This window comes from Roseovarius sp. CAU 1744 (assembly GCF_039839345.1).
Taxonomy (GTDB): domain Bacteria; phylum Pseudomonadota; class Alphaproteobacteria; order Rhodobacterales; family Rhodobacteraceae; genus Roseovarius.
In genome coordinates this window covers 110,733-321,112 of the sequence record NZ_JBDOQV010000007.1, presented here as the reverse complement: position 1 = coordinate 321,112, position 210,380 = coordinate 110,733, and the positions used below count along the sequence as shown (strand labels likewise).

The 210,380-nt window shown below is 56.3% G+C and carries 199 protein-coding genes, 8 pseudogenes and 1 CRISPR repeat array (1 of these 208 only partly in view); of the genes and pseudogenes, 90 read left to right on the top strand and 117 right to left on the bottom strand.

Features of this window, described 5'->3' with window-relative positions; genetic code table 11:
• On the top strand, positions 1 to 186 hold a 186-nt coding region (locus AAFO92_RS16280), incomplete at its 5' end, for a hypothetical protein (RefSeq protein ID WP_347536845.1).
• Between the two features lie 137 nt (positions 187 to 323).
• On the opposite strand, the gene AAFO92_RS16275 is transcribed toward AAFO92_RS16280, so the two are convergent.
• Together AAFO92_RS16275 and AAFO92_RS16270 are read right to left on the bottom strand one after the other, a co-directional pair.
• The gene (locus AAFO92_RS16275) at positions 324 to 860 is read right to left on the bottom strand and encodes a hypothetical protein (RefSeq protein ID WP_347536843.1); all 537 of its coding nucleotides are present in this window, start codon (positions 858 to 860) and stop codon (positions 324 to 326) included.
• A gap of 183 nt (positions 861 to 1,043) precedes the next feature.
• A complete protein-coding gene (locus AAFO92_RS16270) occupies positions 1,044 to 1,487 on the bottom strand; it encodes a hypothetical protein (protein WP_347536841.1) in 444 nt (147 codons plus the stop codon).
• Between the two features lie 184 nt (positions 1,488 to 1,671).
• Here AAFO92_RS16270 and AAFO92_RS16265 point away from each other — a divergent pair, with 184 nt between their 5' ends.
• Complete coding sequence (locus AAFO92_RS16265; protein WP_347536839.1) at positions 1,672 to 2,121, top strand: hypothetical protein; 450 nt, start codon at positions 1,672 to 1,674, stop codon at positions 2,119 to 2,121.
• A 647-nt stretch (positions 2,122 to 2,768) separates the two neighbouring features.
• Here AAFO92_RS16265 and AAFO92_RS16260 read toward each other — a convergent pair.
• The 3 genes from AAFO92_RS16260 to AAFO92_RS16250 are packed head-to-tail and all read right to left on the bottom strand — an operon-like array spanning position 2,769 to position 7,190.
• A complete protein-coding gene (locus AAFO92_RS16260) occupies positions 2,769 to 4,688 on the bottom strand; it encodes a type IV secretory system conjugative DNA transfer family protein (protein ID WP_347536837.1) in 1,920 nt (639 codons plus the stop codon).
• Entirely contained in the window at positions 4,688 to 6,598 is a 1,911-nt protein-coding gene (locus tag AAFO92_RS16255) for a relaxase/mobilization nuclease domain-containing protein (RefSeq protein ID WP_347536835.1), read from the bottom strand. Before AAFO92_RS16255 ends, AAFO92_RS16260 begins: the two co-directional genes overlap by 1 nt.
• Complete coding sequence (locus tag AAFO92_RS16250) at positions 6,591 to 7,190, bottom strand: helix-turn-helix domain-containing protein (protein ID WP_347536833.1); 600 nt, start codon at positions 7,188 to 7,190, stop codon at positions 6,591 to 6,593. The genes AAFO92_RS16255 and AAFO92_RS16250 overlap by 8 nt, the downstream gene beginning before the upstream one ends.
• A gap of 312 nt (positions 7,191 to 7,502) precedes the next feature.
• On the opposite strand from AAFO92_RS16250, the gene AAFO92_RS16245 reads away from it, so the two are divergent.
• Complete coding sequence (locus AAFO92_RS16245) at positions 7,503 to 7,757, top strand: type II toxin-antitoxin system ParD family antitoxin (RefSeq protein WP_347536831.1); 255 nt, start codon at positions 7,503 to 7,505, stop codon at positions 7,755 to 7,757.
• On the top strand, positions 7,757 to 8,047 hold the full coding sequence (locus AAFO92_RS16240; RefSeq protein WP_347536829.1) for a type II toxin-antitoxin system RelE/ParE family toxin: 291 nt from the start codon (positions 7,757 to 7,759) through the stop codon (positions 8,045 to 8,047). The genes AAFO92_RS16245 and AAFO92_RS16240 overlap by 1 nt, the downstream gene beginning before the upstream one ends.
• A gap of 45 nt (positions 8,048 to 8,092) precedes the next feature.
• Here the strand turns inward: AAFO92_RS16240 and AAFO92_RS16235 are convergent, their stop codons facing one another.
• From AAFO92_RS16235 to AAFO92_RS16225, 3 genes are all read right to left on the bottom strand, one after another.
• On the bottom strand, positions 8,093 to 8,608 hold the full coding sequence (locus AAFO92_RS16235; RefSeq protein ID WP_347536827.1) for a hypothetical protein: 516 nt from the start codon (positions 8,606 to 8,608) through the stop codon (positions 8,093 to 8,095).
• A 70-nt stretch (positions 8,609 to 8,678) separates the two neighbouring features.
• Complete coding sequence (locus tag AAFO92_RS16230; RefSeq protein WP_347536825.1) at positions 8,679 to 10,523, bottom strand: ParB/Srx family N-terminal domain-containing protein; 1,845 nt, start codon at positions 10,521 to 10,523, stop codon at positions 8,679 to 8,681.
• Between the two features lie 262 nt (positions 10,524 to 10,785).
• The gene (locus AAFO92_RS16225) at positions 10,786 to 11,172 is read right to left on the bottom strand and encodes a DUF3768 domain-containing protein (RefSeq protein ID WP_347536823.1); all 387 of its coding nucleotides are present in this window, start codon (positions 11,170 to 11,172) and stop codon (positions 10,786 to 10,788) included.
• Positions 11,173 to 11,691: 519 nt separating this feature from the next.
• Here AAFO92_RS16225 and AAFO92_RS16220 point away from each other — a divergent pair.
• Positions 11,692 to 12,189, top strand: a complete 498-nt coding sequence (locus AAFO92_RS16220; RefSeq protein ID WP_347536821.1) for a thermonuclease family protein — start codon at positions 11,692 to 11,694, stop codon at positions 12,187 to 12,189.
• Between the two features lie 298 nt (positions 12,190 to 12,487).
• Here AAFO92_RS16220 and AAFO92_RS16215 read toward each other — a convergent pair whose 3' ends face one another.
• Together AAFO92_RS16215 and AAFO92_RS16210 are read right to left on the bottom strand one after the other, a co-directional pair.
• Positions 12,488 to 12,865, bottom strand: a complete 378-nt coding sequence (locus AAFO92_RS16215) for a helix-turn-helix transcriptional regulator (protein ID WP_347536819.1) — start codon at positions 12,863 to 12,865, stop codon at positions 12,488 to 12,490.
• A 368-nt stretch (positions 12,866 to 13,233) separates the two neighbouring features.
• On the bottom strand, positions 13,234 to 13,968 hold the full coding sequence (locus AAFO92_RS16210; protein WP_347536817.1) for a gamma-glutamylcyclotransferase: 735 nt from the start codon (positions 13,966 to 13,968) through the stop codon (positions 13,234 to 13,236).
• 483 nt (positions 13,969 to 14,451) lie between these two features.
• Between AAFO92_RS16210 and AAFO92_RS16205 the strand changes: the two genes are divergently transcribed.
• Positions 14,452 to 14,745, top strand: a complete 294-nt coding sequence (locus tag AAFO92_RS16205; RefSeq protein WP_347536815.1) for a hypothetical protein — start codon at positions 14,452 to 14,454, stop codon at positions 14,743 to 14,745.
• Positions 14,746 to 15,341: 596 nt separating this feature from the next.
• Here AAFO92_RS16205 and AAFO92_RS16200 read toward each other — a convergent pair.
• The 4 genes and pseudogenes from AAFO92_RS16200 to AAFO92_RS16185 all read right to left on the bottom strand — a co-directional run bounded on the left by AAFO92_RS16200 (position 15,342) and on the right by AAFO92_RS16185 (position 18,318).
• A complete protein-coding gene (locus tag AAFO92_RS16200) occupies positions 15,342 to 15,749 on the bottom strand; it encodes a universal stress protein (RefSeq protein ID WP_347536814.1) in 408 nt (135 codons plus the stop codon).
• 15 nt (positions 15,750 to 15,764) lie between these two features.
• A pseudogene (locus AAFO92_RS16195) lies at positions 15,765 to 15,971 on the bottom strand (hypothetical protein); the annotation flags it as partial.
• A 602-nt stretch (positions 15,972 to 16,573) separates the two neighbouring features.
• On the bottom strand, positions 16,574 to 17,281 hold the full coding sequence (locus AAFO92_RS16190) for a 5-formyltetrahydrofolate cyclo-ligase (protein ID WP_347536812.1): 708 nt from the start codon (positions 17,279 to 17,281) through the stop codon (positions 16,574 to 16,576).
• Entirely contained in the window at positions 17,278 to 18,318 is a 1,041-nt protein-coding gene (locus AAFO92_RS16185) for a nitronate monooxygenase (RefSeq protein WP_347536810.1), read from the bottom strand. The genes AAFO92_RS16190 and AAFO92_RS16185 overlap by 4 nt, the downstream gene beginning before the upstream one ends.
• A gap of 392 nt (positions 18,319 to 18,710) precedes the next feature.
• Between AAFO92_RS16185 and AAFO92_RS16180 the strand changes: the two genes are divergently transcribed.
• Positions 18,711 to 19,748, top strand: a complete 1,038-nt coding sequence (locus AAFO92_RS16180) for an HPP family protein (protein ID WP_347536808.1) — start codon at positions 18,711 to 18,713, stop codon at positions 19,746 to 19,748.
• Between the two features lie 198 nt (positions 19,749 to 19,946).
• Here the strand turns inward: AAFO92_RS16180 and AAFO92_RS16175 are convergent, their stop codons facing one another.
• Together AAFO92_RS16175 and AAFO92_RS16170 are read right to left on the bottom strand one after the other, a co-directional pair.
• Positions 19,947 to 20,669 (bottom strand): hypothetical protein, encoded by a 723-nt coding sequence (locus tag AAFO92_RS16175; protein WP_347536806.1) that lies wholly within the window; start codon positions 20,667 to 20,669, stop codon positions 19,947 to 19,949.
• A 54-nt stretch (positions 20,670 to 20,723) separates the two neighbouring features.
• Positions 20,724 to 20,957 (bottom strand): DUF6429 family protein, encoded by a 234-nt coding sequence (locus tag AAFO92_RS16170; RefSeq protein WP_347536804.1) that lies wholly within the window; start codon positions 20,955 to 20,957, stop codon positions 20,724 to 20,726.
• A gap of 327 nt (positions 20,958 to 21,284) precedes the next feature.
• Between AAFO92_RS16170 and AAFO92_RS16165 the strand changes: the two genes are divergently transcribed.
• Positions 21,285 to 21,698 carry a RidA family protein gene (locus AAFO92_RS16165; protein WP_347536802.1) on the top strand — a complete coding sequence of 138 codons (414 nt, stop codon included), beginning with the start codon at positions 21,285 to 21,287 and terminating at the stop codon, positions 21,696 to 21,698.
• Positions 21,695 to 22,501 (top strand): class I SAM-dependent methyltransferase, encoded by an 807-nt coding sequence (locus tag AAFO92_RS16160; RefSeq protein ID WP_347536800.1) that lies wholly within the window; start codon positions 21,695 to 21,697, stop codon positions 22,499 to 22,501. Before AAFO92_RS16165 ends, AAFO92_RS16160 begins: the two co-directional genes overlap by 4 nt.
• Positions 22,502 to 22,639: 138 nt before the next feature.
• Here AAFO92_RS16160 and AAFO92_RS16155 read toward each other — a convergent pair whose 3' ends face one another.
• Positions 22,640 to 23,125, bottom strand: coding sequence for a RidA family protein (locus AAFO92_RS16155; RefSeq protein WP_347536798.1), 486 nt, complete (start codon positions 23,123 to 23,125; stop codon positions 22,640 to 22,642).
• A gap of 360 nt (positions 23,126 to 23,485) precedes the next feature.
• Here AAFO92_RS16155 and AAFO92_RS16150 point away from each other — a divergent pair, with 360 nt between their 5' ends.
• From AAFO92_RS16150 to AAFO92_RS16130, 5 genes are all read left to right on the top strand, one after another.
• The gene (locus AAFO92_RS16150) at positions 23,486 to 24,055 is read left to right on the top strand and encodes a hypothetical protein (RefSeq protein ID WP_347536796.1); all 570 of its coding nucleotides are present in this window, start codon (positions 23,486 to 23,488) and stop codon (positions 24,053 to 24,055) included.
• Between the two features lie 139 nt (positions 24,056 to 24,194).
• A complete protein-coding gene (locus tag AAFO92_RS16145; RefSeq protein WP_347536794.1) occupies positions 24,195 to 24,764 on the top strand; it encodes a hypothetical protein in 570 nt (189 codons plus the stop codon).
• 210 nt (positions 24,765 to 24,974) lie between these two features.
• A complete protein-coding gene (locus AAFO92_RS16140) occupies positions 24,975 to 25,304 on the top strand; it encodes a ParB N-terminal domain-containing protein (RefSeq protein ID WP_347536792.1) in 330 nt (109 codons plus the stop codon).
• A 274-nt stretch (positions 25,305 to 25,578) separates the two neighbouring features.
• Positions 25,579 to 25,785 carry a cold-shock protein gene (locus AAFO92_RS16135; protein WP_347536790.1) on the top strand — a complete coding sequence of 69 codons (207 nt, stop codon included), beginning with the start codon at positions 25,579 to 25,581 and terminating at the stop codon, positions 25,783 to 25,785.
• Positions 25,786 to 26,551: 766 nt separating this feature from the next.
• On the top strand, positions 26,552 to 27,184 hold the full coding sequence (locus tag AAFO92_RS16130) for a tyrosine-type recombinase/integrase (protein ID WP_347536788.1): 633 nt from the start codon (positions 26,552 to 26,554) through the stop codon (positions 27,182 to 27,184).
• A 155-nt stretch (positions 27,185 to 27,339) separates the two neighbouring features.
• Here AAFO92_RS16130 and AAFO92_RS16125 read toward each other — a convergent pair whose 3' ends face one another.
• Positions 27,340 to 28,098 (bottom strand): nuclear transport factor 2 family protein, encoded by a 759-nt coding sequence (locus tag AAFO92_RS16125; protein ID WP_347536787.1) that lies wholly within the window; start codon positions 28,096 to 28,098, stop codon positions 27,340 to 27,342.
• Positions 28,099 to 28,176: 78 nt separating this feature from the next.
• Positions 28,177 to 31,080, bottom strand: coding sequence for a Tn3 family transposase (locus AAFO92_RS16120; RefSeq protein ID WP_036562756.1), 2,904 nt, complete (start codon positions 31,078 to 31,080; stop codon positions 28,177 to 28,179).
• A gap of 94 nt (positions 31,081 to 31,174) precedes the next feature.
• Between AAFO92_RS16120 and AAFO92_RS16115 the strand changes: the two genes are divergently transcribed.
• Together AAFO92_RS16115 and AAFO92_RS16110 are read left to right on the top strand one after the other, a co-directional pair.
• The gene (locus tag AAFO92_RS16115; RefSeq protein ID WP_036562798.1) at positions 31,175 to 31,783 is read left to right on the top strand and encodes a recombinase family protein; all 609 of its coding nucleotides are present in this window, start codon (positions 31,175 to 31,177) and stop codon (positions 31,781 to 31,783) included.
• On the top strand, positions 31,780 to 32,289 hold the full coding sequence (locus AAFO92_RS16110) for a GNAT family N-acetyltransferase (protein ID WP_081894026.1): 510 nt from the start codon (positions 31,780 to 31,782) through the stop codon (positions 32,287 to 32,289). The genes AAFO92_RS16115 and AAFO92_RS16110 overlap by 4 nt, the downstream gene beginning before the upstream one ends.
• Positions 32,290 to 32,344: 55 nt before the next feature.
• Here the strand turns inward: AAFO92_RS16110 and AAFO92_RS16105 are convergent, their stop codons facing one another.
• From AAFO92_RS16105 to AAFO92_RS16080, 6 genes are all read right to left on the bottom strand, one after another.
• Positions 32,345 to 32,731, bottom strand: a complete 387-nt coding sequence (locus AAFO92_RS16105; RefSeq protein WP_347536784.1) for a ParA family protein — start codon at positions 32,729 to 32,731, stop codon at positions 32,345 to 32,347.
• 391 nt (positions 32,732 to 33,122) lie between these two features.
• Complete coding sequence (locus AAFO92_RS16100) at positions 33,123 to 33,497, bottom strand: type II toxin-antitoxin system RelE/ParE family toxin (protein WP_347536782.1); 375 nt, start codon at positions 33,495 to 33,497, stop codon at positions 33,123 to 33,125.
• On the bottom strand, positions 33,487 to 33,756 hold the full coding sequence (locus AAFO92_RS16095) for a type II toxin-antitoxin system ParD family antitoxin (protein ID WP_347536780.1): 270 nt from the start codon (positions 33,754 to 33,756) through the stop codon (positions 33,487 to 33,489). The genes AAFO92_RS16100 and AAFO92_RS16095 overlap by 11 nt, the downstream gene beginning before the upstream one ends.
• Positions 33,757 to 33,866: 110 nt before the next feature.
• Complete coding sequence (locus AAFO92_RS16090; protein WP_347536778.1) at positions 33,867 to 34,385, bottom strand: hypothetical protein; 519 nt, start codon at positions 34,383 to 34,385, stop codon at positions 33,867 to 33,869.
• A 126-nt stretch (positions 34,386 to 34,511) separates the two neighbouring features.
• Complete coding sequence (locus AAFO92_RS16085) at positions 34,512 to 36,392, bottom strand: ParB/RepB/Spo0J family partition protein (RefSeq protein ID WP_347536776.1); 1,881 nt, start codon at positions 36,390 to 36,392, stop codon at positions 34,512 to 34,514.
• Between the two features lie 220 nt (positions 36,393 to 36,612).
• Positions 36,613 to 37,017 carry a DUF3768 domain-containing protein gene (locus AAFO92_RS16080; protein ID WP_347536774.1) on the bottom strand — a complete coding sequence of 135 codons (405 nt, stop codon included), beginning with the start codon at positions 37,015 to 37,017 and terminating at the stop codon, positions 36,613 to 36,615.
• Between the two features lie 673 nt (positions 37,018 to 37,690).
• On the opposite strand from AAFO92_RS16080, the gene AAFO92_RS16075 reads away from it, so the two are divergent.
• Entirely contained in the window at positions 37,691 to 38,893 is a 1,203-nt protein-coding gene (locus tag AAFO92_RS16075) for a Fic family protein (protein ID WP_347536772.1), read from the top strand.
• Between the two features lie 45 nt (positions 38,894 to 38,938).
• Here the strand turns inward: AAFO92_RS16075 and AAFO92_RS16070 are convergent, their stop codons facing one another.
• Both AAFO92_RS16070 and AAFO92_RS16065 read right to left on the bottom strand, forming a co-directional pair.
• Positions 38,939 to 39,325 (bottom strand): hypothetical protein, encoded by a 387-nt coding sequence (locus tag AAFO92_RS16070; protein ID WP_347536770.1) that lies wholly within the window; start codon positions 39,323 to 39,325, stop codon positions 38,939 to 38,941.
• A gap of 108 nt (positions 39,326 to 39,433) precedes the next feature.
• Complete coding sequence (locus AAFO92_RS16065; RefSeq protein ID WP_347536768.1) at positions 39,434 to 39,709, bottom strand: WGR domain-containing protein; 276 nt, start codon at positions 39,707 to 39,709, stop codon at positions 39,434 to 39,436.
• A 479-nt stretch (positions 39,710 to 40,188) separates the two neighbouring features.
• On the opposite strand from AAFO92_RS16065, the gene AAFO92_RS16060 reads away from it, so the two are divergent.
• The 4 genes from AAFO92_RS16060 to nadC all read left to right on the top strand — a co-directional run bounded on the left by AAFO92_RS16060 (position 40,189) and on the right by nadC (position 44,458).
• Complete coding sequence (locus AAFO92_RS16060) at positions 40,189 to 41,019, top strand: hypothetical protein (protein WP_347536766.1); 831 nt, start codon at positions 40,189 to 40,191, stop codon at positions 41,017 to 41,019.
• Positions 41,020 to 41,083: 64 nt separating this feature from the next.
• Positions 41,084 to 42,055: a quinolinate synthase NadA gene (gene nadA / locus AAFO92_RS16055; RefSeq protein WP_347536764.1), complete on the top strand. Its 972-nt coding sequence runs from the start codon at positions 41,084 to 41,086 to the stop codon at positions 42,053 to 42,055.
• Complete coding sequence (locus tag AAFO92_RS16050; RefSeq protein WP_347536762.1) at positions 42,052 to 43,593, top strand: L-aspartate oxidase; 1,542 nt, start codon at positions 42,052 to 42,054, stop codon at positions 43,591 to 43,593. Before nadA ends, AAFO92_RS16050 begins: the two co-directional genes overlap by 4 nt.
• A 1-nt stretch (position 43,594) precedes the next feature.
• Positions 43,595 to 44,458, top strand: coding sequence for a carboxylating nicotinate-nucleotide diphosphorylase (gene nadC / locus AAFO92_RS16045; protein ID WP_347536761.1), 864 nt, complete (start codon positions 43,595 to 43,597; stop codon positions 44,456 to 44,458).
• A 206-nt stretch (positions 44,459 to 44,664) separates the two neighbouring features.
• Here nadC and AAFO92_RS16040 read toward each other — a convergent pair whose 3' ends face one another.
• Positions 44,665 to 45,297 (bottom strand): LysE family translocator, encoded by a 633-nt coding sequence (locus AAFO92_RS16040; RefSeq protein ID WP_347536759.1) that lies wholly within the window; start codon positions 45,295 to 45,297, stop codon positions 44,665 to 44,667.
• 399 nt (positions 45,298 to 45,696) lie between these two features.
• On the opposite strand from AAFO92_RS16040, the gene AAFO92_RS16035 reads away from it, so the two are divergent.
• The 3 genes from AAFO92_RS16035 (at position 45,697) to AAFO92_RS16025 (ending at position 49,243) form a co-directional block, all read left to right on the top strand.
• Positions 45,697 to 46,248, top strand: coding sequence for a GNAT family N-acetyltransferase (locus AAFO92_RS16035; RefSeq protein WP_347536757.1), 552 nt, complete (start codon positions 45,697 to 45,699; stop codon positions 46,246 to 46,248).
• 506 nt (positions 46,249 to 46,754) lie between these two features.
• Positions 46,755 to 47,291: an RNA polymerase sigma factor gene (locus AAFO92_RS16030; RefSeq protein WP_347536755.1), complete on the top strand. Its 537-nt coding sequence runs from the start codon at positions 46,755 to 46,757 to the stop codon at positions 47,289 to 47,291.
• Positions 47,288 to 49,243 (top strand): VWA domain-containing protein, encoded by a 1,956-nt coding sequence (locus AAFO92_RS16025; protein WP_347536753.1) that lies wholly within the window; start codon positions 47,288 to 47,290, stop codon positions 49,241 to 49,243. The genes AAFO92_RS16030 and AAFO92_RS16025 overlap by 4 nt, the downstream gene beginning before the upstream one ends.
• A 433-nt stretch (positions 49,244 to 49,676) precedes the next feature.
• Here the strand turns inward: AAFO92_RS16025 and AAFO92_RS16020 are convergent, their stop codons facing one another.
• The 3 genes from AAFO92_RS16020 to AAFO92_RS16010 are packed head-to-tail and all read right to left on the bottom strand — an operon-like array spanning position 49,677 to position 51,742.
• Entirely contained in the window at positions 49,677 to 50,303 is a 627-nt protein-coding gene (locus tag AAFO92_RS16020; protein ID WP_347536751.1) for a class I SAM-dependent methyltransferase, read from the bottom strand.
• Between the two features lie 16 nt (positions 50,304 to 50,319).
• Positions 50,320 to 51,063: a CDP-diacylglycerol--serine O-phosphatidyltransferase gene (gene pssA / locus AAFO92_RS16015; RefSeq protein ID WP_347536749.1), complete on the bottom strand. Its 744-nt coding sequence runs from the start codon at positions 51,061 to 51,063 to the stop codon at positions 50,320 to 50,322.
• Positions 51,050 to 51,742: a phosphatidylserine decarboxylase gene (locus tag AAFO92_RS16010; protein WP_347536747.1), complete on the bottom strand. Its 693-nt coding sequence runs from the start codon at positions 51,740 to 51,742 to the stop codon at positions 51,050 to 51,052. Before AAFO92_RS16010 ends, pssA begins: the two co-directional genes overlap by 14 nt.
• A 717-nt stretch (positions 51,743 to 52,459) precedes the next feature.
• Between AAFO92_RS16010 and AAFO92_RS16005 the strand changes: the two genes are divergently transcribed.
• Genes AAFO92_RS16005 through AAFO92_RS15995 form a run of 3 tightly spaced genes read left to right on the top strand, consistent with a single transcriptional unit; the run spans position 52,460 to position 53,661 of the window.
• Complete coding sequence (locus tag AAFO92_RS16005) at positions 52,460 to 52,816, top strand: hypothetical protein (protein WP_347536745.1); 357 nt, start codon at positions 52,460 to 52,462, stop codon at positions 52,814 to 52,816.
• Between the two features lies 1 nt (position 52,817).
• Positions 52,818 to 53,375, top strand: a complete 558-nt coding sequence (locus AAFO92_RS16000; RefSeq protein ID WP_347536743.1) for a helix-turn-helix transcriptional regulator — start codon at positions 52,818 to 52,820, stop codon at positions 53,373 to 53,375.
• A gap of 7 nt (positions 53,376 to 53,382) precedes the next feature.
• Positions 53,383 to 53,661 carry a hypothetical protein gene (locus AAFO92_RS15995; protein WP_347536741.1) on the top strand — a complete coding sequence of 93 codons (279 nt, stop codon included), beginning with the start codon at positions 53,383 to 53,385 and terminating at the stop codon, positions 53,659 to 53,661.
• A 20-nt stretch (positions 53,662 to 53,681) separates the two neighbouring features.
• Here AAFO92_RS15995 and AAFO92_RS15990 read toward each other — a convergent pair whose 3' ends face one another.
• Positions 53,682 to 53,999 carry a hypothetical protein gene (locus AAFO92_RS15990; RefSeq protein ID WP_347536739.1) on the bottom strand — a complete coding sequence of 106 codons (318 nt, stop codon included), beginning with the start codon at positions 53,997 to 53,999 and terminating at the stop codon, positions 53,682 to 53,684.
• A gap of 160 nt (positions 54,000 to 54,159) precedes the next feature.
• Here AAFO92_RS15990 and AAFO92_RS15985 point away from each other — a divergent pair, with 160 nt between their 5' ends.
• Positions 54,160 to 54,639 carry a hypothetical protein gene (locus tag AAFO92_RS15985; RefSeq protein ID WP_347536737.1) on the top strand — a complete coding sequence of 160 codons (480 nt, stop codon included), beginning with the start codon at positions 54,160 to 54,162 and terminating at the stop codon, positions 54,637 to 54,639.
• 8 nt (positions 54,640 to 54,647) lie between these two features.
• Here AAFO92_RS15985 and AAFO92_RS15980 read toward each other — a convergent pair whose 3' ends face one another.
• Positions 54,648 to 57,113, bottom strand: coding sequence for a hypothetical protein (locus tag AAFO92_RS15980; RefSeq protein WP_347536736.1), 2,466 nt, complete (start codon positions 57,111 to 57,113; stop codon positions 54,648 to 54,650).
• Positions 57,114 to 57,495: 382 nt separating this feature from the next.
• Between AAFO92_RS15980 and AAFO92_RS15975 the strand changes: the two genes are divergently transcribed.
• The 4 genes from AAFO92_RS15975 (at position 57,496) to AAFO92_RS15960 (ending at position 61,010) form a co-directional block, all read left to right on the top strand.
• The gene (locus AAFO92_RS15975; protein ID WP_347536734.1) at positions 57,496 to 58,335 is read left to right on the top strand and encodes a nucleotidyltransferase; all 840 of its coding nucleotides are present in this window, start codon (positions 57,496 to 57,498) and stop codon (positions 58,333 to 58,335) included.
• A 60-nt stretch (positions 58,336 to 58,395) separates the two neighbouring features.
• A protein-coding gene (locus AAFO92_RS15970; RefSeq protein ID WP_347536732.1) for an IS3 family transposase occupies positions 58,396 to 59,492 on the top strand; the annotation gives its coding sequence in 2 pieces (ribosomal slippage) (positions 58,396 to 58,645 and positions 58,645 to 59,492; 1,098 coding nt in all).
• Between the two features lie 34 nt (positions 59,493 to 59,526).
• Positions 59,527 to 59,958: a hypothetical protein gene (locus tag AAFO92_RS15965; protein ID WP_347536730.1), complete on the top strand. Its 432-nt coding sequence runs from the start codon at positions 59,527 to 59,529 to the stop codon at positions 59,956 to 59,958.
• A gap of 158 nt (positions 59,959 to 60,116) precedes the next feature.
• Entirely contained in the window at positions 60,117 to 61,010 is an 894-nt protein-coding gene (locus tag AAFO92_RS15960) for a hypothetical protein (RefSeq protein ID WP_347536728.1), read from the top strand.
• A 216-nt stretch (positions 61,011 to 61,226) separates the two neighbouring features.
• Here AAFO92_RS15960 and AAFO92_RS15955 read toward each other — a convergent pair whose 3' ends face one another.
• Positions 61,227 to 61,874 (bottom strand): sulfotransferase, encoded by a 648-nt coding sequence (locus AAFO92_RS15955; RefSeq protein WP_347536726.1) that lies wholly within the window; start codon positions 61,872 to 61,874, stop codon positions 61,227 to 61,229.
• A gap of 271 nt (positions 61,875 to 62,145) precedes the next feature.
• Entirely contained in the window at positions 62,146 to 64,371 is a 2,226-nt protein-coding gene (locus AAFO92_RS15950) for a hypothetical protein (RefSeq protein WP_347536724.1), read from the bottom strand.
• Positions 64,372 to 64,628: 257 nt separating this feature from the next.
• Between AAFO92_RS15950 and AAFO92_RS15945 the strand changes: the two genes are divergently transcribed.
• Together AAFO92_RS15945 and AAFO92_RS15940 are read left to right on the top strand one after the other, a co-directional pair.
• On the top strand, positions 64,629 to 65,678 hold the full coding sequence (locus tag AAFO92_RS15945; RefSeq protein WP_347536722.1) for a glycosyltransferase family 2 protein: 1,050 nt from the start codon (positions 64,629 to 64,631) through the stop codon (positions 65,676 to 65,678).
• Positions 65,675 to 67,924, top strand: coding sequence for a glycosyltransferase family 2 protein (locus tag AAFO92_RS15940; protein WP_347536720.1), 2,250 nt, complete (start codon positions 65,675 to 65,677; stop codon positions 67,922 to 67,924). The genes AAFO92_RS15945 and AAFO92_RS15940 overlap by 4 nt, the downstream gene beginning before the upstream one ends.
• 161 nt (positions 67,925 to 68,085) lie before the next feature.
• Here AAFO92_RS15940 and AAFO92_RS15935 read toward each other — a convergent pair whose 3' ends face one another.
• Both AAFO92_RS15935 and AAFO92_RS15930 read right to left on the bottom strand, forming a co-directional pair.
• Positions 68,086 to 68,700, bottom strand: coding sequence for a plasmid pRiA4b ORF-3 family protein (locus AAFO92_RS15935; protein WP_347536718.1), 615 nt, complete (start codon positions 68,698 to 68,700; stop codon positions 68,086 to 68,088).
• Between the two features lie 90 nt (positions 68,701 to 68,790).
• On the bottom strand, positions 68,791 to 69,549 hold the full coding sequence (locus tag AAFO92_RS15930) for a hypothetical protein (protein WP_347536716.1): 759 nt from the start codon (positions 69,547 to 69,549) through the stop codon (positions 68,791 to 68,793).
• Positions 69,550 to 70,245: 696 nt separating this feature from the next.
• Here AAFO92_RS15930 and AAFO92_RS15925 point away from each other — a divergent pair.
• The 6 genes from AAFO92_RS15925 to AAFO92_RS15900 all read left to right on the top strand — a co-directional run bounded on the left by AAFO92_RS15925 (position 70,246) and on the right by AAFO92_RS15900 (position 76,020).
• Positions 70,246 to 70,593 carry a helix-turn-helix transcriptional regulator gene (locus AAFO92_RS15925; RefSeq protein WP_347536714.1) on the top strand — a complete coding sequence of 116 codons (348 nt, stop codon included), beginning with the start codon at positions 70,246 to 70,248 and terminating at the stop codon, positions 70,591 to 70,593.
• Positions 70,580 to 71,053, top strand: coding sequence for a hypothetical protein (locus tag AAFO92_RS15920; RefSeq protein WP_347536712.1), 474 nt, complete (start codon positions 70,580 to 70,582; stop codon positions 71,051 to 71,053). The genes AAFO92_RS15925 and AAFO92_RS15920 overlap by 14 nt, the downstream gene beginning before the upstream one ends.
• A 421-nt stretch (positions 71,054 to 71,474) precedes the next feature.
• Entirely contained in the window at positions 71,475 to 71,915 is a 441-nt protein-coding gene (locus tag AAFO92_RS15915) for a hypothetical protein (RefSeq protein WP_347536710.1), read from the top strand.
• Between the two features lie 42 nt (positions 71,916 to 71,957).
• Positions 71,958 to 73,997 (top strand): calcium-binding protein, encoded by a 2,040-nt coding sequence (locus tag AAFO92_RS15910; RefSeq protein WP_347536708.1) that lies wholly within the window; start codon positions 71,958 to 71,960, stop codon positions 73,995 to 73,997.
• 51 nt (positions 73,998 to 74,048) lie between these two features.
• Positions 74,049 to 74,984, top strand: a complete 936-nt coding sequence (locus AAFO92_RS15905) for an IS1595 family transposase (protein WP_347536706.1) — start codon at positions 74,049 to 74,051, stop codon at positions 74,982 to 74,984.
• Complete coding sequence (locus AAFO92_RS15900; protein ID WP_347536705.1) at positions 74,977 to 76,020, top strand: hypothetical protein; 1,044 nt, start codon at positions 74,977 to 74,979, stop codon at positions 76,018 to 76,020. Before AAFO92_RS15905 ends, AAFO92_RS15900 begins: the two co-directional genes overlap by 8 nt.
• On the opposite strand, the gene AAFO92_RS15895 is transcribed toward AAFO92_RS15900, so the two are convergent.
• Entirely contained in the window at positions 76,017 to 76,505 is a 489-nt protein-coding gene (locus AAFO92_RS15895) for an ImmA/IrrE family metallo-endopeptidase (protein WP_347536703.1), read from the bottom strand. The two genes, AAFO92_RS15900 and AAFO92_RS15895, sit on opposite strands and share 4 nt — an antisense overlap.
• Positions 76,483 to 76,920 carry a hypothetical protein gene (locus AAFO92_RS15890; RefSeq protein WP_347536701.1) on the bottom strand — a complete coding sequence of 146 codons (438 nt, stop codon included), beginning with the start codon at positions 76,918 to 76,920 and terminating at the stop codon, positions 76,483 to 76,485. The genes AAFO92_RS15895 and AAFO92_RS15890 overlap by 23 nt, the downstream gene beginning before the upstream one ends.
• 55 nt (positions 76,921 to 76,975) lie before the next feature.
• Here AAFO92_RS15890 and AAFO92_RS15885 point away from each other — a divergent pair, with 55 nt between their 5' ends.
• Positions 76,976 to 80,575 carry a calcium-binding protein gene (locus AAFO92_RS15885; protein WP_347536699.1) on the top strand — a complete coding sequence of 1,200 codons (3,600 nt, stop codon included), beginning with the start codon at positions 76,976 to 76,978 and terminating at the stop codon, positions 80,573 to 80,575.
• A gap of 889 nt (positions 80,576 to 81,464) precedes the next feature.
• Here AAFO92_RS15885 and AAFO92_RS15880 read toward each other — a convergent pair.
• The 6 genes and pseudogenes from AAFO92_RS15880 to AAFO92_RS15855 form a co-directional block, all read right to left on the bottom strand.
• A complete protein-coding gene (locus tag AAFO92_RS15880) occupies positions 81,465 to 82,208 on the bottom strand; it encodes a proteasome-type protease (protein WP_347536697.1) in 744 nt (247 codons plus the stop codon).
• A 10-nt stretch (positions 82,209 to 82,218) separates the two neighbouring features.
• Complete coding sequence (locus AAFO92_RS15875) at positions 82,219 to 83,016, bottom strand: transglutaminase family protein (protein ID WP_347536695.1); 798 nt, start codon at positions 83,014 to 83,016, stop codon at positions 82,219 to 82,221.
• Between the two features lie 7 nt (positions 83,017 to 83,023).
• A complete protein-coding gene (locus tag AAFO92_RS15870) occupies positions 83,024 to 83,965 on the bottom strand; it encodes an alpha-E domain-containing protein (protein ID WP_347536693.1) in 942 nt (313 codons plus the stop codon).
• Positions 83,966 to 83,971: 6 nt separating this feature from the next.
• Complete coding sequence (locus AAFO92_RS15865) at positions 83,972 to 85,396, bottom strand: circularly permuted type 2 ATP-grasp protein (RefSeq protein WP_347536691.1); 1,425 nt, start codon at positions 85,394 to 85,396, stop codon at positions 83,972 to 83,974.
• Between the two features lie 350 nt (positions 85,397 to 85,746).
• Positions 85,747 to 85,983: pseudogene (locus AAFO92_RS15860) on the bottom strand (tyrosine-type recombinase/integrase); the annotation flags it as partial.
• Positions 85,984 to 86,304: 321 nt separating this feature from the next.
• A complete protein-coding gene (locus AAFO92_RS15855) occupies positions 86,305 to 87,972 on the bottom strand; it encodes a VPLPA-CTERM sorting domain-containing protein (RefSeq protein WP_347536689.1) in 1,668 nt (555 codons plus the stop codon).
• Between the two features lie 198 nt (positions 87,973 to 88,170).
• On the opposite strand from AAFO92_RS15855, the gene AAFO92_RS15850 reads away from it, so the two are divergent.
• Positions 88,171 to 89,184 carry an IS110 family transposase gene (locus AAFO92_RS15850; RefSeq protein ID WP_347536687.1) on the top strand — a complete coding sequence of 338 codons (1,014 nt, stop codon included), beginning with the start codon at positions 88,171 to 88,173 and terminating at the stop codon, positions 89,182 to 89,184.
• Between the two features lie 504 nt (positions 89,185 to 89,688).
• On the opposite strand, the gene AAFO92_RS15845 is transcribed toward AAFO92_RS15850, so the two are convergent.
• Entirely contained in the window at positions 89,689 to 90,687 is a 999-nt protein-coding gene (locus AAFO92_RS15845) for an IS110 family transposase (RefSeq protein ID WP_347536685.1), read from the bottom strand.
• A gap of 146 nt (positions 90,688 to 90,833) precedes the next feature.
• On the opposite strand from AAFO92_RS15845, the gene AAFO92_RS15840 reads away from it, so the two are divergent.
• Positions 90,834 to 91,613 carry a hypothetical protein gene (locus AAFO92_RS15840; protein ID WP_347536683.1) on the top strand — a complete coding sequence of 260 codons (780 nt, stop codon included), beginning with the start codon at positions 90,834 to 90,836 and terminating at the stop codon, positions 91,611 to 91,613.
• Positions 91,614 to 91,799: 186 nt separating this feature from the next.
• On the opposite strand, the gene AAFO92_RS15835 is transcribed toward AAFO92_RS15840, so the two are convergent.
• The 7 genes from AAFO92_RS15835 to AAFO92_RS15805 form a co-directional block, all read right to left on the bottom strand.
• Entirely contained in the window at positions 91,800 to 93,305 is a 1,506-nt protein-coding gene (locus AAFO92_RS15835) for an amidase (RefSeq protein ID WP_347536681.1), read from the bottom strand.
• 219 nt (positions 93,306 to 93,524) lie between these two features.
• Positions 93,525 to 95,048, bottom strand: coding sequence for an amidase (locus AAFO92_RS15830; RefSeq protein ID WP_347536679.1), 1,524 nt, complete (start codon positions 95,046 to 95,048; stop codon positions 93,525 to 93,527).
• 70 nt (positions 95,049 to 95,118) lie between these two features.
• Positions 95,119 to 95,826 (bottom strand): ABC transporter ATP-binding protein, encoded by a 708-nt coding sequence (locus AAFO92_RS15825; RefSeq protein WP_347536677.1) that lies wholly within the window; start codon positions 95,824 to 95,826, stop codon positions 95,119 to 95,121.
• Positions 95,823 to 96,548 (bottom strand): ATP-binding cassette domain-containing protein, encoded by a 726-nt coding sequence (locus tag AAFO92_RS15820; RefSeq protein WP_347536676.1) that lies wholly within the window; start codon positions 96,546 to 96,548, stop codon positions 95,823 to 95,825. Before AAFO92_RS15820 ends, AAFO92_RS15825 begins: the two co-directional genes overlap by 4 nt.
• A complete protein-coding gene (locus AAFO92_RS15815; RefSeq protein ID WP_347536674.1) occupies positions 96,545 to 97,570 on the bottom strand; it encodes a branched-chain amino acid ABC transporter permease in 1,026 nt (341 codons plus the stop codon). Before AAFO92_RS15815 ends, AAFO92_RS15820 begins: the two co-directional genes overlap by 4 nt.
• On the bottom strand, positions 97,570 to 98,436 hold the full coding sequence (locus tag AAFO92_RS15810; protein WP_347536672.1) for a branched-chain amino acid ABC transporter permease: 867 nt from the start codon (positions 98,434 to 98,436) through the stop codon (positions 97,570 to 97,572). Before AAFO92_RS15810 ends, AAFO92_RS15815 begins: the two co-directional genes overlap by 1 nt.
• A 10-nt stretch (positions 98,437 to 98,446) precedes the next feature.
• A complete protein-coding gene (locus tag AAFO92_RS15805) occupies positions 98,447 to 99,685 on the bottom strand; it encodes an ABC transporter substrate-binding protein (RefSeq protein WP_347536670.1) in 1,239 nt (412 codons plus the stop codon).
• 529 nt (positions 99,686 to 100,214) lie between these two features.
• On the opposite strand from AAFO92_RS15805, the gene AAFO92_RS15800 reads away from it, so the two are divergent.
• Both AAFO92_RS15800 and AAFO92_RS15795 read left to right on the top strand, forming a co-directional pair.
• Entirely contained in the window at positions 100,215 to 101,156 is a 942-nt protein-coding gene (locus AAFO92_RS15800) for a helix-turn-helix domain-containing protein (RefSeq protein WP_347536669.1), read from the top strand.
• Between the two features lie 20 nt (positions 101,157 to 101,176).
• A pseudogene (locus AAFO92_RS15795) lies at positions 101,177 to 101,419 on the top strand (IS110 family transposase); the annotation flags it as partial.
• A gap of 799 nt (positions 101,420 to 102,218) precedes the next feature.
• Here the strand turns inward: AAFO92_RS15795 and AAFO92_RS15790 are convergent.
• Positions 102,219 to 102,356, bottom strand: a complete 138-nt coding sequence (locus AAFO92_RS15790) for a DUF1127 domain-containing protein (RefSeq protein ID WP_347536862.1) — start codon at positions 102,354 to 102,356, stop codon at positions 102,219 to 102,221.
• 218 nt (positions 102,357 to 102,574) lie between these two features.
• On the opposite strand from AAFO92_RS15790, the gene AAFO92_RS15785 reads away from it, so the two are divergent.
• Complete coding sequence (locus AAFO92_RS15785) at positions 102,575 to 103,519, top strand: LysR family transcriptional regulator (protein WP_347536667.1); 945 nt, start codon at positions 102,575 to 102,577, stop codon at positions 103,517 to 103,519.
• Positions 103,520 to 103,639: 120 nt separating this feature from the next.
• Positions 103,640 to 104,397: pseudogene (locus tag AAFO92_RS15780) on the top strand (IS5 family transposase).
• 181 nt (positions 104,398 to 104,578) lie between these two features.
• Here AAFO92_RS15780 and AAFO92_RS15775 read toward each other — a convergent pair.
• Positions 104,579 to 105,469, bottom strand: coding sequence for a LysR family transcriptional regulator (locus AAFO92_RS15775; RefSeq protein WP_347536665.1), 891 nt, complete (start codon positions 105,467 to 105,469; stop codon positions 104,579 to 104,581).
• Between the two features lie 110 nt (positions 105,470 to 105,579).
• Here AAFO92_RS15775 and AAFO92_RS15770 point away from each other — a divergent pair, with 110 nt between their 5' ends.
• The 3 genes from AAFO92_RS15770 to AAFO92_RS15760 are packed head-to-tail and all read left to right on the top strand — an operon-like array spanning position 105,580 to position 108,354.
• Entirely contained in the window at positions 105,580 to 105,813 is a 234-nt protein-coding gene (locus AAFO92_RS15770) for a hypothetical protein (RefSeq protein WP_347536663.1), read from the top strand.
• 4 nt (positions 105,814 to 105,817) lie between these two features.
• Positions 105,818 to 107,347, top strand: a complete 1,530-nt coding sequence (locus AAFO92_RS15765; protein WP_347536661.1) for a sodium:solute symporter family protein — start codon at positions 105,818 to 105,820, stop codon at positions 107,345 to 107,347.
• Positions 107,347 to 108,354 carry a carbon-nitrogen hydrolase family protein gene (locus AAFO92_RS15760; protein ID WP_347536659.1) on the top strand — a complete coding sequence of 336 codons (1,008 nt, stop codon included), beginning with the start codon at positions 107,347 to 107,349 and terminating at the stop codon, positions 108,352 to 108,354. The genes AAFO92_RS15765 and AAFO92_RS15760 overlap by 1 nt, the downstream gene beginning before the upstream one ends.
• A 363-nt stretch (positions 108,355 to 108,717) precedes the next feature.
• On the opposite strand, the gene AAFO92_RS15755 is transcribed toward AAFO92_RS15760, so the two are convergent.
• Both AAFO92_RS15755 and AAFO92_RS15750 read right to left on the bottom strand, forming a co-directional pair.
• Entirely contained in the window at positions 108,718 to 108,930 is a 213-nt protein-coding gene (locus AAFO92_RS15755; protein WP_347536657.1) for a hypothetical protein, read from the bottom strand.
• A 61-nt stretch (positions 108,931 to 108,991) separates the two neighbouring features.
• Positions 108,992 to 109,465, bottom strand: coding sequence for an IS110 family transposase (locus tag AAFO92_RS15750; protein ID WP_347536655.1), 474 nt, complete (start codon positions 109,463 to 109,465; stop codon positions 108,992 to 108,994).
• 445 nt (positions 109,466 to 109,910) lie between these two features.
• On the opposite strand from AAFO92_RS15750, the gene AAFO92_RS15745 reads away from it, so the two are divergent.
• Entirely contained in the window at positions 109,911 to 110,792 is an 882-nt protein-coding gene (locus AAFO92_RS15745) for a hypothetical protein (protein ID WP_347536653.1), read from the top strand.
• Positions 110,793 to 111,011: 219 nt separating this feature from the next.
• A CRISPR array of direct repeats spans positions 111,012 to 114,011; the repeat unit is 36 nt; unit sequence GTTGCGGCTGGACCGCGAATTTTGAACAGCTACAAT.
• Between the two features lie 70 nt (positions 114,012 to 114,081).
• Here AAFO92_RS15745 and cas2 read toward each other — a convergent pair.
• The 6 genes from cas2 to AAFO92_RS15715 all read right to left on the bottom strand — a co-directional run bounded on the left by cas2 (position 114,082) and on the right by AAFO92_RS15715 (position 120,788).
• Complete coding sequence (cas2, locus tag AAFO92_RS15740; protein ID WP_347536651.1) at positions 114,082 to 114,426, bottom strand: CRISPR-associated endonuclease Cas2; 345 nt, start codon at positions 114,424 to 114,426, stop codon at positions 114,082 to 114,084.
• A complete protein-coding gene (gene cas1 / locus AAFO92_RS15735; RefSeq protein ID WP_347536649.1) occupies positions 114,423 to 115,334 on the bottom strand; it encodes a type II CRISPR-associated endonuclease Cas1 in 912 nt (303 codons plus the stop codon). Before cas1 ends, cas2 begins: the two co-directional genes overlap by 4 nt.
• Before the next feature lie 78 nt (positions 115,335 to 115,412).
• Positions 115,413 to 118,646, bottom strand: coding sequence for a type II CRISPR RNA-guided endonuclease Cas9 (gene cas9, locus AAFO92_RS15730; protein WP_347536648.1), 3,234 nt, complete (start codon positions 118,644 to 118,646; stop codon positions 115,413 to 115,415).
• A 379-nt stretch (positions 118,647 to 119,025) separates the two neighbouring features.
• On the bottom strand, positions 119,026 to 119,601 hold the full coding sequence (locus AAFO92_RS15725; RefSeq protein WP_347536646.1) for a PIN domain-containing protein: 576 nt from the start codon (positions 119,599 to 119,601) through the stop codon (positions 119,026 to 119,028).
• Positions 119,598 to 120,062, bottom strand: a complete 465-nt coding sequence (locus tag AAFO92_RS15720; RefSeq protein WP_347536644.1) for a helix-turn-helix domain-containing protein — start codon at positions 120,060 to 120,062, stop codon at positions 119,598 to 119,600. Before AAFO92_RS15720 ends, AAFO92_RS15725 begins: the two co-directional genes overlap by 4 nt.
• 132 nt (positions 120,063 to 120,194) lie before the next feature.
• Complete coding sequence (locus AAFO92_RS15715; protein WP_347536642.1) at positions 120,195 to 120,788, bottom strand: SMC-Scp complex subunit ScpB; 594 nt, start codon at positions 120,786 to 120,788, stop codon at positions 120,195 to 120,197.
• 36 nt (positions 120,789 to 120,824) lie between these two features.
• Between AAFO92_RS15715 and AAFO92_RS15710 the strand changes: the two are divergent.
• Positions 120,825 to 122,300, top strand: a pseudogene (locus AAFO92_RS15710) (Tn3 family transposase); the annotation flags it as partial.
• Positions 122,301 to 122,405: 105 nt separating this feature from the next.
• Here the strand turns inward: AAFO92_RS15710 and atzF are convergent.
• A complete protein-coding gene (gene atzF / locus AAFO92_RS15705; protein WP_347536640.1) occupies positions 122,406 to 124,214 on the bottom strand; it encodes an allophanate hydrolase in 1,809 nt (602 codons plus the stop codon).
• Positions 124,215 to 124,366: 152 nt separating this feature from the next.
• A complete protein-coding gene (locus AAFO92_RS15700; RefSeq protein WP_347536638.1) occupies positions 124,367 to 125,047 on the bottom strand; it encodes an isochorismatase family cysteine hydrolase in 681 nt (226 codons plus the stop codon).
• 282 nt (positions 125,048 to 125,329) lie between these two features.
• On the opposite strand from AAFO92_RS15700, the gene AAFO92_RS15695 reads away from it, so the two are divergent.
• The 7 genes from AAFO92_RS15695 (at position 125,330) to AAFO92_RS15665 (ending at position 130,502) form a co-directional block, all read left to right on the top strand.
• Positions 125,330 to 126,247 (top strand): LysR family transcriptional regulator, encoded by a 918-nt coding sequence (locus tag AAFO92_RS15695; protein ID WP_347536636.1) that lies wholly within the window; start codon positions 125,330 to 125,332, stop codon positions 126,245 to 126,247.
• A 304-nt stretch (positions 126,248 to 126,551) separates the two neighbouring features.
• The gene (locus AAFO92_RS15690; protein WP_347536634.1) at positions 126,552 to 127,286 is read left to right on the top strand and encodes an ABC transporter permease; all 735 of its coding nucleotides are present in this window, start codon (positions 126,552 to 126,554) and stop codon (positions 127,284 to 127,286) included.
• A gap of 37 nt (positions 127,287 to 127,323) precedes the next feature.
• A complete protein-coding gene (locus AAFO92_RS15685) occupies positions 127,324 to 128,313 on the top strand; it encodes an ABC transporter substrate-binding protein (RefSeq protein WP_347536632.1) in 990 nt (329 codons plus the stop codon).
• Between the two features lie 39 nt (positions 128,314 to 128,352).
• Positions 128,353 to 129,186, top strand: coding sequence for an ABC transporter ATP-binding protein (locus AAFO92_RS15680; RefSeq protein WP_347536630.1), 834 nt, complete (start codon positions 128,353 to 128,355; stop codon positions 129,184 to 129,186).
• A 26-nt stretch (positions 129,187 to 129,212) separates the two neighbouring features.
• Positions 129,213 to 129,572 (top strand): nitrile hydratase, encoded by a 360-nt coding sequence (locus AAFO92_RS15675; protein ID WP_347536628.1) that lies wholly within the window; start codon positions 129,213 to 129,215, stop codon positions 129,570 to 129,572.
• Positions 129,569 to 129,862 carry an SH3-like domain-containing protein gene (locus AAFO92_RS15670; protein ID WP_347536626.1) on the top strand — a complete coding sequence of 98 codons (294 nt, stop codon included), beginning with the start codon at positions 129,569 to 129,571 and terminating at the stop codon, positions 129,860 to 129,862. Before AAFO92_RS15675 ends, AAFO92_RS15670 begins: the two co-directional genes overlap by 4 nt.
• 28 nt (positions 129,863 to 129,890) lie before the next feature.
• Positions 129,891 to 130,502 carry a nitrile hydratase subunit alpha gene (locus AAFO92_RS15665; protein WP_347536624.1) on the top strand — a complete coding sequence of 204 codons (612 nt, stop codon included), beginning with the start codon at positions 129,891 to 129,893 and terminating at the stop codon, positions 130,500 to 130,502.
• Between the two features lie 23 nt (positions 130,503 to 130,525).
• Here AAFO92_RS15665 and AAFO92_RS15660 read toward each other — a convergent pair.
• From AAFO92_RS15660 to AAFO92_RS15630, 7 genes and pseudogenes are all read right to left on the bottom strand, one after another.
• A pseudogene (locus tag AAFO92_RS15660) lies at positions 130,526 to 131,886 on the bottom strand (ISKra4 family transposase).
• On the bottom strand, positions 131,886 to 132,302 hold the full coding sequence (locus AAFO92_RS15655; protein WP_347536622.1) for a hypothetical protein: 417 nt from the start codon (positions 132,300 to 132,302) through the stop codon (positions 131,886 to 131,888). Before AAFO92_RS15655 ends, AAFO92_RS15660 begins: the two are co-directional and overlap by 1 nt.
• On the bottom strand, positions 132,223 to 132,597 hold the full coding sequence (locus tag AAFO92_RS15650; protein WP_347536864.1) for a hypothetical protein: 375 nt from the start codon (positions 132,595 to 132,597) through the stop codon (positions 132,223 to 132,225). The genes AAFO92_RS15655 and AAFO92_RS15650 overlap by 80 nt, the downstream gene beginning before the upstream one ends.
• A 463-nt stretch (positions 132,598 to 133,060) precedes the next feature.
• Entirely contained in the window at positions 133,061 to 133,942 is an 882-nt protein-coding gene (locus tag AAFO92_RS15645) for a DMT family transporter (protein WP_347536620.1), read from the bottom strand.
• Positions 133,939 to 134,880 carry a 2-dehydropantoate 2-reductase gene (locus tag AAFO92_RS15640; protein WP_347536619.1) on the bottom strand — a complete coding sequence of 314 codons (942 nt, stop codon included), beginning with the start codon at positions 134,878 to 134,880 and terminating at the stop codon, positions 133,939 to 133,941. Before AAFO92_RS15640 ends, AAFO92_RS15645 begins: the two co-directional genes overlap by 4 nt.
• A gap of 59 nt (positions 134,881 to 134,939) precedes the next feature.
• Positions 134,940 to 135,512, bottom strand: a complete 573-nt coding sequence (locus AAFO92_RS15635; RefSeq protein ID WP_347536618.1) for an XRE family transcriptional regulator — start codon at positions 135,510 to 135,512, stop codon at positions 134,940 to 134,942.
• Positions 135,513 to 135,880: 368 nt separating this feature from the next.
• Positions 135,881 to 136,846, bottom strand: coding sequence for an MBL fold metallo-hydrolase (locus AAFO92_RS15630; RefSeq protein ID WP_347536616.1), 966 nt, complete (start codon positions 136,844 to 136,846; stop codon positions 135,881 to 135,883).
• Between the two features lie 388 nt (positions 136,847 to 137,234).
• On the opposite strand from AAFO92_RS15630, the pseudogene AAFO92_RS15625 reads away from it, so the two are divergent.
• Together AAFO92_RS15625 and AAFO92_RS15620 are read left to right on the top strand one after the other, a co-directional pair.
• Positions 137,235 to 137,378: pseudogene (locus AAFO92_RS15625) on the top strand (IS481 family transposase); the annotation flags it as partial.
• Between the two features lie 58 nt (positions 137,379 to 137,436).
• Positions 137,437 to 137,685: pseudogene (locus AAFO92_RS15620) on the top strand (transposase); the annotation flags it as partial.
• A gap of 82 nt (positions 137,686 to 137,767) precedes the next feature.
• Here AAFO92_RS15620 and AAFO92_RS15615 read toward each other — a convergent pair.
• From AAFO92_RS15615 to AAFO92_RS15590, 6 genes are all read right to left on the bottom strand, one after another.
• Positions 137,768 to 138,454, bottom strand: coding sequence for an IS6 family transposase (locus AAFO92_RS15615; protein ID WP_347536860.1), 687 nt, complete (start codon positions 138,452 to 138,454; stop codon positions 137,768 to 137,770).
• Positions 138,455 to 138,679: 225 nt separating this feature from the next.
• On the bottom strand, positions 138,680 to 139,312 hold the full coding sequence (locus AAFO92_RS15610) for an SMC-Scp complex subunit ScpB (protein ID WP_347536614.1): 633 nt from the start codon (positions 139,310 to 139,312) through the stop codon (positions 138,680 to 138,682).
• Positions 139,309 to 140,262, bottom strand: coding sequence for a DUF1403 family protein (locus tag AAFO92_RS15605; RefSeq protein WP_347536612.1), 954 nt, complete (start codon positions 140,260 to 140,262; stop codon positions 139,309 to 139,311). Before AAFO92_RS15605 ends, AAFO92_RS15610 begins: the two co-directional genes overlap by 4 nt.
• A 206-nt stretch (positions 140,263 to 140,468) precedes the next feature.
• On the bottom strand, positions 140,469 to 141,413 hold the full coding sequence (locus AAFO92_RS15600) for a hypothetical protein (protein WP_347536610.1): 945 nt from the start codon (positions 141,411 to 141,413) through the stop codon (positions 140,469 to 140,471).
• A 71-nt stretch (positions 141,414 to 141,484) separates the two neighbouring features.
• Positions 141,485 to 142,363: a TniB family NTP-binding protein gene (locus AAFO92_RS15595; RefSeq protein ID WP_347536608.1), complete on the bottom strand. Its 879-nt coding sequence runs from the start codon at positions 142,361 to 142,363 to the stop codon at positions 141,485 to 141,487.
• The gene (locus AAFO92_RS15590) at positions 142,356 to 143,897 is read right to left on the bottom strand and encodes a Mu transposase C-terminal domain-containing protein (protein WP_347536606.1); all 1,542 of its coding nucleotides are present in this window, start codon (positions 143,895 to 143,897) and stop codon (positions 142,356 to 142,358) included. The genes AAFO92_RS15595 and AAFO92_RS15590 overlap by 8 nt, the downstream gene beginning before the upstream one ends.
• A gap of 164 nt (positions 143,898 to 144,061) precedes the next feature.
• Here AAFO92_RS15590 and AAFO92_RS15585 point away from each other — a divergent pair, with 164 nt between their 5' ends.
• Positions 144,062 to 145,162: a tyrosine-type recombinase/integrase gene (locus AAFO92_RS15585; RefSeq protein WP_347536604.1), complete on the top strand. Its 1,101-nt coding sequence runs from the start codon at positions 144,062 to 144,064 to the stop codon at positions 145,160 to 145,162.
• A 6-nt stretch (positions 145,163 to 145,168) separates the two neighbouring features.
• Here the strand turns inward: AAFO92_RS15585 and AAFO92_RS15580 are convergent, their stop codons facing one another.
• From AAFO92_RS15580 to repA, 5 genes are all read right to left on the bottom strand, one after another.
• Positions 145,169 to 145,504 (bottom strand): type II toxin-antitoxin system RelE/ParE family toxin, encoded by a 336-nt coding sequence (locus AAFO92_RS15580; RefSeq protein WP_347536602.1) that lies wholly within the window; start codon positions 145,502 to 145,504, stop codon positions 145,169 to 145,171.
• A complete protein-coding gene (locus AAFO92_RS15575; protein WP_347536600.1) occupies positions 145,501 to 145,758 on the bottom strand; it encodes a type II toxin-antitoxin system ParD family antitoxin in 258 nt (85 codons plus the stop codon). The genes AAFO92_RS15580 and AAFO92_RS15575 overlap by 4 nt, the downstream gene beginning before the upstream one ends.
• Before the next feature lie 54 nt (positions 145,759 to 145,812).
• Positions 145,813 to 147,108: a plasmid replication protein RepC gene (gene repC / locus AAFO92_RS15570; protein WP_347536598.1), complete on the bottom strand. Its 1,296-nt coding sequence runs from the start codon at positions 147,106 to 147,108 to the stop codon at positions 145,813 to 145,815.
• Positions 147,109 to 147,348: 240 nt separating this feature from the next.
• Complete coding sequence (repB, locus tag AAFO92_RS15565; protein ID WP_347536596.1) at positions 147,349 to 148,317, bottom strand: plasmid partitioning protein RepB; 969 nt, start codon at positions 148,315 to 148,317, stop codon at positions 147,349 to 147,351.
• On the bottom strand, positions 148,317 to 149,501 hold the full coding sequence (gene repA, locus AAFO92_RS15560; protein WP_347536594.1) for a plasmid partitioning protein RepA: 1,185 nt from the start codon (positions 149,499 to 149,501) through the stop codon (positions 148,317 to 148,319). Before repA ends, repB begins: the two co-directional genes overlap by 1 nt.
• A 726-nt stretch (positions 149,502 to 150,227) precedes the next feature.
• Between repA and AAFO92_RS15555 the strand changes: the two genes are divergently transcribed.
• Together AAFO92_RS15555 and AAFO92_RS15550 are read left to right on the top strand one after the other, a co-directional pair.
• Entirely contained in the window at positions 150,228 to 150,443 is a 216-nt protein-coding gene (locus tag AAFO92_RS15555) for a DDE-type integrase/transposase/recombinase (RefSeq protein WP_347536592.1), read from the top strand.
• Positions 150,444 to 150,526: 83 nt separating this feature from the next.
• A complete protein-coding gene (locus tag AAFO92_RS15550; protein WP_347536590.1) occupies positions 150,527 to 150,733 on the top strand; it encodes an integrase core domain-containing protein in 207 nt (68 codons plus the stop codon).
• Positions 150,734 to 150,921: 188 nt separating this feature from the next.
• Here AAFO92_RS15550 and pgi read toward each other — a convergent pair whose 3' ends face one another.
• From pgi to gap, 5 genes are all read right to left on the bottom strand, one after another.
• A complete protein-coding gene (pgi, locus tag AAFO92_RS15545) occupies positions 150,922 to 152,547 on the bottom strand; it encodes a glucose-6-phosphate isomerase (protein WP_347536588.1) in 1,626 nt (541 codons plus the stop codon).
• Positions 152,544 to 153,197 (bottom strand): bifunctional 4-hydroxy-2-oxoglutarate aldolase/2-dehydro-3-deoxy-phosphogluconate aldolase, encoded by a 654-nt coding sequence (locus AAFO92_RS15540; RefSeq protein ID WP_347536586.1) that lies wholly within the window; start codon positions 153,195 to 153,197, stop codon positions 152,544 to 152,546. Before AAFO92_RS15540 ends, pgi begins: the two co-directional genes overlap by 4 nt.
• A gap of 3 nt (positions 153,198 to 153,200) precedes the next feature.
• The gene (gene edd, locus AAFO92_RS15535; protein WP_347536584.1) at positions 153,201 to 155,012 is read right to left on the bottom strand and encodes a phosphogluconate dehydratase; all 1,812 of its coding nucleotides are present in this window, start codon (positions 155,010 to 155,012) and stop codon (positions 153,201 to 153,203) included.
• An 82-nt stretch (positions 155,013 to 155,094) separates the two neighbouring features.
• On the bottom strand, positions 155,095 to 156,546 hold the full coding sequence (gene zwf, locus AAFO92_RS15530; RefSeq protein WP_347536582.1) for a glucose-6-phosphate dehydrogenase: 1,452 nt from the start codon (positions 156,544 to 156,546) through the stop codon (positions 155,095 to 155,097).
• A gap of 3 nt (positions 156,547 to 156,549) precedes the next feature.
• Entirely contained in the window at positions 156,550 to 157,581 is a 1,032-nt protein-coding gene (gene gap, locus AAFO92_RS15525) for a type I glyceraldehyde-3-phosphate dehydrogenase (RefSeq protein WP_347536580.1), read from the bottom strand.
• 171 nt (positions 157,582 to 157,752) lie between these two features.
• On the opposite strand from gap, the gene AAFO92_RS15520 reads away from it, so the two are divergent.
• Positions 157,753 to 158,769, top strand: coding sequence for a LacI family DNA-binding transcriptional regulator (locus AAFO92_RS15520; RefSeq protein WP_347536578.1), 1,017 nt, complete (start codon positions 157,753 to 157,755; stop codon positions 158,767 to 158,769).
• 13 nt (positions 158,770 to 158,782) lie between these two features.
• Here AAFO92_RS15520 and AAFO92_RS15515 read toward each other — a convergent pair whose 3' ends face one another.
• The 11 genes from AAFO92_RS15515 to glpD all read right to left on the bottom strand — a co-directional run bounded on the left by AAFO92_RS15515 (position 158,783) and on the right by glpD (position 171,294).
• Positions 158,783 to 159,928, bottom strand: coding sequence for an iron-containing alcohol dehydrogenase (locus AAFO92_RS15515; protein WP_347536576.1), 1,146 nt, complete (start codon positions 159,926 to 159,928; stop codon positions 158,783 to 158,785).
• A gap of 19 nt (positions 159,929 to 159,947) precedes the next feature.
• On the bottom strand, positions 159,948 to 160,994 hold the full coding sequence (gene fba / locus AAFO92_RS15510) for a class II fructose-bisphosphate aldolase (RefSeq protein ID WP_347536574.1): 1,047 nt from the start codon (positions 160,992 to 160,994) through the stop codon (positions 159,948 to 159,950).
• Between the two features lie 31 nt (positions 160,995 to 161,025).
• On the bottom strand, positions 161,026 to 162,030 hold the full coding sequence (locus tag AAFO92_RS15505; RefSeq protein WP_347536572.1) for a class 1 fructose-bisphosphatase: 1,005 nt from the start codon (positions 162,028 to 162,030) through the stop codon (positions 161,026 to 161,028).
• Positions 162,031 to 162,033: 3 nt separating this feature from the next.
• Complete coding sequence (gene glpK, locus AAFO92_RS15500; RefSeq protein ID WP_347536570.1) at positions 162,034 to 163,518, bottom strand: glycerol kinase GlpK; 1,485 nt, start codon at positions 163,516 to 163,518, stop codon at positions 162,034 to 162,036.
• Positions 163,519 to 163,628: 110 nt separating this feature from the next.
• Positions 163,629 to 165,350 carry an ABC transporter substrate-binding protein gene (locus AAFO92_RS15495; protein ID WP_347536568.1) on the bottom strand — a complete coding sequence of 574 codons (1,722 nt, stop codon included), beginning with the start codon at positions 165,348 to 165,350 and terminating at the stop codon, positions 163,629 to 163,631.
• Positions 165,351 to 165,435: 85 nt separating this feature from the next.
• The gene (locus tag AAFO92_RS15490) at positions 165,436 to 165,708 is read right to left on the bottom strand and encodes a DUF2160 domain-containing protein (RefSeq protein WP_347536567.1); all 273 of its coding nucleotides are present in this window, start codon (positions 165,706 to 165,708) and stop codon (positions 165,436 to 165,438) included.
• 24 nt (positions 165,709 to 165,732) lie between these two features.
• The gene (locus tag AAFO92_RS15485; protein ID WP_347536565.1) at positions 165,733 to 166,629 is read right to left on the bottom strand and encodes a carbohydrate ABC transporter permease; all 897 of its coding nucleotides are present in this window, start codon (positions 166,627 to 166,629) and stop codon (positions 165,733 to 165,735) included.
• 3 nt (positions 166,630 to 166,632) lie between these two features.
• Positions 166,633 to 167,502, bottom strand: a complete 870-nt coding sequence (locus AAFO92_RS15480) for a sugar ABC transporter permease (RefSeq protein WP_347536563.1) — start codon at positions 167,500 to 167,502, stop codon at positions 166,633 to 166,635.
• A complete protein-coding gene (locus AAFO92_RS15475) occupies positions 167,502 to 168,578 on the bottom strand; it encodes an ABC transporter ATP-binding protein (RefSeq protein ID WP_347536561.1) in 1,077 nt (358 codons plus the stop codon). Before AAFO92_RS15475 ends, AAFO92_RS15480 begins: the two co-directional genes overlap by 1 nt.
• A gap of 14 nt (positions 168,579 to 168,592) precedes the next feature.
• Positions 168,593 to 169,681 (bottom strand): ABC transporter ATP-binding protein, encoded by a 1,089-nt coding sequence (locus AAFO92_RS15470; protein ID WP_347536559.1) that lies wholly within the window; start codon positions 169,679 to 169,681, stop codon positions 168,593 to 168,595.
• Between the two features lie 14 nt (positions 169,682 to 169,695).
• On the bottom strand, positions 169,696 to 171,294 hold the full coding sequence (gene glpD, locus AAFO92_RS15465) for a glycerol-3-phosphate dehydrogenase (RefSeq protein ID WP_347536557.1): 1,599 nt from the start codon (positions 171,292 to 171,294) through the stop codon (positions 169,696 to 169,698).
• A gap of 251 nt (positions 171,295 to 171,545) precedes the next feature.
• On the opposite strand from glpD, the gene AAFO92_RS15460 reads away from it, so the two are divergent.
• From AAFO92_RS15460 to AAFO92_RS15450, 3 genes are all read left to right on the top strand, one after another.
• Complete coding sequence (locus AAFO92_RS15460) at positions 171,546 to 172,325, top strand: DeoR/GlpR family DNA-binding transcription regulator (protein WP_347536555.1); 780 nt, start codon at positions 171,546 to 171,548, stop codon at positions 172,323 to 172,325.
• A gap of 704 nt (positions 172,326 to 173,029) precedes the next feature.
• The gene (locus AAFO92_RS15455) at positions 173,030 to 173,209 is read left to right on the top strand and encodes a type II toxin-antitoxin system CcdA family antitoxin (RefSeq protein ID WP_347536553.1); all 180 of its coding nucleotides are present in this window, start codon (positions 173,030 to 173,032) and stop codon (positions 173,207 to 173,209) included.
• Positions 173,210 to 173,564: 355 nt separating this feature from the next.
• Positions 173,565 to 173,921 carry a hypothetical protein gene (locus AAFO92_RS15450; protein ID WP_347536551.1) on the top strand — a complete coding sequence of 119 codons (357 nt, stop codon included), beginning with the start codon at positions 173,565 to 173,567 and terminating at the stop codon, positions 173,919 to 173,921.
• A gap of 192 nt (positions 173,922 to 174,113) precedes the next feature.
• On the opposite strand, the gene AAFO92_RS15445 is transcribed toward AAFO92_RS15450, so the two are convergent.
• Together AAFO92_RS15445 and AAFO92_RS15440 are read right to left on the bottom strand one after the other, a co-directional pair.
• Entirely contained in the window at positions 174,114 to 174,491 is a 378-nt protein-coding gene (locus AAFO92_RS15445; RefSeq protein ID WP_347536549.1) for a helix-turn-helix domain-containing protein, read from the bottom strand.
• Positions 174,492 to 174,832: 341 nt separating this feature from the next.
• Positions 174,833 to 175,684, bottom strand: coding sequence for a cation diffusion facilitator family transporter (locus AAFO92_RS15440; RefSeq protein WP_007803328.1), 852 nt, complete (start codon positions 175,682 to 175,684; stop codon positions 174,833 to 174,835).
• A 63-nt stretch (positions 175,685 to 175,747) separates the two neighbouring features.
• Here AAFO92_RS15440 and AAFO92_RS15435 point away from each other — a divergent pair, with 63 nt between their 5' ends.
• The gene (locus AAFO92_RS15435) at positions 175,748 to 176,098 is read left to right on the top strand and encodes a metalloregulator ArsR/SmtB family transcription factor (protein ID WP_007803330.1); all 351 of its coding nucleotides are present in this window, start codon (positions 175,748 to 175,750) and stop codon (positions 176,096 to 176,098) included.
• 187 nt (positions 176,099 to 176,285) lie between these two features.
• Here the strand turns inward: AAFO92_RS15435 and AAFO92_RS15430 are convergent, their stop codons facing one another.
• The 7 genes from AAFO92_RS15430 to AAFO92_RS15400 form a co-directional block, all read right to left on the bottom strand.
• Positions 176,286 to 177,032, bottom strand: a complete 747-nt coding sequence (locus AAFO92_RS15430) for a hypothetical protein (protein WP_347536545.1) — start codon at positions 177,030 to 177,032, stop codon at positions 176,286 to 176,288.
• 301 nt (positions 177,033 to 177,333) lie between these two features.
• On the bottom strand, positions 177,334 to 177,696 hold the full coding sequence (locus AAFO92_RS15425; protein ID WP_037240108.1) for an STAS/SEC14 domain-containing protein: 363 nt from the start codon (positions 177,694 to 177,696) through the stop codon (positions 177,334 to 177,336).
• Positions 177,668 to 178,633, bottom strand: coding sequence for a cation diffusion facilitator family transporter (locus AAFO92_RS15420; RefSeq protein WP_037240111.1), 966 nt, complete (start codon positions 178,631 to 178,633; stop codon positions 177,668 to 177,670). The genes AAFO92_RS15425 and AAFO92_RS15420 overlap by 29 nt, the downstream gene beginning before the upstream one ends.
• The gene (locus AAFO92_RS15415) at positions 178,623 to 179,393 is read right to left on the bottom strand and encodes a transglutaminase family protein (protein ID WP_037240114.1); all 771 of its coding nucleotides are present in this window, start codon (positions 179,391 to 179,393) and stop codon (positions 178,623 to 178,625) included. The genes AAFO92_RS15420 and AAFO92_RS15415 overlap by 11 nt, the downstream gene beginning before the upstream one ends.
• A 69-nt stretch (positions 179,394 to 179,462) precedes the next feature.
• Positions 179,463 to 180,083, bottom strand: coding sequence for a cation transporter (locus tag AAFO92_RS15410; protein ID WP_037240117.1), 621 nt, complete (start codon positions 180,081 to 180,083; stop codon positions 179,463 to 179,465).
• A gap of 138 nt (positions 180,084 to 180,221) precedes the next feature.
• Positions 180,222 to 180,548: a YnfA family protein gene (locus AAFO92_RS15405; protein ID WP_037240119.1), complete on the bottom strand. Its 327-nt coding sequence runs from the start codon at positions 180,546 to 180,548 to the stop codon at positions 180,222 to 180,224.
• 1 nt (position 180,549) lies between these two features.
• The gene (locus AAFO92_RS15400) at positions 180,550 to 180,978 is read right to left on the bottom strand and encodes a helix-turn-helix domain-containing protein (protein ID WP_037240123.1); all 429 of its coding nucleotides are present in this window, start codon (positions 180,976 to 180,978) and stop codon (positions 180,550 to 180,552) included.
• Positions 180,979 to 181,551: 573 nt separating this feature from the next.
• Here AAFO92_RS15400 and AAFO92_RS15395 point away from each other — a divergent pair.
• Positions 181,552 to 183,654, top strand: a complete 2,103-nt coding sequence (locus AAFO92_RS15395) for a protein-disulfide reductase DsbD domain-containing protein (protein ID WP_037240126.1) — start codon at positions 181,552 to 181,554, stop codon at positions 183,652 to 183,654.
• Between the two features lie 99 nt (positions 183,655 to 183,753).
• Here AAFO92_RS15395 and ccmI read toward each other — a convergent pair whose 3' ends face one another.
• From ccmI to AAFO92_RS15375, 4 genes are read right to left on the bottom strand one after another with little or no spacing between them, the layout of a single operon-like run.
• Entirely contained in the window at positions 183,754 to 184,905 is a 1,152-nt protein-coding gene (gene ccmI, locus AAFO92_RS15390; protein ID WP_027263709.1) for a c-type cytochrome biogenesis protein CcmI, read from the bottom strand.
• The gene (locus AAFO92_RS15385; protein WP_037240132.1) at positions 184,902 to 185,387 is read right to left on the bottom strand and encodes a cytochrome c-type biogenesis protein; all 486 of its coding nucleotides are present in this window, start codon (positions 185,385 to 185,387) and stop codon (positions 184,902 to 184,904) included. Before AAFO92_RS15385 ends, ccmI begins: the two co-directional genes overlap by 4 nt.
• A complete protein-coding gene (locus tag AAFO92_RS15380) occupies positions 185,384 to 185,935 on the bottom strand; it encodes a DsbE family thiol:disulfide interchange protein (protein ID WP_027263707.1) in 552 nt (183 codons plus the stop codon). Before AAFO92_RS15380 ends, AAFO92_RS15385 begins: the two co-directional genes overlap by 4 nt.
• A 4-nt stretch (positions 185,936 to 185,939) precedes the next feature.
• A complete protein-coding gene (locus AAFO92_RS15375) occupies positions 185,940 to 187,931 on the bottom strand; it encodes a heme lyase CcmF/NrfE family subunit (RefSeq protein WP_008282980.1) in 1,992 nt (663 codons plus the stop codon).
• A gap of 582 nt (positions 187,932 to 188,513) precedes the next feature.
• Between AAFO92_RS15375 and AAFO92_RS15370 the strand changes: the two genes are divergently transcribed.
• The 13 genes from AAFO92_RS15370 to AAFO92_RS15310 are packed head-to-tail and all read left to right on the top strand — an operon-like array spanning position 188,514 to position 199,123.
• Positions 188,514 to 189,116, top strand: a complete 603-nt coding sequence (locus tag AAFO92_RS15370; RefSeq protein WP_245601481.1) for an SCO family protein — start codon at positions 188,514 to 188,516, stop codon at positions 189,114 to 189,116.
• 5 nt (positions 189,117 to 189,121) lie between these two features.
• A complete protein-coding gene (locus tag AAFO92_RS15365) occupies positions 189,122 to 189,544 on the top strand; it encodes a disulfide bond formation protein B (protein WP_037239850.1) in 423 nt (140 codons plus the stop codon).
• The gene (locus tag AAFO92_RS15360; protein WP_008282983.1) at positions 189,541 to 190,200 is read left to right on the top strand and encodes a thioredoxin domain-containing protein; all 660 of its coding nucleotides are present in this window, start codon (positions 189,541 to 189,543) and stop codon (positions 190,198 to 190,200) included. Before AAFO92_RS15365 ends, AAFO92_RS15360 begins: the two co-directional genes overlap by 4 nt.
• Before the next feature lie 28 nt (positions 190,201 to 190,228).
• Positions 190,229 to 190,696 (top strand): copper chaperone PCu(A)C, encoded by a 468-nt coding sequence (locus tag AAFO92_RS15355; protein WP_008282825.1) that lies wholly within the window; start codon positions 190,229 to 190,231, stop codon positions 190,694 to 190,696.
• Positions 190,696 to 191,322 carry an SCO family protein gene (locus AAFO92_RS15350; RefSeq protein ID WP_037275514.1) on the top strand — a complete coding sequence of 209 codons (627 nt, stop codon included), beginning with the start codon at positions 190,696 to 190,698 and terminating at the stop codon, positions 191,320 to 191,322. The genes AAFO92_RS15355 and AAFO92_RS15350 overlap by 1 nt, the downstream gene beginning before the upstream one ends.
• Positions 191,319 to 192,692 (top strand): M23 family metallopeptidase, encoded by a 1,374-nt coding sequence (locus AAFO92_RS15345; RefSeq protein WP_085818096.1) that lies wholly within the window; start codon positions 191,319 to 191,321, stop codon positions 192,690 to 192,692. The genes AAFO92_RS15350 and AAFO92_RS15345 overlap by 4 nt, the downstream gene beginning before the upstream one ends.
• Positions 192,693 to 192,695: 3 nt before the next feature.
• Positions 192,696 to 193,154, top strand: a complete 459-nt coding sequence (locus tag AAFO92_RS15340; RefSeq protein ID WP_008282828.1) for a DUF411 domain-containing protein — start codon at positions 192,696 to 192,698, stop codon at positions 193,152 to 193,154.
• A gap of 22 nt (positions 193,155 to 193,176) precedes the next feature.
• Complete coding sequence (locus AAFO92_RS15335; protein WP_008282829.1) at positions 193,177 to 193,962, top strand: ZIP family metal transporter; 786 nt, start codon at positions 193,177 to 193,179, stop codon at positions 193,960 to 193,962.
• A 1-nt stretch (position 193,963) separates the two neighbouring features.
• The gene (gene lspA / locus AAFO92_RS15330; RefSeq protein WP_037275626.1) at positions 193,964 to 194,437 is read left to right on the top strand and encodes a signal peptidase II; all 474 of its coding nucleotides are present in this window, start codon (positions 193,964 to 193,966) and stop codon (positions 194,435 to 194,437) included.
• Positions 194,434 to 196,005 (top strand): apolipoprotein N-acyltransferase, encoded by a 1,572-nt coding sequence (gene lnt, locus AAFO92_RS15325; protein ID WP_347536857.1) that lies wholly within the window; start codon positions 194,434 to 194,436, stop codon positions 196,003 to 196,005. Before lspA (AAFO92_RS15330) ends, lnt begins: the two co-directional genes overlap by 4 nt.
• Positions 196,005 to 196,172 (top strand): hypothetical protein, encoded by a 168-nt coding sequence (locus AAFO92_RS15320; protein ID WP_008282832.1) that lies wholly within the window; start codon positions 196,005 to 196,007, stop codon positions 196,170 to 196,172. The genes lnt and AAFO92_RS15320 overlap by 1 nt, the downstream gene beginning before the upstream one ends.
• Positions 196,173 to 196,196: 24 nt before the next feature.
• On the top strand, positions 196,197 to 198,134 hold the full coding sequence (locus AAFO92_RS15315; protein WP_085818095.1) for a penicillin acylase family protein: 1,938 nt from the start codon (positions 196,197 to 196,199) through the stop codon (positions 198,132 to 198,134).
• The gene (locus tag AAFO92_RS15310) at positions 198,131 to 199,123 is read left to right on the top strand and encodes a cytochrome c oxidase assembly protein (protein ID WP_347536535.1); all 993 of its coding nucleotides are present in this window, start codon (positions 198,131 to 198,133) and stop codon (positions 199,121 to 199,123) included. Before AAFO92_RS15315 ends, AAFO92_RS15310 begins: the two co-directional genes overlap by 4 nt.
• Positions 199,124 to 199,360: 237 nt before the next feature.
• On the opposite strand, the gene mntR is transcribed toward AAFO92_RS15310, so the two are convergent.
• Positions 199,361 to 199,831, bottom strand: coding sequence for a manganese-binding transcriptional regulator MntR (gene mntR, locus AAFO92_RS15305; RefSeq protein WP_005641374.1), 471 nt, complete (start codon positions 199,829 to 199,831; stop codon positions 199,361 to 199,363).
• A gap of 94 nt (positions 199,832 to 199,925) precedes the next feature.
• Between mntR and AAFO92_RS15300 the strand changes: the two genes are divergently transcribed.
• From AAFO92_RS15300 to phnE, 4 genes are read left to right on the top strand one after another with little or no spacing between them, the layout of a single operon-like run.
• Positions 199,926 to 201,806, top strand: a complete 1,881-nt coding sequence (locus AAFO92_RS15300; protein ID WP_085818094.1) for a cytochrome c peroxidase — start codon at positions 199,926 to 199,928, stop codon at positions 201,804 to 201,806.
• On the top strand, positions 201,806 to 202,681 hold the full coding sequence (locus AAFO92_RS15295; RefSeq protein WP_027263693.1) for a phosphate/phosphite/phosphonate ABC transporter substrate-binding protein: 876 nt from the start codon (positions 201,806 to 201,808) through the stop codon (positions 202,679 to 202,681). Before AAFO92_RS15300 ends, AAFO92_RS15295 begins: the two co-directional genes overlap by 1 nt.
• A complete protein-coding gene (locus AAFO92_RS15290; RefSeq protein ID WP_085818093.1) occupies positions 202,678 to 203,460 on the top strand; it encodes an ATP-binding cassette domain-containing protein in 783 nt (260 codons plus the stop codon). Before AAFO92_RS15295 ends, AAFO92_RS15290 begins: the two co-directional genes overlap by 4 nt.
• Positions 203,460 to 204,218 carry a phosphonate ABC transporter, permease protein PhnE gene (phnE, locus tag AAFO92_RS15285; protein WP_085818092.1) on the top strand — a complete coding sequence of 253 codons (759 nt, stop codon included), beginning with the start codon at positions 203,460 to 203,462 and terminating at the stop codon, positions 204,216 to 204,218. The genes AAFO92_RS15290 and phnE overlap by 1 nt, the downstream gene beginning before the upstream one ends.
• Before the next feature lie 3 nt (positions 204,219 to 204,221).
• Here phnE and AAFO92_RS15280 read toward each other — a convergent pair whose 3' ends face one another.
• Positions 204,222 to 204,734, bottom strand: a complete 513-nt coding sequence (locus AAFO92_RS15280; RefSeq protein ID WP_121143694.1) for a L,D-transpeptidase family protein — start codon at positions 204,732 to 204,734, stop codon at positions 204,222 to 204,224.
• Positions 204,735 to 204,797: 63 nt separating this feature from the next.
• Positions 204,798 to 206,984: a cation-translocating P-type ATPase gene (locus tag AAFO92_RS15275; protein WP_085818090.1), complete on the bottom strand. Its 2,187-nt coding sequence runs from the start codon at positions 206,982 to 206,984 to the stop codon at positions 204,798 to 204,800.
• Positions 206,985 to 207,363: 379 nt separating this feature from the next.
• Here AAFO92_RS15275 and AAFO92_RS15270 point away from each other — a divergent pair, with 379 nt between their 5' ends.
• Positions 207,364 to 207,633, top strand: a complete 270-nt coding sequence (locus AAFO92_RS15270; RefSeq protein WP_005613342.1) for a hypothetical protein — start codon at positions 207,364 to 207,366, stop codon at positions 207,631 to 207,633.
• Positions 207,634 to 207,672: 39 nt separating this feature from the next.
• Here AAFO92_RS15270 and AAFO92_RS15265 read toward each other — a convergent pair whose 3' ends face one another.
• Positions 207,673 to 208,338: a L,D-transpeptidase gene (locus AAFO92_RS15265; RefSeq protein WP_005613343.1), complete on the bottom strand. Its 666-nt coding sequence runs from the start codon at positions 208,336 to 208,338 to the stop codon at positions 207,673 to 207,675.
• A 435-nt stretch (positions 208,339 to 208,773) separates the two neighbouring features.
• A complete protein-coding gene (locus AAFO92_RS15260; protein ID WP_005613345.1) occupies positions 208,774 to 209,124 on the bottom strand; it encodes a metalloregulator ArsR/SmtB family transcription factor in 351 nt (116 codons plus the stop codon).
• Positions 209,125 to 209,180: 56 nt separating this feature from the next.
• Here AAFO92_RS15260 and AAFO92_RS15255 point away from each other — a divergent pair, with 56 nt between their 5' ends.
• Both AAFO92_RS15255 and lspA (AAFO92_RS15250) read left to right on the top strand, forming a co-directional pair.
• Entirely contained in the window at positions 209,181 to 210,035 is an 855-nt protein-coding gene (locus AAFO92_RS15255; protein ID WP_085818089.1) for a cation transporter, read from the top strand.
• A protein-coding gene (gene lspA / locus AAFO92_RS15250; RefSeq protein WP_036050142.1) for a signal peptidase II crosses the window boundary here: on the top strand, positions 210,032 to 210,380 show its 5' portion. The gene runs 161 nt beyond the window's last position; only the first 349 of its 510 coding nucleotides appear in the window; its start codon is at positions 210,032 to 210,034; its stop codon lies beyond the right edge, outside the window. Before AAFO92_RS15255 ends, lspA (AAFO92_RS15250) begins: the two co-directional genes overlap by 4 nt.

Sequence of the window (210,380 nt, the reverse complement as noted above, 5' to 3'; positions counted from 1 at the left end):
CAAAGCTCAAGCCACTGGTGCCCGTCGCCGGATAACCAGTCGGGCTGGCGGTGGATTGCCTCTTCAAATCAATTCGATAGCCAAAGCACGAGCGCCGTATACAACGAGTTTTTCAACGGAATCAGCTCAGAGCAGACGTCTGACGAGATTACTCAGGTGTACCAGCCAAGTCTATGCTGCGACTGACGGCTTTGAGGCCAAAGTGGATACTCAATCGATTGCTTGACGGTGAACGAAAACCGTTCACTTTGAAGTGTGCGAGGCGTCTCGCGACAATCTAGGCCCGCCGTAAAGTGGCGGGCCTGAACTTCACGTTCCTCAAACTAGAGAAGCGCTCTGAAACGTGGGTCGGTCACAATCTTGTTGATCGACGAAGCCAGCGCGCGATTGAATGCATCTGCCGTGTTGTTGCATGCGGCAGCCGCAGAAAAGCTTGTGCTGAACTTGTGCACAGTACGAACGTTGAAGCCCTGACCTTTGCTAGACGAAACGGTCATACCTATGGTCCAGTTTCCTGAGAAGGAATCCGGCTTCAATTCAGTAACCACGGCGTTAATTTGTGTGCCACGCGGGCTGAAAACGTTCCCTGCTAAGAACTCAGCCTGAAGGGCCTGTTTAATGGCCGCCGTGACGTCAATGCCGCCGCCTATGTCGATTGGGCCCGCCAGTCGGCACGTAGGTCGAGTTGCGACACCCTCAGCGGCTGTTACTGATCCAACAGACGCTCTCTTACCTGTTGCCGCTACAGCCTGCAAAGCGATGACATTGGACGGGCTGCTTTGATACTGTTGAGCGGTATAGGTGTCGCACCCTGCTAGAAGAATTCCAGCAGCGGCGAGTGACAAAATTTGAATTTTCATTGGAACTCCAAGTTAGCACATTTCCAGCTTCCATAGAGCGGGGCCAAAATGGATTTGCAACCCAATAACAAGAGGTTTGATAAGTTTAATCCCGTCAACGCTGTAAAACTCGATGATCGATACTTCGCAATTTAGTCAAGTTTCCATTATGACCGCTTTGAGCCCATTGCGGACGGCGAAAAGCTATTGCGATTTCAACTTGAAATCCAACTCAGGCCAATCATCACTTGATATCCAATCAAGTAAGCATTTCCGAAAGCCGTTCGTATCGACAGTGCTTCCAGTGCGCCACCACCAATATACGTCTGCAGTATTTTCACCAGCAATTGAGGGGTAAACGTACAAGCACCCGAGATATGACCCTTCCAGGTCTTCAATCACCCAAGCAAAACTTCGTTTCGATTGGAATTCCTTTTGGTGCCAAGCGAGGTCAACCAGATTCTTTTCTGGGGTCAGACCGTCTGGCCATGAGAACTTAGGGTTTGCTGCCTTCAATTCTGCAGCGCTTTCCATAATGGCCTTGAAATCTCGCTCGACGTCATCGATCGTCAATGCCTTCAACATGACGCTGCCTAGAGGAAATTCACGAGGGATTTCCCAGCAGCTGAATTTCGGGTGCGGCCTCATTTTGTCTCCTAGGCGCGATTTAGATCGCGTGAATGATTGCAGAGTAATACTGTATTGCCAATGTCCGCTTTGTCCGCATACCTGCCATAGTACTCAGGTTTGTCCGAGTGATCGCGTCTGATGACCGATTTCAGCCCTTATTTCAAATTTGCAGGTCGATAAAGGCCACGCTAAATAGGCGTCTATGTATTGGCCAACCCCTGGCATTAAGAAGCATCCTGAGAAACGCTGGAACCAGCCGGATCGCATCTTCTTCGGCTTCGGCGCATGCCATATTTTAGCTGGTGTATTTCTCGAAGACACATCGTTTGGAGGGTTTTACGGGGAATGGATTGTTCCGAATGACGGGCTCCACGGCAACCACATGTATGTCACCAATGGCCAAATAGCCTTCGACTTCCACGGTTATTCAGAACGTGAGAAATTGTTAGCGCACTATTGGAGAGGGCATCAATTTAAATTTCAAGGTTGGCAGGCGAAGGTAGTGAAAATCGACTTCCCTCTGCTTGATACGGCTGAATTGAATGCACGCAAGCACCTTGGGCCAAACCAGTATTTCGATGATCCCATACCAAGGGCGCGGCGTTTCATTGCTTCAAAAAATCCCCCGCCAGAGCTGCAACGAATAGAATGATCAATGACAACTTCGTCCGCTAAGTCATCTATATCCGCTCCGAGCCCTAATAATACCGCGAATGCGATCAAAGAACATCGAAGGTTGGAAGTTCAAAGAGCGTAATCTAAAGCCTTTCTGTCCATGCGTGCCTCTCGTATCATTGCTTTGTATTGAGGCCGAAACCCCAGCAACGATGGATCGAAATCTCTGATGGCTATCCCAAGAAAAGGAACTCGCAAGGTTACAGTTGGAGGCGAAGACTATCGCTGGTTAGTGAGGAGAAAGGCTACCTATTCCCAAACTGACTATGGGTCCGGCAAAATTAACGTTGCGATTGAACACGCTACGGAAAAAGGCGCCACCCTACATATCGAAACAGACCGTCAGCACCCTAAAGACTGGGGAACTATCGAGGTTGAGCCCGTTACTCCTGGCGATGTTTGCCGGTGGATTTCGACTGCAATCCAAGAGGGATGGAACCCAAAGGTTGCAGGACCAACGTATAGAATTAGCGAAGAATAATTCTGTTGGCACTCATGCGCAGGTTCGAACTACATTCACGACGGTCGTAACCACTCGGAACGAATAATCTAACCAAGTGCGAACGTCAGCTTTGTCCGCACATTAGACATTTGTATCTAATACGGTGAACGGGCGTTTCCAAGCTACTGGTCACCCAGCAACTCCTCTATGAAATCCCCCTGCTCGGTGAACACCTGCTCCCAGGCGTCAGGCACAGGGACATCGCGGTTCATCTCCTCCGGGTGCAAGGCGTCGGTATCGTCGTCGGCTGGACGCGCATACATGGATCTCGACTGTCGCCGGCTGACCCGGGCAGCACGCGACGCCTCTTCAGTCGCCTCACTCGAACCAGTCATAGCGTCCTCGGCAATCACGTCATTGTCTATCCATGGCCCGGTGCCCTCGACGCGCGGCGGGTAGGGGAAATCCCGTCCGGCCTGGCGTTCGACCATCTCCGTGAACAACGGATCTTCAAAATATTTGATCCGCTTTGCCCGGATCGGATGCTGCGGAGAGGCAAGGATGATGACCTCATCAGGATCCATGGTGCGGGCTTCGGTCTCAGATAAAAGCGGGCGTTCTTCGAGGCGGGAAGTCGTCGAAGTGGCCCCGAGAATGCCCTTGTTGCGACCGTACATGCGGGTGACGGCCTCGCGGGTGGTACTGCCGACCGCGGCCGAGACTTCACGGACCGTGCGCTGATCGCGCGGTGTGATGTAGAGTTTCAGGCCGGCGCCGTTCTCTAAGCTTTCGCGACCCTCGGGCCCGTAGATGCGATCGAGCGACGCCAGCGACTGCGCGATCATGGCCACCCGACCGCCATAGCTTGCCAGCGAATGAATGGCACGTTCGAGATAGGGCATTGCGCCCATCTGCTGAAACTCGTCGATCATCATCATGACCGGCCAGGGTTCATCGGGTCCGGGCTCTTTCAGACGCAGGCTGGCGATGAGATCGGCAAACATGAGCCGCAGGAGCGGCGCCAGCGTGGCGATGTGATCCTCGGAAACAACGATGTAAAGCGCATGCGGCTTTTTGCGAAACCCTGCGAACTCGAAATCGCTGGCATCGGTGGCGGACCGAACCGCCGGATTGTCCCACTGCTTCAACCCGGCCGTCATGAGCGCCTGGATGTTCGAGGTGAGAAGCCGCGACGACGCGCTGGCCGCGTTGATCCAGAGCTCCCGGACCGTCGTCTCTTGGGCTTCCTCGGCATAGGCGCTGTACTGGGCGTTCTTGTAGTCGCCCCCGGTCACGATCCGGTTGACCTCACCCAGCGTCGGTCGCCCCCGCTGGATCGCCAGCAGGCAGGCCGCCACGAAGATCGATTTGCCCGCCTCGGAAAACGTGTCGAGGGTCTTGTTGTCCTTATCGAGAAAGAGATCAGCCAGGATCGAGACCTCGGTGAATTGCTGCGCAAAGCTTGGTGCTGCGGCAATCCGGGCAAGCGGATTGTAGCGATGTGTGCTGTTGGCCCAATCAAACGGGCTGAAGCGGAACACCTCATCGCCCTTCAGCGCGCGCAACCGCGCGGTCTTCTGGAAATTCTCGCCCTTGACGTCGAGCACAACCACAGAACCGGCAAAGGACAGCAGGTTTGGAATGACAAACCCGACGCCCTTGCCGGCGCGCGTCGGGGCCACCATCATCACATGCGGAACATCACTTGCCGAGATGTAAGGCGTTTTCGAACGAGGTGCACCCAGCTTGCCGCAGACGAAACCGCGGCCGGGCGCCTCGAGCATGCCGTTTTGCTTCAGCTCCGCCTTGCTTTGCCAATGGGCCGAGCCATAATCGTCGCCCTGGCCCTGCCAGACCCAGGCAAAGGCCAGGGTGGCGAGCCCAAGCGAGCTGAGCCCCACGGCCCCGAAGGCGACCTGGAACGCTTCCGGATGCGCAGCGCGCACCGCCGCACTGGCTTTCCAGACCGTCAGCATGTCGAACTCCGACACGCCGGTCCGGAGGGCTAGTGCCAGATAGAAGCTGGCAACAATTGTGCCGATTGCCGCCCCGCAGAGGGTCCCAAAGGGCACCGCGGCCCAGAGAGGCAGACGCGTGCTCATCAGAGACCCGCCTCGTCATCAAGCTCCCCGGACAGCTCCCTGCCACGATGCAACTCGAGATGGGTGTCTTTCGCCAGCGCTTCGGATTTGTCCTGCTGCAGCGCCGACGCGCGATCTGTGAAGACCTGGTCGCCGGTGTCCTCAGAGGTCAGTTCCAGAAACTCCTGTGTGACGGTAATCTGATCGATGCGGTTGGGCAGCGCGCCCGCCAGCACCTCGTAATTCCCCCGCCTGAGCTCGGCCATTCCCGTCTCGCCCAATTCCCGGAAAAGCTCGGCCTTGAGGGTTCGTTCAACGGTTTCTTCCTGCGCCTCGGAGAGATCCCCATCGCGCAGCATGTCGGCAAGCTCCTGCAGGTAATAATTGGGTCCCCGATCTGTTTGATCGATGAAGGCCGTGTCTTCGTCCGAGGCACCGGACAGGCCAACCGCCGCACCCAGGTCACGCGCCCGGTCCAGAAGCCGGTCCATGAATGTATCGACCGTGTCGAGCGCCCTCGCCTGCTCCGTGTCGCTAGCGCGATTGAGATCAATGCCATCTTTCGCCAGCACCGCCGCCATGTCGCGCGCGACCCAATCCTGCGCCAGCCCGTAATTCGTGGTGCCGCCAGCCGCGATCCGCGCGACCATCTCATCGGCATCCAGCCCGGCCTCGGCCACATCGGATTTCAAGGCCTCGAGAACTTGATCCTGGCCTGACGACACGGCCTCGCCCAGCCTAGTGTCCCCTGCGCCCGGCGGATAGGGCTCCGTCAACTCCCGGCCGAAACGCGCGCGTAGATCAGGATCGGGCACCATTTGCGACAGATCACGAATAACAGGCGCGGCCTTCGCCTCGAAGGCGGGCCGCTCACCCGCCTCAAGCTCTTCCGCTTTCAGACGCAAAGCCTCAATTGTCTTCTCGGCATAGTCGATGGCATCCCCCACCGTCCGGATGGTTTCCATGTCAATCTCTCCTTCCTTGAGCTGGTAGGGCGTGCCCGTGCCAAGGGACGCCGCCATGCGGCGCAGGGTGTGGGCCAGGTGTTTCTGGTCCATGCAATCGAGCACATCGGCCAGGTCGCGATAATCCCTGGCGAAACCCACGACCTGCGCTTTGGCGACGTCGCGCTCCTCCGGGCTGAGCGCGATCTCACACGGCAGGCGCGCTTCTTCCTTGGCGCGATAGATTTCCTCGATCCCGGGCGCTTTCTCGAAGATGCCGCGCTCCAGCCGCGTCGTGGCGTCCAGCATTACGCCATAGCTTTCCGCAATTTCCGCCTGCTTTTCGCGCATGAGCTGGGGCGACATTACCCCCTCGGCCCAGCAGGAGAACCAGGTGCCGTTCATGAGACCACGATTGTTCAGGATGATATGGGCGTGTTTATGCGCCCGGTCGTCATGGACCGAGAGCACGTAATCCCATTGATCGCCATAATCACCGCTCTCGAAGAAATGTTCGGCCCATTCGAGCGTGATGTCTTTTACCTGGTCGACACTCACATTGGTCGGAAAGGACAGCAGCATGTGCGAGGTGAAGCCAAGCTTGGTCGTGCCGCGCCAGGTCTCTGACCAGGCCTCAATGATCTCTTCCTTCTGCTCTTCCGAGAGCACCGCACCATCGGTGAGCGGGTTGGTCATCGTCGAATAGGTATAGATGGCCTTGTCATTGACATAAGCCAGCTGGTTGCCGAGAGAGGCCTTGGTCTTGCACCCCCCTGCCCTGATCCGCTTGAAGACCGCTGCGCGGCTTTCCTGGGTTGCACTCTTGAGCAGGTTGCGGGCCGACAGGCGCCCGGTTCGCTGGTAGCTGCGTCCCTGTCGGCGCCCGGCCAGACGTGCCTCGATCCGGGCGTGCTGCTGACCCCGGATCCGCTCTTCCTCCCAGAGCTTGCCCATAACAGAGTGATAGAGCGCGAGCGGTTCAGACATGTCCCACCGCTACTTCCTTACCTAGGTCGGTACACTCGCCTACAGGCCCGATCTCCGGCACCTGCCATCCGTCCCCGCGGCGTGCCCGGGCGGCCGCATGAAGCGCGGCCATTTCCCGGCGGGTCTCCTGCGCAAGGTCGAGAAGCGACAACAGCGTTGCCCGGTCTTCCTCTTCCAGCGACAGTTTTCCGCGCTGCACGGCTTTGGCCAACACCCGCCCGGCCTGGGCCAAATCCTGCGCGCAAAGAAGCGCCTCCGCGAAGGTGTTCACATCTTTGCGCATCACGTCGAGCACCCCGCACCGCGCCCGGACAAGCGCCTGAAGCGCCTGGCTGCGATTGGCAAAGCCAAGCGTCTGCCACTCTTCATCAAAGGCCGAAAGTTCGGACTGCGCGGCGCGGAAACTCACACTCTCAGACGGATCTCGCACCGCCAGCCCATCGCCCTGCTCTTCTCTTGCCAGACGCGTCACATGGCGTCGCGACACGCCATAAGCTTCCGCCAACACCTTGGGCGTTTCCCCTGCGTGGTAACGCCGCGCCAGTTCGATCCTTTCCTCGAGTTTCAGGCGTTTTGGTCGGCCAGTTCGCACTTTTTAGACCCCTCGGACAAAAGTCGCAGACATTTGGCATATCCTGCCAGCGTCCATCTTTTCATCCTCAGGAATACATCAAATAAGCATTTTGCGCAATTTGTCTTTTTGCATACCACGTAATATTGCGAGATATTGCCGATAGATACTCCAACCCGGAATCACTCATTCTCGGAGTACTTTAACCGATCTCAGGCTGCTGCGCAGATGTGTTGAACCGGTACAAATGTCATATGCAATTGAACAGATGGGGTGTTGAGTTTGGCAAGTTTTGCCATATATTGTCATAATGCCAACCCAGAGGATTTGCCAATGGCCACCATGAATGTGTCCCTGCCCGACCAGATGAAGGACTGGGTCGAAGCCCAGACCCGCTCCGGCCAGTACAGCAATTCAAGCGACTATGTCCGCGACCTGATCCGGCGTGACCAGGAGCGCCGGGCCAAGATTGCACATATGCAGAAACTCGTCGATGAAGGTCTGGCCAGCGGCATCAGCACCAGGAGCAAGGATGAAATTTTTGCGGCGGCGCGCGCCCGCGCCGAGGCGGATCAGGCCGGAGGGTGATGGGATATCACCTGTCGCAAGAAGCCGAGGAAGATATCACATCCATCGCGGCCATCGGGATTGCCGAATTTGGCCTCGATCAGGCGCGCCGATATCACGACGGTTTGTTTGAGCTCTTCGGGCTTCTGGCCACCAATCCCGAAATGGCGCGCGAGCGAATGGAACTCCACCCTCCGGTGCGAATTCATCGGTACAGGTCCCACATGGTGATCTATCGGATCGACGGGCACGACATCACGATTATCCGCGTGCGCCACGGCCGCGAAGACTGGATGTCCGACCCCGCCTAGCGCTGGCCTCTTGCGACGCTCATCGTCTCCCATCCGGGCACAACACTAACGATCCTTCGACAGTACCCCACCCCGCGTGATCGCCGCGACATTGTCTGGCGTGCGGCGCTTCAACTCCGTCCCGTCACCCGACATCGCCGCCTCGACAAATTCGGTTTTTTTGAGAACGCTGCCGTCCGCCTCGACCCATGTGGTGCTGTCACCATCCTCGCGGGTGATCGATCCATCGTGATTGATGCGGATCGACAGATCACCGACTTTTACAGAGACGGTGGACCTGTCAATCTTCACCCCTTCCCAGGCCGTCCTGTCATCCCGTCGCAGCACGATCATGTCGGGGCGCAATTTGATCTGGATGTCCTGGTCGGTGTCACCCTCGGCACTTTTCACGACGACGAATGTCTCCTGTTCGCGCGCGTCCGGATGGATCGTGGCCTTGCCATTCCTCGGCGGCCAGACATGGGGCGCTTTCCGCATCTTGCCTTCCGGGTCGCGATAGAAGCCGATATAGAGCTGCGCCGATTTCCAGATGCGGCGGGCTGTCGATGCAATATCCGTCATGTCGACCTCATTGACTGAAATTCTGCAGATGAGAGTTTGGGGCGACCGTGGCCGCCCCAACGCTTGGCCCTTACACATAATGATCCGGCACCCAGTTCTCGAGGCGGGCGTCCTGCTCCGGTGTCAGCCCGAGCGCTTTCCGGCGTGCGGGATCAGAAAAGAGCGCCTCCATCACCTCCGCCTTCTCGCCCTTCTTGAGTTTGGCGAAGCGCCGTGCGCGGTCATCCGTGGATTGGACGTCCAGCAATTCGGCATAGATGTCCTCCAACATCGGGCCGGAAATCCGCTTGAAGAAATTCTCCGCCGTAGGCGTCCAGACCTGCCGGATGTGCGACGCGGATTTCTCCGCCAGAAGCTGGCTGAAGTCCTCACCCATACCGGTCAGCACGCGTGCAAGCTGCCGAGTGATCTCCGCATCCCGGAACTTCCGGCCCTTCTTCCTGAAGGCAGTGAAGGCTTTGGGCAGGTCAACATTCCACGCATCCTTCGGCGCATGTCGCGGCTTGCTGAGGCGCTTGTCTACAGCAAAGCCGGTCTCAGTAATCGGCGCGTTGGTCGGTTCTCCGAGGCTCACGTCAAAGACCTTCTCATATCCCGTCATGCCACAAAGCTGGAACCCCAACAGGTCGAGCAGCAACTCCGGTTGATCCAGCATCGCATTTTGCAGCGCCGCCAGTTTGATCGCGTCCAGATCATCTCGCAGTTTTTGCGAATAGGGGTTCTTTGGTGCGGCGGCGGCCGCATGGTTTGACTTGGCCAGAATACCGGCCTCGATCGCCGCCGTTTTGTCCTCGGGGCGGATCAGACCGGCGCAGAGGTCGATTGTGCCATCACTGCGCACATAGGCCACGCACCCGGCCACCTGCTTCTGGTCTGCCGTAAAGTCTCCGTCCAGAACCTTCTGCAGGGTCTCGAACTCTGCCTGCCCCGTGACGTCCAACACGTCTCCCTCGGCCAGCTCCGCTAACGCATCGTAGCGCTCGGACTGGTCGTCCGACAGCACTCCGGCGACGGGATAGACGCGTTCGAACTTGCGCTCCTCGAGAAAATGCCAGCCGAGATAGGACTCATCATGGGTCTCGACCCACGCCCAACCCTGCTCGGCCCGGATGACCTCGGCCTTCTCCGCCAATTGCGTCTCAAAGACCTCTCCAAGAATATCGCTGTCCTCGAAGAACACATCCTCCGAGAAGAGATCGCGGGTGATCTTGCCGCCCGCCGCCTCATAGACTTCCGCTCCGACAAAGACGGCACGGCGGTCGGTGCCTGTCGCCGCTTTCGGATGCAGGAAGTGATCCAGTTGCCGTGTCGTGTCGATATGCCCGTCCTCGATCAATTGCAGCGCTTTGAGGATGAGCGTCTCGTCATTGGTGGTCGTCATCTTCTTGGCCGAGGTCAGATTGATCTTTCGGGCTTTCAACGCGTGAAGCGCCGAATCGGGCAGGTTTGCCAGTTTCAGTCGGCCTTTGACATGGGCGACGGTCACCCCGAAGGCGCTGGCAATCGTCTCAGCACTCGCCTCTCCCTCGGCCATGCGTCCATAGGCGCGGATTTCATCGGCGGAATCGAGGTCGGCCCGCGCGGTGTTTTCCGCATTGGCCCACATCTCCGCCTGCCGGGCATCGCTGGCCAGCCGCACCGGGATTGCCGCAAGTGCAACGTGATCAGGGTCCGAGGTTGAGAGATGCATGAGCGCGCGCAGGCGTCGCCCGCCGGCCACGATGCCGATCTTGCCCTGATCGTCGCGCAAGCCGCTCAGGTTTTGCAGCAACCCGCATATTTTGATGCTCTGGGTCAGGGTTTCGATTTCCGCATCGGACACGTCCTGACGCGGGTTAAGATCGTGCAGGTAAAGCTGGTCCAGCGTGGCATGGATAATGGCTCCATCGGTCGTGATGTTGGTTTGCTTGGTCATGTGAATGATCCTTCGTCATTGATTGGTGTTTCCGTTGGCTTTAGGATCACCCCAGCCCGTGAGGGGGCTGAGGCGCTTGGGACTTACGTCCCGGCGTTGCTTTTCAAAAAGGCGAGGCCAATCTGGGCGGAGAGGCCTCCCCTTTCGATCAGTGCCACGGCTTCCTGCCGTAGCCGAAACAGTCTTTTCTTGGTCATGTGATCACCTCCTTTCCGGCGCGGGTCGCGCCTTTGGAGTCGCCCCGATTGAGGGCGGTCCAATGCTAGTATTCTGAGGCGTGCATGACGGTCAGGACGCGCCGCGTGACACTCACGTCAGCGGGGTTGTCGCTGCCCATGCAGTAGGCGGTGTCGTAGAGATCGATTTTCCAGAAAATCTTGTAGGCATTTCCCGCGATCTCGAAATCGAACGCGCCGAATGTGTGATCCCCCCAAGGATCATTGTCCTCGGTAAAGTCAGAGAATTGCTGAACGCGCTGCATGATGATCGCCTTCGCTGCTGGCGACATATCCGCTACGCCGCGCGTGAACACGATCTGTCCCGGCACGGAGAAGTCCGCGCCCCACGTCCTGCGAAACCGGTCATTCTGTTCCGCGATTATGGCGGCGGTTGCATCTCTTTCTTCTTGAGTTTGCTGTTCTTCTGTCATCCGACGTCTCCTTGCTCGTGGGGCTGATGGATGTGCCCCAATGGATGTCTGGTTTTGAGAAGAAGCCCCTCTGGGGCCTCGTCTCCAAAACCTGACCCGCTGGCGAAGCGTCGGGGGTAGCAACTGCAACAGAAATCGATGGGGCTGGTGCGGCCCGCAGGGCCAAAGGCCCGAGGACACGGGCCCTGTCTATTTCTGTTGCGGGCGCGTGGGGGCAAAGCCCCCTAGCATCTCCCTGTCCTGGTGTTCGGCTTGTCCGAATCCCAGGACGGGGAAACAAGGAATGTAAAAGGGCCTCTGATCCTGCACATGCTGCAAAGGAGGGTGCATCTGGGCACAGAAGAGCAAACAACTGGCCGGTCAGGTCTGGCGGCAGCAGCACCGGTATCTAGCGAACACCCGGTCAGAGGTGAAAGGCTAGAATTCGCCAAACCAGCAGTTTGAACAACTGGCTTCAAATGACATTGTCTGGAGCAGCGATTATCGTCCCCGAAGAAACATTACCCGAGGCTGCTCAAAATGAACCGACGAACCAGATTGGCTTTTCTACTCGGGGTCGGTCTCGTTCTTTGGGCGGTCGCGCAATCAGGGTTGGCTCCCGGAGTGCTCCCAAACACATCCACTTCCGAGGCGCGCCAAATATCTTCACATGCCAATCTCACACGTGTCATCGACGCAGATACAATTGTCGTCGGGTCGACCAAGGTCAGGCTGGATGGCATTGCCGCTCCGGAAATGGAGCATCGAACTTATAGTGACGGGCGGCAGTTCATGGTGGTGCTGCTCCGTGAAGCCACCCTGGTTGAGTGTGACCTGGAGGGGCGCATGTCCCACGACAGAGAAGTTGGCAGATGTTTCTTCGTGACGCAGGACGGCCAGCGCATCGATCCGCAGGCAGAAATTGTCAAAGCTGGACTGGCGCGTGATTGCCCACGTTATTCAGGCGGGAAATACAACCAGATGGAAACCACTGAGAGCAAGGCGTTGCCGTTGCCGACCTATTGCGAAGAAAGGTAAACAACGTCGGCGTAAATTCCCCGGTTCAGTGGTTACGCTGATGCAAAATCTGTATGCACAAGCACCTACTCAAAGGCGACATCACTCAAGAGGGACAACACTGGAATTCAGGAATGATTTAGAAAAACATGGTAAACGCTCGCATGCAGCAGCAAAGCGTGAGGACCACATTGCAACATACTTCAATGATTTGTGCCATGATGCTGTTTTTTTCAGCCAAGCTGCTTTTTCTGGTCGCAACAATCTTCTGAGGATTTAGACCGCGTCGTATCTGGGAGAACGAGCAAGAACCCGCGTCTTAATTCAGCTTATCCGGACCTGGCTTACCGAGCGCTACAACATGTTCGAAAACTTCCCCGCGTTCTTTTGGTGATAGCCCTTGATAGGCCGCAACCAAATCTGTTGCATCACTTTCGAATCTGTAGATTTCTTCCCCTGCATTCTGTTCTATCGGAACAGCTATCAGGCCCTCAAAAAAGTAAGTCACAGATACATCCAAAACGCCGGCTATTTTGAACAGTACAGAGGCCTCAATTCTATCCAGACCCAGTTCGTATCGCTTGATCTGTAAAACCGTACGGTCGAGGATCTGGCCCATGAATTTTTCAGAAATACCCAGCAGCAAACGACGCTGATGAATGCGGTTGCCTACATGTTCGTCGATGAATTGACCCATTCACACTCTCTAAGTCACTGGCTGCAGTGATTGTGCAAGATTGTGCTGCAAGTTGAAAGCTTCAATGCACTGCAACCCGGTTGGGCATGCGCATCAAATCTAATATGCATTCTGCGGTCAGCATCTCCTGCGAATTCCAATAATGAACTCTGGTTTGCCCTAGGATCGCCGTACGACTGCGGCACACTAAACCTTGGATGCAGTCGGTGTTAATGAGTGCCTGTCTTTGCGATTGTGGCTGCATCCACAGGGGTTGGAACACCGGCTTAACTTACCAGGATTTGTGCATCCAACTCGCTTCCACTGCCTTCCTCCAATTGCTGCAGTGAGACCTTCAGAACCGAACGGCAAAAACGTCATTTGCGCAATCAAGCAGCTTCGCTGGATCGGTTAAATGCCTCAACGTCACGAAGTAAAGTCACACAGGATTCGTCCAGAATACCGAGAGCCGTGAAGTGACTTACAATGTTTTCCAGATATTCTTTGCTGGTCCCAAGGAACCCTTTTCCTGTCGCCAGGAATTGAACCTGTTCGTCGTGGGTTAAATCTGGGTGCATTGAGCCCGCCTTATGGTCTGCGACAAATGTCAGCGCCTCGAAGTTCTCACCACCTGAGGTAACTGTCACAAAGGTTGGAATGTAACACGGGAAAGCCATTTCACGGCGCCACAAGATCTCTGTTTCGGTCTCTAATTTTTCGCGATCGATCTGAAAAATCAATCCGTGACAGCCCGGCCCGGTATCCAATGCGGCCATCGCACCGGGCTGATCAATTGTCCCCCGGGCACCGTAGATGTCTTTGAGAATAAACCTGCGCGAAAAGCCTTCAATCTTGCCGCGACGGACCTGTCTGAAGTCGAAGGCCGGATCCCACATGAGAGAGCCATAGGCAAAAACCCAAAGATGATCGTTTCTTTTCTCCGCAAGAGTAACCTTTCGGCACGCCTCCCGCTGGTCAAAGGTCCTGAGCATGTCGACGACCCAGCTCAGGCCAGGTTGCTGAGAGAAGGCATCGGCCGCGTTGAAATCACGAAAAAAGGATAGAGAGGGGTCGGTGATTTTGTCGCGCAATTCCGGGTGGTGGATAAATGGATCACTCATCATACTCTTTCAAAAATTCTGGTAACAATAGACTTAGGGTTTGAACCCCTGGCTGACGTTACTGGAACGAGTTTGTAGAATTGTTAACATTCTCACATGCTAAGCGTCTGTTTTTTTGCAATTTTACCTGATTTCCACGCTTTGCCTTGGTTGCGCTTTGCTCCGCTTACCACCACGTAGCGATAAGCGGGGCCATTAGGGTTAGTGCGGCATTTTAGGAACATGAATGACGGTAGCTCGGGCCAAACCGAACGAAAAACGTGCTGAATACCAGTTTTTGAGTCCCGATGCGGGCAAAAATCGTTTCACTACTGACAAACACATAGTCGCGGAATGTCCTTGCGTCCGCCGCAGTCCCGCCACAGCAATTGTTGTACATAACATGTATGAACCCACTGCATCGCCTTTATTTGCTATTACCATCGCATCCTGTCGTGTCATCCGCGATAGCTCCGATCGCGCGAAACTTTGGATAAGGAAAAGCCGATGTCCAGCATCACATGCAATTACCAACAGACTGTGAGTGTTGCAGAGCGTTTGAGTGCGCTGGCAGATGCGGCATGTCAACATTGCGGCATTTCATCCAAAGATCTCTTATCGCATAGCGAAGTTCTGGAGGTTTGCGCGGAAGAATTTTCATCTGACATTGCAAGCGGACAACGCGAGTTGATCCCGGTTGCGCTCTGCCCAAATTGCCACAAAAAACACCATCTCGACGCGCGCAATAACCACAACCCATGCCAGATCACAGCACGCGATAGCAGGGAGTGGCTAGACTGAACATCCGAGTGTGATGACCTCGCCAATTTTGCGCGAATAACAAACGCATCCATGAGGACATCACGGTCCATGTCGTAACCATACGCATTGATCACCCGACCATAGAAAGCTTCGTCTGCTCCGGCACTATCTGAGACGGTAGGCAATCACACGTATTTACTCCGGGGTGTTGTCGGACGAGGATGTAGAGGTGGGTAATGGTGTGATTTCGAACGTTATTCGATGTTCTGGGGGTAACAAGTTTTAAAATGCCTTGGTTTGTCTTTGTTGCTGTGTCCAGCGTCTTAAATCTGGCCATAGGCAAATCTAAACTCAGGCTGATAACGTACGGCTTTGCAACCTGCTCTCCACAGGCAAGTTGCAAAGCTTTTTAATTTCTAGCGCCCTCTTAGTCATCTCATAGTCATTATGTCACCATACGGCATATCGGTGCCGCAGCACCGAAAGGTGTGATAAGGACGGGCCATTACCATTACTAAAATTCTTTAGGAAAGTTCTGCCTCTAATTTCGGCACAACTTGAGGAGCGCAAGAGCATTTTGGCGAGAGGTTCTCCATGGAGCGCACAAATGTCAGGCTATTTTCCAGAATTTCACGTCAGCGTAACACATGAACCGCGCAGTGTGCATGCCGCACCACATGCGTCGCAGTGGACCCCAGAGTCTTATCCTGCATATCCGGCCGATGCCCTGCAATTACAATGCAATCTGGCTGATGTTTGTGGGCCCAATCCAAAACGGATTGTCCGGAATGGCCGTCAATTACAATGGTACTTATGTTGGGCATGCCAATTGCCAGTTCCTTCAATGCTTCCTCGGATGATTTGTGGTTGTCCGCCATTAACTCTTTGGGAATTCGCGCGGCAACGTAGGTCGGTATCTGTTCGAGCACATGCAACAACGTGATTGTAGCGTTGTCGTCACTCAATTTGCGGGCAGCCTCGATCGCCCCCGTCGTGTTGTGTTCTTTGTCAAGCGCCGTGGGGACAAGGATGTTTTTATACATGTCAGTCACCTCCATTCAGGTTGATGTCCCAATGATTGCAGATTTCTGCAACCAGCGCCACGGCGTATGCCAATTATAGATTGCAGCGATCTCAATCATAACCGGCTCAAATCTCTTGCACAGCTCCACGCCTGCGCGATCTCGGCGGCGCATCTCGTCACTACGCAACTTCGCCTGAAAATCCTCACGACGCTTCCACCGCGAATAATTGGCACTGCGGGTCAGCCAAACCTCCGTCACGGCAACATTTACTCATGTTGGGAAAGAGCAGGCGGACAGGTTTTGGAACGGAATTCGAAAACAGTGGGCTCCACTACAGACCCATGCAAATTAATGCGATCTACGTCGACGACGCTCCAGCAAAATGGTGCATTATCGTATGTGGATGCAACTAGACCCCGCCTTATTGCAATGGTTTTGGTTGGGCTGTTTCAGAATAATGATTGCTGACGCATACGCCTTACACCTCGAACACGTTATATGCCAAATCCATTCCGATCCTCACAATATCCATGATATTTCTCCATGCATTGCAAATGCTCAGTCGTGACCGCCCGATGGAGTCAGGGACCAATCCATAGACTCCGGCTTTGTTGCGGTTCGGCCCGCCATTGAGGCCGTCGCCGCACCCGCGAGATCAGGTTAGCTGCGATTTCACACAATGTGGGTTAAGCGGTTGTTTGTGACTCTCAACTAATTTGTGGCAGTTGCATTTGTTGCTGGCTCGCATACTTCAAAATATGTGTCAGCCTTTTTCTTCTTGGCCTAATAGCATGCTAATAAGCGCTGGCGCGTTAGGTGCGTGTCTGTTTTTGAGATCACCATCACGCGTTCATCTCTTCGAAGCGGCATCCGACTTCCGTCAGAACTATGTTGAGTGGGATATCGTGAGGCTGTGGATAGATTGTCTCGAGACGCGCGGCTTCAAATCCGATTCCGATTACAAACGGCCGGGGTTCGAGCGCTGCAAGCGTCCGGTCGAAATACCCACCGCCATAACCGAGCCGATAGTTGTCCGCAGTCCACCCGACCAGCGGCGCAAGTGCGATATCGGGCGTGACTTTAGGAGCGTCCTGTGGGGGCACGGGAATGTTCCAGTCGCCGCGCACCATACGCATCCCGGGTTTCCATCTGCGAAAGACAAGCGGCGCGGCCTTGATCTCGACCAGCGGCAAAGCGACCTTGACACCGGCTTCGTGTAATTCAGCCATGAGGGGACGCAAATCGGGTTCGCCCTTGATCGGCCAGTAGGCTGAGAATACCTTGCCGCGCGCACCGCCGAACTGGTCCCGCAGCAGCTGCCGCAGTCGGTTGCGAAGTTCCAATTCGATCCGCTTACGATCCGCCACCGACAGTTCCTGCCGCTCTGCGCGCAACCGGTTGCGCTCCGCATTGCGCCATCGCGCGACATCTCTGGCCTGATCGTCATCTACCGCCATAGGATCGAAATAGTCCGGTGCAATCTCCGACGCATAGCAAGGCGGAGACGAGAACCCGCTGCTGCGACCAGAACTGTCGTGTTCACCGCTCATATCGGCACGTCCTGATCCGTTAGGACCGGACCGCGCAGCAGGCGGTCTGCCTGCGCTGACATATCCGCAATCCGCCTCGCCGCCGGGACAATCTCGCTGATGTCTCCGACACCCTGGCCAGCAAAAAGCGCCATCGCCTCAAGATCGCCGGTTGTGGTTCTAAGGGGCGAATCCGTGCTGAACCGAAGGCGCGGCTGCCCTTCATCCCGGGCAATCGGTTCACGAGGGAGCGTGTCAGGGTCATGCCCCAGATAGCGTCCCCCAAGCGCACCGGTTTGACTGTTTGCGATCACCCGGACCGCGGCGCCTTTGTGCCAGTTCAGAACGTACACATCGGTCAGAACTGTGTCATCTCCATGCGCCGCACAAACGCGCTCTTTGTGATAGGGATGCGCATAGGACTCCTCGGTCGCCAAAAACGCTGTCCCGCATTGCACGCCACTGGCCCCCATGGCCAATGCCGCGGCAAGGCCTGTCCCATCCACGATGCCGCCCGAGGCAACGACGGGTAAACTGGTTTGCGAAAGAACCGCGTCAGTCAGTTCAAAGACCGGCGTTCGGCCATGAACATGGCCCCCTGCTTCGATCCCCTGTGCAATTATCACGTCCGCCCCCGCACGTTCAGCCTGCCGTGCGGCCTCAACCGTTCCGACCTGGTGCAGAACGGTACAGCCCGCGTCTTTCACCCGCGACACGATGTCGGGCATGACATCCCAGAAGAAGGTGAAAAACCGCACATCCAGTTCCAGACAGCAGGCGATCTGGGCCTCAAGCAAGGCGGGTTCCGTCGCCGCCGGGATCAGGTTGACGGCAAAGGACCTACCCGACACCGATCTGAGCGCGGTCACTTCCTGGATGATAAGTGCAGGATCTTCGCGCACCATGCCGAGCATTCCAAAACCGCCCGCATCCGCCACGGCTGCCGCCAGCTCCCAACGAGACACTCCGCCCATGCCCGCAAGCAACACCGGCAAATTACAACCGAGCAGATCGCATAGCGGTGTGTGCAACGATGCCGGATGGGGATCGTTTGTCATTGTAGGCCTCCGTTTTGTCCGCAGATTGCCACAGGTGTCCTTGGAGCATCAGCCCTAAACCTGACTGAAATTGCAAGAAAATCGTCAGGAGAGAAAAAAAGAACGACAGAACGCGACTTACTGAGCGGCTGAACACATGTTCCCGAGATTTGCGATACCGTGGACAATCTTTTGATCTATCACAGCTTCTGAGAATATTCAGCACGACAGACAATAAGGCCCGGCCACCTATTAAGGTTTTCAATTGCCGTACAATCGTGAAACAGGCTGGTCATTGAGAATCTGCTGGCTGACGCATATGCAAAACCTCGTGAAACATTTTAGCGCATTCGCACCGGCGCTTCCCGCTCCTTCATCAAAAGAAGTCTTCAGGGCTTCCACCGGTATCCTCATTGGAATCGGCCGGTATCCTCATTGGAATCGGGTTGTGTGCACTCCTTGCGCGAGCACTGCCCGGCACCTTTGGCATTCCGCTGATGTTGATTGCCCCAATTGGCGCATCCGCGGTGCTAATATTTGCGTTACCCAATTCCCCTCTGGCCCAGCCCTGGTCGGCAATAGTAGGGAATGTGGTATCGGCGGCCATAGCCATAGTTGTGTTGAAAACCGTACCGGCCACTGCCGCGCCCGCGATTGCGGTCGGTGGAGCCGCTCTGGCGATGTTTCTGACCCGATCGCTGCACCCTCCAGGGGGCGCAGTCGCCCTGCTCGCAACACTTGATCACAAGACCGTTCTGGAAGCCGGATATTGGTTTGCGCTGGTACCGGTCGGCCTTATGACGGTAACGCTGGTCATCAGTGGTATCTTGTACAATCAACTTACCGGACGACATTATCCTTTCAGGCAACAGGTAAGACGGGAAGAATCACAGGAGCCGCAATCAAGGTTGGGGCTGTCAAACGACGAGATTTCCGCCTTGTTGCAGCGCTTCAACCAGTCGCCCAATATTGGCGCGGCGGACCTTGGCCGCCTGCTTGCATCGGCGGAGCGCGAGGCCGCCGGGCATCGATTTGATGGGGTCACCTGCGCCGAAATTATGAGTGGCAATCTGATTTTCGCCAGCCCGGAAGACTCCATTACGAGCGTCGCGCGGAAATTTCGCAAGCATGCAATCAAAAGTCTCCCGGTTCTTGATGGTTCGGACAAGTTCCTCGGTGTGATCTTGCAAATTGACATCATCGACGGGCTGATGACATCTCGTTTTCCGTCCCGCCGCAAGCAGCATTCGCTTACGGCCTATGATGTTAGGCGCCCGCCGGGCAATGCGGTTGCACCGGAAACGCCGGTTGGTCACTTACTCAACAGATTAGCCGTACAGAGTGTCGAATTTGTTCCAGTTACTCGGGGTAAAACGCCGGTCGGTATCATTACAAGATCTGACATCGTGAACTTATTGCTTGCGGGCTCACTGCAACGCCAGGCTGCTTAGAGTTACAGATAGTCTGATCCGGACTGCACAGCAGAAGAGTTCAGACAATATTTGCGGCCGATTTCAACCATCACAGCAAAGCGAAATCACTAATCTGACCAAGCCTTGTGTTAAGGTAAGGAGGGGCCATTATCGTTACCACGTCGGCGGCTCGATACGTCAGGCTCAAACACAGCAGCACACCTTGGCAACGGCCCTTCAATGCCGCGTCGCAGCTACCAGAACCTCGTCCGTATCAAGTTTGAGCGCCGAACGCCAAAGAGGTGTTTTAAAATACAACTTGTCTGACTGACCTGCGACCCTGGCATCCCCAACGGCTATCAAACCCGACCATTCCAAGGGCGTCAGAACATAGTGGGAAAACGCCGCAATCTCCCGCCACCCGGCATCGTCGCCGTCACGGCCGTCTTCATAGAAGGTGTAATAAAGTTCGCGTTCACTAGCGCCGTTCTCTAATTCAACATTGGTTACATTCAGCCAGACATCCCATGTGCCGACAGGGGCCTGCTTGAGCCGCCCGTAACCTGCATGGTCAAGTCTCAAAATGTAAAACGGGACCAGTTCATGAAAGAGCTTGCCGGGGGATCGAGATAGTACCTCGCCTTTCCTGGTCGCACGGAATTCACCCTTGTAATGGCGCCCAAGATTGAGAGTGATCAACAGGAAGTGCAGCAATTCGAGCGGTGCGAAATCGTATTCGTTCAGGACCTTGTTATACCGAAACAGCTCTTCAGAACTGCTACCAGGCCAGTCGAAATGTTCTGCCGCCCAATTCACAAAGGACCGCTTGAACGCTTTGGTTTTGGTCAGCCCGATCGGGCCCTCTTCGACGGCATACCTTAAGGTGAGACGTGCCGCGCGCAGCAGCGGCGAGTAGCTCAGAACAGGATTATCATCTGAAAGGCGGCGGAATTCAAACATCGCTATATCTCGAGTGCTCTGGTCTTGAGGCGCCAGCTAGATGGCGGATGTGCATCACGCCTGATCTTTGCCGAACAATTCCAACAAGAGTTGCTCCGACTTTTGCAGACCCTCATCGGTAAAGACGATGGATCGCGCCTTTCCGACAGGATCAGAGATCCATCCCTTTTCATGCAAGCGTGCCAGAACATCCCAGTCAAAACCCTTCCAAACTCGCCGTTCATCATGAAGGGTCAAACGTAAAAGTGCCAACGCGGCATCATCAATCTTGTCATCATCAAGCTGCATGTCACTATGCGAAAACAACCGCACCAAAGTGTCAAGGACGGCGTCGAGTATCTACCGAGCCCGCTCATTGAGATGCCGATCCCACAGGACATTCGTCGGGCTGGATCACGCCGCGATGCAGCCTTTGAATTCCTGCCCTTCGTGCAGCGCGCAGCGTTTCAAGGATATAAATAACGGCTCAGCGGGACGAAGCAGTCTTTGGTGAAGTGGGTACAAACGGCCGCTTTGCGACAAAACACTGTTCATGCGACCTCGAAAAGTCGATTCTGAAACAGACGGGAGAGTGTAACCCATCACAGACTCTCTGTATCCTTGGGGGATGATGCCATGAATGACCGCCAACTTGTTTCCAATGGAAATCCTATGGAAGAAATTGTGGGCTTCAGCCGAGCTGTCCGGGTCGGCTCCTATATCGCGGTGGGCGGCACCGCACCCGTCGATGCGACTGGAAAGACTGTTGGCGTTGGTGATGTTTTTGCCCAAACGAAGCAGTGCTTTGAGATCATCAAGGCCGCATTGGAAGATGCCGGGTCGGGACTGCATGATATCGTCCGAACCCGAGTCATCCTGACTGATATCGACAACTGGAAGGAGGCAATCGAGGCTCGAAAACTCTACTGCAGGGACGCCCGACCCGTCGACACGATCATGGCGATCGACCGTTTCGTTAATCCAGAATGGCTGGTGGAAATCGAGGTGGATGCTGTGATCTCTGGCGACATAGAAGATGTTCGTCTGTGACCAACAAGTATGATCTAACTGCCGAGGCTGTTGTTGCTTATGAGGCGCAGAAGGTCGTTTCGATATTCAAGCCGTTGGCGGAAGCAACGATGGACAAGGTCAACGTAGATTCCGACGCGTCTGTCATCGACATTGCCTGTGGTACTGGGATCATCGGCCGCACAATACGGCATCGATATGGGCAAGGCCCGGCGCTAACTTGTGTCGATCTGAGTTCAGCAATGATCTCAACGGCAAAGAGTTTAAGTGAACCATTGGGTGGCAGGTTCTCTTGGATCGTCGGCGATGCAATGGAAATTCCTGTGGCTGATCGTGCCCATACAATGTGTTTCTGTCAGCAGGGCATCCAGTACATGCCCGATGACGCAGCTGCAATTGGTGAGATGGCTCGTGTATTGGCGGTAGGTGGTCAACTTGTAATCACGGTTTGGGCCCCTGCAAACGCGTACTTCCAAGCCCAGGCTGCTGCGATGGGACGGCATGTAGGGAAAGAATGGGCTGCGAAGGCAGTAGCGCCGTTTGCCTATCGTGGCGACGAACGACTGCCCCAATTGATGGCCAACTTTGGATTGGACAACATCTCAGTTGAGCAGATTTCAATCGACCGGATAATCCGGGATGCCGAAACTGGAGTTGCTGAAGACATCGAGGGCAGTCCCTTATTACCAGCATTTTGTGACGCGCCGCCAGAAACAAGAGCCGCGATCGTCGAGAATATTCTTTCCGATTGCGTCGAATTCAAGCAGGGGAACGATCTGATCATTCCACAGCATTGTCACTTGATCACTGGCAGACGAATGTGAACCGCATGCGGCCCAATCCAGACATTGAGCACCCCGTCTCGATGCTGCGGTCGCAGCCCGCATTCCGGTCATTCGCTGCGCTTGCAAAACCGAGGGGCTGTCGAACTTGCGCATCGCGGACGAAGCTGACCCTGGCAACTAGGTGGAGATCAATACTTCTCCCTCGATTTCCATTGCAAACCCAAGAGGCAGCCCGGACACACCAATCGCAGAGCGAGCATGACGGCCTATATCTTGACCGAAAATTTCGATCACAAGGTCGCTGAATCCATTGACTGCAACATGCTGCTCCGAATAGCCCGGTGCAGAAGTCACCATTCCGAAAACACGGACCCATCCTGCTATTCGTGACAACTCGCCGATTTCCGCCTTGATATTCGCGAACACAGTCAGCGCGACTTCGCGAGCTTCTGTATATGCCTGCTCTGTTGATATATCAGCCCCAACTGTTCCGAAGGGGCCGCTCAGACTGCCATCCAACGCGCTTTTCGGGTGCCCCGAAAAAAGGAGACGATTCCCTCTGACGTTCACGAAATCAAAGGGGAGAACCAAGCCCTCGGGCAGCTTGGTAGGTTGTGGCAGCTTTAAGCCCAGTTTTTCTAATCTATCCTCTGGTGTCGACATGCTTGGCCCTCAACTCTATGAGCTACTTAAGCTCTGTTCTATTTCAGAACCTACATCTTCTCTAACCTTAGCGCAGAACATTTTTGCTCGGCGATCGAACCAGCGTCCGCTGAGGGCTCAGAGCCGTCATCTGACACAAACCGTCGGGCAAATTGGGTCTGCAAAGCGGACTTTGCTGCCGTTTAGTTCCTTTAAGTGGATGGCCGCTACAACGCCTCAGTTCCGAGCCAAGATTTTCAGTTCTCTTTCGCTGCAATTCTGTCAAATCTGAATGGAATGTCTGGAAGTGCACGGACAAAAAAACTGTGCTACGTCGAATTTCGATTGGAACTAATACATACCTATTCGAAGGACGACGGTATGAAAGAACTAACTCCGCCGAAAGAAATCGCGACTTATAAAACCAGCGGCGGGCTTGAATTTTGGCTAGACTACACGCGGTCGAAGGAACCGTTTATTGCACCTACAATCCGCACCCGCGACCCCGAAATATGCATTATTTTTGTACCAAATTCTCCACATGCCGACGAAGCATATCTCATGCGGTACCACGGTAAATTGATAATTTTTTCTAGGCCTGACAATTCATCACGGCTTCACAACTCCAGATTCGATGACTTGGCTGAGCGCAATCCCGGTGTTGATTTTGTTATCAATTCAATTGGAAATCAAACTGTTTGGAGCGAGCGGCCTATCGGATCAAGTGACGTAAAACTGCATGAAATTTCGTCTGCAGAGAAGTTCGATAACGAACAGCAACAAAATCAAATGCTGCGATTGTTTAAAGAGCTGATGTCTTACAAAACTTACGGGGTATCTGCCATGCTAACTGGTACCCACGGGAAAAGCAAAGCGCCCTTAACAAAGAAAGTTGTCGATTTTGACCTGGAACTAAAATCGCGACTAAAAAGTGGGGTGTTTTTAAAATGATCAGCGGCATAGGCCACAATTTTGAAACCTTATTCGGCTGCCTGAGGCTTGCGGTGGATTTTTTTAGTGGGGGTGATGGGCGTAAATGATGAAATCCGAGGTAAGAATTGAGAAATAAAAAGTTGGAGCAGTGAAGGTAATGAACCAGCTTACTCCACCCGAAGGCGTGGCGACATACTTAACCAGCGGCGGGCTCGAATTTTGGATGGACTACGTGCAAAGTGGTGCCCCCTATTTCGCACCGACAATTCGTACATCTGACCCCAAGATTAGCATCGTATTTATCCCAGGAAATAGAGACACCGAAGAAGCGTATCTGATGCGCTATCAAGGAACGGACGTAACGTTTTCAAAGCCGTCAGCATCAATGCATTCACACAGCGACGAACTAGATCAGCTTCGCAACAGAAACCCTGGTTACGATTTTGTTTTAAGTTGGATCGGCCGCGAAGTGGATTGGGTTGAACTTATTGATGATGACAGTGGAAGTCGTATTCATAGGGTCCAATCGGCGCAAAAGTTCAAAAGCCTTGAAGAACAATACGCACTAATTGATACTTTCTGTGAACTGATGTCTTGGACAAAACATGGCGCAAAGTTAATGGCGCTAGGTGGATTTCCGGAAAACAAGTTTGAGTTCGAAAAGTGGGCTGTGGGGCTTGATGTTTTACTCAAACAGCGTCTGGCCAAAGGAGAGTTTTTGAATTGAGCAATATTGTTCAGTAGACCAAGCTAATGATTGCTCGCATTTCTGCCATTCGTCTGCGGTGCAGCATTGGACAATAAGGGCTCAGTGCGGGCCTCGAAGGCAGCGCAGAATCTGCTGTTTGCTTGGCTCCATCCTGCTCGAGCACGGCCCTAAGCAGACCTCCGGCTTCTAGTTGTGATGCTGCGGTAGCAGCCCGCATTCCGGACATTGATGTACGGCGCAGCATTTTGGGATTTTGAACGCTTGTTGAAAAAGCTGCGCCGCGATCGCAGGCCGTGCTATGACTTTGCCATGCTGCAAAAACGAACCTTTCGCATTGCCGAAATCTATGTGCCCGTGAAGCGCAAGAAAACCTTGGACCCGGCGAAAGTCGAGCAGATTGCGGAAAGTATTATCGAGGTCGGTCAGACAACGCCAATACGGCTCCGGGCAGACAAGGACAGGTTTGTATTGCTGGAAGGCTTGCACCGGTTGGAGGCGCTCAGAGCGCTTGGTGAAGACAATGTCGAGGGATATCTCGTTCAAGCGCGCATGCATTAGGCTAAAACTACTACACATACCCACTCGGTTTGGTTTGTTTTGAATGAAGACTCTAATGTCGGTAAAGCAAACTGAACCGCTTTTTCGAATTTGCGCCGCGTGAACTGACAGCCGGTACCTCCTTGCATTCAGTCCTGAACAAGCGCATGGAGCGTGAGTTATCGTTTTTCTTTCGAACCTCTGCTTTCGCTAATCCGTTTCAGTTGATCGATTAAGACCAACTTTGCCGGGCTGCCGCATTCCGCGGGCAGCACTAGAAAAGGAGATCACGGATATGGCCAATGGCACCGTGAAATGGTTCAACACTACAAAAGGCTTCGGCTTCATCGCTCCAGAGGATGGCGGTAAGGACGTATTCGTTCACATATCTGCTCTTGAGCGTTCCGGGCTGACCGGTCTGGCGGACGACCAAAAAGTGACCTTTGACGTGGAAGATGGCCGGGACGGCCGCACATCCGCGACCAATCTCGCTCTGGCCTGAGTACGAAGTGGAAGGGTGTTCGTTGGATCGCCCTTCCGACTTGAAATTGAAATTTGCCTGCGTCGAATATCAGGGTTTGGCAACTTTCAATTCATAGTGTTCACTCCAATGCCAGAAAGTTGACCTGTCCGATATGGCTGCCAAAAATACGCCCTTCCAACCGGCTACGTTGGAATCCAAAGCTGACAGAACAGATCGAGCAGCGCGCGAGATCATCCGCGATGACGAGGATGCTCGCCAGGCAAAGACCGAGCGACTAAGAGCCAAACGTCTCGAAAGGGATGCTGGTCAAAAGACTCACAAGAAGCCGACAGCAAGCTAAGCCTCGCAACCCCATCCGAAAATTCGGCTCAAGCTTCGACTAATTTGGTTTCTGGCTATGCGGATCGATTGCCAACACTCAAATTAGAAATGTGTTGTTAACCGTGATGTGGGAAAAGTGCGGATGCTACAGGTTTGGAAGATCGAAGTCCCCGCGAAAGCTACTAACGCCCCTTCTACTCATGGCTGGGCATTGGCGCACACTGCTGAAGAAGCTAAGGCGCTTTGTGGATTTGAGAGTGCGATCATACAAGAAAAGCCTGAGCATCTCTGGATCGCACGAGAGCGGGTCATCTGGGAAAGTCGGACTGCCCGATAACTGCGCTTCACGGTTTCCGGCTGAGACGAGGTGAGCTGTCGACGCTTCGATTGCGATTCATGATATTCTCTACCGTCAACGTCGGGTTGTCGTTGTGGGAGGGCGTGGCGGATCGGAGGATCAGTCATGGACATACCAAACTTACCTGCCATTCGCGCGCTCAGACCCGCCTGGAACAAGGGCCGTATCGTCGGGCAGAAGCGTCCACTCAAACCGAAACATGTTTGGGCAATCCGCGTTCGACTTGAATTGGCGGAAAACCACCGCGACCTCGCTCTGTTCAACATGGCCATCGACAGCAAGTTGCGAGGCTGCGACCTGGTCAAAATGAAGGTTGTGGACGTCATGGCCAACGGACAGATCAAAGAACGAGCTTCCGTCCTGCAGAGCAAAACCAATAAACCCGTTCGTTTCGAAATCATGGAAAGCACACGTAAGTCGCTCGAACGCTGGATGGAAGATCCCCTGATGGTCGGGTCTGAGTACCTCTGGCCGGGTCGGTTTCACGAGAGACTTCACATCTCGACGCGGCAATATGCACGGATTGTTAGGGACTGGGTGACATCCATTGGCCTCGAGGCGACTGCATATGGCACGCATTCGATGCGTCGGACGAAGGTGACACAGATTTACAAGAAGACCGGCAATCTGAGAGCGGTTCAGCTCTTACTTGGCCACACGAAGATGGACAGTACGGTCCAATATTTGGGCGTAGAATTGGAAGATGCGCTGGCTATCGCCGAAGCCATCGAAATCTAACGAGTTGGGCCGCTCGATGAGGGCGGCCCAATCCGGACGTTGGAGTTCAATCGAATACGGCCCCCAATGTTCCCCAAGGCGGAATTTCGTCAATTTTGTAGCTTGAGCTTTGATCGTAGGCGTGTGTTCAAAATTCGGTGAGCGCCATCTCACGCTTAGAACTTCCCGTTTTCGTTCTTCCATTCGCTGCGTGGCGCGATGGCTTCAATCGTATCCCAATGCTCAACAATCTTGTTATCGGCGACACGGAAGAGATCATAGAAACTGGAATGGATACTGCCCCTGTCTCCTTCACTCATACAAAGTACGAAATTACCCTCAGCCAGCACTCGGTGAAGCCTGTGGTATTGGATGCGAAGCGCGCCGTTTTTCGTGGCTTCGAGGTATAAGCGGTATGCGGCGACGCCGTCGGCAAAGTCAGGATTGTGCTGAACCAGCCCATCGTCAACATAGGTATTAAGAAGGCCGATTTGTCGTCCAACCAGAACCCGTTCCGCGAAGTTGCGCACCAAATCCCGATTGGCGGCGGTCTTATCCAGATCGGTGATCTCCGTCGCACCATCCAGCATGCCTCGACCTGAAGGGTTGGGGCCCATCATGGGCTGAATGTTGTCCCAATGCTCAACAGCTTTACCGTCTTCAAACCGGAAGACCTCGAACGCCACCCTCAGACTTGAGAAGTCATATTCGTTATGAGCAAAGGCGAAATCGCCATCCTCGAAGACTCTAACGAAAGTGACACGCGGGTTGGTCTTCGATAATCGGGCGAACAGCGTCGCGAGCCCCTCGCTACCTTCGTGAGTTTGGGGATTGTGTTGGACATATTTTGCCTCGTTAACGACATCTGCGGCGGCTGCATCCCCAGTTTCGATGCCTTTGAGGAGTTTCTGGATCAGGACCCTCTTTGACGCCACGAGATCTATCTCCAATTTGTGCAAACACATGCAAATTAGCTGAATATGGGGTAGATTCCGGTAGGGGGCAGGATCGTATCACAAGGCCCTCCGGGTTTGGTTTTTCCACCTGTACTCGCCCGTGAGCAGGATATGCGCCCATCCGAGGGGCGAGATATGCGCCAGAAGCTCGGGTGAACAATCCATTCTGTTCCGTTCTCGCTGAGCGACCGCCAACCCGAGGTGCTTCGTGTTCCAATAAATGATGATCGCTGCAAGGAGGTTGAGGCCTGCCATACGGTAATGTTGTCCTTCGGCGGTTCGGTCGCGGATTTCGCCCTGGCGGCCAATTCGAAGCGCGTTTTTCAACGCGTGATGTGCTTCGCCTTTGTTCAATCCGATCTGGGCCCGACGCTGCATGTCGGCATCGAGCAACCAGTCGATTATGAAGAGCGTACGTTCGATGCGGCCGATCTCGCGCAGAGCGAGCGCCAGCTCGTGCTGACGCGGATATGACGCGAACTTTTTCATGAGCTGACTGGGTGGCATGATGCCTGCCGTCATGGTGGCCACCGAACGCAGGACATCTGGCCAGTTCTGGACAATCAGGCCTTCCCTGATTTTGCTGCCTACCAAACCGCGCAGTTCATTCGGAGCGGCAGCCGGGTCGAAGAGATGGAGGCGTTTGGATGGCAAATCGCGGATACGCGGGATGAAGTGATAAGAGAGCAAAGATGTCACCGCAAACACGAGATCGGTGAAGCCGCCGGTGTCAGCATATTGTTCCTTGATTTTGCGACCGGTGTCATTCATCAGCAATCCGTCCAGGATATAGGGTGCCTCGTTCACCGTGGCTGGGATGTTTTGGGTCGCAAAGGGGCCGAACTGATCAGACACATGCGTGTAGGCCTTCAGCCCTGGTTCGGAACCGTATTTCGCGTTGATGAGGTTCATCGCCTCACCTTGCCGCGCCGCCGGGAAGAACTGGCCATCGCTTGAGGCCGTGACACCTCCGCCCCAGAAATTCGCCATCGGCAAGCCCGATTGCGCGGCGATCACCATGGCCAGAGCGCGGTTGATGGCGTTGCTTTCAATGTGCCAACTGGATAGGCGCGAGAGTTGGAAGAAGTTATGTGTGTTGGTTGCCTCAGCCATCTTGCTCAGGCCAAGATTCAACCCCTCGGCCAGCAAGACATTCAGTAAGCCCACTCGATCCTTGCAGGGCGATCCGGTGCGCAAATGTGTAAAGGCATCTGTGAAGCCGATGTCGTCATCAACTTCCAGCAGGAGGTCGGTAATGCGGACGGCGGGCAGACGATGATAGAGATCAAGCACCAATTCATCCGCTTCCTTTGGTACAGCGGAACTCAACCGATCAATCTTGAGCACACCATTTTCGATAGAGCCGCCCGGAATCGCGCCGCTTCTGGCGGCTTTGGCCAACCGCGCAAGCCCATCTGCGAGCCGAGCTTTACGATCTGCGATCCAGGCTTCTGGCTCGAATGGCACCGTTAATCTGGGTGTGGCCTTCGCCGCTTCGATTGGAACCAGAGCCCGCTTCAGATCGGCATAGCGCCGGGAATGAGTTAGCCAGATATCGCCTGATCGAAAGGCGTCACGCAGGTGGAACAGTACAGCCACCTCCCACAAGCGCCGCTTATCCTCGTCACAGGCGTTGAGATGACGATGCCATTTTGATCCGCGCCGCAAAAAACCGATGGGCTGAAGATCGCTCTTCTGATCATTCCCGATGATGGCGGCTGCCGCCGCCAACGGTTCGGCAACTGGGGCTGCGTGCAGCTCAAGCGTGCGCAGCATGCGTGGCGCATATCGTCGGAACCGATGAAAGCCCTGAATAACATGGGCCAAAGGGTCAGCGGCCATCGTGTCAGTAAGCTCGGCGGCTGTGGCTACAAGGCCTTCGAGACGCTGCCATCCACAGGCCGTTTCAGTAGCCGCATCAAGCGACGCCTCATCGCTCTTTGCTTCCAGCAGGGCCGCGCCAAGATTTTTGAAGGATTTCAGCGTGTCGTGAAGCGTCGACTTCGCGCCCGCGACCTGCACGTCACAGATTTTCTTTGCATCCCGCCAGGTTTTCCCAACAATCCGATCATGAGTTTCGACGACCGCATCGGCAATGGAAGCATGCCATTCCACAGCGCAGACCGCAAGAATAGCAAGCCGCCGGTCGCTGCTGATGTCTCGCAGACCATCAGCAAAATAGCGTTCCCCTTGATGGCGCAACCGAGTGACCCGATGTGGGGGGATGTCGCCCAGGATATCGGGTGACAATCCCAATGCCTGCAAGCATTCCAACCTGTCCAGAAGTCGGGATGCACCAGCCGAATTACTGCCCACCTCAAATTGCCGAAGCCAAACAAACCGGCTGACCGTGCCATCGACCATTTCTGTCAGAAGATTGTCCAGTTGACCTCGTTTCTCATAACTGAGCCGATCCGCAATCCGGCTTTCTATGCGGCGCTCTGCCGCGACAAGCGCATCAGCACAAAGTCGTTCGATGACAGATACGCCGGGCAGGATCGTTTGGGTGCGGCGACATTCCTCGACAAATCGCCCGGCCAAATTCTTGTTCGAACGGGTCGTCTCAGCCTCGCATTCCAACCAAGCCTTCAGATCGCGGGCACCACGACCAGAGAACATCTTGTACCCATAGATGTCGCGCAGATCGACAAGATGCCTGCGCCGGGTGGTATCTGTTTCAGCGTAGCAGGCCAGATCATCAGGGTTTTCGCCGAGCTGTGCCGCGATAAACCGACTGACCTCCAACGGAATGGTTTCGCCCGGATTGAGCAGCCGCCCGGGGTATCGAAAGGCACAAAGCTGAAGTGCAAAGCCCAGGCGATTGCGGGAATGTCGTCGGGTGCGGATATGTTCAATGTCATCATCTGCCAATGTATAGTGACGCAAGATCATGGTCTGGTCAGTGGGCAGGTCAAAAAGTGCCGAACGCTGGCGCTCAGTCAAAATAGATCGTCTTGGCATGTGGGATTGTCCTTGTTATTCAGTAGTCTGTTCGGGACAAAACCCGCACCAGCAAAATCAAAGACTTGCAAGGCAAAAATCCAAGGGGGTTCAACTGGGACAGCGCGCAGCCATCTACGCCAGGGTTTCGACCTCTGATCAGTCTTGCGAACGGCAAGTGACAGAACTGAGTGTATTTGCAGAGCGTGGTGGCTATGAGGTCGTTGAGGTGTTCAAGGAAACAGCCTCTGGCACCAAGGCGAACCGTGCTGAACGCGGCAAGATCATAGACCTGGCGCAGGCCCGCAAGATTGATGCAGTTCTCGTCTCCGAGCTCAGCCGATGGGGCCGCTCCACTCAAGACCTATTGGATACCCTAAATCAGCTGGCGGGTTGGAAAGTCTCGGTTGTGGCCATGAGCGGTATGACCTTCGAACTGGGCACACCGCACGGACGCATGATGGCGACCATGCTCGCAGGTATCGCCCAGTTTGAACGCGACCTGCTCAGCGAGCGGGTCAAATCTGGGCTTGCGGCAGCTCGTGCTCGCGGCAAGAAGCTGGGCCGCCAACCCGGGCAACGCCCAAAGTCAGACAAACTTGCCCCAAAGGTCATGGCCCATATTGCTGAAGGGCGCTCTTACCGCTGGATTGCCCGAGACCTCGGCATCTCCAAGAACACCGTAACTGACATCGTTAAACGTAAAAGGTCTGAACGCGCATGACATGTATGGAAGGCCAGAACGATATTTGTGCACGGCTCATGTGTGCTGCTGACGGCAGTGCTTTGGCGGAATTGCATCGCTCAGCCATCCTGAACACGAGTTCAAAATTTTATTCAGATAGCCAACGAAAAAGCTGGGCCACCGGGCTGACCACCAACGGGTATATGAAAGCCGTGCAAAATGGTGAAACAATCGAGGTCGCCGTTGCAACTGAAGATGTGCCAGTAGCATTTTGCGGTCGAAGAGAGTTTGGCATAACTGGTCTCTTCGTGCTTCCAGAATGGCAAGGGAACGGAATCGGTTCCTTTCTGCTGCAAAGAGCGGAAAAAGCCCTGCGCAAAAATGGGATGTCGTTGCTAAGAGTTGATGCGGTTCTGCCCGCTGTTAGTTTTTATGAACGACACCAATATAATCTTGAAGAAAAACGCGTACACAAAACGCGAGGGGGAGTAGAAATCCAAATTCTTCGAATGACAAAGAACATTCTCATCTTGAATCATACTTGAAAGATGAACGCGGCGCTTGGAAACAAACCTCAAGCTTGTGATACGATCCTGCCCCCTACCGGAATCTACCCCCATAAACCACTTCGGAGAAACTGGGCGGCGCGTCAATCACACAGAAATCGGCGCCACGACTATGCATCAGGCCGTCGCGCACATTGAGCAGAACGTCATCGCTATTCTGCGCCAGCAGGTCTTTGTGGCCGGAGAGAATACCGATCTCCCCGGCGCTCAGATCGGCCTCGATGGCAGTGCCATTGGTCACCAGATCAAGCGCGCTGCCAAGGTCCTTGCCGGCTTCAAACGATCCGGTGAAGTTCCGCTGGCTGTCGAGGTCGACGCCGATCACCGAATGACCCCTGTCCGCCAGCGCATAGACGATCTGGCTGGCAATCGTGGTCTTGCCGACCCCACCCTTGTTGTTGGCAATGGTGATTTTCTTCATTGCCCGCTTGTCCCGTCATGCGGGCACAATTCATACCTGTTCGACACTTGCTCGAATTCCCTGTCTGCCTGAATGATCACCCCTGAGGCGAAGGCTTCGCGTACCACGCTCTCAGGTTGTATTCTGAGTGCCGCATTCGCTAACACGCTGCAACGGGAAACTGCCTCGATTCAATACATTGACCGAAATTCGCCGAAGGGTGGGAGAGGATTGTCAGCAGACACTATCGGGCGTGGCGCGCGGCCAGGTCCTGGCCGCGCCAGCGGAGCGCAAGTCTCTGCGGGACGGGGCGCCGCCCCGGCCCGCAAGGACTCCATAGGCTGGCTTTGGCGCCAGACTGACAGCAGGAAGTAAGAGCGGCAGGTCTTCGCAGATTCCGGCAAAGGCTATTTCAAATGGTTTGCTGCCGGAGACGATCCGTTGACGACAAGAGGCGCAAGAGCATGCGCCTCTGGTGATCCTGCCCGCCAAAGAAGATGGCAAGGACACGGACAAGCTGCCGGGTGTCGTCTACGTCAAAATAGAAGATAGCGCGGCCCTTGGTGACACTACGCAACCCGTCGGAAAAATCCGGGTGAAGCGTGCCCTGATGCGGCACCTCTCCCAGAGCTTCCATCGCATCCTCGATCTCGAAAATGCGTTTCGAGGCGCGTTGATACGCAGTGGCCACGTCCTCGCCATAGCTCAGCGCGGCCTCAAAGAGAAAATCGAATATGATTTCCAGATCGCGATCCGAGGCCTCGGATCGCACGACGCTATAGGTCATGCTGGGCCTTTTTGCCCGCCAACATGGCACGCGTTCTTGCCCGGCTCTCGCTCATGTCAACAAACGGCCCGTCACGGCGCTCCATGATGAGCGCGCGCAGGGCCTCGGTTTCGAGGTCTTTTGCTTCGGTCTGTTCACGCAGCAACTCGAGCCCTTGCTGCAGCACCGCGCTCAGGCTGGGGTACCGGCCCTGCCCCACGAGTTCGCGGGCAAAGGCGTCCTGCGTTTCCGTCAGGGAAATGGATGCTTTGACACTCATGGCGGGCCTCCTGCTTCGAGCAAAATATATGCTACTCAGTAGCATTATGCAACCTGGTCGCCTGTTTCGGCAATAGTTCCGCAGTCAAATCACCTGCGGGATGCGAGGCACTAGCTCCGCGTTTTCGCCAGCACCCCATCCTCGCGGATCGCGGCGATGGTGGTGGGTGTTCGACGCGACAATTCGACCCCATCGCCGGACATCATCGCTTCGACGAATTCGGTTTTCTTCAGCACGGCCCCATCGGATTCAACGTAAGTCATGTCCCCGTCGCGCTCATGGGCAACGGAGCCATCGGATTTGATCCGCACCCAGGCACCACCCACTTGCACCGAAATGAGACCCTCCTCGACCACGATCCCTTCCCAGCTGATACCCGGATCGCGGCGCAGCACGATCTTGTCGGGCCGGAACTTGATCTGCACGTCACGCGGCTCGGTCTTGTCCGCCACCTTGACCACGAGAAACGCCTCCTGTTCGTCCGGGTTCGGATGAATGGAGGCGTTGCCGTTCATTGGCGGCCAGACCTTGGCCTCGGATCGCATGTTGCCCTGCCGGTCCCGGTGAAACCCGATATAAAGCTGCGCAGATTTCCAGACCCGCAAGGCTGTTCGTTTCACCTGATCCATCTTCTCACCTTTCACGCCAAAGTTGTTTCCGGAATACCGTCACCGCCAACAAGCAAGACCTGCGGCGATGCACAAGCGGGTTTCGTAACTGGGCGGCTCCCCGAAGGGAGCCGCGCTGTTTTTTGCTCAGAAACACTCGGGCACCCAAGCCTCGATCCGCGCCTTCTGCTCGGCGGTCACACCAAACGCCTTCTGCTGGTCCGGGTCATTGAAGAGCTTGTGCAGCGCCGCGTTCTTCTCGCCCTTCTTGGACTTGGCAAAAGCCTTGTAGGCGTCGCTCTCTGTTTCAAGGTCAAGCAGTGCCTGATAAAGCGCATCAAGCTGCGGGCCTTTCAGGCGCTTGAAACAGTTCTCCGCGGATGGCGTCCAGATCGCCCTTATATCCGCGCCGATCTCGGCCTCGATCTCCGCCATGAACTCCGGAGATTGCATCTTAAAGGCCCGCGCGAGGAACGCCGTGATTTCGCCGTTGCGCAGTTTCTTGCCCGCATCACGGAAAGCCGCAAGGGCCCCGACCTTGCCCTGCCCCGCCATGCACCGAAGCGCTTCAAACGCCGCCTCGGTTTCGTCGTCACGCTCTCCGCCAAGGCGCGGATCAAGCACAAACTGGTCGTCTATCTCGGGCGCATTACGTTCGGTGGCATTGTAACCGAACCCGAAGAGATCATTGCCATGACCCGATGCGGGTGAGACGGCAAAGGCAAAGAGGCTCAGAAGATAGTCGGGTTTCTCCAGAAGGGCTGTCTGCACCGCCGCCAGACGGATTGCGATCATGTCCTCGATGAATTTCTGCGAATAGGCGGGCTTTTCCTTTGGCGCTTTTCCCGCATCGCCATGCCTGTTGTCCTCGATGATGCCCTGTGCGATGGCCTCGGCCTGATCGTCCTGCCGGACCAGCCCGCGCATGATCTCGACCGATCCGTTATGCGAGACATGCACCAAGATACCCGATAGGGATTTTTGCGCATCGCTATACTCCCCCTCGATGATCTCCTGCAGCGCATCAAGCTCCTGCTGTCCGTCCTCGTCCAGCACATCGCCATTGGCAAGGTCGGCCAACTCGTCGTAGCGCTCGGTCTCATCTGCACTCAGAACGCCTTCGATCCTGTAGGTCCGCACAAAGCCGTGGTCGCGCTGCAATTCGTACCAGAATGGATTGCTATCCTCGGTGGTCATGACCCATGCCCAGCCCTCGGCCTCCTGCAGGCGGGTTGCTTCCTCTTCCAGCCTCTCGGCAAAGAGACGGTCCAGAATATCCGGGTTGTTGAACAGCACCTCATCCTCGAACAGGTCCTGCGTGATGCTGCCGCCTGCGGCCTCATAAGCCGCCTGCCCGACAAATCTGGCCTTTCGGTTGTCACCGTCCACCGCATCGGGTTTGAGCGCAGATTTGATCTGGTATTCGTTGAACCAGCCGCGCTTGGCCCGTTCCAGCACTTCGAGGATTTTCTTCTCATCCTCACTTACGGTCATGGCCTTGGCCTGACCCATGCTGATTTCACCGGCTTTCAGCGCACCCAGAACCGGGTCAGGCAGGCTCGCCAAGGCAAGGCGGCGGCGCACATGCGCTTCGGTCACACCAAACGCCTGGCTGATCTTGGCAATCGAAAGCGCTTTTTCCGCCATCCGGTGATAGGCGCGCACCTCGTCCACCGGATCGAGTTCCTCCCGCGCGGTGTTTTCCGCATTGGCCCATTCCTCCGCCACAAAGGCAGACGGTGCCATGCGCACCGGCACCTGCGCCAGATCGGGGCGCTCGGCCACGGCGATGTTGAGTGCGCGCAGGCGGCGGCCCCCGGCCACGACACCCACCTTGCCCACCTCATCGCGCAATCCGGCGAGGTTCTGGATCAGCCCGCAGGCGACAAGGCTGTCCGCCAGAAGGTCAATGCCTTCCCCGGCCACCTCCTGACGCGGGTTCAGATCGGAGAGATAGAGGTCGGTCAGAGGGATATATTCAATCACGTCGGTGGCGGCGGCGGTATCGATGTTCGCTTGGTTGGTCATAGGGTCATTCCTTGATTTTGTATGTTGGGTTTGGTTAGGGTTGCCCTACCCTCTTCCGGGTAGGGCGTGGGGGCTCAGGCCCCGGCGTGTGATTTCAGGAAGGCGTGGCCGATCTTGGCGGAGAGACCGCCCTTCCTGATTAACGCAGCCGCTTGCTGTCACGGGTCTTGCAGACGTTCCTTGCTCATGTTCTCACCCCCTTTCTGCTCTGCGATTGTGATCAGTATTCGCTGGGGCACATGATGGTCAGAACGCGCCGCGTGACCGTCGGGTCGAACGGGCGTTCGGACCCGTAGGTGAAATCCGCGTCGTAGAGGTCCACTTTCCAAAAGAGCTTCTGACCGCTGACCGTCACGGTCCCGAATGTGTGATCGCCGTAAGGATCATTGTCCTCGGTGAAGCGCGTATCGGTGGCCACAGCCGCCAACGCCGCCGCCTGAAACTCCGACCCCTCGCCCGACACGCCGGGGGTGACAAGCACCCGCCCCTGAATGCCTTTCGTCTGCATCTCGAATGCCGCGACCGGATCGATCAGCGCCTTCCGGAACAGGTCGTTCTGCGCAGCTATTACTGCCGCCTGCCGGGTGGTATCATTCTCGATGTCTCTTGTTGTTTCGATTTCCAAAACCGTCTCTCCTTTTCATGGTGTGACCTCCGGGGCTGTCCCCCAATCGGTGCTGGTTTTGAGCCGAGCCCTGAAAGGGCGTCGTCTCTAAAACCTGCCACGTGGCGAACGCGGTGAGGGGCGAGACAAGAGAAATCGACAAGAGTGGTGCGGCCCGCAGCGCGGCAGCGCGAGGACACGGTCTTGTCTATTTGTCTTGTCCGAGGGGGGAGGCCGCGCCTTCCCCCTGACGGGAAGGCGGCGTTTGGCTTGTCCAAATCCCGCCTGACCCACCAAGAAAGGACGAAGGATCTTCGATCCTGCGCGCAAAAGCGAGCGTACCCCGAAGGGCGGAAACAAGCAGGTCCAGGCGACCATGCGGCCGCGGCGGATACTGGCTCAGAGAGACAGGATCCGCCGCACCAGGTCCGCAGGGAGACAGGGCCGGATTGATTCCGGTCTGTCGGCGGCAAAGCCGGTGCCAGACGAGCACGCGGTCACGGGCCAAAGGCGCGTGATTTGCCAATAGGTTCTCCTGTCAGACGCGACCGGACAGACCCTAGACAGAGAGTCATACCCGGCTTTCAGGAGGTCGACACATAAGATCGGTATCCTATATCGGCAAAACCTTGCCTTATTCAGAACAAACATCTTATAAATACTTAATTTTCTGAGAAACAAAGATCGGCAAGAAATGCTCGAAACTCCCGGCAGAATAGAACCCTGTTTCTTCGAGGAACACATTCCGGCGGAACTGGCGGACCTGACGGTCGAGATCCAGCGTGAAGCCAGCGGTCTCGGAAAAGGCCTGCATCCGGACAGCGCTGCGGAACTGGCTGATCTCGTCCGCATGATGAACTGTTATTACTCCAACCTGATCGAAGGGCACAACACACGTCCCCGAGATATCGAAAAAGCGCTCGCCGGGGCGGAACTGGAAGAAGAAACACGACCCCTTGCACTGGAGGCACGCGCCCATGTCATCGTGCAACGCGAGATCGACGAAATGCACCGAGCGGGCACCCTGCCCCGTCCGACATCAGCCGAATTCCTGACCTGGGTCCATAAAACCTTCTACGACGAAATGCCGGAAGAGTTCCGCGCGATTGAACATCCTGACGGGTCAAAGGAACCAATCATTCCCGGCCGAATGCGTCAGGAGGGCGATGCTGAAGTTGCGGTTGGACGTCACCATCCGCCATCGTCCGGCCGGGTGGCCGCCTTCATGGAACACTTCGACAAGCGGTTCCAGATTGCCGCGCGCTCGGCAAGTGGACGCATCATTGCAATTGCCTCCGCCCATCACCGTCTGAACTACATACACCCGTTTCCCGATGGCAATGGTCGCGTTAGCCGCCTGATGTCCCATGCCATGGCCCTGGAAGCGGGCATTGGCGGTGAAGGTCTCTGGTCAATTTCCCGCGGACTTGCGCGAGGGCTGAAAGATCGTGGCGAGTACAAGCAGATGATGGACCACGCGGATAGCCTTCGCCGAGGCGACCGAGACGGCCGCGGCAATCTTTCCGAGGCCGCCCTGAAAACATATTGCGCTTGGTTTCTGAACGTGGCTCTGGATCAGATCACCTTTTCGGCAAAGCTGTTCGACCTCGGCGGATTGGACAAACGCTACCGGCGCCTGGTGGCCGACATGATCGACGACAAGCGCGCGCCGGACCTCGTCTCCGCCGTCCTGCGGCATGGCGCATTGGAACGCGGGGAAGCGCAGTTCGTGCTCAAGACCTCGGAGCGCACCGCCCGTAACACGCTCAAGCAACTCACCATGGCAGGTTTCCTGGCCTCCGCATCGCCCAAGACGCCCGTTCGCCTTGCGTTCCCATTGGACTACCGGGAGCGCCTGTTTCCAAATCTGTTTGCAGACGCCGATCTGCCGGAGTGAGGGGCGAGGCAGGTGAAAAGGGCGGCTTGCACCGCCCTTCCGGATTCAGCCCTCGCCGTCGGCATCGTCATTGCGTTTCGGGAAAGCAACCATGTCGACGCCAGGGAACATGTTGTGCTTGACATTGATCGACGTGATGTTGCCCTGGTCGTCGGTGTTGACGAAGAGAACCCCGCAGCGATCCCAGAAATTCTTGCCATCCTTTTCACCGGTTTTGACGTTCAGTTTCAGAGTTTGAGTAGCCATTGTTTGATCCTCGCTTATAAGTGTTTCGATGAACATGCGAAAAGCGGGCATCAAGGATCTGTCATCAGGAAAATTGGGCCGCGAGGAATGCGCGATCAGCGCAGGGGAATTTTCCTGTTGAAGCGCAGCGCCAGGTCCGGCTGCCCGCTTATGTTCATCTTGAAGAAACACGCGAGCGCGGATCATCACAGGCTACGAGCTGAAACCACGCCATGACCGAAAAGGTAGTCAGAAATTTGGCAGAGCTGCGCGGGACGATTTGGTCAGAACACGAATTGACCGTGCCGTCCGTGATTATTTTGTCACCGCAACATACCCACGGCGGCGTTTTTGCTTGTCCAACTTCAGGAGCGCCTCAGTCGCTTGGTCTGCATCCTCAAAGGTCACCATCATCGCCCGCCCTTTCGTACCGATGCGCCCCCAGCTGCGAAGCACTGACATTTCTCCGAAAAGCGTGGGCTGAATGTCGATCCTGTAAAACCGCGCCATGTTGCGCTCAGGGTTCACATGGATCAGGTGGACAGGTTTGGTCTCGGATAATTGCATGGCAGGATTATCGTCAGGTACCACTGACCTGTCCAATGACATTGCGAGATCCGGACGTGGTTAATGATTCATATCCGTGATGGAGGCCTGCGATGTTTTCAGGCCGAGGCGACGATAAGGCGTCCCATTATGATTACGACATTGCAACACATAAACCGAACTTCGAACGCAGCTTCCGAAGTAGCGGCGCGCCATCATTGTTGCCATTCGCTGCAACCGCTAGACTAGAAGTTTGGTGAATTCACACTGTGCCGACGAGACAGACAACGTAAACGAATGAACCACAGGGCCAGTTAGATCTCATTCACAGCTGCGGCAATGCCAATTCGAGTGTGGGAAATCAGGTCGGCACACGCTGCGTTAAGAACTCCAAGTGACTTGTGTCATGCGCCATACGTGCTATCCGAAGGTATGTCCAATATAGGTGTCCTTTGCCTTCCGGAATCGCACATGCAGAGCTGATCGCAGTCCTGGTTGCCGTGACCAGGAACGAACCGCGCGTGATGACGTTGCGTTCGGGTGCGGCATTACCATCGGGGCCGTTCGAGTCGCGCCACCGCAGCCTGCAAAGCGGATTGCGCGCCTGGATCGAACGCCAGACGGGGCACCCGGTCGGGTATCTCGAACAGCTTTACACATTCGCCGACCGCCATCGTGACCCCAGTCAACCGGATGCATCCCTCAGCGCGCGCAATATCTCGATTGGTTACTTGGGATTGTTGCGCGAGCAGGACGCGGCGGGTGACGGTCAGCCTGCCTGGCAAAGCTGGTACCGGTATTTCCCCTGGGAGGATCACCGCGACCGGCACCCCGACATTATTGAGCCCTTGGCCGAGCGGCTGGGGTCCTGGGCGAAGAGCGATACATTGCGCCGCGAGCAGGTCGATTTCCTGTTCGGGCTGAACGGTAAGCCCTGGAACGAGGATCACGCCCTGCAGCGCTATGAATTGATGTATGCGGCGGGCCTGGCGGATGGCGCTTTGACGAACGACGAAAGGGCCTTCGGACGCCCGATGACCGGCGATCATCGGCGCATTCTGGCAACCGGCATCACGCGGCTGCGCGCCAAGATCAAGTATCGCCCCGTCGTGTTCGAACTGATGCCCGACAATTTCACCCTGCTGGACTTGCAGCGCACGGTCGAAGCCCTGTCGGGCCTGCGCCTGCACAAGCCGAATTTCCGGCGGTTGATCGACCAGCAGGAGCTGGTCGAGGAAACCGGCGAAATGTCGAGCGGCACCAGTGGACGCCCGGCCAAGCTGTTCCGCTATCGGCCGGCAATCCTGGAAGCGCCGAACCTGTCGGGCCGGAGATTGCCTGTTTCGCGCCATTGACATAAACTCACATCGAGAATAAATGAATCCTCTTAATTCTCATTTCGAGAATAAGAGGAATCCAATGAACGACATTACGATGCCAACTCTCTATGACCGCGTGCGTCAGGTCATCCCGCCGCCCGACTGGATGCTGTTCGAGGAAGACATCGAAGCGATCCTTGCGCTCAAGCGCGAACAAAACGCGGTGATTCTGGCGCATAACTACCAAACTCCCGAGATATTTCATGGGGTTGCCGACATTACGGGCGACAGCCTTGCACTGGCGCGCGAGGCCGTCGAAGTTGATGCCGATGTCATCGTTCTGGCCGGTGTGCACTTCATGGCCGAGACGGCAAAATTGCTGAACCCGGATAAAACCGTTCTGATCCCCGACATGGGTGCGGGCTGTTCGCTGGCCGAATCGATCACGACCCAGGACATTGCCTTGCTGCGTGAGGCACATCCAGATGTGCCGGTGATCACCTATATGAACACCTCGGCCGCGGTCAAGGCGGCTTCTGATATCTGCTGTACCTCCGGCAATGCCGTGAAAGTGGTGGAATCACTCGGCGTGCCAAAGGTGCTGATGATCCCCGACGAGTTTCTGGCGCGGAACGTGGCCAAGGAAACCGACGTGGAAATCATCGCCTGGCATGGCCATTGCGAGGTGCACGAGCTGTTCACGCCTGAAGACGTGCGCGCCATGCGCGAAGCCTATCCGGGCGTCACCGTTCTGGCGCATCCCGAATGCCCGCCCGACGTGGTGGCCGAAGCCGATTTCTCGGGCTCGACCGCCGTGATGTCGAATTTCGTGGCACACAGGAAACCGGCCCGCGTCTGCCTGCTGACCGAATGTTCGATGAGCGACAATGTCGCGGTCCGGCATCCGGATGTGGATTTCGTGCGGCCCTGCAACCTGTGCCCTCATATGAAGAAAATCTGCCTGCGCAACATCCGTGACGCACTTGAGCACAACCGCCACGAAGTCACGGTAGACCCTGCCATTGCCCACGATGCGCGCCGCTCGGTGGAGCGTATGCTGGACATCAAATGACCGGATTGGAGGAGCTGAAGGGGCGCCGCGCGATCATCGGCAGCGGCATCGCCGGGCTGGTGACCGCGCTGGAACTTGCGCCGCATCCGGTGGCGATTATCACCTGTGCCGCGCCGGGGAAAGAAAGCTCCAGCATCTGGGCGCAGGGAGGGATTGCCGCCGCCCTTGGCCCCGACGACAGTGTCGATCTGCATCTGGCCGATACGTTGGCGGCGGGCGCAGGCCTGTGTGACGCGCCGGTCGCCAAGGAGCTGCTTGCCGAGGCCGAACAGACCATCGCGGCCCTTGAACGGTTCGGCGTTACTTTTGATCGGGATGCGGCAGGGCAGTATGTGTTCGGCCTCGAGGCCGCCCATGCCCGCCGGCGCATTTTGCATGCCGCCAAAGACGGAACCGGGGCCAAAATCATCCGGGCGCTGCTGAACGCGGCGCAAAACTGCTCCTCCATCGCATTTCTGACCGGCGTCGAGGCCCGGCGCCTCCGCGTCCGGAACGGCGCGGTGTCGGGCGTACTGCTGCAGCAGGGCTCGCGGTTCGAAACATTGCCAACGTCGCGCGTGGTCATGGCGACGGGCGGTCTTGGCAGTCTGTTCGATGCCACCACCAACCCGCCGGGCAATTTCGGTCAGGGCGTGATGATGGCCGCCCGGGCAGGCGCGGAATTGGCCGACATGGAATTCGTCCAGTTCCACCCAACCGCGCTTGATGCACCACGTACACCGCTGGGACTCATCAGCGAGGCGGTTCGCGGCGAGGGCGCCATCCTAGTCGATGAACAGGGGCGCCGCTTCATGGCAGACATCCCTAGGGCCGAGCTTGCGCCGCGCGACGTCGTGGCCCGGGCCATACATGCCGAACGCGCAGAAAACCGGCGGGTCTTCCTTGACGCGCGCCCCGCACTTGGTGATCGGTTTGCAGACCGTTTTCCTGAAATTGACAAATTGTGCCGCTCTGCCGGGATCGACCCGGCGCGCCAACCCATCCCGGTACGCCCGGCGGCGCATTACTACATGGGCGGAATCGCCACCGATAAAACGGGGCGCAGCAGCCTTGCAGGGCTTTGGGCCGTCGGCGAATGCGCCGCAACGGGCCTGCGCGGCGCCAACCGCCTGGCCAGCAACTCCCTGCTCGAGGCGACCGTCATGGCGCGGCGCGCGGCTCGGGATCTTGCAGAGCATCCCATTCCACCGCTCGCCGATCCGGCCGATAACCCGCGCCCGGTGGCATCTCCCGATCTGACCCGGGTCCGTCCCACCGTGTCAAATACACTTGGCGTGGTTCGCGACGGCGCCGGGTTGACGCAGGCCATCCAGAACCTGTTGCCCATCGCCGAAGGCGACGGACCCGGCGCGGACCCGGCAATCGTCGCACTATGCATCGCCGTCTTTGCCCACTTGCGGAAGGAAACGCGCGGTGGTCACATGCGCACCGATTATCCGGGCCTTTCGGCCGAACCCAGCTCGCGCCGGCTGTGCCTCGACGACGTTCTCAAACTTGCGCGCACGCACGACGTTCAACCCCTACTTCAAAGTGCCTGACATGACGCATTTCTCCCTGTCCCGCATCATCATCGAACCCGCAGTACGCCGCGCCCTGAAAGAGGACCTTGGCCCTGCCGGGGACATTACGTCGGCGGCCGTAATCCCGGCCGGGCACCGCTCTGTCGTCACCGCCATTGCCCGCCAACCGGGCGTGATCGCCGGACTGGACTGTGCCGAGCTGGCCTGCGAACTGGTCGATCCCACGATCGCCGTGACACGCCATATCGCCGACGGTGACCCGGTGAAACCGGGCAACCGCATCGTCACGTTCGAAGGCCCGTCGCGAAACCTGCTGACGGCTGAGCGCACGGCACTTAACTTCATGGGCCACCTGTCGGGCATCGCCACCGCCACCGCAAATCTGGTGCGCGCAGTCGCCGGCACCCAGGCCGATATCGTGTGCACCCGCAAGACCACGCCGGGCCTGCGCGCGCTGGAAAAATACGCGGTGCGGGCCGGGGGTGGGTCGAACCATCGCTTTTCGCTCGCCGACGCGCTGCTGATCAAAGACAATCACGTGGCTATGGCCGGCGGCATCACACCGGCCCTGAGCCGTGCGCGGGCTGCTGCCGGTCACATGGTCAAGATCGAGATCGAAGTCGACACGCTGGAGCAACTGGCCGAAGTGCTGGAGGTCGGTGCAGACGTGGTGCTGCTGGACAATATGGATGCCGCCACATTGCGCCGCGCCGTTGAAATGGTGGACGGTCGCCTGATCACCGAAGCCTCCGGCGGGATCACCCCCCACACCGCCGCATCCATCGCCGAGACCGGCGTTGACCTGATTTCGCTTGGTTGGATTACACACAGTTCCGGTTCTCTGGACATCGGACTAGACTTCATATCCGAAATGCAAATGTAAAAAGGTTCAACGCAGCTGGTCACGGGATTGGCGAATACCCAAACGGTCCGTAACTGCCATTTAGCTCAATTGTCAGATGCTGCGCTGCGGCTCGTCAGACCGGACTTTCGCTGCGGGTCCCAAAACCTGAATACTGATGAACGCACGATTTGGAGGACGGAGCGCGCTTTCGCCGCGGCTGCTCCGATGACTGCTCTACGATCTGCTTAGAGCTGAGGACGCTTCGAAAGCAATGTCACAAAACCTGCTCCAATGATCGTGAGACCGGCCACCCTCGAAATCCCAACTTGGAGCTTCGGCGTACTGATGGCGTCCCCCGCTTTGCTCGCAAGAAGTGCGTAACCGGTGTCGACAAACATTCCAGTCAAAACGAACAACGCTATGAGGACTCCTGCCTGCGATACATACGGGAGGGTTGGGTCAATAAACTGAGGCACGAAGGCAGCAAAAAACAGAATCCCCTTGGGATTGAACAACATCACGAGAAAGCCATCCCGGAAGGACTGAAAAGGAGTCTCAGTGTCGTCCACGTCCGTCGCCGAGAGCACTTTCGGCTGTGTCATCAAAAGCTTAAAGCCAAGATAGAACAGGTACAGCGCACCCGCGATCTTGAGGGCCTTGAACGCCGAGGATGAGGCGAGCAAGAGAGCTGACACGCCCGCGAGCGCCAGAGTTGCGGCAACGGCACCACCTATTGCGATGCCAGCAATCATCGGCAGTGCAACCTTCCGTCCTTGAGCAACGGACTTTGAAATAATCAGCGCGATTGTCGGACCGGGAACGACCAAGAGTACAAAGGTAGCACTGAGGAAAAGGAGCAAAGTCGTCAATTGAGGCATTAAGTGGTCCAATCTGCACTTAGTGTTTCATGCAGTTTCGCACGCACCGCACCAGATTCCCAGCTCTGTCGAGAGAATGTGAACCGTCTGCCCTTGCGGTCGTTCACACACGTCGCAGCATTCTGCACATTGGGCTCAGATCGGACGTTGGCCGCTTTGCGGACTAGTCGGCGTTCGTGTTTGTGGCGCGAATGTCAGCTTTCCGAGCGGATCCTGGCTTGAAAGCAATTTGTCGAGCGCATGCAAGTGGCAACTTATGTGCCCCTAAAACCAGCGCCTGAAACCAAAAACCGCGAAATTCGCTTCTTCCTACTGGACAATGCTGCATTGCGGCATATCTTCATTCTGGGAGGTCAGATCAGCGACTCTAACATCTGACAAACCACGAGGCCCGAGTTCATGAGAACTGAAGCACTCCATGTTAGACCGGACATAAGACGATTATGGCAATCCGACAAATTCAATTTGATTGATTTTTTTAGCAGAACCGACCTGCAAACACGCCAACTCAGATTTTTTTCCGAAGTGAACGATGACTATGTCACAAGCTATGCCGAGGGTTTGGTGTCTTCGGATACCGTGGCTTACGGAGCCTTTGCCGATCAAGCGTTATGCGGCATTTCTGAAATGCGCATTCTTCCGGATAGTTCGCCTCGTAGTGCAGAAATCGCCTTGTTGGTCGAACCTGCTTGGCAAGAGAGAGGTATCGGCGATGCGCTGTTCGACCGCGTCCTCACGGCGGCACAAAACCGTAGTATCAGGACGATTTATATGCTCTGCCTGAAGGAAAACAAGCGCATGCTGCACCTGGCAAAAAAGTACGACGCAGTTCTGCATCTTGACACTGGCGCGGTGGAAGCAGAACTGACCCCGCCTGGGCCAACACCTATGTCCCTTTTCTATGAGATGTTCACCGAAACGCGCGGTTATCTGCATTTGATGTTTCGATAGCTTGCTAAGCAGAGACCTTGAGCCAAGCTGCGCATATCGACGCGGCTTCAGTTAGGCAATCGATTGACAAAACGGCCGTTCGTCCTTCGTGCAGCATTGGTCATTCTGGGCTCAGGACGGTCCATGGTGACAGCGCAGCATCCGGCTGACCTGCTCGTGTCACAAAGATGGGCACGGCCCAGGCTGCCGTTGGAGATGCCAACCGAAATTGCCGTGCCTCCGCCAAACCGGACCTTGAAGCATAGCGCCGAAATTTTTGGTTTAGAGCGACCATTTAACGGTGAAAAAGCCAATTCGCCGCACCGTCCACATTCTATTAGCATGCTCTCACTTTCATCCGCGTCATCGATCTCAAAATCGGAGACTTCTATTGAGTTCCAAATTAATCTCCCAACTGCCTTAAAGCGCCCATCGGTAATTTCAGACTGCACATTCTGACAGAGAAATTATTTTCCTGTTTCTTCCAAGGATTGACGTGCGACTTACGTCAAACGAACGTGATGCGGATGAATGCGAGTGAGACTGACCTGGCACTGGCTGCGGCGGGCGGTGATGCGGCGGCCTTTTCGGCGCTGCTGTCAAGCTGCTACGATGGTCTGTTTCGGCTGGCCTTCCGTCTGACCGGATCGCAGCATGACGCCGAAGACCTGACCCAGGATATCTGCGCTATGTTGCCCGCCAAGCTGAGGGGCTATCGCGGCGACGCGCAGTTTACGACATGGCTTTACCGGATCGCCGTAAACAGCGCGCATGACCGCCGCCGAAAACGCGCCAGCCAGGTCAGGGCGGCCGCGGGCTGGGGCGACTGGGAACGCAACCGGCAGGCGGCGAATTCGGAAACGGCGGCCCAGGTCGACTGGTTGATCACCGCCATGGCCAGCCTGCCCGACGATCTGCGCGACACGCTGGCGCTGGTGCTTGACGACATGACCCATCGCGAAGCGGCCGCCGTGCTGGAGGTTTCAGAAGGAACCGTCAGTTGGCGGATGTCCGAAGTCAGGAAGCATCTGCGCATCCTGCGCGAAACGGAGGATCAGACATGACCGATGATCTCGACGATCTGAAGCAGGCGTTGAAAGCAGCGACACCCGATCCCAACCCCGCCGCGAGGTCGGCGCATATGGCGCTGGCCCGGAAAAATTTTGCTGATCTCCAAGAAACTCCTAGCAGCACCCGTCCTATGTCCGATCGCCCCAGACGGGGTTTCTGGACAGGAGTCTTTGCCATGTTGAATTCGCTTACCACCCGCGCCGCGCTGACCGCCACGACCGCCTTTGTCGCCTTCGGCTTTGTCGTCGTGAATCTTTCGGAACTAGTGCCCCTCAGGTTCGCGGACGGCCCGTCACAAGCCCCGCAGGAGGTGCGGCAGGAGGAGTCCAACCTGCACAACCTGCCGGTTCAGCCAAAACCTGAAACACGCGTCCGATCCGACGAAAAGGCGCGTGCGCTGCCGGAGAGCGGCCTTTCAAGTGACGATCCCGAACAGGACAGCTATCAAACCAAGCAGGCCGCAGGGCTGGCGGCAGCACCGGTGTCCGAGTCGTTACAAAGGCGTGGCGCAGTTGGCGCTCTCATCGATTCTCCCCAGGTAATGCCCGTCGAAGACAACCTCGAGAGTTTCGCGAACGAGGCACCCAACCGTCTGAAAGTCACCTCAGAAAACCCAGTGTCGACCTTCTCGATCGATGTCGATACCGCCTCTTACGCGGTGATCCGCAATTCACTGATGAATGGCCGTCTGCCCGACCCCGATGCGGTGCGTATCGAGGAGATGATCAACTATTTCCCTTACGACTATCCCGCCCCGGACGGCACCGCGTTTCAGCCAACCATATCGGTCAGCGCCACGCCCTGGAACCCGCATACCCGGCTGGTCCACATCGGCATTCAGGGCGCCCTGCCCGATGCTGGCAAACGTCCGCCACTGAACCTCGTGTTCCTGATCGACACCTCCGGGTCGATGAACCAGCCCAACAAGCTGCCGCTGCTCAAGCAGTCCTTCCGCCTGATGCTGGGCCAGCTGCGCCCCGAGGATCAGGTATCGATCGTCACCTATGCGGGCAGCGCCGGGCAGGTTCTGGCGCCGACAGCCGCGTCGGAGCGTGCGGTCATCCTGAACGCGCTTGACCAGCTCGGCGCGGGCGGATCAACCGCCGGGCAGGCAGGGCTGCAGCAGGCCTACGCCGCCGCAGTCGCGATGCGTGAAGAGGGCGAGGTGACCCGCGTGATCCTGGCAACGGATGGCGATTTCAACGTCGGCATTTCCGATCCCGAGGCGCTGAAAACCTATATTGCGCAGAAGCGGGACAGCGGCATCTACCTGTCTGTTCTCGGCTTCGGACGCGGCAATCTACAGGATGCGACGATGCAGGCGCTGGCTCAGAACGGCAATGGGCAAGCGGCCTATATCGACACCCTGTCCGAAGCGCAGAAGGTTCTGGTGGATCAGCTCACCGGCGCACTGTTCCCGATCGCTGACGACGTGAAAATCCAAGTCGAATTCAACCCCGCGCAGATCGCCGAATACCGATTTATCGGCTATGAAACCCGCGCGTTGCGCCGCGAGGATTTCAACAATGATGCCGTCGATGCGGGCGATATCGGTGTCGGCCACACCGTAACGGCCCTCTACGAGGTCACGCCTGTGGGCTCTCCGGCGCAACTCAACCCACCGCTGCGCTATCAGCCCGCCACCGCGGATGAAGGCGGCGAAGAGCTGGGTTTTCTCGCGTTGCGCTACAAGGCGCCCGGCGCGGCGACCAGCCAGCTGATCGAAACGCCAATCACCGCGGATATGCCGCCGCTGCCAGATGCGGGCTTCGCGACTGCAATTGCAGGGTTCGGACAGCTATTGCGAAGCAGCGATTACGTGAGTGGCTGGAGCTTCGAGGACGCTATTGCGCTGGCAACTGAAACCAAGGGCAACGACACCTTCGGATACCGCGCGGAAGCAATCCAGCTAATGCGTTTAGCTGCTAGTCTTTCCGGAAACTAGTGATTGGTCAGCGCGAAAGGGCATATCTAACGGCCGATTTTGTTGAAAAAGTCCTCGCAGCACTTAGCGCCCTTAAACATGCGGAACGTTGGTCTAAATCGACCTGCCAGCTGCTAGATTTCGGGGTGTTTTTAGAAATTTTCAGAAAATCTTCCCACGAAATTTGCTCATCAGACGTGGTTGTAGAGTTTTTCAACAAAATCGGCCCTTACCTCATTCACAAACAATCACTCCTCCGCAGCGCAGCGCCACCAAATCGACCGTTTAGCCCAACTGCGGCATGTGCGATGAGGTGAATTTCAACAGTGCGCAAAAAGCGCCAGTTCGCGGCAGTTGCCCAAAGCGCGCTTCTGGAAAACGAACCCGCCCAAAATCGGTCGTTTTAGCCGGTGACAGAATCGGTAGAGTTTTGGGACAACTTACCTTGCTCGATCTAATCGACTGCTCCAGATTTTTGCAGAACCATGAATGTCATCATACCAAGCGGAGGAAGAGGCCCTTGTTCTTCGACCGCCAGTGACGGTTCTTGCAAAATCGTTTCCAGTTCGAAATCCGAGTGCCACCCAAGAATATTGGCAAAAGGAGCTGCGATGTGTTCCAGGAACGCCAGAAACCCACGTTTTCGCACAAAGTGGTTTGTGATCACCACGCGCCCTTTGGGTTTCAGCACCCGCGCGATTTCCGCCATTACCTTTTCTGGCTCCGGAACGACAGACAGCACATGCATGGCTGCAATCGTGTCAAAGCTGGCATCGCAGAAATCCAGTGCGCGGGCATCCATCTGGCGTAGTTCGGTTACGTGCTTGAGGTTCAATTGCTGAACCTTGGCCTGGGCTTTAGCCAGCATGTCGGTGCTGAAGTCAATTCCAGTGACTTGAAGATCAGACTTGTAATGCGGCAAAGAAAGGCCGGTTCCCACACCGACCTCAAGCACAGTGCCTTGCAATCCGTTTATATATCGAACGGCCCGACGTCGGCCGACATTGGTGACAGCGCCGAAGGTCTTGTCATAGACCGGGGCCCAGCGGGCATATGAGGTCTGAACAGCTTCGATTTCCAAGCTATTTTTCCTTCCATTACGTGTCAGGTGATGCCGCAAAACGGCTCCAAATGACCATTGCTACATAGCCAAACGAGAAGATCACGAGAGTGATCCAAGCGTAGGTCAGCAATGTGGCACCAATCAAAGCGAAGCCAAGCAGAAAATACTTGATGTTCATGCGTGAAACCCGGACCCGTTTGGGAGACCATGTCGGGATACGGCTGATCATTGCCATGCCGACCAAAACCATATGCCCGCAAATCAGAACATCGGGCAGAATCGGCTGATTTGAGAATGCAAAGGAAACAGACATAGGCAAAAGAACCAAGATTGCGCCTGCCGGTGCCGGGACACCGACAAAGAAGTCGTGAGGAGGCTGAACGTCCCCGTCGGCCTTGTTGCTCACGTTGAACCGCGCCAGCCGCAGGACACAGCAGATCGCAAAGAGCAACACGCATAGCCACGCCGCGCTGCGCATGTCCTGCAGAGCCCATAGATAGATCACTAGCGGAGGGGCGACACCAAAGTTCACAAAGTCCGCGAGCGAATCCAGCTCGGCCCCCATTTTGCTGTCGCCTCCCAGGAGCCGTGCGATCCTTCCATCCAAGCCGTCGAGAATGCAGGCCGCCACGATCAACAGCACCGCTATTTCATAGTCATCCTGCACACCAAAGCGGATCGCCGACAACCCTGCGCAGATCGCCGCAACGGTCAGCATATTCGGGATTAGCTGAACCAGTGCGAGGTCAGTGACGGATTTGCCGTTATTTAGGGGCATCGGCTCTTTTCGTCCCAGCCATGTTGAGTTCTGCCAGCACCGTTTCGCCCGCCACCATGGTCTGCCCGATAGACACGAGAGGGGAGACATCAGGGGGCAGATACACGTCAAGGCGTGAGCCGAAGCGGATTAAGCCAAACCGCTCACCGGTGCTCAACTGGTCGCCAGGTTTCACAAAACAGACAATGCGACGGGCTACCAAGCCCGCAATCTGGACAACTGCTAGCTCTTGTTCGTTCGCAAGCCGCAGACACAGGCCATTGCGTTCGTTGTCAGTGCTGGCTTTGTCCAGTGACGCATTGAAGAATTTTCCTGGGCGATAGGCGACCGATGTGATTTCACCCGCAATCGGGCTTCGGTTTACATGGCAATTAAAGACGCTCATGAACACGCTAATGCGCGTCAGCGGTGTGTCTGCCATACCCAATTCTGACGGCGGAACAGCCGGTTCGATCAGTGACACGATACCGTCTGCCGGGCTCAAGACCACATCGGACCTTGTGGGACTGACACGATGAGGATCGCGAAAGAAGTAGTAACACCAGATCGTAAGTCCGACGCCGATCCAGCCGAGGATGGATGAAATCACGAAAAGACCAACAGTTACAGCTGCAAAGATCGCAACGAACTTGTTGCCCTCAGGGTGCATCGGCTTGATGAATGTCGAAAGCAAGTTCAATGCAATTTCCCTCAATGCTGCCAACCAATTGTCATAGTGGCATTAGAGGTAAGTGCAATTGAAATTCATCGGGGTATGTTCCCCGGACGCTTAAATTGCCTTGGCGATTGCGTTGCCAAGCAGATTTGGACAAAAACCCTTTGCAAGACCCCTTTGGTTTTGTCATGTTTTTTGGCCGCGCTCTGAAGAGCGGACATTGGTGCGATGCGCAGCATCGGTCAAATTGGGCTCACTTGGTCGATTTCCGCGATGCCATGAATTCGCTCAAACCCTCTTCGACTGGCAGTTACCATCGGCCCATACCAGACACTCAGCACCTCTCTCATATGCTGCGGTCGCAGCCCGCATTGCTGCCATTCGCTGCAAGCGCAAATCTGGGTTTTCTCGAACTCACAGATCGCGGGACAATGCTGCCTATCGGCTTCTGCGACTCTAGGTCCGCTTTGTGTGCTTCACGAGCGTCCCAAACAATGATTTTTGCTGAAGTTGCAAGAGCGATATCAGAGGTGTTACGAAATGAAATGCCGAGAACCATCGGCGAAACTGTTGGCCAAACGCAATAAAGCAAATCATGACCATTTTTGACTCGCGTCACGTTCGTGCCCTGCCCGCAGTCCGATTGCATTGTTGTGCGGGCAGCGCGCTGGATAGCGCAGGCTTGATTTTTGCAGTTCGAATACGTATATATTAAGATATATATACATTGGGGTGTATATCGTGGCGAAAAAACGTGTAGTAAAAACAGCGCCGGGTTTCGAAGAAGACGTTCTAAGCAGCATGCAATCGCTGTCTCTGGATGCGAAGCAAAACACGGTTGTGGCATATGAGACTTTGTGGCGGACAGACCCACCGTTGCAAAATCGTCGTGGTCTTTTGGGTTCTCGATACGAGGTGTTCGCACTAGAAATTGAGAAAAGCCCTGACATTCGATTTGTCGTTTCGATTGACCATTCGGACAGAGAAACGATTCTCACTATACTGCACGGGGTCCTGCCAGCGCTGAACATCAATAGTGCAGCAGGCACCCTGGTTGCGCGGCACCTCAAGGCAACGCATCTAGCCTGGGAGACGTAACATGACTGACCTTACCAAGGCCCTCGCTGCAAGCGATCCTGAATTCGCCAGGGCTATAGAAGACAACAAGCGGAAGCGAAAGCTTGCGGTAGCACTCAGGTCGCTGCGCCACGCCGCACATCTGACACAAGTGGAAGTCGCCGAGAGATCCGGGCTGAAGCAATCCCACATCTCCAAGCTCGAAGCCGCGACGGGCGCGATGCCCACGATCGAGACGCTGCTAAAATACGCCGCGGCTTGTAATGCGGAACTCAGCCTGGACTTCAACCTTGCGCCGGATGATGACACGGATGTTCTGGACGTCTCGGTGGGGCCTGTGGCAGCAAGAGTTGCGCTGGATATTCCTCTGCCTGACCTCGAGAAAGACGTGGAATCCGCTTCGACGTTACGGGTTGTAAAGGGGTCTCTGAACACTACCAGAGTCGGACGTGTGCCGCTCGCTCAGTTGAGCGTAGACCAAATCCGGGCGGTAGAGCGAGGCGAAAAAGTGGAAATCAAGAGCGACGAAGTGATCGAGACTGTCTTGGACGTTTTCGACTTCCACGTTTTGCTGACGTGAACGAACTATGGCTACGGTTCTCGATATTCTGACTTTTCTGGGGATTGCTATCCTTTCAGTGCCAACCCTTTCGCTGAACAAACGGAAAAAGAAGCTTCAGCAGGCAAGTGACATTCTTGAACGTGCGACGAAGCGGAACACTGATGACGCGTTCAATCAGCTAATTGAAGAAGTTCAGGAAGCTCGCGGAGCACTAGCCGGGCAATGGCGAAGGGTTGATGAGATCTGCCTGTTCGTTGGTTACTTCCTGCTGCTTGGCTCCTCTCTTTTGAGGGTTTTTGTTTGAAATGGGTGGCTTCTTGCTCGCTAAGAAAAGAAATTGTTTATCCATGTGACCAGTATTGCGCGGCGCTCATCTAAAAGGCAAATGGGCGCGGCGTTATCCTCGTCCATAAGCATTCGAATATGGCGCACGATCCTGCGCGCGATTCCAGGATTGATTTCTTTCTCGTCTTGTTTGAGAACGAAGGACGAAATCCGAACAGGTTCGTGACCTTCCTTGTAGTAGATGACAAGACGTTCCGTGGGCTTGCGATCCTCAGACACGATGTCAACCAGCCATCCCTGCTCTGTAGCCAACGTTTTCAACCCCCTCTTGAAATCAATTGTTTTCTTTGGATGCATTGCCAGTGCCTCCTGAACTGTTTCTTAGTATTAAGTGTATTGTAGTACACAATAGATAATTTTACACTTGTGTATCTATTGTCAATACTGAAAGGGGGCGATAAGAGACCATCACCCGAAGAACGTTACGTCTCGAGGACGAAAACCGGGACGCAACTCTATGATCGAGGTCAGAAAAATGAAACTTGAATTTTGTTATTCCATCGAACACGAGGATGGATACGCTGTTCTAGACGTCCCGAAATTTCCCGAGATCACTGTTTCCATCAGTGAAGAGGATCAGCGGCAAGGGCGCGTACGGTCAATTGCCAACGACGCGATCAAGAATGCCATCCAAGCGCGCATCGATTACAACGATGAGATTCCATCCTCGGATGTAAGCAACTTACCTCTTGGGTTCGCCAAACTGCAGCTAACTCCCCTGGCAGCGACGAAGGCATTGCTTTACATTCAATATCGCAAGTCGGGAAAATCGAAGGCCGAGTTTGCGAAATCCATTGAAGTCGGAGCAACAACACTAAACCGGATTTTCGACTTGTCCCATGAATCCAGGTTTGATGTGGTGCTCGAGGCATTCGAAAAGCTGAATCTGGATTTTGATCACTCAGTGTCGGTGAAACGTCGCAAGCTGGGGTCCTAGGCTGGCGCTCAGATCAGACCCTTGGCCCGCCAATCCTGTAAAACGGCCTCAATTTCCTTGACGGCCGTTTCGCAGATCCAGACCGCATCACTTTGAATCTGCTCACTCTGCTCCAGCGCACCTTGCGGCGGAGCACCTGGACGCGTCATGCGTTCCAGGGATTTATGGAGGTTCGTCTGAAGTTTTGTGTAAAGACGGTACTTTTCAGCGGCCGGAACGTCATTGGCGGGATTCGCCTCCAGCGCTTTGAAATAAGCAAGCAGGATGAAAGCGTTTCGCGCTGAAAAAGCGGCCCATTGGCGCGTGTTTTCTTCTCTGGGAATATCATCGACCAGATTAACCAGAATCTCTGGAATAAGGGTCCGGTGGAAGACGTGCTCAACATAGGAAAGGTTGCTGATCAGCGAATTCACACAGAGTTTACCACGAGCAGTTGCAGAATAGCGAAACTCAACCCCGGAGGAATTACGATGTACCCGTGATGTCAGGAAGTCTGTTTTTTGCAGAAAACGTATCATGAACCTAAGGTCGGATACGACATACCCGAACTCATGGAGCAGAGCAGCCTCAAGATCAAAGTAGCTAAGTGGCTCCTTGCTGCACAACTGAACGATCCGGATTTTCTCAAGCATGCAGTGGTGATCGAGATCCGGAGCGTGGTCGCGTTTTGTATAGTTGAAGATATTGTCAATCTCGCCGGAGAAACGTGTGTTACCGACGAGCCTGTCACCAACACCCAGTTCTTGCATCATCGGGTCCTGAGTTGTGAAGTAAATCGCCTGGTTCTCAAACCAGTCACCTTTCCGGAAGAGAAGCAATTCAACGATACGATAGGACTTGCGAGACAGAAAATCGTTCCCTCTCGAGGAGGCGAGGGCTCTTACAAGCCTCGGGGTCGACGCATTGTAATATTCGTGGGATTCCAAATATTGCCGTGCAAGCATCTCCTGAACAGTCCAAAGCACGAGCCGCGCTACGAACCTGAAAAGTTCGCGAAGGTTACCATCAAAGAACTCGTAAATCAGATTGCTCGAAACGGAAGGGCCATGACCGCGCCAAATTGCCAAGAACGTGCGTTGCAACACGCGCATCACATCGAATACAAATTTGTCTCGTTTCGCTTCGCTCAAGACGGCCACGTCCGAAATCATTGATGACGCGCGTGTCACAACCGACACCATGGATGTCAGACCGTCGATATTGTCGAGATGAAAATATTTTTGGATTCCAAGCGTCTGCCCTCGTCCAGCGTACCCGGCCTCAATTGTGTCTGCTGTATTATTGCGCATCACCAAAACACTGTTGGTTCGCACTTGGCGGCCGAGATCCAGAAGCTCTGTAGGCGCAGAAAGGTTGTGGCGATTTTCAATGATATGATTGACCGCCTTCCACTCTTTACTTTCCCTGAAGGCATCCTCCGTCCTCAAGGAATCCAGTCCATCAAATATCGTGACCAGGCAATTGTTCTCTTTCCACAGCGCTGTAATAAGAAGCTTACGTTCTTTGGTTGTTCTTTGCGAGAGCCATGCGATCAGTTCCGAGTTTCCCAAATGGGCTCGTGCAAAGGTTTCCTGCACCAGCATCTTGTAGATGCTTTCCTTTGCAACGCCGAGCATAGGGGCATGTTTAAGAACCTCGTGTTCCAGACGATCAACTTCGGTTTCAAGTAGTGCTTTGGACTGGAACTCCATGCGTAGTCTGAACTGACAACCGTCCACCAGCCAAAAGAAGTGCGACAGAAAGAGATCGCGTGCATGAATGAAGGACATGTAGTCTTCCAAAGCCCGCTCAATAGAATCTCGCTGCTCACACCACCGACGCCAGAACTTCATGAATTCAAAGCGGGAGAATACGATCCCGCTTTTGTTTATCATTCGCGAGTTCTCGGAAAGCAGGTATTTGAAGAGAGTTGATTTACCACAGCCGGGCGCACCGACCACGGCACGTGAATGCGGTTGTGTGTGTTCGTCAAGTAAACCCGGAACAAGTGTATTCCTGAACCAATGGTTTGCGGCATCACGGCTCGCGTTAATTGGAACTCCCTCTGAATATCTGGTTGTTGTCGTCGAAACCCACTCAAAACGTTCCTCGCTCGAATTCCGCTCAATGCGATTCTCGCTGAAAATCAGGGTGTCATGCCAGCGTTCTATCCGCGTTTTGCCAAACTCCGGCTTTTCTGAAGCTTTCTTTACAGCGTGGAGCAGCCGTGGGATCGGGAAATGCAAACCCTCTTCAGCGTCAGGACCCGTTTTTAGGCTCTCATCCAGCTCGAACTCGGTATCATCAAATGAGTTCGCAAAATCAACGTCTTGCAGTTCTAAGTTTTCGTCTTCCTCGCCAGGCCGCGATAGCTTTGGATAGCACAATGCGCTGCGCGCAATTTTATTCGGCTTTAGGCTGGGAACAGTTTTGACAAGGTTGAGTAATATCGCTCGCGCCGACTCAGGCTCGTCTTGATTGTTTTCGTCACGCATAAATTGTCACAAATTTTTCACTTCTGTAAATCCTTCGACATCCACGATGCCCGTGTCAACATAAATGACCTCGATCTGAGCCTTGCGGCTAATCCAACTAAACAAGTCATCTGACATAGACGGTCGTGAGATTCGACCCACTAGTTTGGTCAGCGCTACCGGTTCTTGCAGGATTGCGGAACAGAGCCTTAAGTCGCGGCGACTGCACTAACGTCGTTATTGGCGAAGTTGGCAGGGTCGCGAATGGTCTTTACTGTTTCGAATATGGGCAGCTTCGAAGTTATGGCAAACCACAAAAAAAGTTGGTGAATCTTCAATACTGCGTGGAAACTTGCCGTCTGGGATCCCAAACTCCGTAGAGAACAAAACGGGAATGGTGGGCATGACATCAACACTAACAAAGCAGGCTGAAATCTATCTGGAAACACTGGCTAAAGCGCTTGAGATTCCCCCCTTCCGTTACGAGCAGGCAGAAAAAAGCTACAAGTCGCTGGGCGATTGGCTTCATCGCGACGACTCTGCTGTGAGCCACCTAGATCCCGACGTATTCGCACAGGGGTCTTTCCGTTTGGGTACGGACATCAAGCCACTTTCCAACGATGAAGAATATGATGTCGATTGCGCGTGTTCTTTGAAAGACTTGGGCAAATCTAACCTGTCTCAGGCGCAGCTGAAGGAACTGCTTGGGGACGAAATCAAGCTTTATCGCAAGAGCAAAGGCACTACGAAGAAGGTCCATGAAGGGCGGCGCTGCTGGCGGCTCGACTACGCCGACGGTGCACAGTTTCACATGGACATCGTTCCTGCGATCCCCAACGGCAATGAACAGCGTCGCCTGCTTGAAGCCAGGAATCTCGACGCTGCTTTTGCAGATACGGCGATCGCAATCACGGACAACGAAGTGCTTCCGCAATATTTTGAGATCACAGATGATTGGCCGCGATCCAATCCGCGCGGTTATGCCGAATGGTTCAAATCTCGGATGGGGGAGGTATTCAAACGGCCGCGGGCGCAAGTTTTCAACGAGATGCGCGCAGAGGGTGTAACAGCGAGTGTGGAAGATATTCCGACCTATCGTGTCCGCACGCCGCTGCAATCTGCGATCGTGACATTGAAGCGTCACTGCGATACGGTGTTTGCCGATGATCCGAAAAACAAACCAATCTCCATCATCATCTCAACCCTGGCGGCTCACGCCTATCAGGGCGAGGAAACAATTTGACCTGAGCCCCTGAATCTCCTCCAGTTTTGTGTAGAGTCCGCCCAACTTAAGGACGGATAAATGAAGACGAGATTCACCGACGAGCAGATCATCCAGATGATCAAGGAGCAGGAAGCAGGCGAGCGGACTGCTGACGTGTGCAGGCGCTATGGGATCAGCCAGGGCACGTTCTATAAATACAAATCCAAATATGGCGGGATGGAGCCGTCGGATGCGAAGAAGCTGCGGGCGCTGGAAGCGGAGAACGCGAAGCTGAAGAAGCTGCTGGCAGAGCAAATGCTGGACAACGCGATGCTTCGGGATGTGAACTCAAAAAAGTGGTGACGCCCGATGCCAAGCGGAAGGCGGTGGTGCATCTGATGGAGGTCCATCAGGTGAGCCAGCGTCGGGCGTGTTCTGCATTGAATGTGGATCGGTCGACGGTGCGCTATCAATCGCGTCGGAACGATGATGCGGACCTGCGCGATGCCATGAAGGCGGTCGCCAAGGAGCGTCGCCGATTTGGCTATCGGCGGCTGCAGGTGATGGTCAAACGGCAAGGCTGGCAAGTGAACCACAAGAAATTCCGGCGAATCTATCGCGAAGAGAAGCTGCAAGTGCGACGAAGGGGCGGGCGGAAGCGAGCTCTGGGCACCAGACGGCCAATGGTTGTGCCGGATGGGCCTAACCAAAGATGGAGCTTGGACTTCGTATCTGACGCGCTGACGGACGGTCGCCGTTTTCGCATCCTGGCCGTGGTGGATGACCACACACGCGAGAACCTGGCGCTGGTTGCCGATACGTCGCTGTCAGGCTTGCGGGTCACGCGGGAACTGGACCGGGTCGTTTCCGAACGCGGGATGCCGGGAACAATCGTTTCCGACAACGGCACTGAATTCACCAGCATGGCCATCCTGCGATGGGTGCAGGACAACGGGATCGACTGGCATTACATCGCTCCTGGCAAACCACAGCAAAATGCCTTCGTCGAAAGCTTCAACGGAAAGCTACGAGATGAATGCCTGAATGAAACGCTCTTCGGATCGCTGGCCGAGGCCAGGTCAACGTTGGAAGAATGGCAGGAGGACTACAACACCCACAGACCACATTCGGCGCTCGGAAACCTGACGCCCAGAGAATTTGCTGAGAAAAGAACAATGGACAAACTGGCCGCGTAAGGTCATCAACTCAACCCCAAGGACTCTCCGCGAGGTGGAGGAAACTTGGGGCTCAGGTCAAATTGGACATGCTCTGCTCTCGATTTTGACCAGAATGGGCGATGCAATCGAATATGATGGTCATAAATACATCATCAAAAACCCAACCGATGCGCTCGAAAACTTTGCTGACAAATGGGAAAAACACCCAGGGCGGGCAGATGCTTTCTTCACTTGGCTTGAACAGGCGCGCGAGGACTTTGTCTACGCTGGTCGGCTTGTCGAGCACCGGCGCATGTCGAGCGTACTGGCGGACCGCATGGGGCGCGACCTGACGGACCATGTGAGCGACACGGTCCGTCAGCCAACCCGGCCCGGTGTTCCCGGGCTGTTGGGAGCGGCCACGGCCGCCTCCGCCACGTCAGCCCCGAAAATGTCCTTTTCAGATGCACCGCGAAATCCGAAGCGGCCGGACGGGTTCGCATGAGCTGGTGGTCTACGCGCAGTACGCGTCTTTCTTCCGAAAAAGCAGCCATTGCTGATCTTGAAGCCGGTGTTGATGTCAGGGACTGTTCAAAACCACGGGGTGAAAGCACGAATTTGAGATAATCTCAGTCTCCAAAGATCATTACTTTGGAGGCCCAAATGCATTCGCGTATTACTTTGGAAGCCATTGACCCGCTTGGGGATAAATATTGCAAAGAATTCATGATCGAGAAGGATCTTGACGGTCTGGCTGATGGGAAGCTGGGATGCTCGATCGAAGACAGCAAGACGATCATGAAAGAGGTTCAGAAGATCTTTGTTGAGCGGCAGCTAGATCCTTGGGTTCGATACTACCGTGCATGTCCAACTTGCGACGGATTGTTGCCCATCAAGGATTACAACCAGAGAAAGATACTGACGGTCTTTGGTGAAATTCCTGTACGCTTCCCCCGTCTGGTGGTCTGCCAAAAATGCCACCCGGCATGTTGTTCCACCTTTTCCCCTGCAGCTGACATTTGCAAAGACCGCGCCACGCCTGAACTGTTGGAGCTTTCTACAAAACTGGGTACAAAATTCTCATACCGGGAAGCATCCGACCTGTTGGCGACTTTCTTGCCTGATCAATCGGCGCGAACCTTCACGACGCTTCGCAATCGAACCTTGGCTATAGGGAAACGGATCGAAGAAGCCGAAAGGCGTCAACGCTGGTTCGAAGACCTGAACTATCCAGACAGAACACAGTTCGAGCTTGCGCTTTCTGATGACCCGGTAGGTGAATATGTCTTCAATGTGGATACCGCGCACATTCCTCTGGTCAACCGATACGGTGGTCGAACGTTCGAAGCTATTGTTGGCCATTATGGGCGCGGCGGAAGAGGCGATCCGCTGGGGCCAGTCTTTGCATTTGGTGGGGGTACACAGCCCAGAGAACTAAAGGCGATGGCCGCCCTGGCCCTCAAGAGGCAGGGCTACGCTGACCAGGGCAAGATGACTGTCATTTCAGACGGGGCCGAATGCTTTAAGCGCCTGGCGGGCATGCTTCCTGCTCTTTGATCATCCCGATGATTTGGGCTTCCGTGAAACGGCTCTTTCGCATTCCTTTGCTCCTTCAAAAGGTTGAGCAAACTCTACATTACAATGCGGGAGATTTCGGGGGGCAGGTCAGCGACGTAAATTGTGGCTGAGACACTTGTGGAGAGAGCGAAGGTGGACGCCGTTGCGCGGCGGTAGACTGGACGGTTACGAAAAGGCACGGGTGAAAACCGAATTTCAGTTTTTTGCCCAGCCGCGCTTCTTGGCAACGTCATCCGTCACCCGCGACTTCCCCCAGTGGGAAGCGTCGAGATCCAGTTCAGGCCGGCAAAACTCAACAAGGTCGTCAATCGGGTTTTCCTCAAGGTTGAAGACGAAAAGCCTGTCCTGCTCCTGTGAGAAGAACTCGAGTACCGCGTCATGGTGGCGGCCGTGCTCATCGCGCCACCTGCTGAGCACGTCATCTTCTGAAAGTCCAAGACGCATCACGGTGCGTTTGAGGTATTGCCCTCCGTTATGCCGCGCGCGGCTGTGCAGCCACGCGTCGCAATCCCGGGTATTCAGTACAAACTTGCTGTTTGGATAGAACCGCGCGAAGCGATCAAAGAATTTGAAATTTTCGATCTTGATCGGGGAATTCGGAAGGTCGTGTTCCATATCGAAATGTCCTTCGAACTCTTCCAGACCCGAAACCGGAGGAAGCCCCGCGCAAATGTTGTGGTGGATCAAGAGCTGGGGGTGGACCTTAGAGACGATAGGATGTCCTGCGCGGCGTGCCCGGCGACCACTGCTATGAAGCGCGGTATGCCCGGAGTTTATCATCAACCAGAACAGTGCCGTGGTGGCCGTCTTGTTGAAGCCAATCTGAAAAACCCTTGGTGCCATTGGCATGCTCCTTTGATCAGCCCCTTCAGGGTGGTCCATTTAAAGTGTTATTGCATGTTTGACCCGGGTTGCATCGGCACAGTGGTTTCCAGAACCGGCGGGCGATACGCTAAAAGTGGCGAGGCAGGCCAATTAATGTGCCGGTTATTCCCGATTAGCGCCAGCAGAACCCACTTGGGCACGAAGAGAGGGTGAAGGGTTTTCGCCGCAATAATCGAACCGCGCCGATGCCGATCGTCTGGTATCTGGAGCGCCGCCACAATAACCATGTTCAGCCCAGGTTTCGCAAACCGGTGCGAATGGCCCGGTTCTGGCTGTTTTGCAAGATGTAATTTCCCATCCGCCGGGCAAGGTGTTTGTGTCCTTTGTCCACGGCCCGGTTGAACAGTTCCCGTTGATACCGCTTTGAAGTTTTGCGCGTTCTCAACAGATAGTAATATCGCTCGCTGGTTAAAGTCCCATCAAGCGCCCCCAAGACGATATCGCTCAGGATGCCCATTTGATTGAGCGAGCTACCCAGACGATGTCCGAGAAACGGGGCGCGCAAATGCACTACGTTCTCGCCATCGAACCTGTCGGCGTGCTTCGCGTCCAATGTCTCATAGGGATCATAAATCATGTAAATCCGCGAGGCTTTCTTGCTGACCACCGACGCATCGCCATATTTGCCTGAGAAGTCGTGGTCCCAGACGGCCTTGTAGCGTGTTTCCCAAGGTACGATCGATTTATCCACTGTGGATTGTGGAGAGATTGCAACTACATCACATCCGGGCGCTGCGGGCGAAAACGCGCATGCCGCATACCCCCCCATCGAAGCGCCGTAAAAAACGACGCGTTTAAACTGTTTGAAAAACCCTGTTTTCTTCAGTTCGTCGAACTGTCCGTATACCCAAGGTTCTCGATACCAGGTCCAGCCACCCGCCAGAACCCCCAGCATCGACCAGCCTTGTTCTCTGATAAAGGAATACCCCCAGGGGCGGCGGTCGTCTCTCTTGTTCATAGCGATGTCAAGGTTGTCGAAAGTTACGACCAGCGTCTCCGTGCTGCGCGGCATATAGAGAAAGCTGTGCCCATTATAGCCTGCACGATACCATCCGGCATCGCCGGCTAGGCTGATTGCGATCTGGTCCCAGTTTCCTTCGCTACCGCCCGTTTCCGGTGGCTTGGGTATCACTCTGATGCGGGTAATGTTCTTGTCTTCTTTTTCATGCGTCGAGAGCTTTGTGTTGGTTCCGAAATCCGCGAGGAACGGGAATCCGCCAGATCCTTTGCGCACATCCATGAACAGCCGTGTGTCCGCGTGCGTGCAGCGTTTCAGGAACTTGTCCAGGAACTTCACTTTGTAGCGATCGCCAAACCCGATCAGATTGCACAAGATGTCGACCTGGCGCAGATCGCAGTCATTGTTGATCACTTTGATGCGGTCGCGGTTCACATTGTTTTCCGTGAGAAACTCAATATAGTCGTTGATCCAGGGCTGCATGTCGTCTTCGAATTTGCCGCGTCGGCTCACGCTGATCAGGCTGATATCGCAGTCAAACTTGTGGTGCAGTGCCAAAACAAAGCTGCGCGCGCCGCCGCTTATGTCCGCGACGCTCTCGACATGTTTCAGGTCAAGCTCATCAATCAGAGCACCGTCGAATGTCGTATTGCCCCGGCCTTTGATGGGGGCCAAAGCCGGGGCTATGTCATGTTTCTTGACCAGCATTTCAAGGTAAGACCCCTTGGGGGGCAAACCGTGATGCCGATTACCCAATTGTTGCTTGTTCGATGCCCAGAGATGCAACGCTGTTGTTTCTTCGGTGATTAGACCCTCCGCCAGTCTTGCGCGTTGCATGAATTTGCTTCGCTCCCGAAATGTAATTGGGTAGAACGCGTTGAGGGGCTGTACATATTTCTCAAGCTTTAATGCATGCACGTAGTGGGTCACCATCAATGGTCCCCACACCCCCCAGGGCTGCTGCGTGACATGTACCGGTTTGCCACGCTCGGCTAATATTTGCATCTTTTCTCGCTGCTTGTGCGGCAGGAAAGGTGCGATTGAATACCGGTCCTCGGTGAAATCCAGCATTTGGCGTAGAATCTTGCTTTTCGAGGGCAGTCCGAGAACGGCATTATTGACCCGATGTTCACCCGGTAATTCGTATCCAAAGACATATTCGCTGCGATAATCCAGCGGGCGATGGCAATAGACATCTGTATCGATCCAGATCATGCCCGGGCATTTGTAAACCATGTGCAGCCGAAACCAGTCCGCAAACAGCGCGAAACTGTTCTTCCGCTCGTATTTGATGAAATCATCCGTATCGATAATTTCACGCCCGTCGCGCCGAATGACACCCTCGGGAATGTTGGGAATATCTTCGTAAGAGAAAAGTGTGATTTTCTGGCCTTTGTCGACGAAAGATTTCAGGCATAGCTGTTCCAGCCAACTGAGCGGCCCACCAATCCAGAGCGTTCCCACTTCCCGCTTGCGTCCCAACTGCTCGACCCTCATTGCCGTGTTCTTGTTTTTTGTCACCTTATACAGATGCGCGAGATTTGTAGACAATTGGATTAAGAAAGCCAAAATATTCATCTGATTAATAGTGTTCGAGCCACGCTCTCCAATTATCGGCAGAAGAGCGGTAGGTAATGCGCCTCTTGGCACGGATACGCGGGGTCCCTGATATTACCTCTGATCCCGAGTGACTTTGCGCTTCACCCGTTGTATCAATTGGAAAGAGCAGTGACTTATCAGCTAAGAGGCACCTCTTGACCATTGTTGGCGTCACCTGTCAGCGCGATGACGGGCCTTATATGGCCGAATGGATTGCTCATCACCTGGCTGCCGGGTTCGATCAGATGCTGGTCCTGTCGCATGATTGCAGCGATGGCTCTGACGCCTTGCTGGACGCGTTGTCAGCTGATGAGCGGGTCACGCATCTACCGTTTGAGCCGCGCGGCAAGAAAACGGTGCAGTGGCAAGCCCTCAATATAGCTCGCAAGCACCCTTTGATCGAAGCCGCCGATTGGGTGCTGTTTTTTGACTGTGATGAGTTCATCTGTTTGGCCGAAGGTGACCTGCCCAGCCTGCTGAAGTCACTCGAAGCCGAACAAGGACAATTCGATGCGCTTGCCTTGCCGTGGCGGTTTTTTGGTTCCGCTGGCCAGCAAAACCGCGAACCCGGCCTTACGCCCGAGCGGTTCACAAAGGCTGCTCCGGATGATCTGCATTTCCCCTTGGCACATCTGTTCAAGACGCTCTTCCGGCCACAGGCGTTTCGCAAAATGGGCGTCCACCGCCCGCGTGCCAAACCGCACAAACCCGCGCGCTGGCTTGCCCCTGATGGCCGACCGCTACCGGATCACTTTGCCACCAATGACTCCGCCATTTCGCTTTATGGCTTATCGTCCACCACAAGACGGATATGGCTAAATCACTATTCCCTCCGTTCAGCTGGGGAATTTATCGTCAAGCGCGACCGCGGCTTGCCCAATCATTCGAACCGGGAAATCGATCTGGTATATTGGGCGGAGCGAAACTGGAACACCGCAGAAAATCGCGAAATCCTGACCATGATGGATGCTACTCATAGCGAATTTGACAAGCTCATGGCGTTACCCCGCGTCGCAGAGCGCCTGACCCAATGTGAAAAATGGCACGAGACACGGGCGGTGGAACTGATGACGGATTCTGATACGCTTTGGCTTCATTTTCGGCTCGGTATGTTGACCGGCAGCACGCCACCAAGCTCGGCATTTACCAGTGCGTTTGTGCAGGCACATCGCCACCATTCAGGACGGGGTCGCAACTGCCCATGACCGGAAAGCTGATAGAACGTCGTCTCATCAGTCACGGCCTTGACGACCTGAGCATTCTCGACGCCGTAGAAAAACGTGAACTTGGTCAGCGTTACGTCACCCTGTTTTTTGACAGCGATGTACCGACGGAAACCGTTGTGCCGCCAACAGGGGCCAAACTTGCCGCTGCAAGCACCTTGGGTGGGGCCTCATGCCTGACATATGAATTACCAGAGAAGTACGAAAACAAGTTCGAAATTGCGGGCCAACCCATCAATCTTGCTCCCGCAAATGAAGAATTTTCCCTGATGGAAGGCTGCAACGCACTGGCGGCCGTGCGCAATGGCGAATCCGCCGAAATTGTGCTCGACTGGCTTGCCTATCACACCGCACACCAGAATGCCGACGCAGCTGTCATCCTTGACCGTGCCAAGCCCGGCACCGGCAAGAAATTCGTAAACAGGCTGCGCAAGGGACTTCGTATACGCGATCTGCGGTGCAATGTCGTAGTGCTACGCTGCGACCTGCCGCTAGGCCGCCAAGATCTTCCGGCTGAAGCCCACCCGTTTTGCGTACCGGAGGCACCCGGGAAGGATCGGATGACCGTTCCCGACCCCGCCCCTTGGAAAAGCCCACTTGGGGCACTCTCAATCTACGAAATCATGCGCGCCCGCTTTCTGGGGCGTGCGCGTGCGGTCGCGAATATCGACGTGCACGATCTGGTTCCGCCGGGTGAAACGACGATATTTGATTCCGCCATTTCGGCCGAAGGAGGACTCATCGGGCTTGTTGGGCAGCACTGTTATCCTTGGCGCATCCGAAAAGGTGAACAGGTTCACTTTGCCGATCATACCTGCGTGCAATTCGATGCCAGCGGCGGTCGGCAGCGATGGTGCATTGCCCCCTCCAAGTCTCCCGAAGACGCCATATGGCGCCTCGTTCGCGTGGGAAATGCCGAGCCGGACGTGACGCGTACGCGGAAATTCTTTCGCCACATGGCGTTGCGGCATCCCACCCCGACAATATCCAAGATCGTGCCCAAGACCTCGCTGATCGAACACCCGCCTCTGCTAGAGCAATCGACCCAGCACTTTGGCCACAACCCGGTACGGATGCCCGAAGTTCAGATCAATATGAATTCCGACAAACGCGGGAAATGCGCAATCGTTACAACGATGAAGAACGAGGGGCCCTTCATCCTCGAGTGGCTGGCATATCACCGCGCGATAGGTGTCGATGATTTTCTTGTCTACACCAATGACTGCACCGACGGGACCGATACAATGCTACAGTTATTGCAGGATAAGGGGTTCGTTCAGCACCGCGAAAACCCGTTCCGGCAGTCGGGCCTCAAGCCGCAACACGCAGCGCTGCAGGCGGCCGAAGACGAGCCCGTAATCCGCAACGCGACTTGGCTTGCCTGCATTGACGTTGATGAGTTCATCAATATAAAGATCGGTGACGGTACACTAAATGCACTCTTCGCCGCCGTTCCTGATGCCAATATGATTGCGATGACCTGGCGGCTGTTCGGAAATAGCAACGTGCACGAATTTCAAGACTGTCCCATCACCGAACAATTTCTACTTTGCGCACCGGAGCTCATTCGAAAACCGCATCAGGCATGGGGATTCAAGACTCTTTTCCGCAACGTCGGTTTGTTCAAGAAATTAGGAGTGCACCGGCCCAAGGGTCTGAAGCCGCAGTTGTGGAAAAAAATCTACTGGGTAAACGGATCCGGCCAGCGCTTGCCAAGAGACATTTACCGCAATGGCTGGCGCTCGACGACCGAAACCTACGGCTATGATCTGGTACAGTTAAACCACTACGCCGTGCGCTCTGCGGAAAGCTTTCTTGTAAAGCGTGATCGAGGCAGAGTGAATCATGTCGATCGTGACCAAGGCCTGGCCTATTGGTTTCGGATGAACAACAATGCCGAAACCGAGACGTCGATTCAGTGCCGCCTAGCGAAGATGCACGAAGAGCTTGCGCGATTGATGTCTGATCCGGATATCGCAACAACCCATCATCATGCGGTCGCGCGTCACCGCGAAAAGATTGATAAGCTTCGAGCCACCAAAAACTATGCAAATTTCTTTGCGGAACTCACCGGCTCACGGCTGGAAAAACTCTCCCGCTTGCATGAACATTTCGGTGCAAATGTGTTTCTGGCTGGCCCCAACTCACTCCCGGATGACGTCGTTGACCGTGACCCTGATGCCGAGTGGTTTGTTACCGTCGAACGGCTGGGCGAGACAAAGCACTAGGCTTTGTGTTCGAGAGACGAGGGTTAGAATTTGATTGGAACTGGCGGAAGACTGCATGCGTGCAATAGAAGGTCGCCTCGCAACCTAGCATCTGTAGCTTCAATTTCTAGACCGTGATTTATCGAACCGGCTCAGTAACATGTACATGAACAATTAGATGTTCACTCATTTTTCAAAATTAACTCGTCCTGCATGTAGTCAGGCCTTTGATTTGACATAATATTCCAACTCTTTGCTAACTTCAGGACCGCAAAATTGCGCGCGTCAATATCAGCAATGCCAGGATCAAATTCTTCACCAAGTAGGTCATTGAATCGGCTGAATTCTGGATGGTTTGGGTCAGAGATATCTTGGAGTAAGTTCTCATATCCTGGGACACCACCGACGTTCTCTGGCGGACATCTGCCATTCAAATAGGTCAGTCGTGGATAGAGAAGGCCTGGCTTTGGATCACTAGAATTGCCGATCAACAGAGTATGTTCCCATTGGTCGCCGAAATCATAGAGATAGCAAAGCGACTTCACGCCGGTTTTTTCGATCACTTCGATCAACGTAATATTGCTGGGAGGTAAGTCACCGTATCCAAAATCTGGATCAGGTAGTCCCCAAATGATCCCATTCGCTTCAAAACTGTAGCTGTGAATGTTCTTCCAACCCATCGCCGCCTGCAAAGCCAGATGAAGTTGGTCTAGGCGAATATAAGCGGGAACCTGTAGTCTGCGTGAGATGTCGAATTCAATCTCGTCAAGTTTGATCTCGATTTCCAAAATACTCACGGTTTGGTTCCTCTTGGATTGAGTTAATAGACTAAGAAAACCATCAAGCCTGCTTATTCGGCGAAGAAAGCGGTTTCTCGTGCAATTATGTCAGCCTGCGATTACCACTCTATTTGAGCGCTTGTCGTCGAAGACTACAGTCATCTCACCGAGACTCAGAACTTTATCGAGTGGTTCAGGGCGGCGGTTGAAATAGCGTTTGCGCAAGTCGAGGAAGACCAGCCCGCCACCCTTTATTACCCGCGTAATGAGGTCGGAATATTCATCCACCGGATAGTGAAATCCGCAGGAATAGAAACTGATCAACATGTCAGCACTGGCATCAGTGAGCATTTCAGGCTTTTGCTTCGGATTGATCGTCTTGACATTATTCTGGGCAGATCCGTTATCGTGAAGCATGGCCTTTGCATCAACAAGGCTGGCGTAGCCACTGCCGGAATCTGCCCAAGCGTGATATTGTTCGGTCGTCTCTTCAATGTCCACGAGCGTAAAACGCGGTTTGAAATCGCGTTGCAAAAAAAGATCGGGCACTGCTTGCCCGCAACCTATGTCGATCACCGATCTAGGTTCGAACCCCACCTTATTCAGATAGCGCTGCACGGGTACGTACTCGCAGTAGGCTTCATGGATTGCGCTCTCGAAAATTTCATCCCGCCGGGAGCGGGCCTCGGCCAATAGCGGGTCGCGGTCGCCAGCCATCCACGCTTTTCGCGATCTGGGGCTAATGGTCTTGGTGCGCTGAAACCCCAGAAGAGCAATTGCTTCGTCGGACAATGCGCTGTTCGAGAAGCCCATGGCGGCTATATCGTCATGTGTTGCGAGTTTGTCGATAGTGTTTCGGTCAAACATGTGTGCCTGGCTTGTTTTTTTGTATTGTTCTCATGTTTTTTAGCATGGTCTCCGACACTGCACATAACTTTTTGTGTGTTCGATAGGGAATGTAACATACATGGCTGGTCATTCTTCAAGCTGCCTGTCCAGTTCATCGTATTGACTGCAATTTGGTTACACTGTCCATCGTCAGACACTTCGCAACAATTCGAACATTTCGGCACTAGCGACAGGCATTCTCGTTTGTCCAATCGACAAAGATGCTGCGAAGTAGATGAAGTAGATACTGCGTGTTAAAATTTACGCTATTGCCGCCATTCCCGATAGTGCTGACATTTCACGCAATGCGGACGAAGCGCACTTTCGCTGCGTTTGCACCAACGGCCGCTTCCGGAAATCAGGAGCTGTCAAAATCGGTCCTTTCCGCAGGTAACAGAAACGCCAGAATTTTGGCACATCGTGCGGTGCGGAAATGGGCCGGAAGGAGCCCATATTCACTGATGCTGCACGTTGCGCGGATGGTCGCTTTTGGCTTAACTCCTGTGGGGTCCGGTCCCGCGCACCCGAACCTCGCGATCCGTTCGTAACTGCGATATCCAATTCCGCCTAACCTATAACGTCAGACAATAACTTGCCTGCTAGCACCGGGGTATTTGGTGACATAGACTGAACCTCCTCACCACGAGGTATTAGTCACTAAGTACAACCCAAAATATGAGTTCTCAATTTGCCCTCGATTTGCGCCTGGCGCGCAAGAAAGTGGGCTATACCCAAGATGATATTGCGCACCTGATGGCGACGCACCAGGCAGCAGTTTCAAGACTTGAGCATGGTGAACGTAGACCAAGCTTGACCGAGATTGTTGAGCTGTCGCTCATTTATGGCCGGTCGTTTGAGAGCATTTTCTCGGACGTGATGGCCGAAAGCAAAGAACACCTGTCAGTGCGTCTATCGACCCTTCCTTCGCCCGGACGGAAGGCCATGAGCACCTTTAACCGCCCCGGCTCATTGGCGCGCCTGAAGCGTCGGTTGGCTGAAACCAGTAACCATGGCCAATCTTAGGGTGCTGTCTGTCGCAGTGTCTTCAGGCCGTGTGGGATATGTATTCCTCGAAGGCACGCAGTTGCTTGATTGGGCAGTATCTACGAGTGTCTCAGGGCAAAGCACCGATCTGGTCGCATTCGTGCAAGAGCTGATAAACACGTTAAAACCAGATGTTGTCGTCACAGAGAAATGCGATGACGGTTGCAAGAAAGGCGAACAATCCAAACGCTTGATTGCTGCCATTTCCGAACTGGCTAGTCACAATTATGTTCTTGACGTGTCAGTGTCGCGCCCGCGTCACTTCAAGTCAAAATATGAGGAAGCGATAAGCATAGTTGAGCGGCATTCCGATCTGATTGGATACATACCCAAAAGAAAACGCCGGTTCTTTGAATTTGAACCAAGGAACATGATTGTATTTGAGGCCGTAGCGTTGGCCGAGCGGGCAATTCATGGCCCCCCTGAACAGCTGTCGTAGGCGATGAGTTGGTTGCCGCCTTTGCCGTCCCACTAAGCCCCAAATAGCTCGCACTGAATTGCAGTGCGGGACTATTTTTATCTGAATTGTTCGGTGTACGCACTCTTTCGTTAAAGAAATCTCGGATTTTCCTAGTACCACCAACGTGGAACAACAATCCAACCAGAATCAGCGCAATAACCCGATCAGATAAGTCCATATTTGCAGTATGGAAATCGGCTGATAGTTCCGTTGTGATTGTGGTTAGACCCGACATGGTGAAATTCGATCTGAGAGCAAGTACGAGGCACTTTCTCTCGAGTGAATTTGCACTTTACAGATTGGAATTTATGGTCAACCTATGGTAGTTCATGGCAGATTACATACACGACATTATCGATGTTGCGATTTATCATAAGAAAGCTGCTGAATAGGGTGCAAAATGACCAAAATAAGTTCAGCCTATAAAGTCTCAAAATTGATTACTAGAGTCGTCTCAGCAAAAGGAACACTCGCGTCGCTGGTATTGGCTCTATCGCTCGGTTTCAGTATTCCAAGCTCTTCTTCTGCGCGCCAATCTGGTTTTTGGATTGAAGGTCGGTTCAAAACGATTGATGAACGTGGGTTTATCGAACTTGAGGGTAGAACAAAAAAGCTTCGACTGATCGGTGTTAAAAGAGTTTTGGTTGATGAAGTAATTCATCGGTTTTCAAACCAAATTTTCTTGTGCCAAGAATTTAGGTCCGGTTTTTTGTTTTTCTGGTCTGATAGTTTTTCGTGCTCAACGGATGAGTTGGGCAATGTCGAAAGATACTTGATTATACAAAAAATCGCCGAACCCCGTTGCCCAGAGGCACAGCTCCACGGCTTCTGCAAAGACTAAAACCACCACAAACTACGAATTATTGAAGGAAGGGATGACTGAATGACGTTTGCACCTACGCTTGAAGCTTTGGGGATTGAACTTGACTCAGATTTTTCGGATGCTGAGAAGCAAACATTGTTGTCAGCCTTTGAGACACTTTACTCCAATCCTGCTGGTCGAGCTTTTTTGGAATCCGTCGCGCCTCATGTTGCTTCATTGAACACTGGTGACACAACATTCCTAATCGAGAGAACAACCAATGGTAGCCAAGCTGCTGGAAACAGTAGAAAGATAGAATTCGATTTCGCCCAAACCGCAAGTTTAGTTTACGTCGATTCCAACGGAAACGGTCATAACTCGTCAGTGATGCGAGTACTTTTGCATGAAATGATCCATGCTGTGGACAATATAGGCGACGTAACCGTCAACGATTTGTTCGTTTCAGATTATGACTATGTGGGACCAACGGTTCTAAAGACAAACTCCATACTTAGTAGCGTATCCCCATCTCATCCCTCTTATGAACCAGCAAAGCTATCATATACCGGAGTCTCGAACTATCTCGAGGCTGGAACTTCATATACGTTCGGCCAAGAGGTCGATGTCGCATTCGCTTTAAGCAACTACATTACGGCCTTCGAGGTTTTCGGCGCTAAGTATAATACTTCGGTCCATTCCGATGCCACGCGCGATTTAATTGCAGGTACGCTGTTGGATGAGACAATCCTGACGGGGCGTGCAAACGACTTTGTCTATGGATTTGACGGGAATGATACCGTCGCCCCTGGATCGGGCAACGATCATGTAAACGGAGGAAATGGCGGGGACACCGTAACCTATGCGGCTGGCTACGCCGGGTCAGTCGACGATGGATACACGCAGGGACTAAACGCTGTATTGACTTCCATTAACAACCCAGGTTCGGGCGACAATTCGTTCATTGCCGCAATTAGCGATCCATGGAGTAACACTGACACGCTTGTAAACATTGAAGATATCATCGCAACTGACTTCGATGATGCATTTTCGCTTACTGGAAGCTTGGCCGAAATTACATCAGATTTAGATTTGTTGGATGCCAAGGGCAACGGCGATAACGGTGACACGCTTGATTTAAGCGGTGCAACAGACACTGCCGGCACCATGATTAACCTTGATCAAGAATTTCTGCAGTCACTAAATAACACTTTCGATGCTTCGATCATCAAGGGGTTCGAAAACGTTGTTGGATCGGAATTTAACGACGCGATAATTGGCAATGAAGATACAAACCTCATTGAAGGGGGCGCTGGAAACGACCTGATTGACGCCGGATCACCGCAAAGCGATGAAACTGACGATGATACCGTTTCTGGCGGTGCAGGAGACGACACAATTGAAGGCGGATCTGGTCTCGACTCCATTATGGGTGGTAGTGGCAATGATGTCATTACAGATAGTGCAGATGGCGCGACGATTTTTGGTGGCTCCGGCAATGACGACATTTCCGTCGAAGGTCTCGGCGGTATGCTATACGGCGGGTCGGGTAATGATACTATCGATGCGCAACTGTCAGATGGCGCTAACATTATCATGGGTGGGTCGGGAGACGACACGCTTTATGGCAATGGTCAATCCATCCTAACCGGCGGTTCCGGGGCCGACACATTCTACATTCAAGAAGGCGACGTCATTACAGATGGTGAAGGACAAGACTCACTTTATTTCGATGGGCAACACCTGAATTTTTCAGGAGCTCGAACCGAGTACATTGGCTATGAAGTTGGTCCAGAAGGAAATTCCGCTTTCAGAGTTGGCGAAGGCTCTGGTTCGAAGGCAGTGGTTCTCCGAATAAATGATCAAGCGCTACCTGATGATTTTGATGGCACGTTCCAAAAGATTTCATACACGGCTTACTTTTACATAGATTTCGTTCCCAACTTCGATCCGGATTTTCATGTTTTTGATCTTGGTTTGGCAGACTTTGTTATTTCCGATTTCAGGCTCGGCGACTTCGGAATAATGCCGCAAGGAGCTATTGGCGTGGGCGGTGAAGGGGGTGTGGATGACGGATCCATTGGAAAGGGGTCTATATACTTAACTAGCCAAGTTACCTCTTGAAATCGTCGGCTAGAATGGCTAGTTATCTTCCATACAGCAAGGAAGTGACTGATGCCGCAGCCGAAACCAGAAACACTCTCTACCTTCGAATTCTTCCAGAAGTTCCCAGATGAGGAAGCGGCACGCAAGTTCTTTGAGGCCCGCCGTTGGGGTGATGAGCCGGTATGTGGTCACTGCGGTTCGGTCAGCGTTACAGAGTGCAAAGACCACAAGCCCATGCCTTACCGCTGCAAAGATTGCCGGAAGCATTTCAGCGTCCGTACGGGCTCGGTACTGGCTGAGAGCCGCCTTCCCCTGATTAAGTGGCTTCTGGCTATCTACATGCTTACCAGCGCCCGCAAGGGCATTCCCAGCACTCAGATGGCCCGTGAATTGGGCATCACCCAGAAATCGGCATGGTTCCTTGCGCAACGCATCCGCGAAACGTGGCTGAAAGGTCAGGGCGGCGGCGACATGGGTGATCAGACCCAGGTTGACGAAACCTATGTAGGTGGCAAAGAACGCAACAAACACGCGAAGAAGAAACTTCACGCCGGTCGCGGCACCGTTGGCAAGACTGCCGTTGTCGGTATCCGTGATCAGCACGGCGAAGTCCGCGCTACCCCCGTCAAGGACACGACAGGCGAAACGCTGAAAAGCTTTGTGGGCCAGCACGCACCAAAAGGCGGCACAGTGGTTACAGACAGCCACAAGGGCTATCTGGGCCTCGACCAGCAAGGATACATGCATCTGCGGGTCAATCACTCAGTCGGTGAGTTTGTCCGCGACATGGCCCACACAAACGGCATAGAGAGCTTCTGGGCGCTGCTAAAGCGGGGTCACTATGGTATCTATCACTACATGAGCCCCAAACACTTGCATCGCTATGTGAATGAGTTCTCGTTCCGTCACAACACGGCGCAGGCTGGCACCATGAACTTCATAAACATGACAATCGAGCAGATGGCCGACAAGCGGCTGACATACAAAGGGCTGATAAATGGCTGACAAGAGAAAAGACACGATTGACCCCATCGACGCGACATTTGACGATGTTGTGCGTGCAGTTGCGCCAAAAGTTGCAAGACCGGCCACCCAAGATGGCAATAATTTCCGATACTTAGGGGAGATTTCGGTCAATGACCCGGCCACCCCTGTTCAGCTTGCGTTGGATCTCGGCATCAAAGTTGAGAAGAACGTAAATGGCATCGAAATGGGTGTTCTCGACAACGGATTACCCTACCTAACCCAACGTGGGCTAGCCCAAATGTCGGGAGCTGCACGAGCAACCATTCAGGAAATCACTCAGGAATGGCAGGATACCTACAGTGACCCGATACCCTCAAAAGGTCGCATGTCCTTCTTCAAGGACTATCTATTCAAGAATGGTTATGACGAGCCGCGAATGTTCATGGAAATATCTAAGAACGGCTCCCCACACTATGCCTACCCTGACATTGTTTGTATGGCGTTCATCGAATACTTCGCATTTGAAGCGCAGCGAACCAATGACACAGCGATCAAGAATTATCGCAACCTCGCTCGGTTTGGCCTGCAGCAATTCATTTATCAAGCCCTGGATTACACGCCGGAAGATAAGTGGCGTTATTTCAATGACCGCGTGTCGATCCTCAAGGACAGCGCACCGGATGAACATTTCATTCTGTTCTCGGAGACCACCGGCCTCGCAGTTGATTTGATCAACGCAGACCTGACGGTCAACGACAAAACTCTACCTGATATCAGTGTGGGTATTGCTTGGGGCAAATTCTGGACAGACAACAATTTGGAAGATCGTTTTGGCCCTCGCATCAGGTACGAACACCATTATCCTGACTACTACCCGCAGGCAGCGAGCAACCCGCAAACTCCGTGGGCTTATCCAGACGAAGCGTTACCCACATTCCGCAAGTGGTTCCGACATGTTTACCTGCCAACTAAGTTTCCGCGCTACATTTTGAGTAAAGCGAATGTTCTGCAGGGTGGAAAGCTGGAAGCAGAACAGATCGCGGCGCTATTCGAGCAAAAGCAAATCGGGGATTAAGTTGGCACCCCAAGTCGGATCGACATTGCCTGCTCAGATACCCAGAAAATTTCAGCCAACTTGCCGATTTCGTCACCATGTTGGCCCTGCATTTCGCGGACGAGCTTTTTAGGCATGAGGATATCTGCCGCCAGTGCGTTTGCCTGAACCTCCTCACGATGAGGTAAACCACTGCGATATAGCGCATCATCGAAAATACCATCGCCTATCTTTCTTTCGTGAAGGACATAATGGGCTATTTCGTGGGCAATGGTAAATCGGCGTCGCACGGCAGGATGGTCTTGATTAACGAAAATCGCGAAGCCGCTTTCTCCGCCGCGTTCCGCGTCTTTTTGAATTTTGCCCGAGATCTCATTCGGCCATGGAGCCCTATAGACACGAATGCCCAAACGATTTGCAAGGGGAGTCACCTCAATTGGTAACTCCATCTCAGAAATGTAGTCATTCACGATTCTCAGTTTTTCACTTACCGGCCTGACCGTCATCACTCTGCTCCTCCTGCGCCTTCGATATTACATCGGTTTCGTCAACGCCCTCTGGAATATCTGGCTTTTCGACACTCCCATCCAACTGCTGCGTTTTCGCAACCTGCTGGAACATCTGAGCCGCCTTTTCATCTAGGTAGGCTCTTGCCTCTCGTTTGGCGGATGCTACCGCCGCGCCTCTTATCGCCCAGAAACCAAATATGGCCACTATACCTAACATAATAGCAAAAAGAGCTAATACTATCTCTATGACTGTCAAAGACCATGTAATTGCTTCGACTTCCCGATGCCCATCCATCGAATTCCATGTGAATATGGACACGAATAAGCTCACGATGGTCAGCACAACAAAAGGAAGGAGGATATAGTAAATCGCCTTGATATGAGCATCCCGCTCATTTTCATTTAATGCCATTTGTAAAACCCTGAAGTTAACACTGACACAACAGCAGGGCTGGGCCCGCCAGTCAATGGCGGTAACTTGGCTAGTTAAGTATATAGACCCCATTGGAAATGGCGTCATCCACAACTCTCTCAATATCGACGGTCGATTTGTTCACAAAGGCATCGATTACGGCAATGGCTTCGGGCCAGCCATTCGCAAGGATGACGGCGCAACACCCGGAGAATGGATCCACGGTCCAACGCGGCAGATGTCCGAAGAGGCTTTGGAAGCAGAACGGGTTTTCGAAGAAATCACGGAAAGTGAAGAAGATGTTTCGCTTTTCGACGAAACCAGCGCCCCTCCAGCAACAACAGGCACAAGTGGGAACGATAGTTTCGGAACAGAAGTATTGCGGCTTAGCCTGTCGACAAGCGGAACGGGGAGCGCGATGTTTGACGGTGGAGCTGGTGATGATACGATCATGGGCAACGATGGAAGCGATACGCTGCTCGGCGGCGCTGGCGCTGATACAATCATCGGTGGTTCGTTTTCCGTTCAGAGAGCCATACGAAATACTGGTTCCGGCGACCAGCAAACTGGTTTTGCGCTAGTCGATGCCAATGACGATGGATTTATTGATGCTAGTGAAGCTTCCATTCTTCCAATTTCGTTTGATCTACCTGAGGCACTCATTGACGACTATGACACAAATTTTGACGAGCTCTGGGATGCCGCTGAGTACGCGACTGTTGTAGTAGCTGAAGCTCTCCCCTTTCCCTACAATGACGCTGGAGCGGCTAGCATTGAATTTGAATTGCTTTCTGACAGTGGCGATGAACTTCGTGGTGGAGCTGGCGAGGACAGCATCTACGGGGGTCTTGGCGACGACACCATTCATGGCGATGCAGACGATGATCGCCTTTTCGGTGAAGAAGATAACGACATTATTAAAGGCGGCGACGGTAATGACCAAGTTGACGGTGGCCAAGGTGACGACTTGATAAATGGTGACGGGGGTGATGACGAGCTATCCGGAGGTGAAGGTCTCGATACTTTGCTTGGCGGTGCTGGAGCGGACACAATTGGTGGCGGCGCAGGCGAAGATGATCTGAGCGGTGGAGATGGCGCCGACGAATTGAGTGGCGGCGCAGGCGCAGACGTCATTTCCGGCGGAACAAGCAGCGATACCTTGTTCGGTGGTGAAGGAAACGACCTTCTGCTCGGGGACGGTGACTCAGATAGCCTTTATGGCGAACAAGGCGAAGACTTGTTAACAGGCGGTCTGGGAGATGATTTTCTGGCGGGCGGTGCCGAAAACGACATTTATGTCTATTCGGCAGGCGATGGAAACGATGTAATTTCAGACACTTCGTCCGTGCAAGCTGGTTTGGCGGACCGTATTCAGTTCACCGACATCAATTCGACTGATGTTGTGTTCTCGCGTGTCAACGGCAACCTGGAAATAAAACTTCCTGATGGAAGTCTTCTGACGGTGCTAACGCACCATTCCATAGAGCATTTCGATTTTGCCGACGGCGTCACAATAAACTACAGCAGCCTTGATCTCGATATCGTCACGCGTGGCACTGAAGGCGACGATGATCTTGTCGGCAGCGATTTTGATTTCGGCACCGAGATCCTAGAAGGCCTCGGTGGCAATGATACACTTGACGGCAACGGGGGCGATAACAGGCTGTTCGGCGGTGCCGGAAATGACATTTTGAGTTCTGATGATGGTGATGACAGTCTGGATGGCGGCGACGGCGAAGATACGCTGTTCGGCAGCACCGGCGACGACACTTACGAAGGTGGCGACGGCGTTGATACGCTTGATCTGTCTTATGCGGCTTCTGGCTTCACGCTCGACCTTGCAAACGGTACTCTAGTATTCGCAGATGGCTTCACGGAAACGGTCTCTAACATTGAAAACGCGATCGGTGGCGATGGCGCAAACGAACTGGTTGGGACAACGGACTCCAACCTCCTAGACGGCGGCGCCGGAAACGACACGATTACCGGTGGCGGCGGTGGCGATGTGTTCCGTTTCGAAACAGGAGACGGATTGGATATCGTCAGCGATTTCGAAATTGGCGTGGATCAAATTGAGATCAATGGTGAATTTCTCGATCCGACAACCACTCCGGTGGGTGTGTCGATTTCTCAGCAAGGCCCAGACGTACTCATCACCTATGCTGGCGGTGATACTATAGCGCTCAGCAATGTTAGCTTGTCGAGCTGGCTAGCTGCTTATGGCCCGCTGGTTTCCGGAACATCAGGTGACGATACCGTCACTGGATCAGGTGACGGGGAATACATATTGCCTGGTTCTGGCAACGACACAATCTATGGCTACGCTGGTGACGATACGATTGCCTATGTTTCCGGGGATGACAAAATCGTTGGAAGCAAGAAGAACTACGGCCAAGATACGCTTGACTTGAGTCAGTATTCCTCGGATCAGGTCGGCTTCGAGGTTGTGGAATATGATGTGTTTATTACCACCCCTGATGGTATGATCGAACTGGACTATCAGGCGCGCTTTGACATTGGGCACATCCGCACAAACATCGAGTCGATTGTCTTCTCGGATCAGATATTGGACGAAGCTGCGATCCGCAGTCGAGCTGTAAACGATCAGTCGACGGCAGGCGACGATTCAATCAATGGGTCATACTTGGATGATGTGATCGTTGATGGTGCGGGGAATGATACGATCGACGCATGGTATGGCGACGATACGATCATCTATTCTTCTGGAAACGATATCATCAAGGACGGAAATTACGGTCAGGACATACTGGATTTGAGCCAGTATTCCTCTGATCAGGTCAGTTTCCGCAACGATGTGCATGACATCTTTATCAATACACCAGACGGAACGATCGAACTCGACTATCAGAGCCGCCATGACGTTGGACATTCCGAATCCAATATCGAAACGATCATATTCTCCGATGTCACACTTACGGATGCCGTCATTCGCCAACGTGCAGTAGATGATCCCAACACCTCAGGTGATGACGTTATCTCTGGCACACGCTATGCGGATAGCATGACCACCAGCGCTGGAAACGATACGTTGGACGCGTGGCTTGGCGACGACACCATCACGTATGTTTCGGGAAATGATCAGATCATTGGTGGAGTGGGTCAGGATACGCTGGATCTAAGCCAGTATTCCTCAGATCAGGTCAGCTTCCGAAATGATGGCCATGACGTGTTCATAGCCACGCCCGATGGCGAAATAGAATTGCACTATCAAGTGCGCCAAGCAATCGGTCACAGCCAGACCAACATTGAGGCCCTGATCTTCTCGGACGGTACCCTGGACGATGCCAGTATTCGCCAGCGCGCATTGGATGATCAGAATACTGTCGGGGATGACGTGGTCTCCGGTACGATCAATTATGATTTGATCTCTGGCGGGGTGGGCAACGATACGCTGGAAGGCAATGGCGGAGCAGATGTGTTCAGCTTTGTTCCAGGTGACGGAAATGATGTGATCATCGATTTTGCGGATGGCCTTGATTTAATCAGCTTCACCGGCGGCCCGACAAGTTTTGCTGACCTGATTATCACGGACGTGAACGGGGATGCTGTAATTGACTACGGCGCAGGCGAAAGCATCACCTTGACGAATGTTACATCGTCACTGTTGACCCAGGATGATTTCCAGTTCGTTTGACAGTGCAGTTCTTCTACGGGATTTCCGCTTTGTGCGAGGATCGAATGCTCGCGCAAAGCGCCATGAGAATGCCGGCATGAGCCCACCGAGCAGTCCGGGTTATTGTTAGAGCGTGGTCTCAATTGAAATATTGATTTCTGGTACCGGATCCTGTGGGGGCTCAGCATTCAGAGGTCGCATTGGACAAGGTAATAGGGGTCACTGCATAAAAGTGACTTTTTGTCCGGCTCGCGCGAACTTAACCAGAACATCTGTATTTTCAGTCCGCTTTTTGGCCTCTGAGAGCATTGTAGAGGCTGGTTTTGCTGATTTTGAGGCGGGCAGCGGTCTCAGTTCTAGCGGCTGGTTTAGTGGTAATTTCCACGAGGCAATCGCCAGGCTATCGCCGGATCTGACCCCATCGTTTTGCGCAGCACTTGAAATCCGGTCCTCATATGCACGGCCTCTCGGAGCGTGCCTCTGTGTCGAACGATGTTGCCCCAACACGCGGCATGCCTTGCCCCATCAACACTTCAACCTGCCGCAATTTCGAGACAATCTCTTCGGGCTTCGGTCGCTTGTTCGCCATTCCGATTGCGCGGCCCATGCGGTGCGAACGACGAATTCCTCCTCGCCGCCACCGCCCAGAACCTCCGCAAACTGGCCAAGATCTTTCCCGCACCGCAGCAACCACGCGTAGCCTGATAAGAAAGGCGTTCGCACGCAGTGTAGTGAGGCACTTTCCGCGTCCGCAACACGTTGTTTTTCCACAGAATCGGCGGGAAGCGGCCATTCGCCGCACTGCAGAACTTACTAGATTCGAAACTCTTAGGATCAATGCCACGTTCTATCGGCACTCTTGTTTTTTGCCTGTGAAGCAATTGGCACGTTCTTGGGACGTTTGAGCGCTCTAAGTTGATTTTGCGCGTTCAAAATCTGGAAGACTCTCCAGCGCGTCCTTGAGCGCGTCTCCCCAGCGTTTGGAGACGGCTTGAAAATAGGAATCATCCCCATCAATCCGTCCCTGCCAGCCGGTGCGCAGGCTGTCTTTTTCATAGAAATGAAAATCGAACGGGGCGCCAACGGTCAGGTTCGCCTTGAGTGTTGAATCGAAGCTGACCATCAACAGTTTCATTGCCTCCTCAAAGCTCATGCCCGGGTCATAGGCACGTACCAGGATGGGGCGGCCATACTTGATTTCACCGATCTGGAAGAACGGCGTGTCTTCACCAGCTTCAACAAAATTGCCCTCGGGGTAGATCAGAAACAGGCGCGGTTCGCTGCCCGCGATCTGCCCGCCCACCAGTAGGGTTGCGTTGAACGCGCTGTCCGCGCGCTGTCCTTCGTCACCCTGTTCTGCAATCACTTCGCGCAATGTATCCGCGATGAGCCGCGCCGTCTGAAACAGCGACGGGGCCTCCAGAACGGAGGGTGCCCGGTCCGCAGGGGACTTGCTGCGCTCTTCTAGCAGACTGACGACCGCCTGCGTCGTTGCCAGGTTGCCTGCGGACATGAGAGTAATGACGCGTTCGCCCGGGACCTCCCAGATCGTCATTTTTCGGAAGGTTGAAATGTTGTCGAGGCCGGCATTCGTCCGCGTGTCGGACATGAAGACCAGCCCCCTGTCGAGCACCATTCCAACGCAATAGGTCATGTCCTAGCCTTCACTGCTGCGAAACGTCGATCCGCACATCAAGGTGTTCGCCCTTACCGCCGACCCTGACCCCGGTTACCGGAGAGGCATCGGTATAGTCCAGCCCGGTTGCGACGCGGACATAGCGTGTATCCGGCGAAATCCCGTTTGAGACGTCAAATCCCACCCATCCCAGGTCGCCGATATGCGCCTCGACCCAGGCATGCATGGCTTCCTGGGCGGTCTTGTCATTCAGCATCAGATAGCCCGAGACATAGCGAGCCGGGACATCCAGGTGCCGGGCGCAGGCCAGGAAGACATGTGAGTGATCCTGGCAGACGCCCTTGCCGGCCTCCACCACGTCCTCGGCCGACCAGGACATCTCGGATACGCCGACCTTGTAGGCGACCGCTTCGCGGATGGCTTGCGTCAACCTGTGCATCCCATCCAAGTCCGGCGTGATCGCATTGTCGCGCAGCAACGCGCGCACGCCTGTTTTGGCGCGGGTCAGATCGGTTTGTTGCTGGTAGAGCCAGAGTGGCGAGGGGCCACGATGGGGGCCGACGACGCCGCTTGTGTCGACCATATCGACCTCGCCGCTACAACTGACTTCCAGTTCCGTGGCTTGCGGCTCAAAGCTCAGCAATTCAACCCTATTGTGGTGGTGATCTTCGTATTCCAATTCCTTGCGACCACATTTGACCTGGGTGTGCCAGGTCACGACCGTCTGCTGCGGCGAGGATTTCGGTGTCTTGCGCAGTTTCTGCAGACCAAAGGACACTGGCTCATCGAATTTATAGAGGGTTTTATGTTCGATTTTCAGGCGCATGGGACCGTCACTTGTAAAAGCGGAAATCGATCTCGATCTGGCGCGATATCGCGCTGAACTGACCAAGGATCTGCTGAATGAACTCGTGCAGGCCAAAGTTGAAAATCGCCTGCACGTCATGGCGGAGATATTTGTTTTCAAGCTCTGTCACCTGTTTGAGTGACGGCAACGTGCCGCGATTGCCACCATGCAGGTACCGCAGATTGTCACACAGCTTGCCGGCGCAAAAGGCCAGACTGCGCGGCATGCGCTTGTCGAGTATAAGATACTGCGTGATTTCCATTGGACCGGCACCGTGGCCATATTCCATGCGGAACCCGCCCCGTGCCGAAAGGGACCGCAGGATCGTTTCCCATTGCACATTGTCGATCGAACTGCCGACTGATCCGGCCGAGGGCAGCAAAACGTAGTATTTCACATCCAGTATCCGCGCCGTGTTGTCAGCGCGTTCCAGAAAGGTGCCGATCCGCGCGAAGTCGTAAATCTCGTTTCGCAGCATCGTGCCATGGGTCATGCCACGGACCAGCGCCGTGCTTTGCCGCAAAGAGCGCAGGACATTCGGCAATTCCCGCTCGCTGACCCGTCGCGCCAGAAGGCTGCGCGCTTCCATGTAAGAAGCGTTGATGGCCTCCCAGACCTCACCGGTCAGGGCTGCACGCACCAGGCGGGCGTTTTGCCGTGCCGTTTCGATGCAGGTCAGTACCGATGAGGCGTTGGCCTTGGATCGCAGCATCCAGTTGATCGCCGTCTCCTTGGACAGGTCATCGCCGGTCTGTGTGAACCCATCCATAACACCGCCCGACTGAAGGATTGACGTCCATTCCTCGTCGCGGCCCTCCAGGCGAGTGAGCGCAATGCGCTGGCCGGTTTCAATCAGGCGCGCGGTGTTTTCGGCCCGCTCGAGATAACGGTACATCCAGAAAAGGCCATTTGCGGTTTTGCCCAGCATGCGCGCCTAGTCCTCCAGAACCCAAGTGTCCTTAGTGCCGCCCCCCTGCGAGGAATTCACCACGAGCGAGCCTTTCTTGAGCGCCACTCGTGTCAGGCCGCCCGGCGTCACCTGCACGCCATCAGGGCTGACCAGCACGAACGGGCGCAAATCCACGTGCCGCGGCGCAAGACCGTTGCGTGTGAAAATCGGCACCGTCGACAGGCTAAGCGTGGGCTGCGCGATGTAGTTTCCCGGGCGGGCCTTGAGCTTGGCCCGGAAGTTGTCCAGCTCTTTCTTGGACGAGGCCGGGCCGATCAGCATGCCATAACCGCCTGAACCGTGCACCTCTTTCACGACCAGCTCTGCAAGGTTGCCGAGCACGTATTGCAGATCCTTCGGCTCGGAACAGCGATAGGTCGGCACATTCTTCAGGAACGGGCGTTCGCCTGTATAAAACTCCACGATTTCAGGCATGTAGGAATAAATCGCCTTGTCATCGGCAATACCCGTGCCTGGCGCGTTGGCGATGGTGATCCCACCTGAGCGGTAGACATCCATGATCCCGGGCACGCCAAGCTGGCTGTCCGAGTTGAAGTTCAGCGGGTCGAGAAACTCGTCATCGACGCGCCGGTAGAGCACATCGATCGGGGTGTAACCCCGCGTGGTGCGCATGGCGACACGTCCGTTTTCGACTTTCAGGTCATGGCCTTCGACCAGTTCGACACCCATCTGATCGGCCAGGAATGCGTGTTCGAAATAAGCCGAGTTGTAGATGCCCGGGGTCAAGACCGCGACCACGGGCGCGCCCTTTGTCCGGTTTGGCGCACAGGCCGCCAGCGACCTTCGCAAGTTGACCGGGTAGTTCTGGACCGGCTGCACGCGGTTTTGGGAAAACAGTTCGGGAAACATCTGCAGCATGGTTTCGCGGTTTTCCAGCATGTAGCTGACGCCCGAGGGGGTGCGCGCGTTGTCCTCAAGCACGAAAAAGTCACCCGGCCCGGTGCGGACCAGGTCGATACCGACGATATGGGTGTAGATGCCGCCCGGTGGCTGGACGCCGATCATCTCTGGCAGGAACGCCTCATTCTTGCTGATCATTTCCAGCGGAATGCGCCCGGCCTTCACGATTTCCTGGTTGTGGTAGATATCGTGGATGAACGCGTTGATCGCACGAACGCGCTGGTCGATGCCCCGCGACAGCCGAAACCACTCCGATCCCGAGATAATGCGTGGGATGATGTCAAACGGGATCAGGCGTTCTTCGGCTTCACTGCGTCCGTAGACGTTGAAAGTGATGCCCGTCAGACGGAATAGCGTGTCAGCCTCACGTTGCTTGGCGCGCAATCTCGTAGGGTCTTCGTCGCAAAACCAGCTGTTGAAACATTCATATGGGGACCGAACACATTCCTCGTAGCCCCACATCTCATCGAATATGTCCTCATCTTTCATTCTCTGATCGCGCTCCAGACAGTCCGTCATTTGACACTAATACTGCTGCTCACGCAGTGCTCTGAACTCTGGTATTCGAACACGTAGATTACTTGTACTGTGCCGTAAAATTGCGCGGACCGCATTATTCTTGCGCATGCGAAAAACGCCATAGACATCTGGTATGCAATCAAGATGCAAATGCAAAACGCCGTTGTGGTCTGATCTTAGCTTTAAAATCAGTTGTTGTGCTGTCATAAGGGCGATGACTTGCAGAACTTGCGTTCTTTGATGGTAGCCCTTTACGCCATTGCGCCGAATTCGGCGACCAAAGTCCGCTTTGAGCCGTCCTGATCGAGCGGCCCTAGTCTTTAGATCTCGATGGCTTCTGCGATGGCCAGCGCATCTTCCAATTTGACGCCCAGGTACTGGACAGTGCTGTCCATCTTGGTGTGACCGAGTAGAAGCTGAACCGCTCTCAGATTACCTGTTTTCTTGTAAATCTGTGTCACCTTCGTGCGGCGCATCGAATGCGTGCCGTATGCCGTTGCCTCCAGGCCGATGGACGTCACCCAATCTCTGACAGTCCGTGCGTATTGACGGGTCGCCGCCACCGTACAGAACCTAAACGTCTTGCCAAAATGGTCCCCTGCTAGGGATCGAAACTCCCATACTGGCGGTCGGCCAATAACACTGCCATTGACCGCAATTACAGCGGGTTGAAGCGCTTCGGTGCGGCCAAACACAAGATGTAGTGGGTCGAGTTTTTTACCTAAATCGACCGATATCGCCCGTCTATATTGAGAGTTAAAGTATACGTTCTGAGATCACCCGAAATTTTTGCAGCCATGCCCATTCACCGGACATGGCTGCAAATTTTCTACGGTCTTGATCTTGACATCACACGGGAATGCCATCAAGATTTTCGATCAAGCGCGTTTTGCTTTGCGGCCACGCCAAGCCAGCCCGCCAATCGCTGCGAGTAGAAGAGGGAAAGAAGCTGGCACAGGCACAGGTGCAACGTCCGAACCCGTTACCACAGCAGAGAACCCTGTCGAGCTGAACGAGAAGTCAAGGCCGGGGTTATCCCCGAAGAACGAAAAGTTGATGCTATCTGGGTCATCAAATATGGGCGCGGCACCCGACACGGAAAGAAAATCGAAGCTGTCGCCCAGAGTTGGCACGAAGCTATCGAGGAACGAGATTTCGACATTCAAGCCTGTCGGTGTGATAAGATCCCCTGATACAAATAGTTGATCGAACATTCCGATTGAAGAACCACCGATCTCAAATGAGAGAATCCCACCCAGAACCTCCAAGTTACCGTCAATATTCATGATGCCTGGGGAAGCACCGGGAGCAATCGTGCCGCCATTCAAAACGACATTTGCAGCTATGGTGCCACCATCACCGGACAACAGGCCACCACCGTTTACAATGACCGTTTCCGCTTCCACACGACCGCCAGACGCAACCGTCAGGAAACCTGTACCTTCTCCATCTTCGTCCGATACACGTAATTCGCCAGCTGTGGAAAGCATGGCACCGTCACGCACAGTTACCTCCGCAGTCGAAGGAGCAAAGATTGGTCCTGAAAAGGTATCGGGGTCATTAAACCCGACAAACACATCCCCGGCACCGATTGAAACACCGCGTGTAGATGTTACTATCGATCCACTTCCTTCAACAGTCAGAGAAGACTCCCCTACTGCTGACCCCAATTGGATACCGAATGAGTTATCATCGAATACAGAGAACTGATCACGTCTCGTATCAATATCTCCAGCCTCGATTTGCCGGATCGCACCGCCATCAGACACAATTATTCGATTATTACCTGTATTAGTAAATAGACCGGACGAATAGACAAGCTCGGAGCCGTCACCCGTAACCGTCAATGTATCCAGTGCCTGGGTTGTCGGATTGTTGGAAAAATCTCCTCCTAAAGAAACAACACCACTGGCGCCCTCACCGGGATCGCCTGTGGCGGTCACCCGATCAGCAAAGTTGTCGGGCTCCTGAACAACAACACGACCACCATTTGAGATCGTGAAATCGTCAGGCGTGTCATTCTGAAAGCCAATCGTTAGCCGCCCGTTACTTTCGAGCAAAGAACCCTCGCCATCAACAACGACAGTTGTGCTTCCCCGAGTTTGTACCGACGCAAACTCGTCATCATCCGCGCCAATAATAATCTGTTGGGCGCGACCTGTGCCATCTGTGTCAGAAATCAGGTGACCACCATTCAACACTTCCACCCGATTATTTGAGTCAGCACCGACACGAAGGTCTCCTGTTGTTAAAGTGGCAGACCCTGGTGTGCCATCACCAACCACGCGCAAAGTACCGTCGCCACCATCTTCGCGACCAATTGCAACAAAATCCGCATCGAAAGAGGTGGTTGCGTTCGGGGTAGTCTCGGCGTTGATCTCCGCTACCCCAGGTCCATCACCACCTGCTGTGATATTCGGTCTCCCGAAAGTTCCATCGTTGATGAAGGCACTGCCCGTTGTAACAGTCGCTGCGCTAGCTGACATTGCAACTGTTGAACAGAACGCAACAACAGAGGTTGAAAGAAGGTATTTTTGTGAAAGCATCGCACACATCCCCATCGTTAAGTCACAGAATTGAGTGCAGGGTAAGAACTCTTAGCTTATTGTAAAGGCCAAAAAATCACGAACTGCCTGACGTCAGCACCTACCGGATAAATTTAGGGTGATTTGACAGGAGAGATGCGGTCATCGGGCTGATTCGCCACCATTATCGTGGTGGTTTTCGGGAAAGAGGAGATGACCATGACGTATTACATAGGGCTTGATGTTTCAGTTGAGAGTACGGCCGTTTGCGTGATCGACGCAGATGGCTGCGTCAAGAAAGAGTTTTCTGCGCTGAGCCATCCTGAGGAACTCGCAAATGCGCTGGATCCGTTTTCTGATGAGATTGCTGGAATCGGTCTCGAAGCTGGACCCATGTCGGGTTTCCTTGTTGACGGCCTCAAGCAGAGAGGTTTGCACAGCGTGCTGATGGAGACGCGCAGGGTTCATGCCGCTTTATCCGCCATTCCGGTCAAGACGGATCGGCGGGATGCCCGCGGCATCGCCGAGCTTCTTCGGATGGGCTGGTTTCAGCCTGTGCATTTGAAGACCCCTGCCGCCCGGGACCTGCTGGTGATGTTGTCGGCGCGGGACAGTTTGGGTCGTCGCATCCGTGAACTCGACAATTCGGTTCGCGGCCTTCTTAGAGGGTTTGGTTTGAGGGTTCCCACAGGAGCGCGAGGCCGGTTTTGTGAATTGGTTCGCGACCTGATCGCAGGCAACTTGGTGCTGGAAGCGGCAATCTCCCCGCTCTTATCAGCACGGGATGCGATGGCAGAGGAATTTGCCAAATTGGACAAGCTGGTTCGGGATCAGTCTCGCAACGATAACGTCTGCCGTCGCCTTATGACCATTCCCGGTGTTGGTGCCGTGGTGGCGATGACGTTCCGAGCGGCTATCGACGACCCGAAACGATTTCGTTCATCAAAGTCGGTGGGGGCCTGCTTTGGCCTGACGCCACGACGATACCAATCCGGCGAAACGGATCGTGTCACGTCGATCACCAAGGCTGGCGATGCAAGTGTGCGGACTGCGCTTTATGAAGCAGCGCATGTGATGCTGGTGAGAACCACCAGAAGGACCCCACTCAGGGCATGGGCGATGCGCGTTGCTGCTCGACGGGGCGCAAAGCGCGCCAAGATCGCCCTTGCGCGGAAACTGGCCGTCATCATGCATCGGATGTGGATAGACGGCACAGAGTTCAAAACCGCCTGACAGACAACCAAAACCAGAGCTTCCGCAAGGAAGGCGGGCCTGGAGGGACGTGGTGAGGAAAAACCGTCAGAAATCCTGACTTGAATATGAAGTCGCAACGGAGATGGGCTTTCCTGCGCCAAAGCCAACCGCATCATGTGAGTGCAATGCGCAGATCACGGACAGAAGCATGCACCTTCAGGCGCTAATTCCTTGCAAAACCAAGCCCGATTACAGAAGGATTTCTGGTTCATCGTAACCACCAAGGAGTGGATCTATGGACGCCCCCTGCGCAAAGTGTTTTTCACGATAGCATCAACGGCATTGGATGCGTGAATCTATCCGGCCTTTGATCGAAGCACCTTTGCTCCTGGCCTCGATGGGGTCCGCTGGTTTCAGTGCCTTCCAAGATGACCGGCCTTTGATGGCCACCACTCCTTACAGGTTGTGAATTCGCGGCCCTTGCCGTTACACCATCGTCATGTCACCTCGCATTCTTGGAAGCCGCGGCTGTCGCGCTACCAGCTACACCGTTTTGTAGCCTTCTTCACTCCGCAACACCGCCCATGCAATGCGTGCTGTCTTATTGGCGATTGCCACGAGCGTTTTGTTGTGGCCTGCGCGTGCCAGCAAGTCCTGCGCCCATTTCGCACGTCGATCGTTACGGTTGGCGATCCTGATCAGGACGGACCGGGCACCGTGGATGAGCTGGCGCCGCAGGTATTGGTTGCCTCGTTTGCCTATGCCACCAAGCCGGGGCTTGCCTCCCGTCGTATATTGTCTGGGAACCAACCCGATCCATGCCGCGAGTGCCCGGCCAGACTTGAAGTGCCGGCCGTCATCAACGGCAGCGATCAAGGCGGTGGCGATCACCGGCCCGACCCCGGGAAGCGTAGCCAGGCGTTTGCAGCGCTCATCGGTTCGGCAGATCGCAACGAGCTTACGATCGAGCTCGGCGACGCGTGTGTCCAACGCTTCGAATTCGGCGATAAGTGCGCTGAAGTTCACTGTTGCCAGAGCCGACAATTTGGCCTCAGCGACAGCGTTCCTGACGTCCTTGCGGGACCGAAAGGCACCGGCTGGAATGACAACGCCATACTCCCCCAGAAGGCCGCGAATGTGATTAATCAATCCGGTCCGTTGTGTGATGAGCCGGTCGCGTGTTCGGTGCAGCATCTGCAAATCCTGTTGCTCCGTCGTCTTCACCGGGACAAATCGCATAGTCGGGCGCAGTGCGGCCTCATAGATCGCCTCGGAATCAACAGCGTCGTTCTTGGAGCCTTTGACAAACGGCATGACGAACCGCGGATGAATGAGGCGCACGGAATACCCCAGGGCCTGAAACCGTCGGCCCCAATGATGAGCGCTGGCGCAAGCCTCCATGGCGATGGTATCCGGGGAAAGTTCCTGAACGGCGGCTTCGAGTTTTGATCTGGTCACCTTCTTCGAGATCACCTCGCCCTCATTGGTGATCCCATGGATGTGAAACGACTGTTTGCCCAAATCAATCGCAAGTAACTGCATTTGTGAACTCCTTCTGCTTGCTACGGTTGCCGAAAACTATCGGCTCGGATGCAAGGGGCGTCCACTCCATAAGATGAGACAGAAACCCGGAACCAAGCAGAGCCACGGCGAAAAGGTAGTGTTGATAATTATGGAAAGTTTCCTTCATGCGAAGCCGTGTCGAGCTAGTTTTTGGTTTGGTTGGTCCAATCGGATGCCCGATCCACGAAGCGAGCGAAAGCCTTGCAGCAACTCTGAAAAAGATGGCTTACACCCCGACAACGATTTCTCTCAGCAATGAGATGGATCGTCTGCTGACTGCCAAGGGCATAAGCTTTGTGGAAGCTCCCACATCCGTACTCCACAACAAGATCAAGAAAGGCAATGCCGTTCGGGAGGCCTTTGGTAACAATGCCGTTCTTGCATTGGAGGCTATCAGACAAATTGTCGATTATGGACGCTCCGCCGCTGCGGCAAGCGGCGAAACGGATGAGGCAAAACTGGATGAGCGAGCAGTTGTACCGATTGATGGGCATGAATTTATCATCGACCAATTTAAGCTGCCCGAAGAGTTGGACCTTCTCGTAAAGGCCTTTGGAAAGCGCTTTGTGCAAGTTTCAGTTGTCACTCCTTTGGAACAACGAAAACGATCGTTGACCGGAAGAGTTCGGACTGAACAACTTGGTTGGGACAATGAAAGATGTGAGCAGCATGCGGATGAATTGATCGCAATAGATCAAAACGAAAAAGCCGAAGACAGAGGTCAGCTGATTTCAAAAATCTTTCATCTTGGCGATGTTTTCTTCGATGGAACCTCTGAAGTGCCAATTGGGCATTCCAGCCAACGCTTCATGAAGGCGTTCTTCGGAAGAAGTTGCGTTGCTCCAACTTCAGACGAGTTCGGTAGCTACATGGCGAAGGCTGCATCGCTGAGGTCAGTTGATTAGTCGAGACAAGTCGGTGCGGCGATCTGCACTCTGTTGGGCGATCTTACTTCTATTGGATGCAATGAAGTCCCAAAGTACGGCGGAGGCAACTACTGGGACGAAGAGGAAAATACCGCACAGGGAAACCTGACTCCCAGTCCGCCCGCCAAAAAAAGGTGGGCGGGGCGAGTGGTCGCCCTTGAAAAATCAGGAATAAGCGTTCTCGAGTTCCTGCGCTGCGCTGAACAGCGTCATTTCATCGTTATGCCTTGCGATCAACATCGCACCGATCGGGCGCTCGTCCGATGTTTTGCCAACAGGCACGGAAATGGCGGGATGGCCAGTTGCACAAGTCGGTGCGGTATTGCCGACCATTTCAAAGGCTCGCGCAATCACTTCTGCAGGACCTGCATCCTCTGGCGGCAGGCGTGTCGTCGCCATCGGAGTTGTCGGCATTATCAAGACGTCGACCTCTGACAAGGCGCGTTCATAATCAGCAGTCAATAGCCGGTTCAGGTTTTGTGCTTTCCCGTAGTAACGGCCCTTATTGCGCGAAGCCGTATAGTGCCCGGTCAACATCCCCAACTTCACGGTATCGGAAAGCTCGTCAGCACGATCTTTCCAGCTACCTTGTGCATCCAACAGACCTTCGTTGAACACGCCTTTCATGTTTGTACCATATGCGTTGTTGCGCATCATCAGATCATAGGTGCCCTCAAGGAAGATCGGGGTCCAGATCGAAGCACCTGCGGGATGTAGCGGTATTGAGACCGTGCTGACTTTCGCACCTGCGGCCGCAAGTTTTTCAGCGGCCTCCATGACCCGTTCGTCCACTTCGGCTTCGGCCCCATCGGTGCCAAAACCTTCGGACACAATGCCAACTCTCAGACCTTTCACGCCTTTGTCTAGCGCTTGAGTATAGGGTTGCGAGGGAGCGCCGCTTTGACGAGGATCAAGCCCATCAGGCCCAGCCATAACTTCCAGCATCAATGCGTTATCTGCGACGGTACGGGTAATGGGCCCTGCGTGGTCCAACGTCAGCTCGACAGCAAAAATGCCAGTATAAGGTACCAACCCATGGGTCGGTTTCAATCCGACTACACCGCAATAGGAAGCGGGGATACGCACGGACCCCCCTTGATCGCCCCCTGTCGCCATATCCACCAATCCCGCGGCGACCAAAGCCGTTGACCCCGAAGAAGACCCCCCCGCATTGAATCCCGGCACGACAGGATTTTCGACAACCCCGTTAATGGAGGTATGGCTACCTCCCGAGGCACAATAGTACTCACAGTTGGCTTTTCCGCAGATGTCTCCGCCTTCGTCCAGAATACGCGTCACGATTGTTGCATCGGAATCGGGCACGTAACCAGCCAATACCGAAGTGCCGTTCGACATCGGAACGCCCGCGACGCAGACGTTGTCCTTAATGGCGACGGTCTTGTTTGCAAGCTTGCCAGTTCCCGAACCCTTGATCGTCGATTTAATGGCCCATGCGTTATAGGGATTGTCCTCGGGCGCCGGTTTTTCCCCGGCGGTCCGCGGATAGGCCGCCTTTGGCATTTCTGCTTTCAGACTATCTACCAGATCATAGGCATTAAGCTGACCCTGCATCAATTCGTGATAGATAGTGGCTTCGGCGTCGTCAAAATGAATGCCGATCTCCAACGCGGCGGCTTGAACTTCTTCAACGGTCGGACGTTTTATTGTCATGGTGATCACCTATATTCGCAACATCTTAGTTCCGATATCGCTGGTCATATGATGTGGGGCGGGCGTCTCCTTTGAAGGCAAGGGGCGCCAGCATGGCTAAGGCGGTCAGACTCTCCAGTTCTTAAAGGGCCGCCAATGTAGGATAGATCAGGCCAGTGGCGGGCGCCCCCGGCCTGATTTGGTAACGGGTTCTCTCGAGAAAATGCTCTGGGCGCGCCGCTAAGACGTGGACCCGCCTGTCCAATCGACAGTCGCCTCGAAAGCGGCGGCGGCAGTGTAGATAGTGCTTTCGGAGTAGTCAGCGCCAGTCAACATCAGGCCGACGGGTAGGCCGTCAACTTGACCGCACGGAATCGACATGGAGGGATGGCCCGTAACGTCGAACTGGGCGGTATTTGCAATCATTTCGAATGCGCGGGTGACAACCTCGGTAATAGAAGCGTCGGGCTCAGGCAGTTTGGAGGCTGTGATTGGCAGGGTGGGCATCAGCAGGATATCGTAGTTTGCAAATGCTGCGTCAAAACTTTCTTTGACTTTGCGCGCGATGTTTTGCGCCTTGGCGTAATAGCGACCGTTGAAGTGGTCGATGCCATACTGCCCCAGCAGCATGCTGATTTTCAAGCTCTCCGATAGATCATCCGCATTCTGGCGCCAGCCTGCGTGGTGATCCACCAATCCAACGTCATAAGCGCCTTTCCAGTTCATGCCCATGCCGTTGCCCTGCATCATCTGCCATTGAAGTCCTTCAAGCGCGATAGGCACCCAGATGGCCGCAGCCAACAGGTGATCGGGAATAGAGATTTCTTCGACAGTGGCCCCAAGGCCGCGGAATGTTTCGGCCGCTTCTTTGACGGCATCGGCAATACCGGGCATCAGGTTGGCAGCGGAGAAACCTTCTTTCAGCACGCCGATTTTCATGCCTTTGACACCACGGTCCAACGCTTTGGTATAGTCGTCAACCTTGGGCGCGTACTGGCGCGGATCTAACCCGTCTGCGCCTGCCAGCACTTCCAACAGCAGCGCGTTGTCTGCAACCGTGTTGGTCATCGGCCCCGTGTGGTCGATGGTCGCTTCGATTGGCATGACGCCTGTATAGGGCACCAAACCATGCGTTGGTTTCATTCCAACGATCCCGCAGAATGACGCAGGCATGCGGATTGAACCACCCTGGTCGCCGCCAATTGCCATATCGACCAGCCCTCCCCCGACAAGTGCCGCCGAACCGGAGGACGAACCGCCAGCTGAATATCCAGCCCGGCGTGGGTTATGTACCATTCTAGGTTTCGATGTATGACTGCCACCCGACAAGCAGAAATATTCCGAGACCGACTTGCCTTTGATTGTCGCGCCGGCATCGAGCATACGTGTGACGATTGTGGCGTCCGCAACGGGGATGAACCCTTCCAGCGTTGATGCGCCGTTTGTCATGGGCACACCTGCGAGCGCAACGTTGTCTTTCAAGGCCACCGATTTCCCCTTGAGCTTGCCCTCGGCCGCACCTTCGATAACCACCTTGCGCGCCCAAGCACCATAGGGGTTATCAGCGGGCGGCGGCGAAATGCCTGTTGTGCGAGGATACGTTACGAGCGGGGTGAAATCCGGCTCCGCGTCTACAACATCATAAGCCGTAAGGTTGCCTTCCATTAGGCCAAGGTATTCTTCAGCCTCTGAATAAGTCAGGGTCATCCCCAAACCTGCGCCGATGCTCATGATTTGTTCGATGTTTGGTCTCTTTACGGTCATGGTCTTCTCCACTGTTGTCGTCTGGATTTAGATGTTTGGGTGCAATTGCGCCTTGTGGCCCAGCCACTGGTCAATCGGCCGTCATGCCGACGAATTGGGACACGACCTCTGGATTTTGCAGATCTTCCGGGCTCACTTCACCGGCGATGGCGCCTTTTTGGATTGTCAGAACCCGGCCGGACAAAGCCGCGATGAATTCAAGGTTCTGTTCAACCAAAATGAGCGATAGCCCACGCGATTGCAGAACCAGAAGGGTCTCGACAATTTCTTCCAGGATTGAGGGTTGAATACCCTCGGTCGGCTCATCCAGAAGCATCAGCTTGGGCCGTGAGCACAGACAGCGTGCAAGGGCCAGAAGTTGCTGTTCACCACCAGATAACGCCCCCCCGCGGCGGTCCATCAGGCGCTGCAGACGGGGAAACAGCGAAATGACATCATCCATTAACGCGGCGTCTTCGCTGGATTGTCCCGCCATACCCATCCGTAAATTCTCATGTACGGTGAGATCTGCAAAAATTTGCCTACCTTGGGGCACTAACCCCAATCCGACCTGAGACCTTTGATGCGGCTTTAGATTTGTGACGTCTTGCCCGGCAAATTTTACCGTGCCGCCGGTTGTAGGAAGGTGCCCCATAAGCGTCTTCATCAGCGTGGTTTTGCCCATGCCGTTATGGCCCAGAACACCCAGAAATTCACCTTCTGAGACGTTCAGTGTGACCCCCATCAGGATCGGAATCCGGCCATATCCGGATCGGAGGTCGTCAACTTGCAAGATCATACTGCCAACACCTTTCCAAGATAGACGTCTTGCACACGCACGTCCTGCAGGGCGGTACGCACATCGTCTTCAATCAGGACCGCGCCCTGATGCAAAACCGTTACTGTTTTGGCGATCATTTTGATGAACTGCATGTCGTGTTCCACAACGATCAAAGCGCGTTTTCTGTTGATCTCCAGGATCAGCTCTGCCGTCCGTTCAACTTCATCGTGGGTCATTCCTGCAGCGGGTTCATCCAGCAAAATGAGATCGGGTTCGCCTGCCAACACCGTGCCAATCTCAACCCATTGCCGCTGGCCATGGGACAACTGTCCGACCTCGCGTTTGGCAATGCCCGTCAGCCGCAACTGCGTCATGATCGCTTCCGCCAGATCGCTTGAAAATATTGGTGTGTGTTTTTGGCGCGCCGCAATCCAGAGATTTTCCTTAACCGTCATCGCGTTAAACACATTGGGTACTTGTGTCTTGATACCAACGCCTAGCCGCGAAATCTGGTGGGGAAACGCACCAGAGATATCCTTGCCGCGCAGATGCACATGGCCTTCGGAGGGTCGAAGCTGTCCTGTCAGAAGTTTGAAGAATGTGGACTTGCCCGCTCCATTCGGCCCAATCAGGCAGCGCAATTCTTGTTCTTTGAGGGAGAAGTTTACATTGTTGACCGCAGTCACCCCCCCAAAGCGGATCGTAAGGTTCTTCGTTTCCAAGAGTGGGGTCTGGCTCATGGTTTGACATCCTCGATCACAGCGTCGCTTTTGTTGCGCGCCAGACGCGAAGCAACGAGATCTCGCAATGTTGGCGCAATTCCCTTTGGCACAAGCAAAACGAAACCGATCAGAACTGCGCCAAGAATAAAACTTGCATCCAATGTCTGTTGCGCACCGATTTCGGTCACCATCCATTGGACCAGTAGACAGCCGATAATCGGACCGACGAGCGTACCGCGGCCTCCAATAATGACCCAAATGATGATTTGGGCTGAGAGGCCGAGAGCAAAGATCGTCGGGCTGACGAACGCGCCCCAGTTCACATAAAGCGCCCCTGCAAACCCAGCCAAAGCTCCACCGATCATGAAAGTCAAAAGCTTGTAGATGCGTGGGTCATATCCAAGCAGTGCCGCGCGTGTTTCGTTTTCACGGATGGCGATGATCACCCGCCCGAATGTGCTAGCGATTAGAGCGCGCAGGCCCAGGTAGACCGCAATCAAGGCAAGCCCGGTGAGGATCCACGCCTGCTCGGGGCTTAGGATGTAGTTACTATTGCCGGGCATGTTGATGGTGGGCACACCCGGAATACCATTGAATCCGCCCAGTCGTGCAATGCCGATCTTGTAAAAATCGCCTGCAGTTGAATTTACAAGGTTCAGCAAAATAAGGGAAACCGTCAGGGTAATGACTCCGAGGTAAACGTCGCTGACACCTCCATAAATCATGAAGTAACCCAAGAGCGCTGCAAAGACGACCGGCACGAGGATCGCAAGCACGATTGCGGGGGTGCTGTCTCCAAAGTTGATAGCCGCGATAGCGTATGCATATGCGCCCAGCCCGAAAAATGTAGTTTGTCCAAAGCACAGGATGCCGCCATACCCCCAGATGAACCCCAAGCTGAGTGCCAGAATTGCCAGTGCCGCAAAGACGGTCAGTTGCATGATCTGAAACAGATCAACAAACAGGGGGGCGATGATCACGGCCGCTGCAGCAATAACGGACCCAATGAGAGCGATTGTCATTCCGTTCAGGTTGGGCATTAGAGGCGTCCTTTGAAAAATTTACCGGAGATACCCAGAGGCAACAAACGGATCAGAACCACAGCGGAGATAAACAGGATGACCTCACCAAAGACTGGTGTGGTAAGGAACGCTGCGATCTGGTTGATGAAGCCGAACAAGCCTGATGCACTGATCAGTCCCCAGAGGATTGAAGTGCCGCCCCCGACCACAGTGATAAAGGCTTTTGCGATGTAGGCAGCACCCATGGTCGGAACGATGCCTGCAACCGGCGCCAAAAGACCGCCAGCCAGACCGGACATTGCCGCACCGGTACCAAACGTTGCCATATATACCTTGGCCGGATTAACGCCGAGTGTCGCAGCCATTTCAGGGTTTTGCATGACGGCTCGTGCGATCAATCCGGCGCGCGTAAACCGCATAACAACCCATATAAGTATCATCAGAACGATGGCCATGACGGCAAGGAACGGAGTATAGAGGCTCGTTTGATACTGGCCGACGCTAAAGCCGCCCAAAGGCGATGCCACGCCAACAATTGTGTTCCCAAAAATCATCGTCGTCGCGCCGACAACGACCAGGCTCAGCCCCCAGGTCGCCAACATTGTGTCAACCAGCCGATCGTACAAAAACTGAATGAGACATCGTTCAACGATGACCCCAAACAGCCCGACGGCGATGGGTGAGATGACCAGCATCGCAATCCAGATGTTCACCCCGGCAGAGACAGAAAGGACAGATGTGTAAGCCCCGAGCATGAGGAATTCCCCATGCGCGAGGTTGATAATTTTCATCATTCCGAAAATCACCGCTAGGCCGGCACTGATAAGCAAGAGCGAAGCAATACCACTGATGATGTCCAGACCAACGATGATCGCGATATCCATTTTCAGATCCTTAAATATCGATTTCGTAATGAGTGGTGTCGTTGGGGTTCGCTTCAAGATCGCAAACAGCGGCTGTATCCAGTGGCTGTTGAGCCGGAAAGGTCTCCAGAACGTTCCAGGCTTTTTCTTTAACTTCTGCGAGGAAAGCATTGCGGGTCACGTGATGGGTGATCGGATCGATCAGAACGTTCCCGCTTGGCCCATTAAACGTCAGACCGGTCTCAAGGGCCTCTACAACCGGCATGCGATCAGCGGTACCGGCGAGTGCGACACCTTTGGCCCAAAGATGAACCGCTTCATAGGTCGCCGCTGCAGGCTCGCTGATATAGGGTGTCTCTTCGCCGTGCTCGGCTTTGATGGCATCTACGAAAGCTTTGCTCGCAGGGGTTTGCAGTTCCTCGAAGTAGCCATAGCTGCCCAGCACACCTTTACTTTCGGCTCCTTCAAGCGTCGCAGGTTCGTTGACCAAACCAAAGGTCGTTGATGCAATTGGAATCTCATCCTTCAAACCGGCTGCCGCCCATTGACGGTAGAATGCGGTGTGATTGCCCCCCACCATGGCCGACAGCAACATGTCCGGTTGCGCAGCTTGAATACGGGAGATTGAAGGCCCGAAGTTTGTCACATCCAACGGGAAGAAGTCAGTGGAGAGAACCTCGCCGCCATTGTCCTCGACGTATTTTCTCATCCATTTCGCAGTGATCTGACCGTAGTTGTAATCCGCCGCGATGATATAGACTTTCTTGCCCCACAGGTTCATCGCATAGGGAACTAGCTTTTCAACTGTCTGCGCGGGCGTTGTGCCAAAGTTGAATGTGTTGCGATCGCAGACACCACCTTCATAAAGCGTGTTGTAGAAATAGAGCGTGCGGAAGCGATTGAAGATCGGGCGGATGGCCTCACGCGATGCCGAGGTGATCCCACCATGGACAACATCTACCTTGTCACGAACGGCGAGTTGTTGGGCAAACTGCGAATAGAGTTGAATGGTGGACTGTGTATCGTAGTTGATCAGTTCAACCTCGCGGCCCAACAGGCCCCCGCTTTCGTTTATCTCCTTTACGGCAAGTTCGGTCGCATAGACCATTGGTTCGCCAGTCGCGGCGAGAGGGCCGGAAAGGTCATGGAGACTGCCGAGTTTAATTGGACCATCAGCGGCCCGCGCAACATTCGCGAGTAGAGCAGGAGCCGCAAGCGCGATCCCTCCCGCGGCTGAGTTCTTCATAAAGCTTCGACGTGAAATCGACATTTAATACCCCTTTCGTTGGTGAGTTTTTCTGTTGAGAGCGTTTCGACACTTCTTGGAATTCTCCCGTCGCGACGGGTGGCCCGCCAAGGTGCAAGAATTCGTTTCAATGTTTGCTGCACATCGCAAAATCGTTTGATCCCTATGCTCGGTTTGCATTGGCGAACTGCGTACCGGTACCGGTGCCTGGCCGGGCAAAAGAAAGCCCCAAAAGTGTCACCACGAAGAAGCAAAATGGCGTTGAAAAACTAAGCGATCGGTGATTTTGATGCTCAAAAAATGACATCATGATCCATTTACAGGTTGGCGGCGGCAGTAAATTTGAAACGCTCTTATGCTTGCTTCAGGGCTGTCTTCATTGAATTTAAGAAGATTTTTCTGAACCGCGCTTGTTCCTGACTGCCAAAAGATGTGCTCAAACGGCCAAGCTCGCGTGGCGGTAGAGATCCCATAAAAAGAACTCGATTCTTGCGTGAAAACCGAATGGCCTCTTTTCTTGTTTACGAGCTGAGAGACTGGTTTGGAGAATGTTATGCTAAGTGCAAGGAACGCTTCTGTTCACAAGATGGGCCCCGGATTTGAAAGTTGGCACCAATCAACCTGCCGGGACTTTTCAACGACAGAATGTGAGAGCATTAACAATCCGGAGTTCAGAGGCACGGTGCACTCGTGGAAGTCTGGATCAATCGGACTCGGAGACATTACCGCAAACTCACGAGACTCTGACATGCCACTCATCCGGCGGGCATCAGACATCAGCAGAGACCCGCGGGATCACATCATGATCTGCACAGTCAAGCACGGAAGCATCGAATTGACGCAATCGGACAGGCGCGTGAGGATAGAGCAGGGAGATCTGGCGCTCTATGACCAGAGCAAATCCTTCAGGATGAATTTCGTAGGAAATGTGCGCGGCCTTGTCGCTGCCGTTCCAAGATCACACGCCACCAGCCGTCTCAGTCGGTTTAACAAGCTGACCGCGCGAAAAGTGACGGTGAACTCTCAAGCAGGCAAGTTCACCCGATCGATATTGGACCAGCTACTACCTGATTACGGGGCCCTCGAAAGTAGACTATCAAAGAACGTCGAAGCCTCCGCTTTGGATCTGATCTTCGGAAGCATAGATCATTTTTTCTCTTCTGACGACTTTGCGGAGAAAGCTCACAAGGAAAAACAACTGGATGAAATCCAGAAATTCATGAAGAAAAATCTTGCAGATGCAGACCTGAACATTGACCTGATTTGTGCAAGCCATGGGATATCGGCTCGCTCACTTAACCGCCTGTTTAGTGCAGAAGGCACCACCCCAATGCGTTGGCTGTGGCAAACCCGTTTGGAAGGCGCTCATAGAGAGATCTTGAGGAATCGTCACACCTCGATCACAAATATCGCATTTGATTTCGGTTTTTCTGATCCGTCTCATTTTAGCAAGGCATTCAAGCGCACCTTCGGCGTCGCGCCAAGCTCACTCTGAACGGCATTGTCAGGTTGTTGAAATTGGCTCGTTTCAAGCGGACCAACAGCTTCCGCAACGAGTTCGAAAGCAATATCTCGAAGGATCGACACAATGCCCATCTACGCCGCAAGGCTTACACCGCGATCGCGGCCAAGATGGCGCGCACCGTACACGCCGTGGTCAAACACGGCGAACCCTATCGCCCCTTCTTTGAAGGGGTGAGCCCTGGCGGAAGGATCTCTCTCTGTAGCAGCCGTGGAGGCAGTTCGCTAACCTCGTAGATAACGTTAGGGCCTTCTGCTTGGGATTTGGGATTTCGTATTGAGGACGGTGAGGGCCACCATTGCGCGGACCCTGTGTTTGCGATGGAAGAGATCATTTCTTGACGGCAGAGCCCGTCTCGGCAAAAGTAACAGGGCATCCGGTCCGATAACGGGCCAGAGTTCATTGCGGCGCATCTGCAGAACTGGTTGAGAAAGGTCGGCATCCAGCCGATGCAAATCTACCCGGGCAGCCCTTGGGAGAACGGATACAACGAGCGCTTCAACGGAACCTAAAGACGAGGGGTGCTGAACGCCGAGTGGTTCCACAGCATGAAACAGGCCCAGGTCGCCATCAATGTGTGGCTCACGCAATACAACCGAGTCAGACCTCATCACGCATTAAACTGTCTGTCGTCTGCGCTCGTGCCAGCTAACTCTAGGAGGAGCGAGTACCAGCACTTTCCTTTTGTTCTGACGCCAGTAACTTTGCCAGAACCGTACTTAAAGTCGTATCGACCACCTCTCCTACCGCACTCAAAGTCCTACCGGCCGACCCGTTTACTCGTTAGACATTAGCGTTTCTGCATACCGCGGAATGTCGGACCGCGAGATACCGATCTGGGCAAGCTGTTGATCGTTCATGCTCGAGAGCGCTGAAATCATCCGGGCCTTTTGAAGCGTTTTCATAGTTGAGCGAATGTTTGACAAAGCCCTGCGTCCAAACTTCGCCAGCGCGGAACGGATGCCGGAAGCCTTTCCGAACACCGGAATCACACTGGTGGAGACACGATGACTTGTTGCTCTTGCCGGTTGCGAACTAACAGTCATACGCTGCCTCCATCGCCAAGCTTTTGATGCTGCTACGCGGAATTCCCAGATCCCTGAGGCTGCGGTCGGGCAGCACCGAGAGTTCGCGATACGTCCTGCGATAGACTTTGCGCCTTACAAGCCCCATTCGCATTTGCTCGCGCGTGTGATGAAAAAATGTGCAGCCGGCCTCCAGAATGACGGCCAGCGAACTTTGCGATCGGATAATTGCCATTGTTGCACCTCGTCTCTTGCTGCGATGCAGAAATTACGCTGCACTGCAGAAGTAGCCGTGCCTGGTAGCGTTCGCAATTTCTCAAGTTAGAACAGGACCCGTGCCAATTTGGAACAGTCGGATCATGTGACATGGACATTTCTGCGCAAATGTTGATCTTTGCGACCGTCGTCGAGCAGGGAAGTATCTCTGCTGCGGCTCGGTCCATGGGGCAAACCCCGTCAGCGGTTAGCAAGCAGATCGCGCTGCTTGAGGACCATGTTCACCACCGCCTTCTCCATCGAACCAGGACTGGTGTTTCACCGACGCAGGAAGGCCAGGAATTCTATCAGAAATGCAAAGCGATGGCCGAGAAATTCAAAGAGGCCGAAGCGCTTATTTCAATTCTGGATGGCATACCACGTGGCAAACTGAAAATCGCGTCGACCGTGGCGTTCGGGAAATCGATGCTGATCCCGGCGCTCCCGAAATTCATGGAGGAAAACCCGGAGGTCCAAGTCTCACTGGACCTCTCAGACCGAGAAGTTGAATTGCAAAGCGAGGGCCTTGATGCCGCCATATGCTTTTCCGAGCAGTGCAAGGAACCCGATATCATTTCCCGTCGCATCATGAAGAGCCGTCGGGTTTTGTGCGCTTCGCCTGCTTATTTAGAACGCCGCGGAACGCCGCAAGATTTTGCTGAATTGGCGCAGCATAATTGTCTTAGGCTCGCTGGAAAGAGTGAGCGGAACTCCTGGTTCGGTATTAAACCTGACAACGAACACGGTTTTGAAACGCAAGGGAACTTTGAAGGAAACAGTACTGACGTCATTTATCGCGCCGCGCTCGCTGGCGTCGGAATCGCACGTCTGCCCTGCTACATAGCGGAAAAGAAATTTAGGTCTAATGAGTTGGTTCATGTCATGCCGGAATACGCGCCGCCGAGCACCGACATCGTCGTGATGTTTGCTGACAAGCGCAATCTCGCGCCGAAAACCCGCGCCTTCATCGACTTCCTGGTGATGGAATTTCGGGATGTTCCGAAACTATTTGATGACAGGGCGGGTGTTGCTCCGTCCCCCCAAAAAGCGTCATGAAGCAGTGAAAAGCAACAGAACTGACATCTCCGCAACTTAGGTGCCCCTTGTTTCCTAGGGTCAGGATGCATTGATTTTCAAAGCGCTGCATGATTCACGTTCGAAATACGGAGCGGTGATATGAGCGACCTTTTCTGGCTGACTGACGAGCAGATGGCCAAACTTTCCCCTTTCATCCCGCGGTCGCATGGCAAGCCACGGGTCGATGACAAGAGGGTGCTGAGCGGGATTATCTTCATCAATCGCAATGAGTTGCGGTGGCGTGACGCTCCCAAGGAATGTGGACCACACAAGACACTTTATAGCCGGTGGAGGCGTTGGAGTGAGAAAGGTATCTTCGCTCGTATGATGGCCGGCTTGGCAGCCGAACACGGCGAGGAAAAGACCGTGATGATCGACGCGACCTAACTGAAAGCACATCGTACCGCGACCAGCATGGCCGCGAAAAAGGGGGGCGTGGCCGCCTAATTGGCCGAACCAAGGGCGGCATGAATACCAAACTGCATGCTATCTGTGACAGCCAAGGGCGACCGATCAGCCTTTTTGTCGCCGCTGGCCAAGTCAGTGACTATATCGGTGCGCGAGCGCTACTGAGCAGTATTCCAGATGTCGACTGGCTGCTCGGGGATCGCGGCTATGATGCAGACTGGTTCCGGGACGCGCTGAAAGACAAAGGAATAAGCGCCTGCATCCCAGGTCGAAAGCAACGCAAGACAACCGTGAATTATGACAAGTGCCGATACAAACGGCGCATCCGTATTGAGATCATGTTTGGTAGGCTCAAGGACTGGAGGCGCGTAGCGACACGTTATGATCGCTGTCCCAAAGTCTTCCTGTCCGCAATCGCACTCGCAGCAACCGTCATTTATTGGTTATGAATCCTGACCCCAAGGCTTAAGTTGGCCTAGGGGGCTGGTTAACGCTCGGTCCTGTCTTTGTAAGTATTTTAGGAAAGAAACAGAAGGTGGACGTCGGGCGGTTAAAGGGCGGTCTAACTGACCTAGCTGAGGCTGGTGCGAATTTGTCTGACAGCGCCCACCTGCGCATCAACGATTATTGTCAAGACACGATTGCATCGGTCACTAGACGGTCCAGGAAGCACTCTGTTGCCCTAATGTGCGTGCTGCGGCTTCGCGTGAAGAGCACGGTTTTCAACACGGCGCGGGCATGGGCTAGTGGTCGCGACACAAGCGTGCCTTCTGCGACCTCGACACTCACGGCGTATTCCGGCAGGATCGTCACACCGCCCGTGGCCTGCACATAGCGCTTCGCGATCTCAATGTGGTTGACATCCAACGCCACATTTTTTGCGACCTCACTCTTTGCGAACATTTTATCCACTACCAGCCGGGTTGTGAAACCATCGTCGAGGAGCGTCAGAGGCTCTGATGCCAGCGCGGTCAGTGGGATTGCGCGCTCGGCCACCAGCGGATGGTCCGGACGCATGGCAACGAGCAGGGGCGTATCGAAGCTTTTGCGGATGTCGATGCCCGACCATTCTTCATCCCAAACCACGATGCCAAAGTCGAGCCGGTCCGCCATAACAAGCTCATAGGCCGAGTTTGACCCCAGAATGCGTCCTTCGAACTGAACGCTGGGATGGCGCTCGCGGAAAGAACTCATCGCGGGAATAAGCCAGGACGCAAGGACACCTTCGATGGCCGCAAATCGGATCGTTCCGGTGACGAGATCGTGCAGAGCATTTATCTCGGCCTCCGCCAGTTCGATCTCTCGGGCTGTGCGCTGCAGGTGATGGGCGACGATGCGCCCCTCTGGCGTGAGTACCATGCCCGAGGCGAAGCGCTCGAACAGGGGATGCCCGAACTGATGCTCCAAAATCTGGATCTGCCGCGAAATGGCCGAGGCCGCCACGTTAAGCGCTTGCGAACTGGCACGGATCGAGCCGGTTTCGGCCACGGAGAGGAGATAGCGATGGGCGGTGCTCAGCATGGCGTGGCCTCCGATGTTCGAATTCAGGCAACACTGTATTCGAAGATTGGAAATATGCACGAACACCTACGTTGAGTAAACCAGCGCATCAATATCGAGAGGATAGAAAGATGCTGCTGCTACGACGCCTGATCGGTGTGACCTTACTAGTTTGTCTGGTGATTGTCGCCTTACCCTATCTCGGCTTTTTTGCCGATCCGACCTTTATTGGACCCTTCCCGAAACCGCTCGCCATTGTGCTGGGCGCCAACGTGGTTCTGACGCTCTGCGTGATTGCCCTGTACCCCTTATGCTTCCGCCCTTTGCAGCGCAAGCTCGATGCCAACCCCGTCGAGGAGGTCTGAGACGATGACTGCGCTTCCCACACTTCTGATACTTGCCGGTATTGTCGGCATCCTCTTGTCCATTGCCTACCTCGCGGCCCGGAACTCCGGTGGCAGCCAAACCACTGAAGACTTCGTCGTCGGCGGCCGAGCGATCGGCACCACTGTTTTGCTGCTTTCCATGGGCGCGACTTACTTTTCGACCTGGACGTTGCTCGGCTCGTTTGGTGCCTACTTTCGAGAAGGCATCTGGTTTGCGGGCTTTGCCGTTTGGACCATCTTCCACGGCGTTTTTGTTTGGCTCTTCGGCACCCGCATCTGGCTGGCCGGTAAACGGTTTGGCTTCATCACACCCGGTCAGATGATCGAACACTACTACGACAGCAAACGGCTGCGCCTGCTGTCGGCGCTTGTCGGGATCACGGCTCTTGTGCCGGTAATGCTGATCCAGGTCAGCGGAGGTGCGCGTGCCCTTGAAACACTGACCGAAGGCGCCGTGCCATATGCACTGGGTGTCACTATCGCCTCGCTCATGGTTGGCGCAATTGTGCTCTGGGCCGGTTTCCGCGGGACGGCGTGGTCGGACATGTTCCTGGGCACTTTTTTTGCCGCGATCATGATCTTCACCGCGCTTTACGTCCTTGACCTTGTCGGCGGTCTTGCTCTCTTTGCCCGCGTCGCTGAGATCAACCCCGATCTTGTGACCAACCCGGGCAAGCCAACGAACATGCTCGAGCTTTTCCTCGGCCTTGGCTTCGGCGCTTGGGTGCTCCCGCATATGTGGCAGAAGTTCTATTCGGCCAAATCTGCCGAAACTCTGGGCAAAGTGGCCGTGGCTACGCCGTTCTGGAACTCGTGGATGATGGCGATCATTCCGCTGATCATCGGCCTCGCCGCCGTCATCCCGGGCGTGGCGCCCGGTGTCTCACGCGAGAGCTCGGATACGATCCTGCCGCAAATCTTTGCCGAACACGCGCCTGTGCTCGCAGCTTTCGTGGTGGCGGGAATACTTGCTGCTGCCATCTCAACGATCAACAGCCAATTGCTCTCGTCTGCGAGTCTTGTGGCTGAAGACATTTGGGGCGGGGTGCGGGGCCGCAAGCTCAGCGATCAAGAAAGCACGCGCGTGACCCGTCTTGTCGTTGCTGGTCTGACCTTGCTGGTCTTTGTGCTGGCGCTGACGCCGGGTGGCGCCGGTCATCTCGTGCCCGTGGCGGCGCTGGGCTTTGGCCTTGGTCTGCAGCTCGTGCCTTCGGCGTTGGGTATTCTGTACTTCCGTCGCATTACCGAGATGGGAGCCTTTGCCGGGCTTCTGGCCGGGGTTATCAGCCTGCTGATCGTCAAGTTCGGCGGCTTCACCATCGGGCTGGGCGCAGGCACGACCGGCATCGTGGCCAACATAGCTGTGACCGCACTTGTGAGCCTTGTCACTCGGCCGGTCTCCGACGCCTCGATCGAAAACTACCATGGCATGTTCGCCCGCTACATGGGGGCCGATACCAAATCTCAGGATGCAGCCGCTGTCGACGCACCCGCAACCGCTGAGGCCGTTTGATGAAAGATACTGTCAAAGCCGCCGTCGTCCAGGACAGCTCTGTTCCCTTTGACGCTGCGGCCACCACTGAAAAAGCGTGCCGCCTCATTCGTGAGGCGGGCGCAGTTGGCGCCGAAATCGTCGTGTTCCCAGAGGCCTTTCTCGGCACCTATCCCAAGGGGCTGAACTTTGACGTCTCGGTCGGCAACCGCCAACCCCTGGGCCGGGACGAGTACCGCCGCTACTACGACGGGGCCGTCACGCTGAATGGGCCGGAACTGGCCGCCATCACTGAAACTGCCCGCGAGACCAATACCTTTGTGGTGATGGGTATCATCGAGCAGGAGGGCGGCACGCTGTATTGCACGGTGGTCTATATCGACCCGCGCGCCGGGATCAGCGGCAAGCACCGCAAACTTCAACCGACCGGAGCCGAGCGCCTGATCTGGGGTTTTGGCGACGGCTCAACCTTGGGCGCCGTCGAGAGCGAGTTGGGCACCATCGGCTCGGTGATCTGCTGGGAGAACTACATGCCGGCCACGCGCATGGCGATGTATGCCCAGGGTGTCGAGATCTACTGTGCGCCAACTGCTGACGACCGCGACACGTTCATTGCCACGATGCGCCATGTCGCTATGGAAGGGCGATGCTATGTGCTCAGCTCCTGCCAGTACATTACGCTCGGTGAGTACGGGCCGGGCTATCGCAGCCAGTTGGGCGCGGACCCGGAAGACGTGTTGATGCGTGGCGGCAGCATGATCGTGGGACCTTTGGGCGAAGTGCTGGCGGGGCCTGTGTTCAACGAGGCCACGATCCTCTATGCAGAACTTGATCGTTTGACGCTGACCCGCAGCAAGCTGGATTTCGACCCGGTCGGACACTACGCCCGCCCGGATGTGTTCTCGCTGCACGTCGATGACAGCGCCAAACGCCCGGTTATCTTTGGTAAGATGCGCAGCAACGCCGAGGGTGCACCGCGTCAGGTTGGCTCACAGAGCTTGACCCAACAGAATCTTCTGAAAGCATAAAAGGCCGGGCCGTGGAGGATTTTTCCACGGCTCGAAAACTGTTAATGGCATCGAATGGCGGAAAACGAAAAGGTAAGAGCCTCAATGCCTGGTGCGATTATCCCTATGTTCAGGTAGATCACGCGCAGGCAAGCCCCCTGCATGGGCTCACGCTTGCGGTAAAAGACGTTGCTCCAGTCGCCGGTTATTCGCTTGACGCGGACGCAAAGTAAGATTTTCCGTAAGATGAACCGCCCCTTCCACGGCCGTTACTCAGTCCGGAGGAAAGGCGACGTCTCTTCATATGACCACGTGTAACGAGAGGCTTGCGGGAAGATGATGGTACGCTCTACATCAAACTGCAGGACCCGACCCGTTTCCAAATCAGGCGCATCCCAATAAACTCGCGCCGTCGCCTGCAGCCGGACAGTCGTCCGCGTCCCAAAACCTATGAAAAAAAGCGAGATGCGCGGGTCCTGCAAAAAAAAATTTGCCAATCGTATTGAAATTCCGGTTCCCCGGGAAATCAGAAATGTTCAGACTGCTCCCCTGAACACCAACAAAACCGGGAGTGCCGCCGCGATGTGGTATGTCCATGCCGCCAGTCTCCTGCAAAGAGTGAGACCGGCTTCAGCCACCGCTTGTCTGACATCAGCGCCTACCGGACAAATTTAGGGGTTTGAGTAACGGAGGATTTCTGGTTCATCGAAGCCACTATGGAGCGAATGTGATTAATCAATCCGGTCCGTTGTGTGATGAGCCGGTCGCGTGTTCGGTGCAGCATCTGCAAATCCTGTTGCTCCGTCGTCTTCACCGGGACAAATCGCATGGTCGGGCGCAGTGCGGCCTCATAGATCGCCTCGGAATCAACAGCGTCGTTCTTAGAGCCTTTGACAAACGGCATGACGAACCGCGGATGAATGAGGCGCACGGAATACCCCAGGGCCTGAAACCGTCGGCCCCAATGATGAGCGCTGGCGCAAGCCTCCATGGCGATGGTATCCGGGGAAAGTTCCTGAACGGCGGCTTCGAGTTTTGATCTGGTCACCTTCTTCGAGATCACCTCGCCCTCATTGGTGATCCCATGGATGTGAAACGACTGTTTGCCCAAATCAATCGCAAGTAACTGCATTTGTGAACTCCTTCTGCTTGCTACGGTTGCCGAAAACTATCGGCTCGGATGCAAGGGGCGTCCACTCCATAAGATGAGACAGAAACCCGGAACCAAGCAGAGCCACGGCGAAAAGGTCGTCAAGGGCATCCATGGGGCATACCTGTGAGAAACTACATCACAGCAGTGACTCGCAGATCGAATACTCACAAGGAAGATGGGGCCAGAACACCGCTTACACCGAAGTGCGAAGGTTGTGCATTTTTGAAAGTTCCGTTGGCGGGAATGAAGACCATGGCCGTCGGTTTATTTAGTGGTCAGGATTCTCTGTTCCTACAACGAGCTCAAACCAAGTCGAACAACGTCATCAGCCCGAGTAAGCTTGAAAAAGGGAGCAAAGTCGAGCAGCTTGATCAAGCGACAACTTCACTTGGGTAAAATCGAACTAGGGGTAGAAACTATAGCAATGAGACGCATTTCAGTCCTCACCACCTGTGCCACTATCAGTCTTGCCTCCTTCGCCCAAGCCGAGGTGCTGATGGTGTCCGATTGCGATGGCCTTCGGGGCATCGGCGTCATGGCCTATGCCGTCACCAAGGGTATGAGTGTCGAGGCCTCTACTGAACTTAGCGAAGTCTGCTGGAACCAGGACACTGCAACCTTCACCAGCCAGGAAATCTCACGCGATCTGGAACTGACCCAGGACCGGGGCGACCTCAAGATGTACCAGCGCCTGAACGGCGGGTCGGTCTCTCCGCTGAATGAACAATTTCAGGTCGGCCCCTGGGAAGGCCACGGCGGCGGCACGATGCCCCATTTCCGCTGGACCACTGAATCCAGTCGCAGTTCCGAGGAGATAAATGGCGCCGACTTTGTCACCACCGAAGGCTTCCTTCTGACCGAGGCGGGCCACACGCCAAAGCCAGCAATCGCAGAATATCCGCTTGACATGGTGCTCACAGCCAAGGCAGGTAGCTTGAGCGGCATGGTCTACAACATTTTCTTACCCATGCAGGCGACCCTCAACTTGGACGGCGACACTTTCACCTTCGATCTCACCACGTATCAACAGGGCATGGGGCCAGGAAACGTCACGCTGGACATGACCTTAAACGAGAGTGAATTTGGCTATGACGGTGGCGGTGTGATCACCATGGAAAACGCCCTTATGGCTGGCGGGGCCGATATGTTCTGGAAAACAATTGAGCTCCGGCTGGAAGAGTTTGCGCCCCAGTTCTCTGGAAATGAAATCGCCGTTGTCGCAAATTTCGTAGGCGAGGCGGTCACATTCGGCGGAGAAAGCCAAGTGGTTAAATTCTCGCTGATAGGCACGGGGGTTGCAAATTAAACGATCCCATACTTCTCCTGAAATTCTCGCACTCTCGCCATGCGATCCTGTCTTTACCAACAAACGTGAATCTTCGGTTTGCAAAAACCTTCTGAGAGGGGCGTACCGGCCCTGAGCCGTCTTTCATCGTCAGGATGTAATGCCGCGCTGCGGCCCGTAATAGCGGAAGTTGGTCCGCATTGCAGCATTCATTTCTCGACGGTCGGGATAGCTGACCTGACTCCGGCTGGACCGCGAATTTTGAACAGCTACAATACCTCAGAGCATCGGCAGTCGCCGCCCTATGTTGCGGCTGGACCGCGAATTTTGAACAGCTACAATACGCGCGGTCGAGCTGTTGCCAGCCACCCGGTTGCGGCTGGACCGCGAATTTTGAACAGCTACAATCGGTCCCAAAACGCAGCCATGCCCCCCGCCAGTTGCGGCTGGACCGCGAATTTTGAACAGCTACAATTGTTGTACCTGGCGGCAGGCTCGCACACCAGTTGCGGCTGGACCGCGAATTTTGAACAGCTACAATTCCCGACAATCACGGGCAGCATGACGGAGTTGCGGCTGGACCGCGAATTTTGAACAGCTACAATCGCGCGCACGCGAGGCGAATGTGCCGTTGTGTTGCGGCTGGACCGCGAATTTTGAACAGCTACAATTGCATCGCGGAGGGCGCGGAGCTTCACCGTGTTGCGGCTGGACCGCGAATTTTGAACAGCTACAATAGCGTATCGCGCTTGTAGGTGAGACCTACAGTTGCGGCTGGACCGCGAATTTTGAACAGCTACAATGTATATCGACCCGAGGATGCCGTTTTCAACGTTGCGGCTGGACCGCGAATTTTGAACAGCTACAATGAGCCGGAAGGATATCGAGGGAACGCCAGGTTGCGGCTGGACCGCGAATTTTGAACAGCTACAATCGTGAGGATGCGGATATGGACGGTGCTCCTGTTGCGGCTGGACCGCGAATTTTGAACAGCTACAATTCCGGTGCGCCACTGGCGACCCTTCCTGTTGTTGCGGCTGGACCGCGAATTTTGAACAGCTACAATCCCCATGCCCCACGCCTCGACGTATTGCACGTTGCGGCTGGACCGCGAATTTTGAACAGCTACAATAGACATCTGCTGCGACATGACCGGGATGGAGTTGCGGCTGGACCGCGAATTTTGAACAGCTACAATGCGGCGCAGAATACGCGCGACCGCCGCCGAGTTGCGGCTGGACCGCGAATTTTGAACAGCTACAATGCCGGAGCGCCCGTGACGGCAAACAAGGGTGTTGCGGCTGGACCGCGAATTTTGAACAGCTACAATACTTCGGGTCACTACTGATTTCATCCAAAGTTGCGGCTGGACCGCGAATTTTGAACAGCTACAATATGCACACCCAAGCACTCAAAGTGTTCGACGTTGCGGCTGGACCGCGAATTTTGAACAGCTACAATTAATGATAGCATGATATCAATACTTGAGGAGTTGCGGCTGGACCGCGAATTTTGAACAGCTACAATAAGCGCTTTAGAAGGCTTGTTGTGATCGGGTTGCGGCTGGACCGCGAATTTTGAACAGCTACAATGCGGGGAATGGTCATCAACGGCCAGTTCTAGTTGCGGCTGGACCGCGAATTTTGAACAGCTACAATTCATCGCAGCGACACCGGTAACTTGCCCTCGTTGCGGCTGGACCGCGAATTTTGAACAGCTACAATCACCTACGCGATCAACACAAGGGCCGGTGAGTTGCGGCTGGACCGCGAATTTTGAACAGCTACAATCGTAGTTGGGGCCTCTTGGGGTTCTGCGAAGTTGCGGCTGGACCGCGAATTTTGAACAGCTACAATCTCTTGGCCTCGTATGCGCGGCCCTTATCGTTGCGGCTGGACCGCGAATTTTGAACAGCTACAATGGCTTTCTGCGTAGAGGGTGAACCTCTCTTGTTGCGGCTGGACCGCGAATTTTGAACAGCTACAATGCAGTAACGCGGGAGGCGCGGGGTTCCTTGTTGCGGCTGGACCGCGAATTTTGAACAGCTACAATAACACCTCACACCACTTGATGTAGCGATCTGTTGCGGCTGGACCGCGAATTTTGAACAGCTACAATTTTTTGCCCGTGGCAACGCTGCCGAGGGTGTTGCGGCTGGACCGCGAATTTTGAACAGCTACAATCCCGGTAGTAACTGCAGCGGCCTCAAGCCAGTTGCGGCTGGACCGCGAATTTTGAACAGCTACAATCATCGGCGGGCAGTGTGGACATCAACAACCGTTGCGGCTGGACCGCGAATTTTGAACAGCTACAATCTGACAAGAGACAATTCATTAAGAACTTCAGTTGCGGCTGGACCGCGAATTTTGAACAGCTACAATGATAGAGGCGGCGGTAAGTAAATGCGCCAAGTTGCGGCTGGACCGCGAATTTTGAACAGCTACAATTGTCCAGAAATTGTTGGTCTTGCCATTTATGTTGCGGCTGGACCGCGAATTTTGAACAGCTACAATATATACGCCGGCAATCAAGCCGCCCATCATGTTGCGGCTGGACCGCGAATTTTGAACAGCTACAATAAGAGGAATTGATTTCTCTGGTTTAGCTGAGTTGCGGCTGGACCGCGAATTTTGAACAGCTACAATTGATCGCCTTGATGCTTATATGTGGGCGTGTTGCGGCTGGACCGCGAATTTTGAACAGCTACAATTTCCGGTGGCAATGACAGCGCCGCCGTTGAGTTGCGGCTGGACCGCGAATTTTGAACAGCTACAATTTTGCGCCACTACATGCTCAAGCGTGTGCGTTGCGGCTGGACCGCGAATTTTGAACAGCTACAATCAGCACCACCCCACAAACGGGCCTTGGTCTGTTGCGGCTGGACCGCGAATTTTGAACAGCTACAATGTCTGCACCGGAGTTGCCACTCTCAAAGATGTTGCGGCTGGACCGCGAATTTTGAACAGCTACAATGAATACGCCCGGCGAAAATACATCCCCATCGTTGCGGCTGGACCGCGAATTTTGAACAGCTACAATCGCGGCAACATTGGATCCGGTGAAATACTCGTTGCGGCTGGACCGCGAATTTTGAACAGCTACAATTGGATTGGACTTGCGCCACGCCGCAGCCTTGTTGCGGCTGGACCGCGAATTTTGAACAGCTACAATTGTGGCCGCTACAATCGCCGGATAGGCCCGGTTGCGGCTGGACCGCGAATTTTGAACAGCTACAATGGTTCCTCACATAAGCTCCTGTAAACACAGGAGCTTATGTGAGGTGAATTCCCATATTCTATCGCGAATCGCATCAAAACATCACCAGCTGTTGCGGATTCTCCCGGGCCTTTCTACGCCCTTGATCCGAGAAGTGAACAATATCACGATATTGACGGTCGGTGAAGTTAAGTATCTGAACGTCACCCGAATCAGGTAGATGACGTTCGATGCGGTTTACTCGGGTGGTAAATGCCTCTTTGCCATTGACGAAACGAGCGTAGACAGAAAACTGGCTTCGCTCGAAACCCTCATCCAGCAGAAAGTTACGAAAGTCAGTCGCCGCTTTGCGCTGAGGCTTTGTGTCGGTCGGCAGATCGAACATCACTAATATCCACATCAGACGGTATCCTGATAAAAACGTAACATCGGCAGTCATGAGCCCAACCCTGCAAGCGTCAGCGGATCGGGCGGATTCGGAAGCGCCAGATCAAGTTTCCCTGCCTCGAAGCTCTGTCCCAGCGAAGTGGCCAGCTTTGTCAGCGCCACTGACACTGGTGTTATTCCTTCACCCAGAGGCAAGTCGGTGGCTATTAACCGAGCCAGCGCCTGTTTGGCATCTGTATCCACCTGGCTACCGCGGCTGTGGGTGATGGATCGTACAGCGCAATCCACCAGCGGCCGGAAGGGTTCCATCAGATCATCGGCTAGGGCGAATGCGTTGCCACGATTTGAATGGTGCAGCCCGATCGTAGGGTGCAAACCTGCTGCGACTACGGCCCGAGCTGTCGCCGCCCGAAGGACGGTATAGCCATAGTTCAACAGAGCATTTTCATCGCCACCTCCTACGTCACGACGAAAATCAAGACCCATCATCCGAGGCCAATAATAGCGCGCGGCTTGTGCTTCGACGTTGCCTGCGTCGCCCGACGTAATTTTCCGCTGCATCATGTGCAGCGGCGCGGGCGCTTCGCCGATGGCATCCAGCGCAGCGGCCTGCATCTGCACCTTTCTGGTGACGACCTGTTTCCAGGCCTGCTTAATCAACGAGGTTTTGGCCTGCCACTGCGCCCGCATTCGCGCGCCCTGTGCATGGTGGCCGGCGATTGGCATCAGAACGGATTTAGGGGCATGGTTAGCCGCACACAGAACCACAGGCGCGCCCCGGTCAGCCAGTTCTGTGAGCAAGGATGTAGACCAGGTCGTGCCATGGGCGTGCACGATAACCCCGGCGATCTGGTCGAGCGGCGTGCGACCAATTTCTGTGCCGTCTTCGGTTACTTTCAAAAAGCCGCGGTCACGCGATAGGTGGCGACCGTCCGTCGCAATGTCTATAATCTGGTCCACACAGTACCCCTCGCGCCCCCACGCGAATCGTTAACGTACTGATTGTATTGCGAAACTCAGATTTTTCAAAATTCACACCTAATTTGAAGCGCCGGGATCACGTAGCCGCCCCATCTCATCGACGTAAATGCGGCGGGCCTTGGCCTTGACTAGAGGGCCGGCGCCAATCTGGATAAACCTAAATGGATCGTTCTTGTCGCGGTTGCGCGCGTCTGCGTTTGCCTCGGTATGCGGCGCAATAAACAGGCCGTTTGCAACGTGCATAGATTGGACGTAACCGATGACAATTTCACCGTCTCTTTCCAAAATGACCATGTCTCGTTTGAACACACGCAGGAGCCGTTTCGCTGCGGGATGCGGCTTCTTCTCTAAAGATGACTGATGCGCCTCAAACGTGGTCACAACTTGTGCTTTTATCTTGCCATCGGGCAGCCGCCAGATCTCATAATATTGATTGCTGTCCCCCTTATAGGCTTTGAACGGCTTGCCGGACTTGTCGCTGATTTCGATCCGTGCGCTTTCCTGCAAGGTTTCCTCAAGGCGCACACGCCGCAGTCCGAAATACGGGTTGTCAGTATTGTCCGGTAGCATGGGTGCATTGGCGAACGCGGCCAATGCCTGTTCAAACGCCTTCCCGTCCAATCCACGGGTGACGCGTGCCAGATGTTTTTGCAGGTCGGTGTCGCGGATGTTCGCCCCGCGAGATGTGATGGCGATTTCGTTGGGTTTCAGTGACAAGAGTGGCTTTCGACTGACAACTTTGTCACCGCTGGCCAGGCCATAAGCTGTATCATTGTGCAACTGCCCTGATGTGCTGTCGCGCCCGCGCTTGCGGGCAGCAGTATCATTCCGCCCGTGATCGGCACGGTGGCTGACGACTATCCGGTTCAGTTGTGCGGCGATGTCTTTGCGAAACTCCTCCCACGGCGGCGGGACCGACCTGACCACCTGCTCGGCGCCGTTGACCTCGTCCTTCTTCGCCATATCGGAGATCTGTTTGATCAGGCTGCGATCGGTCGCAGCAACGACCGCTGCGTCGATGGCATGATGGCGATGGTCGGTGCGGTTTTTAGCCTTGACAGTCTTGCTGTCGCTGTCTGTCAGCGCGGTGATACCATTCAGGCCCCAGTGACGGCGCAGCATCTCGGTCAGGCGTCCCGGCACGACCCAGACGTGGCTCTTGCCATCCTGGCCGTCATAAAGTGCCTCCAGATAGCTGCGCGCAATACGCGAAAGATATTGCGTGTCTTTCAGCGCCCGCGCGGAAAAGTCATTTTCCCCCTCGAATCTCTCAATGGCATCGGGAGCGAAGCGCCACGCCTTGTTGGCAGGCAGGTTCTTTAGGTTGGCAGCGATGATGTCCCATCGCGGGGTATCGCCCCAGACTTCCCACGGGGTTTTGTTCGTTTTCTGGCGGTTGGCTTCTTTCAGGCAGAGGGTGCGATTGGCGAAACCGTCATCGAGTGTGCGCGAATAGGGCAGGATGTGATCCACGTCGCAGGATCCATCAAAAAGCATTCCTGCACTGATCCGCTTGCCGGTATATGGGCAATTCCGTGTCATAACGTCATGCCCGAGGTCTTCCCACAAGCGCAGCACCATTCGGTTCGCGCCATTATTGGGAAGCCCCATCTCCTCCAGCTTCTTGCCGCGCTCAATTGCTGCATCCGTGTTCTTTTTGATGTCGCGTTGCACCTCCCGCTTCTGGTCCTCCGACAGCTTCAGATCACGGGCCAGTTCCACGACAATCTGATCGGGCTTGCCGTAAACGGTGATAATCTTGTTTACCAATCGGCGCAGTTGGTTCAGCCCAATGTGCACGGTCGGATTGGTGATGCGGCCATATCGCGTGATCTCGTCGTCATTTTCATTGTAGCTGCCTGGGATCACGTGGCGGTCAAGGAACTGGCCGTAATAGGGCAGTGCTGTCAGCACCTCGCCTGTACGACCATCAGAATGATGCCAGCCGCAGGCCGCGACAGCGGCACTATAGGGGATCACGTCGTTCTCCAGCGCCGCCAAAATCCGCGTCGACGCTGTCAGGCCCAACCGCCCATAGCCCTCAGGCAAAGGAGCATTGGCGGCACCCTCTGCGTTCGCAGACTCCAAACCGTGGTGTGACATCAGCCACTGAACCAGGCTGGCATGCTCAGCGTCACTTTGAACAGCACGTATGCGCTTTATCACATCCCACTGCGCATCGGCGCTCAATGCAGACCACCGCGCCCCAAATCGGCCCGGGTGCGACAGGCTGGCGCGCACGGGATCACATGCGATTCCATCGCGGTTCGCGGTTTCCAGGGTAAAAGACTGACCCGCGCGCAGCTTGATCACTTTGCCCAAGGCCTTGAGCTTCATCATCATACCGGACAAGGACTTTGTATGGGCCTTATTGTCCAGCGCATGTACGATGCGGTCACGTTCTTCAAGCGTCAGATCGCGCGCAGGCTCGCCCGGGGCCACCACTTTCAGGCTGTTGACGGTCTCCAGCAAGACCCGCCTTTGGTTCAGCGGATGCGCGCTTGGGATCCGGCGCTCATCCGTAAACAGGCACAGACCCACCTTGGGGGATTTCAGCGGACGCTGGTGAAAGATGATCGTTGCGATCTCATCACGCAGATCCTCTGTCAGTATCTCAGGATAATGACTCGCCTGCGCCTTCCAAAGCCTGCTGAACTCCTCTGACAGATGGCGTCGGTCAGGATAGAAATCATACCCGGCTTCTTCTTTTTCAGCGTGATCGCGTCGAGCAACCGAAAGCCGTGTCCGCACACTTGGCACCTGCCTTGGATCCGGTGCTGCCGAGCGCCGCATATGCAAAAATTCTCCATAGGTGCGCGCAGTCTTGGTAGCCATTTCTTCATCAAGACGTTTCGTGGCGTCCTTGATCTTACCGCTTTCGTTATCACCACGGTCGGTCTTGCGGTTCGATTTGAAACCTCGCCGCTGGTTTAGGTGGAACAGGGCTCGCCCAAAATGGGTCAGAGGCAAAGCCTCGTCCAATCCCTTCGCACGCAACTCATAAGGGTCAAGCAACTCGAGCATCTTGGCCTCATCGGGATCGGCAGGCATCAAACCAACCTCGGCCATCTGCTTCATCAATGCCGTCTTGCGCCGCAGAAACCGGTCGCGTCTGCGCCGCTGGGCCCGGGCCGCACGACGATCCACCGCTAGCGATGCGCCGGATTTGGGGTCACGGCCGTCCGAGAAAATGCGCACGCCGCCATCAATTACCGATTTAATTGCATCATCCTCGGTGGCATAAAGCCACCAGCCAATTGAATTCGTACCGATATCGAGCCCAAGACGCATAACTATTCTCCTCGTCATACACAAATAGTTGCATTGGGATACGGGACCCTCAACCCCAAAAACCGCTTGACGTCTACACTAGAAAGAGATCAGACTTTTATTGTTCAAAATTCGCGGTCGAGCCGTTAACAAGCATTCGATTGCACCACATTGAAACGCAGGCCACGGCCTGCGTTTTACATTTTACGGGATTCCGATGTGGAGCCGAACGGCCGCTCTTAGAGTGTTCTTGGTTTGAAATGCTCGTGAAGCGAATGGCAGCTTCTCTGAAGTTGTGTCCCGAAACATGACCAACCAATAATTTCGGTGGCGAAGGTCTGCTTTCGAAGTCCGCACAATTTCCTGCTGCAAGGCGGCGAACGACCGCTTTCCGCCCATTTTACAAAAGCGACTTGTATTCATCCATGAATGTTGCGACCTGCAGAAGGCCCTGCGCCTCAGACTTGTGGATGAGAGCAGGAACATCGAGTGCAGGATTTTCGAACCTCTCACGCATGCGCCGCAGAGCAAGTATGGCCTCCGAAGGGTCGAGCTCGATCGTGTCGGCTATAAAGTCATCTGCCGAAATCGCGTCGATGGCGTGTGGAGCCAAAGCTTCCTCTGGGAAGTCCGCGAGGTTGTCAGTCACAATTACCGACGCCGAAGTAGAAATCGCAGCCGCCAGGACGTGATTGTCATTTGGATCGGGAAGGTCAAGCTTACCTTCGAACACCTCGTAGCCCGAAACAAGAGACTCGGGGAAAGCCGCTTCGATTGCCGCACGCTGTCGGGATCCATCTGTCGCCCCCTTCGTGATCTCTGAGATCGCCTTCTGGGTTTCGTCAAGAATACGTGCGCTCCACCGAGGCCGGAACAAGCCAGCCTCAGCGAGACTCAAAAGCATGTTGCGTCGCAGTGCTCCGCCCAAGACACAGGCATCCAAAAGGGCCGTGAACCGGTCCGCGTATCGGCTCATATAAGATCGTCCTCAGCGTCCGCTTTCGCCAAATCACCGAGAGCATCTGACCGTTGCGCATCCCGCCTTTCCTTATAAGCAAACAAGTCGTCGGCGCGAACGCGCCTGTGGCGACCCGTCTTCGTGAAGGGAACGTCCCCTTTCTCCAGGAGATTGACAAGGAACGGTCGCGAGACATTTAGCAGATCTGCGGCTTGTTGCGTCGTCAATTCTGCTTCGACGGGGATCATACGGAATCCTCGCCCGCTCGACACCAGCCGCAACACTTCCAGGAGCGATGCGGTCAGCGCAGGGGCAAGGGTTACGGTTTGCATCTCCCCACTATCGAGCGCGAGTGACAGCGTTGTTGGTTCGCCCTCCTTGATCTGGGAGGCAACAATCGTTCTGAGTTGTTCCGCGTTCTTGATCTCAACCTCATCTGGCAAACGATCAACAAACGCCTCGTTTTTCAGGGCGGACATGATTTCTCTCCGGTGTTTTCTTAGCTTGTTTTCAACATAGGGATTATTCGAACTAATCGCAATAGTCGAAATATTCGAAATTTCTTAGCATTCTATGAATGCCCCCGTTCGTGCTCCCTCGGTATTTGCATACTACGAATTTGACATTCCCGCATCTTCAAGCTGCTCCTTGTCCGGCAGGTCGCGCAGGCTTTCCAGCCCAAACGCCACCAGGAAGTGTTCGGTGGTGACGAAGGTGTAGGGCGCGCCGCGGCGGGGGGCGCGGGGGCCGGTGGCGATTAGGTTGCGGGCGTGGAGGCGTCCGATCAGGTCGCGGCTGATTTCCTTGCCGAAGATGTCCTTGAGGCCCTCGCGGGTGATCGGCTGGTGATAGGCGATGGCGGCCAGCACCGCGACATCGAGGTCGCGCAGGTCGAGATCCTGGTCGCCCAGATCCGCCGCGGCGCGGATTGCCGGGGCATAGGCTGGCCGGGTCCGCAACATCCAGCCCTTTGTCACGCGGGCAATCTCGTAGGGGCGCTCAGACAGTTCAACCGCCAGGTCCTCGATCAGCAGCTCCACCGAGGCCCCCTGCCCCACCACCTTGGCCAGGTCCGTACCGGGCACCGGCGACGCGCTGGCAAAGAGCACTGCCTCGATCCGGCGCATCCATTCGCGCCAGCGCAATTCCGGTGGCAGGTCGTCGAGCTCGCGGTCGAAACCAATATCGGGATGATCTTTGGCCATTATCGTTACCGCTCGGGCGGGCAATTTCGGATCGCTGAGGGGTCATTGCCGATCGCCGCCGCAGCGGATGCAGAAACCTATCTTGCAGAGCGACAACAGCAGATTGAGGAGGCCATGGCCATTGTCGCGGCCCGGGCCGAAGCGGGGACGCTGCCGGATGCCGCCATTCAGGGTGGCACCCTGAGCATCACCCCGGTCAAAGACGAAACGCCTGAAGCCGCCACGGCCATGAGCCGACTGGCTTATGGGCAATTGCCACAAATCAAGATCCCGGACCTGCTGACGGAGGTGAACGCCTGGACCGGATTTGCGGAGTGCTTCACCCATTATCGCTCGGGCAGACCGGCGGAAGATCAAAAGGCGCTGTTTGCCGCCGTCCTGGCCGACGGTGTCAATCTGAGCGTATCCCGCATGGCCGCGGCAACCCACAATCTGTCTGCCCGGCAAATCGCGTGGGCGCATGATTGGCATTTGCGAGAAGGGACCTATTCAGCCGCCTTGGCTTGTTTGATCGACATGCAGCGAGAACTCCCGCTGGCCAAGCTATGGGGGGATGGCGTGACGTCATCCTCAGATGGGCAGTTCTTCCGGGCCGGTGGCCGCGGTGAAGCATCGGCAGACATCAACGCAAAGTACGGGCGCACCCCGGGTCTCAAGTTCTACACCCACATCTCTGGTCAGTTCAGCCCGTTCCACTCGACGGTCATCACAGCCACTGAAAGCGAAGCGCCCTTCGTTTTGGACGGGCTTCTCCGTCACCAATCTGGTGTCGCAATCGAAGAGCATCATGTTGATACTGGCGGCGCGACGGATCATGTCTTTGCGCTGTGTTATCTCTTGGGGTTCCGCTTCGCGCCGCGCTTGCGAAACTTCAAGGTTCGCAAATTGTATCTCCTGCCCGGTATGAAACCCCCGGCCATCATGGCACCATTCATCGGCGGCACCATCAAAGCAGGTCACAATATCGACAACTGGCCCGAAATCCTCAGGCTGGCGACCTCCATCAAAGCCGAAACCACCACTGCATCGGCGATCCTCAAAAGCTTGTCCGCCTATCCCAGGCAAAACGGACTGGCCATTGCCCTGCGCGAACTGGGGCGGTTGGAGCGGACCCTCTTTGCCCTGGAATGGATGCGCAGCCTGGAATTGCGAAAGAGAACCAGCGCAAGTCTGGCCAGAGGCGAAGCCCGAAACGCCCTGGCACGCGGGGTCTTCTTCAACCAACTCGGTGAAATGCGTGATCGCAGTTACGAGCATCAGATCCACAAGGCATCCGGTCTCAACTTCCTGGTTGCCGCCATCATCCTGTGGAATACCAAGTATCTGGAAGCCTCAATCACTGATCTGAGGAAAAACGGCAACGCCATCCCGAATGATATCATCAAACACATCGCGCCGCTTGGCTGGGCCCATGTAGGATTGACCGGGGACTACCTGTGGAACATGAACCCGCCATTCCGCCCGGATCGCCTCAGGCCGCTTCGGAAAAGTGATCTTCGCAATGCCGCATAAGTTCTCCGTTCGTTCGCGCGAACCGGACAATAAAGTCGCTTTTATGCAGTGACCCCTTCAGGGGAGTTTGCATCACCCCCCCAAGCTGACTGAATGGCCACGACCTCAGGATACCGTGCAACTGCTCAGGAAACTCCGCCAACCTCCGGTATGGGTTATGTCGATCGCACCTTTCAAGCCTATCGATTCGCAAATGAAGCCCTTGACTGTTGATCCGTCCTCGAGCGTAACCGTTCCGATGCCCAATGGCTCCGGTACATTCGAAATGAACCGACCAAGTGCTGAGCTAGGCATAGCCCAGATTTCGACCTCAATCATTCTACCACGCTTGGCCCGAACGAGCGCCGGACGAGGCGGCGAGGCTTCTGGAAGACTGAAGAGCGTATACTGCGCCGACGTTCGGGTTTCCCGCAGCAGGCGTGCGCCAAGATCGGTCAGTTGGTGGTTCAGCGGCAAGCCACTCATATGCGCTCCACAAACAAGTAGTTCGATCTCGTCATCGCCAGTACTTCGGCTAGGCTGCGCGACTTCGGGAACCGGGTGCTTTGTTGCGCCAAGCAACACGTCGGCTTGCTGATGCAATCGTCTGGCAACTCCCGCGATGAACCCGTCGAGTCCTGCCCGCGCCAGTAGTGTTACACTGCCTGGGCGCCCGTCCTTGCGCCGCGATACTGGGACGGCGATACCGCACAGATCGATCAGGTTCACAAAATTGGTATAGGTGCCGAGGTAACTATTCGGCTGTATTGGGTCCGCTTCGAGATCCGCTACCGAATAGAAAGTCGGAATAGTCGGGACGCACATCGCATCGACGCTGTCCAGGATTGGCTCTACAACGCGCTTGAGCGCCGCGAGCTTGTATTGGTCTTGGAAAGCATCGGCGGCCGAGAAGTCCGTGGCCCTGCCCACAATTGCGCGCGTGACTGGGTGGATATCATCCGGCCGATCCTTCAACAGATCTTCTATCACGGTGAAGCGCTCAGCAATCCAACTTCCATCATAGAGCAACTGCGCTATCTCATAGAATGGAGTGAAATCGAGTTCCGTGATCTGCGCCCCCAAAGTCCTGAGCGATCCGATGGCGGCGTGAAATGAGTCCCGCTGGATATCATCGCCCATGAACTTGATTGATGCGGCTGATGGCACACCGATCGTCAGGCTTGGCGGTGGGGCGGTAATAGGCTTTGCTGGAAAGCGCCGAGCGAAGGAATCCTCGGCATCGAACTTGTTGGCGACCTCGAAGGCGATATAGGCATCATCGACCGTCAGGGCAAAGACCGAAATCGTGTCGAGGCTCCGGCAGGCCGGGACTACTCCGGTCGCCGACAATGTGCCAAGCGTCGGCTTCAGTCCGACGATATTGTTCAGCGCTGCTGGAACCCGCCCGGAACCTGCGGTGTCAGTGCCAAGACCAAATGCGACAAAGCCGTGGCTGACGGAGACGGCAGACCCTGAGCTGGAGCCGCCCGGCACTATATCGGGGTCGAAGGCGTTTCTCGGCGGCTGATAAGGTGAGCGAACGCCGACAAGCCCGGTTGCGAACTGGTCCAGATTCGTCTTTCCGATCAGGATCGCACCGGCCTGTCGCAGCAACCGAACGACAAAGGCGTCTTTTGCAGGTGTGTAGGCGTATACCGGGCATGCAGCCGTGGTGGGGATTGCGGCAGCGTCGATGTTGTCCTTGACGACAAAGGGAACTCCCCAAAGCGGCTTGGCGACCGGATCAAAGGTGCCAAGCGCTGCTATCGCGGCGGCGCAATCTTCTTGATCGATCAGATGGATGAAGATCCCTGGATCATCGACCGCCGCGATCCTGCGGTAACATTCTGCGAGTATGTCGCCCGGCGCAACTCCCCCCTGGTATGCTGAGTGAAGCGAGGGGATCGTGAAGGGCAAAGCGCTCAGGTCGTGCATCGGAAATCTCGTCATGTTCGGAAAGTTCATTGCGTACGTGGTTTCACCAGGAAAATTCGCTCGGCTCGACCGGAGCGAAAAATGAAAATCCTTCGAGTCAAGTTTTGGTACTTCGGGCTCGTTCCGGGTCCACATCTTCAAGCGCGGCGTTCCTACCTTCCAAGCGCCGACAGAAGGGTGGCGCTATCTGCCACGCATCCGAACACACCGCCTTGCATCTTGATCATTTCAACCGCAGCGTCGTGGTTGCCCTTGTCTGTGGCACCGCAGCAATCCTCGAGCATCAGGCACTCGAACCCACGATCATTGGCCTCGCGCATTGTCGTATGCACGCAGACATCAGTGGTAATGCCAGTAAGGACTAAGTTGTCGATCTGTTGGGTCCGTAGAAGAAGTTCTAGGTCCGTCGCATAGAAACTACCCTTGCCAGGCTTGTCGATGATCGGCTCGCCGTCCAGCGGAGCGAGGTCGTCGATGATCTCCCATCCGGGCTCCCCGCGAACCAGAATCTTGCCGCAGGGGCCCGGATCGCCAATCCCCGCACCGATCTGCCGCGATCGCCACTGCTTATTGGGCGGCAGATCGGACAGGTCGGAGCGGTGGCCTTCGCGAGTGTGGATGATGTGGAACCCCTGCCCGCGCATTTCGGTAAGCACGGACTTGATCGGCTCGATGGGCGCACGCGTGAGCGAAAGATCGTAGCCCATGGCGTCCACATACCCGCCCTTGCCGCAGAAGTCGGTTTGCATGTCGATGACGATGAGCGCCGTATTGGTCGGGCGCAGGTCTCCATTGTATGGCCATTGATAGGGAGCGGCCTTGATCGTAGTCATTGTCAGGCTGCTCTTGGGGGCGTGGTTGCATCCGTAAGGCGCAGGTGTGTTCTTCGTGTCAACATTAACTCCTTTGGCACGGCGCTTTATGCGATTGGTCTCGCACGGCACGGGCTGGATCAGGAACGCCCGCGCCTTGTGACGCGGCTGGCAGTCCGTAGCGACATGCTTGGAATTGAACTTGCATTCTCCGAGTGCTGCTGTCTTCTGTTATATTTGCATCAAAGCGATGCAAAAAGCGCATCGCCTTCAGGGTCAAGCTTGAATGCTGCAGGGGACGGAATGAGACACCTTCAAACATTGAAATACATCGACGCAATCGCGAAGGCCGGTTCGATCCGCAGTGCGGCGGAGGTGCTGTCGATCACCTCCACGGCGCTCAACCGCCGCATTCTTGCGTTGGAGGAGGAACTTGGCGTGCCGATCTTCGAGCGGTTCGCCCAAGGCGTCAGGTTGAGCGCTGCGGGAGAAATCTTCATCACTCATGCCCGGTCGCAGATCCAAGACATGGAACGGGTAAAATCCCAGATATCTGACCTTTCAGGCGCTCGACGCGGCCACGTATCCATCGCGTGCAGCCAGGCGCTTCTGCCCTATTTCCTGCCAGAGCAGATCACAGAGTATCGTGAGGTTCACCCTGGCGTGAACTTCAGCGTGTTCCTGCATGACCGCTCTGCGGCTGAGGATGCCATCATCAATATGCTCGCCGACATCGCCATCGTCTTCGAGCCGATTCGGACCGCTGAGATCCACACGATTCATGCTATACCGCAGCAGATTCATGCTGTCCTGTCGGCCGATCACCCGCTGGCCGAGCGCGAGTTGCTGCGCATCAGGGAGTGCATGCTCTATCCAATGTCGCTGCCCAGCCGAGGCTATGGAGTGCGGCATCTGATCGAGCGGGCGGTGGCCGACGCAAGCTTCAGCCTCGAACCGGTCGTCGTGTCCAACAGTTTCGAATTCCTGCGCCATCACGCCGTGGCGGAGGGGATCCTTTCCTTCCAGATACCGATCGGCCTGCTGGAAGACGGGGAAACTCCCGGTGTCGTGAAGCGGCCAATCGACCCCCGCGACGTGCCCATCGGATTCGTTCATATCAGTCAACTCAAGGGACGAGCCTTGCCTGTCGCAGTCGCCCGTTTTGTAGAGCAGATTGTAAAGGTCCTAGAGGAACGGTACCCGGCCTATCAGGGCGCGTGAGCCCGCGCGCCACTTGACGAACTGACCGGGAACCAGTTCATCCGGCTGAATGAAGAGCGGTGCATTTCTTGCAGCGCTACGCACAGAATTTAGCACTAGACGTTGTCACCCTGTATTCGCAGTATCCAGCGTATCGGGAGCACATGTGCTCGCCAATACGGCTTGCGGGTCGCGGAAACGCGATAGTCAGCAACAAAATCAATCAGTCCCAGGAACTGGAGGGTGAGTATTTCGTATGAGCACACAGACCTTGAGCCTTAAGCACCTTCGGTCCCTCGAATGGGGCAGGCTTAGGAGTGTGGGGATGCACCTTATCGGTCCTGTGTTGCTGATCGGGGTTTGGTACCTCGCCTATGCGTTGTCGTTGGTCGACGAAAATTTGCTCCCATCCCCGTTCACGACAATATCCGAGACCTTCCGCAATATTGTCTCCGGCTACATGCTTCTGGATTTCTGGTTCACCCTGAAGCGCGTGCTGATCGCATTCGTCGTCGCGTGCGTGCTGGGTGTGCCGCTCGGGATCATCCTTGGATCGAAGGAAGAGATCTACCGCTCGGTCGAGTTCATCGTTGACTTCTTCCGCTCGACGCCCGCCACCGCCATGTTTCCCCTGTTTCTGCTTCTGTTCGGTCTCGGCGAGTTCTCGAAAATCGCCGTCGCCTCCTTCGCCGCGCTTCTGGTGGTGCTCTTCAATGTTGCCTACGGTGTGATGAACGCCAGGCAGACGCGGATACTTGCGGCGCGGTCGATGGGCGCCGGACAAGGCCGTATTTTCACCGACGTAATCTTTTACGAGACGATGCCGCAGACCTTCATCGGATTGCGGACGGCGGTTTCGATGGCACTGGTAGTCATCATCGTCGCGGAGATGTTTATCGGCGCCACTGACGGCCTAGGGCATCGGATCATTGACGCCCAGATCTCCTATAATCTCGACGACATGTACGGCTCGATCCTTGTCACGGGGGGCATGGGGTACGGTCTGAACATCTGCTTTCTCGCACTTGAAAAGCGCCTGATCCACTGGTCCGGCAAATAGAAGCACTCCCCTTGCTCCAAGCTGAAAAGGAATCCTGATGTTAAAGACGACACTTCTCTCGGCGAGTATCATATCCGCCATAGGCGCCAACGCCGCAATCGCCTGTGACAACTACGAGGAAATCACATCAGCCTGGCTACCGATCATGCAGACCACGGCCTACTATGTGGCGCATGAAGAGGGCCTGTTCGAAGCGGCCTGTATCAAGGTCAATTCTAACAAAATGCAGTCGCCCAACCACATCATCGACGCACTTGTCTCTGGACGCGCGGATTTCGGACCTCCGGGTGCAGCAGCCGGGATCGCGATGATTGCCGAGTCGAAATTTCCGGGTACCTTCAAGGTGTTCGGCCTTCAGGGCGGTGGCATTGAGATCGACCGCATCAACGACAGCCTGGTGGTCAAGGATGGCAGCGACATCGCTTCTTTCGCGGATCTAAAGGGCAAGATGATTGGCCACGTGCCGGGCATCCAGTGGCGCACTATCACCCGCCATCTGGTGCGCGCGGCGGGATTGGACCCTGATACCGACGTCCGACTTGTCGACCTTGCGGTTCCGCAGCAGGTTCCCGCGGTGCTTGGCGGCAGTGTCGATGCCACGCTTTCTCTGGAACCCGTCGGTTCCATCGCCGCCGTGACCGAAGGCACAGTTCGCGCCGAGATCAACCCAGTGGCCAAGGTCATCGCCGACCCCTTCTATTCCGGGGCAGCCCTGCTGACCACGAAGTTCATCGAGGAACGGCCAGAGGTGGCACGGAAAGTCGTCGAGATCATCGACGAGGCAACGCGTTTGGCGAATGAGGACTTCGAGAAGTACAAGGCAATCATTCCACAATACACAGCCATTCGCGAAGAACAGCTTGAACTTCTGGCCCAGCCCTATCTGCGCGGGTTCGAGGATCTGAATGAGGTCGATCTGGACTCCTATCAGGCATTTGTCGATGTGTTCGTGTCCGAAGGCGTGCTGCCTGAGGAAATGGACGTGCGCAGCAAGATCCTAACGCTGGAAGACCTAGGGGCAAACTGATGGTCATGGAAACCTCCCCAGCACTGAAAGGCCGGCGTTATGCTTGCCAAGAATGACTTCACGACCACCGGGGATGTCATCGACAGCCCCGGCCCCCCTCGCCCCGGTCGAAAAACCTACCTGAAGATCCAAGGTCTGAAGAAATCCTTCAACGGAACCGTCATCTACGACGGCTTCGATCTGACCTTGCCGCTCGGAGAATTCACCAGTATCTTTGGCCCCAACGGCTGTGGCAAGAGCACCCTAATCAACATGATCTCGGGCCTTATGCCGATGGATGCCGGTCGGGTTCTCTACGACGGGCGGACCATCGGGCAGACCAAGATCTCCTACGTGTTCCAGAACTACCGCGAAGCCCTGTTTCCTTGGCTACGAGCCATCGACAACATCCACTATCCCTTGAAGCACATGGGCCTGTCCAAACTGCAACGAGAGGACAGGATCGCGCGCTACGTCGAGGACTTCGGCATCAAGATCGATCTAAATGCGTATCCCTACAGCTTGTCGGGCGGGCAGCAGCAGGCGATCTCGATTCTGCGCGCCCTTGTGCGGGAACCCGACATCCTGTTTCTCGATGAACCCTTCTCGGCGCTCGACTATGAAATGACCCTGCTGATGCGGGAGCGTTTGCAGTCGGTTTTCGAGAAGACGGGCATGACGATGGTGCTGGTGTCGCACGACCTGGAGGAAGCGGTGCAGATGGCCGACAATGTCCTGCTGCTGACCCGCCGTCCGACGCGGGTGGCCGAAATCGTCCGGAATGATCTGCCCCGGCCGCGGGATGCCGCCACCCTTGTCGATCCCGAATTCATTCGCCTCCGCCGGACCTCTCTTGATATCTTCCAAAGAGAAGCGAACGGCGCGCCGGACTAAATGAAACTCGAACGCAGGATAGACTAATGACAAAAGGATATCATGACATCGGCGGCGAAAGCGCCGGTACGATCCCGAAAGAAGAACTGCCCTGGCTGCACTGGGAAAAGCAGGTAGAGGCCATCCGCAACCTGCTGGGGGACGGCACCCGCCGCATTGTGTCCCTTGACGAGATGCGGCGCGGGTTCGAAAGCTTTGGCGAGGAAAAATACAAGAAATACTCATTCTACCGGCGGCGCCTCGAAGCCATGATCGACATCTTGGTCGAAAAGGGCGTCATCACGCGCGCCGAGCTTGACCGCGCGATCAACTGGCGACGCCCTGAATGGGAACGCGCGGCCGCGGAGGGCGCGCTGGATACATCCAACGGCAAGGGCCCCCGATGACTTTTGCCGACAAGCGCTTCGCCGTAGGCGATCATGTGCATGTACTTGACTTGGGCAAGCCCGGCCACGTCCGCATCCCCATGTACATTCGGCACCACACCGGCCGGGTCGTGCAATACTGCGGAAAATACCTGAATCCCGAGGACCTTTCCGTCGGACGCACCGAGGGACCCGCCGTCGATCTCTACCGGGTGGTTTTCGCGCAATCCGACCTGTGGTCCGATGATCCGGTGGCGCCGAACGACATGTTGGTCATCGAGATCTACGACCACTGGTTAGAGCGCGCGTAAACGTCCGCGCAAACAGAAAAGAGATGTCATGGCCCATGACCATGCAGACCACCACGACGCGCTGATCGTTGAAGATGACGAGGGCAATCTTGAAGGGCAGATCGTTATCGACGCTCTTCGGGATGTCCTGATCGAGAAAGGGCTTCTGACTGCACAGGAAGTAACCGCTGAGATCGCCAAGTTGGAAGCCCCTGGCATCCATCAGGGCGCGAAAATCGTTGCCAAGGCTTGGACCGATCCCGACTACAAGCGCCGATTATTGGAAGACGGCAAGAGTTGCATCCAAGAGATCGGCATCGCAGTCGGTGAGGCGCGGATCATTGTCGTAGAAAACACCGAGGCCGTTCATAACCTGATCACCTGCACCCTGTGTTCGTGCTACCCGAGATCCATTCTGGGGCAGCCCCCGTCGTGGTATATCTCGAAGGCATATCGCGCACGCACGGTTCGCGAACCTCGCGCCGTACTAAAGGAATTCGGAACTGAGCTCGGCGAAAACGTCGATGTGATCGTTCACGACAGCAACGCCGACATGCGCTACCTAGTGTTGCCGCAGGCACCTGCTGACGTTACGGACTTGTCCACCGAGGACCTAGAGGCGCTGGTCACCCGCGATCATCTGGTTGGCGTCACACGCTAGTGGGAGTGGAAAGAAGTTGGGGGTCAGGCGGCATTTTGTCGATGAGAAACCTGCAACCGGCCATCCAAAACCGCGGCTCTTACGAGCGCGACATTGTGAGCGCCTCGGGGTGACCAGCGCATGCGGCGTTTCTTTCCCATCCTCGCATTTGTAAGATCATCGACGCAGCCCTCCGCTCTCGATGTGGAAACAGGGAGACCCGCGCGGCGTCTGCTGCCGTAGTCAGGTACGAGCGAGCGTTGTTTTCGATATAGCCATGGAGCACGCTGCATCTTTTGCGGACCCTTTGGATCGCAGCGCATACGTCCGCGCGTGTGAGGTCCTGCGAGGCGTTGGCGCGAAGACTGAGATTTTGGACACCCTCTAAAGCTCGGTCCGTTTTCCCGTGCCAAACTAGCCAACGCAGGCGCTCGGCAAGCCAGGTAAGCTTGTCGACTCCATTGCGCCCGAGGGTCAACTCGTGCAATCCGGCGACGGCATTCTCGACATGTTTGATCCGCATAGAGATATGCCACCAGTCCAGGATATGAGTGACCCTCCCGTCCACCGCCCATCGGATATGGTTGGCAAGGCCAGGCTCACCATCGGTGAGAACGGTGATCGCTTGCCCGGATCGCCATCCCGCCTCGAATAAGTGTGCCCGGATATGCGCTGACACGGACAGTGATGCTGACGTCTCCAATCCAAACCGAACACAATTTGTAGATCCCTCAATGCGGCCTACGACAACATCCAAATGCCTTTTCTGAAATTCTGGGCGACATCTGATATGGGCACCATCGACGAAAACAGCCAGATCATTGCCGCCGGTGTCCAACTGCTGCTCCGTTCGCCGCGGCTGCAGCGCATATTGTTCGATGTTCTTGGCGGCCCGACCCATCCGATTTCGTGTGGTCATGTGGGATTGTTTTTTGCACGGGAGAAACAGGTTCATCAAACGGGCTGCTTCACGAAACGAATGGCGTGCGCCAAGCTCCGCTTGAAGCCGCGCCAGCTCAGGCGTGACCCGTCCTGGTAGAACCGCGGAGAGCCACGAAAGCGAGGTGACCTTTGAGGTGGCAAAATCATTGCAATTGCAGGGTCTGAGACGCGGCGCTTTGACAGCAACGACACCGAACAATGTCTCAAGTTTACGGGAACGATAATCGTGGATCTTGCGCGACTTCCCGCAGCGTGGGCATGCCCGGCAGGTCTCAGAAACCTCTTGAACCTGAGCCGTGACGGCAACTTTCTGTAGCCTGTTCAGTATCGCGTGAGCATCTTCCAAAAGGAGACCAATTGCCTCCGGATTGAGGCTTTCCGGGCTCCTCTTCCACGATCCCAGCTCGTGTTCCTGCAGGCGACCATCTTCAAAAACGGCTTCGACTTTGATCCTGAGTTCCATCAAATCTCCCACTCTTCCGATGGGATATTCCTAAGCCCAAAACCAACTGACCCCCAACTTCTTTCCACTCCCGGCGGCGTTTCAAACCGCACTGCAAAAGGCGCGCGCCGAGGCGGACGCAGCTCACGCAAGAACGGCTTCAGCGTCGAATAGCTGCCTTCATATCCCATGGTCCTGATCTCGCGCAGCAAACGCCGGCCAGACAAATCCGGAAAGTTCCGAACCCTCTCTTCCAGATAATCCCGATATGGATCCAGCACGCTGCCCTGCAATGCACGCGGCCCATAAATCGGCACCTCCAGACCCTGCTGCAAATATTTGCGCACCGTCTTGCGGTCAGAGCCAACCTTGCGCGCGATGGCCGAAATGCTCAGCCCCTGTCGTCGTAAATCGTGGATCAAAACGATCTCCCTCAATCCCTTCACCTGACTGCCCCTGTCTCTCATCAATCAGAGCATCAGGCCTGTTTCCCGCGACAGCGCCAATTCCAAATATTTGAAGTTTGGAATTGACGCTGCCGCTCACGGGTGGGGAATTTTCAATTGCCACTTTCGGGGAGAATACGACTGCCACTAACAGAAGGTATTGCCCAGAGTCTGTATTACAGCTGGTCCAAGGAGTTCCTTGAAGCTGGTAAGAAACGCTTGGCTGGCGATACCGTGCGTGCAGCGACGTCGCAGCGTCGAATTTGGGTTTGCCGGATTTGGCCATGAATTGTCTCCGGTGTTTTAGGGAGCCTGCGGGAACCGCACGCGGATCGGAGGTACGTTCGGGAAAAAACGCGATAGCTGGTGGCCGATTCACTCAGGAACCCCGTCAGACCTCGTCCCCAAACTCCGGATCCAACAAAACCCAAAGCCGACTTTCACTTTTGAGGTTCACAAGAACCGACACTCAAAACAGAACCTTGCACATTTTTGCCCTTTCGCAATGCTGCAATGCAATATTTGCACGGCTCGACTATTGTGCAAGTGCAGCATGATCCCTATCTTCAATATCAGAGATTGGTTCTACCTCCTCCCTGAGCCAATCAGACCAAATCAGGCGGCATCCACCTCCTCCCGGATGTCGCCTTTTTTGTTTTTCAGCGCTAGATTGTTGTGGCGACCGGAACCACGAATTTGCTGGCAACTGTTGCAGTTTTTTGCTCGTGATAATGGTCCCCATTATAGGTTCACCCCTTCGAAGTTGCTACAGTTTGCTTTTGCTTCGAGGCGAGCCAAACTGTCAGTGACACAGCCAAACCAAAACCGGCGACATTTATGCCGATGGTTTCTGACAGCAGAAGTGCCGAAAACCCCAGTGTAAAAAAGACCTGTAGTAGCTGTAGCTGCGATATCCGCGCGATGCCTCCCAGGGCCAGCCCACGATACCAGGCAAAGAACCCAAGCAACTGTGATACCAGCGCTAGGTAAGAAAAAGCTGCGAGAACCGGCCATGAACTGGACAGCGGCACCGGTGGCATGAAACTTGCCAACACGGCCAAGACAGGGAGCGCGACTATCAGGCTCCAGCAGGCGACGATCCAAGCCTTGATATCTCGCGACAGCATACCTCCCGCCGCATATCCGAACCCGGCGGAAACGACAGCCATAAGCAGATATAGGTTCCCGACCCCAAACTCGGCCCCATTTCGCCAGATCACAAACACCAGCGTCAGGGCCATCCCTACTACGCTATAGACCCAAAACAAGTTGGTGACTCTCTCCCGGCCGATCAGAACGCCAAAAACAGCGGTGGAGATTGGCAAAAGCCCCACCACGATTGCGCCCTGAGACGCTGGAACAGTCTGCATTGCAAGCGATATAAAAAACGGAAATCCGAAGACCGTGCCCAGACTGCATCCGATCAATGGGATGAACTGCCTACCACGCGGTCGCTGGGGCCGTAGCGCCAGCAATACGGCTCCAGCCACCAACGCAGCCACGATTGACCGCCAGATAGCGATTTGATCCGGCGACAGTCCCTGCAAAGCAATACGAGTCATTGGCAGGGTCAGGCTGAAGGACAAAACGCCAAGTAGTCCCAGTAAAATACTTTTTCGCACATACATCATGCGGATTTTACAGCGGCGACCCGCAATCCAAGTTCATACGCCTGCAAATGGGAGAGACAAGTTCTCAACAGTGGTACGCGTAGAGCATTGTGCGCAGCTCTCTTCGAGAGGTCCCCCAGAATATGGTCGGCTTCGGTTTCCGTACCGCTGGCCATATCTCTGAGCATTGATGCAGTAGAATGCGAACTGTGGTCGGTGAGCTGCTTTCGGTATTCGCCCAAAGCTGCACGCGTTGGCGGGAATCCCTCTGCCTCAGCAATGCGGGTGCATTCGTCTAGCAATTGCAGGATCAATTCCTCACCCTGCGCTGTGGCGAGGATCGTGCCAATGTCAGCCCGCATCAAGCAGGTCATCCCTGCAAGCGTGCCCAGAAAAACCAGCTTGTCCCACATATCCTGTTGAATGTCGTCACTTAAACTCAGTTCGATTGGAGAGGCCTGCATCTTTTCAATCAACACAACCGCACGCTCATCATCGACACCTGGATGCAGCGGGCCAAGGAAGAACCGGTTCAGATCGTTGAAATGGCAGATCGATCCGTTTGGGTCCACTTTGACGCCAAGATGGGCGACCCCACCCCAGGCAGCACAATCAGTGAACCTTGCATGGATCGCGTCAATGTGCCGAACGCCATTCAGAAACGGCACAATGATTGTGGAGCCTGAGACGCATGGGGAAACGGCATCCAGCGCTGAACGCAGATCATAGGCCTTGCAGCTCAGAAAGATGAAATCGGCGTCTGGAAGAGATTTGGCATCAGTTGCCAAATCAGGCAATCCGCTCCAGTTTCCCAGTGGGCTTTCCAGATGCAGTCCGTGCTGTTGCAGCGCTTTGGCGCGCTTTGGCCGGACAAGCAGTCGCGGTGCTAGTCCAGCTTCTGACATCCGTGCTGCGAGATAGCCGCCGATACCTCCTGCGCCCAATATCAGTAACCGCATACTTATTCTCCTAAAGTAGACGCAATCTACTTTAGGAGAATATCGCTTCTCGGCAATACCTATTTCTTCGCTGTCTGTGCGCCAGTGCCATCGATGACGATAAAGAAAACGGCTTCATCATCACCTGTATTGTGAAAGCTGTGCTCCTGGTTGGCCGGATAAAACAGGAAATCACCTGTGCTCAGCTTGTGAATTTCACTGCCAACGGTCACTTCCAACTGCCCTGACTGGACAAAGAGATGTTCTTCCACTCCCATGCGGTGGGATGGAAACGGCTCAGTCTCTTGTCCTGGGGGCAAAGAGTTCTGGACAAAATCGACACCCCGACCCTGATAGAGTGGTGAAAGGGATCGTCTCACAAAGCCTGAGTTGGGATCAGTATATTCTGGCTGATCGCCCGAGCGTACAGTAACTGCCGATGATGCCACTGGCCCACCAACAAGCTGCGAAATAGACGTGTCCAGTGCTTCCGCCAATTTACCAAGAACCGAGGTTGTTGGCATTGCGTCACCCCGTTCGATCTTAGAGATCATCGCACGGCTGACACCTGAAGCGTCTGCCAGTTTCTGTATCGTCAGGCTACGATTCTGCCTGTGTGTCTTTAATGAGTGCGAAACCGCTGCTGCTACCATCTAACCATTGTGCCATGTGTGGAAAAAAGTCGCAACGGCATTGCACTAAGCGCTCCATTTGGCGGAAACCCACGTGGCATCGCGCAACTTTTCGCTCGTCACTTCCAATACCGTGCCGGAAATTTTTTGCGATCAGCTCTTCGGATTGTTTCCAGCTGAGTTCGTCCTTGAAAGCCTTGCCTTTTATGAGAGGCATTTTTCGTTATTCGGGAAGTAGGTCGTTGTTTCCGCTGCCGCATACGCGGCAGCGGATTGAAACATGTTTGGAATGCGCGCGCGGTCAGGCTGACAACTTGCTGCAGAGCAGCATTCCAGCCACCTTCGGGAACAGTTGTCCGGAGCAAGGGCACATAGCTCGAGTTGAAATCTTAGATAGTCGTTGGAATGAAGATATGACTGCCCTCATCTTTTTTGATTTTTCCGGAGTTAGGAAAGCCGAAATGATACCCACTTATCATGACGTCGTCTGCAATAACTTGGGCAACTATTGCTTTACGTGTTGCTGATGCCTGATCGCGGTCGGCATCAAATGCCAACTGCCAATCCAGGTTTCTCAGAAACAATGCGGGAACAATGATCGCATCGCCAAGTAGGAGAAGCTGATCATTACCGGAGCTCAAATGATAGCTCATGTGGCCAGGAGAATGCCCGAAACTTTTGACAGCTCGTACTCCAGGTGCAACTTCCTTCTCTCCCGAGAAACGCGATACATTTTTCCAAGTTGGAAAGGTAGCCTGAATACGCTTGGCCAAGTCTCTGCGGAATTCTGGCAGAGTACTCAGAAGCGAAGCATCGGTCCAATAGTTGTAATCCGTTTCACTTACGAGTATTTCCGCATTGGGATAAACTGGAGCATTTGTGTCCTTCTCCATAAGACCGTAAATGTGATCAGGGTGCATATGGCTAATTAAAACCATATCGACATTACTGGGTGATATACCTGCGGCTTCCAAACCGCCTCGTGACGCTAGTCCGGCCGTTGGCTGTAATTGGTCTCCCGTTCCTGCATCGATCAGAATTATTCTACCGCCAGTTTTTACTACAGTAAACGCATACTCGATCGGAATGAACTTATCTGAATGGCCAGCTTCTTTTAGATTTGATTTTATGACATTAGCGGGGTTCCCAGGCGAAATGATATCAAAAAGTTGGTTTTCCCAGATACCATCGTAAACTGACGTGACTTCGATATCGCCTATTTTATAGGTGTAGTGGCCCTTTTTGCGTAGATCTGCTGCTTGCGCGGCAGGCGCAAACGCGAGGGAGCCGGTTAGTCCTAGTGCAGCCACACCAGCGCTTGATGCAAGAAATTGGCGTCGTGTTGAGTTCAGCATTTTAATGTTCCTCTGAGGCTAAGAATCCATATGACACATAAGGAGAGAGAAAGTGGGGCCACCTTTCATGATTTGGTCGGTCTCGATTAGGGATTACGTCATCTATTATGGAAGACTTGGATGGTGTAAACAGTAAAATATCCACGACGCGACTGAGATACACCCATATGCAAGCGCGGTAAAGGATTGCCGGGAGTTTGCTTTTTATCAAGTTACTACAAAGTATTAGAAAGACTCTCACTTTAGATTAGAACAAGCTTTCATAGAGATTCGGAATCTTCCAAATCGTCTATTATAATGGAAACGTGAGCTAAAGTTACCAGCCTACTAGGTGTTTGATCCCATGGTTTGATGGTGAGATCTATTCTTTGGAATGGAAGGAAGCACTATTGGACAAGTACGTCACGGCTGCGCCACGACCACGCACGCCGTCAGAGCAGCAATACAGCGATCGCAAGCTACGAACGCGGCGTTGAGCCGGGAACTTGGGATTAATGTCAAAACGGTTGCCAAATGGCGCAAGCGCGAGACTGAGGTGCCCCTAGATTTGTAGACGCTTTGCCCCCTAACTTTGAGGCTAGGAGGCCGACATGGGGACAAGCAATTACAGCGACGAGTTCAAACGTGACGCGGTGCATCAGATTACGGTTCGCGGATATCCGGTTCGGGAGGTTTCTCGGCGCTTGGGCGTCAGTACGCATTCTTTGTACAAATGGATGAAGCTGTTCGGGGAACCTGTGTCCAAAGCGAACAGCATCGACCATGAGGCTGAGAACCGGCGGCTCAAGCGCGAGCTGGCCCGTGTGACCGAGGAGCGCGACATCTTAAAAAAGGCAACGGTGTACTTCGCGCGAGGGTCCCAATGAAGGGTAGTGTCGCAAAGTTTCAGGTCGGTCGCGCAGGTCCAGCCGCAGGACACAGTTATGCTGCGAGTTGCGCAAACTGCTGGAACACGGCCGCACCATTCTGACCAAACTGACCTTTGCGGATCATATGCGCAACCTCGATCCCCTGAAGCGTGGCAGACGCAGAATGGAACGCCCCAAAGCTTTGGATTGGGCGTGTCAGTCGTTTGATGGCGCGGTGATCCTGCTCGACCATGTTGTTTAGATATTTCGACTGAACAGCCGCAATGAGCCGACCATCACCGGAGAATTTTCTGATGACATTGACCGCTTCGATTCCAGCCAGATTGGCACCGCTTTTGTCGATGACGATGCGGTCCGGGGCACCGTTCACCTCGATCGCCCGCTTGAAGAAACGCCGGGCTGCGGCTGTGTCACGATGCTTTGACAGCATGAAATCAACCGTTTGCCCGCCACGGTCAACGGCGCGGTAAAGATACATCCAGATGCCTTTGACCTTAACGTAGGTTTCGTCCATTCGCCAGGAATTGGCTGTTGGGCCTTTCCGTTTATGTGCTTGACCAGCAATCAGCGGAGCGAATTTCACCACCCATCGGTTCAGCGTTGCATGATCCATAATCACACCCCGCTCGGCCATAATCTCCTCAAGGTCGCGGTAAGACACGGCGTAGCGCACATAGAAAAACACCGCGTATAGGATGACATCTTTGGGGTAATGGCACCCCTTGAAACTCACTGACATGGAACCGACCTGCTGCTCTTTCTTTTTTGCGAACCCATATTCGATCAGGGCCGGATTGCAAGATTCAGCATAACTTTGCGACACTACCCTCCTGGAGCCAGCACCACAGGGCCGCGCGATGGTTGTCCATCACGTAGACATTGCCCGACCTGCAGAGGAAGTTCTGTTCGACGGATCCAGAACGATTCCGACCTTTAAAGGGTACGATCCACTCCCATTCGGTTGTCATTCTTGTTCACACACCAATACCGCTGAACGTTCATCGGGGTCGAGTTCCAGCTCCGGAAGATCCCGCAGGCTCTGCAGGTCGAACGTCACTAGGAACGTCTCTGTCGTCACGAAGGTATGCGGTGCCCCAGGCCGAGGTGCACGTGGCCCGCTGGCGATCAGGTCCTTGTATCGGAGCCGCGCCAATAGATCGCGGCTGATCTCTTTCCCGAATATCTCCCGCAGCCCCGCCCGATCGATCGGCTGGTGATAGGCGATGGCGCAAAGCACACCCATCTCCATCTCGGTGAAACCCAGCGATTGCTCTCCCAGATCGGCCGCCGCCTTGATTGCCCCAGAAAACTGCGCCTTGGTGCGAAACATCCACCCGCCCGCCACCTGTGCCAACTCGTAGGGACGACCGGTCAGCTCCGCCTGAATGTCGTCGATCAGCATCTCGACCGAGGCCTCCTGCCCCACCACGCGGGCCAGGTCCTCGCGGCCAACCGGCGAGGACCTGGCGAACAGCACCGCCTCGATGCGACCCATCCATTCGCGCCAGCGTAATTCCCGTGGCAGGTCGTCGAGCTCCCGATCAAAGACGGCCCCGTCCTCATCCGTTGGTTTCCGTTTCCTGGTCGCGGCCGTCATGGCGCGATCCCATAAAGCCGGAACGTGGGGCGCCCGGTCAGCTCCCGTGCGACACCCAACTCCACCAGCCGGTCGCAGAAGCGACGCGCGGCGCGGGACGTCATAGGGATCGTGGTGCCGTAAATGTACGGCGAGAGCATCGAGGCCGGCGCTATCGCATCCTCGGTCAGGAACAGGTCGACCGCCGCATCCGACCCTTTCGCGCGCAACTTCGGGGCGACGGTGCGAAGGGCCTTGGCGCGGCGCGCGAGGTCGCGCGCCAACTGGATCGTCTCCTCGATAGACTCGAGGATCCGCGCCTGGACTGCCAGCTCGGCCCCCTGCCCTTTTGCGTTCAGGTCTCGTAGCGCCGACTTTGTCAGCCGCCGTGCAGAGACAGGCAACACGGTTTTCCAGTTCAGGACCCGCGTCAAGACAAGATCGGACAGTAGGCAGGCGACACGTTCCGCCCGATCGTCGGCCTGTAGCACGGCCTGCAGGACGACCATGCACCCCGCCAGAGGCCCATGGGTTCGAGCCCGCTCCAACCCCGTATCGAGCCAGATGCCCACCTCCCTCGCGAAGTCCGCGCCAACTAGGTCGGCAATCTCACCGGGTCCGCCCAGCCGAAGCCGCACCGCCTCGCGCCAGAAGGCCAGCAGATCGCCATCCGGCCCCCGCGTCTCGCCCGGCGGCGTCAGGTGGTAGGCGTCGCGGATGTCAGCCTCCCGCGCCAGCCGTCCTTCGAGTTTCGAGGTCGCTGTCGCCGCGCTCAACGCCAATCGACTAGCGAGCAATTTCACCGGCACGCCATGCCTGGGATCGCTGACCAGCTGACCGAGCACCGTGAGCGTTGCTCCTGACCGAAAGGCCACAGTGTCAAGGGTTTCGGCACGACCTGACGTGACCCAATCAGGCAGCTTTGGTAAGCTGCTCAGGTCATTCGAGATAGCTGCAGACTGATATGTCATGCCACAACACTAGTCTCTCACGGCGCTTTTGGCCACATTATAGTGTATAAACCGCCCCGCTTTGCTGGTCTCCGCCATGTCCAATAAGTTTGCCTTATCGGACGTAACAGGATACGCTGCATCACAGTCTCAAAAATAGTGAATTTGTGTGTCGGATGACCGGAATTCATGAGATTCAAGCACTTCCCTGAAAAACCGGCCGGGGTTCATGAGATTCTGGAGCGGTATTCATGAGACTGGACGCGCCGGTATTCGTGAGACTGGCGCCGTCTCGTGGGTTTTTCGGCAATCTGGCGATCTCTCTCGTCGCGCTGAGCGCGCCAGAGCCGGGCAGCTATACGTCTTCTCAACGAGAGCGGCCATGATCTGAGTGCGTCCTGCACCCGCCCCTGCCCGTCTGTGTCGCTGGCGAGCAGCACGGCGATAGCCAGGGCAACGGGCTCCTCGACGATCCGGCCGATGCCAACCGTCAGCGCGAAACCCTGCAATAACGAGCCTTGTGCCAGACCATACAAGCCTGGGCGCACCGGTTTGGCCAGCACTGGCGCCACCTGATCGTATTCGGGAACGATGACCGTCAGCGCCTGACGGATGATCGGCATGGTGAGAAACGCGTGGTAGTCCCGCCGGGTCTGCAGCGACATGCGCGGTTGCTCGGACAGGGACGGTGGTGAAGCGCGTCGGTGCCGCGCTGTCAGGACGGCCAGCATTTCCGGTGCGTCCAGAGCCCCCTGCCCCGCCCCACGTGCCCAGGCGTCGAGAATGGCGGAACCGGCTTTTGCATGCGTCGCCAAGGCTGCCATCCGGGCGTCCCCCAACATCTCGGGTAAGGTTGCGCCGGTGGCATCCTGCAAGTCTGCGCCGTGAACAGGACAGTGAAACACCCAGGGCAATGCCAACGACTTGCCGTGCACATCGGCTTGGCAATGCGGGCAGCGATGGCGGTTCTGGCGCGCGATCATCATCCGGGCGTCGGGGGTGACTTCCTGAAACGTCATGGCCTGCAGCGCCGCGACCGAAAGCCCGGTTCGGGCCGCGATCAGAGCCCCCTCCCCGTCCGAAAGGCGTCCTTCCAGGTCGAACGGATCGCGCCCAGACAAGCCAAGTTCCGCCAGGAATTCGGGAACGATCATGGCGTAGAAAGAAGCCATTCGTGCGATCCAGGAGGACAGCCGTTCATCCGTCTCGGGCGGGAGCACGACCGGCAGGCGGCGCTCTCCTGTCAAACCGGTTCTCCCAGGACCACCCGCAAGCTGTCGCCACGCAGAACATCGCGGGACAGGATCCGTTCCTCGCCGCTTTCGATGGCAGCGATCGCCAGCTGCGACATGATCGAAAAAATGCCCGAGGTGATGCCATCGGTCACCTTGAGGATCCGCGTGAGCGCCTTCTCGTCGATCTCGCTTTCGCGCCGGAGCGGCAGGCTGCGCGTGAGCGTGCTCATCAGCCCGGTGAAATCCGCCCCTTCTCGCCAGGGCGGCAGCGCAAATGCCTCGAAGCGGCGCACCAGTTGCGCATCGGTGCGCAGTGCATTGCGCGCCTGGGCGGTGCCGACACAGACCAACGGTATGCGCAACTCGTTGCCGAGGAAACGAAGCATGTTCAGGAACCGCGCCTGTTCGCGGATGGTGCCGGCCTGCAGGCTGTGAATCTCGTCGATCACCAGCATTTGAGGGCGCAATTCGGTGAGCAGCCGCAAGGCCAAGCTTTCCAGCACGGAAAGCGTCGCCCTTGGCGGCTCCGGAGCGCCGATCGCGGCCAGAATCCGACGATAAAACCGTGTCTCGTCCGGCCCCGAGACCATCTGCACCGCGACGACCGGCATGTGCAGCCGCCCGGTCATATCGTTGAAGCTGGCGGCATGATCGCGGGTGAATTTCTCGATGATCATGGTCTTGCCCATGCCGCTTTCGCCGACCAGAAGCAGGTTCGGCATCCGGGCGCGCTCCGGGAAGGCCAGCAAGGTCTCCAGCTTGGCCAGGGCCGCCTCGGCCCGGGGATAGGACACCCATCGATCGGCCCGGATGCGCAAAATACGCTCCTCGGCGCTGAGCGCGGCAATCCTGCCGGCGCCTGGAAAAAGATGCGGAAACTCAGTCATCGTCGTACCATTCCTCGACATGGAACCCCGGGTGATCCTTGAGCGCGTTGCGCTTGGTTTCAGGTGCCGGCAAAGCCTTCTGTGGCTCCGATTCAGGCGTCACATCGATCATCGGGCGCGGGTCGAGATGCGCCCGCCGGGCTTTGTGGCGTCGCATGGCTTTCGTTTGCCGCTCGGCGCTCTCCACGAGGTCGCGTTGCGCCTGGATCGTCCGGAAGATCAGCTCCTCGTCCACCGACCGGCGCCCTTCCTCGCGCAAGGCGCGCCGCGCCGCGCGGTGTTCCCAGAGCGTGATCGCGGGCCGCGTCAGGTCGGCGGGCCGGGCCTCGATGATCCCGTCTCCGGTCAGCACGAAAATGCGCGAGAGGTCGCGCGGATCGTATTTTAGCATGTATTTGCGGCTCTCCCGGCCCATCAGCCAACGCAGCTCGTCCGACCAGTAGCGGATATGGAAGAGATGAAAACCGTCACGCTGCAGGACACGTTGCTCCGAGGGCAGGAAATCCACCAGGAACTGCCGGAGATCGGCGGGCATGCGAAGCCGGGCCTCGTCCGTATGCGCGGCCCAGGCCGCCGCAGGCGTGGTTTCCAGCGCGCTGTGGACCCGCACGTGGTAGGACCCGGTGATTTCCAACGCGAGCCAGGTTTCCAGCTCCTGCAGAGTCATCACCGCTTCGGCCTCCGCATCGAGATCGCCACGCTCGAAGATGTTCGAGAAATGCGACCCCGGCAACAGATGCACCGCCCCCATCATCGTACCAATCAACCGTTCGACATGCCCGCCATAGCGCGGTGTGCCGGGCGGGCGGTGCTGCAGATCGATCTGGTACTCGGAACAGGCAAGCCCGAAGGCCCGGGCGTGAAATTCCGCGCCATTGTCCACGTAAATTGCCCTGGGGATGCCCTGCGCGGGCCAGTCTGTATTGATGCCGCGCGCCGCCAGCCAGTGTGATTTCTCCATCACCGCATGGGTCAGACAGAGCGCGACCGACAGAAGTGATGGCGGCTCCAGCGACAGGTGAAACCCCAGAACCATGCGGCTGTTCACGTCGATCGCCACGGTCAGCGTCGGCCGGCCGAGCGGGTGTCGCGTGACCGGATCGACCACCGTCACATCGGCCCTGGTGTGATCGATCTGGACGATATCCAGCGGACGGCTCGCCGTGAGCACACCGGGCGTGGCCAGGTGCCGGCGTTCGGCCTTGTCCCTGCCCTCCCGCCAAAACCGCGTTTTGGTCGGTTTACGACGGGTGGCGTAAAAGTCTCTAAACAGGCGGGATACGATCGCTTCCACCGCCGGATCCAGCGGCTGCATGCCCGGCTTGGGGCCGGACGTATTCGGCAGAAGCGCACTGGTCCGCGCATCTTCCCGGAACTGCTTCGCCAAACGATAGACCGTCGCCCGGCTCACATCCAGCTGCTGCATCGCCCAGGCAACGTCGCCATCAGTGAGCTGTTCCGGCAGGTCCGCAAGCACTCTCGCGCGGAACTCGGCCTCTTCCCAATCTTTGTCGGCTGCAGAATTATCGGACATGACTTGATCGATGCACGGACGCTGTGTAGTCTCACGAATAGTGACTCACATCCATGTACAGTCTCATGAATTCCGACTCAATCTCAAAAATGAAGAACCGGCAAACCCTTGAAAACAAATGGCCCGCAGTCTCAAGAAATCCAGCAGTCCGACATTGTGGGGAAATGGTGGACTCAGAAAGCGAGAAGTTGACCTCAGCGCCCTCTGACACGTTTGATGATGCTCAGGGCGACGAGAGAGATCAAGCGAAAAGCGATGCGATCGCCTTGCCCTCTCATGTCGCGGGTTCAAGCACGCTCGACCGATTGGTCGACACCGCGCGCGATTTTGCCAAAGCCTCGACGGCCAAGAACACCAACAAGGCTTATGCCGCCGACTGGAAGCACTTCGCGCGCTGGTGCAGGATGAAAGGTACAGATCCCCTGCCCCCCTCGCCCGAGATGATCGGGCTTTATCTGACCGACCTGGCCGCGCCGGCTGGAAAGGCCCCTGCCCTATCGGTTTCAACGATCGACAGAAGGCTCTCCGGGCTCGCCTGGAACTATGCGCAGCGGGGTGCCACGCTCGATCGCAAGGATCGGCACATCGCCACCGTGCTGGCCGGGATCAAGCGCAAGCATGCCCGTCCCCCAGTGCAGAAAGAGGCGATCCTGCCCGAGGACATCCTCGCCATGGTCGCCACCCTACCCTTCGATCTGCGGGGCTTGCGGGACCGGGCCATCCTGCTGATCGGTTTTACGGGCGGACTGAGACGCAGTGAAATCGTCAGCCTTGATGTCCAAAAGGACGACACGCCTGACAGCGGCGGCTGGATCGAGATCGTGGAAGGTGGTGCGTTGCTGACGCTCAATGCCAAGACCGGCTGGCGCGAGGTCGAGATCGGCCGTGGGTCCGACGAAAAGACCTGCCCGGTGCATGCGCTCGAGCAATGGCTGCACTTTGCCAGGATCGACTTTGGACCGGTCTTCGTCCGCACATCGCGCGACGGGAAACGGGCACTGGACGCGCGGCTTTCGGACAAACACGTTGCCCGCCTCATCAAGGCCACCGTGCTGAAAAGCGGCATCCGGGCTGAGCTGCCTGAAAAGGAACGCCTCGCCCTGTTCTCCGGCCATTCCCTACGCGCAGGTCTCGCCAGTTCGGCGGAAGTCGATGAGCGCTACGTCCAGAAACAGCTCGGCCATGCCTCGGCCGAGATGACCCGCCGCTACCAGCGCCGCCGGGACCGGTTCCGGGTGAACCTGACCAAGGCCGCGGGGCTTTGAATACGATCAGTCTTCGTTGCTCCTGAGCGCTGTCAGTGCCGCAATGTGGCGCGGCAAATCACTGCGCGAATGCAGGATATCAACCATGATCACTTCCTCAGGCCGGTCCAGAAACACCAGGAAATGCTCCCCTGCCCTGAGATAGCGCAGATCTTCGGCCCCATCGACCAGGATCGAACAGCTTCGACTATGTGCCTGGCCATTCACGATCGCTTCGCAGCGGGAAAGCAGTTCGGATTCGTAAATGTCTGCCTGGCGATGCCCAAATTTCTCGATAGTCCAACGGGCAATCTCGACCAGGCTGCCTTCCGCGCGGCGGGTCAGCCGAAAAGACCGGCTCATGAGGTTGTCCGCGCCCTCGCAAAGGCCCGACGGACCGCTTCCATCCCGCTGCCCTCGGCCAGATCACCACGTTCCGCCTGCTGAAGACCCTCAAACAGGCCCTCCCGAATGCCGGCAAGCTGCGCCTCTTCCTGTTCGAGCAGACGGAGACCCGCCCGCATGGCTTCGCTGACATTCTGATAGCGGCCGGAGGCGACCAGTGCCTGGACCAGCTCATCCTGGGTCTCGGTGAGAACAACGTTGCGTGTCACCATGATGCAAAACTCCTCATTGGCAATATATGCCAATGCCCATAATCAATCAACATCTCACGCGGCCTGTCCACTCAACCGGCCATAGAAACTGCGCTCGAGATGCAGCTCCCCTGCCCCGGCCTTCTCGACCATACCGCGCAAATAGCCGCCCGGTGACGCAACTTCGCCCTTGGCATGCTTGTCGAAGGTCAGAACAAGCGCCGCTGTCGCGATCTGGGGCCCTAGACGATCCTGCGCGAGGTTCCAAGCATGCTCTGAGACGCCGATCATCGGCCTCAACTGCCCGGCAACCCGGTGCAAATCGCCCCAATCCCTCAAATATCCGCCCATGGTGTGCGCCCAGGATGCGAATTCAGGACAGGCCTGCATCACCGTGGGCAAATCGAGCGCTGCCCCGCGTTTTTTCCGCGCCTCAGTAACCCAATCTTCCAACTCCGTATCGATCTGCTCTTCCGGTGGCGCATTTGGCACCACGCCCGCTGCTTGCTCAGTTTCTGAGCGATTACAGGTTACAGGATTAAGTTGGGTTGTAATTAGTATATGAGGGTCAGAAATGACCTCCCTGGGGTTCATTTCTTGAGTCTCTTCACTGGCTTGCTCGATGGTTTCAGGCGTGTTTTCCACAACCTCATCCGCTCGAACTGCCTTGAGATAAGTCACCTCGACACGCTCCTGCAGCTGCCTGAACCAATCCAGGAGTCGTTCCAGCGTCTCAGAAGCCGTATTCCGGCGCGGTAGCCGAGACAGGAGATCCTCAAGCATCCCTGCGAGATGCGTCCACGGGCCTCTCAGCGCGCCACTGAGTGCCGCTTCGATCCGGGCACGGATCATACGGCGTGCGACGGTGATCTGGCGCTTCAGACGCTGGCAGAGCTCGCGTTCCGCCTGCAATTCTGCGTGCAGCTGCGCGAATTCCTCTGCGCGCGCCGAGAGCGGCGACAGATCGAATCCGTAGGCCTCGATGATCACGCTATCCGCATCCCTGCGGCCCCACCGCTTGCCATTGGGGCTGTCCTTGAAGGAAATCACGCCGATCTCCGCCAGGCGTCGTGCATGGCGTTTCAACGCAGATAGCGAGAAGCCTGTCTGTTCCATCAGGTAGGCGTTGGACGCCCAGACGATCGGCCGACGCCCCTCCTCCCAATCCTGGGCCTGCGTGAAGGCCCCGAGCGTGTCGAGAAGCAGCATATCGCCCGCCTTGAGGCCAATGTGTGCTCCAATTCGCTTAACAGCCACAAAGGCCTGTGACTTGGGAACAGCCGACTGCTCCCCTGCTTCTGCCAGCCGCTCAGCAACCGCCAAGCCAGACGTTACTTTCCGCCAACCCGAGTTTTGGTTGATATCGGACATACCTCCACTGTTCTGAGGCAGGCCTGTCCCAGTCGCTCCCTGCGGAGCATCGTTGAATTTTGTCATATTTTGCTAGCAGACAAAGAAATCCCGTTCGCTCAGAAGCGTTTTTTCTTGTGTGGCGATTCGCGGGCTGTTAGAATCTAGGTGTCAAATCTAAGATTTGCGCTTTGCGCAGCAGCCCTCGAAGCTTCGGTTTCGGGGGTTCTCTTTGTTTGCGTTCCTCCTTTCTGCTCTTCCTCAAGTGTCATCCTGCGTGTTTACAGCTGTAAACTCGGCATAGGATCGCTTAATAATTTCGGCGAGATTTCCATCAAGCCATGCAGCAAATGCCGCATTGCTGCCTGCCTTTTTAGCGGACAGTGAGACTGAACCGCGTCCAGACTTGATAATCACTCCATCGACCGGGTTGGTTTCCTTCACTCCGCTAGCCGGTCTCGCCCCCCGTTTAGCTACCTCTTTCAGAAGGTTTTCCAGACGGTCATCCGAGCTCAAGCCAGCTGCAAAATCTTCAAGCGTTTTCGAAGCCGAGCGCTCAGTGAGTTTTCCGGCGATAAATAGTTCTGCAAGAGCCGTCCACTTCGGTCGTCCTGATTTAGGAGCAGCCCCTATGAGATCGCCTATTTTGATGGGAATGTTCTGAGTCACTTTCGTGAGGTGCGAAAGGCCAGACTTTGACAAATTCAAAACTTGCCTGACGGTCGAAGCGTCATGGCCAGCGTCCATTATGGCTTCGGCAAAGCGTGCTTTTTCATAGAAAGACAGGTTTCGGCGCGCGGCGTTTTCGAGACCCTTAGCGAGAAGCGCTGTTGCATCATCGATGTCCTGAACATTTGCTCTCACTTTCAATCCGAGTTCACTGCATGCCTTCAGTCGCCGCCGGCCAAATATGGCTTCATACCGTCCGTTTACTTTTGACTTTCGAACCAAGATGGGGACCTGCTGTCCTCCGTCACGAATACTATTCTTTAGCGCCTCAAAACTGTCGTCATCATCATCCTGGTTTACAGCTGTAAACTCACTGAGCCGGTCAGTCGGTCCCCAATCATCGATAAGACTGGGGTCGATCTCGCGAATTGACGCTAGCGACCCATGAAGAGCGCCAAGGGCAGGGGCACTTGTCTTGGGTGGTGACTCTTTCTGCATTGTGCCGGACCGGGCGATCGTGCTGGCAATTCCGGTCATATCCTGTAGTGATTTTCTAGCCATTATGAACGTCCCCACGATTGATGAATCATGCGCTCCACTTCTTTGCCGACCGCGTCCATGGATCCCTTGGCACGATCGTAGGTTGCCCGCGTCATTTCAGAACGAACCACCTCGTAGATCGATTGTTTGAGCATCGTGGCATCACTGATTGCAGTGCTTTTTAATGCGGTCGCCGACATAACCCGGTCTTGAAACAGTGCTCGCATAAAGGAAGAGAGTTGCTGAGAGGGGATATCAGTGGGTTCATCCCGAGTGATCAGAAACTTGAAGTGGTCATACTCTAATGTTGCCCCTGCATCTTCTATGACGCCCATGTAAGCGCCAGCGAGTTCCAGAAACTGTGCGGTTGAGGAAACATCCAGCATTGATGGAGTCAGCGGCACGATCAGCGAACTTGCGGCGGCCATACCTGCAATCGTCAGAAACCCTAGCTGTGGAGGGCTATCGACAAGCACGATGTCGAAGTCATCCTCAACTTGCATCAGAGCATTTCTGATCCGGGTGAAAAACGGTTGCTCAGGGTTGGAATGAACCGCCGATTCCGTCTCAAATTCGGAGAGTATCAGCCTGGAAGGTGCAACATGAAGCCCCGGAAAATACGTAGGCACGACGACGTCACTCATACCAACAGGGTCTTCGTACCGGATGGCGTCATAGATCGTTAGCCCATCGAACTCGATTTCCGGGCTGATGCCGCACATGGATGTCAAAGAGCCCTGCGGATCGAGATCAACGACTAAAATTCGGTATCCACGCAGCGCGAAGTAGTGGGCGAGATGAATGGTCGTCGTACTCTTGCTGCTTCCGCCTTTGAAATTCATCAATTGCCAGACTTGGAGTTTTTCCTCTTCTGAACGAGACGGCACATAGCGACCTTTCTTGCGTGAGGATTGCTCAAGGATAGCACGCGCGTTCCAAACTTCATGAGCAGTGTAGTAACGTCGGCCACCTCGTATATCGCTAGGCTCTGGTACCGTCTTTTCGGCGTGAACCTTTCGCATAAATTGTCCGGACACACCCAAAAGTTCAGCAACTTCTGGGGCTGAGAACTTCCGTAGAGATTTTGTATTATCAGGCGCGAACGCAGCAAGAAGATGTTCTCGAATTGCGGCGTTGAGACGTTCGGAGATTTCTGTCGCGAGACTTGAAGGTCGTTCAGTAGCCAGCGGTGTCACGGGAATCATCTGGTTGCCTCAATTTAAAAAACATGGCCTTTTTCGCGCCACTTGAGGGTAGAAGCTGTGATTCACGTGCTTAAGTCAAGGATTTTGGCCTATTTAGTGTCTAACTAAGCCAACTAACGCTATATGCACTGCAGAAGATCAAATCCGTTTACAGTTGTAAACCCGTTAGCCTGGAAATAAGCCTGCTGACTCTTGCGTCGCACAGTGTCCATGATTCGAATTGAACAAACTAGAATTTTGAAGTCACCTTGAAACTTGGCCTGAGACGAACAGCATTCAATTAATCGTATTGAACCGTCTTCGCCTCTTTATAAGTACTGAATTAATTCAACTTCAGCAGAGTAGGGCAGGGGGGTCTGGAATCTGGCCATGGGAGGACCCGACATTTGCGCAAACATTGGCAAGCAATCAAATTCCAGCACTGCGGTTTAGTGTTTCATAAGGAATACCGAAAGGAACCGAAGGGGCGGGACCGAGCAGTCAAACAAGATGTTTACGCAGAAAACTAATGCACCGCAGGGCAGGGCAGGGCAGGGGAGCATTTTCGCACGTAAGAAGCGCCTCAAATGGGGTAGGGGACTAACTAGACATCGTCTTTGTTTCTGATACGAACTTCGCAACAATTCCAACATATCGGTCCGAGCGACATGTAGGCGATCTACAAACGCCCGAGGACCAGCCAAGTCGCATCCGCATCACCCGGTTTATCCCTATCTGTCGGGGCAGATGACCATCGACCGGCCGAACCAGGTCTGGTGTGCTGACATCACCTTCATCCCCGTCAAGTGCGGCTTCCTCTACCTCGTGGCGATCATGGGCTGGGCGAAGCGGAAAGTGCTGAGCTGGCGACTGTCGAACACGATGCACGCCGACTTTTGTGTCGAGGCGTTGACAGACGTTTTTGGCAAGTTCGGTCCGCCGAAGATAGTGAACACCGACTAGGGCAGCCAGTTCACCGGATTGGTCTGGGTCCCCACCCTGACCGAGGTCGGGGAGCGCATCCCGATGGATGGCCGGGGCGCTGCATGGACAACATTTTCATTGAGCGGCTGTGGCGCTCGCTCACGCGGGAGGCGGTCTATCTCGAAGAAATCGCCGACGGCTTCCAGGCCAAGCAGATAATCTGCAACTGGATGACCTTCTACAACTCCGAAAGACACCATTCTTCGCTTGAGCGCAGAACACCAAAGGAGGCATATTGGCAAGGTCGAAATCAGAAATTGGCGGCATGAAACCTAATCCGGATGCATCTTATATCAGCGGCTGAACTGTCCGGAAAACCGGGACCACTTTAGCATGACTTCTTTTGGAAAGCGGTGACCTTTAAACGGGTTACGGCGTGGCAAAATTCGTCCTCCTTATCCAAACGATCACACCAAAAACGAGATTAATGCAACGGACCCCCAGTAGGGGACGTCGTTCAATTGACAAATTTTTTGGATGCTGTCAGTTTATTAATCAAGCCTTGGGTTGAGGCATCCTTGTCGTTGGACGGCGCTCCCTGGACCATGGGCAACAGCGTGTTGGCAAGCTCCTTGCCAAGCTCCACGCCCCACTGGTCGAAGGAGTTGATGCCCCAGATGGCGCCCTCGACAAAGACCCGGTGTTCATAGAGCGCGATGATCTGACCCAGGGTGAACGGAGAGAGTTTCGGATAGGCCAGCGTGATGGACGGGCGGTTGCCCGGAAAGGTGCGGTGTGCCGCCCGGACCGGCAATTGCGCGCCTTCGAATCCGAGGCGGGCGACGATCTCCTTGGCCTCGTCGAAGGTCCGACCAAGCATCAGCGCTTCGGATTGTGCCAGGCAGTTGGCTTTCAACAGATCATGATGCACGCGCAGCGCGGGTTCATGGCCCTCGGCGGCGATCAGGAATTCGGCTGGGATGACCTCGGTGCCCTGATGCAGAAGTTGATAGAAAGCGTGCTGGCCGTTGGTGCCGGGCTCGCCCCAGACGACCGGCCCCGAGCCGCGCCCAAGTTCGGCGCCGCCCATTGACACACTCTTGCCGTTGCTCTCCATGTCGAGCTGTTGCAGGTAGGCGGGCAGGCGCGATAGCCGCTGATCGTAGGGCAGCACAGCGCGGGTGGGATAGTGACAGATATTGCGGTGCCAGAGGCCCACCAGCGCCAGCAGGACCGGCAGGTTGCGGCCATGAGGCGCCGATTGGAAATGCCGGTCCATGGCGTGACCGCCGGACAGGAATGCGCGGAAATTACTGGGCCCGATGGCCAGCATGATCGGCAGGCCCACGGGGCCCCAGAGCGAATAGCGCCCGCCGACCCAGTCGGCGAAACCGAAGACGCGCGCGGGGTCGATGCCCATCGCAGCGGTCTTATCCAGCGCGGTGGAGACGGCGGCCAGATGGGCGCTGACATCCTCCCCGACTCCTGCGCGCAGCCAGTCGATGGCGGTTGCGGCATTGGTCATGGTTTCGATCGTGGTAAAGGTCTTGGACGCGATGATGATGAGCGTGCTTGCCGGGTCGAGATCGCGCAGCGTGTCGGTGACATGGGCACCGTCCACGTTCGACACGAAATGGCAGCGCGGCCCGTCGTGATAGGGCGCCAGCGCCAGCGTCGCCATCGCCGGGCCCAGATCCGAGCCGCCGATGCCGATATTGACCACGTCGGTAAAGGCCCGGCCCTTGGCGGCGGTAATCTTGCCGGATCGGATGCCGTCGGCAAACTGTTCCATCCGCAAGAGCGTATCGGCAACGCCGGGCCGCACGTCCTGACCATCGACCAGCAAGGGCGTGGCCTCGTTGGTGCGCAGGGCGGTGTGCAGAACGGAGCGGTTCTCGGTCGTGTTGATCTTGTCGCCCCGGAACATGGCATCGCGTTTCTGGGCAACGCCCGTGTCTTCGGCCAGCCGGATCAGGAGCGAAAGCGCCTCGGCGTCGATATTTGTCTTGGAGAGGTCCAGAAGCATGTCGTCGGCTTCGGCCGAGAACATGTCAAGCCGCGCCGGATCGTCGAAGAGCGAGAGAATTGCGCGGTCCTGCGTCGCGGCGCGGTTCTGCGCCAGTGTGTTCCAGATATCGCTCATCTTTCGTTCCCGAGTTTCGCGGCCTCGCGGGCCAGTGCCTCGATGCCTGCCCAGTTCCCGGCGGTTACCATATCCGCTGGCGCGACCCAGCTGCCGCCTGCGCACAGCACGTTGGGCAGGCTCAGGTAACTTTCGGCATTTTGCGGGCTGACCCCGCCGGTGGGGCAGAAGGTGATCTGGGGCAGGGGGGCGCCGATGGCCTTGAGGGCGGGAGCGCCGCCGGAGGCCTCGGCGGGGAAGAACTTGAGCATGTCGTAGCCCCGCGCCAGCAGGCGCATCGCCTCGGAGGCGGTGGCGGCCCCGGGCAGGAGCGGCAGGCCCTCGTTTTCGCAGGCATCCAGCAACAGGTCAGTGGCACCGGGGGACACGCCGAAGGTCGCGCCAGCAGCCTTGGCGGCACGGACATCTTCGGGGGTCACCAGCGTTCCGGCACCCACGAAGCCGCCCGGCACCTCGGCCATGGCGCGGATTGCATCCAGCGCGGCGGGGGTGCGCAGGGTGACCTCCAGCGCGGGCAGGCCGCCGGCAACCAGGGCCTCGGCCAGGGGGCGGGCATGGCGCGCGTCCTCGATCACCAGAACGGGGACAATCGAGGCCAGCGCGCAGATTCGACGGGTTTCGTGGCTTGCGTCATGGGGCGTAAGGGGCATGGATCAGCCTCCAAAGATCGTGGCACCGGCAGTGGCGGCGCTGACAGTGTTGCGGAAGGTCGCGAAAAGCTCGCGCCCGGTGCCCGCCTGATTGGCGGTGAGATCGGGGGTGGCGACGAGGCGGTCGGCCACGCCCTCGGCGAGGATCTCCAGAACCCCGGCCACCGCATCGACGCGGACAAGATCGCCATCCTGCAGCTGCGCGATCGGGCCACCATCGACAGCCTCGGGGCAGACATGGATCGCGGCGGGTACCTTGCCTGACGCACCGGACATACGCCCGTCGGTCACTAGCGCCACCTTTTGCCCGCGCCCCTGCAGGATCGACAGGATCGGGGTCAGGCTGTGCAGTTCCGGCATGCCGTTGGCCTTTGGCCCCTGGAAACGGACCACAACCACCAAATCGCCGGTCAGTTCGCCCGCCTTGAAGGCCGCGTTGACCTCCCCCTGGTCGTGAAACACTCGCGCGGGGGCCTCGACCACCTGATGCTCGGGCGCGACCGCCGAGACCTTAATCACCGCCGTGCCCAGCGAGCCCGTGAGCCGTTTGAGACCGCCGGTCGGCTGGAACGGAACCTTCGCGGGACGCAGGATCTTCTCATTGAGGCTTTCGCCCGCCCCGGCGCGCCAGCTGAGCGTGCCATCGGCATAGCGGGGTTCTTGCGTGTAGTGCTCAAGCCCGGTGCCCGCGATGGTGCGCGTGTCGGCATGCAACAGACCCGCGCCCAGAAGCTCTCCGATCATGTAGCCCAGCCCGCCTGCGGCGTGGAAATGGTTCACATCGGCCAGCCCGTTGGGATAGACCCGCGCCATCAGCGGCGTTACCTCGGATAAGTCCGAGAAATCCTGCCAGTCCAGCACGATCCCGCCAGCACGTGCCATGGCGACGAGGTGGATCAGCAGGTTGGTCGACCCGCCCGTGGCATTAAGCCCGACGATACCGTTCACGAACGCCTTTTCGTCGAGGATGCTGCAGACCGGCGTGTAATCGTTGCCCAAAGCGCTGAGGTTGAGCGCTCGCTTGGCGCCTTCGCGGGTGAGCGCATCGCGCAGATCCGTGTTGGGATGCACAAAGCTGGCCCCCGGCAGGTGCAGGCCCATGAACTCCATCAGCATCTGGTTGGTGTTGGCGGTGCCGTAGAAGGTGCAGGTGCCGGGGCCGTGATAGGCGGCCATTTCGGCCTCCATCAGCCTGTCGCGGCGGCATTCCCCGGCGGCGAATTGCTGACGCACCTTGGATTTTTCGTCATTGGGCATGCCGCTTTGCATCGGTCCGGCGGGCAGGAAGACCGCCGGCAGATGACCGAAGGCCTGCGCCGCGATCACCAGCCCCGGCACAATCTTGTCGCAGACACCAAGGAATACGGCGGCATCGAACGTATTGTGGCTGAGCGCCACCGACGCGGCCAGTGCAATGACGTCGCGGGAGAAAAGCGACAGCTCCATCCCCGCCTCGCCCTGCGTGACGCCATCGCACATCGCAGGCACACCGCCCGCGACCTGCGCGGTGCCGCCTACCTCGCGCGCGGCGGCGCGGATCAATTCGGGGAAGCGTTCAAAGGGCTGGTGGGCCGACAGCATGTCATTATAGGTGGTGACGATACCGAGATTTCCTGCGCTGACCTCACTCAGCCGGTCCTTGTCCGGGCCGGAGGCCGCGTAGGCATGAGCCTGACCGCTGCATGAAAGATGTGCCCGGGCCGGGCCTTTGATCCGCGCCGCTTCCATGCGTTTCAGATATGCCGCCCGCGAGGTCTCGCTTCGGGTGATGATTCGGTCGGTGACGCGCAGAACGGTGTCGGTTGGGGGGGTCATAACTGCCCTCGCTGATTTTGTGTAGCAGTCAGCATGTCCGGTCGCTGAACTGTGGCATTGAATATGATGTGATTTTGCATGATCAGACCTCAATCTCGCGCCAGCGCCTGCCGCCCCGATGCAACAGCATCAGCGCGTCGTCGGGCCCGGACCCCCCTGCGTCGTAGGACACCGGAGCCGTTTCCGACTCTTCCCAGCCTTTGATGATCGGATCGATCCAGGCCCAGGCCGACTCGACCTCGTCACCGCGCATGAAGAGCGTCTGGTCGCCGCGGATCACGTCCATGATCAACCGCTCATAGGCATCCTGGGCCTCGGCGTGAGACCCGAGCGCATCGGCAAAGGTCATGTCAAGCGACACTTCTGCCAAACGCATGCCCCCGGGACCGGGTTCCTTGATCGTCGTGCGCAGGGTGATGCCCTCATCCGGTTGCAGGCGGATGATCAACGCATTGCCGCGATGCTTTTCCATCTTGGGAAAAATCATGTGTGGCGGATCGCGGAACACCACCACGATTTCAGACGTTCTTGCCCGCAGTTTCTTGCCCGTGCGCAGATAAAAGGGGGTCCCCGCCCACCGCCAGTTGCCGACATTGACCTTCATGGCGACAAAGCATTCCGTCTGGCTGTTCGGATCACCGGCGTGATCGCGGTAACTGCCCTCACCGTTGCGGTCGCGGTATTGTCCGCGCACGATATCGGACGGGGCGACAGGTTCCAGGGCTTCGATCACCTTGACCTTTTCATCCCGCACGGCGTTTGGCTGAAACCGCGAGGGGGGCTCCATTGCAGTGAGGCACAGAAGCTGCATCAGGTGGTTCTGCACCATATCGCGCATCGCGCCGGAGCGGTCGTAATATTCGCCCCGTCCCTCGACGCCCAGGCTTTCGGCGACGGTGATCTGCACGTGGTCGATATGGGTAGAATTCCACAGCGGTTCCCATAGCGAGTTGGCAAAACGCAGCGCCATCAGGTTCTGAACGGTTTCCTTGCCGAGATAGTGGTCGATCCGGTAGATTTGATGCTCGTCAAAGCTTTGCCGAAGGCTGGCATTCAGTGCCCTGGCAGAGGCCAGATCATGGCCAAAGGGTTTTTCGACCACGATCCGGCTGTCAGGCGTGGCGATCCCGTTCTCGTTTAGTCGGGCGGCAATTTCTCCGAATAGCGAAGGTGACACCGACAGATAAAATGCCCTTACCGCATCGGGCCGCATGAACCCTGCCAGATCCCCCCAGCCCTGATCCCCTTTGACGTCAACGCAGACATAGCTGAGCTTTTCCAGGAAGCGTTCAAGCAGGCCTGTCTGCTCGGCCGCGCGCGGCGCGAATTCCAGCAGACTGTCCCGAATCACGCCGCGAAAGGCGTCATTGTCCATCTCGGAGCGCGCGGTTCCGACGATCCGCGCCTCTTCGGGCATCTGTCCCACGGTAAAACGGTGGAACAGGCCGGGCAGGATCTTGCGGCGGGCAAGATCACCTGTCGCTCCAAATATGATCAGATCGAATGGATCGACCGGAATGACACGCGATACCATCGGTCAGCTTGCCAGTTTCAGGTGATTGCGATCCTGCAAAAGCGCGCCCATCCGCAGACCGGTATCAACCATCCGGTTGGAAAAGCCCCATTCGTTGTCATACCAACTGACGATGCGCACCATCCCCCCTTCTGTAACGGTTGTCTGGGCCGGGGCAAAACAGGATGAATGCGGATCATGGTTGAAGTCAATCGAGACAAGCGGTGCGTCTTCGTAGGATAGGATGGCAGCAAGATCGCCATTGGCCGCAGTCTCAAGCGCGGTGTTCACCGCGTCCCTGGTCGCGGGTTTTTCCGGCATGAAACACAGATCGACCATCGAGACGTTCAGCGTCGGGACGCGGACCGCAGACCCTTCAAGGCGGCCTTTGAGCTGTGGCAGCACCAGCGAAATCGCACGCGCCGCACCGGTCGAGGTGGGCACCATCGACGAGGAAGCGGCCCGGGCGCGGTAGAGATCTCGGTGGCTGGTGTCGTGGGTGGGCTGATCCCCGGTAAAGGCATGTATCGTGGTCATGTAGCCGGTCTTGATGCCGAATTCCCGATCCAGAACCATGGCGACGGGCGCAAGGCAGTTGGTCGTGCAGGAGGCGTTGGAGACGATCACATCGTCAGCGGTCAGGTCCCGGTGATTGACGCCGTAGACGATTGTCCGGTCCGCATCCTTGCCCGGTGCCGAAATCAGCACCCGTTTCGAGCCGTTCTGCAAGTGCAGCGCCGCCTTGTCCCGATCGGTGAAAAGACCGGTGCATTCATATGCGACATCCACGTCGTTCCAGAGCAGTTCCGCCGGGTTGCGGATTGCGGTCAGCCGGATGCGTCGCGATCCGACCTTCAGGTGCTCGCCCTCGACCTCTACAGCCGTTTTGAGCCGCCCATGCACACTGTCGTATTTGAGCAGGTGGGCGATGGTTTCCGGCGAAGACAGGTCATTGATTGCGACGACCTCGATATCGGTGTTGCCGCTTTCGATCAGCGCGCGCAGGACGCCCCTGCCGATCCGACCAAACCCGTTGATGGCTATTTTTACTGTCATGTGACGTTCTCCGCATCATGGCCCACATCCAGGCCCAATTCCGATTGGCACCGTTACCGATACCGTTAGCGCTAACGTAACTGCAAAAATTCCAAAAATCAACTTAAAAATTCGCCCGTCCTGTTGATCGGTAATGCTTGCGCAGCCCGGCATTCTGAACAACATTGGCGCATGATCAAAAAAGCGGTCCTGAAAGATGTCGCCCGGCTTGCCGGGGTTAGTGAAATGACCGCAAGCCGGGCCCTGCGCGGCGCGCCGGATGTCTCCGAGGCCACACGGGAAAAAGTGAAAGAGGCCGCTGCAACGCTCGGCTACCAACCAAACCGGATCGCGGGCGCGCTCGCCTCGAGCAGTTCCAATCTTGTTGGCGTCGTGGTCCCGTCGCTTTCGAGTTTCGTCTTTCCCGAGGTGCTTTCGGGGATTTCGCAGGGGTTGAAAGCCAGCGCGCTGAAAGTGGTGGTGGGCGTCACAGGTTACGACCTGACGGAAGAAGAAAGCGTCATCGGCGAGATGCTGAGCTGGCAGCCATCGGGGTTGATCGTTGCGGGTCTGGAACACACCGCCCCGGCCCGGGCGTTGATGGCTGCGGCGCGTTGCCCGGTGGTCGAGATCATGGATACCGACGGCGATCCGGTGGAGCATTGCGTCGGCATCTCACATCTTCAGGCCGGTCATGACATGGCCCGGACCCTGTTACGCAGCGGTTATCGCAAGATCGGGTTCATCGGCACGAAGATGGCGTGCGATTACAGGGCGCAAAAGCGGCTTTCCGGTTTTGTCGAGGGTCTTGAAAAAGACGCCGTAACGCTCGCTGACCGTGAACTTTACGAAGGCCAGTCCTCGATCGAAACCGGGAGGGACCTGACCGCGCGGATGCTGGAGCGCTCACCCGGGGTCGAATGCATCTATTATTCCAGCGACGTGATGGCTGTGGGCGGCTACATGCATTGTCTCGCCACCGGGCTCGACGTGCCGAAAAACGTGGCGCTCGCAGGGTTCAACAATCTGCAAATCCTGCGTGGCCTGCCCATTGAGCTGGCAACCACCGATGCCCACAGGTTCGAGATTGGCGAGGCGGCGGCCGAGATTGTTCTGACGCAGCAGAAACAACGGGACAAGATCAAGCCGGTGCAGCAGACATTGGAGCCGACCGTGTATATGGGGCAGTCGCTGACGTCTCGGGATTGACGGCGAAGCGCGGTCACAAGGCGGCGGTCAACGCGGTTCTCAGCTGCTCGGTGGTCAGGACATGGGGGTTGGATTTCATCGAAGATGCCTGTCTGGCGGCGTCACAAATGGCGTCAATATCGTCAGCTTGTGAGACCCAGTTCGACAGCGGCGACAGCGTCCTCTGCGTGAGCCATTCGCCCAATTCGTCAAAGACCTGCGTGTGCGTGAGGCCGGTTGCCGAGGACATGGATTTGCGAATGTAGTCGTATTTCGCCGTCTCCATCTTGGCCTGTCTGCAGAGCTCTGAATTTACCTTCAGGACAGGGCCAAGCAGCCTTGCACATATCAAACCATGCGGGGCCTTGGTGCGTCCGCCAATCGCTGCGGCAAACCCGTGAACGGCGCCCAGACCGGCATTCGACAATGCAATGCCGCCCATGAGGCTGGCATAGGATAGTTCGTCTCTGGCACAGGCGTTTTCGCCCTGTGCCAGAGTCGCAAGTGCAGCGGATGCCTTTTCGATGGCGCTTTTGCAAAGCGCGTCAAGCATCGGGTTCGCGCGCGTGGACAAGAACGGCTCGATCACCTGTGTCAACGCGTCCATTCCCGAAGACAGCGTCACGGACAAAGGCGTGCCATCCGTCAAACCCGGATCGACCAGCGCCAATTGCGGGAACATCCGCTCATCCCGCAAACTTGCCTTGAACTGTGCCTCGGGGCAGGCAACAACCGCGTTCTTTGTGACTTCGGCACCTGTTCCGGCGGTTGTGGGTATCGCCGTGAAATGCAGGGGCATCGCTTCGAGACGGGCCCCCGAACCGATAATTTCCAGATACTCCAGTATGTCGCCATCTTGCGGAACAAGCGCGGCTGCGGCCTTGCCCAGATCAATCACCGATCCACCGCCTACGGCCACGACCTGCGCCACATGGCTGTTGCGGCCAAGATCGGTCACGGCCCGGATATCGGCAAGCGTGGGTTCTCCCTGCGTGCGATGTTCCACGACCTCCATGCCAGCTTTTTCCAGACGCGCGCGGAATTCATCGACCCACTCGACGCTGTTGCCGCGCACCAGCAACAGCCGCGCGCCCTGGGGCAGCACCAGCGGCACCGCCTCATCGGCGGTACCACGGCCAAAAAGGATCTTTCCGGCGGTCTGAAAAACGAAGGGTTGCATATGGTGCGTCACCAGAGGGTTACGTGTTACTTGTATACCGCTGCGCCATCTCGGCCAATGGCACCGGTTTGAGACGATGGGCGCGACCCGCCGCGCCAAACTGTTCGTTCCGGTCACGACAGACACGCGACATGGCTGCGATCCCCGGTGCAAGATACTTGCGGGGATCAAATTCGCCGGGGTTTTCATCAAAGACCTTGCGGATCGCGCCGGTCAGCGCCATGCGCAGATCGGTATCGATATTCACCTTGCGCACACCATAGCGAATTCCGTTCTGAATCTCCTCGACCGGCACGCCCCAGGTCGGGGCGATGTCACCGCCATGGGCATTGATGATGTCCTGCAGATCCTGCGGCACCGACGATGAACCGTGCATCACCAGATGGGTGTCCGGCAGCCGTTCGTGGATCTGCCGCAGCCGGTCGATCGCCAGGATCTCTCCATCGGGTTTGCGGGTGAACTTGTAGGCGCCGTGCGACGTTCCGATGGCCACGGCAAGCGCATCCACGCCGGTCAGCCGGACGAATTCAGCCGCTTCCTCGGGATCGGTCAACAGCTGGTTTCGGCTGAGCTCTCCGTCGAACCCGTGCCCGTCCTCGACCTCGCCCCGCCCGGTTTCCAGCGAGCCCAGATGCCCGATTTCGCCTTCGACCGACACGCCGATCAGATGCGCCATCTCGACAACCTTCGCGGTCACCTGGGCGTTTTCCGAGAAATCAGCCGGGGTCTTGCCATCCGCCCTGAGCGAGCCGTCCATCATGACCGATGAAAACCCGTTGGTGATGGCCGACATGCAAGTGGCGGGCGAATTGCCGTGATCCTGGTGCATGCAGACCGGGATATGGGGATAGAGGTCGATTGCCGCGCGGATCAGATGTGACAGCACGATGTCGTTGGCGTATTGGCGTGCGCCACGGCTGGCTTGCATGATGACCGGACTGTCTGTGGCATCCGCCGCGGCCATGATCGCCAACATCTGTTCCATGTTGTTCACGTTGAAGGCCGGTAGCGCATAGCCATGTTCGGCGGCATCGTCGAGCAACTGGCGCAAGGAAATGAGTGCCATGTATTTGTCTCCTGTAAGGTCGTGACCGGCGTCAATTGCCCGTCATTCGGCGGTGATAGTCCTCCAGCTGCGCGACTTCGTCGCGCGAGCCGAGCATGACAGCGATCCTTTGATGATGACTCGTTGGCGGCTCATCGAGTATCCGATTGCGCCCGCTGGTCGCGGCCCCTCCGGCGTTTTCGACAATGAGCGCCATCGGATTGGCCTCGTAGAGCAGGCGCAGTTTGCCGCCGGTGTCGCGGTTGGCCGCGTCCACCGGATAAAGAAAGACCCCGCCACGCATCAGGATCCGGTGGACATCAGCGACCATCGAGGCCGTCCAGCGCATGTTGAAGTCACGTCCCCGCGGCCCTCTGCGCCCGGCCAGGCAGTCATCCACATAGGCACGAACGGGCTCGTCCCAGTGATGGTAGCGCGAGGCATTGATCGCAAATTCCGACGTCTCCGCCGGGATCGTCAGACCGGGATGTGTCAGGCGAAAGTCGCCGGTTCGGTCATCGTAGGAAAACCCGTTCACGCCCGCGCCCGTGGTCAGCACCAGCATGGCCGAGGGCCCGTAAATGGCATATCCCGCGCAGATCTGCCGGGTGCCGGGTTTCAGGACATCTGATGCGTTTTCGCTATCGACCTGGCAGATCGAAAAGATCGAGCCGACCGAGAGATTGACATCAAGATTGGATGACCCGTCGAGCGGATCGTAGAACAGCAGGAAATCGCCCGCTTCCGGCTCCTTGAGCCATGTGATCTCTTCGCGTTCCTCGCTGACCAGGGCGGCCAGCCGCCTGGAGCTGGCGCAAATCCGTTCGAACGTCTCATCGGCGGCCACGTCAAGTTTCTTCTGCGCTTCGCCCTGTACGTTGACCTCGCCCGCGGTGCCGGTCAAACCGTCAAAGACCGCATATCTGACCTGATTGCCGATGGCCCGGCAGGCCGAGGCGATATCCTCGATCAGAAACACAAGCTCTGGGTCCGGTCCTTCGGTGCCGGAGGGATGCGTCAGAAACTGACGGAGTGACGGTAAATACCTGTCAGACATGTCTCAATACTCCATCGTCGCGCGAACCGCGCGTTTCCATGCGGTAAATTTCTTGTCTCGCGCTATGTCGCTCATGGCCGGTTCAAAGCGGCGATCCAGTTCCCAGGATTTCGCGAATTCATCCTGCGCCGGATAGAGGCCGGCATGTTGCCCGGCCAACCATGCGGCGCCCATTGCCGTTGTTTCCAGAACCTTTGGGCGATCCACCGGCGCGTCGATGATATCGGCCAGGTACTGCATGGTGAAACCGGAGGCGCTCATGCCGCCATCCACGCGGAGAACCGTTTGCATCTCGTCACCGATATCGGCCCGCATCGCTTCGAGCAGGTCGCGCGTCTGGCAGCCGACGCTCTCCAGCGCGGCGCGGGACAGTTCGGCCGGCCCGGAGTTACGCGTCAGGCCAAAGATCGCGCCGCGGCATTCCGCGTGCCAATAGGGAGCGCCCAAACCGGTGAATGCCGGAACAAGAACAAGCTCCTGCGCCGGGTCCGCCTGTTGCGCCAGGGTCTGGGTCTCTTTTGCATCGCCGATCACCTTCAACCCGTCCCGCAACCATTGGACGACAGCGCCCGCGATAAAGATCGACCCTTCAAGCGCATAGGTCGGCGTGCCGTCCAACTGATAGGCGATTGTGGTCAGCAGACGGTTGTTCGACCGGATGGGAACGTCACCGGTGTTAAGCAGGGCGAAGCATCCCGTGCCATAGGTCGATTTGAGCATCCCGGGTTTGAAACATGCCTGGCCGACTGTTGCCGCCTGCTGGTCGCCGGCAATGCCGGAAATCGAAATTGGACAGCCGAAAAGACCGCTCTGCGTTTCACCGAAATCTGAGGCCGAATCCCGCACTTCGGGGAGCAGGGACATGGGAATGCCAAGCCGGTCACAGATGCTTTTCGACCACCGCCCCTTGCGGATGTCATAGAGCATCGTGCGCGCCGCGTTTGTGGCGTCCGTGACGTGCCGCTGTCCGCCTGTGAGGTTCCAGACAAGCCAGGTATCGACCGTTCCAAAGGCCAGTTCACCGGCGTCGGCCCTCGCCCGGGCGCCTTCGACATTGTCGAGCAGCCAGGCCAGTTTCGTGCCCGAGAAATACGGATCAAGCAGCAGCCCGGTGCGGTCGGTGACCGTGTCCTCGAACCCGTCAGCCTTGAGAGACCGGCACATTTCCGAGGTCCGCCGGTCCTGCCAGACGATCGCGTTGTGGATCGGCTTGCCGGTTTTTCGATCCCAGAGCAGCGTCGTTTCGCGCTGATTTGTGATGCCGATGGCAATGATGTCGCTGGCCTGAATGCCTGCCTTCTCGATTGCCGCGCGACAGGTGGTCACCGTCGAAGACCAGAGGTCCGCCGGATCGTGTTCGACCCAGCCGCTATCCGGAAAATGCTGGGTGAATTCCTGCTGGGCACTGGCAACAGGGGCCAGGCTGCTGTCGAACAGGATCGCACGGGTCGATGTCGTCCCCTGATCAATGGCCAATACATGAGTCATGACCGCCTCTCCTCAAAGCGATTCAGGTTGTGCCGTGATGGCGCAGTTCAGATTCGGAAAATTTTTGGAGGTGGCCGGGGCCCCGAAAGGCCCCGACCAGGGAGGTAGACTTATTGCCAGGACTGGATCAGCTCGTCATAAGCGATCGTCTTGGGCTCTTCGTCCTCGTTCTGGATCTTCGCATAAGGCGCGCCGTCCTGGCTCAGCCAATGCTCGGGGTCCATTTCCTCGTTCATCTTCGGGCCAATGTCGCCCTGGACACCTGCGCGCTCGAGACGCTCCAACACGCGCTCCTGGTCGGCACAGAGCGAATCCAGTGCTTCCTGCGGTATCTTTGCACCCGACATGGCGTCACCAATATTCTGCCACCAGAGCTGTGCCAGCTTCGGATAGTCAGGAACGTTGGTGCCGGTGGGCGACCACTGGACACGCGCCGGCGAGCGGTAGAATTCGACCAGGCCGCCCAGCTTGTCCGCACGTTCGGTAAAGCTGTCATGCTGGATGGTCGATTCGCGGATAAATGTCAGGCCAACATGGCTTTTCTTCACATCCACGGTTTTCGAGGTCACGAACTGGGCATAGAGCCAGGCCGCCTTGGCGCGATCGACCGGGGTCGATTTCATCAGTGTCCACGAACCGGCGTCCTGATAGCCGACTTTCTGGCCTTCTTTCCAGTAGACACCATGGGGCGACGGAGCCATGCGCCATTTCGGTGTGCCGTCTTCGTTCATTACCGGCAGGCCGGGTTCCACCGTGGCGGCGGTAAAGGCCGTGTACCAGAACATCTGCTGGGCAATATTTCCTTGCGCAGGGATCGGGCCAGCTTCGGAGAAGGTCATACCGGCAGCGGCAGGAGGCGAGTATTTCTCAAGCCACTCGATGGCCTTGGTGACAGCGTAGACTGCCGCAGGTGCGTTGGTTGCCCCGCCGCGGGACACGCAGGACCCAACCGGCTGGCTGTTCTCGTTTACGCGGATACCCCACTCGTCGACCGGCAGACCGTTCGGCTCGCCCACATCGCCCATACCGGCCATCGACATCCAGGCGTCGGTGTAACGCCAGCCCAGCGACGGGTCTTTCTTGCCATAGTCCATGTTGCCAAAGACTTCGCCTTCGACATCCAAGTGGCTGAGATCGCGGCCGGTGAAGAATTCGGCGATGTCCTCGTAAGCGGACCAATTGACCGGAACACCCAGATCATAACCGTATTCCGCCTTAAAGTCGGTCTTGTTTTTCTCGTCATTGAACCAGTCGTAGCGGAACCAGTAAAGGTTCGCGAACTGCTGGTCGGGCAGCTGATAAACCTTGCCATCAGGCCCGGTGGTGAAGCTCAAACCGATAAAATCGTCGATATCAAGCTTCGGATTGGTGACGTCGGCACCTTCGCCCGCCATCCAGTCTGTCAGGTTTCGCGCCTGCTGATAGCGCCAGTGGGTGCCGATCAGGTCCGAGTCGTTGATGTAGCCGTCATAGATGTTTTCACCTGATTGCATCTGAGTCTGGAGCTTCTCGACCACGTCGCCTTCACCAATCAGGTCGTGGGTGACCTGGATGCCCGTGATGGCCGTGAAGGCCGGGGCCAGGACCTGGCTTTCGTATTCGTGTGTGGTGATCGTTTCCGACACCACCTTGATGTCCATGCCGGCGAAAGGCGTTGCGGCATCGACAAACCATTGCATCTCAGCTTCTTGCTCTTCGCGCGTCAGTGTGGACAGATCGCCGATCTCCGAGTCGAGGAATTCCCTCGCCTCGTCCATACCGGCGATTGCCGGTGCGGTCACAAGGCTGAGCGCCAAGGCAATAGCCGTCGTTGACTTGAATGTAAGGTTCATTTGAGTCCTCCCGTTTAGAACCATATCAGCGAGGAGATTGATTGCTTGACCGGGGCTCCTCTTTCCCCCGGCCAGGGCCTCTTGACTATACCCAGCGAAAAACCGCCGCGGCATAGATCAGGCAAACTACCAACGCGTAGGGTTGATTGGCGCCGATCAATCCAAGCCAGGCCAGGTTGATGAAGGCCGAGCCAAGAAGCGTGATAAAGAGCCGGTCACCCCGAGTCGTCTCTATTCTGAGAATGCCGATTTTCGGCGTTTCAGGAAGTCTGATTGCGAGGATCGTGAAGACGATCAGAGTGCAGGCGATGATGCCGAAGAAAATAGCTGTCGGCCATGTCCATGCCATCCATTCCATGAGTTTATCCTCTCGTTTTCAGGTTTATACGCGGCCCAGGGCAAAGCCCTTGGCGATGTAGTTACGAACGAAGTAGATCACTAGCGCACCCGGCACGATCGTAAGAACCCCGGCAGCGGCCAGAACACCCCAGTCAACACCGGCGGCCCCCTGCGTCCGCGTCATGATTGCAGCGATTGGTTTTGCATCGACCGAGGTCAGCGTTCGCGATAGCAGCAGTTCCACCCAGGAGAACATGAAGCAGAAGAAGGCTGCGACACCGATCCCGCTGGCAATCAGGGGCGTGAAGATCTTGATGAAGAATCCGCCGAAACTGTAACCGTCGATATAGGCGGTCTCGTCGATCTCCTTGGGTACGCCACGCATGAACCCTTCGAGGATCCAGACCGCGAGCGGCACATTGAACAGACAGTGCGCCAGGGCCACGGCGATATGCGTGTCAAACAGCCCGACCGAACTGTAAAGCTGAAAGAAGGGCAGGGCGAAGACTGCGGGCGGCGCCATGCGGTTGGTCAGCAGCCAGAAGAACAGGTGCTTGTCACCCAGGAAATGGTAACGGCTGAAAGCGTAGGCAGCAGGCAGGGCCACCGCAAGGCTGATCACCGTATTCATGACCACGTAGATAAGCGAATTGACGTAGCCCAGATACCAGGCAGGATCACTGAAAATTGTAATGTAATTCGCCAGTGTCAGGTTATCCGGCCAGAGCGTGAAAGTGTTCAGGATCTCTGTATTCGTCTTCAGGCTCATGTTGAGCAGCCAGTAGATCGGCAGCAGCAGGAACACGAGGTAGAGTGTCATCACAACGGCCGATCCGTTCGGACGGAACTTGCGGCGAACCCTGGCGGTACTGCGGGTTTCGGTCACCTTGCCGGGAAGGCTTGCGGCGCCGGGCGCAGAGGCATGTGTATCAGTCGGCATTGCTCAGCCCTCCCGTTTGTCGAGGTTGGTCATCACGGTGTAGAACACCCAACTGATGAGAAGGATTACGAGGAAATACATGATCGAGAAGGCCGCCGCGGGTCCGAGATCGAACTGGCCAAGGGCCATCTTCACAAGGTCGATCGACAGAAGCGTGGTCGCATTGCCGGGTCCACCCCCGGTGACGACGAAAGGCTCGGTATAGATCATGAAACTATCCATGAAGCGCAGCAGGATCGCGATCATCAGCACGCCCATCATCTTGGGTAATTCGATGAAACGGAACACTTTCCAGCGCGAGGCCTGGTCGATCTTGGCAGCCTGGTAATAGGCGTCGGGGATCGATTTCAGCCCGGCATAGGCCAGCAGTGCCACCAGTGACGTCCAGTGCCACACATCCATCACGATGATCGTGATCCAGGCGGCAAGGATATCCTGCGTGTAGTTATACGAGATGCCAAGCGCATTGAGCGTATAGCCAAGAAGCCCGATATCCACGCGGCCGAAGATCTGCCAGATTGTGCCGACCACGTTCCACGGAATGAGCAGCGGCAAGGACATCAGGATGAGGCAGAAGCTTGCCCAGAAACCTGATTTCGGCATGTTGAGAGCCACAAAGATGCCAAGGGGTATCTCGATTGCCAGGATGATCGCCGAGAACATGATCTGACGCCCAAGAGCATCCCACATCCGGTCGGATTCGAGCATTTCGGCAAACCATTCGAGGCCGGCCCAGAAAAACTCGTTATTCCCGAACGTGTCCTGCACCGAATAGTTCACCACCGTCATCAGCGGGATCACCGCCGAAAAGGCGACCAGAACCAGCACCGGCAGGACAAGAAACCAGGCCTTTTGATTGACTGTTTTTTCCATCACGCAGCCTCCCCTGCCGCGCGCCAATCATTGGCGTAGACGTTGACGTAATTCGTGTCGAAACTGACACGGTTCATATCGGTGCTGACATATTCATCCTCGTCAGCGATGACGTTGATTTCATGACCGGAAAGTTCGGCGCGGATGATCTTGTGCCGCCCGACATCCTCGATACGGACAATGTTCACCGGCAGGCCTTCGGTCTGGGAAAGGCGTGCGAATTCGGGCCGAACGCCGATCTCGACCTTGCCGTCGAGGTTTTTGTAGGCCCGGCCAAGCGTGATCTGCGACCCTTCGATATGCGCCGTCTGGCCGTCGATTCTGGCCGGCAGCACATTCATTCCGGGCGAACCGATGAAATAGCCGACAAAGGTGTGTTCGGGCGTCTGGAACAATTCTTCGGGCGTTCCGATCTGCACGACCCGGCCGTCATACATGACGACAACCTTGTCGGCAAAAGTCAGCGCTTCGGTCTGGTCATGGGTAACGTAGATCATCGTATGACCGAAATCGTTGTGCAGTTTCTTGAGTTGGGTTCGAAGTTCCCACTTCATATGCGGGTCGATCACGGTGAGCGGTTCATCGAAAAGCAGCGCGTTCACGTCCTTACGCACCATGCCGCGACCAAGCGAGATTTTCTGCTTTGCATCCGCCGTCAACCCGCGCGCCTTGCGATCAAGCATATGCTCCATGCCGATCATCGCCCCTATTTCCTGTACCCGTTCGGACACATAAGCCTCATCTCGGCCACGGTTGCGCAGCGGGAACGCCAGATTGTCGCGTACGGTCATGGTGTCGTAGACGACTGGGAACTGGAACACCTGGGCGATGTTGCGCTCGGCTGTTGGCGCATCGGTCACGTCGCGGTCGTTGAACAGGATACGCCCCTGGCTGGGCCGCAACAGGCCCGAGATGATGTTGAGCAAGGTCGACTTTCCGCAGCCGGAAGACCCGAGAAGCGCATAGGCTTCACCATCAGCCCAGTCGTGATTCAGTTCCTTCAGCGCGAAATCATCCTCGCTGCCAGGATTTGGCAGGTAGGAATGCGCGAGGTTATCGAGCGTGATTTTTGCCATGTCTCCTCCTCCTCTCAGACAGCTACAGCATAGGCGGCGGGCGCGATGAGCTTGCCGTCCTCGTCAAAAACGTAGACGTGGCGCGGATCGAGCCAGACATCCAGACGGTCGCCCAACCGCAGATCATGCACACCGTGGATCAGACCAACCCAACGCTCGTCGAAGTGATCGAGGTGGATGAAGGTCTCGGACCCTGTAAGTTCGGTCACCGACAATTTGGCGACGAACTGCATCGCATCCTCGGAATGTTTTTCTATTTCCAGGTGGTTCGGGCGAAATCCGGCCGTGTAGCGGCCATCCGGCAGTTTCGCCAGCGGCCCGCTGGCTGTGGCCTGCTGACCCTCGCCGAACTGCAATTCGTCACCGGCTTTCCGTATGTTCAGGAAGTTCATCGGCGGATCGGAAAAGACCCGCGCCGTTGTGGCGTCAACCGGCTGGCGGTACACTTCGGGTGTCGGCCCGAATTGCGAGATGCGGCCTTCCCAGAGCGTCGCGACGTTTCCGCCAAGCAGCAACGCCTCTTCGGGCTCGGTCGTGGCATACACAAAGATCGACCCCGACGCTTCGAAGATCTTCGGGATCTCGACACGCAGTTCCTCGCGCAGTTTGTAATCGAGGTTTGCAAGCGGTTCATCAAGCAGAACCAGGCCGGCATTCTTGACAAGTGCCCGTGCCAGCGCACAACGCTGCTGTTGTCCGCCCGAAAGCTCCAGCGGCTTGCGTTCAAGCATCGGCGTCAGTTTCATCAATTCGGCGGTCTCGCGCACGCGACGATCGATTTCCTTCGCATCGACGCCCATAAGCTTCATCGGAGAGGCGATGTTGTCATAGACGGACATCGACGGGTAGTTGATGAATTGCTGGTAAACCATGGCCACCTTTCGGTCCTGCACACGCATTCCCGTCACGTCCTGACCTTCCCAGAAGATCTGGCCCGTATTCGGCGTGTCGAGACCCGCCATGAGACGCATAAGTGACGTCTTGCCTGACGAGGTGGGGCCAAGCAGCACGTTCATCGTGCCGTTTTTCAGGGTCAGGTCAGTCGTGTGAATATGCGTCTGCCCGTCCACAGATTTGGATACGCCTTTCAATTCCAGCGTCATTGCGGGTCTCCTCCTTATTCCGCCGCAGTGGACGCAGACTGGCGGCGCGCCGCCATCCAGTTGTCCAGTCGTTCGATGTTCTTACGGTCCAGCCTCAGACCGAGCTTGTTGCGCCGCCAGACCACATCCTCGGCCGTGCGTGCGTATTCATTGTCCATCAGCCAAGCCACTTCCCTCTCGGTCAATGTCGCGCCGAAATTCAGGCCCAGATCATCCGCTGACACGGCATCCCCCAAAATTGACGCCGCCTCGGTGCCATAGGCGCGGACCAGCCGACGGGCCCAGAACGCATCGAGGAAAGCGTACTGGGAGAGCAGCTGGCTCACCAGCCGGTCAAATCCGTCCACCGGGAAATCGCCGCCCGGCAACGACGCCTTCGCCGTCCACGGGCCTTTGGGCACAGTCAAATGCTGGCCGATTTTCTCCAGCGCGCTTTCGGCCAATCTGCGATAGGTGGTGATCTTTCCGCCGAACACATTGAGAACCGGGGCACCGCCATCCGCATCGACACGCAAGGTGTAATCGCGGGTGGCCGCCGTCGCGCTTGACGCGCCATCGTGATAAAGCGGGCGAACCCCGGAATAGGTCCAGATGACATCGTCTTCGCTGAGCTGTTGCGCGAAATACTGGTTCGCAAAGTCGATAAGGTATTTCTGTTCCTCGGCGGTGCATTCCGGCCGGGCCGACAGATCCGTATGCTCGTTATCCGTCGTTCCAATAAGCGTGAAGTCGGTTTCGTAGGGAATGGCGAAAATAATGCGCCCGTCCGCGCCCTGGAAGAAATAGCACTTGTCGTGATCAAAGAGTTTGCCCGTGACAATATGCGAGCCGCGCACAAGCCTTACGCCGTCGCGCGATTTGATCTGCATCCTGTTTTGAATGATGTCGCCCACCCAGGGGCCACCGGCGTTCACAAGCATGCGCGCATAATGCGGCTGCGTCGGGTCGCCGTCCGTGCTCTGTGTTTCGATGCGCCATAACCCGTCTTCACGCGTGGCCGAAATGACTTTGGTGCGCGTCATGATCCTTGCGCCCCGAGCCTCTGCATCACGGGCATTGAGAATGACAAGCCGCGCATCCTCGACCCAGCAATCGGAATACTCGTAGGCCTTCCTGAACCGGTCCTGAAGCGGCTTGCCTTCCGGAGACCCCTCAAGCGAAAGGGTAACGGTTCCTGGCAGGATCTTGCGGCCTCCCAGATGATCGTACATGAACAGGCCCAGGCGTATAAGCCACGCGGGCCGCTGCCCCCGCATCCACGGCATGAGGGTGCTGAGCAGCCTGGACGTTGGTGTCGAGGCCTCAAAGCGCGAGTTCGGGTCATAGGGCAAGACAAACCGCATCGGCCAACTGATATGAGGCATCGCCCGCAGCAACGTCTCGCGTTCGGCAAGCGCCTCACGCACCAATCTGAATTCGAAATATTCCAGATACCGCAAGCCGCCATGGAACAGTTTGGTCGACGAGGACGACGTTGCCGAGGCAAGATCGTTCATTTCAGCCAGAGTGACCGACAGCCCCCGGCCCGCCGCATCACGGGCAATACCGCATCCGTTGATGCCGCCGCCAACAATGAAGAGATCGGTTGTTCTATTGTCTGGTGAGTGTGCCAACCGATTCTGCCCCCTCCCCCGGCGACTTCGCTCAAAAAATGCCAATAAAAGAAAATTTTCGCAATACCTTTTTATTCGTTTTTATGCGTTAATCGTAAAACACTATAAATATTGAGAAATTCCGCCTCAGATTTGCGTTCTTTGTCGGTTGTATGTCATTTCTCGAAACATATTGTTTGTTTTTTGGCCAGAAAGTTCGATATAGTGCGCTAAGTGAGAGCTTGGCGACCAAAAGAAAGAACGCGAACTCCGTGTCACAAACATTCCGATACCCTGAGATTCTCGAAATCGCTCGTCGTGAAGGGAAAGTGACGGTAGAGGGCCTGGCATCGCACTTTGGCGTGACTCTTCAGACCATACGGCGCGATCTTTCTGATCTTGCGGAAACCGGGCGCCTTGAACGCGTGCATGGTGGCGCGGTCCTGCCGTCGAACACAACCAATATTCACTATCAGGAACGTCGATCGCTCAATGCAGCGGAGAAATCTGCAATTGCGAGGGCGTGTGCGGCCCGCATTCCGAATGGGCTGTCTATTTTCCTGAACATTGGGACATCGACCGAAGCTGTCGCACTTGAATTGTTGCAGCACCACAATCTTATGGTCGTGACCAATAACATGAATGTTGCGAGTATTTTAGCGGGCAATCAGGATTGCGAGATCATCGTCACCGGGGGCCACCTCCGCCGTTCCGATGGTGGATTGGTCGGCAATTTGGCGGAGGCAACCATACGGCAGTTCAAGTTCGATCTCGCGGTTATTGGCTGCTCCGCGCTGGATAAAGATGGAGATCTTCTCGATTTCGACATCCAGGAGGTTGGCGTAACACAGGCCATTCTGAAATTTTCTCGCAAAACCTTTCTAGTCGCGGATCATACTAAATTTTCTAGAAATGCACCTGCGAGGATAGCCTCCTTATCGAAGTTGGACGCGTTCTTTACCGACAAGAAATTACCTCGCGAACTTGAAGAGTTATGTTCTGCTTGGGCAACAGAGGTCGTCTTGGCAACCGATGGACCGAAAGCACTATAGAAATTTGGTCAGATAGAGAAGCTGCAGGCGCGTTTTTCGACCTTTGCGATAACTAGGAAGAAAGAAACTTGAGATGGCCTATACTAATAATGCCAATCTAGTTATCTTCTAAACAACAACAAATTCACAACTAATCTCATGCGGCACCCCAAGCTTTCGAATCTTTTGACCGACGTCGAATTAGAAATAATGAATGAATTGTGGTCGATGCCACCAGCCACGGTTACTGACGTATTAGACCACCTGCCAGCAAAGCGAAAACGGGCATATAATTCCCTAGCAACGATGCTGAAAATTCTGCGTGATAAGGGGTTTGTGGAAAGCGTCAAAAATGGAAGATGTTTGACCTACTCTACAACGTTATCTCGAGAGGAATACCAATCTAGGGCCCTACTTCACCTCTTGGAAAATCTCTTTGAATCCAAACCACTCTCTATAATAGAACAACTGACTAACCTTGGGTTTGTCGATAATTCGCAATTATCCCAATTCCTAACCGATAACTCTTGAGTGCTTGGGTTTCATCAGTTTCTTAATTGAGATTGTACACCAGCATTCACGTTACTATAACCTTTGGTTATACGCATTTAGCATGCGCATATTTGGCGCGGAATAACATAAGCATATCCTCTCTGCACTGGGAGTGAGCCATGCCCCCGTCACCGGTCAGAAAACCCACCAATCTTACGCTCGATTGAGAATTGTTGTCGGACGCCAAGGCTTTAAACGTGAACCTGTCTCGCGCCGCAGAAGAAGGTGTACGCGCAGCGGTCATCCGGGCACGCGAGGAGCAATGGCGTGCTGAGAACGCAGCGGCGCTTGAAAGCTCGAATACGTTTGTCGAAAAACACGGCTTGCCGCTTGATCGTTTCCGCCAGTTCTGATGGCAAAGTTTGACGTCTATCCCGGGACTGAGAGCGAAACCCTTCTGCTTGATGTCCAGGTTGATTTGCTCGATGCTCTATAGCGAACTCTACTAACCGAGGCGTGACCAGATATAGTAGGGTAGGGGAGGGACCAGGGGGTATCACGCTCCGCACGCAATCAAGTGATGGCAGACGCAGACGAATTACAATCCGGGCCGCATCTTTGCGCTAGGCTAAAGGCGCCCGAGCGAAGTGTGCAATCACTTTTCATCGTGGAAGGCGCTCAAAGAGCACCATATGATGTGCTCACTGCTCGTTCCTCCACACCATCTTGCTTTGTTCTACAAATGTTCTATATTGAATGATAAGCAATATGAGGAGAGATTCCCATGTCAGCAAACCAGCCACAGAGTTCATTTTTCCAAGTCAGACAAATGACTACTACCGGGTTCCGGCAACCGACAAACAGATCACTTTTGCCAAGCAAATCTCACGACGGATTGGCGTCGCGCTACCGCGGGACGCGCAGCAGGACCGCTACGCGCTGTCGCGCTGGATAGGCGCGCACAAGATCACAAAACCAGCGGGCCAGTTTTCAAACCATCCGTCTTCGAAGCAGGTTGGCTTTGCCGAGCGGATCGCCCGGATGAAACGCCGCGACATCCCCCAGGAATGCTTTCGGGACTGCACGGTGATGTCAAAATGGATTGACGCCAACCGGAAAATTTAACGGTTCAGGCTGCCAAAAAACTCATAAGGTAGACCCTGCAAATCAGCTCTTGGCTTAACATAACCTATATTACGCGTTTTTTACAAGCAGCTGTTTTTTCTTATTAAATTAGCATAGTATCGAAGTTCCGATCATTCTTTTTGCTCGCGAGTTCAAAAACCCAACAAGTTGAAAAGCCGTCATTCAACGGCTTTAGTTTAGTTTCTTGGTGTCCGGTTTTCCGCGCGCCACAACATGTTCAAAGACCTCTTGACGCTCTTCGGAGCTAACCCCGTGATAGGCCGCAATCAGTTCCGTAGCATCACCTTCGAAAGTGTAGATTTCTTCTTCTGAATTCTGTTCTATCGGAACAACTTTCAGACCCTCAAAGAAATACGTCACAGGCACATCAAGAGCTTCAGCCAATTTAAAGAGCTTTGAGGCCTCGACCCTATCTAACCCCAGTTCGTATCGTTTGATTTGAAGAACCGTACATCCAATGAACTGGCCAAGAGACAATTCCGAAACCCCCAACAGCAATCGTCGCAAGTGAATACGGTTGCCGACATGTGTATCGATAAACTGACCCATTTAGACTTTCTAAACCATTGGCTGCTCAGGTGGCATCGAATTGAACTCGTGGCTGAAAGTTCTAAACCTGCGGGGTCGTTCTGGAAATAGGCAAGATTACCGAGCCGCTTCTGTAGCAAGCTTATTGTGAGAATCCTAGAAATGAACTCTCCATCGCCTTAGAGCCGCCGCACAACTTTGAGACGCTACTGCTTGGATGTGGTCTTGTTTTGAAGAGTGTTCGAGTTTGTGATTGCGGCTGCATCCACCGGGGCTGAAATGTCTAGTTTGAGCCCAGACTCACCGATGCTGCGGGGCGCGCGAATGTCGGCTTTCGTCCGGCGCGTCGCACCATGATGGAGTTAGTCAGCTTCCACCAAGTCACTCCGGGCATCGCGGATGATCATCCACGACGAATGCAGGAAAAGCCCCGCGATCGCGAACGCGACGATCAGGTCGGGCCATGCACTGCCAAGCCACGCGACCAGCCCGGCGGCGATGACCACGGCGAGGTTGCCGATGGCGTCGTTGCGAGAGAACAGCCAGACGGCTCGCATATTGGCATCACCCTTGCGGTGCTTTAGCAGCGGCAGCACCGCGAGGATGTTTACGATCAGCGCACCTACCGCGAAGGCTCCCATCAACCCGGCTTCTGGCGTGGTCTGGTTGAGGACACGCCAGAGCGTGCTGCCGACAACGCCAAGGCCCAGAAGGCCCAGAAACACGCCTTGGATCATCGCCGACCGCGCCCGCCATGTCAGGCTCCAGCCGATGGCGAGCAGGCCCAGAAACGTGATCGCACCATCGCCCAGAAAATCGAGCGCGTCTGCCTTCAGCGCCTGCGAACCGGACAGGAACCCGCCGAACATTTCGACCACGCCGTATCCGAGATTGAGCGCGACCACGATCCAGAGCGCGCGGCGATAGCTCGGGTCCTTGTAGGCCGGATCGGACGATGTATCGCCGTCCTCGATCTTCTCGAAACCGTAGCCGGTCGCGTCGAGCGCGGGCCGCACTTTCGGCAGATCGCCGTCCGCGATCCGCAATGTCATGATGTGGGTGGCGGCGGACACTTTCACGTCGCCTTCGGCCACGCCCGCAGACCGGGCCGCGCGCTCGATCTCGGCGGCATCTTTCGCGCAGTCCATGCCTTGCACCCGCATTCGGATCGGGGAGGAGGCTGTCGCCAACTTGCTGTTATCGGGCTGGCTCATGTGCGATCCTTTTTGTGGTGGCGGGCGAAAAGGTACGCTGCTAACGTATCAGTGGATAATGATATGACAGCGCAAAACATTCAAGACGATCTTTCGGCACCCGATACACTGGAACTGCGGGCAAAGCTCTTCCGGGGCCTAAGCGATCCCAGCCGTCTGACGATCCTCGATGCGCTGGTGTCGGACGAACGCAACGTGCAGGAAATCGTCGGGCATACGGGTTTGGGTCAGCCCAACGTCTCGAACCATCTGCGCTGTCTGCTGGAATGCGGGCTGGTCAGTCGCCGCAGCAAAGGCCGCTTCGTTCGGTATCGTCTGGCGGACAGGCGGGTCGCCGATCTCATCCGTGATGCAGATCAGCTACTTGCCTCGACAGCCAACGGAGTTGATGCCTGCCAAAGCTATACGGACTAACCGGCGCGACCTGCTGCAATGTCCTATCGGTGCGCCAAACCTGAAGCAGCCATCTGCGCATCCGCAGCGAATGCACCCTTTGTCCGCTCTAGGGACCTTGGCGCCGTCAGCAGCGAACGACCGGTATTTGAGTAGCTCAGCACGCTCAAATCTCTGCAGTTTGATGGCAACGCTGTCTTTGTCGGCGCTAGTAGTTCACCTGTTCAAAGCCGTAGTTGCCCTCGTAGTCACGCCAATCGACGAAGACCGATCGATGATTGATACCGGGGCAATTCTGGCCCCATCGTTCGAGACCAACATGGTCGGCGGGTAGGGCGGTTATGGAAGACCTCTGCCAGGCGAAGTCACCTTGGATGCCATAAGTGCCGAGGACCACGATGGCGCTACGGTTGCAGTCGCCGTCACGTCCAGATTCGTGCTGCCGCGCATACCGGACATCAAAGACGCGGATGGACCGCACGAAATTGAATTCAGGGCCGCTGATATCGATGTCCGCGCGGTCCTGAACGAGCCGGAGAGCCCAGTCCGTGGTAACAAGGAAATCTGGGGCTTCTGGAATGCGCCAAGCAGCCTCATTTAGGTCAGCGGTATCGCGCGCAGGAAAAGATTGCCGCGGTCGAATGCTGTTGTTTTGGAAGAACGCTTCGAAGATGCGGCCTTCACTATTTGATGTCGGAGAGGACTCATATGACGCGCCCATGGGACAGCGCCAGATTTGAAGCGGAGGTTCCACCGGCCAAGGCGTAATTCGCCGGATGAATTCGGCTCGAGCTCTGGCGCATGGCACGGAAGCAGGCCAGCCGCCAGACAGGCACAGGAGGATCGCGCAATCGATCGGGTATGTCTGCGCGCGGGCGGGTACCGGCAGCGAATAGCTTGACACAGTCAAAGCGACTGCGGCCGAGGGGAGGAGCTTCTTGAATAGATGACGCATGCTGAGGACCCTCTGTGACAGGGTTCATCATACATATGATAATATACTATCGCAACACTAAGTATAGCAACGCATAATAAAGTTTATGTTAACCAACTGGCACCCTGAGCCGCTAAAACATTACGATTTGGTAGTGCTCCGGCAAGTGCAGTGCCAACGTACTGAAGTTACTCCTTTGCGAAAGGAGCGACTATGTTTAGAAAATTCGGATTGCTCTTGGGCCTCGCAACTGCTGTAGTTCTTCTGTTTATGGTTTCAAACAGATGCTGCCTTCTGCGAAGGCATCTGATTGAAAGCTCCCCTACCTTTCACTTACCCAAGCGATTGCCGCATCCGTTCCCGAGGGGTCGAACTGGCGGAGTTCGGCCTTGGTCAGCACATCGGCGAACTTGGTGCCCCACTCCATCAAAGCCCCTTCGCCCACCACAGCAACGCGGTGGAAGTCGTTCCTATGGGCTGTGTCGATCTTCAGATCTTCGAGCAGAGCGGACGGCCCCTCGTAGCCTTCAAACCTCGTAAGATCGAGAACCAGGCCGGGCTTGCTTGTCTCTTGCAGGCGCTGATGAAGCAGGGCGTGCATCCGCTTCAGGTCGCTTTCGCTGAGCTTGCCCTCGCAGGCAAGGCCAATCATCTCGTCATGATCTGTCAGTGTCTCGGTGAACATGGTTTTTCTCCTCTTCTTCCGGCTTGCCGTGACCGTAAAGGTTAGCGTTTTGGTGCGCGCGGTCTTCGTGCTCAAATTCCAGACTCGAATGACCGATGCTGAAATCGTCCTTCAGCCGGTCCTTGATCGTGGCCTTGATCTTTTCGATTTGACCCCAGCCGTCCGCTGTCAGCACGACGTGGCAGTCCAGAGCCGCCTCGTGCTCCTGCATCTGCCACAGATGCACGTGATGAACGTCCGCGACACCATCCACACCCCGCATCGCCTCAACGACGGCTTCATTGTCGATGTCCGGTGGACTGCCGAGCATCAGCGTCCGAATCGGACCGCCGATCTCGGTAAATGCGAGGTAGAGGATGTAGAGAGCGATGCCGATGGTGATCGCCGGGTCGACCCACCGCATGTTGTAGAGGAGGATGAGCGAGCCGCCGATGATGACCGCCACGGAGGCCAAAGCGTCCGATAGGTTGTGCAGGAAGAGCGCACGGATGTTCACGCTGCCTTTCTGCATCGAATAGGTGAGCAGCGCCGTCAACGTGTCGACGACCAGTGCCACACCGCCCAGGATCACCACCGTCCAGCCCTGTACCTCTGGTGGGTCGATCATGCGCATGCCACCCTCGTAGATCAGGTAGAAGCCGATCAGGATAAGTGTCGTGTAGTTGATGAGCGCTGCGACGATTTCTACCCGCCCATAGCCGAAGGTCATGCGCTTGTCCGCCGGGCGGCGAGCGATCTTACGCGCGAAGAAGGCGATCACCAGCGACGCCATGTCCGAGAAATTGTGGAGGGCATCCGCGATCAGCGCGAGGCTGCCGGAAAGGATCCCGCCGACGATCTGCGCGACCGTCAGGAGGCCGTTGGCCCAGATGGCGATGGAGACGCGACGATCACCGGATTGAGGATCGATGTGGGCGTGGCCGTGATCATGCGGCACGGTTCGTCTCCTCATGGCGGTGGTTCGGCCGATTGAATCCGGGGACCGGCGGCAAGATTCCGCGGCGGATGCGGCGAACCCTGGCATTCATCCAGTGACGGATGACGTGGCGATAGAGCAAGTCGCGCACAAATCCGAAGTTCTGGCGGTGCTTTGAGTAAAAATCGTCGGGAGCGTCAAAGGTTCCGAGATCGCGAGCAATACCGGTTTTCTGGATGTAGGTGTCATTCCCGGTCCAGGCAACAGGCGGGGCGCTCAGACTTTCCGTTCCAACCCCGTAGCCGCACAGACTATCCGTGTCGCGGAATTCGTGCTGCAACGCTTGCAAGAAGGACGCGTCCAGGATGAAGCCTTCTAGATTGACCCATCCGTCCCGCAAGTGCACCTCTACCCAGGAGTGGAGGATTTCGGACGGCGCGAGGGGATAGACGAGTTCCGGAATGACGCCTCTCTGAAGCGCCTTGTGGATTGTGAATCCGTGCAGTCGGCAGCGAACTCCCACGCCACGCAGCAGGGCCATGAGGAGCGTGCCCTTGGTGTTGCACTGCCCGTGGCCATCTGCGAGGACCTCGGACGCCGGAATGTCGTCGGCGCGGTTGTAGCCGAAGGTAATCTCGTTCCTGACGAAATCGTAGATGGCCCCAATTCGGTCGTCGCTGGGAAGGTCTGCCCAGCCGCGCTCCTCGATCAGTTTTGCAATTGAGGTCGCGTCAAATTCCAGCAGCCGGGTTTTGGCCAAATGAGGGTCGGCGGGGTTCACGGGATATCTCCTCGAATCGTTCACGAGAATATGTAGTTGCTACAGTCACTGTAGCTTCAAGCCCCGATTTCAGGCGATGTCCTCACTTGCCTGATTGTCATCGTGCACCGCCTTGTGGTGTTCACCATGCGCGTCTTTCAGGATTCCGACGCCACCCCAGGCCGCGATGCCGGCGACAATCACACCCACGACAAGGTCCGGCCAGTTCGTTCCGAGCCAGGCCACGAGCCCGCCTGCGACGACGATTCCGAGATTGGCTGCGAAGTCGTTCCAGCTGAAGGTATTCGCCGCTCGGATGTTCACGTCCGGATCGCGAAGCCGCGCCAACAGCCAGACGCAAAGTGCGTTGATGGCCGCCGCTACCAGCGCCATGACAATCATGATCGTGCCAAGAGGATCCGATCCGCCGACGTAGCGGCGCCAGGCGTCATACAGGATGCCAAGGGCGAAGAGGATCAGCAGGCCGCCCGAAACATTTGCCGCTCCGCGCTTCCACTTGGTGGAGCGGGACAGCGCGAAGAGGCTGATCGCGTAGACGAAACTGTCCGACAGATTGTCGAGGCCATTGGCGATAAGCGCGCTCGAATCGCCGAATGCGCCCGAGGCGAAGAAAGCGATTGCCAGCCCGATGTTGAGACCCAGCACAATCCAGAGTGTGCGTCTTTCCGTAGCGTTCTTCTTCTCTACCACAAGCTATTGCCAATCCTCGAACCTTACCGAACTGCAACCACGAGCGACGAGCTAATGTTCTGAGAATCTTCCGTCGATCTTGAATGAATCAAAGGTAATCGAATCCGATTTCGCGCTTGAGCCGGACGAGCCCATTTCTTAATCGCCTCGCGGCGCGGCAAGAATAACTGTCGCCCCCAGCAAACAAACGGCTGTGCCAAGAAGATCCCACCTATCAGGCCTATGTCCTTCGGCCAACCACATCCACAGAACCGAGGACGCTATATAGACGCCACCATAGGCTGCGAATGCGCGGCCCGCGGCGACAGTCTCTACCTGCGCCAGGAGCCATCCGAACACCACGAGGGCAGCAATGCCAGGCACAACCCAAAGTGCCGAGGCGCCGAGACGCCACCAGGCCCAGATGGCGAAACACCCTGCAATTTCGGCAAGTGCCGCGAGCGGATAGGCAAGCGCAGCGGGCATCTCAGGCGCCGATTTCTTCATGCTCGGTCAGGCATTCGGAATGGTCGCGCAGCACCTCGAGCACACGGCAGTCGGAAGTCTGCCCGCCGCTGCACTCATGCACCATCCGCTTCAGTTCCGTCCGCAGCGCCTCGAGCCGCGCCAATCGTTGCTCGACCTGTTTGAGTTGCCGACGGGCGATTGCATCCGCCTCCGCGCACGACTTGTCTGGATGATCGCTCAGATCAAGAAGCTCACGGATTGCGTCCAGCGAGAACCCGAGTTGCCGCGCATGCCGGACGAAAGACAAGCGGTCAAGCTCACTATCTCCATAGCGCCGCTGACCGCCAGCCGATCGCCCGGGCTCGGGCAGGAGTCCGATCTGCTCGTAATAGCGGATCGTCTGCACCTTCGTCCCGGTCCTTTTTGCCAAAGTGCCGATTGTGAGCATATCACCTCTCCAAACTATCTACAGCCCGTGTAGCTTTAAGCGTTTTTTTGCACAAGTTCCGCTCGGCATCTCACAGGTCAGTGAACATCGCTCTTTCATCCAGAATAGGTCTTGAACCTACAGTAGCTAGAGGGTGTAAACGCGCCTAAAATATAGAATCAAATTCGGGCGGAGCGGCGTGCGGCTATCAGGTCTTCAGAAAGTACTACGGGTTTTGGCGGGTGTGGCGGCGCTCGTTTTCATCTGGTCGTTGTTGTGGTGCGACTATTTTGTCGCCCAGCATCGGGTCTCGACGGGCGCACTATCGTAAGTATCGTGAACAGACAAAAAAGGACTAACCTTGAAACGGCGCTAGCCTGAGAGCGCGACACCATGGAGAGCGGGTCCAGCTTGTGTTCGACGCGGAAAAACGACTGTTTTGTAGGAAGCCCAGACGAGCATCGCTGTCGCCTAGTTAGTCGGAGTCTTGGCTCTGCCCACTGTTTGAGGGGTCGACGCCGTCACAAAGGCGTTCGGGACTAGCACGTTGCTGTAACTTCCCGAGACTGAGCGCGAAGAAAAAGAGGTCAGAATATGCGTACAACCTTGGCAGGGTATCAGGGATTGCTTATCAGTCTCGCACTCTTTCTTGTTTTTGTGGCAAGCCCTGTTCGCGCCTTGGAATCCAATGCGTATCGTTCCGAAGTTCTGACGGCACGTTTGATCGTCGCGGAAGCAGGAATCGCCCCAGGATCGCAGTTCCTTTCGGCGGGTTTGAAGATTGAACTGGAGGAAGGATGGAAAGCGTACTGGCGGTCGCCAGGCGAGGTTGGCCTGCCGCCAGAGATCGATTGGGAGGGGTCCACAAACCTTGAATCCGTCGACATGCTTTGGCCCGCACCCACGCGTTTCCGCGCCTTCGGAATTGAAAATTTCGGCTATGCCAAACAAGTAATATTTCCATTGCAGTTGCGGCTTGCGAACTCTGATAGAGCGGCCGAGCTGAAGGGACTCGTCGATCTGCTGATCTGCTCCAATGTGTGCATTCCGGAAAGGTTTGAATTGACACTCCCTGTGCCATTGGGAACGGGCGTCGATGCGAAAGCCGCGACCGATATCGCGACATGGGCCGCTCGCGTACCTGTTGCAGGGCCAGAAAGTGCAATAGCGGTCTCGGGCGCATCGCTGAAGCAGGATCAGGCATTGGTTGTTCAAATGACGCGGCCTTCTGGCTGGAACAATCCCGATCTTTTTCCAGAGTTTGGTGCAGGCTCTGCATTCGGCGCACCCGACATCCGCCTTACAAGTGATCGCACCGGTCTCTGGGCAAGTATCCCGATTCTCGCGTTAAGCGAGGAACAAACCTCCCTTCGAATTACGGTCGTAGACGAGGATGTCGCGGTTACATTCGATGATGTGAACACTACCGACGTTGTACCTGCGCCACCTTACGCATCCGAGACCAGCCAAGATAGGGGTCAGTTTTTCCCGATTCTCTTGCTGTCCTTCCTGGGAGGGTTGATACTGAACGCAATGCCATGCGTCTTGCCAGTTCTATCGATTAAGTTCGGGTCGGCGCTCCGAATGAAGAATCGCTCCCTTTCACAATTGCGCGCGGGATTTCTCGCTACGGCTGTGGGAACTGTTGCTTTTATGTGGGTGCTGGCCTTGGCGGTCATAGCGCTGCAGACGCTCGGATATGCCGTTGGATGGGGTGTGCAGTTTCAGAATGCATATTTCCTAATTGCACTCATTCTCGTTGTCGGACTCTTTGCGGCAAATTTGTTTGGAGTTTTTGAAATTTCTTTGCCCAGCAGCTGGATGGTTAGGCTATCTGGCCGCTTTGGGCGGGGGTATGCCGAAGACTTCTCCACCGGCGCTCTGGCTGCGATACTTGCAACGCCTTGTTCAGCCCCGTTGCTGGGGACAGCCATTGCCTTCGCCCTTTCTGGCACGACAGGCGATATACTTGCGGTTTTCACAGCGATGGGGATTGGGCTTGCACTGCCATATATTCTGGTTGCCGCTTGGCCTGGTTTCCTGTCTCGACTGCCCAAACCGGGACCCTGGATGATAAGCGTGAAGATCGTTCTCGGATTGCTGCTTGCCGGAACCGTTGCATGGCTATGCTGGGTCTTGATTGGTGTGACGTCGCCAACTCTCACAGGCCTGGTGCTGCTGGGTCTTGGGCTCATCGTACTGGCGGCGAGAGCCTATCAGGTTCAGCCTCGTAACGGTTTGCTGTGGGGAATGACTGCGGTTTTGGGCATGACGTTGGCGGCCCCTGCACTGCTGCCAAAAAGCTCCGATGATGTAACAGCCTCGATCACTTCTTACTGGGTCGAGTTCGACCGGTCCCGGATCGCGCGTGAAGTGTCGCAGGGCAAAACTGTCTTCGTGGACGTTACTGCGGATTGGTGCATCACTTGTAAAGCAAACAAAACCCTGGTCCTGGATCGTGAACCAGTTTTGGGAGCACTTGGCGAGGAAGGCGTGATTGCGATGCGCGCGGATTGGACGCGACCGGACGCGAAAATCCAATCCTATCTCGAGGCGCACGGCAGATACGCAATTCCGCTCAACATCGTCTACGGTCCAGATGCTCCTGAAGGTATCATTTTATCTGAACTACTATCTGCGGATGCCGTTCTCGAAGCACTGTCGGCTGCCAATCTCAGCGCTGTCCGAAAACGATGACATAGTGCCGTTGCATTGCTCAAGGGAGGCAGAACCTACAGTGGTTTAGTTTCAGGTGAAAGGAAAGCTGTTATGTATCTGAGACCACGCGGCCCCAATTTATTTGTTGATCCGATCCAATCGGGCCGTGGCGGCGGCACGCATAGGGTCGGTTTCCGGAAGGCTTTCGGCCAAGGTGCGCGCATTGTCGGCGGCGTTCTGGGCAGCATCAAAGTCACCCAATACACTGTACGCCTCCGCAAGCCGAAGCCATCCTTCAAGATTGTCTTGGTCATCCAACAATCGCGCCGCCAAGCGGTCAACCATGGAGCGGACGAAAGCGCTGCGTTCCTCGACCGACATGTCCTGAGCGGCCTCGATATCGGCCGCACCGGGGCTACGCGCGTCCCGAGAGTCCGGAAAGAAATCAGCTAGGGTGACAGGGCTCTCTCCAACCTGTTCCCCCAATCGGTTGGCGACAGACAGGAAAAGTTCCATCCACGGATAGGCGCGATCCGCTCTCTTGAGGCGCTCGATCAAAAGCGTCCTCGCTTCATCTGGAACCCCGTCCTGTTCGAGGATCCGGGCTCTATAGAAAATTGGGCCTGGATCATCGGGGTCCATCTCCGATGCGCGTTCGATCACGCTTTCCGCTTGCGGCGTCACGATCCCGTTCTCGGCTGCGATCAAGGCCTCGGCATATAGCAATAGGGTTGAGATATCTGCATTGTCGCGGACAGTGACGCGTTCGAATGCATCGGCGGCATCATCGTAACGAGCCATACGCATATAGGTCTGACCGAGCAGAACCCAACCATCACTTGGTCCACCAGACTCGTCTGCTTCAAGCCGGGTTTTTAGTCTCTGGGTCAACTCTGAGAGGTTTGCGGCTTCCTGGGTTTCAGATGCGCGAGACGCCAGAGGCTGGCTTTCGATCTGTGGCGAGCCGATTTGAGAATACAGAGCGAAGGCTACCAATGGCGTGGCAATGGCGGACGCGAAGATGGTGCTTCGCCCACTTGCGCGCGACGATTCACGTGTCGCAAGCCGACCGGCAGCCAGAATGCGGCGTTTGATTTCAACCCTGGCCGCGTCGGCCTCGGTAACGGATATCAGATTCCGCTCTTGATCAGTATCAATTTCGGAAAGCTGATCCTTGAGGATAACCAACGCTCCATCCTTTCTGTTCAGGACTTCACCCGTTCGATAGAGACCGGACAAGAACAGAAGGACAGTGATGGATGCCATCGCGCCTAACACCAACCAAATCATGGGTCTCTCCGTCCTTCATTTTCATGAAAAATGGCTTCGAACTCACGCTCTTCATCGGGGCTCAGTGGATCAGCAGTGCCATCAAGAACGGCCCTGCTTCGGCACCTGATTGTGACAAAGACAACGCCAATCCCAACGGCAAAAAGAACCGCTGGTCCGAACCACAACAGATACGTGGCGGGTTTCAGTCGCGGCCTGAACAGGACGAAGTCACCATATCGATCTACGAAAAACGCAATGATCTCGTCATTTGTTTCACCTGCAATCAGACGTTCGCGCAGCAAGGTGCGCATCGTTCGGGCAACACCCGCATTTGAGCTATCGATATCCTGATTCTGGCAGACAACGCAGCGTAGCTGCTTTGAGAGCTCCCGGGCGCGCGACTCAAGCACCGGATCATCCAGCAACTCATCTGGCTCCACAGCCCATGCCGCGGTTGTTGCGGCAAGCATCAGCACCAGTGAATAGAGCCAACTCTTCATGATTGACCACCTGCTGCGGCCAACGCAGCACGAATTTCATCCTGTGCCTCTGGCGTCACAATGGGACCAACGTAGCGATAGACTACGATACCGTTCGCATCGATCACAAACGTCTCAGGCACCCCCGAAATACCCCATTCGATACCGACCCGGCCCTCGCTGTCTGATCCGATCCTCTCATAGGGGTTGCCAAGCTCCTCCAGCCAGTTTGCGGCATCTGCTGGTTTGTCCATGTAGTTAATCCCCATCAGCCGAACACCGTCCTGTTCAACAAGCCTGGTTAGCACCGCATGCTCAGCACGACAGGGCACGCACCATGAAGCGAATACATTGACCAAAACCGGCTCGCCAATGCTACGAAGGGCTGCGGCCGACAGTCCGGGGGTCTGCGTGCTCTCTACCGGTGGAAGCTCAAAATCCGGAACTGGTTCGGAGACCAAAGCGGAAGGAATTGCGTTAGGATCTCGGTCTGGGTTGAGCCCCCAGAACAAAAATCCACCCAAGACCACTGCGACCAGCGCTGGCATCGCGAGAAGGATTTTCTTCATCATATCATTCCGCCGGTTGAAGCGCTGACGACCGGCTTTTTGGCGACGGCGCACCCACCCGCAATCTGCGGTCCGATAGCGAAAGGGACCCGCCAAGCACCAGCATCGTCGCTCCGATCCATATCCAATTAACCAGTGGTTCGTAGAGAATGCGCAAATTCCACTGGCCCGACGCCTTTTCGGTCGCAGGCTCACTGATGGTGACGTAGAGATCACCTCTGAGCGTTGATCGGATTGCAGATTCGGTTGTGGACGTCCCCGCAACTGGATAGTTTCTGCGCTCCGGACGAAGAAGCGTAATCTCCCGTCCATCTTTCAAGACGCGAAGCTGGCCTTGTTGTGCGATGTAGTTTGGACCACGCAACCGTTCGACACCGTCGAATATTACCTCAAAACCGGCGATTTCCACGGTCGTCCCCGGTTCTGCGAAAAGAACACGTTCTTCCTTCCAGGCTGTGGAACCTACAAACCCAAGCACAAGCATTGCAACGCCAAGATGCGCGAGCGTCATACCGTGCGCAGCGCGCGGCAAGTTCCGCGCGCGACGCAGCGACTGTGAAAGGGGTAAATCAAAGAGCTTGATGCGCAACGCCCATTCGCGCAACGTTGCAACAAAAACCCAGGCTGCAATCCCTATTGAGACCACTGCAAGCAGGGGCCCGTCTGTCTGAAGGTACCAAACGATCCCCGCAACACCAATCGCGATACCAAAAACCAAACGCAGCCGCTGCCAGATACCGGGAAGATCGGCCCGTTTCCAAGACAGGAATGGGCCAATTCCCATGATGATGACTAGCGGCAGCATGAAAGGGATAAACGTCGCGTTGAAATACGGTGGTCCTACAGAGATCTTTTCATCAGTCACCGCTTCCACAAACAACGGATAGAGTGTTCCAAAAAGGACGGTCGCCGTTGCGGTCGCGAGCAGAAGGTTGTTGAGCAAAAGCCCCGCCTCGCGGCTAATCGGCCGAAATACGCCACCCGATCCAAGCTGAGGCGCGCGCCATGCGTAAAGTGTCAGTGAGCCGACAATGGTTACGCCAAGAAGGCCGAGAATGTACACGCCGCGCGCCGGGTCGACCGCGAACGCGTGAACGGATGTCAAAATGCCGGATCGGACGATAAATGTCCCCAGAAGTGACAGTGAAAAGGTCAGGATGGCCAAAAGAATGGTCCAGCTTTTGAACGTGTCCCGCTTTTCCGTGACGATAGCGGAGTGCAGGAGTGCCGTACCCAGCAGCCATGGCATGAAGGATGCGTTTTCCACCGGGTCCCAAAACCACCAGCCGCCCCAGCCAAGTTCGTAATAGGCCCACCAAGAGCCGAGTGCGATCCCCGCAGTGAGGCTGATCCAGGCCGTCAGAGTCCAAGGCCGCACCCAACGCGCCCATGCGGGATCCACCCGACCCTCTATCAGAGCCGCGACCGCGAAGGAGAAGACGATCGAGAAGCCGACATACCCAAAATACAAGAGCGGGGGATGCATCGCCAACCCGATGTCCTGCAGCAGAGGATTAAGGTCTGTGCCATCCAGAGGCGGCGGAAACACCCGCTCGAACGGATTGGATGTAAAGAGCATGAAGCTCAGGAAACCGACGCTGATCCAGGCTTGAACGGATAGAGTTCGCGCTTTGAGACCAACCGGAATGTTTCTGCCCAGCAGCGCGACCCCAGCCCCGAAAAGTACGAGAATAAAGGTCCAGAGAACTAGAGACCCTTCGTGGCTGCCCCAAGTGCCGGCAACCTTGAAGATCATCGGCTTCAGAGAGTGGGAATTTTCAACCACGTTTCGAACCGTGAAATCACTGACAACAAAGGAGCGCATGAGCGCGCCAAACGCAATTGCAACTAACGTCACCTGAAGCACCGCTGTTGTCTTTGCACTTTCCATCCAAAGCACGCGTCCCGTGCTTGCTCCGACAATTGGCAAGATGCTTTGAACAATCGCGACGGCAAGCGCGAGGGTAAGGGCGAATTGTCCGATCTCAGGTGTCATTTTGCGTCCTCCTGAGTAGCGCTTCTGCATCCGAGCCGGACAAGGTTTCCGCATCGGGATAGTTCAGCATGTTCATCGTCCATTCTAGTGAGATCATATCGCGACATTCTCCACTTTCCGCCTGTGTTCGCTTCTGTGAATCGCAACCGAGTTGGGGTTGGGCGGAAAACCGAATGGGATGAAGTTCTTTGCGCGTGCATGCCGTGAGCAGGATCCGACAGTTGATTCGCGTCCTTTGTAGTTCCTGCAGTCGCTGTAGGTTCAAGCGTTATTTTAGACTGATACCTTAAAAAATGACCCATGCTTGCAGTGCATCTGCGTAGCAGCTTTGTATCTGCAGGCCCGGTTTCCGCAGGCGTCGGATTTAGCGGAAATTGCCGTTGCCTTCCCTTGATGGCCACCTGCAGGGTCAGACGAAGCAGCGAAACATTGAGTGACGGCAGGTTTTGAAGCGCTGAATAGAGAGCATTAGCTTCACAGGTGCGTGACGTGCTGCCGCAGGGCAAGAATCACGCTTGAACCTACAGTAGCTAGAGGGTGTAAGCGCTCTGAAAATATAGAATCAAATTCGGGCGGAGCGGCGTGAAGCTTTCAGGTCTTCAGAAAGTGCTATGGGTTTTGGCGGGCGTGGCGGCGCTCGTTTTCATCTGGCTGTTACTGTGGGCGGACTATGGCGCCGATATTACCCAAGCCGAGAATGAACCACCTTTCCTTGCGCAGTTCGAACTGACGGACCATCGCGGCATGGTCCAAACAGACGAAGATTTCGCAGGGCGCTGGATGCTGGTCTTCTTTGGTTTCACCAATTGCCCCGACGTCTGTCCTACAACACTGTCCGAAGTCGCGGCCGTGATGGAGGGCTTGGGCGACGAGGCGGCAAAGGTCCAGCCGATTTTTATAACGATTGATCCGGAGCGGGATACGCCGACAGCACTTGCCGGGTATGTGCCCCTGTTCGACGCAGGGATCATCGGGCTGACCGGCACGCCGGAGCAGATCGCCGCAACATCCGAGACCTTCCCAATTTTCTTTGAGAGGATCGAAGAGGCCAGCGCGCCGGATGGCTATACAATGGGGCACACATCGCACCTGTTCCTTTTTGATCCGCAGGCGGGCTTCGCCGATTCCTGGCCCTACGGCACACCCGCCGAAGAGATCCTTGCGGATCTGAGAGAGAGGATCTGATCGCCATGACCCGACTTTCCGGAGAAACGGCCCTTGTTCTTGCTTGGATCATTGCGCTTATCTCATCGCTTGCCGTGCTCTTTATTGGCGAGGTTCTTGGTCAAACGCCTTGCGTCCTTTGCTGGTTCCAGCGCGCCTTCATGTTCCCCCTGGCTGTCGTTCTTGGGCTCGGGCTGTGGTGGCAAGATCCTCGCGTGGGGCGCTATGGCGTTGCGCTGGCGCTTGGGGGGGCGGCGGTGGCGTTGTATCACATCGGCCTCTATGTCGGGCTGATCCCCGAGGCGATCCAGCCCTGCAAGGCGACCGGCCCCTCTTGTACCGACGACAACCAGGTGGTCTTCGGCATTCCGATTCCGCTGATGGCGCTTGTCGCCTTCACGATGATCGGGGTGCTGTCGGCCATTTCACTGAAGGAAAAACAAACATGAATCGACGCGGTCTCGTTCTATCCGTTCTGGCTGTTGGTGCCGCAGGTTTTGGCGGCGCGGCCTGGTATGCCACCCGCCCCCAACCCATTGCAGAGGCAGTCCCTGTCGCGCCTGAAGTGAACGATGTGCTGATCCGGCCCTATTCCCCGATCCTCGGCCCCGAAACGGCACCTGTCACGATTGTCGAGTTTTTCGATCCAGCTTGCGAGGCCTGCCGCGCCTTCTATCCCGTGGTCAAGGATATCATGACTGAGCACGGTGATGCGGTCCGTGTCGTCATTCGATACACTGCCTTTCACGGGGACGCTTCGGTGGAAGCGATCCGTGTTCTCGAAGCTGCGCGGATGCAGCATGTGTTCGAACCCGTGCTGGAAGCGGTCCTGCGCGAGCAGCCGCGATGGGCGTCCCATGGCACTCCGGCACCGGGTTTGATCCTTGAGATTGCCGCAAGCGGTGGTCTGGATGTCGAAGCTGCTCGGACACAGATGCTGGCCCCCGGTGTCGTGGCCGTGCTCAATCAGGACCGCGCTGATGTCGAAGCGGTTGGCGTTCGACAAACGCCCACGTTCTTCGTCAACGCCAAGCCATTGGACCCGTTTGGTGAGGCAGAACTGCGGCGACTGGTGGCGGCGGAAGTTGCGGCCAGCCAAAGTTGATGCTCGGCCAGATACAGGAGAATTCTTCATGACAAAACTATCTTACATCAACGGTTTGACCCTTGTCTTACTGCTCTCGGGCATGTCGACTCCGGCATTTGCCGGTTCGGAGGATGTGGTCGTCGAAAACGCGTGGTCCCGTGCTTCAATCGGGGTCAACCGCCCTGGTGCCGCCTATATGACTGTGCGCAACACCGGTGAAGACACGGTCACGCTGACCGGGCTTACAACACCACTGGCCGTGATGCCCCAGATCCATGAGACGAAAACCAACGCCGACGGCGTCAGTTCTATGGCGCCTGCTGACGAAATCACGATTGAACCGGGCCAAAGCGTAGCATTGGAACCGGGCGGACTGCACGCCATGCTCATGAAGCTGCAAAACCCGATGATCGAAGGCGAGACCTTCCCACTGACACTGACGTTCTCGGACGGTGGTGAAGTGACTGTTGAGGTCCCAATTCTGGGGATCGCCGCGCGCGGGCCGGAGAGCTGATGCAGCGTCGGCATGTGGTCCAATACGGTGCAGCCGGTGTAGGCGCTGTCGCTCTGATGCTCGGGGTCGGCTGGTGGCGGGTAGACGGTCCCGGCGCACCAAAACCGGCCGGCCAAAGGCCTCTCCCCCTGTCGGCGATGGATTTCCGACTGACCGATCACGAAGGCAATGAAGTGGGCCCAGAAGCCCTGATTGGACGCCCGACCATGGTGTTTTTCGGGTTCACCTACTGCCCGGATGTCTGCCCCACGACGTTATCGGATATCTCAGGTTGGCTTGAAGATCTCGGGGACGACGCCGCGCGGATGAACGTGGTCTTCATCACAGTCGATCCAGAGCGGGACACGGCCGAGGCCATGGCCGAATATGTCGGCTATTTTCATCCGGCCATTCGCGGCTGGACGGGACCGGAAGACCAGATTTCCCGCGCTGTAGAAGCATTTCGTGCCTCGTATGAGCGCGTTCCGACCGAAGGCGGCGACTATACAATGAACCATACGGCAAGCGTATTCCTGTTCGATGCCAAGGGTGAACTCGTCACCATGATTGACTATCACGAGCCAAGAGAATTCGCAGTGCCGAAGATCCGGCGTGCACTGACAGAAGACGTAGAGGGGGCAACATGAATATTAGAATTGTTTTGGCGAGCGCTGTGGTCGCAGGCGCTTTTTCGGTGACCGCCATCGCCATATCTGGCGTTCTTTCCAAAGAGCCAGTGCCTCCTGCGATTGCTGAAGCCACCCTCTGGACTCCCGATCCGCTCTCGATGCCTCAGATCGCCGACTACGATGTGACACCGCCCGCTGCATTTCACGCCGACAATGCTAGCCCAATGCGACCTCTGCCGCTCTTGCAATCCGTCTTCGCAGAAACCGCCTTGCCCGAGATTGAACCGCCTTTGATAACCTGGTCGCGTGAGATCGCGTCGGGCGAGACGCTGGATGCGGTCCTGGCGAACGCGGGTATCGCTGCGCCTGCGCGTGCCGAAATCGCGCTCGCGCTTGGTGCAGAATATGACCTGCGCCGATTGCGCCCGGGCCATGAGATCACTGTGATCTCAAAGGTGGACGGAAATCCGAGCCGCGTGGAACTGGCAGTTGACGATGGGGTGCGGATCGAAACGGTCTTTGGTCAGGAACTTGTCACACGCGTGTTGGAGCCAGACCCTGAAATGGTGACGTTCGCGGGCGAGGCAGTGATCGAAAGCTCTGTCTTCGCGGCATTGGACAAGGCGGGCATCCCTGCTCGCTTTGCGGTCGACATGGCGCAGATGCTGGGCGGCACAGTGGATTTTCGACGCGAACTTTCCGGTGGCGAGACGATGCGTCTTCTTTGGCGCGAAGCGCGCGACGGAAACGAGAGGATCGGTCAGCCCGAACTTGCCTTTGCCGCACTGAATCTTGGTGAAACGGTCTACGAGATCGTCTGGCCGGATGACGGCAGCGGCAAAGCGACGATCTATGTTGATGGAGAGGTCCTGCGTGTCTTTGCCCAACCGGTGGAAGGAGCGCGGCTGAGTTCCGTCTTTGGCCGTCGCACACACCCAGTCTATGGGAATGTGCGCATGCACACCGGCGTCGACTTTGCTGCAGCAAGCGGTACGCCGGTGAAAGCGACGGCGCCCGGACGCGTGAGCTTCATCGGACGTCGCGGTGGATATGGCCGGGTGGTGGAGATAGCGCATGGATCCGACACCCTGACACGATACGCACATCTCAGCGAGGTGCCGGACACACTCGAACAAGGGCAGCGCGTGATGGCCGGAGACATGATCGGTCGCGTCGGTGCGACCGGCACCGCGACCGGCCCCAATCTGCATTATGAGGTTCTTGTCGATGGTCGCCCGACGGATCCTCTCTCAGACGACCGACTGGCAGAGGCGGCCGAGCGGGATGCGGATGACACGGCTGCACTTGAGCGATTGGCTGAGGCACGCACGCTACTGGCCGAGAGGCTCACCAGCGAATTTATGCAAACAACAACCGAAAGGCTTTAATCCATGAAACGACTGGCTCTCGCCCTTGCAGTCACGCTGGCCTTGTTCCCCGCGGCGCAAGCTGTCGCCGATGCGATCCAGATTGATGTCCGGAAGACAAACGGCTGCGGCTGTTGTCTGTCCTGGATGAAGCACCTCGAGGAAAGCGGATTCGCGCCGACAGGCGAGGACATGTTCGGGGGATCTCTTGTGCGCTTCAAACTCGACAATGGCGTGCCTCAGCGCATGGTCTCCTGCCATACGGCTTTGGTCGACGGCTACGTGATCGAAGGACATGTACCGGCATCAGACATTCAGCGTTTGTTGGATGAGCGTCCAGATGCAGTGGGGTTGGCGGTGCCCGGAATGCCCTATGGATCGCCGGGCATGGGACCGGAAGACGATCGTGAGGCTTATGAGGTCTTCCTGATCCGCGGCGATGGATCGACCGAGATCTTTAGCAGTTATTCGGCCGCTGACTGACGTATCGGCGAGACCTCAGCGCTTGGAACCCTTCTCCCCAATTACCCTTGGCTTTCTTGGAAGCCTGGCCGCCGGATCGCTGACCGCGGTCGGGGCGATCCCCGTTCTTTTCGGGCGCATCCCATCCCGGGCTACACGCGATCTGCTACTTGGCTTCGCAGCGGGTGTCATGCTCGCGGCCTCGTTTTTCTCGCTGATCATCCCGGCTCTCGATGCAGCCGAAGGACAGTTCGACAACGGTGCTCTCCCGGCGGCCATCGTTTGTGTTGCGATCCTGCTTGGCATGGGCGCGGTCGCTCTGATGAACGAATGGCTGCCGCATGAGCATTTCAAGACGGGGCGGGAAGGCCCAGACGCTGCTTCGCTGCGCCGCGTCTGGCTCTTCATCATTGCGATCACGATCCACAATTTCCCCGAAGGACTCGCCGTTGGTGTCGGGTTTGGGGCTGACGGTCTGTCTGGTGGCTTGCCGCTTGCGATTGGCATCGGGCTGCAAAACGCTCCCGAGGGTCTCGCCGTAGCGGTCTCATTGCTTGGTGAGGGTTATTCCAGGCGCCGTGCGTGGGGGATTGCCGCCCTGACAGGTCTTGTCGAGCCGGTAGGCGGGCTTCTTGGGGCTGGGATCATCAGCATCTCGCAGCCGCTGTTGCCATGGGGGCTCGCCTTCGCCGCCGGGGCGATGCTCTACGTCATCAGCCACGAAATCATTCCCGAAACCCACCGTTCAGGCCATCAAAACAGGGCGACACTCGGTCTCGCAGCCGGCCTCGTGATCATGTTGTTCCTCGATGTATGGCTGGGAGGATGAGATGAAACTGACCCATTTCCAAGGTTTCATTGCGGCTGGAACTGCTTTTCTTGTCGATCAGGTGACAAAAGCAATTGTCGTCGCCAATGCGGCAGATTTGAGCGCCGGAATTCCGGTCTTTCCCGGTTTCAATCTCATCTACCTGCGCAACGATGGCGTGACATTCGGATTACTTGGTGGCGCGCCATGGTGGAGCCTTACGGCGTTGGCCCTCGCTGTCTGCGGCTGGTTGACCGTCATGTTGGTGCGCACTGCCAACCCGGTTGAGGCTATCGCCTATGGTGCGATTATCGGTGGCGCGCTCGGCAACGTCCTCGACCGCATCCGGTTTCGGAGTGTGACGGACTTCCTCGATTTCTATGTCGGATCCACGCATTGGCCCGCCTTCAACATGGCGGATGTTTTCGTGGTCAGTGGCGTGGGCCTACTGCTCATAGCCCCTTGGTTGAGCGCCAAGTTGAAAACAGGCACATGATGGCGGGCTTGCGACCACTGACGGGTCGTGGCCGTTACATTCCCCTGCGATCAGGGATTAGCTTTGCAGCGGGCGGTTTAACGGTTTTAACCCTTCCACCATTCTCATGGCTCATCGTTGTTCCAGTCGCCTTCTCAGCACTCTTTCTCGTCCTCCGGCAGGTTTCGACAGCGCCTGCCTTCTTCATCGGCTGGGTCTTCGGAATGGGCCAGTTCGGGTTTGGAGTTTCCTGGATCGCCGAGAGCTTTTACGTCGATTCCGAACGTTTCGGTGCCCTTGCGATCCCGGCAGTCGCGGGACTGTCCGCCGGACTGGCCATTTTCCCGGCGATTGCGGCGATGTTATTTGCCACCATCATGCAGCGCCGTGCTGTCGGCGACACTACGGCAGGTCTTCTGCTTGCAACCTGCTGGGTTGCCGCAGAATGGCTGCGTGGTCATGTCCTGACAGGGTTTCCCTGGAACCTTGCCGCTTATGCCCTTGTCGAACACGCCGCTCTGCGCCAACCCGCCGCCTGGGTAGGAAGCTATGGGCTGAGCTTTCTCACGGTCTTTATAGGGCTGTTGCCCGGTGTGTTGATTGTGGCGGCACCAAACAGACGCGTGCCTGTTCTCGTGCTCTTCGCCGTTGTGGTGATGGGCCTCTGGGGTGGCGGCGCGCTGCGTTTAGGGACGAATGTGCCTCCGACGGACAGCGCTTTGCGCATCGTCCAAGGCAATGTGCCGCAAGTCGAGAAGTGGGCACCGGGCAGCCGCGAGCGAACGCTGGAGAAATATTTGGGCTTGTCGGCGCAACCTGGACGCTTCGACCTGTTGCTGTGGCCGGAAACGGCCTTTCCCGGTTTTCTGGACGAGGACGCCTTGGCGCGTAGGCGGCTATCCACGATTCTGCCAGACGGCAGGATCCTTTTGACAGGCGTGCCTGACCGCGTAGAGGGCGATGGGGGAACCCGATATTTCAACACGGTTCAAGCCTATGACGGCAGCGGCGAAATTCTGACGGGATATGCAAAACATCATCTTGTTCCGTTCGGGGAATATGTGCCCCTGAGAGGCTGGCTGCCGATCGAGCGGCTGACCGAAGGTTTGGGTGATTTCACGCCAGGACCAGGGCCACGCACGCTGGCGATCCCGGGTGCGCCTCTGGTCGCGGTGGCGATCTGTTACGAAATCATTTTTCCGGGCCAGGTAGTCGATGACCTTTTTCGCCCCGACTGGATTTTCAACGCCACAAATGATGCCTGGTTCGGGACCAGCATCGGACCCGAGCAGCACCTCGCCTCCGCGCGCATGCGCGCGGTCGAAGAAGGGCTTCCTGTAGTCCGGGCGGCCAACACCGGGATTTCCGCGATCATCGACGCCAAGGGAGAGATCATCGCGCGCCTCGAGACCGGACAAACTGGAGTCATAGATGCCAGCCTGCCGACAGCGCTTGCGCCCACACCTTACGCACGTTTCGGTGATTGGACATCGCTGGCGCTCATCTGTGCGGTCTGGGCTCTAGCCTTTACCGTCGGATTGGTCAGACGACGTTTCAATTCAGAAAAATCAAAATCGGAGGAATCGTGATGCTGGTGCTCGCAGGCTTTGTCGGAGGGGCGCTCTGGGGTGGCTATCTGGCGCAACGGCGGAAAGGGAACCGCCTGGATATACTTCAATACGCGACAAGCTTCGGTATTGCTTTCGGCCTGCTCGCTTTTTTCGCCTCGGTGATCCTCTTGCGCATCACGTCTTGAGATTACTTTGGCACCGGCAACGAATTGAAACGACTATTCAACATATTACTGTACTTGCTCCTGGCGGTTTTTGCATTAGGACTGACCGTATCCGGTGTCGTCTACTTTCTTTTGCGCGCCTCCGTCCCCGACTATGACGAGGATTTCAGTGTTGCGGGTATCGAAGGTCCAGTCGATATTCTGCGAGATGCTGCGGCCATACCGCACATTTCTGCAGACTCCGCTCCGGACGCCTATTTCGCGCTTGGTTTCGTTCACGCTCAGGACAGGCTTGGCCAGTTATTGAGGGCAAGGCGGGCAGCGCAAGCCTTGATGCCACTTGACCGGACGATCGAAGTTGAGCCTTCGACAGCCCAAGCGCTCGACGCATATGCCGCAGGTGTCAACGCGTGGCTTGGCCTGGTGTCCGAAGGCGGGCGCGGCAGAGGCTCACCCGATCTGTTGATCGCGGATGAGAGAATGATCGCAGCCTGGAGACCCGTCGATAGTCTCAGACTTGCCCAAGCGTTTCTGAACGATCTTCAACCCGAGAGACGGCAGAATGACCTGTCCGGCTTGTCAGATCTACCGATCCCGTCGGATCGACCTCTTTTGCCCGAGCTGTTTGTGACCTCGCCCAAGGTCAGCCTCGATGCTTGGGCGTTGCCTGGAGACAGAACAGCTACCGGAGCACCAATTCTCGCCGCCGATATACGTGGCCCCTTATCGCTGCCTTCTGAATGGTACCTGGCGGATATTCAACTCCCGACCGGAGCCGCGATTGGGGCTACATTGCCGGGTGTGCCCTTCATTGTCGTCGGTCGCAGCGAACGCGTCGCTTGGGCGTTCCGATCTGTGTCCCAGAAAGCCGTTAAAGAGCCAGAGAATCCCACGGCCGCGCAGGCCAGCAATTTTCTGATGATGCTTGACCGTCTGGCGCGGTCCGCCGATGTGAACGATGCTATGGACGCATGCATGAACCTGTCACCAGCCGGATTGGAGATTCTTGCGATCGACCGAGAAACCCTTGCTCGCTGGCCTGACAGGGAGGTCGAAACTCCTTTATCGTTTCGAGACGCCCGTCTGGCTGCTCTTGATGAGCGGCAGCCGATATTCTCGGTCGAGGGCGCGATTACGGTGCAGCGCGACACGGTCAGCGCTGCCGCGCGGGCGCTTCTTCCTATAATGGCAAAAGAGCTTTGGTTCGTGGGTTCCACAGGTGCTCTCGAAGAGAACCGCGCAAATGAGCTTCGCGGCGATATTCTGGATCAACTTGCCCAATGGAATGGCGACATGGATCGCTTTTCACCGGAGCCGCTCGTGTTCTGGGCCTGGGCGCGCGCGTTGCAAAAGCGAATACTTCAGGATGAATTTCCATCCGCGACGAAGGTCTGGGCCAGGCCAAATCCCGATGTCCTATTTGCGGTGCTTTCAGATCGCGGAGGGAGCGCAATCTGGTGCGACATCCGCCCGTCTACCCGCATCGAGACCTGCCAGGATCAGGTTCGTGCGGCCCTGGATGATGCCATCGGCTGGCTTGTCGACCGCTACGGACCCGATCCGTCCGCCTGGGCCTGGGGCGAAGCACACGCTTTGAATATGGGGTGGGCACCAATCCGATCGAGCGGGATCATCAGCGATCTGCTGTCTCTCGAAGCCCCATCTTCCGGCGATCCCGACACACTGATTGCAACACTGTTCACTTCTGACAATGACCGCCCGTTCGCGACCAGCGCGGGCACCAATTTTCAGGCGGTCATGTCGTTTTCGGAAGAAGCCGGATCCTATTTCATCGCGCCCGCCGGTCAGTCCGGCCACCCGCTCTCACGTTTCTATGAAAACCTTTTCCCCATGTGGATGCAGGGCAAATACCTTCCGATGTCCACTGATCTGTCCTTGGCCCAAGGTGGCGCAGTGGGAACATCTCGACTTTCACCAGTGTCCGTCGATGGGCCAGCAATACAACATGACAGGAGCCAATGATCACCTACTTCCTTAATTTCGACCCGTTTGGATATGCGATTTCGCCAGTGTCCCTTGTTTCCGTCAGTTTGGCCGCATGGTTCTACGTGCGCGGCCTCGCGCGATCCGCTCGCATTCGCGGGACGGTTTCTGTTTGGCGGCAAGCTCTGTTCTTCGCTGGCTTGACCTGTATTCTCGCGGCCACGAATGCGCCTCTGGCTTCGTTGGGGCACAGCCTCTTTTCGGTGCACCAAGTGGAGCATCTTCTCCTTCGCCTTGCAGGACCACTACTCATCGCGGTCTCTCAGCCGTGGCGATTATTGCAAGCCGGTTTGAACAGACGGTGGCGTCGATACCTCGGCGCTCTTGGAAAATCTATTACTTTGGGGCTCTTGGCACATCCGGTAACCGCCACTGCCGCGCTCATCACGTCGCTCTTTATCTGGCAGATTCCAATGCTTTACGGACTTGCGCAGCGCATCGCGGCGATCGAGGTGTTCGCCCATTTTGCGATGGTGCTGGCAGGGATCTGGTATTTCGGCATGCTCTTCGACCCGAGAGATCCCCCTGAGGGCGCGAGGCGCGGCGCAAGGCTGATCTCCGGTTTTGCGGTGATCGTTTCAAACATTTTTCTGGGTTCCTTGACGACACTCAAAGAGGTGAGCCTCTATGCCTCCTACCAAACGGCGGGAACCGGGTTGCTCGATCCCCTGTCCGACGAAACCATGGGTGGCTACACGATCTGGGTCCCGTCCTCGATGCTGATGATCGCCGCGATCATTCTGGTCATGAACGGGTGGAACGCGGCCGAGGTGCGTCGCTGGAATTCACGATACGAGTTGGTGCGAGGCTCGAACTCCGCGGCGCTCGAGTTTCCGGAAACGGCCGAAGAATTGCGTCTGAAAGTGGCAAAGCCAAACCGCGACATGGGCCGGACGCTCGCCATAGGCGCCTTGGTCATGTTCTTCATCGTCATGACGACGGTGGTGACTATTGTCTATGCGCTTTGAACAGAGGAGCAAATCAAAGGTTGTACCCACGTCTTTTCCCGCGATCGACATTTTCGCTGCACCGTCGTCGCAGTCAGAGATTTTGGGCACACTATCTCGGGCTGGCCAAGCTCAGAGGACACGAACGATTTTCTGCACTAAAGTTGACCATCAGAACAGACCCACCAGCCTTTGACTGCTGACGCCGCCGCCTCCTGAGTCTTGCTTTGCTGAATTTCGCGAGAACTTGATGCTGCGCTACTTGCCGCTCTCAGATTGCAGGAGGGCGTGTTCGAAGGCCTCCAGCGTGGTCGTGCTGACGTGATGCTCGATCCCCTCCGCATCGCGTTCCGCAGTCTCTTCGTCGATTCCCAGGCTGAGGAGAAACGCGACGACGATCCTGTGCCGCCGGCGGCAGGCCTCGGCCAACTCCCGACCGGCATCCGTGAGGAATATGGCGCGGTAAGGTTCCCGCCGCACCAGGCCAGCAGCTTTGAGTCGCGAGATGTTCTTGGTCACGGTCGGCGGCTTCACTCCAAACCGTTCGGCGATTTCCACCGGCCTTGCCTCTCCGCGCGACTCGATCAGTTCGGCGATCAGTTCAACGTAATCTTCCGCCATTTCGCTCTCATGTGCCTGACGCACGGTCGCGAATCCCTCAGCCTGTGCTTCGGGAGCCCTGTCGACAGTTTCGAACGGTTCATGTTCCTGTGATTGCAGCTTTGTCATACTTGGGACTTTGCAGGGAAACTGCAGGATTGACAACTTGTTTGCATAGGGTAGATAAATTAGCCGTGGCTAACTTTGAAGTTGGGAGACCACGGTGATTCAGAAATTCCTTGGAGCGTTCATTGCCGCACTCGCAAGTGCGCTCGTCCTGTCCGGACCTGTCGCTGCGACGCCCGCCAAGGAGGCCCCATGGCTTCCAGAGGCGGCGGCCTACCGGTTGACTCTCTTCCTCGCGAATCTCGAACCGCTGCCCTGGGATGACGTCGGGACCGCCTGGGCCGAATCCTACCGGGGTTCGGAATTCGCTGTCGGTGCATTGGCTTGGCTGAACGGCAGCAGCGACATTGGACCCGCGCCCCTTCTGAACGCCATAACTCGCAAGGACCGCCAGGCGGTCTTCGCCGAGGCGACGCGGCTGATAGCGCGCAGGATCGACGAGGAACTGGACCGGGCAGTCATGGCCGACGACCCTGCACGTGCACAGCAGGCCGTGCGGACAGCTCGAGAACTCTATCGCGCATTCGCGGACGGTATCGCGGCTGCTGATCCCGACGCTTCGAGACGCATCGGCCTCGCCTGGCTGGAACTCAACAGCAGCACAGGCTCCGCCGGTGTTCTTGGTGCTGGTGCCACACCCGCGAGTCGCAAAACCATGGAAGCCGCGCGCGAAGTCATCTCCGGCTATCTCGCCGAGAATTACCTCGTTGACGATTTCGCGCCCCGCCGGACGCTGAGCGCGCTGCCGGAAACTGTTGTCCTAAGTGGCCGCACCATCGAGGTGCCGCCAAGCCTGCCGCCGGGGTCTGACATGTTCGATCAGGATCCGCTGCCGCGCCTCGTCCTCAATTTCGAGGAGCAGGGCATCGACGAGACCGACCTGCCTTTGGTGGCATATGGCGACATGTTGTTCGACAGCGCGCAAATCTTTGGCAATCCGGCGCAGGACCTCGGGGTCGCTTGTTCGACCTGTCACAACCGCTCGGACGTCAACCAGCGGCTTTTCATTCCGGGTGCGAGCCATCAGCCAGGCGCGATCGATGTCGATGGCGCCTTCTTCAATCCGATCTTCAATGACCGGCGCGATGATCCGATTGACATCCCCAGCCTCCGTGGCCTGCGTTTCACCGGGCCCTACGGCCGCGATGGCCGCTTCGCCTCCTTGCGTGATTTCACCCGCAACGTCATCGTCAACGAGTTCGGCGGCGATGAACCGACGCCCTTCATGCTGGATGCTCTGCTCGCCTACATGCTCGAATTCGACTTCCTGCCCAACTCCATGCTGACACCGGATGGTCAGCTGACCGAAGCCGCTCCCGAGGCCGCGCAGCGCGGCGAAGCGATCTTCAATACGCCCTTCGCGGCGCTCGGCGACCGTTCCTGCGCCAGCTGCCACGTCCCGGACACGAACTTCCTGGACCGGCAGGCCCATGATATCGGCTCGGTTGCGTCGGCCTACGATGGCGCCCGCACCGGTGCGATGGATACACCCACGCTGCTCGGCACGGCCTACACCGCACCCTATTTCCATGACGGATCTCTGCCGACGCTGGCCGCTGTCGTGGACTGGTTCGACGAATCGAAAGCGCTCGGGCTGACCGCGGCGGAGAGGGCTGACCTGACGGCCTATCTGGAGACCGTGGGCGCAGCGGATGAGCCCTATGAGGCATTCGACGCCGAGAACACCGCCTTCCGGCTGGCATTCTCCGAACTGACGACATTCGCCTCGACGCTCAATACGTTGCTGCCACAGAGGGATGCGGAGCACATTCTGCTGCTGACCGACACCGTCGCCGCGGACCTTTCGGCGGACGCCAGCACAATGTCGAACTTGGCTGCGCGGCCCGAGGTCTACGCGTTGGCCGAGCGGCTGGCCGAGGTCGGTGCCGCCGTGCGCGGTGAAGACTGGGTGGCCGCCGAAGCCAGTTGGACCGCGTTCAAGTCCGAAGCCGACGCAATCGAAGAGAGGGCATTCTGATGGCAATCCATCTGAATCGCAGAACGATGTTGGCACTGGCCGGTGCGGGCGCAGTATCGCTCGCAACCCCGTTGGCCGCGCAGGACACTGCGTTGCGGCTGGCTTTCATCCCGCAGGAGAACCCCGAGAAGCTTCTGGGCGACATTGAAGCCATCACCGGCTGGCTGGCTAGTGAGATCGACGTCCCCGTCGAAGGGTTTGTTACCATCGACCATGCGGCAGCGGTCGAGGCGCTGCGCAATGGCGACGCGGATATCTCCTTCATGGGCGCCCTGCCTTTCGTCCTGGCCGAGGCCGAGATCGGTGCCGTGCCACTCCTGTCCGAGGTCTACCGCGACGCGCCGAGCTACACGGGTCGCATCTTCGTCCGGCGCGATAGTGGCATCGCAGGGCTTGCCGACCTGCGCGGGCGCGACATCGCCTTTGCCGATCCGATCTCGGAATCTGGCTATCTCTATCCGCTCGCCGAATTCGTCGAGGCTGGGCTGATCGACGGTCCGGGCGCGGCGGAGGCATTCTTCGGCCGCGTCTTCTTCGCAGGCGGCTATCAGCAGGCCATGCAGGCGATGGCCGAAGGTCTGGTCGATGCCGCGGGTGCCAGCCAGTATGCGGACCTGCTCCTGACGCCGCAGCAGCAGGCACAGGTGACATGGATCGCGGAAAGCCCGCCAATCCCGAGCCATGTCGTGATCGCGCGACCCGGGTTGGATGCCGAGGTGCAAGACCGCTTCACCAACGCGATGCTGCAGCTCAACGAACCTGAGAACCGCGACAAGCTGCGCTATCTCTACGGGCCGGACGGCTATGTCAGGGCCGACTCCGCCGCCTATGGCGGCGTGCGCGACATGGCACGGCGATATGGGCTCCTGGAATGAACATTGCGATCCGGATCGACGACCTGAACTTTGCCCATCCGGGCGGGAGTGTTCCGGCGCTGGAGCGGGTCTCGCTTACAATTTCGACCGGCGAAAGCGTCGCTTTGCTCGGCCCGTCCGGGGCAGGAAAAACAACGCTGCTGGCATTGCTCGACGGCAGGCTTCAGGGCTGGCGCGGGCGCGTTTCAGTCTTGGGTGCGCCGCTCGATCCCGACCAACCGCCGCCGCGCGCAAGCCGACCTGATACCGGTTTCGTGTTTCAGGAATTCGCCTTGGTCGAACGCTCCACGGTTCTGCGCAACGTGCTGAACGGCCGCCTAGGCCGGATGGCGCCCCTGCGCGCCCTGCTGGGGTCGCCAACGCCACATGATCTCGACATTGCGCGCACAGCCCTCACCGATTGCGGCATTGCCGATCTCGCCGAACGCCGGGTCGACAGTCTCAGCGGCGGCCAGCGGCAGCGCGTGGCCATTGCGCGGTGTCTCGCGCAGGAGCCACGGCTGATCCTCGCCGACGAGCCGGTGAGCAACCTCGACCCCACCCGCGCTGGGGAGGTCTTGGCGCTGCTGACCGGGGCGGCGCAAGCGCGCGGCGCAACGGCGCTGTTTTCCTCGCACCAGCCCGACCTGGCGCGGCGTTTCGCGCAGCGCATCATCGGCATTCGTGGCGGGCGGATTGCCTTCGATGTGCCGGCCTCCGAGTTGAACGAGGATGCGACAGCGGAGCTCTATCGGGCGGTTGAGCCAATCCCCGGTATCGGCCTCAGGGCGGTGTCCTGATGGCGTTCCGCGGGTTTGGCGGCTTTACGACGAGTGGTCTGATCGCCGCCGCGATCCTGTGGTCCTTCGCCACGACCGATGTCGAGTTGTCGCGTCTCATGTCGGCCGGCCCGCGCATTGCCGATTTCCTCGGTCGGATGTTTCCGCCTGACCCGACGGTGATGGCCGAGATCAAGAAGGGCAGCGCGGAAACGCTGCGGATCGCGATCCTCGGCACCCTCGGTGCTGTGATCCTGTCCGTTCCCCTCGGCATTCTCGCGTCTGAGACGATGGTATCGCCTGCGGTGTTCCGGCCGATCCGAACGCTGCTTGCTTTCATCCGGGCGATTCCGCTGATCCTCGTGGCCATGCTCATGGTGGGCGCTGTCGGGCTCGGGCCGTTGCCCGGCATCATCGCGGTCGCCTTTCATGCCACCGGGATGCTCGCCAAGTTCTATGCCGAGGCGATCGACGGCGTGTCCCGCGCGCCGATCGCCGCACTGGAAAGCGCGGGCGCCGGGCCGCTCGTGCGGCTCAGATACGCGATCTGGCCGCAGATGGCGCCGGTCGTCGCCCGCGACACGATTTTCCGGTTCGAGTTGAACCTGCGCGAGTCGCTGATCCTCGGCATTGTCGGCGCGGGCGGGATCGGTTTTTACATCCAGACCTACGTGCGCTCTTTCCAGTATGACAAGGCGGCCAGCGTCACGATTGCCGTCGTCGTCATGGTCATCGCCATCGAAGCTATCAACGTTGCGCTGCGCCGTCGTTTTGCCTGACCATCAGGTATAGATGTCGATCGGTGTCCCGTCCCGCACCATGGCGTAGATATCCTCGATCTGCCGGTCGGTGACGGAGATGCAGCCCGCGGTCCAGTCGCGTTTGTTCATCGGGTCGATCCCCTTGCGGGGCCCCCCGTGGATGAAAATGTCGCCACCCGGCGATTTTCCTTGCGCCTCCGCGAACGCGATGTCGGCCTCATTGGGATATGAGATGCCGATGGAGAGGTGGAAGAGGCTGTCCGGGTTGCGCCGGTCAATCGCGTAGGAGCCCTCCGGCGTGCGGCCGTCTCCTTCGAACTGCTTGTGGCCTTCGGGCGCGAAGCCCAATCCGATGGGATAGGTCCGCAAGACATCATCCGCCCCGTCCAGAACCAGCAGCCGCTGCGCCTTGTACATACGCAGCCGGGTCACTTCGGGACCGTTGTAGGACCGGAACTTGCCGGCACAGCCTGACAGGAAGACGCCCAATCCGCCCAACAGCAAGACCCGCCGTGGAATTCTGGTATTCATCACCGCTCGACGCCCCTTTTGCGAGGTCTGGTTGATGTCAGACGTTACTCTACCGAAACCGCCGGATCAATGACCGTGCGCCAGTGCTCCCTTCGCCATCTGCTCGCCCACCGGTTCTCCGCCTGAAGGCCCGGCCTCAACCTGATGGCCGTTCAGGAGCCGAAGTGCGTTGGCGACCACCAGCAGAGACACGCCTACATCCGCAGCAATGGCGCCCCACATTGAGGCCATGCCGAACGCGGTCAGCCCGACGAACAGCGCCTTGGTCGCCAGCGATATGCCGATATTCTGGTGGATGATCGTCATGGCACGGCGCGAATGGCCGATAAGCCAGGGTACCTTGCCGATGTCGTCGGTCATCAGCGCGATGTCGGCCGTCTCGATCGCGGCATCCGATCCGACAGCGCCCATGGCGATGGCATAATGCGCCCGCGCCATGGCCGGTGCGTCATTCACACCGTCGCCGATCATCGCCACCATGTCGTGGCTTTCGACGAGTTCCTCAATGGCCGTCACCTTGTCTTCTGGCAAAAGTTCGGCGCGCACCTCGTCGATGCCGACTTCGGCTGCCACCGCGCGCGCGGTGCGTTCGTTGTCGCCCGTCAACATCACGATGGTCTTCACACCCTGCGCATGCAGGCGGGCAACGATCCCCTTTGCATCTGGGCGGATGCGGTCGCGAAGCTCCAGTACGCCGGTCACGCCGGTCTCGTCACCCACGGCAACGAGGGTGCTCCCTGCCCCTTCGATCCGATCCCGCAGATCCGCCGGAATGGCATTGCCGAACCCCTTCTCTTCGGCGAAGCGATCCGAGCCGAGCCAGATAACGCGCCCGTCGGCGCGTCCTTCCAGACCGCGCCCGGGCACGGTGCGGGTGTCCTCTGCGGCAGACACGGAAACACCATCGGCTTCGGCGCGCGAGAGGATGGCGCGTGCCAGCGGGTGTGAAGACCGCGCCTCCAGGCTTGCTGCCAGCGCCATGAGATCGCGTGCGGAAACGCCGACCAGTGGGTGAACCGCCGCCACCTCAGGCTCGCCCATGGTGATCGTCCCGGTCTTGTCCATCGCCAGTGCCGTGGTCCGCCCCGGCGCCTCGACATAGGCGCCGCCCTTGATGAGCACCCCCGCCCGTGCCGACGCGGTCAGCGCCGCCACGATGGAGACCGGCGTAGAAATGACCAGCGCGCAAGGACATGCGATGACCAGAAGGACCAGAGCATTGTAGAACCAGTAGTCCCAGGCGCCGCCGAGCAGCAGTGGCGGCACCAGCGCGATGGCGATCGCCAAAGCCATCACGATGGGTGTGTAGATGCGCGCGAACTTGGCCACCCACTGTTCGACCGGCGCGCGGCGGGCATGGGCATCGCCCACCATACGAATGATTTTCGCGAGCACCGTGTCCGAGGCGGCCTTCGTCGCCCGCACCGTCAGTGTGCCCTCCCCGTTGATCGTGCCGGCATAGACCTCGTCGCCGGGTTCCTTGGGCACTAGCGCGCTTTCCCCAGTAATTGGGGCCTGATCGACGGCCCCTGCCCCGTCCACGACCTCACCGTCGAGGGGGATCCGGTCGCCGCCGCGCACGATAAACCTTGCATTGACTGCCACGGCCGCGGCCGGAACGTCGGATTCAGATCCGTCGTCGTAAAGAACCCGCGCCGTTGGCGGCGCCAGATCGAGGAGAGATGAAACCGCGTTGCGTGCGCGACCGACACTCCAGCTCTCAAGATAGAGCGACAAAGAGAAGAAAAACGCGACCGTCGCGGCCTCGAAGAATTCGCCGAGCCCGATGGCTCCTGCAACGGCCACCACCATCAGTAGGTTCATGTCTGGTGAAAGTCGCCGCGCCGAAGACCATGCCTTGGGCGCAACCAGCCAGACCCCAAAGAGGATCGCGACGGCGAAGATCCCTGCTTCCGCCATAGGCATAGGCACCTCGCCATGCCCCGCAAAGAGCCCGAGCGCGCCGCCCATGCCGGTCTCGACAATGTGAAAAAGGAATCCCGCCGCCCAGAAGCCGCCGCTCAACGAGGTAAAGCGCTTCTGACGTGCCAGATGCGCGGCCTGATCCTCTGCTGCATTGTCGGCGTCCCACGGTTTTGCGCTCATGCCGGTACTCGCGACCAGTTGCGAAACCTCGTTGTCCGAAATCCTGTCTGCGGTATCCAGAATCGTCATCCGACCATTGATGACATCGAACGCCAGATGCTCAGTCCCGCCGACTTTTGGACCGACCACCCTATTCAGGATTGCCACCTCTTCGGCACAATCCAGACCGGAGACTTGAAAATTTCGTCCATTCGAGGGGATGGCTTGTGCCAATTCCGTGTTGGCTCCAGCACCGCAGCACGCAGCACCTTCTCCATGAGAGTGGGAAACTCCGCTCGCATGTTTGTGATCATCACCATGATCGTGACTGCAGTCAGAGCTGTGCTTGTGGTCGTGGCGGTGGCCATTGGAAGACATGGGATTGACCTCGGGATTCGTTCATTCCACATTGAAATAACCCCTACAGTAACTAGAGCTTCAAGAGCTAAAACAAAAATTTGGTCAAGTAAGGACACAGACCTGCGGAACCTTGAAACGCGCCGCTAAGTCTGAAGACGCGGCTGACCTGCCAAAGAGTGAGATAGATATGCTTCAAAAATATGCGGTGATCATGGTTGCAACATTGGCCCTGGCTGGCTGCGCGGTGCCTTCTAAGGAAGACAACGATCCATTCAGGATCGGCAATGTTCCAGAATCTGTCGCAGCCCTCGCTGCACCCGACCAGGATCTCATCACGGCACGGCTACGTCCCGAAGATAATTGCTATTGGTATGCCCATAGTGGGCCGGTGGAAACGACCTTGGTCCCGTTGCGATCGGCAGGCGGCAATCCCATCTGCGTCGCGCGCCAATCCTGATTGACGCGTCCAAGCGTCGGATTGACGGCGCGGCTTGGGTCAACTCTGCGGAGTCACGCTGTCCTCGGCCGAATATAGGAACGCCGTCGAGCCAATCTCCACATTCGGATACAGATCGTTTATGTGCGCCATGACCATCCGGACGCAACCGGAACTGGCTCGGCCGCCGATGCTTCGCGGCTGTGGTGTACCGTGGATGCGCAGATAGGTGTCTCGGTCCCCGACATAGAGATAAAGCGCCCGTGACCCGAGCGCGTTCTCAGGTCCGGGTTCCATACCGTCAGCGATGTCGGCGTAGAGCTCCGGGTCGCGGTCAATCATGTTCTGTGTTGGCTGCCAATGCGGCCACCTGACCTTGCGCTTGATCGTGTAGACGCCTGGCTCATAAAGTTTGCCACGAGCAATCGCTACGCCATAGCGCATCGCCGTGCCGCCTTCCTCGATATGGTAAAGATAGCGCGCGACAGCATCGACATGGATGTCACCGGCCACAAGACCATCTTTAGTTATAACCCGCTGCGGCAGAAAGCGCGGGTGCAGGCCCCACGGGTTTGATGTGGCTGGGTTATAGCCCGGCGGTGTAATCTGTGCATCCCAAGCCGCCTTTTCCGCTTCAGTGGGCCAGGTGTCAGCGAGGAGCGGACTCGAGATAGACGCCGAGAACAATGCGGCAGTCGTCTGGATGAAGTGTCGTCTTGTCAGCATATAGATTGCTCCGTTCACGCATTGGACGGCAAACCGAACCTTACCCCGAACGCAGTGTTGTTCGCCCGGGAAAGAGTGAGGCGTTATTGGCAACTTGCTCCATGGTGCCGTTCTATGTCGGTGGCTTAACTCCTAAAGCTACTAGAGGTTCAAGAGAAATTTTGATGCCAGACGATCTCGGTAATACTTCGGGCCCGTTCGTTTCTTTATCAGTCTAAGCGCTGTCACGATCTGTGGGGTGAAACCAGGCTACTGCCACGATGCCGGGCCTCGTCTTGATCTTCGCTTCAATTGTGATCCTTAACTCGCTATGCCGAGCAGTTAAATTGAGCGCTTTCAATAATGGGTCTTTTCAACACGTTTGGCAGCAAGCCCCATATAAAATTTTGCCTCACGCGGAAGTGGTCGTGATGACGTGCATTGGGATATTATCGTTCACGCTTCGCGATAATTGTCACAAGCCCCAACACCTTCTGCGACCACATCAAGCAGGGCGTCTACATCATTTAAAAGAGCTGCTATGCGCGGACTGCTGATCCGGTAGCGAATGAAGCGCCCATCGCGGTCGCTGGCGACAAGTCCGCAATCCAGAAGGCATCGCAAATGATTTGACACGTTGGGCTGCGATAGCCCTGTGCGTTTGACGATCTCGTGAACAACCAACGGTCCTTCACACAGCACGCCCAGTATCGCCAGTCGGCTCGGGTCGGCAAGACCGCGAAAGAGCTTTGCCCTACGCTCGATGCCAGCGGCCGCAGCATTGCGGTCGGCGAAGACTTGCATCATATCACTCCTTGCTGATATGTTTGAACTTGATCCACTTTAGCAGGAGTATTGCACCGATGGCCAACACCGAAAGCACCGGATCGACAGCAGATACGCCGCCCCTCCGTTACCGGGTTTCCGGAATGGATTGCGCCAAGGATGCCGCCCAGATCGAGCGGGCGGCGCAGTCTGCGGGTGTCGCGCCCGACGCAGTGAAAGTATCAGCGGCGACCCATATCATGACTCTGAAAGTCCCTGAAGCAAGCCTGCCGGAGATTGAAAAAGCCGTTGAGACAACGGGATATGGGTTCGACCGCATCGAGAGCGACGAGGACCTTCAGCAAAGTGCGGCCCATCAGGACCCGGGCTACCGCCGCGCGCTCTGGATCGTCGTGATTCTAAATGTCGGTTACGGCGTTCTGGAAATGATTGGTGGGTTTATTGCCGGGTCACAGGCGGTGAAGGCCGACGCGCTGGATTTCATCGGCGATGGCGCGATCACCTTCCTCGGCCTGCTGGCCATCGGTTGGAGTCTTCTCTGGCGGGCGCGGTCGGCCCTGATCCAAGGCATCTTCCTTGCCCTGCTCGGTCTTGGCGTCTTTGGGACAACCATCATGCGGGCATTCGAGCCGACAACCCCAGACGCCACGCTGATGGGGCTTCTGGGCCTGATTGCTCTTGTGATCAATATCATCTCCGTGCTGCCGTTGCTGCATTACCGGAAGGGGGACGCGAACATGCGTGCCGTCTGGCTGTTCTCGCGCAACGACGCCATTGGCAATGCGGCAGTCGTTGTCGCGGCCGGTCTGGTGGTTTGGCTGGGCAGCGCTTGGCCCGACCTCATTGTCGCCTTCGGCATCGCCGGGTTATTCCTGCATTCTTCCTGGTCGATCATCCGCGACGCGCGGTCCGATCTGAAGGCGGCGGCATGAACAACCGCGTTCTGGGTGGGCTCTGTGCGATTGCAGCTTTCGGTTTCGATCAGGGCACCAAGGCGCTTGCCCTGAACACCCCGGCGCTTGAACATGGGGTCGAGGTTCTGCCCTTTCTCAATCTCGTGCGGGTTTTGAACGATGGGGTCAGCTTCGGTATGCTCGGCGGGGTCGTACCCTGGTGGGGTCTGGTCGCACTTGCTGCCGTGGTCGTGGCATGGCTGCTGATCTGGCTGTGGAAGGCTCCGGACAGGCTGACAGGTGCGGCGCTCGGTCTGATCATCGGAGGCGCGCTTGGCAATATCCTTGATCGTCTGCGCTATCAGGCCGTCCCTGACTTTCTCG

Coding starts and splice junctions, on each gene's coding strand:
- AAFO92_RS16275 (WP_347536843.1), bottom strand. CDS start 860: ATGAAAATTCAAATTTTGTCACTCGCCGCTGCTGGAATTCTTCTAGCA.
- AAFO92_RS16270 (WP_347536841.1), bottom strand. CDS start 1,487: ATGAGGCCGCACCCGAAATTCAGCTGCTGGGAAATCCCTCGTGAATTT.
- AAFO92_RS16265 (WP_347536839.1), top strand. CDS start 1,672: ATGTATTGGCCAACCCCTGGCATTAAGAAGCATCCTGAGAAACGCTGG.
- AAFO92_RS16260 (WP_347536837.1), bottom strand. CDS start 4,688: ATGAGCACGCGTCTGCCTCTCTGGGCCGCGGTGCCCTTTGGGACCCTC.
- AAFO92_RS16255 (WP_347536835.1), bottom strand. CDS start 6,598: ATGTCTGAACCGCTCGCGCTCTATCACTCTGTTATGGGCAAGCTCTGG.
- AAFO92_RS16245 (WP_347536831.1), top strand. CDS start 7,503: ATGGCCACCATGAATGTGTCCCTGCCCGACCAGATGAAGGACTGGGTC.
- AAFO92_RS16240 (WP_347536829.1), top strand. CDS start 7,757: ATGGGATATCACCTGTCGCAAGAAGCCGAGGAAGATATCACATCCATC.
- AAFO92_RS16235 (WP_347536827.1), bottom strand. CDS start 8,608: ATGACGGATATTGCATCGACAGCCCGCCGCATCTGGAAATCGGCGCAG.
- AAFO92_RS16230 (WP_347536825.1), bottom strand. CDS start 10,523: ATGACCAAGCAAACCAACATCACGACCGATGGAGCCATTATCCATGCC.
- AAFO92_RS16225 (WP_347536823.1), bottom strand. CDS start 11,172: ATGACAGAAGAACAGCAAACTCAAGAAGAAAGAGATGCAACCGCCGCC.
- AAFO92_RS16220 (WP_347536821.1), top strand. CDS start 11,692: ATGAACCGACGAACCAGATTGGCTTTTCTACTCGGGGTCGGTCTCGTT.
- AAFO92_RS16215 (WP_347536819.1), bottom strand. CDS start 12,865: ATGGGTCAATTCATCGACGAACATGTAGGCAACCGCATTCATCAGCGT.
- AAFO92_RS16210 (WP_347536817.1), bottom strand. CDS start 13,968: ATGATGAGTGATCCATTTATCCACCACCCGGAATTGCGCGACAAAATC.
- AAFO92_RS16205 (WP_347536815.1), top strand. CDS start 14,452: ATGTCCAGCATCACATGCAATTACCAACAGACTGTGAGTGTTGCAGAG.
- AAFO92_RS16200 (WP_347536814.1), bottom strand. CDS start 15,749: ATGTATAAAAACATCCTTGTCCCCACGGCGCTTGACAAAGAACACAAC.
- AAFO92_RS16190 (WP_347536812.1), bottom strand. CDS start 17,281: ATGAGCGGTGAACACGACAGTTCTGGTCGCAGCAGCGGGTTCTCGTCT.
- AAFO92_RS16185 (WP_347536810.1), bottom strand. CDS start 18,318: ATGACAAACGATCCCCATCCGGCATCGTTGCACACACCGCTATGCGAT.
- AAFO92_RS16175 (WP_347536806.1), bottom strand. CDS start 20,669: ATGTTTGAATTCCGCCGCCTTTCAGATGATAATCCTGTTCTGAGCTAC.
- AAFO92_RS16170 (WP_347536804.1), bottom strand. CDS start 20,957: ATGCAGCTTGATGATGACAAGATTGATGATGCCGCGTTGGCACTTTTA.
- AAFO92_RS16165 (WP_347536802.1), top strand. CDS start 21,285: ATGAATGACCGCCAACTTGTTTCCAATGGAAATCCTATGGAAGAAATT.
- AAFO92_RS16155 (WP_347536798.1), bottom strand. CDS start 23,125: ATGTCGACACCAGAGGATAGATTAGAAAAACTGGGCTTAAAGCTGCCA.
- AAFO92_RS16150 (WP_347536796.1), top strand. CDS start 23,486: ATGAAAGAACTAACTCCGCCGAAAGAAATCGCGACTTATAAAACCAGC.
- AAFO92_RS16145 (WP_347536794.1), top strand. CDS start 24,195: ATGAACCAGCTTACTCCACCCGAAGGCGTGGCGACATACTTAACCAGC.
- AAFO92_RS16140 (WP_347536792.1), top strand. CDS start 24,975: ATGTACGGCGCAGCATTTTGGGATTTTGAACGCTTGTTGAAAAAGCTG.
- AAFO92_RS16135 (WP_347536790.1), top strand. CDS start 25,579: ATGGCCAATGGCACCGTGAAATGGTTCAACACTACAAAAGGCTTCGGC.
- AAFO92_RS16130 (WP_347536788.1), top strand. CDS start 26,552: ATGGACATACCAAACTTACCTGCCATTCGCGCGCTCAGACCCGCCTGG.
- AAFO92_RS16120 (WP_036562756.1), bottom strand. CDS start 31,080: ATGCCAAGACGATCTATTTTGACTGAGCGCCAGCGTTCGGCACTTTTT.
- AAFO92_RS16110 (WP_081894026.1), top strand. CDS start 31,780: ATGACATGTATGGAAGGCCAGAACGATATTTGTGCACGGCTCATGTGT.
- AAFO92_RS16105 (WP_347536784.1), bottom strand. CDS start 32,731: ATGAAGAAAATCACCATTGCCAACAACAAGGGTGGGGTCGGCAAGACC.
- AAFO92_RS16100 (WP_347536782.1), bottom strand. CDS start 33,497: ATGACCTATAGCGTCGTGCGATCCGAGGCCTCGGATCGCGATCTGGAA.
- AAFO92_RS16095 (WP_347536780.1), bottom strand. CDS start 33,756: ATGAGTGTCAAAGCATCCATTTCCCTGACGGAAACGCAGGACGCCTTT.
- AAFO92_RS16090 (WP_347536778.1), bottom strand. CDS start 34,385: ATGGATCAGGTGAAACGAACAGCCTTGCGGGTCTGGAAATCTGCGCAG.
- AAFO92_RS16085 (WP_347536776.1), bottom strand. CDS start 36,392: ATGACCAACCAAGCGAACATCGATACCGCCGCCGCCACCGACGTGATT.
- AAFO92_RS16075 (WP_347536772.1), top strand. CDS start 37,691: ATGCTCGAAACTCCCGGCAGAATAGAACCCTGTTTCTTCGAGGAACAC.
- AAFO92_RS16070 (WP_347536770.1), bottom strand. CDS start 39,325: ATGATCCGCGCTCGCGTGTTTCTTCAAGATGAACATAAGCGGGCAGCC.
- AAFO92_RS16060 (WP_347536766.1), top strand. CDS start 40,189: ATGACGTTGCGTTCGGGTGCGGCATTACCATCGGGGCCGTTCGAGTCG.
- nadA (WP_347536764.1), top strand. CDS start 41,084: ATGAACGACATTACGATGCCAACTCTCTATGACCGCGTGCGTCAGGTC.
- AAFO92_RS16050 (WP_347536762.1), top strand. CDS start 42,052: ATGACCGGATTGGAGGAGCTGAAGGGGCGCCGCGCGATCATCGGCAGC.
- nadC (WP_347536761.1), top strand. CDS start 43,595: ATGACGCATTTCTCCCTGTCCCGCATCATCATCGAACCCGCAGTACGC.
- AAFO92_RS16040 (WP_347536759.1), bottom strand. CDS start 45,297: ATGCCTCAATTGACGACTTTGCTCCTTTTCCTCAGTGCTACCTTTGTA.
- AAFO92_RS16035 (WP_347536757.1), top strand. CDS start 45,697: ATGAGAACTGAAGCACTCCATGTTAGACCGGACATAAGACGATTATGG.
- AAFO92_RS16030 (WP_347536755.1), top strand. CDS start 46,755: ATGAATGCGAGTGAGACTGACCTGGCACTGGCTGCGGCGGGCGGTGAT.
- AAFO92_RS16025 (WP_347536753.1), top strand. CDS start 47,288: ATGACCGATGATCTCGACGATCTGAAGCAGGCGTTGAAAGCAGCGACA.
- pssA (WP_347536749.1), bottom strand. CDS start 51,063: ATGCCCCTAAATAACGGCAAATCCGTCACTGACCTCGCACTGGTTCAG.
- AAFO92_RS16000 (WP_347536743.1), top strand. CDS start 52,818: ATGACTGACCTTACCAAGGCCCTCGCTGCAAGCGATCCTGAATTCGCC.
- AAFO92_RS15995 (WP_347536741.1), top strand. CDS start 53,383: ATGGCTACGGTTCTCGATATTCTGACTTTTCTGGGGATTGCTATCCTT.
- AAFO92_RS15990 (WP_347536739.1), bottom strand. CDS start 53,999: ATGCATCCAAAGAAAACAATTGATTTCAAGAGGGGGTTGAAAACGTTG.
- AAFO92_RS15985 (WP_347536737.1), top strand. CDS start 54,160: ATGATCGAGGTCAGAAAAATGAAACTTGAATTTTGTTATTCCATCGAA.
- AAFO92_RS15980 (WP_347536736.1), bottom strand. CDS start 57,113: ATGCGTGACGAAAACAATCAAGACGAGCCTGAGTCGGCGCGAGCGATA.
- AAFO92_RS15975 (WP_347536734.1), top strand. CDS start 57,496: ATGACATCAACACTAACAAAGCAGGCTGAAATCTATCTGGAAACACTG.
- AAFO92_RS15960 (WP_347536728.1), top strand. CDS start 60,117: ATGCATTCGCGTATTACTTTGGAAGCCATTGACCCGCTTGGGGATAAA.
- AAFO92_RS15955 (WP_347536726.1), bottom strand. CDS start 61,874: ATGGCACCAAGGGTTTTTCAGATTGGCTTCAACAAGACGGCCACCACG.
- AAFO92_RS15950 (WP_347536724.1), bottom strand. CDS start 64,371: ATGAGGGTCGAGCAGTTGGGACGCAAGCGGGAAGTGGGAACGCTCTGG.
- AAFO92_RS15940 (WP_347536720.1), top strand. CDS start 65,675: ATGACCGGAAAGCTGATAGAACGTCGTCTCATCAGTCACGGCCTTGAC.
- AAFO92_RS15930 (WP_347536716.1), bottom strand. CDS start 69,549: ATGTTTGACCGAAACACTATCGACAAACTCGCAACACATGACGATATA.
- AAFO92_RS15925 (WP_347536714.1), top strand. CDS start 70,246: ATGAGTTCTCAATTTGCCCTCGATTTGCGCCTGGCGCGCAAGAAAGTG.
- AAFO92_RS15920 (WP_347536712.1), top strand. CDS start 70,580: ATGGCCAATCTTAGGGTGCTGTCTGTCGCAGTGTCTTCAGGCCGTGTG.
- AAFO92_RS15915 (WP_347536710.1), top strand. CDS start 71,475: ATGACCAAAATAAGTTCAGCCTATAAAGTCTCAAAATTGATTACTAGA.
- AAFO92_RS15910 (WP_347536708.1), top strand. CDS start 71,958: ATGACGTTTGCACCTACGCTTGAAGCTTTGGGGATTGAACTTGACTCA.
- AAFO92_RS15905 (WP_347536706.1), top strand. CDS start 74,049: ATGCCGCAGCCGAAACCAGAAACACTCTCTACCTTCGAATTCTTCCAG.
- AAFO92_RS15900 (WP_347536705.1), top strand. CDS start 74,977: ATGGCTGACAAGAGAAAAGACACGATTGACCCCATCGACGCGACATTT.
- AAFO92_RS15895 (WP_347536703.1), bottom strand. CDS start 76,505: ATGACGGTCAGGCCGGTAAGTGAAAAACTGAGAATCGTGAATGACTAC.
- AAFO92_RS15890 (WP_347536701.1), bottom strand. CDS start 76,920: ATGGCATTAAATGAAAATGAGCGGGATGCTCATATCAAGGCGATTTAC.
- AAFO92_RS15885 (WP_347536699.1), top strand. CDS start 76,976: ATGGCGGTAACTTGGCTAGTTAAGTATATAGACCCCATTGGAAATGGC.
- AAFO92_RS15880 (WP_347536697.1), bottom strand. CDS start 82,208: ATGACCTATTGCGTTGGAATGGTGCTCGACAGGGGGCTGGTCTTCATG.
- AAFO92_RS15875 (WP_347536695.1), bottom strand. CDS start 83,016: ATGCGCCTGAAAATCGAACATAAAACCCTCTATAAATTCGATGAGCCA.
- AAFO92_RS15870 (WP_347536693.1), bottom strand. CDS start 83,965: ATGCTGGGCAAAACCGCAAATGGCCTTTTCTGGATGTACCGTTATCTC.
- AAFO92_RS15865 (WP_347536691.1), bottom strand. CDS start 85,396: ATGAAAGATGAGGACATATTCGATGAGATGTGGGGCTACGAGGAATGT.
- AAFO92_RS15855 (WP_347536689.1), bottom strand. CDS start 87,972: ATGCTTTCACAAAAATACCTTCTTTCAACCTCTGTTGTTGCGTTCTGT.
- AAFO92_RS15850 (WP_347536687.1), top strand. CDS start 88,171: ATGACGTATTACATAGGGCTTGATGTTTCAGTTGAGAGTACGGCCGTT.
- AAFO92_RS15845 (WP_347536685.1), bottom strand. CDS start 90,687: ATGCAGTTACTTGCGATTGATTTGGGCAAACAGTCGTTTCACATCCAT.
- AAFO92_RS15840 (WP_347536683.1), top strand. CDS start 90,834: ATGCGAAGCCGTGTCGAGCTAGTTTTTGGTTTGGTTGGTCCAATCGGA.
- AAFO92_RS15835 (WP_347536681.1), bottom strand. CDS start 93,305: ATGACAATAAAACGTCCGACCGTTGAAGAAGTTCAAGCCGCCGCGTTG.
- AAFO92_RS15830 (WP_347536679.1), bottom strand. CDS start 95,048: ATGACCGTAAAGAGACCAAACATCGAACAAATCATGAGCATCGGCGCA.
- AAFO92_RS15825 (WP_347536677.1), bottom strand. CDS start 95,826: ATGATCTTGCAAGTTGACGACCTCCGATCCGGATATGGCCGGATTCCG.
- AAFO92_RS15820 (WP_347536676.1), bottom strand. CDS start 96,548: ATGAGCCAGACCCCACTCTTGGAAACGAAGAACCTTACGATCCGCTTT.
- AAFO92_RS15815 (WP_347536674.1), bottom strand. CDS start 97,570: ATGCCCAACCTGAACGGAATGACAATCGCTCTCATTGGGTCCGTTATT.
- AAFO92_RS15810 (WP_347536672.1), bottom strand. CDS start 98,436: ATGGATATCGCGATCATCGTTGGTCTGGACATCATCAGTGGTATTGCT.
- AAFO92_RS15805 (WP_347536670.1), bottom strand. CDS start 99,685: ATGTCGATTTCACGTCGAAGCTTTATGAAGAACTCAGCCGCGGGAGGG.
- AAFO92_RS15800 (WP_347536669.1), top strand. CDS start 100,215: ATGCTAAGTGCAAGGAACGCTTCTGTTCACAAGATGGGCCCCGGATTT.
- AAFO92_RS15790 (WP_347536862.1), bottom strand. CDS start 102,356: ATGGGGCTTGTAAGGCGCAAAGTCTATCGCAGGACGTATCGCGAACTC.
- AAFO92_RS15785 (WP_347536667.1), top strand. CDS start 102,575: ATGGACATTTCTGCGCAAATGTTGATCTTTGCGACCGTCGTCGAGCAG.
- AAFO92_RS15775 (WP_347536665.1), bottom strand. CDS start 105,469: ATGCTGAGCACCGCCCATCGCTATCTCCTCTCCGTGGCCGAAACCGGC.
- AAFO92_RS15770 (WP_347536663.1), top strand. CDS start 105,580: ATGCTGCTGCTACGACGCCTGATCGGTGTGACCTTACTAGTTTGTCTG.
- AAFO92_RS15765 (WP_347536661.1), top strand. CDS start 105,818: ATGACTGCGCTTCCCACACTTCTGATACTTGCCGGTATTGTCGGCATC.
- AAFO92_RS15760 (WP_347536659.1), top strand. CDS start 107,347: ATGAAAGATACTGTCAAAGCCGCCGTCGTCCAGGACAGCTCTGTTCCC.
- AAFO92_RS15755 (WP_347536657.1), bottom strand. CDS start 108,930: ATGGACATACCACATCGCGGCGGCACTCCCGGTTTTGTTGGTGTTCAG.
- AAFO92_RS15750 (WP_347536655.1), bottom strand. CDS start 109,465: ATGCAGTTACTTGCGATTGATTTGGGCAAACAGTCGTTTCACATCCAT.
- AAFO92_RS15745 (WP_347536653.1), top strand. CDS start 109,911: ATGAGACGCATTTCAGTCCTCACCACCTGTGCCACTATCAGTCTTGCC.
- cas2 (WP_347536651.1), bottom strand. CDS start 114,426: ATGACTGCCGATGTTACGTTTTTATCAGGATACCGTCTGATGTGGATA.
- cas9 (WP_347536648.1), bottom strand. CDS start 118,646: ATGCGTCTTGGGCTCGATATCGGTACGAATTCAATTGGCTGGTGGCTT.
- AAFO92_RS15725 (WP_347536646.1), bottom strand. CDS start 119,601: ATGAGCCGATACGCGGACCGGTTCACGGCCCTTTTGGATGCCTGTGTC.
- AAFO92_RS15720 (WP_347536644.1), bottom strand. CDS start 120,062: ATGTCCGCCCTGAAAAACGAGGCGTTTGTTGATCGTTTGCCAGATGAG.
- AAFO92_RS15715 (WP_347536642.1), bottom strand. CDS start 120,788: ATGGCCAAAGATCATCCCGATATTGGTTTCGACCGCGAGCTCGACGAC.
- atzF (WP_347536640.1), bottom strand. CDS start 124,214: ATGCACGACCTGAGCGCTTTGCCCTTCACGATCCCCTCGCTTCACTCA.
- AAFO92_RS15700 (WP_347536638.1), bottom strand. CDS start 125,047: ATGACTACGATCAAGGCCGCTCCCTATCAATGGCCATACAATGGAGAC.
- AAFO92_RS15695 (WP_347536636.1), top strand. CDS start 125,330: ATGAGACACCTTCAAACATTGAAATACATCGACGCAATCGCGAAGGCC.
- AAFO92_RS15690 (WP_347536634.1), top strand. CDS start 126,552: ATGCACCTTATCGGTCCTGTGTTGCTGATCGGGGTTTGGTACCTCGCC.
- AAFO92_RS15685 (WP_347536632.1), top strand. CDS start 127,324: ATGTTAAAGACGACACTTCTCTCGGCGAGTATCATATCCGCCATAGGC.
- AAFO92_RS15680 (WP_347536630.1), top strand. CDS start 128,353: ATGCTTGCCAAGAATGACTTCACGACCACCGGGGATGTCATCGACAGC.
- AAFO92_RS15675 (WP_347536628.1), top strand. CDS start 129,213: ATGACAAAAGGATATCATGACATCGGCGGCGAAAGCGCCGGTACGATC.
- AAFO92_RS15670 (WP_347536626.1), top strand. CDS start 129,569: ATGACTTTTGCCGACAAGCGCTTCGCCGTAGGCGATCATGTGCATGTA.
- AAFO92_RS15665 (WP_347536624.1), top strand. CDS start 129,891: ATGGCCCATGACCATGCAGACCACCACGACGCGCTGATCGTTGAAGAT.
- AAFO92_RS15650 (WP_347536864.1), bottom strand. CDS start 132,597: ATGGCCAAATCCGGCAAACCCAAATTCGACGCTGCGACGTCGCTGCAC.
- AAFO92_RS15645 (WP_347536620.1), bottom strand. CDS start 133,942: ATGATGTATGTGCGAAAAAGTATTTTACTGGGACTACTTGGCGTTTTG.
- AAFO92_RS15640 (WP_347536619.1), bottom strand. CDS start 134,880: ATGCGGTTACTGATATTGGGCGCAGGAGGTATCGGCGGCTATCTCGCA.
- AAFO92_RS15635 (WP_347536618.1), bottom strand. CDS start 135,512: ATGGTAGCAGCAGCGGTTTCGCACTCATTAAAGACACACAGGCAGAAT.
- AAFO92_RS15630 (WP_347536616.1), bottom strand. CDS start 136,846: ATGCTGAACTCAACACGACGCCAATTTCTTGCATCAAGCGCTGGTGTG.
- AAFO92_RS15615 (WP_347536860.1), bottom strand. CDS start 138,454: ATGTCAGTGAGTTTCAAGGGGTGCCATTACCCCAAAGATGTCATCCTA.
- AAFO92_RS15610 (WP_347536614.1), bottom strand. CDS start 139,312: ATGACGGCCGCGACCAGGAAACGGAAACCAACGGATGAGGACGGGGCC.
- AAFO92_RS15605 (WP_347536612.1), bottom strand. CDS start 140,262: ATGACATATCAGTCTGCAGCTATCTCGAATGACCTGAGCAGCTTACCA.
- AAFO92_RS15600 (WP_347536610.1), bottom strand. CDS start 141,413: ATGGCTTCTTTCTACGCCATGATCGTTCCCGAATTCCTGGCGGAACTT.
- AAFO92_RS15595 (WP_347536608.1), bottom strand. CDS start 142,363: ATGACTGAGTTTCCGCATCTTTTTCCAGGCGCCGGCAGGATTGCCGCG.
- AAFO92_RS15590 (WP_347536606.1), bottom strand. CDS start 143,897: ATGTCCGATAATTCTGCAGCCGACAAAGATTGGGAAGAGGCCGAGTTC.
- AAFO92_RS15585 (WP_347536604.1), top strand. CDS start 144,062: ATGGTGGACTCAGAAAGCGAGAAGTTGACCTCAGCGCCCTCTGACACG.
- AAFO92_RS15580 (WP_347536602.1), bottom strand. CDS start 145,504: ATGAGCCGGTCTTTTCGGCTGACCCGCCGCGCGGAAGGCAGCCTGGTC.
- AAFO92_RS15575 (WP_347536600.1), bottom strand. CDS start 145,758: ATGGTGACACGCAACGTTGTTCTCACCGAGACCCAGGATGAGCTGGTC.
- repC (WP_347536598.1), bottom strand. CDS start 147,108: ATGTCCGATATCAACCAAAACTCGGGTTGGCGGAAAGTAACGTCTGGC.
- repB (WP_347536596.1), bottom strand. CDS start 148,317: ATGGCTAGAAAATCACTACAGGATATGACCGGAATTGCCAGCACGATC.
- repA (WP_347536594.1), bottom strand. CDS start 149,501: ATGATTCCCGTGACACCGCTGGCTACTGAACGACCTTCAAGTCTCGCG.
- AAFO92_RS15555 (WP_347536592.1), top strand. CDS start 150,228: ATGACCATCGACCGGCCGAACCAGGTCTGGTGTGCTGACATCACCTTC.
- AAFO92_RS15550 (WP_347536590.1), top strand. CDS start 150,527: ATGGACAACATTTTCATTGAGCGGCTGTGGCGCTCGCTCACGCGGGAG.
- pgi (WP_347536588.1), bottom strand. CDS start 152,547: ATGAGCGATATCTGGAACACACTGGCGCAGAACCGCGCCGCGACGCAG.
- AAFO92_RS15540 (WP_347536586.1), bottom strand. CDS start 153,197: ATGCCCCTTACGCCCCATGACGCAAGCCACGAAACCCGTCGAATCTGC.
- edd (WP_347536584.1), bottom strand. CDS start 155,012: ATGACCCCCCCAACCGACACCGTTCTGCGCGTCACCGACCGAATCATC.
- zwf (WP_347536582.1), bottom strand. CDS start 156,546: ATGGTATCGCGTGTCATTCCGGTCGATCCATTCGATCTGATCATATTT.
- gap (WP_347536580.1), bottom strand. CDS start 157,581: ATGACAGTAAAAATAGCCATCAACGGGTTTGGTCGGATCGGCAGGGGC.
- AAFO92_RS15520 (WP_347536578.1), top strand. CDS start 157,753: ATGATCAAAAAAGCGGTCCTGAAAGATGTCGCCCGGCTTGCCGGGGTT.
- AAFO92_RS15515 (WP_347536576.1), bottom strand. CDS start 159,928: ATGCAACCCTTCGTTTTTCAGACCGCCGGAAAGATCCTTTTTGGCCGT.
- fba (WP_347536574.1), bottom strand. CDS start 160,994: ATGGCACTCATTTCCTTGCGCCAGTTGCTCGACGATGCCGCCGAACAT.
- AAFO92_RS15505 (WP_347536572.1), bottom strand. CDS start 162,030: ATGTCTGACAGGTATTTACCGTCACTCCGTCAGTTTCTGACGCATCCC.
- glpK (WP_347536570.1), bottom strand. CDS start 163,518: ATGACTCATGTATTGGCCATTGATCAGGGGACGACATCGACCCGTGCG.
- AAFO92_RS15495 (WP_347536568.1), bottom strand. CDS start 165,350: ATGAACCTTACATTCAAGTCAACGACGGCTATTGCCTTGGCGCTCAGC.
- AAFO92_RS15490 (WP_347536567.1), bottom strand. CDS start 165,708: ATGGAATGGATGGCATGGACATGGCCGACAGCTATTTTCTTCGGCATC.
- AAFO92_RS15485 (WP_347536565.1), bottom strand. CDS start 166,629: ATGCCGACTGATACACATGCCTCTGCGCCCGGCGCCGCAAGCCTTCCC.
- AAFO92_RS15480 (WP_347536563.1), bottom strand. CDS start 167,502: ATGGAAAAAACAGTCAATCAAAAGGCCTGGTTTCTTGTCCTGCCGGTG.
- AAFO92_RS15475 (WP_347536561.1), bottom strand. CDS start 168,578: ATGGCAAAAATCACGCTCGATAACCTCGCGCATTCCTACCTGCCAAAT.
- AAFO92_RS15470 (WP_347536559.1), bottom strand. CDS start 169,681: ATGACGCTGGAATTGAAAGGCGTATCCAAATCTGTGGACGGGCAGACG.
- AAFO92_RS15450 (WP_347536551.1), top strand. CDS start 173,565: ATGAGGAGAGATTCCCATGTCAGCAAACCAGCCACAGAGTTCATTTTT.
- AAFO92_RS15445 (WP_347536549.1), bottom strand. CDS start 174,491: ATGGGTCAGTTTATCGATACACATGTCGGCAACCGTATTCACTTGCGA.
- AAFO92_RS15440 (WP_007803328.1), bottom strand. CDS start 175,684: ATGAGCCAGCCCGATAACAGCAAGTTGGCGACAGCCTCCTCCCCGATC.
- AAFO92_RS15435 (WP_007803330.1), top strand. CDS start 175,748: ATGACAGCGCAAAACATTCAAGACGATCTTTCGGCACCCGATACACTG.
- AAFO92_RS15430 (WP_347536545.1), bottom strand. CDS start 177,032: ATGCGTCATCTATTCAAGAAGCTCCTCCCCTCGGCCGCAGTCGCTTTG.
- AAFO92_RS15425 (WP_037240108.1), bottom strand. CDS start 177,696: ATGTTCACCGAGACACTGACAGATCATGACGAGATGATTGGCCTTGCC.
- AAFO92_RS15405 (WP_037240119.1), bottom strand. CDS start 180,548: ATGCCCGCTGCGCTTGCCTATCCGCTCGCGGCACTTGCCGAAATTGCA.
- AAFO92_RS15400 (WP_037240123.1), bottom strand. CDS start 180,978: ATGCTCACAATCGGCACTTTGGCAAAAAGGACCGGGACGAAGGTGCAG.
- AAFO92_RS15395 (WP_037240126.1), top strand. CDS start 181,552: ATGCGTACAACCTTGGCAGGGTATCAGGGATTGCTTATCAGTCTCGCA.
- ccmI (WP_027263709.1), bottom strand. CDS start 184,905: ATGATTTGGTTGGTGTTAGGCGCGATGGCATCCATCACTGTCCTTCTG.
- AAFO92_RS15385 (WP_037240132.1), bottom strand. CDS start 185,387: ATGAAGAGTTGGCTCTATTCACTGGTGCTGATGCTTGCCGCAACAACC.
- AAFO92_RS15380 (WP_027263707.1), bottom strand. CDS start 185,935: ATGAAGAAAATCCTTCTCGCGATGCCAGCGCTGGTCGCAGTGGTCTTG.
- AAFO92_RS15375 (WP_008282980.1), bottom strand. CDS start 187,931: ATGACACCTGAGATCGGACAATTCGCCCTTACCCTCGCGCTTGCCGTC.
- AAFO92_RS15365 (WP_037239850.1), top strand. CDS start 189,122: ATGACCCGACTTTCCGGAGAAACGGCCCTTGTTCTTGCTTGGATCATT.
- AAFO92_RS15360 (WP_008282983.1), top strand. CDS start 189,541: ATGAATCGACGCGGTCTCGTTCTATCCGTTCTGGCTGTTGGTGCCGCA.
- AAFO92_RS15355 (WP_008282825.1), top strand. CDS start 190,229: ATGACAAAACTATCTTACATCAACGGTTTGACCCTTGTCTTACTGCTC.
- AAFO92_RS15350 (WP_037275514.1), top strand. CDS start 190,696: ATGCAGCGTCGGCATGTGGTCCAATACGGTGCAGCCGGTGTAGGCGCT.
- AAFO92_RS15345 (WP_085818096.1), top strand. CDS start 191,319: ATGAATATTAGAATTGTTTTGGCGAGCGCTGTGGTCGCAGGCGCTTTT.
- AAFO92_RS15340 (WP_008282828.1), top strand. CDS start 192,696: ATGAAACGACTGGCTCTCGCCCTTGCAGTCACGCTGGCCTTGTTCCCC.
- lspA (WP_037275626.1), top strand. CDS start 193,964: ATGAAACTGACCCATTTCCAAGGTTTCATTGCGGCTGGAACTGCTTTT.
- lnt (WP_347536857.1), top strand. CDS start 194,434: ATGATGGCGGGCTTGCGACCACTGACGGGTCGTGGCCGTTACATTCCC.
- AAFO92_RS15320 (WP_008282832.1), top strand. CDS start 196,005: ATGCTGGTGCTCGCAGGCTTTGTCGGAGGGGCGCTCTGGGGTGGCTAT.
- AAFO92_RS15310 (WP_347536535.1), top strand. CDS start 198,131: ATGATCACCTACTTCCTTAATTTCGACCCGTTTGGATATGCGATTTCG.
- mntR (WP_005641374.1), bottom strand. CDS start 199,831: ATGACAAAGCTGCAATCACAGGAACATGAACCGTTCGAAACTGTCGAC.
- AAFO92_RS15295 (WP_027263693.1), top strand. CDS start 201,806: ATGGCAATCCATCTGAATCGCAGAACGATGTTGGCACTGGCCGGTGCG.
- AAFO92_RS15290 (WP_085818093.1), top strand. CDS start 202,678: ATGAACATTGCGATCCGGATCGACGACCTGAACTTTGCCCATCCGGGC.
- phnE (WP_085818092.1), top strand. CDS start 203,460: ATGGCGTTCCGCGGGTTTGGCGGCTTTACGACGAGTGGTCTGATCGCC.
- AAFO92_RS15270 (WP_005613342.1), top strand. CDS start 207,364: ATGCTTCAAAAATATGCGGTGATCATGGTTGCAACATTGGCCCTGGCT.
- AAFO92_RS15265 (WP_005613343.1), bottom strand. CDS start 208,338: ATGCTGACAAGACGACACTTCATCCAGACGACTGCCGCATTGTTCTCG.
- AAFO92_RS15260 (WP_005613345.1), bottom strand. CDS start 209,124: ATGATGCAAGTCTTCGCCGACCGCAATGCTGCGGCCGCTGGCATCGAG.
- AAFO92_RS15255 (WP_085818089.1), top strand. CDS start 209,181: ATGGCCAACACCGAAAGCACCGGATCGACAGCAGATACGCCGCCCCTC.